Below are 213,040 nucleotides of genomic sequence, written 5' to 3'. Positions count from 1 at the left end.
GCCTTAGACGTGCCGATCCGCAAACTCATGCAATTAGGGCTACCGAGGCACCTCTCGCTGCTCGTGGTGCTGGCCCTGCTGATTCTGGGCGGTGCACTGGTGATTCAGCTGCTCGTACCGGAACTGCTCACCCAGCTCCAGCAGCTGACCTCCCTGCTCCCGAGTTTGGTTGAAAAACTTCGCTCCATCATCGCGAGCCAGCCGAGGCTGTCCGAGCTGGAGCAATCGATTCCGGAGCAGTTCAGCTGGGAGCGAATCCAACCCGTTGGCTTCCAGCTGCTTGGGGTCGCTGGCGGTGCAGCGAATGGGCTGATCCAGCTCCTGCTGATGAGCCTCTTGGCGGTGCTCATGGCCCTCGACCCTGGCTCCCATCGCCGCATGGTGATCGCTGCAACCCCCAGGCCAGCTCGACCGATGATGAAACGGGTTCTCGATCAATGTCGAGCGGCCCTGGGCGGCTGGCTTGCGGGCATGACACTGTCTGCAACGGCGGTGTTTCTTCTCACTTGGCTGGGTCTGGTGCTGTTAAAAGCGCCGCTTGCTCTGCTCAGCGCGCTGATCTGCGGCCTGCTGACCTTCGTGCCAACCATCGGTCCAACGGCGGCCACCCTGCTGCCGCTTGGCCTGGCACTGTTGATCTCGCCGACACTGACCCTTCAGGTGCTGATCCTGCGGCTAGTGCTGCAAAACCTGGAGGCTTTCCTGCTCACACCGCTTCTGTTACGGCGTACGGTGAACTTGCTGCCGACCGTGGCATTGATGGCTCAGTTAAGCCTGGGCGCCCTGCTCGGCCTGCCTGGAGTTCTGCTGGCCCTCCCTCTCGTGGTGGTTCTGCAGGTGGGAATGGAACTGGTCGTGGTGCGTCAGATCATGGATCGCTGGAGCTGATCCCCACTTGTCTTAGGGGCGCGACGGTCCTGCCTTCACCTGACGGATGGTATTGCGAGGGCTGGTGCGCACCGGATTCAGGCTGGACGGTCGCACTTTCGCCGGTTGAGCTCTGGGGCGATGGGGCTGGAACTGGGACTGGGTTCTGGCGATGAGCACCACGCCGACGAGGCCCACGAGAAGCAACACAGCCCAGTAACGCTTCAGCGCCATGGCGCAACCTCCAGCCATGGCTCAATCTCCTGAGCGAGGCCCGTAACGACGCCAGAGCGAAGGAATGGCACAGAGCACAACAATCGCGAGGGCATGATGCCGGATCGCATAGGACAGGGCTGTGACTGTGACGTGGTCACGGAGCAGAAGCAGTTCAGTGCGTAGATCCAGCAGCGCCAAAATCAGGAGCAACGCTGGAAACCATCGGTCGCTGCTGCGACGGGGAGAACCCACGGATCAACTCGCGCGACTGGGGGGGACGGCGCGTCTGGACCAGAGCGTGAGAAGCGAGGGAGCCAGGGCGATGCTCGACCAGCTACCGACGATGACGCCGGCTGCAAGAGCCACTGCAAACCACACCAGGGTGCTTCCCCCGAAGAGGATCAGGGCCAACAGGGGCATCAAGGTGGTGCCACTGGTGTAAAGCGTGCGCGTGAGGGTTGCAGTAACCGCATTGTCGACTTGCTCACCAATCGGACGATCGCCTTCCAGGCGCTGCCGTTCACGAATGCGGTCGAACACGACCACGGTGTCGTTGACCGAATAACCGGCAATGGTGAGCAGAGCCACTGCAAAAAGACTGTCGACCTCCAAGGCGATCAGTAGGCCCAGCCAGGCGAACAGGCCACAAACGATCACCACATCATGGGCAAGGGCCAGAAGCGCGAGCGCGGCGTAGCGCCTGTCGTAGCGAATGCTGATGTAGACCGCGATTCCCGCGAAGGCGACCAGCAGGGAGATGAGACTGCTGCGCAACAACTGATTACCGAGGGTGGGACCGATCGTGTCCACAGCCTGTCCACCGGGCAGAAACGGTCCGGCCACAGGCGTGAGCGCAGCGATCACGGCCTGGCCCTGGGCCGCACTGAGGGTGGGCATGCGCAGCACCAGAGACTTGCCGCGATCGAGAAGCTGAACGCGCGCGGAGGCAAGATTGGGTGCTGGAGCATCGGCTTCGTCTGGCAATGGAGCCGCCGCAAGGACGTTCTGAAGCTCAGAGACCTTCAGTGCGCCACAGCTGGTCCCACAACGGCGCTCCAACTGGATCTGAGTACCGCCGGTGAAATCAAGGCCGGGGCGAAGGGGAGCATGAATCTGAGGGTTGGTCCAGCTGAGGAGGATGCCGATGACGCTGACCGCAATCATCAGAAACGACACCCACCAGACACGACGACGAAGACGACTGACGTTGAAGACGACCATGGCTCAGACGGGAGACGTGGGGAGCTGTCGCTCTGGAATGAAATTGCTGATACGCCTCAGGCCCTGATAACTCATCAGGAAGCGCAAGAGCGTACGGGTGCAGGTGAGGGCGGTAAACAGGCTGAGCAAGACGCCGATTCCCAGGGTGGCGGCAAAGCCTTTCACGAGACCGGTGCCGAGGAAGAACAGAGCCGCACAACTGATCAAGGTGGTGAGGTGACCATCGACGATGGAGGAGAAGGCTTCGGAGAAGCCCGTCTCGATGGAACGGATCAGGGTGTTGCCCCGCCGCAACTCATCCTTGATGCGCTCAAAAATCAGCACATTGGCATCGACCGCCATGCCAACGCTGAGAATGAATCCAGCAATGCCTGGCAGGGTCAATGTGACCGGTAGAAGGGCGTAGATCGCGAGGTTGAACAACGCATAAAGGCTGAGAGCGAGCACGGCAACGAAGCCCGCCAACCGGTAAACCACCACCATGAAGACAGCCACGAGCGCCAGGCCAGAAAGGGCAGCAATCAAGCTGCGCCTGACGTTCTCGGCCCCAAGGCTGGGACCGATCGTGCGCACCTCAAGGATCTTGACGGGAAGAGGCAGCGATCCCCCCCGCAGCTGCACCTCAAGATCCCTCGCCTCTTCGGCGCTGAAATTGCCAGTAATCGAGGCTGCCCCCCCGGTGATGCCAGCCGCTTTGAACTGTTCACCGACGCTCGCCTCACTGATCGGCTGACCATCGAGAACAATGCCAAGCAAACGCCCTGTACCGGCGATGGAGCGGGTGAGTTCAGCAAAGGCATCTCCCCCCTCACGATTAAAGGAAAGGGTCACTTCCCAGCCAGGGGTATTGGGCTGCTGCTGACGACCTGCCGTCACAAGATCCTTGCCGGTGAGTGCTGCAGGCTCAAAACGGGCCACGATCTCCTGGTTGACCTTCTCCAGCAGCTGCTCGAGTTGCTGCTGCTCACTTCCGGCACTGCCACTGAGACCAAGAGCCTTCTGGGCCTTCTCGAGCTGTTCGAGATCGAGATCCTCGTTTTGCTGGGAGGGTTGTGCCGCTTCGGCTCGAGCCTGACGCGCCGCAAGGATGGCCTTGGTCTGAGCGCGAAGCTTGAGGAGACCCCGCATGTCCTCTTCTGTGCCGGGCTTCTGGGCACGGAATTCAAGGAGGGCCGTGCTGCCGAGCACCTTGGCGGCCCGGGATGGGTCGGTCTCACCAGGCAGCTGCAGAACCAGTTGATCGTCACCAATGGTCTGGAGAGTCGACTCGGAGACTCCCAATCCATTGACCCGGCGGTCGAGGACCGCCTTCACCGCCTCCAGTTGCTCGGGCTTGACGGTTTTGATCTCACCGCCGGGCTGCACCTCGAGGGTGAGCTGACTGCCGCCGCGCAAATCAAGACCAAGCTGCAAAGGGAAGCTGGCAAGCACCGATGCCGCCGCAATCGCTAGGGCGAGGATGAGGGCAAACCAGCCCTGCTGACGCGCCATTGATCAGATCCCCACGCGAACGATCTGCTGAGCCGCCTCAACGATCTGATGGGGCTGAATGATCGTGAGGTTCTCGAGATTTCCGTTGTAGGGGGTAGGGATGTCCTGGCTGGAAAGGCGCACAGGGCGAGCATCCAGATCATCGAAGCACTGCTCGGTGATCAGGGCGATCAGTTCGGCTCCGATGCCACCGGTCTTCATGCACTCTTCCACCACGATCACCCGATGGGTCTTACGGATCGAGCGGGCGATCGTTTCCATATCAAAGGGCTTGAGGCTGATCAGATCGATCAACTCCACGCTGATGCCATCGGCTTCCAGCTGTTCCACAGCCTTGAGGCAGTGGTGACGCATGCGCGAGTAGGTGAGGATCGTGACGTCAGTCCCCTCTTGCACCAGGTCGGCCTGATCGAGTGCGCAGGTGTACTCACCCTCTGGCAACTCTTCGCTCAGGTTGTAGAGGAGCACATGCTCGAAGAAGAGCACAGGGTTGTTGTCGCGGATCGCCGCCTTCATCAACCCCTTGGCGTTGGTGGGGGTGCTGCAGGCCACGATCTTGATGCCGGGCACCGCATGGAAGTAGGCCTCAAGTCGCTGGCTGTGCTCGGCACCGAGCTGACGGCCTACACCACCGGGTCCACGCACGACGGTGGGAATCGTGAAGTTGCCGCCGCTGGTGTAGCGGAGCATGCCCATGTTGTTTGAGATCTGATTGAAGGCGAGCAACAGAAAGCCCATATTCATGCCTTCCACGATGGGGCGAAGGCCCGTCATCGCTGCTCCGACGGCCATGCCTGTGAAGCTGTTTTCCGCAATCGGGGTGTCGAGCACCCTCAGCTCCCCGTACTTTTCGTAGAGATCCTTGGTGACCTTGTAGGAACCGCCGTACTGACCGACGTCCTCTCCCATCACGCAGACATGGGGATCTCGAGCCATCTCCTCGTCGATGGCCTCACGGAGTGCGTTGAAAAGAAGCGTCCCTGCCACGGCGTTGCTGTCGGTCCGGCCTTGCCGGCTTCAGCGGCCAAGCTATCTCAGTCCGGGCGCCTTCACCCTCCGGCGGCGAAGGTTGTGAGCAGCAGCACCGAGAGCAGCAGGCCCGGAGACAGAAGCAAAACCAGCTGACCGAGATCGTGGGGCGTCATGGAAGAAGGTCGCCCTAGAAGCGATGAGGGCACGCTCAGACGCTAGGCAGCATCGGGCTCCTGGCCCGTGAAGAGACTGCGAAGAAACACCAGAAACAAGCCCAACCCGATGAAGGCAAAGCTGAAGGTGGCCAGAAAACACATGCCGATCAACAGGGTTTTGAGCGCCGTGGCAATGCTTTGGGCAATCGGTGAGCTGTAGTTCGGAGGATGGGCTGCGAAATAGAGCACCATGCGCTTGCTGAGGCCGAGGCTCAACCAGGCGAGCAACAGGCTTGTGAGGGAACCCGAGACGAAGCTGAGGGGACCCTTGCGCCTCTCCTCATTCGGTTGACCGCTGTTCTTGCTGTTCATGCCGCCAGCTTGGCCCCATGGCCCAGAAAGGAACAACTCCAGGCTTCCAGCCCTGCGTCATAGAACTGGTCCCGATGCTGTTCAAGGGCAAGATCCGCAGCGCTGCGATCGGGGAACAGAGCGAAACAGCTCGGGCCGGAACCACTCATGGCCACCCGCAGCTGTCCGGGAAGTTCCGAGAGCAGCTGCAGAGCGATTGGCACCGCAGGGGTCTGGGGGGCGACGACCTCCTGCAGGTCGTTGCGCAATGGAGGAATCCGCAGGTCGTCATGGGGCTGCAGCCAGGGCGCCTGACGCAAAGCCTGACGGCGATCCTCAAAGGCCGACTCGTCGTTCAGGTAGCTGGCCCCGCGCAGGCGTCGACATTCGCCGTAAGCCCAAGGGGTCGAGACGCTGACCAGGGGATCCTTCACGAGCACGACCCCAAAACGATGGCAACCAGCCACCGGAGGCTCCAGGGTTTCACCGCGGCCGAAGCAGAGCTGGCTGCCTCCGGCAATGCAGAAGGGCATATCGGAACCCAGGTCTGCCGCCATGCGCTCGAGCTCGGCCTGGCTGTGGCCCAAGCCCCAAAGGGTGTTGAGCGCCACCAGGGCGGCTGCACCATCACTGGAGCCGCCGGCCAGACCTGCCCCGATCGGGATTCGCTTGCTGAGATGAAGCCTGGCGCCCAGTTCACCAAAGCCAGAGCGCTGGCGGAGCAATTCCGCAGCCCTCACGATCAGATTGTCGCGCCCGCAGCTCAGATCGTCGCGATCACAGGTGAGATGCAAGCTGCCGTCTGCGGTGTTGATGCAGGAGAGCTCATCGGCCAGGTCGATGCTCTGCATCACCATCGCCAGCTCATGAAAGCCATCGGCTCTCAGGCCAAGCACCTCCAGGTGCAGATTGATTTTGGCTGGGGCGCTGACGCGAACCGTGGCCGTCATGACGTCGTTGAGGCGATGACGGCCTGATTCAAACCCCTAGCGAAGCGGACCCAGGCCTCGGGTGCGATCTCCTGAGGGCGCTGCTGCAGCTGAATTCCCGCCGATGCAGTCAGATCCTGAAGCTGTTCAGGCGCACAGAGGCCAGCCAGAGTGTTGCGCAGCATCTTGCGTCGAGCGAGAAACGCCCTACGCAATAAGCGTTCAACCGTGCGGGCCAGCTCCGGCTCCAGGCGCTGGTTGATCGGCAGAGGATCGAGGCGGATCACCTCCGACTGCACCTTCGGCGGCGGCTGAAAACAACGGGGAGGCACCGCACAAACGGACTGGCAGCTGGCCAGCAGCTGCATCCGCACGCTCAGGGCGCTGAAGCTGCTGGCACCGGGGCGGGCGCGCACCCGTTCGGCCACCTCCTTCTGCACGAGCAGCACCAACGATTGGTAGGGAGGATCAACAGGCCGATCAAGGCGTCCGATCAGGCGCTCCAGCAAAGGGCCGGTGATGTTGTAAGGGATGTTGGCCACCACCTTGGTGGCTGGTGCATCGTCGGGAAGGGTGAGTGGCCCTTCCAGCACATCTCCCTGCCTCAGAGAGAAACGGGAATCACCAGCGAAGCGTTCCTGCAGACCAGCCACAAGATCACGGTCGAGCTCAATGGCATGAACTCGGGCCGCTGGCGATGCCAGCAGTCGCTCGGTGAGGGCGCCCCGACCGGGCCCAACCTCCAGCACACGATCCTCGGGCTGGAGATCAGCAGAGCTGAGAATCTGATCCAACACGCGCTCATCGGTGAGCCAGTGCTGTCCGAAGCGCTTGCGGGTGGTGTGGCCGGAGAAGCTCATGATTCCTGGGACCATCCTTCACTGTGCAGGAACGCAGCCACCGGGATCCATCGCACCGGTTTGATGCTGGGGGGCAAGGGCACCAAGGCCAGCACCACCTCTAGACCCGTGCCGGACCAAAGGGGATTTTCGACCTGCCAGCAGGCCAGCGCCCTGCCCAAGCAACGGCGCTTGCGATAACCGAAAGCATGCAGGCCCCATCCATCCAAACCGGATGAGCTCCGACCCTTGACCTCCACCGCCAGTAACCGCCCCTGCGGTGGCGCTCCCTTGGCCATCACAAGATCGATCTCACCCCAGCGGCAACGCCAGCGCTGCGCCAAACAGCGCCAGCCCTGCTGGCGTAGTAGGCGCAGCGCCCTGCGTTCGGCCCACTGACCCTGATCCGGAGGCTGCAGCGCTCTTGAGCCCATGACCGACACCCCTGGATCAGCACTGCCGAGACCAAGCATTCCCCCCAACCATGACCGAGGCTGCATGACACGTTATCGTGTCAATAGCGTTACGAATTCGTGCTATTCAAGAGCACTTCAACGCCACCCCAGCGCCACCTCAGCACTCGCCAACCGATCCAGCCCTTCAGAATGGCGACATCTCCGGAATCGCAGCGGTCCATGCGTTCACGCCTGCTTGTGCTTCTGATCGGCCTGCTGCTGCCCCTCTCCCTTGTGCTGCAACCGGCACCAGCCCTGGCGGCCATGGACTACGCCAAGCAGGTGCTGATCGGCGCCGACTTCTCAGGACGGGAGATGCAGGGCGTCACCTTCAACCTCACCAACCTGCGCGAAGCCGATTTATCAGGCAGTGATCTCCAGGGAGCCAGCTTGTTCGGCGCCAAGCTGCAGGATGCCGATCTCAGCAACAGCAATCTTCGCGACGCCACCCTCGATTCCGCCGTGCTGGATGGCACCAACCTCAGCAATGCGGTCCTGGAGGACGCCTTCGCCTTCAACACCCGCTTCATCAACGTGACGATCAGCGGCGCTGACTTCACGAACGTGCCCCTGCGTGGCGATGTGCTCAAAACCCTCTGCGCAGCTGCTGAAGGCACCAATCCGGTGACCGGCCGCAACACCCGCGACACCCTCGGCTGCTGATGAGCTTCGATCCCCGCAGCCTGGAACGCCTGAAGGAGTTGGGCCGGAGCCTTCCCCAGGCCCTGCCCGCGCCCGAGGCGAAACCAGCACCATCGCCGAAAGCCAGTGAGCGACGCCACAAGGTGGAAACGGAGCAGAACCCGGAGCAGCTGTTCCGCGAACTGATGCACGTGAGCCCCGATGGCACGGTGCCCGAGCACCTGATGCAGCGCCTGAAGGAAGCGGAAGAGCGCACCAAGCTCGAACGTCGCCCTCCCCCGGCAACCACCAGCTCCCCCTTACCGCCGACGACCAGTCAACGGCCGAACAAAGGCAAAAACACCCGCGCCCAGCGCCCCCCCGTCACGCCGGGCAGCGAAGAGGAAAGCCTCTACGTGGCCTTCGGGCAGTTGCTACTGGAAGACGAGGAAGAGGATTGAATCCCTCCCGCTGCCGGATCATCGCCGTCGGCAAGGTGCGCAAGGGCTGGGTGCAGGAAGGGGTGGAGCTCTACCTCAAACGACTCCCTGGGCTCACCGTGGTGGAACTCAAGGACAGCAGCAGAGAGAAGGAGGCGGAGGCGATCCGTGCCGCCCTGCGATCCGATGAACTCCCGGTGTTGCTGATGGAGCAGGGTGACACCCTCGCCTCGGTGCCCTTCGCCACGCGACTCGACCAGTTCGGCAACGAACGCCTGGCCTTTGTGATTGGCGGCGCCGATGGGCTGACCGATGAGCTCAAAGCTGCCGCCCGCTGGCAACTGAGCCTCTCACCCATGACCTTCCCCCATGAATTGGCCCGGCTCCTGCTGCTCGAGCAGCTTTACCGAGCCCAGGCGATCCTGCAGGGGAGCCCCTATCACCGGGCTTGAACCCTGATCCAGGCATCCAGGCGCATGGCCATCTCAGGCGCCCACTCTCTGGGCAAAAGCACTTTGGTGAACGACTGGGTGCAAGCCCACCCTGAGTCCATCAGAGAAGAGGAACCATTTCGCGCTCTCGCCCTCTTCACCAAGCCGTAAGGGTCAGCGGCTGGAACTTGGCGACACTCAGGGTCCAGCCGCGGCCCGCCATGACCCGAAGGCCAGATTGGAACGCTTGCGTGTCACCCGTCTTGAGCCAAGCGGACTTGAGGGCCGGGAGATCCTCCGGCAGCCGCTCCATCGGCAGCTCTACCAGCAGCAGACTGTCCAGACCACAGACACGGCGAATCGGCCCCTCGTCACTCCGTTGCCACACACGCAGCAACAGCTCCAGCGCCAGGGCATGGGCCACCTCCACGGGCTGCTCAGCAGCAGCGGCCTCGACCGTCAGCGAACGACCGGCGAGCGGCAAGGCCCGCCGCCCCTCCTGCTCGATCAGAGCTAAAGCGACGAGATAAGGAGCCTCAGCCATCGGGAACAGAGCAATGGGCGCATCCTCACCGATCCCAAAAGCCACAAGTCCAGAACACCTGTACTATTCCATGGAGTCGGATGGTCTCCATTGGCGGTCGAGCGCTCCTCTCTTCAAGCAGCACAGCCCCTGCGCCTCCAGCGCCATCCGCTCCACCTGCCCCTGGCAAGCGAACGGGTGGCCGCAGGCTTTCCCTCTCCCGCGGACGATTACGTGGAGGTGGGGATCGACCTGAATGAACAACTGATCCGCCATCCCACCAGCACCTTCTTTCTAAGAGTGAGCGGCGACTCCATGACCGGCGCCGGCATTCATGACGGCGATCTGCTTGTGGTGGACCGCAGCCTCGATCCCAGACCGGGTCGGGTGGTGGTGGCGGTGCTGGATGGCGGTTTCACCCTCAAGCGACTGGCACGCCATCGCGGCCAGCTGCGCCTGGAGGCCGCTAATCCCGACTATCCGCCCCTCGACCTGCATCGCTGCGGCGATGTGCAGATCTGGGGAGTGGCGATCCATGTGATTCACCCGCTCTGAACCCTCAGGGGCAAGTCCCATGCCTGCTGTCACGGCCCTCATTGATGCCAACAATTTCTATGCCTCCTGCGAGCAGAGCCTTGATCCAGCCCTGATCGGCAGACCGGTGGTGGTGCTTTCCAACAACGACGGCTGCATCGTGGCCCGCAGCGCCGAAGCCCGAGCCCTCGGCATTGCCATGGGCACCCCCTATTTCCAAGCCAAGCGCGACCTGGAACGCCATGACGTGGTGGTGCGCAGTTCCAACTACGCCCTCTACGCCGACATGAGCCAGCGGCTGATGAGCCTGCTGGAAGGGGAGGTGGAGGAGCTGGAGATCTATTCGATCGACGAGGCCTTCGCCCGGCTCAGCCGACCGGCCGACGGCGATCTCCTGCCCTGGGGGAGACGCCTGCGCGCCCTGGCCCGACGCAACCTGGGCTTACCCATCGCCATTGGACTTGGCTCCAGCAAGGGGCAGGCCAAACTCGCCAACCGCTTGGCCAAGGTGGAACCGGCCCATGCCGGCCTGTTTGATCTGGTGCGCTGCTGTGATGTCGACCGATGGCTGGAAACAATCGCCATCGAAGATGTGTGGGGAATCGGCCGCAAGCTGGCCCACTGGTGCCGGCTGCGGGGCGTGAGCAATGCCCGCCAGCTGCGCGATATGCCCAGCGGTGAACTGCGGGCCAAAGCCGGCGTGGTGGGTGTGCGGCTGCAACGGGAACTGCAGGGCTACAGCTGCCTACCCCTTGATCTGGCCCCCTCCGCCAAGCAGGAGACCTGCGTAAGCCGCAGCTTCAGCCGACCCATTACCAGCCTGGAGGAACTGTGCGAAGCAGTGGCCACCTACGTGGTGCGCGCCGCCGAGAAACTACGCAAGCAACAGCAACGGGCCGCCGCCCTCACGGTGTTCACACGCACCAGTCCCTTCGTCCCTGGCTTCTACAGCCAGGCCGCCAGCACTCGCCTAGACCTACCCAGCAACGACACCCAAACACTGCTCAACGCCGCTTTGCCTCTGGTGGAGCGAATCTTCCAGCCGCACCGCCAGCTCGCCAAAGCCGGAGTACTGATGCAGCACCTGCAGAGCAGCGACCAGTTGCAGCATCACCTGCTGGTGCCCTGCAGCGAAGCCGAGCAGCAACGGCGCGACAACTTGATGAACACAATCGACCGACTGAACCAGCGCTACGGCCGTGGCACCGTGCAATGGGCTGCCTGCGGACTGGATCCCAGTTGGGCCATGCGCCGGGAGCGACTGGGACGAGCCGCCACCACTCGGCTCAGTGATGTGCCGGTCGTGCGGGCTTAAACAGTCATAAAGAAAGAGGGTCAGATCGCCTCACAACAGGAATCGATTCACACGATGAAGTGGATCGCGCAACACAAAAACAGCATGCAAAGGATCTGTACCAAGGTCATTGGCGCACTTGCGGGGATAGGAGTGCTTGGGGGCGCGGGTTTGAACAGCGTTCAAGCCTGCACAAGCTTCACGTTGAAAGGCAATGACGGTGGCCATGTGTATGGCCGCACGATGGAATTCGGCCAACCGCTGAACAGCGCCGCCGTGTTGATTCAGCGGGGGACGCCGTTACGCGGCAATGGGCCCAACGGCGGCATTGGCAACGGGCTCGCCTGGACCAGTCGCTACGCCGTGGTGGGACTCAATGCCCTGGGCCTCAAGGATGTGGTGCCCGATGGCATGAATGAAAAGGGATTGGCCGGCGGCCTGCTCTATTTCGCTGGCTATGCAGACTTTCAAAAGGTTCCAGCAGGACAGACCAAGCGCTCGATCAACAGCGCCCAACTGCTCACCTATGTGCTGACCAACTTCGCCACCATCGAGGAGGTGAAGCAAGGACTTCCCAAGATCCTGGTGAACGGAGCCGCCGTGAAGGCCTTTGGCGGTCCACTCCCCATCCACATGACATTGCATGACCGCAGCGGCAAGAGCCTGTCAGTGGAATACATCCAGGGAACGCTGACCATGATGGACAACCCAACGGGGACCTACACCAACGACCCCCCGTTTCCCTATCACCTGGCGACGGCAGGGAATTACGCCAACTTGAGCGCCATGCCACCGGCGGAGATGACAATCAATGGCCTGAAGCTGCCACCCACCAGCACCGGTGGTGGCCTGCATGGGTTGCCAGGGGATTTCCTCTCCACCTCCCGCTTCATTCGCGCCCTGCTGCTCAGCCGCTTCGCACCAACCAATCTCAGCACCAAGCAACAGGTCGGAACCGCGTTTCGTCTGCTGGGCCAGTTTGATCTGCCACCAGGGAGCATTTTGCTTCCGCCAGGTGGGTCCTTCGGTGGAGCCGGATCCACAACCATCTATGAGATCACGGAGTGGAGTGTGGCTGCTGACCAAAAAAACCTGGTGTACTACATCCAGACCTATGACAATCCAGGCTTACGCAGCCTGAATTTTGACCAGCTGCCTCTCGATGGAGGAACGATCAAAGTGATGCCTCTGAATCAACCGCTGAACGTGACGGTTCTGAAGCCCTCCTGAGCCCTGATCAACCAAGGATCAGACCTGTTGAAGCAACTGCACAGCCTTCTCACGGCGGCTGCATAGCAACACCATCCGCTCCCCATGGGCGTTAAGACCGGTCTGCTCCCGGAGCAAATCAGTGCTGGCCAAAGCCAAACCGCAGGTTTCACAGAACAGCACCGGCAGGGTACCTCCATGGCCTGACATCCCCTGGAGGTCCAGCGCCTGACGCACCGCCCGTTGGGCCTTGTCGGTGCCGAGCCGCTCGACCATGGCAGGCCAGAGGTGATTCACCGGTTGGGTGTCGGAGAAATCAATCGACGGGGAGGGCATCAGAGAGGCAGCTGCTCCAGCGCAACCACGATCATCTGTGGGGTCACAGGGATCGTCTCCAGGGCTTCGGCGTTGTCGAGATAGGCCTCGAAGGAGGCAAAACGCTCAATCCTGGGATCCGCGCCCTCGGCGGCGCAGGCGGCAATCCAATCATTGTCCTCAGGCTTGACGGCCACATAGGCCTGCAGGGCCTCGTCCAGATCGCCACCGTCACCGATGCCATCGCCATGCCAGATGGCCTCGAAGAATTCAGACATCTCAGGCGGGAAAGAGACGGCGGTTGCGATTGGCGATGGCCACCAGCGACAGCATCACGGGAACCTCCACCAACACGCCCACCACCGTGGCCAGGGCGGCGCCCGATTGCAACCCGAACAGGCTGATCGCCACAGCGACGGCCAATTCAAAGAAATTGGAGGCGCCGATCATCGCCCCCGGCGCGGCAATGGCACGGGGCTGGCCCCAGAGGCGCATCCACTGGGCGCTGATCCAGAAGATCAGATAGGTCTGCAGGATCAGGGGAACAGCAATCAACAGGATCGCCAGCGGCTCAGCAAGGATCGAGCGGGCCTGCACCATGAACAGCAGCAGCACCGTACCGATCAAGCAGACAACGGAGAGTGGCTTAAGGCGCTGTTCGAGACGCTCAATCCGGCCAGGGGAGCGGAGCAACAGCCGAGTGAGCCAGCCGGCCGCCAGGGGAACCACGACAAACAGCCCGACAGCAGCGAACAGCGTGTCCCAGGGCACCAAGACCTCACTGACCCCCAGCAGAAGGGCAGCGATCGGTGCAAAGGCGAACACCATGATCAGATCGTTGACCGCCACCTGCACAAGGGTGTAATTGGGATCGCCGTCGCTGAGACGGCTCCAGACGAAGACCATGGCCGTGCAGGGGGCCACGCCAAGCAGGATCATGCCGGCCACGTATTGATCCCCCAGCTCAACGGGAATCCAACTGGAGAAGAGTCCGCGGATGAACACCCAGGCGAGGGCCGTCATCGTGAGTGGCTTGATCAGCCAGTTCACCACCACGGTGATGAGCAAACCGCGCGGCTGACGGCTGAGACCTCCGATCGCGGAGAAATCCACCGCCAGCATCATCGGATAAATCATTCCCCAGATCAGCAGGGCGATCGGCAGGTTGATTCCTGCCAACTCGAGGCTCGACAAGGTATCGGGCAGGGAGGGCACCAGGGCGCCGATGGCGACCCCAGCCACGATCGCCAAAGCAATCCAAAGGGAAAGAAACCGCTCAAAAAGCCCCATCAGGCCGCTGGTGGCAACGCATCAGTCTGCGGGATCGCGCTCACGGTGTAGCCGGCGCAACGCTGCTGGTCGAGATGGGCCAGGTGTTTGCGTTCGCTGTAATACAGATCCTGGAAGCGCAATGCATCCGCGTTCAGCTCCTCAAACATGGTCTGGATGCGCGCCTCCATGTCGATGGCAACGTCGGACTCGGGCTGCACCTGACTGATCAGAGAGGCGATGCAGCGCTCGAGAGTCTCCAGCCGTTGACCACCCCAGGCTTCCAAGAGATGGCGGCAACGTTTGATGCTCTTCTGCCGCTCGAGCATGGCGGCGGTGCCGCGCAGCTGCTGGATCGGATTCGCCAACGCCAGCATCTGCAACTCACCCGGCTCCAGCAGGGGGGTCAGACGCGACACCAGCGCACTGTTCTCAAGAATGAGCTGATCGGTGAGCAACCGCGGCAGATCCAGATCCGCCAGTGCATGCCCGGGATCCTCCCCCCTGCTGATGGCCTCCAGCTGGCCAGCATCCAGGTTGGTTTCCTCCAGCTCACTGATGGCAGACCAGAGCAAACGGTGATGTTGAAGTCCAAAGTCCTCCAATTCCCGCTGCCGCAACTCCCTGCGGATCACACCGCGATGCGATGGGCAATGCAGGTAAAGGCGCAGGAGCTCCGCTTCACAGCGCTCACGCTGACTGGATTCCCCCGGTTGCTCGAACCGGGCTGAGCGCCCATGCCAGCGCTGACCCTTGACCTGCTGGCGTAGATCGTCCTCGAGCTGAAGCGCCACACGCCCCTGGCCGCCGCTGAGCCGTTCAGCGACCTGCTGCAGGTAGTGGGTGCGGATTGCTGACTGGGGCAACTTGCCCAGGAGCTGCACCAGGGCGGCAACAGCTTGCTGAAACTGATCGGCTTTTGCCAGATCACGTCCCTCGAGCACTTGCTCGATCTGCCAATCAAGCCAGAGAGGAGCCTGATCGAGCAGGGCGCGATAGTCGCCGGCGCCGTGCTCCTTGAGGTACTCATCAGGATCCTTGCCCGAGGGCAGATGCAGCACCCTCAGCTCGAGCTGGCCCTGCAGGGCCAGCTGCTCCACCTCACCGATCGCCCGGTTGGCGGCCCGCACCCCGGCACCGTCAGCATCGAAATTGAGCACGATGCGTTTGCCGTCACTGCAGCGACAGAGCTGGGTGATCTGCTGACTGCTGAGGGCCGTGCCCAGGGAGGCGACTGCATTGGTGATTCCGGCCGCATGGAGCGCGATCACATCGAAATAGCCCTCCACCACAACGGCGCGGTCGTCCTTACGGATCGGATTGGCAGCGCGGTCCAGGCCGAAAAGATGCTTGCCCTTCTCAAACACCTCCGTTTCAGGGGAGTTGAGGTATTTCGGTTCCGAACCATCCAGGCTGCGGCCACCAAACCCGATCACGCGGCCCTGCCGGTCTCGGATCGGCACCATCACCCGGTGACGGAAACGGTCGTAGAAGCCGTTGCCACCCTTACGGGGCACGACAAGACCGGCCGCCTCAAGCAATTCAGGAGGCATCCCCTCCACCTGCTGCAGATGGCTCAGGAGACCATCCCACTGATCGGGGGCATAGCCGAGTTCAAAACTCTCGAGGGTGGCCTCACTCAACCCTCTCGACTCACGCAGATAGGCCAGCGCCTCAGCGCCGACAGGCTGCTTGAGCTGACTGCGGAACCAGCCCGCCGCCAGGGCCAAGGCGCGGTGCAGACGATCACGGCGCGAGAGCTGCTGCTTCAGGCGCTCCTGCTGGGGCCCCTCGACCGTTTCGATCGGCAGCTGATATTTCCGAGCGAGATCCAGCACCACATCGCCGAAGCTCTGACGCTGCAACTCCATCAAGAACTTGATGGAGTTGCCTCCGGCCCCGCAGGAAAAGCAGTAGTAGAACTGCTTGGCCGGCGACACCGTCATCGACGGCTTGCTGTCGTCGTGAAACGGACAGATGCCGACGAACTCACGCCCCTTTTTCTTGAGCACAACGTGCTCACCGACCACATCGACGATGTCGGCACGCTCCTTGACGGCTTCAATCGTGCGGGGGTGGAGCCGGGGCATCGCCATCGGCCCATTCTGCGGGACCTGACACCGGGTGGCATGGTTGAGCGGTGATCGCCGGCAATCCATGGGAGCCCTGCTCAACGCGATCCGGGCGCGTCAGTCAGCCACGCAATGGAGAGCCTGCGGACTCCTGATCGCCTGCTCGCTGGCTTTCAGCCTGATGACCGTTTGCGTCAAGCATCTCGGGGGTCAACTGCCCGTGGCGGAAATCGTGCTCGTGCGCTCGTTGATCAGCATCGCCATCACGCTGAGCATGCTGCGCCAGGCGCAGGTCTCGCCCTGGGGCCAACGGCGAGGACTGCTCCTGCTGCGCGGTGCGCTCGGCACCGCGGCCCTGCTGTTCTTCTTCGAAGCCCTGGCTCGCCTACCCCTGGCGGCGGCGACCCTGATCCAATACACCTATCCGACGCTCACAGCTCTGTCCGCCTGGCTGATGTTGGGAGAACCCTTGCGTAAACGCATCAGCATCGCCGTGCTGCTGGGCTGGCTAGGGGTGACCCTGGTGGTACAGCCCCAATGGATCGCCAACGCTGGAGCTGACCTGACGGCGATGCAAGACCTGTCGATGGTGGCCGTGCTGATCGGCCTCGGTGGGGCTTTGCTCACGGCGCTGGCCTACGTGAGCGTGCGCCAGCTCTCCAGGAGCGAACACCCCCTTGTGATCGTCTTCTACTTTCCGCTTGTCTCCGTACCCGCCACCCTTCCCTTTCTGTGGCATTCGGCAGTGTGGCCCTCCGCGACCCAGTGGCTCTGGCTGGTCGGCGTCGGTCTCTTCACCCAACTGGGCCAGGTCTGGCTGACGGAGGGCCTGGCCGCACTGCCGGCGGCACGCGCCACCTCCATCAACTACGTGCAGGTGGTCTTTGCCACGATCTGGGGGGTGCTGTTCTTCGCAGAGCCGGTCACCGGCACGGTGGTACTCGGTGCCACCTGCGTCCTTGGGGCGACCCTGATCAGCTTGAGCGCCCGCCAACCTCCCCCTGATCAGGTGGGGTCGATCGGCAGCGGATAAGTGACCCACTCCTGGGAGCTTCCATCACTGGAGCCAACGGGTTGAGCCAGTCGCCAGCTCTCACCGCGTTCCCCCCGCTCCAGAAACAGCTCAAACGGGCTGTCGACCCTGACCCGATCGCCCGGGAGCTGCCAGTCAAAGCGTCCGGTGAGATGAAGGCCGCGGTGGTCACCAAGGCGGATCGAGTCCTGATCCTCGACGCGCACCCGGCTCACCTCCGGATCCCCGGCTGCGTCTAGATCGAGTGAGCGCGCAATCGCCGACTGCGTCAGGGTGATCTGAAGCCCAAGCGCGCGAAGAAGCACGGCACGGGGTGGCTGTGAACTGGCAGTGCAGGCTGAGAGGGTCAGGGCCAGAACGGCGCTGAACACCAACGCAAACCACCGCCTGAAAGCGAAGACCCCCTGGGGGAACGGCGTCGGGTCGGGCAGCATGGGCGCAGAGAGGAACGTCCCCATGATCGGCTGGCTGCAAGGGGAGCGCATCGACAGCTGGGAACAGGGCAGCCGCAAGGGGCTTCTGATCAACTGCTCAGGGGTCGGCTACGAAGTGCAGCTGGCAGAACGGCATCTGCACCGACTGAGCGATGGCAGCCACTGCACCCTCTGGATTCACCAGGTGCAAAAGGACGACGGTTGCAGCCTGTTCGGCTTTCCCGAGCGGCAGGAACGGGACCTCTTCCGGATTCTGATCGCCGTCAACGGAGTGGGGCCTCAGATGGGGCTTTCGCTGCTGGAGTGCTGCAATCCGGAGGAACTGGTCAACGCGATTCTTGAGGGAGACCTGCGGCGTCTCAGCCAGGCCCAAGGGGTAGGCAAACGTACGGCTGAAAGGTTGGCGGTGGAACTGCGCGAGCGGCTAGCGAGCTGGAGTCAGCGCAGTGAAGCGCCCCTCTCCCTGGTGGACCGTAGCGACGTGAAGGCCCTACCAATCCAGGCGGAAGCCCTGAAGGAGCTGGAGGTCACCCTGATGGCGCTGGGCTACGAAGACCTGGAGATCCGCCGGGCCCTCAGGGCGGTGGCAGCGGAAGAGTCAAAACCAGAGGCCTCGGATGGGGATGCCTGGCTGAGGGAAAGCCTGCGGCGTCTCAGCCTTGAAGCCGGCTGAGGCGCGACTGACCTTGAAGGGGCCCATGAGGAGGTAAATTGGTTGTTTGCACTGTCAGGGCCAGACGCCGCGCATGTCGCTCGATACCACCGAAAAGCAGCAACTGATCAACACCCATCAGACTCACGCCACCGACACCGGATCGGCTGAGGTCCAGGTGGCGATGCTGAGCGAGCGCATCTCCAAGCTCAGCAGCCACCTGCAGCAGAACATCCACGACTTCTCCTCCCGCCAGGGCCTGCTCAAGATGATCGGCCGCCGGAAGCGCCTGCTCAGCTACGTGCGTGGCAAGAGCGAGGAGCGCTACAGCAGCCTGATCGCCAAACTGGGCATCCGCGGCTGAAGAGCTGCGGTCCGCCCAAGCTCTTGACGTCATGGCCGACCCCCGAAATCCTCTGCCCTTCGAGCCTCGCAAGGGAGGACCATCGGGAGGTCGGCCTAAGGCAGCAGAAGCCATTCCCAATTATGTCGCTAACCGGATGGCACGGCGGGTCGTGATCGCCACGGGTATTCCCTCTGTGATGGGAATGGCTGTCTTTGTGGTCAGCTACCTGCTGGTCAGTCGCGGAATCATGGACATTCCCCCCGGACTCACCTTGGTGAGCTCTGGGGCTTTTTTCTTGCTCGGTCTTGGCGGACTCAGCTACGGCGTGCTCTCCGCCAGCTGGGAACCCACCCCTGGAACCCTGTTGGGCTTTGAAAATCTTCGGCCGAACCTCCAACGGATGCGAGCGTCGATCAAGGCCCAGAAGCAGGGATGAGTCAGCGCTAGGCCGGGAACTCAGCGCAGCAGCGGGTCACTGCATCGGGCCGCAAAGGATTGCTGTTCCAGAGCAGTGGCGGCCAGCTGAGCATCCCGAACGCAGAACTGGGACCCCAGGCGCACATAGCGCACATCAGCCCCCTGACGCACTGCTGCCACCACAGGCACCCTCACCCCCAGTTCGTCCTGCTGGGGGCGATGCACCTGCAGGCATTCGCGCAGTTTGTGCTGAATCGCCACATCACTGGCCTGCTCGGGGTTGAGCTCCACCAGCAACAAGCGCAGATCATCAATCGCTCTGCAGTCGTCAACAATCAGCTGCACGCGCTCGTCGCGACGGTCGACGGAAGCCCAAACGAGCAGCCGCGCCTCGGCAAGCAGATGATCGGAGAGACGGGCAAAGCTCTTAGGGAAGACCACCGCCTCACAGCTACCGGTGAGATCCTCCAGCTGGAGAACCGCCATCCGATCTCCCTTGCGCGTCGTCACCTGACGGAGCTCACTGATCATCGCGATGGCACTGACTTTGGCCTTATCGGCCTGCTCCTGAAGGCTGCCCAAACCGATTGGGGCGAGCAGCCGTGCTGGAGGAGTCAGCTGCTTCAGGGGATGATCAGAGAGATAGAAGCCCACGAGTTCCTTCTCCAGCCGAAGCTTCTCGGAGGGGTGGTAGTCAGGCACCGGTGACGCCTTGGGAGCCAGGCTGAGATCAGCTCCGCCCTGGCCATCATCATCAGACGAGGCCGCCATTAGATCAAACAGATTCCCCTGACCGCGTTCCCGATCCTTGGCTCGGGATGAGGCCCAATCAAGCAGCAGATCAAGGTCGGCCATCAGCTGGGCACGATTCGCCTGCGGCTCAAGGGCATCCATCGCTCCGCAGTGAATCAACGATTCCAAGCTGCGGCGATTCAGAACAGACGAGGGCAAGCGATCACAGAGATCGGCAAGCGACTGGAACGGTCCATCAGCCTCACGGCTGGCGATGAGCTGGCGGATGGCGCCATCGCCCAAATTGCGCACAGCGGAAAGGCCAAACAGGATGCGCTCACCTGTAGGGGTGAAGTCAGTGCCAGAGGCATTCACATCCGGTGGCATCACCTCAATGCCCATGGCATTGCAATTGGAGATGTAGCGCTGCACCTTGTCGCTGGCACCAGCGTTAACGGTGAGCAGCGCCGCCATGTAAGCGACCGGATAGTGCGCCTTGAGATAGGCGGTTTGATAAGTCACCGCGCCATAGGCGGTGGAATGACTTTTGTTGAAGCAATATTCGGCGAAGAGAACCATCTGGTCAAAGAGCTCATCGGCGACTTTTTCGTCAACCCCACGCTCACTGGCACCCTTCACGAAAATGCCACGATGCTTTTGCATTTCCGACACTTTTTTCTTACCCATCGCCCGTCGCAGCAGATCAGCTTCCCCCAGGGAATAGCCGGCCAGATCCTGCGCAATTCGCATGATCTGCTCCTGATACACCATGATCCCGTAGGTTTCTTGAAGAATCGGCTCCAGAGACTGATGGGCAAAGTCGATCGCCTCGCGACCGTGCTTGCGATTAATGAATTTTGGAATCAGGCCTGCGTCCAAAGGCCCTGGACGATAAAGCGCGAGGATAGATGAAATATCTTCTAACGATGATGGCTTGAGATCACGGACGATCTGACGCATGCCAGTGGATTCAAGCTGAAAAATCCCTTCCAGATCTCCCCGTGCCAACAAAGCAAAGGTTGCATCATCCTGCGGCGGTAATTGATCGGGATCGATTCGTTGCCCCAGGCTGGACTCCACCAGCTCGAGGGTCTTATCAATCATGGTGAGATTCTTGAGGCCAAGGAAATCCATCTTCAGGAGCCCCATCGACTCCACATCCTCCATGAAATATTGGGTGATCACCTGACCATCGTTGTTGCGCTGCAACGGCACAAGCTCATCAAGGGGATCAGCGGCAATCACCACACCGGCGGCGTGCACCCCGAAGGTTTTGTTCGTACCCTCGATCCGCATGGCCATATCAACCCAGCGCTTCACGACTGGGTCACTTTCATATTTCTGGCGGAATTCAGGATTGGGAGATTCGTCGCCAATCATTGCGGCTAGCTTGGCTGGCTTGCCCCGCACCACAGGGATTAATTTCGCCAGCCGATCAGCATCGCCATAGGGAATATCCAGCACGCGCGCCACATCCTTCAGGACGGCCTTTGATGTCATCCGGTTGAACGTAATGATCTGAGCCACCTTGTCGTCGCCATAGCGCTGGGTGACGTAATCAATCACCTCACTACGACGCTCGATGCAGAAATCCGTATCGATATCAGGCATCGACTTACGTTCCGGATTGAGGAATCGCTCAAACAGCAAGCCATTGCTCACCGGGTCGATATTGGTGATTCCTAGGGCATAGGCCACGAGGGACCCTGCCGCAGAACCACGGCCCGGGCCAACAGGAATGCCCTGTTCTCGAGCAAAGCGGATGTAATCCCAAACCACCAAGAAGTAGGTGGGGAACCCCATCTGCTCCATGATCCCCAGCTCATAGGTGAGCCTCTCGCCATAGAGAGGATCAATGGCTGCGGCATCATCGAGACCCAGACGATGCCGGAGCCCCTGCTCAGACACCTGCTGGAGATAACTCACGGGGGTATGCCCATCCGGTATCGGGAAGCGGGGCATCTGATAGCGGCCAAGGATGTCATAGTCCTCGACCTTTTCGGCCACCCGTGCTGTGGTGGCAATCGCCTCCTGCACGACATCGGGCTCGAGGTGGTCAGCGAACAGGCGCCCCATCTCCTCCTCGCTACGGATGTACTCGGTGCCGGTGTATCGCAGTCGCTTCTCGTCGCTGATCAGCTTGCCTGTGAGCACACAGAGAAGCGCGTCATGGGCCTCCACATCGTTGCGGGTGAGGTAGTGAGCATCGTTGGTGGCGATCAGGCCGATGCCCAATTCGCGCGCGATCCGAACAATCTCCACATTGACGATCCGATCCTCGAGCGAGCCATGGTCTTGAATCTCGAGGTAAAAGTCTTCGCCGAAGACCTCTTGGTACCAGCGAGCTACATCCCGCGCCACCTCAGGACGACCCCGCAGAATCGCCTGGGGAATCTCCCCGCCGAGACAGGCCGTGGCCACGATCAGGCCTTCGCTGTGCTCCTTCAGCAACTGCTTATCGATGCAGGCACGCGAAAAGATTCCTTTGCCCCGCATCCCCCGTAGATGGCTGATGCTGGTGAGCTTGACCAGATTGCGATAACCAGTGGCGTTCTTGGCAAGCACCACCAGGTGATAACGACGCTCCTTCTTCTGCTGCGGATCTTCAATCGAACCGTTGATCACATACATCTCGTTGCCGATGATCGGCTTGATCCCAGCGGCCTTGCATAACTTCAGGAGCTCGATCGCCCCATACATCACACCGTGATCAGTGAGTGCGAGCGCAGGCATCCCCAGCTCCTTGACCCGCTCCACCATCTGGGGAAGCTGGGAGGCGCCATCGAGAAGGCTGTAATCGCTGTGGTTATGGAGAGGGACAAATGCCATGCACCCAGCCTAGGCGCCTGCGCAAGATAGAGGGTGGACTGACCTCAGCAACCACCACCTGTGGGGTCAACCATCGGCCTTGGTGCTGATGCAGACCTTGGTGCTGATCAGGATGGGATCAGCACACCCTCGGGGCGTCGCTGCATGACAGCCGCCGACTGCTCGTACTGATGGGCCACCTGGAGCAGGCGCTGTTCCTGAAGCACGTTGCCGATCAACTGAACACCGATCGGCAGGCCGGCTGTGTCGAAACCGCAGGGGACGCTGATGGCCGGCAGACCCGCCAGGTTGGCCGGAATCGTGAGCAGATCGGCGAGGTACATCGCCAGAGGATCATCCGCATGGGCGCCCTTCCGGAATGAGGTGGTCGGCGCCGTGGGGGTAAGGAGCACATCCACGGAGCGGTAAGCAGCATCAAAGTCCTGACGGATCAAGGTGCGCACCTGCTGAGCCTTGCGGTAATAGGCGTCGACGTAACCAGCGGAGAGCGCGTAGGTGCCGATGAGAATCCTGCGCTGAACTTCAGGCCCGAACCCTTCGGCCCTTGAGCGTGCCGTCATGCTGATCAGGCTGTCGGCAGCCTCCGCCCGGAAGCCGTATTTGACGCCGTCATAACGGGCGAGATTGGCGGAAGCCTCCGATGGGGCGATGACGTAATACGTGGCGATGCCGTCGTTGAATCGCGGGCAGCTCACATCAACCAATTCAGCCCCGAGGTTCTGAAGTTGGTCAGCGGCAGCGAGCACTGCAGCCTTCACCTGGGGGTCGAGCCCCTCCTGTTCAAAACACTCCCGCACCAGGCCCACCCGCAATCCATCGATCGGATCGGACAGGGTGGCGCTGTAATCGGGCACAGGCACCTTCAGGCAGGTGGAGTCACGGGGATCCTCGCCAGCCATGACCTGGAGCAGAGCAGCGGCATCCGCAACCGTGCTGGTGAAGGGACCCACCTGGTCTAAAGAGCTGGCGAAAGCCACCAAGCCATAACGACTGATGCGGCCATAGGTGGGCTTGAGACCGACCACACCGCAGAAGGAAGCGGGCTGACGAATCGACCCGCCGGTATCCGAACCGAGGGCCGCCATGCATTCCCCGGCGGCGAGAGCAGCGGCGCTGCCACCCGAGCTACCGCCTGGAACATGATCGAGATTCCAGGGATTGCCTGTGGGACCGAAGGCCGAAGTTTCCGTCGATCCGCCCATGGCGAATTCATCGAGATTGGTCTTCCCGAGCAGCACGGCACCAGCCTTCCAAAGGCGATCGGTGACGGTGGATTCGTAGGGCGGAACGAATTGTGCCAGCATCCTGCTGGCGCAGGTCGTGCGGACTCCGCGCGTGCAGAGGTTGTCCTTGATGGCCAGCGGCACGCCAGCGAGCGGTGGGAGGGTCTCACCGGCCTGCCTAGCGGCATCAATGCGATCGGCATCTGCCCTGGCGCGATCGGCAGTCACCTCAAGGTAAGCGTGGAGGCTCGGATCAACGGCGGCGATGCGGGCCAGATGGTGGTCCGTGAGCTCACGGGCCGAAACCTCACCCCGTTCAAGTTGCTGACGCCACTCGGCGATCGCCATCGGCTTGAGCTGCTATTCAGCTGCGACGCTATCAGCCGTCGCTTGCCGGGATGGTGAAGGGCTCGCCACGGCGGCAGCGCAGGCAGCTGTGGTCGATCGAGACCGGCGCCTCAGACGCCACATCCTCAAGAAACAAGGGCAGTTCCCGCTCGAGGCTTCCACGCGTCACAAACGGGCCGAACCAATAGGTCACATCGGGGCCATGGGTCTGAACCCTTGCCCACCAGGCCAGTCCAAGACCGTTGGCGAAGCTGCGCAGCGGCCGGATCAGGGGGCCCATGTCGAGGGAGGCATGTCTCCGACATTGTGCCCTGATTCCGGCTGTTTGGTGGTTCTCAATCGAGCGAAAACAGCAGATTGGATCCGAATCAGAGCTCGACGCTGCTCTGGAAATCGCTGTTGTCCGACTCCGGGTCGCCGTCCGTGGGGCGTTCGAGGTCGAGCTGCAACCCAGGCGCCTCCGTTGCGGCAGCCACCAAGGCAGGCTCTTCAGGTCGCTCTTCAGCTCCCTGTTCATCGAGCTGTTCGGGTTGAGCCTGCTCATGATTCAGGCGAGGCCTGGTGATCGGTGGGGAGGGTGCCTGGCCCCGCAGATCCTTCATCCACCCCCGTCGCGCCACCTCGTAGAGGCACATCGCTGTGGCCACGGAAGCATTCAGGCTTGGGGTCACCCCGCGTAGTGGAATCCGGATCAGTTGATCGCAATGACGGCGGGTCAACAGAGACAGTCCATCCCCTTCCGAACCGGTGACCACCACCAGAGGGCCATCCAGATCGGCCTCTGCCAACGTCACCCCGCCCTCCTCAGCCAGGCCGATCACCCGATAGCCGGCGTCCTTCAGGGTTTCAAGGGAGCGGTTGAGGTTGACCACCCGCGCGACGGGCAGATGCTCCAGAGCACCAGCGGCAACCTTGGCCACGGATCCGGTCAGACCGGCGCTGCGGCGCTGCGGCAAGACAACGCCGTGGGCACCCAGAGCCTCAGCGGAGCGAACGATCGCGCCGAGGTTGTGGGGGTCGGTGAGGCCATCGAGGGCGAGCAGTAAGGGGGCCTCGCCAAGGGTTGCGCAGCCCTCGATCAATGAAGGCAGATCAAACGTTTCCGCTGACGCGGTCTGTAGAGCAATGCCCTGATGCACGGCACCACCGGTGAGTTGGCCAAGGCGAGCCCAGGTGACCTCCTCAACGAGCACACCCGAGGCCTTGGCCTCGCGCAGCAGCTGCAAGAAGCGGGGCGCACTCCTCAGCTCCGATGTGCACCAAATGCGATGGATCGGACGCCCAGCCTCCAGCACCGCTTGGGTGGCATGGCGTCCCCAGAGCAGATCGTCGGCGGGCGCCTCTGGGGCATGACTACTGGCCTCCCCCTCGGGAAGAGGGGGCCGCTCATCCTTCAACCAGGCGCGCTGGGGAGCCCTGCGCTGATCAGGACGACTGCGCTCAGGCCGAGAGGAAAAGCGCTTCATCCCATCACGGCTGCCCCTGTTGGCGGCGAACCTGTCGGAGCCCCCACTCCACGGGCGCTCGCGATCCTGATCAGGACGCGAGCGCTCACTGACATCCCGACCGCCATCGAAGCGATCAGCACCAAAACGATTGGGGCGGTCAGACCGAAAGCGATCATCCCGGCGACGATCGCCGTAGGGACGAGCTCCCGTTGGACGGCTGCCCGTTGGACGGCTGCCCGTTGGACGGTTGCCTGGGAAACGGCCCGAGCTCGGCCGATCTTCCCCCTGACCGCCGCGGAAGGGACGACGCCCTTGGAAGCCCCCCTCGCCTGAGGCTGAACCTTCGTCTCGTGAAAAACGATCATCCCTGGGAAAACGGCCTTCTCTCGGGAAACGGCCTTCTCTCGGGAAACGGCCTTCGCGGGAGGGGCGTGCTCCTCCCGAGGGGCGCCCCCCGGAGGAAGGGCGCCCCCCACCGGAGCGGCCACCCCCGGAGGAACGGCGATCAGATCGGAAGCTCATGGGCAGAAACTGGGGCTATGACGGGTCGTTTTCGGTCTCCTCGAGTCGATCCAAAAGCTCGGCAAGCCGCGCCGGATTCTGCAAAAAGAGCCAGCCCACCATTGTCTCAAATCCCGTGGCCCGCCCATAGACGGATGCCTCCCCCCGCCGGGGTCCCCGACCGGCCCGATTGCGTCCGCGACGCACCAGATCCAGCTCCTGCTCAGTGAGGTGTGGCTCCAGGCGATCGAGAACAGCGGCCTGGGCAGCGGCCTTGACCTCCGAGACCACGGCACGATGCAGATCGTCAGAGCGGCCTGGGCTGCCGCAATGCCGCAGCCGCTGGTGGAGCTCCCAAACGGCATCTCCCAGCCAGGCGAGCTGAAGGGGACCAAGGGTCTCGACCGGGACGCTGCTGGCCTCCAGGTCTCGGATCCAGTTCCTCAAGCCGCCAGCTGACTCATGGCACTTTCCAGATCAGGCACGAGATGAAGAAACTCTTCGAGGCGAACCAGCTTCACGGTCTGGATCACCCTCGCGTTACCCACCACCAGGAAACTGCGCTTGGCGTCGTTGCATTGCTTGGCGAGCTGAACCATCGCGCCGAGCCCAGAAGAATCGATGAAATCGATCTTGCTGAGATCGATCACCGCTGAGGACTTGTTGGCCTGAAGCACATCGCCCACGTAGGCGAGGAACTGCTTCTCGGAGTAGGCATCCAGCTGACCAGTGAAGTGGAACACCAGACACTGATCCCTTTGCTCGAAGCCGCCGCGCAGAGAAACGGTCAATCGCTGCAGTTCAGTGATGGAACCAACCCCCCGAAGTGATGTGCCGAAGTGTAGGGAGAGTCACCGCAGTTCACCACGGTTCAACGCCGTTCCGCCATGAGTGCAACGAAACGGGCGAAGTGGTGGTCGGCATCATGGGGGCCAGGACTGGCTTCTGGGTGGTACTGCACTCCAAAAACGGGCTGGTGACGATGGGCCATCGCCGCCACCGTGCGGTCGTTGAGATTGAGGTGAGTGACCACTATCTGGTCGCTGTCTAGGGAGGCTGCGTCTAGGGCGAATCCATGGTTTTGGCTCGTGATCTCAACCTGGCCACTGGTGCCGCAGGGGTGGTTGAGCCCCCGATGGCCGTAGGCCAGCTTGAAGGTGGAACCACCCAGCGCGAGACCAAGGATCTGATGTCCGAGACAGATCCCGAACAGAGGGAGGTTGGGCTGCTCCAGGAGCTGCCGGGCGAGGGCGATTCCACCGCTGACGGCCGCCGGGTCTCCAGGTCCATTGGAAAGAAACACCCCTTCAGGATGATGGGCCATCACCGAGGCCAGATCGGTGGAGGCAGGCAAAACCGTCACATCACAGCCGTGGCCGACGAGGCGGTCGAGGATCGCCCGTTTGATTCCGAAGTCGATTGCCACCACCCGGTAACGGCGGTCTGGAGCTGACTGCAGCCGTTGGTCGAATCCCGCGGAACAGGGCGTGGTCCAGATGTAGGGCTCGGAGGTGGAGACCTGATCCGCCAGGTTCAGCCCCTCCATGGAAGGGGCCGCCTGCACGGCTTGAAGCAGATCCTGAGGCGTGCGCCCGTCGGAGCTGATCACACCGTTCATGGCGCCGGTCTCGCGCAAATGACGGACCAAGGCCCTGGTGTCGATGCCCTGGATGCCCACCACACCGTGCTGATCCAACCAAGCGGGAAGGGTCTGGCGGGAACGCCAACTGCTTGGTAGCGGCGCAAGCTGACGGGCGATCAGTCCCCGGGCATGGGGAACCTCTGCCTCCTGATCATCAGGATTCACGCCCGTGTTGCCAAGCTCCGGATAGGTGAACGTCACCAACTGCCCGGAATAGCTCGGATCCGTGAGGACCTCCTGGTAGCCGGTCATTCCCGTGTTGAAGACCACCTCCCCGATGACGCTGCCGCGGGCGCCGCAGGCCACCCCCTCAAACACCGTGCCATCGGCCAAGACCAGTAGAGCCGACTCCCGGGAAGCAGCAGCAGTCATCAACAGAGGGACCCCATCAGCAACAGTCGTGCTCTCATTCTTCCTCGGCGGGGGTCAGGAACTGTCGCAGTCGCTCCAACCGAGCCCAGGGCTGGCCCTGGGCCAGGGCAGTCAGAGCTCGCTGAGCCCCCAGTTTCAGGTCAGGCTCCACCCCGGCAACCCAGAGGACGAGTGCGGTGTTGAAGGCAACCACATGCCCCTGAGCCTCGCTGCCGCGGCCCTGCAGCAGATCGCGAAGAATCGTCTGATTGAGCTGAAGATCGCCGCCCTTGATGGCCGATAGAGGTGCTTCGCACAGACCGAGATCCGCTGGGGCGATCGCTTCAGAGCGAATCACACCATGGTCAAGAATGCGCAGGGTGTTGGTTCCCGCGAGGGAGGCTTCATCGAGACCGCCCGCTCCATGCACCACCACAGCCCGCTGCTGGCCGAGACACTGCAGGGCCTCCGCCATCGGATCGAGCAGATCAGCACGGGCCACGCCAAGCACCTGACCATTGGGAAGGAGCGGATTCACCAACGGCCCCAGAAGATTGAACACGGTGCGCACCCCCAGACTGCGGCGTAAGGGCGCCAGGTTGATCAGAGCCGGATGCCAGGCGGGAGCGAACAGAAACGTCACGCCTGCATCAGGCAAGGCCTCCACCACGTGGCGGAGGGGCGCCTGAAGCTGCACACCCAGCCCCTCGAGCACATCAGCAGATCCCACCTTTCCACTGGCACTGCGATTGCCATGTTTTGCCACCACGGCGCCACAGGCAGCGGCAGTGAAAGCCACCGCCGTGGAGATATTGAAGGTATCCGCCCCATCCCCCCCGGTACCGCAGGTATCCACCAAAAGCAGATCAGGACGCGCACAGGGCAGGGGGCAGGCCCGACGCAACACATCGGCCATGGCCGCCAGACCGGGGCCATCAGCGCCACACGCGCGCAGTGCGGCCAGAAAGGCACCCGTCTGCACGGGGGTGAGCTCCTCGGCGAGCCAGGCCTGCATCAATGCCGCCGCATCCGATGCCTGCAGAGCATCCCCTTCCAACAATCGCTCCAGCAGTTGAGGCCAGGGGGCAGATGCAGATGCCATGGGCAGACAGAAAAAAACCCGGGTGCTGAGCACGCCGGGCCGGGTGATGGGGACTTTTCCAATATCCCTTAAAAAGCGACTTCTGGCCAGAACGTCTGGTCAGGTTCTCGAAATCAGTCGATCAGTTGGCCTCGGACTGATCCGTATCAAAGCCAGATCCAACCGCCACCTCACGGTCTTGGCCGGGCCGGAAACCGGAGCTCCAAAGCTCGCGGGCCCGGCTGTTCAGAGATTCTCGGTTCAACCCCCAAAGCCCCATGGCCCTCGTGAGGTCATCGCGCAGGCCATCGGCCCCTGGGAACTCCTCGTAGCGGAGCAGCAAACGCGCCAGATCAACAATGTCCTGATCCGCTGGCTGCTCCCGGGAGAGAAGGCGATCCACCACGTCCCGATCGATCGCCTCGAGAGGATGGGTTTGTCCCCCGTTGGATGCATTGGACTCGGCCATGGCCTGAACTCCCGGAACTGCCCTGGAGATGAAAAGGTATGGGGTGAGGATGACGCAGGCGTGGAGTCAGCCCAGCCCCAGCACACCACTTCCTAAGTTGATTCCTGCACCAGCGAGTGAATGGCAGCCTTTCGTCTTGATCTGATCGGTCGCTACCTTCGCCCCCACCGCCGCACGGTGCTGCTGGGTGCAGTGGCTTTGGTGATCGTCAACGTCCTCAGCGTCACGATCCCTCTGGAAGTGCGCCGGATCATCGATGAGCTGCAGGACGGCTTCGCTGTGGGTGACGTGCTGCGTCAGGCCGGCTGGATTGTGCTGCTGGCCAGCGTGATGGGGGCGGTGCGTCTGATCTCGCGCCAGCTGGTGTTCGGGGTTGGCCGGCAGGTGGAGGTCGAACTGCGCCAAAAACTGTTTGATCAGATGCTGCTTCAGGAGCCGGGCTGGGTGCAGACCACCGGCAGCGGCGAGGTGATCAGCCGGGCCACCAGTGATGTTGAAAACGTGCGCCGGCTGCTTGGTTTTGCAGTCCTCAGTCTCACCAACACCGCCCTGGCCTATGCCTTCACCCTTCCGGCCATGCTGGCGATCGACCCCGGCCTCACGGTGGCGGCGATCGCCCTTTATCCCCTGATGCTGGGGTCAGTTCGTCTCTTCGGCGGACGCATGATGCGCCAGCAACGCCGCCAGCAAGAAGAGCTCGCCGGCCTGAGCGATCTGATTCAGGAAGATCTCTCAGGAATCGCAGCCATCAAGATCTATGGCCAGGAGCCCCAGGAGCAGGCTGCTTTCCAGGAGCGCAACCGTCACTATCGCGATGCAGCGATTCGGCTTGCCCGCACCCGCAGCACCCTGTTCCCCCTGCTGGAGGGGATCTCTTCCATCTCTCTCCTGCTTCTGCTGGCACTCGGTAGCGGTCAGCTCGAGAAAGGAACGCTCTCAATCGGTGGTCTGGTGGCCCTGATTCTCTACGTCGAGCGGCTGGTGTTCCCCACGGCGCTCCTGGGTTTCACCCTCAACACCTTCCAGACCGGTCAGGTGAGCCTCGAGCGAGTCGAGGAACTCCTGACGCGTCGACCGCGCATTCAAAACCCTGCCGATCCCCAGACACCACCCCAACCAGGCCAAGGCCGAATCGAGGCCCGCAATCTGCACATCCGCTACGACGGCAGTGATCGCGACACGCTCTGCGGTCTCTCCTTTGTGATTGAACCCGGGGAGCTGGTCGCGGTCGTGGGTCCTGTTGGCTGCGGCAAAACCACGCTGGCACGAGCTCTGGGCCGCATGGTGGAGGTGGGCTCTGGTGCGTTGTATCTCGATCGCTGTGATGTCACGGCCATGCGCCTCGACGACCTGCGCCGACGGATTGCCCTGGTGCCCCAGGAGGGCTATCTGTTTACGAGCTCCCTGGCTGACAACTTGCGCTACGGCGAACCAGATGCCTCGATCGAAGCCGTCGAAGCTGCCGCAGAACAGGCGCGCTTGCTGGACGACGTGAAAGGCTTCCCCGACGGTTTTGAGACCCTGGTAGGCGAGCGGGGCATCACTCTGAGCGGTGGCCAGCGTCAGCGCACTGCGCTGGGACGCGCCCTCTTGATGACCGCGCCCGTGCTGGTGCTAGATGATGCCCTCGCCAGCGTTGACAACAACACCGCTGCAGCGATCCTGGCCTCCATCCGTCAGCAGCGGCAGCGCACGATTCTGATGATCAGTCATCAGCTCTCCGCCGCCGCTGCCTGCGATCGGATCCTGGTCATCGAAGAGGGACGCCTGGTCCAGCAGGGTCACCACAGCGAACTGGTGGAACGGGAGGGAACCTATCGACGGCTTTGGGAGAGGGAACAAGCTGCGGAACGTCTCGAAGCGGTGGCCTGAAGTGCGAACCGCGGCTTAGCTGGAGAGGCTCCCCTGGCCTGCAGCCCATGACCACCAGCACCCCCTTTGCGGTGCGCTGCACCCTCACGTTTGGTGATATCTATCTCCAGGTGCTGGCCTGGATGGCCGTGATCTTCGTCAGCCTGGCGGCAGGCCTCGGACTGATGGGGGCGAGCCGTCCACTGTTTGCACTCGTCGGCGTGGGCCTGATCCTGGTGTTGAGCCTGCCGTTCCTTCTGTTCGCCTTCGTGACAACGCTGCTCAACCACATTCAGCTGGACCCCCTGCAAGGTTCCTAGGGTTCAGCCAAGACGTTTCAGCCTGATGCTTCCCTCTTGGTTGACCGGTGCCTCCGCGAACGACGGGGCAGCTGCGCCTGAGCGCCATGCCGTGCTCGGCACCCCGCTGCACGCCCCCCTGATGGATGACCAGGAGGAAGCGATGTTCGGCTGCGGCTGCTTCTGGGGAGCGGAGAAAGGCTTCTGGCGCCTTCCTGGTGTGGTGACGACCAGTGTTGGCTACGCCGGTGGGCGCACTCCCTCACCGACCTATCAGCAGGTTTGCAGCGGTCGCACGGGCCATACCGAAATCGTCCGCGTGGTCTGGAGCACCCCAGCGATTGCATTCAGTGATCTGTTGAAGCTGTTCTGGGAGTGCCATGACCCGACCCAAGGGGACCGTCAGGGCAATGACCAGGGCAGCCAGTACCGATCAGCGATCTACACCACCACCCCAGAGCAGCTGCAGCTGGCTGAAACCAGTCGTGACGCCTACCAACAAGGGCTCATCAGCAGGGGCCTGGGACCGATCACCACCGAGATCAGTGCGAAGCAGACCTATTTCCCTGCGGAGACTTACCACCAGCAGTATCTGGCCAAACCCGGAAGCCGTCCGTACTGCTCCGCCATGCCGACAGGAGTGCCCCTGGAGGCGTTTCCAGGCGCCGACTACAAGCTGCCTGCCAAAGTTTGGAGCCACTACGACTGGAGCATCAGTCACTGCGTCCTGCGCGGTGATAACGCTCCCATCACCCTTGAGCGATGAAACCCTCGTGGCCTGACTGGGGTGTGTTGCTGGCGCTGGCCTGCACGCTGCTGCTGGTGTTTGCTCTCGTGTTCTCTCAACGCCCACAGTCAGGCGGAAGCGAACCTCCGCTGCTCTGGCGAACACCTCCAGATCAAAAGCCGGCAGGATCCCTTCAGATCTGACCACCCCAGCGCCCAGCACGACCGAATCCTGGCAAGGTGATGGTCGGCAGTGCATCGATCGCTGATCGTGACGTCTCCCTCCGATCCCCATCAGCGACGTCAACTCCACCCGTTGCCACGGGGATTGGTGGAGCTTTATGGGTTGATCGCCGTGCTCGTGGTGCTGATCCCGGAATGGCTGGCCGATGGCACCATCACCCTGGGGGGACGCCCTGGTGGCGCCCCGCTTCCCATGCGCTCCCGAGCGTGGCGCGCCGTGCCTGAGCTGCACCTGGCGTCGATGAATCTGGCGGAACTGCGTCAGCTGGCCAGAGATCTGCGTCTGCGGGGCTACAGCGGGGACGCCCGTCAGGCACTCACAAACCGACTCCTGAAGCGAATCCGACGACGCTCAGGGGCGGGCAATGCCTTGTGATAACTTGCATCTGCCGGGGCGTAGCGCAGCTTGGTAGCGCACCACTTTGGGGTAGTGGGGGTCGTGGGTTCAAATCCCGCCGCTCCGATTCTTCTTGGTTCCGTCACCCCATGAAAAAGCCCCTCGATGAGGGGCTTTTTTTGTCTCGTTCTCTTTGAGTTCAACGCTTGGGCAGGTGCGTGATCACCAAGTGACGCTGCTCATCGATCTTCAGCCATCCCTCATCGCGAAGCAGACCGATGACCCGTGTCACCGTCACGCGAGTGGTGCTGAGCGCACTGGCCATTTCCTGATGGGTGAGGCGCAGATTGAGGCGCAGCCCATCCTCACAGGCCTGTCCATAATCCTGGGCCAGCAGCTCCAGGAAGCCCCTGACCCGCTCCTCCACACGGCGAAGACCAAGGAGGGAAAGAAGATATTCAGCCTGGCGGTAGCGCATGGAGACGGCCTCGAGCATGGCCACCGCAAGCTGCGGTGATTGCTCCACCTCGGCCATGGTCAAACAAAGAAGATCACAGTCACTCAGGGTGACGGCTTCATAGGCCTCCACCGTGCTCAGGGGCTCACCAAAGGGTTCATTGGGGCCAGCCAGACCCAGCAGCAATTCATCGCCATGCACAGACACGGCACCGAGCTTCACCATGCCACGCACCACCAACCAAAGGTTGTTCTTGAGCAGTGGAACAACGCTGCCTGCACTGAGATGAACCAGGTTGCGTTTCTGATAATTCGCCTCCAAAAGATCGCGAAATCCTTCGCGACGAGGTGCGCGATCGCGGGAGGGAACAGCAACCATTGGAATGCGTGTCTGGGATACACCCGACTGTATGGAGCGCGACAGACCTCCCAGGCAAAGACTCGGTAGGCGAAGCGTTAAGACTCACCTAAAAGTTTCCTAAAACACAATGCAGACAAAAAAAGGGGCCATACGGCCCCCTCTTTGAGTCGGCAATGAGCGATCACTCAATGAGCGATCAGTTGCCGATCTTGTTCACAGCAGCGCGGGCCTTGCTGAGGATGCCGCCCTTGAGGGGAACAAAACCCATGTCATCGGCCTGAGCCTGAGCCTTATCGCTCAGCATGAAGTTGAAGGACTTCTTGATGGCATCGGTGTTTTTGCCGTTGCCAGTCTTGTAAGCCAGCACCCAGGTGAGGGTGGCGATGGGATACGCACCCTTGGCGGTGGGGTTGGGGTTAGAACCGGCCAGATCAGCATCGAGGGTGATGCCGTTCAGGGCCTTGGCGCCGGAAGTGAAGCTAGGCAGCACATACTCACCAGACTTGTTCTGGAGGGCGGCAGCCTTGACGTTGCCCTTGATGTAGGACTGGTTCACATAGCCGATGGCGCCGACTTTGCTCTGGATCACGCCGGCAACGCCGGAGTTGCCCTTAGCACCGACAGCATTGGCACCAGGCCACTTGACGGACTTACCAGCACCCAGGGTCCACTCGGGGGAGAAGGCAGCCAGGGAAGCGGTGAACGCCTTGGTGGTACCGGAACCATCAGAACGGTGCACCCAGGTGATGTTGCCGGGGGCGCAGCCAAGCTCTTGCCACTTGGTGATTTTGCCCATGGCGATCTTGACAGCCTGAGCCTGAGTCAGCTTCAGGTTGCAGCCGGGCTTGTTGTAACCGAAGGCGATGGTGCCACCCACCATGGGGATCTGGACCACACCGCGCTTGACCTTGGCCATGTCAGACTTCTTCATCGGGTCATCAGACGCGCCGAAGTTGACGGTCTGATCGATGAAAGCCTTACGGCCGGAACCGGAACCAACGGCCTGGTAGTTGACCTTGGGACCGCCGGATTTGGCGAGCTCAGCGAACCAGCGCTGATAAATCTTGGCGGGGAAAGTAGCACCGGCGCCGTTGAGACGATCGGCGGCGGAAGCAGACACACCGGCTCCAAGAGCGAGCACGGAGGAGAACAGAAGAGCCTTCTTAGCGAAGCTCATGACAAGCCTTAGGGAAATCGGCGCCCTATGAGTAGCCAAGAAACAGCGATTCAGTCGTTAGCGCAAGGTTAAGGATCCAGGCAGAAGCCGCTATGGATCTAATTTTTCTCTGTTTTAGTGAGCAGAGCCGGGTCGATTGGTTCGTTTCGCTACCGAATCGTGATCCTGCAAGCGCGTGGCGACGGCATAACGTCGCAACCAGCGATTGACCCGCTGGCGCTGCGCCGGTGGCACCTCCTCAAGCAACTGAGAGAGTTCCAATGCACCAAGCCGTTTCAGCTCGCGCACATCCACATGCCAGAGGGCTTCTGCCTCCCGGATGAGACGAGCCCAGGTGCGCACCTGCTGCCAATGGCGCAAGCGCAGCCTTAATGGATCCCAGGAGGCTGCCTGGGAACGAAGCAGTCGTCGCCGATAGCGATCCTTGCGGGAGAATGCAGCCATGACTCCAGGCTGACGCCGGCGCCTGCAAGCGAGGCAAACCGTCCGGGTCCCTTCGGACTGCTGAAGCAAATCCTTGGTCGATGCGGACCCCGATCAAGAGGCGAGCGGTTCGTCCCGATCAAGAGCGATGACAGGGAACTCGAGATCCTGAGCCTCACGGGCACTGAGGCGACGGGTCCAGGCGCCTTGCACGGGATCATTCCAACGGAAACCCGCTGAGCGGGCGAGATGGCGCTCGTCGTAAGAGACCTGAGCGCGCATCAACACCCGCGGTTCCATGCCCCACGCAAGCAACTGCTCAAGATCGTCCCGTCGTCGGAACACCTCCGCGATGTACACGCAATCAGCAAGAGCCCGATGCACCGCCCACACCGGCACCCCATGGGCTAAGGCCAGATCTCGAACAGAGGGTCTTGAGCGCAGTTGCAGTTCAGCTGGCCAACGAATGTCTTCCATGGTGCACAACCAGGGAGCTCGTGCCTCTGGCAGGTGGCCCCGCCCAAACCATTGCCGATCGAAAGCCGCATGGTGGGCCACCAGCAGATCCGCCGCATCCATCAAGGCCTGCAGATAACGAAGCCCCTCCTTCCAGGGCTGGTGCCGGCGAGTGGCCGTGGCAGGAATGTGGTTGATCGCTTCTGCCGCATTGCTCTCCACTGGCAGCAGGAACGACTGCTGCACCAGCACCTCACGCTCCGGGACAGAAAACAGAATCGCTCCCACCTCAAGGCACTGATGCTCTTGAGGATCCAGCCCCGAGGTCTCCGTGTCGAGAATCAACAGGGTCTCCGGAGCACTGGTCTTGGTGGTGACGATCGGAGGCTCCACAGGTGTGGAGAGCAGGTTCAACTGAGCTGATGAGGCCTCATCTGCCATGGGTTCCGTCGAGCTAGCGCCATTCTCCAGCGATTGAGCCAGGGCCACTAGGGTGCAGCTCGCTTCGATGTGGGATTCATGGCCCTGGCTGTCGGTGATCAAGCCCCAGAGATCCGCCTGGACGACCAGAACGGTGTCTCGCGAAGCAACAGCGAGCTTGGCGGTCGCATCCTGGTGCTCTTCTTTTATCCCAAGGACGACACACCGGGCTGCACAGCCGAGGCCTGCGGATTTCGTGACAGCTTTGAAGAATTGCAAGCTCTCGGCGCCGAAATCTGGGGCGTGAGTGGCGATGACGCCGTCAGTCACCGACGCTTCAGTGAACGCCATGGTCTTCCGTTTCCCCTGCTGAGCGACAGCGATCAGCGGCTACGCCGGGCCTTTGGGGTTCCCAAAACCCTTGGGCTGCTACCCGCCCGCGTGACCTATGTGATCGATGCGTCCGGAACGATCCGCCATATCTTCAACAACCTGCTGGATGGTCCTGCCCACGTGCGCGAGGCCAGCCGCATCGTGAAGGAGCTGCAGAACGCTGCATGAGCCGCTGGCGAAGGCTGGACGACAGCTGGTGTCTCTGGCCAGCGCAACCGAAGGCCCTGGTTGAGTTCATCGGCGGGAGCTACCTGGCTGCCACTCCCCAACTGAGCTATCGACGCCTCCTTGAAGGATTGGCAGCTCAGGGGTTGGCGGTGCACGCCTGGAGTTATGTGCCCGGATTCGACCATCAGCTTCAGGCCAGGCAGGCCTGGGATGGATTCCGCAGCAGCCGCGCCCTATTACGTGAGCGGATTGAAGACCTTCCGCCCAGCCTGCGCCTTGGACACAGTCTCGGTTGCAAGTTGCACCTTCTGGCTCCGGACGGAGGGCGCAACAGCGCGGGCCTGATCTCCCTGAGCTTCAACAACTTTTCAGCCGACCGCTCCATTCCCCTGCTCTCCACCCTGGCCCCCAGTCTTGGGGTGACCACGGAATTCAGTCCAGGCCCCGAGGAAACGCTGCGACTCGTGGAGCGCTATTACCACTGCCCCAGGAATCTGGTGGTGCGCTTTGGTGAGGACAGCCTCGATCAAAGCCACGCGCTCTTCGACAGCCTGCGCAGCCGCAGCTGCGACCAAAGCGAATGGCTGCAGCTGGCCGGAGATCACCTCACGCCAGCCAGCGCCGGACTGCGCCAGGGACTGCTGGGTGACTGGGCTGATGACCCTGGCCGCAGCCGCCGGATCCAGACCTTGATCGACGCGATCCTTCGATGGCAAAGCGGGCTGGTCTGATCCCAGACCGCTTTGCGATCAGGCCCGCAAGCGATCGAGAACCGAGCGATCCTCCAGGGTGCTGGTGTCACCACTGACCTCCTGGCCGGCAGCCAGGGCCCGCAGGATTCGCCGCATGATCTTGCCGCTGCGGGTCTTGGGGAGCGCATCACTGCAACGGATCTCATCCGGGCGCGCAATCGGGCCAATCTCCTGACCTACGTGAGAGCGCAATTCCGCCACCAGGGCCTCGGTGGCCTCCCGGCCAGCCTCCAGGGTCACGAAGGCCACGATGCCCTCACCTTTGAGGTCATCGGGGCGGCCAACCACAGCAGCCTCAGCTACCGCAGGATGGCTCACAAGGGCGGATTCGATCTCCATCGTTCCAAGCCGATGACCGGACACATTGATCACGTCATCCACGCGACCCATCACCCAGAAGTAGCCATCGGCGTCCCTCCGGGCGCCATCCCCTGCGAAGTAGATGTAACTGCCATCGGCGGGACGGATGTGCTCCCAGTAGCTCTCACGGAAGCGCTGAGGATTGCCATGCACCGTGCGCATCATTCCTGGCCAGGGGCGGCGGACCACCAGGTAGCCCCCTTCATCGGCCGCCACACTAATGCCGTCCCCATCCACCACATCCGCTTGAATGCCCGGCAGCGGCAAGGTGGCAGAACCTGGCTTGGTCGGTGTGGCACCGGGCAGGGGGCTGATCATGACCCCACCGGTCTCGGTCTGCCACCAGGTGTCGACGATCGGGCAACGGTTACCGCCGATCACATCGCGATACCACATCCAGGCTTCGGGGTTGATCGGTTCACCAACGGTTCCCAGCAGGCGCAGGCTGCTCATGTCGTATTGATCAGGCACATCACGGCCGCTCTTCATGAAGGCACGGATCGCTGTGGGGGCGGTGTAGAAGATGGTGACCCCATGCTTCTGGATCACCTCCCAGAAGGCACCGGGTTTGCTCGGGCGTGGGGCACCCTCGTACATCACGGTGGTGGCGCCGTTGGAGAGCGGGCCGTAAACGATGTAGCTGTGACCAGTGATCCAGCCCACGTCAGCGGTGCACCAATAGACGTCGTTCTCTTGGATGTCAAAGATCCACTGGAAGGTGAGATGGGCCCAGAGGTTGTAGCCGGCTGTGGTGTGCACCACACCTTTGGGTTTCCCGGTCGAGCCTGAGGTGTAAAGAACAAACAGGCGATCCTCACTCGCCATTGGCACAGCGGGGCAGTCGGTCGACTGGGCCTCCACCAGATCGTGCCACCACTGATCACGGCCCTCGACCATCTCCACGGGCTGCTTGGTGCGTTGCACCACCAGAACACCGGTCACGGAGGGGCACGCCCCATCCGCAAGGGCGGCATCCACTGCAGGCTTCAACGACACCGGCTTGTCCTTGCGGAACCCGCCATCGGCGGTGATCACCGCCTTGGCTTCGCCATCGATCAACCGATCACGCAGGGCCTCAGCGGAAAAACCGCCAAACACCACTGAGTGGGGAGCACCGATGCGGGCACAGGCGAGCATGGCGATCGCCGCCTCAGGAACCATCGGCATGTAGAGAGCCACCAGATCTCCCTTGCCGATACCCATGGCCTTCAGGGCATTGGCCGCTTGACACACCTCGGCATGGAGCTCGCGGTAGCTGAAGCGCCGCACATCGCCTGGCTCCCCCTCCCAGATCAGGGCCGTCTTCTCGGCACGAGGGCCATCGAGATGGCGGTCCAGACAGTTGAAGGACAGATTGGTGGTGCCCCCTTCAAACCAGCGGGCGAACGGTGCATCACTCCAATCGAGGACGCTGCGGAACGGTTCGAACCAGTGCAACTCGCGACGGGCGGCATCGCCCCAGAAGCTGTCGGGATCGGCCGCAGCCGCCTCAGCCATCGCCCGGTAGGCCTCCAGGCTGCCGATGCGGGCCTGGGCTGCAACGGTCGCAGGCGGTTCAAAAACGCGCTGCTCCTGGAGCACCGATTCGATCGTGGTGGAGGGATCGGAAACCATCAGTGAAGCTGGACCAGTCAATGGGCGCATTCAAGCCAGTCACGGCCACCCGTCAGGGCAGGGTGACACGCTTGTTCAAACGCCAACGCCCTCGCCGGCCATGTCCGCTCCTGCAGCCTGCCTGTTTGACCTGGATGGACTGCTCCTTGACACCGAGCCTTTGCATGGGAAGGCCTGGGCCGCCGCGGCCAAGCATTTCGGCTCAGAGCTGAGTGACACACAGCTCAAGCAACTTCGGGGCCGTCGGCGCCAGGACTGTGCCGAACAGGTGATCCGCTGGTTGGAGAGATCGATCACTCCTGAGGAGCTCCTGGCAGTGCAACAACCGGTCGCCCGTCGACTGCTGGCCGGAGCGCCAGCCATGCCTGGGGCAGAAGCGTTGCTGCGCACCTGCCGGCGCCTGGACATGGCCATGGCTCTCGTCACCAGCAGCGCCGAGGAAGCTGTGCGGCGCAAATGCGCCCCCCATCCCTGGCTCACCCTGATCGAGACCAGGGTGCTGGGCGATGACCCAGAGCTTCGTCAGGGAAAACCGGCTGCAGATCCCTTTCTGCTGGCTGCCGACAGGCTGGGGGTGGACGTCCGTGCCTGCTGGGCCCTGGAGGACTCCTTGGCGGGATCGAGGGCTGCGCTATCAGCCGGATGCCGACTCTGGCTACTGGATGCCGATAACAGCGGGATTGATTCGGCTCAGCTACCCGAAGGAACCTGGCAAAAAATCCTCCACCTCAACGAGGTTGAGCACGCTCTCATCGGCGCGACCTGACGCGTCAATACAAACGGCCGAGCACAAACTCAGGGAGTTCAATCAGAGCCCGCCTGGATGGAGACTCGGGCAGCCAGGCCAGGGCTTCCCTCGCCTCGCGGGCAAAGGTTTCAGCGAGTTCACGGCTGCGGGGAATCGCCCGGGAAGCGCGGACAAGCTCGAGAGCCTGAACGAGATCCTCATCACCGCTGAATTCCCGTTCAATGAGTCCAGCCAGCTTCGGTTGCTCCTCAAGGGCATAGAGCGCTGGAGCGGTGAGGTAGCCACTGGCGAGATCACTGGCAGCTGGCTTACCCAGTTGTTGGTCGCTACCCGTGAAATCAAGGATGTCGTCGACCACTTGGAAGGCGAGTCCAAGCTGGCGCCCATAGTGATAGAGAGCATCCAGATGCTCACTGTGTTCATTGCTGAGCACCCCAGCGGCCTTGGCGCTGTTGGCAATCAGGGAAGCGGTCTTGCAGTAGCTCTTCTCGAGATACGTAGCAAAGGTCTGACCGGTGTCGTATCGGAAGAGGCCCTGCTTCACCTCACCATCGGCGAGATCCATGATCACGCGGCTCAGCAGCTTCACCACCTCAAGATCATCGAGGTTGGCCAAGTGCCAACTGGCTTGGGCAAAAAGGAAATCACCGGCGAGCACAGCCACCCGATGATTGAAACGGCTGTGGACTGTGGCCACACCGCGACGGGTCGAGGCCTCATCGACGACATCGTCGTGGACAAGTGAGGCCGTGTGGATCATTTCAGTGATCTCTGCCAGCCTGCGGTGTCGCGCCGTTAATTCACCGTCGGCAGAGAGTGCCCTTGAGATCAGGAGCACGATCCCCGGGCGTAAACGCTTTCCGCCAGCGCTGAACAGATGTTCGGCCGCAGCCTGAAGGATCGGATGGCCAGCCCCGATCAGGCTGCGCAGATCGCTCAGGAGTGTCTCCAGATCCTGTTCAACCGGCTGCAGCAGCTCTGTGACGGTGGCCATGGATCCCCTCGGTGCGGCGATCCTAGGGGGAGCAGGCCTGGGGTCGCAGGTCCACCAGTTCCACCAGCGGACGTTCGCCCAACCAGGGGGTGGCGCGGGTTGCAAAACCCTCCGGATCCGCCGTCACACACAGACGGGTGGAGGCGAGCGAAAGGGGAGGGGCATGGCCGTCCTCCGCGGGGCTGCCCAACAATGCATCGAGCTGACGGGCAACGCCTTCAGCGGGATCAATCAGGCGGATCCCATCAGGCAGCAGGCTGCGCAGCAATGGTTCAAGGAGGGGGTAATGGGTACAGCCCAGGATCACCGATTCAACCGACGCTTCCAGCAAAGGACTGAGGTACCCCATCGCCAGCTGACGCAGCTCCGGACTGCTGAGATCGCCCGCCTCGATCCTCGGCACGAAATCGGGACAGGCCTGCTGCACCACCAGGGAGCCTGGATGGAGCGCTTCGATGCTCTCGCGGTAGGCACCGGAAGCCACGGTCGCCGGAGTCGCGAGCACTCCAACCCGGCTTTCCCGCACGAGGGCGGCAGCCGCACCGATCAAGCCCACCACCGGGACTCCGGCCTGGCCCTCAGCCACATCGCGGGCCAAGGCATTGGTGGTGTTGCAGGCCATCACCACCGTGGAGACGTCCTGATCCTTCAACCAGGCCACCACCTCGGCTGCAATGGCCCGGATCTCAGAGGGGGCGCGACTGCCGTAGGGCACCCGGGCCGTGTCACCGAGATACACAACGGGCACCGAACCATGGCGGCGCAGAACGCTCCGGAGCACGGTGAGCCCACCGACACCACTGTCAAATAGGCCGAGACAGATGCTCACCGAGCCTCCTGGAGATACTCGAGGATGCCGGTGGCAATGGCGAGGGCAAGGCGACGGCGATGGGCGGCCGTGGCGAGTCGAGGGGAATCCAGTCCGCCGGTGACAAACCCGGTCTCCACCAATGACGAGGGCATGGTGGTGCGTCGGATCACAAAGAAGCGCCCCTGCCGCACTCCCCGATCGGGACTGCCGGGGGAGACGTTGAGCACCTGCCGTTGAATGCGCGCCGCCAGCCGGGCTGAACGCGGATCCGAAAAGTAAAAGGTCTCGATGCCGTTGACCTCCGGGCGGGACATGCTGATCGCATTGGCATGGATGCTGACGAACGCCGTGGCACCGACGCGGTTGGCGAGGGCCACCCGGGGGGGGAGGTCCACGTCAACGTCTGCCGTGCGCGTCATGGTCACCTGCACACCTTTGGCCTCCAGCAGCTGGGCCACCTGGAAGGAGATGTCGAGCACGACATCGGTCTCGCGCAAACCAGCAATGCCAACCGCTCCTGGATCAGGCCCGCCATGCCCGGGATCAATCACCACGTGGTAACGACCACGGGGCACATCGGGCAGACCCGCGGCATTGATCGGTGTGCGGGTCGGTGTGATCTGCACCCCCGACGACCAACCACCGGAACGGGCCGTGAGGTCGCCCTCACCGATGGCACGCAAGCCCCTGGTGGGCATCCCCTCGAAGACAAGCTTCCAGCGGTCGGCGGCCGTGCCCACCAGCTTGAGGCGAGCAGGGTCAAGCTCTACACCAGGCTGAAACTCCAGCACCAGGCGCGTGCTCCCGGGCGTTGGCTTGCCGAGGCGGATCTCCCGAAGCGCCCCACTGCCACGAACGCTCCTTGAACGGCTCAGCTCCCCAGGAAAATCAATCCAGACCCGCGGTCCCTGACGACGGTCACCAGCTTCAAAGAAGGCCTCGAGCCTTGCACCGGTGGCCGTGCGCAGCTCAAGCACTCCATTGTCAGTGAACGACCAGGCCGCCAGGGCGCTGGCAGCTCTGGCCGGCAACGAGGCCAAAGCGGCAGGGAGCTGCAGCAACGCCAGCGCCAGCAGGGCCAGGGAACGGGAACGGGCCGGGCGCATGGAATCAGAACAGGGCGGGCCGGCGATGCCGAAGGCTCGGCATTTGACCGCGAATGCGCTTCAGATGATCGGGATCGATGGGCGCGACCGCGGCACCGGGGAGCACACCCGCGTCAGCCAGAACCGTGCCCCAAGGATCGATCACCATGGCGTGGCCATGGGTCTGACGACGGCCTCCGTGTTGTCCGGTCTGGGCAGGGGCCAGCACGTAGGCAGTGTTCTCGATCGCCCGGGCCTGCAGCAGCACCTGCCAGTGATCCTTGCCGGTGAAGGCGGTGAAGGCAGCAGGGATCATCAACACCTCGGCCCCATCGCCGACGAGATGGCGGTAGAGCTCAGGGAAACGCACGTCGTAGCAAATGGACACCCCCACCCGGCAGAGGCCGGGAATGCTGACCACTGGTGGATGGGTGCTTCCGGGACTGAAGCTCGCCGATTCCCGATAGGTGCTGCCGTCAGGCAGATCCACATCAAACAGATGGATCTTGTCGTAACTCGACAGCAGCTGACCGTCACGGCCCACTAACTGAGCGCGCTGGTAGGTGTGCTGGCCATCGCCCACCGGCACGGGGAATCCACCCCCGAGGATCGCGACCTGGTAACGGCAGGCCATCGTGACCAGAAAGCGTTGGCATTGCTCAGCCAAGGCCGGGGCCAACTCGAGCCGACGGGCGTCGTCCCCCATGTAGGCGAAATTTTCAGGCAGGCCCACCAGCTCCGCCCCACGGCGGGCCGCCAGTTCGATCTGCTCCTCGGCGGCACTGAAGTTGCTCTCCGGATCAGAGCCGCTGGTCAGTTGCACAGCCGCCGCCAGAAAGTCGCTCACAGCAATCCCTGAAAGGGTCCGACTGTAAAGGGATCTGCCGCATCAGCAAGCCCGCAGAGAGTGCCGCTCAGACAGCTCGCAACACCCCTGGCTCCACCTGGGTCGGCACCACTCGGAGCCCATCGAGCTCTGCACAGCAGCGGAAATCGGCATCATGGTTCCCCAGACCGATCAGACGCTGGCCATGGGTGGCCTTGCGAAGACAGGCCTCAGGATCCTGCTGCCATTGGTTCCAAAGAGCGAGCGCCGCCTCCATCTCATCGTTGGCGCTGGATCCACCTTGAGCAATCAGCAGGGACGCCAGCGCACCAGCGGCAAGGGAATCCTCCAAGGAATACGACCCCTCCCAGCCGCTACCGACAATCCACACGGTCTCCAGGGGTTCCGCCAGCAGGCGATCCGCCACCGCCTGACGATTGGGAAGCGCTGCAGTGAAGACGCGAGCGACATCGCGGACCCGCTGCAGGGAGCGGGTCCCATTCGTGGTGCTCATAAAAAGACGCTTGCCCTGCACCAGCTCGGGCACCACGGCGACTGGCGAGTTACCGAGATCAAAGCCCTCCAGTTTCTGGCCGCCACGCTCACCCACCAGCAGACGTTCTGCCGCGGGCCAGGCTGCCGCTGCCGTGCGCAGCTCATCGAGATCGCTGAAGGTCTGCACCGCTTCAGCTCCGTGATGGAGCGCCCAGGCGATGGTGGTGGTGGCACGCAGCACATCGATCACGACAGCGGCATCCACCCTCGAGCTGTCCTGCCCCTCCGGCACATCGGCCGCAACGTGGAAGTAAGCGATCTGCATGGCCACGGAGATGGAGCGGGTGCGTCACAGTACCGGGATCGCCCGTTCCGTCACTGTCAGTTCCATGGCCCTGTTTCGCTCCGGACCGGCGACACGCGATCTCAGGGGCTTTCTCGAGCTGCTGGAAAGCAAGGGACAACTGCGCCGGATCACGGCACCGGTGGATCCGGATCTGGAGCTCGCAGCGGTCGCCGATCGGGTGCTGGCCGCAGGGGGGCCCGCCCTGCTGTTCGAGAACGTGATCGGCAGCTCGATGCCGGTCGCGGTGAACCTGCTCGGAACCGTCGAGCGGGTGGTGTGGAGCATGGGTCTGGAACGGGCCGAACAGCTGGAAGACCTCGGGAGTCGCCTGGCTTTGCTCCAACAACCCCGCCCGCCCAAGGGACTGAGCGAAACGAAGGCTTTTGCTCGGGTGTTTTGGGATCTGCTGAAGGCGGTGCCGGATCGGGACCTGACGCCGCCCTGCCATCAACAGGTCTTCGAAGGGGAGGCGATGACACTCGATGCGCTTCCCCTGATCCGGCCATGGCCCAGTGATGCCGGAGGGGTGATCACCCTGGGGCTGGTGATCACGAAGGATCCCGAGACCGGTGTTCCCAATGTTGGGGTCTACCGCCTTCAGAAGCAGTCCTTCAACACCATGACGGTGCACTGGCTGAGTGTGCGTGGGGGAGCCAGACACCTGCGCAAGGCAGCGGCCATGGGCAAGAAGCTTGAAGTCGCGGTGGCGATCGGCGTTCACCCCCTGCTGGTGATGGCAGCCGCAACTCCGATCCCGGTGCAGTTGAGCGAATGGTTGTTTGCCGGGCTCTATGCCGGCGAGGGGGTGCGTCTCACCCGCTGCAAAACCCTCGACCTCAAAGTACCCAGCCACAGCGAAATCGTTCTCGAGGGCACGATCACGCCTGGGGAAGTGCTTCCCGATGGTCCCTTCGGAGATCACATGGGCTTCTACGGCGGGGTGGAGGATTCACCGCTCGTGCGCTTCCACTGCATGACGCAACGGCGGAAGCCGATCATGCTGACCACCTTCAGCGGTAGGCCACCGAAGGAAGAAGCGATGCTCGCGATCGCCCTCAATCGGATCTACACACCGATCCTCCGTCAGCAGATTCCGGAGATCAAGGACTTCTTCCTTCCGATGGAGGCCCTCAGCTACAAGCTGGCTGTGATCTCCATCGACAAGGCCTATCCGGGTCAAGCCAAGCGCGCGGCCATGGCCTTCTGGAGCGCCTTGCCCCAGTTCACCTACACCAAGTTTGTGGTGGTGGTGGACAGCCACATCAATGTGCGCGATCCCCGCCAGGTGGTCTGGGCGATTGCAGCCCAGGTGGATCCACAGCGGGACCTGTTCGTTCTCGAGAACACTCCATTCGACAGCCTCGATTTCGCCAGTGAGCAGCTAGGGCTTGGGGGACGACTGGCCATCGACGCCACCACCAAGATCGGTCCGGAAAAGAACCATCCCTGGGGCGAACCCCTCAGCCGGCCCGCCGACCTAGAGGCACGGGTCAGCAGCCGCATGGAGGAGCTGGGCTTGGGGGATCTCGATGATCAGAGCCCCGATCCGGCACTGTTCGGCTACGTCCTGGATGCATTGCTGCAGAACCGACCCATAGGATCGGCAGCATCCAAAGGCGGCTGACCGAACGTGTCCGGAACGACTGGCTCTCCCCGTGACCTGAAGGCGGGCGGACGTCTGAGCGGACGGGTCACCGTGCCTGGAGACAAGTCGATTTCCCATCGGGCGTTGCTGTTCGGCGCGATCGCGGAGGGAACGACCACCATCGAGGGCCTGCTGCCGGCAGAAGATCCGATCAGCACTGCCGCCTGCCTGCGGGCGATGGGGGCGGAGATCAGCCCGATTGAGTCTGGGGCGGTGATCCAAGTGAAGGGCGTGGGCCTCGATGGGCTGGATGAACCCTCTGAAGTGCTCGACTGCGGCAACTCCGGCACCACCATGCGTCTCATGCTCGGCCTTCTGGCCGGACGCGAGGGGCGTCATTTCGTGCTGAGTGGAGATGCCTCTCTGAGACGACGGCCAATGGAACGGGTCGGACAGCCCCTCGCCCTGATGGGCGCTGAAGTGCGCGGACGGGACGGCGGCAACTACGCACCACTGGCGGTGCAGGGCCGCAAGCTCCACGGAGCGGTGGTGGGCACACCTGTGGCCAGCGCCCAAGTGAAGTCGGCACTGCTGCTGGCGGCCCTCACCGCTTCAGGGCCAAGCACTGTGATCGAGCCCGCCCATTCCCGAGACCACAGTGAACGGATGCTGCGGGCTTTTGGGGCCGACCTTGAGGTGGGTGGCGAGATGGGACGGCACATCAGCGTCAGGCCCGGTGCCACTCTCACCGGTCAGCACGTTGTCGTGCCCGGTGACATCAGCTCAGCGGCGTTCTGGCTGGTGGCCGGAGCACTGATCCCAGGAGCTGAGATCACCATTGAAAACGTGGGTCTGAACCCCACCCGCACCGGTGTGCTCGACATTCTCGAGCAGATGGAGGCACGGATCGAAGTGCTGAACCAGCGGGATGTGGCCGGCGAGCCGGTGGGCGATCTGCGCGTGCATCACGGCCCCCTCAAAGCCTTCCAGTTCGGGGAAGAGATCATGCCCAGATTGGTGGATGAGGTCCCGATCCTTGCCGTGGCCGCCTGCTTCTGCGATGGCATCAGTCGCATCAGCGGCGCCTCCGAACTCCGCGTCAAAGAAACCGACCGACTGGCGGTGATGGCCCGTCAGCTCAAGGCGATGGGCGCCTCGATCGAAGAGCAGCCCGATGGCCTGATCATCCACGGAGGCCAGTCGCTGCGGGGGGCTGCCCTCGACAGCGAAACCGACCACAGGGTGGCCATGAGCCTGGCGGTGGCAGCGATGCTGGCGGATGGAGATTCCACGCTCGAGCGGAGCGATGCAGCGGCCGTGAGCTATCCCACCTTCTGGAGCGACCTTGAGCGACTGCGCTGCTGAGGACTGCCCCCTCGGCCATCTGACAGCCCTGGAAACAGCGGATGGAAGCCTGAGTCTCCACAGTGATCATTTCCAGGAGGCCTTCCATAGCTCTGTGGGAGCTCTCGAGGAGGCGCGGGCCAAATTTGCCCAACCAGCTGAACTACAGCGCTTCCTTGCAGGATCGGCGCTGCGGGTGCTGGATGTCTGCGTTGGACTCGGCTACAACAGCGCCGCCCTGATGTCGGAGCTGGAGGAGCGACACGGGCCCATGGTGCCGGAAGAAGCACCTCGATTGGATTGGTGGGGGCTGGAGCTGGATCGTCGCCCCCTCGCCATGGCGTTGGCCCACGCACCATTCCTCAAGCTCTGGCCCGAACCTGTACGCCATCGTCTTGAGGCCCTGCAGAGGAACGGTGGCTGGCAAGACCGCACCAGTGCCGGAACAATCCTCTGGGGCGATGCGCGCCAGACCCTCAAGCAGTTGCCGTCGGGTTCCGGCTTTGATCTGATTCTTCACGATGCCTTCTCCCCCAGCCGCTGCCCCGAGCTCTGGAGTGAGGAATTTCTTCGAGGTCTGGCGGAGCGCTTAGCTCCCGGAGGACGGCTGCTCACCTATTCGAGAGCAGCGGCTGTGCGAGGGAGCCTGAGCAGGGCAGGACTGGAGTTGCGCTCGCTGCTGCCGGCTCCAGGCCAACGCAAAGAGTGGAGCTCGGGCACCCTGGCCAGCCGCCCCAACCCCAGCGATCCGCTGCCGAACTACGGGCCCGGCTGGCAACCCCTCACCACCATGGAGCAAGAGCATCTACACACCCGTGCGGCCATCCCCTATCGGGACCCAGGGGGGACGGATAGGGCCGCATCGATTCAGCAACGTCGACGGGATGAGCAGGGCTGCTGCACGCTGGAGAGCACGAGCTGTTGGCAGCGACGCTGGATCCATCGTGTTGCATCCATGGGCTGATCGGCCGTCGAGTCCCAAGCGACGGAGATCCCGGTAGATTCCGCCCGACTCGACCGCTGCGCATGCTCGCCGTTGCCGTTCTGGCCGCTGGAAAAGGCACCCGCATGAAAAGTGCCCTGCCCAAGGTGCTGCAGCCCCTGGCTGGAGCCACCCTGGTGGAGCGGGTCCTGGCCAGTGCTGGCAACCTGCAGCCGGAGCGCCGTCTGCTGATCGTTGGCCACCAAGCCGAGCGGGTCGAGCAGCAGCTCAGTCATCTCCATGGTCTGGAGTTTGTGCTGCAGCAACCCCAGAACGGCACAGGCCATGCCGTGCAACAGCTGATGCCGGCCCTGAAGGGATTCAGCGGAGAGCTGCTCGTGCTGAATGGAGATGTGCCTCTGCTGCGTGCGGAGACGATCGACCAGCTGGTGAGCCAGCACCGCCGCAGCGGCGCCGATGTCACGCTGCTCACGGCCCGGCTTGCCGATCCCAGCGGCTATGGAAGGGTGTTTGCCGATCCAGAGGGACGGGTGAGCGAAATCATCGAGCATCGCGACTGCAACGAGGAACAGCGACAGAACGACTTAACCAACGCAGGCATCTACTGCTTCAACTGGGAGGCGTTGATGACGGTGCTGCCGAAGCTGAGCACCGACAACGACCAGGGGGAGCTCTATCTGACCGACACCGTGGCGATGCTCGATACAGCCATGCACCTCGAGGTGTCAGACCCCGACGAGGTGAACGGCATCAACAACCGCCAACAGCTGGCGCAGTGTGAAGCGTTGCTGCAACAGCGCCTTCGCGACCATTGGATGGCGGAAGGGGTGACCTTCATCGATCCGGCCAGCTGCACCCTGAGCGAAGCCTGCAGCTTCGGCCAGGATGTGGTGATCGAACCCCAGACCCACCTGCGCGGCCGCTGCCAGATCGGGGACAACTGTCGGATCGGTCCCGGAAGCCTGCTCGAGGATGCCGAACTCGGCTGCGATGTGACCGTGCTCCAGTCCGTGGTCCGAGAGGCCAAGGTCGGCAATGGCGTCGCCATTGGCCCCTTCGCGCACCTACGACCATCTGCAGTCATCGGTGATCAGTGCAGGATCGGCAACTTTGTGGAGGTCAAGAAAAGCGAGCTGGGCTACGGCACCAAGGTGAATCACCTCAGCTACATCGGCGATGCCCAGTTAGGAACCAACGTCAATGTGGGCGCCGGCACCATCACCGCCAACTACGACGGTGTGAATAAACACCGCACCATCATTGGTGACGAAAGCAAGACAGGGGCCAATTCGGTGCTGGTGGCGCCGGTCACCATCGGCGCCAAGGTCACCATTGGCGCCGGCTCAACGATCACCAAGGATGTACCCAATGGCGCCCTGGCCCTAGGGCGGGCCAAACAGCTCGTGAAGGAGAACTGGGCTGGTTAAACAGCAGAAACTCTTCAGCACTGACCCGATGGCGAAATCATCGTGACGTGTGAGCGTAAGGGCGACCTGCGCTGCGGCAATGCCTCTCCAACAGCGATACACCGTGCGGTATCGGGACCGCAATAGCGCGTCAATCGAACGTTGCTACTACGCCCGTGATGTGCATGAGGCCAGGGTGTTGGCGATGGAGTCGATTCCTTTTATCCGCAACCACCCCATGGCGATCGATCTGATTCGCCGAGAGACCAGCCATCCCTTCAATCGCGCGGCCTGAATCGACCTAGCCAGTCGGCAGCGTATCGAGGAGGGGCAGCAGTCGCTCCAGAGCCACCCCGCGGCTGGCCTTGAGAAGCAGCGTGTCACCGGAATGGAGCCAGTCCCGTAGGGGATTCATGGCGTCTTCCGGTGTGCTGACCCGAGCAAAGGCTGGCAAGGACAGTGCGATCGGTTCCATCGCCTCCGCTTCCATCCCATCGACCACCAGCACAAGACCATCAAGACCGAGTGCCACGGCATGTTCAGCCACCTGACGGTGCAGCTCCACACTGCGCTCACCCAGCTCCAGCATGGTGCCAAGCACCGCGAAGCGACGTCCGCCATGGCTCGCGAGTAGGTCGAGAGCAGCGAGAACGGCCTCAGGGGAGGCGTTGTAGGTCTCATCAAGCACGGTGATGCCACCCAGATGCAAGCGACGATTGCGTCCACCGGGCATGTCCACCTCGAAACGCTCCAGCTGCTGCAGATCCACCCCAAGCTCCTCAGCCACGGCCAGGGCGAGCAGAAGGTTACGGGCGTTGTGACGCCCCTCGAGTGGCAGCTGAACCCTGCGTCCGTTGCAAACCAGTCGCCCGGCCGCCTCATCGATTCGACCCAGGCAATCGGGAGGATGGGCCTGCAGGACCGGATCCCCCTCGAGTGCGACACGACGCACCCGGCCGCTCCAGCGGCTGGAAAGGGTCTGTTCCAGCAGCGGATCCCCGGCCGGAATCACCACCAGTCCATCGGCGACCAAGGCCTCTGTGATCTCACATTTAGCCGCCGCAATCGCCTCCCGACTGCCCAAACGACCGATATGGGCGGTGCCGATGTTGGTGATCACCGCGACCTGCGGCTCCGCGCAGCGGGAAAGACGGGCGATTTCCCCAGGGCCACGCATGCCCATTTCAATCACTGCAGCACGGTGCTCCGGCCCAAGCCCCAACAGCGTGAGGGGAACGCCGATGTCGTTGTTGTTGTTGCCAATGCTGGCCTGAACAGCTCCAAGCGGTGCGAGCGCTGCACGAATCAGCACGCGCGTGGTGGTTTTGCCCGCAGAGCCCGTCACCGCCACCACAGGGCACGACAGCTGGCGACGATGGAGGCACGCCAGCTGCTGATAGGCCTCCTGGGTATCGGCAACGGTCCAGTGGAGTAAGCCCTCCGGTATGGGGTGACGGGTGTCTTGGTTGACCACAGCCGCCTGGGCAGGGCAAACAGCTGCCTGAGGGAGGAAGCTGTGCCCATCAAAACGATCGCCGACCAGGGGCACGAAGAAGGCACCGGCCTGGAGCAGGCGACTGTCGGTGCAAACAGGGCCCAGGGGTTGCGCCAACTGCGCCGGGTCGACCAGACCTTGGGGAGCCCCCCAGATCTCCATCAATTGCCTGAGCTGCAGCACGGTCAGCGTCCCGATGACTCGAACAGGATCATGCCGCTGCCAACACGAGCTGTCCTGGCCAGAAGCCGCTGATCGGCCGCCTCGATGCGCAGCTCACTGAACCCCTCTGCTTCCAGTCGCTCCCACCAATGATCAACGCACTGCTGGCGTCTGGCCTCTGGGAGCACAACCCACCCTTCAGACACCACCAACAGCACGCCATTGATCGAGGGCTGGGGGGTGGCGGCGGTGATCCATGCATCGTCATCACTCAGAAAGCGCAGCAGTGGGTCGATCGGAGGCGCAGGGGTCTGGAGAGGGGAGGACTGCTCGAGGGCCTGTTGCTCTGCCTGATCCACGAAGGGCTCGGGTGATGGCTCCGACGATGCCCCCGGCAATGGCGGCACGACTGAATCGCCCAGGGCCGAGGCTTCAGAGGCAGATTCCGAGATCGCCGGACCGGTTCTTCCATCAGCGGACAGCGGACTGGTGGTGAGATGCATCACCTCCTGGGAGGGTTCTGGTGACGGATCCCGCCTCAACTGCAGCACGATGCCACCTAGGAGCAAGAGAAGCAGCAGCAGACAGAGGGGCCAAAACAGGGGAGCAAGATCACGGGGCCAGAAGCCTGGGGTGGAGAGAGTCCCTTCAGCGTTACGACGCCACAGCTCCTGAAGCCGCAACCGCAGGTCGGCGACAACGGCTCGCAGATTCTCCAGCAGTGTCGACCAGGGATTGGCATAGGGGGCCGGCAGCGGCCCGGTCGAGGGCTGATCGCGACTGGAGGGATCCACCATCAATCGTCAGGAACGCTTCCTCCCCAGCAGTCTGGACAGGGGATTCCGGCGAGGACCATCGAGCGGAGCCCGACCGACTCCAGGGGCGGGAACGAACGGGTCTTGATCGGCATGGCTGCGGTTGGGATCGGCTTCCTGGCCAAGGGAGAAGCTCTCGACGGCCGCCGCATCCGGGCTGGGCTCTTTGAGTCCGCAAACGTCGCGATACATCTGGTCGTAAGCGAGGGCGGAGCGATCCCAGCTGTAATCCTGTCGCATGCCGCGCAGCTGCAGCTCCCGCCAGCTGTCCCGATGGCGATAAGCCTCCCAGGCCCTCACCAGGGCTGTGTAGAAGTCAACCGGCTCGAAACGGTCGAAGCAGAAGCCAGTGCCGGTCTGATTGGCGGGATCGTGGGGCGGCACCGTGTCCACGAGACCACCAACCTTGCGGACCACTGGGACGCACCCGTAGCGCATGGCCATCAGCTGACTGATGCCACAGGGCTCAAAGCGACTTGGCATCAGGAAGGCATCGCTGCCTGCATAGATGAGACGGGAGAGGGCGTCGTCGTAGGTGAGGAAGACGGCAACCCGTCCGGGATGCCGTGAGGCAAGCTGCCAGAGACCGGACTCCAGGCCGCGATCACCGGTGCCCAGAACCACGATTTGGGTATCGGTGTACGCCAACAGACGATCGGCCACCTGAAGAAGCAGATCGACCCCCTTCTGATCGACCAAGCGGCTCACCATTCCAAGGAGGAAGGTGTCGGGATTCACAGTGAGTCCCATGCGCTCCTGCAGAACCCGCTTGTTCTCGGGACGACCGGACAGGTCGTCGGCGCTGAAGTGGGAGGGAAGCGCAGGATCCGTGGCGGGGTCCCAGGCCTCGAGATCGAGCCCATTCAGAATGCCGCGGAGCTTTCCGGAGATGTAATTGAGCAATCCGTCGAGCTTTTCGCCGTATTCGGCCGTACGGATTTCACAGGCGTAGGTGGGAGAGACGGCATTGACACGATCGGCATACAGCAGGGCTGCAGCCATGGTGTGGTCTCCCTGCATGTACCAGGGGCACCAGGTCATGCGATCGAGCTTCCAGCGCCAGGGGCCCTGGTACTTGAGGTTGTGGATGGTGAAGACCGTGCTGATCTCGGGGTCTTGATGCATCCAGACCGGAATCATGCCGGTATGCCAGTCATGGCAATGCAGCACCTGGGGCTTCCAGACGTTCCAAGCGAACTCTGAGGCGGCACTGGCAAAGAACGTGAAGCGCCAGTCTTCATCCTCTCCGCCATAGATCCGCTCAGGATCGAACACGGGATGGCCGACCAGGTAGATCGTCATCCCATTGCTGGGGTGTCGCGTCTCGTAGACCGCAAATTCTGTGCCCATGGTCTGGGCGCGCCAGATGGGCTCGTCGCTAATGGCCAAGCGGCTCCAGAGCTTGCTATAGCCAGGCATGATCAGGCGCACATCATGGCCGAGCTTGGCCAGGGCAGGTGGCAGAGAGCCGACCACGTCGCCCATGCCACCCACCTTCACCATCGGGGCGCACTCGGCAGCAGCAAAAAGAATGCGCATGGTCGGTGGAACCCCAAGAAGGCGCCGCGACTTTAAGGGGAATCACGCCGGGGAAACCGCACGTGGCCAGAGCTTCAGGGAATCACGGTGACGGGCGTTCCCAGACGAACCAGTTTGAAGAGCTCCTGCACATTCTCCTCGTAAAGGCGAACACAACCGTGGGAGACGGCCCGGCCGACGGTCCAGCGATAAGGGGTGCCATGGAAACCGGCGACGGTGCAGCCATCGATATCGAGGTATTGCTCACCATCCCAGCCCGAACGCCCTTTGCAATCGCGATAGAAACCGATCCAGCGGGATCCGAGGGGATTGCGTTTCCCCTGGCGGATGTTTTCGCCGGTGATCGGATGGGTCCAGACCGGCTCATGGATCTTCTGCAAGACCCGATGGCGACCGGCCGGTGTCTCCCAGCCTTCGGTGCCCACGGCGGCTGGGAAGCGATGGGTGAGCACTCCATCGCGCAGCACCATCAGTTGGCGGTGGGTGCGATCCAGCACCAACTGGAGACCCTTCGCATCCAGAAGATCAGGGGGGATGCGCTGCAGGGATGCTTGCTCGGAGATCGGCTCGGCAAGCGGCGGAATCGGGTCAGCCGGACGTGCTGTCTCTCCTCCCTGGACCTGGGCACGGACCAAGCAGGGAATGGTGCTGACCAAGGTCAGCGTCAGCGTGGCGGTGAGCAGCAGACGCGGGCGAAGACGCAACACGGTCGGAGCGAAAAAGGTCGAGAACGAAAAAGGTCGAGAACGAAAGCGGTGGAAGCGCTGCCCTTGTTTAGCTAAGGGAGCCAGGGGGAGGCAGAAAAGTCGGGGGATCGCTTGTCCAGGAAGGCATTACGGCCCTCCTGGCCCTCAGCCGTTCGATAGAAGAGATGGGTGGCCTGACCCGCCAGCTCCTGAATCCCAGCCATGCCGTCCGTCTCGGCATTGAAGGCCGCCTTGAGGCAACGGATCGCCGTCGGGCTGTGCTGCATCACCTCCTGGGCCCAGCGAAGGCCCTCGGCCTCCAGTTGCTCCAGCGGCACCACAGCGTTCACCAGACCCATGGCCAGAGCCTGCTCAGCCCCGTACTGGCGGCACAGGAACCAGATCTCACGCGCCTTGCGCTGCCCCACCACCCGGGCCAAGAAGCCGGCACCGAAGCCGCCGTCAAAGCTGCCAACCCTTGGGCCTGTCTGGCCAAACACAGCATTGTCAGCGGCCAAACTGAGGTCGCAGAGCAGGTGGAGCACCTGGCCACCGCCGATGGCATAGCCAGCCACCAGGGCAATCACCACCTTGGGCAGGCTGCGGATGATGCGCTGCAGGTCGAGCACGTTGAGGCGAGGCAGCCCCTCCTCGTCCAGGTAACCGCCATCCCCGCGAACGCTCTGATCTCCTCCGGCGCAGAAGGCATAGCCACCGTCTTCGGCGGGGCCAACTCCCGTGAACAACACCACCCCGATGTCACTGGCATCGCGGATCCGCGTGAAGGCATCACAGAGCTCCACCACCGTGCGGGGCCGGAAGGCGTTACGCCGGCGTGGACGATTGATCGCCACCCGGGCGATACCACCAGGACAGCGATCCAAAAGAATGTCTTGGTAGTTCCCCCAGGGCTCCCAGACCACGTTGGACTCCCCGTTGGACTCCCCGGGGAGCACGCGGCGGTGTTGGTGATCGGTCATGGCCTCGCCCCATCGGCAGCGCCATTGTGATCACCCACCCGGATCTTCCGTCTGAAGGGTTCTGCGCAACTCCTGCCGCAGGCGCGCATCCCTGTCCCTGTCGGTACAGACCCGCAACAGGGAAGGACGGGCCTGGGCCCAACCCCAAGCCAGTGCCTCGGGGAGATCCTCCAGGCAGGCCAGCTGCCGCACCGGATGGCCATGGGCGGCGGCAAGGGCCAGCGGATCAACGGCCTGGGGCATGGCGAAGAGCTGCTCCAAGGCCTCCTGGGGGGCCGTCGGCACAGGCAGTTGCTGAAAGATGCCACCACCGCCGTTATCGATCAGCAGCACCAGCAAGGGAGGACCATCGGCATCGGCGAGTAACCAGCCATTGCTGTCGTGTAACAGGGCGATGTCGCCGGTCAGCAAGAGGGTGCGCCCGCGGGCCCGGGCCAGGCCGAGCGCTAATGAGAGGGTCCCGTCAATCCCGGAAGCACCACGAAAACTGAAGCAGCGGATGCCGGGACCGGCCGCAGGCGCGAAAGCCTGCCAGTCGCGCACGGGGCTGCTGGCGGCGAGCATCACCGTGCAGGGATCAGGCAACAGCGGGGGAAGCGCCTGCATCAAAGCGGGCTCCGTGATCGCTCCCTGCTGCGGCAACAAGCGCTCCAGGGAACGGCGAGCCTGCTGATCACGCTGCTGCCACAGGCGACATAGAGCGAGGCCGGCCGGCTCCGCACCCGTAGGGCCGGATGCGGACTGATCCTGTTGCTGCTTCCACCAGGTGGCCAGACCTGTCGACCACTGGGAGGCCTTGCGGAGGGGATCCAGCCCGCGCTGATCGCCTTCGCTGACCAGCACCTGAGCACCATCGAATGCCTGCAACCAGCGCTCAAGCCGGCGGCTGGCCGGCATCGGCCCCAGGCGCAGCACCTGGAGATCGGCCGCGGAGAGCTCCGCTGGCCAAGGCAGACCGTCGGGGAGCAAGACATCCCAAGCGCGAATCTGCCCGGGCAGCTCGGGGGGAACGGCGGCGAGGGGGTCCACCAGCACCGGCCAGCCACTGCGCTGCTGCCAGGCGAGCAGGGCCTGTTCGTGGGCAGCCCGCAAAAGCGGACGACCTCGCCAGGGGCCGGCGATCACCAGGCCAGGACGGTCGGGATCGAGGGCGAAACGCGCCTCCCAGGGGGCTGCCTCCATGGGCTCCTGCAGGCAGCCTGCCTCGCCATCGCTCGTCGGGGCAGACCATCCGCTCCAGAAGTGCTCCTGCTCTTCCACAGAGGGATGGAGAGGTTCCTCGAAGGGGAGATTGAGGTGCACCGGGCCGGGCCAATGGTGGGCCTCACGCCAGGCCTGAGCAGCCAGATCATGGATGGCGAGTGGGAGCATGCGATCAAGACCTGCCAGATCGGCACTGCCACTCCAGCGACACACTGGAACCAGAAACGCCTCTTGATTCACCGTCTGGTTGGCACCGCAGTGCTTGAGACGCAGGGGCCGATCGGCAGTGAGGAAGAGCAGTGGTAAACAGGAACGATCGGCCTCCACGGCCGCCGGCAGCAGGTTGGCCACGGCGGTACCCGAGGTGGTGATCACGGCGCTGGCACGGCCACTCGAGGCCGCGAGCCCGAGCGCATGAAAGGCGGCGGAGCGCTCATCGATGGCGGTGATGAGTCGGAGCAGACCTGCCCGCTGGAGCCCCCCGGCGGCATGGGCCAACGGGCCACTGCGACTCCCGGGGCAGAGCACCACATCGGAGAGCCCATGGCCGATCAGGCCCTCGAGAAGCGCCACAGCGGCCTGCAGGTTGGCGAGTGGGCGCGGCAAAGGGAACCCCAGGGCTGATGCGATCCTCGTTGAATACGGATCCAGCCATGGACAGCCCACAAACAACGAGCCGTTCCGGCGGCAGCTGGCGCAGCCTCCTGGTTTGGGTGCTGGTGGCTCTGCTGCTGCGTTGGCTCGTGCTCGAGCCCCGCTGGATCCCGTCGGGCTCGATGCTGCCCACCCTGCAACTGCAGGACAGGATCCTGGTGGAGAAGCTGCGCCCCAGGCTGGCGGCAAGCCGGCATCAACCCCTGCCCCTGGGCAGCGTGGTGGTGTTTGCGGCACCGCCCCAATTGGTGATGGCGGGGTACGACGCGAATGCGGCCTTAATCAAGCGGGTGGTGGGACGTCCTGGAGATGTCCTCGAAGTGCGCGATGGGGTGTTGCTGCGGAACGGACAACCGGTGCGTGAAGCCTGGCTGGAGGAGCCGATTGACTACACCCAAGCCGCGATCACAGTTCCACAGGATCAGCTCTGGGTGTTAGGCGACAACCGCAATGCCAGCCTCGATTCCCACCTCTGGGGCCCTCTACCCCAGGAACGAGTGATCGGCACAGCGGTCTGGCGCTACTGGCCGCTGAGCCGGTTCGGTCCGATACGGTTCCCCCACCCAACCGCTGCGGGTGTGATTCAGGCAGCTGCGGTAGGGTCAACGTCGTGACGGAGAGCACACGGGATGTTCAACCCGGAGTTCCTGACCACCGACAGCCAAGACGGCCAACCCGTCAACGGTCTGATTCAGTACCTGCAGGACCAGTCGCCTGACGTGCTGCAACGGGTGGCCAAATCCGCCAGCACCGATATTCAGGACATCATTCGCCACAACGTGCAGGGTCTGCTGGGCATGCTCCCCGGCGAGCACTTCGACGTGAAGGTGACCGCCAGCCGCGACAACCTCGCCAATTTGCTTGCCTCGGCCATGATGACTGGCTATTTCCTGCGCCAGATGGAACAGCGCAAGGAGCTGGAGGAAACGCTGTTCGGAGACGACGCCATGGCGGTCAATCCCGACGACGATCTCAAGCTCTGAATCTCAGCCAATGCTGGGATCTTCCGGCACCAGGCCGAGCTGAAGCAGCTGACGGTCAAGGTCTCCGAGAAACTGCCAGTTGCCATCGCTGGGGGCCCAGGGCCGTATCAGAAGTTCGGCCCTGAGCTGCTCGACCTGAGCAAGGCCAAACTGGAGCGGGGCGCTGTAGTGAGCTGGCACCAGCCAGCGCAGTTCTGGCAGGCGCTCGAGTTGCTCCAACCACTGGATCAGAGCGGTTCGAGACCTGGGCAAAACCAGCCGCTCGAGGACAGGTGCCACCTGCAGCCTTGGGCTCTGCTGCCCCATCAGAGCGGAAGCGGCCTGCTGCCATCCCTCCTGCCAGGCAAAGGGATAAATCCCGAAATGGGCGCGGGCCGAACGAAGCCCTGGCTGAAAGGCATGGCGCAGCAAGACCCGAAAGCCTGGAATCTCCAGCCGCTCCGGCCTGAGATAAGAGGCAAACAACACCAGGCGTGCCCAACCGCGTCGACGGTTGACCAGGCTGTCTTCGAGGGGCTCATCGCCACGATCTCGGGCATGGAACAACAACGGGGTGGGATCGGTCTCGAACACCGCAGGAGGGTCGGCCCCAATCCCGACCAAGGCATCCGTCACGAGCAAGGCTCCGGACGGGCGATGCAGACAGCTGATCTCCTGGAAACGTCCAACGCCCAAATCCAGGGGGCCAAGGGAGATCCACTGGCACACCTCACCATGGGGCACCCCATCGTCGATCAGCACCCTGGTACGCCTGGCCGGCACCCCTAGCAAGCTGAGGGGCAACGGCAAGGGGAAACTCCACTGGCCAGGGCACACCCACAAGGTGGCGTCAGGGAAGGCACGAGCCAGGGGAGCGAGAGGCAGTTTGTGCTCTAAGCCCGACGCAGTGGGCAACACAATGGTGAGCACGGGGCCATGGTGCGCCTCCAAAGCCCGGATCCCGGCGCAAAGCTCGGCGGTGGGCGGAAGCGGGTTGATCAGCATCAGTCCCCCCGGCACCTTCACAACGGTGAGGCGAATCGGAACGGCCACGTAATAGATGCCCTGGAGCTGCTCAAAACTCCAGACCTGACCGGGGATCAGCTCCTCGACATAGGTGGCGCGCCGGCCGTAGGGATACAGAGGCAGCAGCGGCCACCAGGGCCAGCGTTGATCGGCGCTTGTGACGGAACCAGATCGACTCACGGAAACGCCTTCGGCCCTCACCACTCTTGCTTCGAGGCACAAATTACCTGGCGCGACTGGCCCACGGTGACCACTTCAAAGCCAAATGGGCATCAGCCACCGCGGCCCAGCAGAACAGCACGACCTCGTAACGCTATTAACACGAAAACGTGTCAGAAAGGCAATGCTTGGGCAAGCGCCGCCGGCAGGGCCGTATCGACGCTGAGCGTTCGAACCCCGAGATGGACGCGCCTGGCGATCACCGTTTCCGCCAGGTCCAGCTCGAAGGGCACAAACCCGCCCTCCGGGCCAATCATCACCACGGCTGGGTCAGAAGCCACCTGAGCCAGGGACTGAGGGGCCTCCTGATGGGCAATCCAGCAGGGCCTACCGGCGCAGAGATCCGCCAGTTGATCCTCCACAAAGGGGCGGAAGCGTTGATGCAAATGCACCGTTGGCGCCAGCGTGTCTTGGGATCGTTCCAGTCCCGCCTCGAGGGCCTCCTGGAGCTTGCCTGGATCCAGAAGCGGGGTCTGCCAGTAGCTCTTCTCCACCCTGGCGCTGTTGATCAGGTGCAGGTTCGACACACCGAACTCCGCCACCGTGCGCAGGATGCGACGCAACATCTTCGGGCGCGGCAACGCCAACACGATGTCGAAGCGATGTCGCGGTGGCGGTGGCTCCGTCAGAGACACACTCAGGCAGACCGCCTGCCCATCCATCGAGGCGATTCGGGCCTTACCGCGCCATCCGCCCAGTAGGCCCACACGCACCTGATCACCAACAGCACCTTTGAGTTGCACCGTCAGATGGTGAGCCCGGAGACCCTCCAACCGCACCGTGGAAGGATCGCTCCAGGGGTCGGAGGATCGCAGCAGGATGATGTTCACAGCAACATCGCCCGTTCTCGCCCGTGCCCTGAACGACTGGGATCTCAATAGCATGGTGAAGACCCGGGCAGCCTTAGAAGGGCCCCGTGGAGCTCAGCGATGCACCAGGTCCAAGCCCATGCCTTATCGAGCGAGGCGCTGATTCGCTCCTTAGGCAGTGATCCAGACCGTGGACTCTCGGAACCGGAAGCACGAGCCCGGCTGCTCTCCCACGGGGCCAACACCCTGCAAGCCCAGTCAAAAAAGCCAGCCTGGCTCCACTTCCTGCAGCAGTTCAACAGTCCACTGCTGATCACGCTGCTGGCGGTGGCCCTCATCAAAATGCTGCTGGGGGAGGCAACCGATGCCCTGGTGATCAGCAGCGTCACCCTGATCAATGCCGTGATCGGCTTCGTACAGGAAAGGAGGGCGGAGTCGGCGATCGCAGCCCTCGCGCAGGTACTCCGCTCCGATGTGGAGGTCGTCCGCGACGGGTCCCTGCAGAACCTGCCGTCCGATCAGCTGGTGCCCGGTGATGTGATTCAGCTGGAGGCTGGACAACGGGTTCCTGCCGATCTGCGCTTGCTCACGCAGCGCAATCTCGAGGTCGATGAATCGATGCTCACCGGTGAATCGCTTCCGGTGGGTAAAGGCACCGCAGCGGTGGCACCGGACACTCCCCTGGCCGAGCGTCGTCCCATGGCCTACGCAGGAACGCACGTGACGGCAGGGGAAGGCTGTGCCCTTGTCATCGCCACCGGCAATGACACGGAAGTGGGTCAGATCTCGAGCTCCCTGCAACAGCGCAGCCAGCTCACAACGCCGCTGACGCGGCAGTTTATTCGCTTCAGCCACACCCTGCTGAAGGCCGTGCTGGTGCTGGCCGCTCTCACATTGATGGTGGGCCTCGGCCGGGGCAAGGGACTTGAAGAGATGGTCGACGGTGCCATCGCCCTGGCGGTGGGGGCAATCCCTGAGGAACTCCCCGCAATCGTGACGATCACCTTGGCGATTGGCGTGAAACGGATGGCGCGGCGACGGGCGATCATCCGCAAACTGCCGGCGGTGGAAACCCTGGGCAGCACCACCGTGATCTGCTCCGACAAAACAGGAACGCTCACCCAAAACCGCATGACGGTGAAGCACCTCTACGCCGGCGGAACACTGGTGGCACTCGAGGATCTCTGGCCCGGCAACGAACGCGGGAGCGCGGACCTGCAAAACCTGGCCCTGGAGGAGACGCTTGTGGCTGGATTGCTGTGCAGCAACGCTCGGGTGGATGACGGCAACACCCTGGTCGGCGATCCCACAGAAACGGCTCTGCTGGCAGCCGCCCATTCCCTCGGCATGGATCAGGGCGCAGCAAGGAATCGCTATCCCCGCCGCGATGCAATCCCGTTTGAATCGGAACAACAATTCATGGCCACACTCCATGGCCGGGAGCGCATCCTTCTCAAAGGGTCGGTGGAGGCTGTGCTCGCGCGCTGCAGCCGACAGCTCAATACAGAAGGGCAGCCAGAAGCGCTGAACAGGGCCGCCATTGATCGGGCTGTGTCAACGATGGCGATGGCTGGTGAACGGGTGCTCGCCTTCGCCATCGGCAAAGCCGATCGATCGCAGCGGCAGCTCCGGCATCAGGACGTGATGGCCAACCTCGACTTCATTGGACTGCAGGGGATGCAAGATCCCCCACGCCCCGAGGCGATTCAAGCCGTGGCCACCTGCCGGGCGGCCGGCATCCGCGTGAAGCTGATCACCGGCGACCACCGCGAAACCGCCGCCGCCATCGCCAGACAGATCGGCATCGGAAGCGGCGGTGACACCATCGACGGCAGGCAGTTAGCCGCCATGGACGAGGCGACCATCGCGCGGGTGGTGCAGCGCGTGGATGTGTTCGCCCGGATCGCTCCAGCCCAGAAGCTGGCCCTGGTGGAAGCGCTGCAGAGCCACGGCGAGGTGGTCGCCATGACCGGTGATGGCGTGAACGATGCGCCAGCGCTCCGACAGGCTGATATCGGCATCGCCATGGGAGCCGGAGGCACTGAAGTGGCCCGGGATGCCGCCGACATGCTGCTGACGGACGACAACTTCGCCACGATCGAGGCTGCTGTTGAGGAAGGTCGCACAGTCGCGCTGAATCTGCACAAGACCCTGGCCTTCGTGCTGCCGGTCAGTGGAGGGGCCTCGATGACCATCCTGTTGGGCGCGGCCCTGGGCACGGCGCTGCCCGTCACAGCGCTCCAGGTGCTCTGGCTGAACATGATCTGCTCTCTGACCATGTCGATCGCCCTGGCCTTTGAACCCAGCTGTGCGGCGCTCATGAAGCAGCCCCCGCGTCCCCCAGGTCAGCCGTTACTGAGCCAAGGGCTGATCCAACGGGTGTTGGTGGTCTCAGCGTTCAACTGGACGGTGGTGTTCGGACTGTTTCTGTGGAGCGAGCAACACCTCGGGGATCTAGCGCTGGCGCGCACGATGGCGGTGCAGGGGCTGGTGCTCGCCCACCTGGTGTATCTGGTGTGCATCAGTCACTGGCGAGGGCTACTTGGGCGCTGGCAGCTGCTGCGCTGGCGCCAGATCGCCATGGCGCCAGCGGTGCCCCTCGGGATCCTGGCCACCGTGGCCGTGCAAACCCTCTTCAGCCAGAGCTCCTGGATGAATCGATTCCTCGGCACCAGCCCATTGTCATTTGGGTCACTGATGATCTGCGCTCTACCGATGGTGCTGATGGTGCCGGTGGCAACACTGGCAGAACGTCTCGATCCCAGCGACGGCACGGCGTTTTGAGTCGCCTCACCGTCGGATCTGCCGCAAGCCTGCGCACCCCCTGAATCAAGCCGAACGGATCCCTAGGTTCCGCCTGACCCATGCCGCAGGTTGACCGCATGTTCCGATCAGTGATCAGCACCTTGACGCTCAGCTTGAGCTTGGGCCTGAGCCTGCCTATGGCCTCAGACGCCGGCGGATTTCGCACCGGCACCTATCAGACCAAGGATCACTCCAGCAGCAACCGCAGCATCACCTCCGGCATGGAGGAGATTCGCAGTGAGCGCAGCTACAGCAACAGCCTCAGCGGCAGCAGCCAAGTGGAGCATCTGGGAATGACCATCGCGGGGGATGGCTTCCAGTGGAGCCGACAGGGGCAACAGTTGATCGAAAGCAGCGGAAGCAATGAACTGAACCAGGGACTTTCGGCGGCCGGCCTCAGCCAGTCGGAGCTGATGAACTGGAGCAGCTCGGCAACCGCCTCCAGCAGCAGCAGCGTTGACCATGACCTGAAGCTGAAACTTCCCGGCATCGGCCTGCAGAGCCTGCTCAGTGATCAGGGTCTACAGGCCATCGACAGCACAGCGGCTGGGCGCCAAAGCCTCTCTGGTGGCGCGATCAGCCTGCAGTCCTCCGATGTCGGATCAAGCTCATCGCTGGAGAGCCTGAACGATGGCCTGCAACTCAGCCTCAACGGCAGCCTCGACATTCGAATGGAACGGGGCGGCCAAAACGGCGCTTACACCATGGAGGAATCGGGCCGGCAGCACTTGCATTCGCTGGAGCGCTTCACCGGTAGCAGCGTGTTCAGCTCGGAGCGCACGGGCCGCGGTGACCTCTTCGCATTCGACTGATGCAGTGGAGTCGAGACAACAGCGGATGGAGCCAACCACAGGGTCTCATCGCGGCAGGTGCCTTAATCGCAGGGCTGCTGGGAGGGCTGGCAATCCAGCCTGACCGGGTCCTCGCCCAACAGAGCGCCATGGACGCCGAGCAAAGCAACAACAACCAGGCGATCGCCACCCCGAACAACAACCAAACCAACCAATCGAGCAGCTTCAGCACGGGTGGTGATCTCATTCAGCAAAACATCAACCCAGCCATCGGCAAGCTGGGGGTGATGACCGTGGGCAAAGGAGGGATCAGCTGCGAATCCTCGAGCGTGTATCTGCAGCTGGGCATCTACCCCTACGACAATCAGTACTACGCCGTCTTTGACGACAACGTGCGCGACAAGGACTGGATGCCCCAGGGGGCCTTCGGTGTCTCGATTCCCTTTGGTCCCCAGGTCTCCAGCTGCGTGGAGGCGATCCGCCACCAAACCCGCCAGGTGACGGTCGCCACCGAAGCGGGGGTGCTGCGCCATTGCCTCAGCCTGAGGCCTGCAGTGCAGGAACTGCAGCTTGCGAAGCAACGGATTGCCCGAGCCTTTCCGATCCTGGCCGATGGCTGCCGTGAGATCTGGGGCCTTCCTCCCGATCCGTGGGAGTCTGAGGATCAAGCATCGGCTGCAAGTGGGTCCTGAGCTTGCGCAGGGCGAGCCGCTCCAGGCGCTGCACCTGATACCGACTCAGGCCCATCCCATCAGCAACCTGACTGAGGCTGACCATGTCTCCATCCCCATAACGCAGCGCCAGGATCTGCTGCTCCCGGGCACTCAAACGCCCAATCACCTGGTATAGCCACCCGTAGTCATCATCCGGCTCCTGAAGCCGGCCATCCCAGACCGTCTCAAGCAGCGAACTACTGGGCTCAGTGGCATCGAGCCGTTGATCCAGCGAAGCGAGGCGCGAGAGTTGGAGTGCACGCAGCACGAAGCGGAGCCGTTCCGGCTTTTCCTCTAATTCCGCTGCGATCGCCTCGATTGAGCCAGAGCGATCGGGGCCGGAGAGCAACGTATTCACCTTGAAGGCGAGCTGAAGCACGTTGGCGGGAATATGAATGGAGCTGTGCTGCTCATGGAGAAAGCGATTCAACGCCTCCTTCACCCACCAGAAGGCATAGGTGGAAAAGCGATAGCCACGGGCGGGGTCAAATTTCTGAGCAGCGCGGATCAGCCCAAGATTGCCCGCCTGAACGGCATCCATCGGATCGATGCCCAACTGTTGAAGTCGAGAATGGGAACGCTTCACCACCGCCACCACAAGCCGCAGGTTGGCTGTGACAACCCGGGAGAGAGCCCGCTGCCCACTGCGAATGCGTCGAGCATCAGGGGCAGCGTCACGGCGCCAGGACTGGATCAATGTGCCCAGATGAATCTCCTCCGCAGTCGTCAGCAAGGGGGAGCCGGCGATCTGGCGCAGGTAATCCGTGAATGCATCGGCCATCAGAGCCACCAGCAGGGACTGCAACAGGTTCTGATTGCGGCAGCGAGACGTCCATGCACTTTCGCGACACCGGAGCGGTGATGCCTCAGATCACCAGCAGGCGGGGATTCCAACCAGGCCAGCAACACAGGATCAGGCGAGTGAACCAAGCCAGCCATGAGAGAGCCTTCCAGCGGCCCTGATGTGCACACCAGCAGCCCAGGCCATCGCATCCGCCAGTCAGGCATGGGGCAGCGAGGGCGGCTGGACCCCTTTGTGGAGACCCGCAAACCCAAAGAACACAGCTGCTGCCCCCACTGCGGAGCAACCGTCCACCAGGGACGCTGGAGCTGGCATCAGGCCTTGGAGCGTGCAGCCGCCCTGACCTGTCCAGCCTGCCGACGCATTGCCGAACGCCTACCTGCCGGGGAACTCAAGCTCAGCGGCCCCTTCCTCGCCGAACACCATGACGAGGTGATGCAGCTGCTGCTGCACAACGAGCAGCGCTATCGCTCGGAACACCCTCTCGAACGCCTGATGTGGATCGAGAGCAATGACCTCAGCGGAGCCACCGTGATTGCCTTCAGCGGCCACCACATCACCCGGGGTCTGGCTCAGCGGCTTCAGGATGCCTACGGCGGTTGCCTTAGCGGCGACAACGTCCCTCCCGGCAGCATGCTGCAGCTTCACTGGCACCGCTGAGCAGGGCGCAGTGGCCTGCATGGCACCGCGGCAAAGGCTGGGCAGATCCGTAGGACTGGCTGGAATCAGCAGAAGCTTTGGCTTGGCTGAGCGAGTGAATGCATCCCGCCATGACCCACCCGCACTGCCAGACCTGCAGCTTCTGGGACCAGGCCCACGGACTGGAGCGAACCAGCCTCGGCGCCATCGCCCCATGCACCCGTCACGCCCCCAGGCACTTCCACCTGGAGACGATTGCGCTGACGGGCTCACCTCCCGACCTTCAGGCCTTTCTCAATCACGACAACAGCATCGATGACCTGCAGATTCCGATGGCGATCTGGCCCTACACCAGTCGCAACCAGATGTGCGGTGACTACAAGCCCTGCGACCTGGAAGAAGGGGTGAGGCGACACCGCATGCAATCCGCCCCGCTGCTCTGAAACAAGCGTGCAACACGACACAAGACACGACTGGGCCGCGGAGGTGAACCGCCGCCCACCAGTGCTCGATCTGGAACCAGGCCTCTTCACCTGGCAGCAACCGGAACGGATCGCCGCGTCGTTGCTGCGCTCAGCTCAGAAAAGCCGGGCGCGCAAGCGCAGTGTGTATGGCAGTGCCATGGCCATGCTCTGCCTCTATATCAACCGGGCGGGCCGCAAGCTCCCGTCCGGTCAGCGCCTCGTGCTCAACCGGGCGAAGCACTGCCTAAGGGAGCAGGCCGGTCGCCTGGCGCACCTTGACTTCGTAGAAGGTTGAGAACGTCACGATCGCTGAGCTGGTCAAAGCGCTCATACCAGAGGCCGACTGCAGACAGGTGATCCACCAGACGCAAGACCTCCAGACGGTCGACATGCAGACGCATGGTCTCCTCTAAGGAGCGATCCATCACCGGAACGGCCAGTGTGAGCAGGGATGGCCGGGCCAGGCGCAAGGACTGAAGCGCCGCCAGCACCGTCATGCCGGTGGCAATCCCGTCATCAACCACGATCAGATGGTGATTGAACAGGCGACTGAGGTCGGGGCCATCGAACAAACGATGGCGACGCTCCAGCTCCTCCTGGGCGTTGAGTAGCCAATCCTGGGCCTGGGGAAGCATGGACCAGGCTGGATCACCGGGCTCATGGCGCCAGAGCACCACGCCCTCTCCAGCCACAGCACCAAGGGCAAGTTCTGGCCTAGAGGGCTCGACAATTTTGCGCACCGACCAGGTGAGCAGTGGCAGATCTAAGCGCTGCGCCATTGCAGCCGCCACGGCGACACCACCACGGGGAAGGGCTACCAAACAGGTATCAGCACGGGCTCCAGCACAGTCCTGCATGCATTCGGCAAGCGCCAGACCGGCCTGATGGCGATCGACCCAAACGGGAGCATGATGGTCCATGACGACAAACAATTAAGAGGTCTGGATCTGACCTAGGTCTGGCACGAAGACAGCAGGAGAGGCGGCCCGGGAATGCCGCGGATCAGGTGGAGGCCAGCAGCCGCAACTTGCGCAACAACAGCCCCATCACCGTGCCCCTCCGAATCACGAGATCGGCATCAAGCTCCATCCCAGGGCGCAGAACACAGCGACGCTGCCCGCGCACCAAATGATCCGCGACAGGGCTGATCGTGACGGCATAGCGACCGTCAACGGCATCAGCGGCGATGGCCTGGATGCGCCCGTCCAGCACCCCAAAATCCGTGTGGGGGCAACTACCCACTCGCAAATAAGCCCGCTGGCCAGGCTTGAGCGGCGCCACATCTCGAGAGGGAAGCTGAACCTTGACGGACAGGGGCTGGCCCTTTGGAGCCAGGGTGGCCACCACCTCCCCGGGTTGGAGCACCTGGCCCGGGTAACGCAGCTTGGTCTCCACAACCGTGCCATCCACTGGCGCTAGAAGGCGGGACTGCTGTCTAGCCAGGGCTATCTCTCGGAGCCGACCATCCACAGCCGCCAGTTGACGCTCCAACTCAGCACGGGCACTGATCGTGGCACTGAGGGACTGGCGCAAACGCGCCTGCTCCGCCTGCAGTCGGGCCCGCTGCTCACCGACCCCAAGGCGTGCTTGATCGAGTTGGCTTTTAGCGACTGCGACGCCGGCCTCCTTCTCCTCAAGAAGCAGCTGGGGGATGGCCCCCTCCGCGGCCAAGCCGCGGAGTCGCTGAAGCTCCCGATCCTGGAAACGGGAACCAGCAAGCGCCTGGGCGACCCCACCGCGGGCCGTCGCGATCTGAGTTGTCATCAAACGATGGATGGATCGGGATTGGGCCTGCAGATCGGTGAACTGTTGAGCAGCCTGGTGAAGCTGCTCCTGTAGCTGCGCGCGTTCACGCTGCAGTTGGCGCTGTTGAGAGTTAATCGCCTCGAGATCCAACTGGGCGAGCAGTTGACCGGCCCGCACCTGTTGATTGGGGGACACGAGGACCCGCTGAAGGCGACCACCACCAAGGGCCTGCACGGGAGAGTTTTCGCCCCGCGGCCGCACACTGCCAGGAGCTCTGACCGACTCATCAAAGGGCCAGACACAAGCCAGCAACAGCAGCGCCGCTCCAGCGGCGGCTGTTCGCACGCCCAACTGGTGAGCCCAAGCACCTGGAGGTGGCAAAAACTCATCTGCTGCAGCAGGGGGCAGCTGATGGGGCACGTGATGGAGCGGGGTTGTCATCAAGCCACCTGCAGGAAGGGAGACACAGGGGCGTGATCACGCAGCAGTCGAGGTGTGTTCTCCGCCAGCACCCTTCCCTGCTCCAGATAGATGATCCAGTCGGCCCGAATGATCACCGAAGGGCGATGACTGATGAGCACGGTGGTGCGCCCCTTGCGCTGCTCCAGCAGCTTCTCCATCAAACGGCTCTCGAGCACAGGATCGAGGGCGGAGGTGGCTTCATCGAGGATCAACACAGGCGGATTGCTAATCAGAGCCCGGGCAATCGCCAAGCGCTGACGCTGACCGCCCGAGAGATTGGCACCGAACTCGCCGAGCACCGTGCGATAACCATCGGGCAGCTGGCGAATGAAATCATCAGCAAGGGAAAGCTGACAGGCCTCCACCACTCGCTCAAAACTGACACCAGGATGGGCAAAGGTGAAATTGTCGAAGATTGAACGATTGAAGATGATCGATTCCTGGGGAACCAATACAACCTGGGCACGAAGACAATCCAGCGAGAGATCCTGACTGTTGAAAGGCCCGTAATGAAGGGTTCCATGATCTGGGGGATAGATCCCAGCAAGAATCTTGCTAAGGGTGCTCTTGCCACACCCGGATTCGCCCACGAGGGCCGTGGTCAAGCCACCGGGAATCATCAGTGAAAGATCCTGCAATAGCGGGCGACGACCAGGGTGGTTGTAGGTGATGGCGTCACAACGAATGGATGCATCAGCCGGAATGGCAACATCACAACCGGAGCCACTGCCAAAAGCCTCAGCTTTACGCTCAAGCACATCACTCATGCGCCGGATCACCACATCGGCGAGCAATAACTCCTGAGTGATGCCACTGAGGGAAGCCAGAAGCCCGAGCACATTGGCACCGAAGCCATTGAACGCCAGCAACTGACCAATCGAGAGCTCCCGCGCAATCACGAAGGAACTGCCATACCAGAGCAACGCCACAGTGATCACGCTGCCTAAAGCACCGGTCAGCGTTGATTCAGTTAGTTGTAAACGCAATTCACGCCAGGCGAGGTGAGACATGCGTCCAAAATTGCGCTGGTATTCCTGCCAGGCCTGTGCGAAGGCATCACTGGTTTTAAGCACACTCGCACCACGAAAAAGTTCCACCAAAAAGCCCTGGTTATCAGCAGAGCGAACGAGCAGTTCCTGGGAAGCGGCCTTCAAAGCAGGAAGAAAAACCAGACTGCAAGCAATCACCACTGAATAACCGACCAAAGCCGCCAGGGTCAGTTGCGGGGAATAGGCCCACATCAACAGGAGCGAAATCAATGCGATACAGAACTGACTAGGGAGCCCCAGCACAACGGAACCGATCAGACTGTTCAAATGCTCGATATCTCCGATTCGGCTCACCGCCTCACCGCTACGGTGCGTTTCGAAATAGCGGAGCGGAAGCAGCAACAACTGACGGCCGTAATGCATCACCATCTGGAGCTGCAGCTTCTGGCCGAAATAGCCAACCAAGTGCCCCTGGAGTTGCCCGATCAAGGAACGAAAACCGAAGAGCAGCATCAAGCCAAGGCAAAGACTCACGAGCATGCGCTGATCACCCCGAACCAAGACGTCATCGGTGAGCAGTTGCATCAGCAACGGCAACCCAAGCGACATCAGGCCGATAATGAAATTGAGCAGCAAGGCCTGAACAAGTAACCGCCGAAAGGGCACGACGTAGCGAAGCAGGACGGCAAGGGCATGGCTCGGAGCCTCGGAGACTTCCGGCCGTCGTGCAGGATCGGGCTCCAATAGCAACACCACGCCATCGTTCCAATGCTGGAGAAAGCGATCACGGGGAAGACGACGCAAACCAACGGCAGGGTCGGCAATCAAGACTTCGTCATCCACAAGGCGATGGAGGACAACCCAGTGCTGACCATCCCAGTGGCAAATCAAAGGAAGAGGAACATCCTGCAAAGCATCAAGAAAACGCTCGGGTGCACGAGCGGCACGGGCGATGAAGCCAAGCTGCTCCGCACCTCGACGTAACCCGAGCAACGTTGTGCCGTAACTGGTCGTACCAACGGCATCGCGAATCAATCCCTGAGAAAGCGTGATCCCATGGGCTTTGGCCACCGTCGCTAGGCAGGCGGCACCGCAATCCTCCTCATCGAATTGACGAACACAGGGATAGCTGTTCCAGTGATTGACAAACCACCGAAGCAAGAGTTTTGAGCTCCGCACGATTCAGATAATCAGCAAAATAAAAAACCCAGCTGCGGAAAAATCCACAGCTGAGCAAGATTCAGGAAAAACTACGAATCGAGGCACGATTACGCATGAGTCCGTTAAACGAAGTCGCCGATGAACCCAAAGCAGCAAATGCGATCGAGTTGGCAAAATTCGCCTGATTATTGAGAGCAACAGTGTTGTCTAGATCAATAGCAGGAGAAACGGTGGTAGCGATCCTGGGCGAGATAGTAGTCGTCGTACGAGGCGAAACATTGGTTGTGATGCGGGGCGAGATGGTAATCAACGAGCCGCCACCACCAATCACTTCGGCCTGGCAATCAGTGAGAGTTTCCATGTTTAAAAAAATAAAAGGGCGGCACAAAGCCGCCCGATTGAACCAGAAATCAGGCGTCCTGACCGAGAAGAATCAGGCCAATGTTGCCTTGGGAGTTACCACCAGAGACAGCCGAAGAATTCTTACGAGCAGTGGCGCGATCACGACTCACGTTCTTGCCATAGTTGACAGCAAATGCGGCCTGACGGGTAGACCGAGTAGCACGCCACTTACGGCCACCACCATTGCCGTTAGAGCCACCACCCTGAAGAGCTTCAGCGTGAAGATCAGAAATCAGTTCAAAAGTCATTGAGAACGATCCGAAAAGGAACAAAGAAGAGGCGCGCGCCCCACACAGTCATAGGCAAAACAACCACAAGCAACTCACCCATCTACAGAAACGCAGCTAAACATCAGCAGATCAACATCACACCAAGTTGAAGATCAAATCAGCAGCCTAAACGCTGCATCGTCGCAGCGACTTAAAACCGCAATTGCAAATAAGATTCAGTTGTCGAGCAAACAGCTTCAACGTTCCATGAACAACCGTATTCGCGTGCTGCAAAGACAACCAAAGAGGATCTCGATCACGCTCAGCCACAACGTTCATGATGCCCTACTCACCCGTTCAGAAGAAGAGGGACGATCCGTTTCAAACCTCTGCGCCTTCCTGCTCGAAGAAGCACTGCGCGATCCATTACGCAATGGCCAGGCCAACATGGCCTACAGCCAGGGCAATGGCCACCAACAAACGCTCGCCGGCAAACATCCACCCGGCAACAAACCCCGTTATTTCTAAATAGGCAAAAGCCCCGACTCCATTTGTCGGGGCTTTTTTATAGGCACACAAGAGCAATCAGGCAGCTGGTCGCAGCAACAGCTGCCAAAGCTGACCGTGGCCAGAGCGAAAAAAGCCTGCGCAGCCAAGTAGATAGTATCGCCACATCCGGAAGAAATCTTCACTCAGCAATCCGCTAAGTTGCGGCCACTGATCTTCGAAATTCGCCCACCAGGCAAGCAGAGTTCGCTCATAATGTGACCCATAGTTTTGCCAACTCTCCAACTGAAATACCCCCTCCAAGCCCTCCGCAAGCTGAGACGGAGATGGCAAGCGACCACCCGGAAATATATAGCGATCAATCCAGGGATCAGCCTGGTTTGAGAGAACAAAGTGACCAATCGTCTGCAGTAACAAGCAACCTTCAGGCTCGAGCATCTCACGCAGCGTGTGATGAAACTGACGATGATTATTCGGCCCTACATGCTCAAACATACCAACGGAGACAATCCGGTCAAACCGTTGAAGGCCAAGCGACGGCAAAGTCCGATAATCAGCGAGAACAACCTCGATCGGAAGATGAGAATAACGATCGCGAATGTGGCAATACTGCCGCGATGAAATCGTGATCCCGGTGCCCTCCACGCCGTAATGCTCACAGGCAAAGGCCAAAAGTCCACCCCATCCACATCCCACATCCAGCAGGCGCTGACCCGGTTGAAGCTGCAACTTGCGGCAGATCAGATCAAGCTTGCGCTCCTGGGCCTGATCAAGACTGTCACCCTCCTGCCAGATCGCACAGCTGTAGATCCTGCGCTGATCAAGCATTGCCGTATAGACACGGGGATCAATGTCGTAGTGCACCTGACCGACCCGAAAAGAGCGATGCATAGCCTGGGGGTTCAATAACCACTCCTGAAAACGAATCCAGGTTTCACGAACTGCCATCAAAGGGCTGGCCTCCAGTTGCCGACGGGCTCGCAACAACCTGGAGATCAACTCGGGAAGATCCTCGCAGTCCCAGTCCCCCGAGACATAGCGCTCACCAAGCGCCAGGCCACCTCGCTGGATGAGGTCAGAAAAAAGGCCCCGATCATGCACATCGAGGTCAAAGGGCCTAGCGCCATCAAAGCGAACATCTGCGAGCGAAGACACCTGCTGAAGAAGAACTGGAAGTGCCATGCTTAGGAATGGAGTTCGTTACAAGAAAACCATGGTTTAAGCAACAAATCAGGGCTTGCATCGCTTTCGCTGCAGACAACAGTCAAGGGCGGGTCTTGATGCATCAACCATGCCTAATCAACGGGAATATTGACAGCATGTGTGTCAATAGCGCCCGCTCGTCTCGGGATCGTGATCGTGAGCTCTCCATTTTCGCAATGGGCCTTTACGGCATCTAGATCAGCATCATCTGGCAAAGTAAAACTACGACTAAAGCTTCCATAACTGCGCTCAACCCGATGAAAGCGGGGGTGTTTCTCCTCCTTCTCTTTCTTCCTCTCACCCTGAAGTGTCAAACGGTCGCCGGAAACCGTCACTGACACATCATCGCGTCGCAAGCCGGGAAGATCAACCTTGAATTGATAGTTTCCATTAGCCTCATAAATGTCCACGCGTGGCCCCCATTCATTCCAGGGCATTGTGGCACCGAAGGGGAAGGATGGCATGGCCAAAGCCCTATCCATAATCGCTTCGATGTCATTAAGCGGTTCCCACTTGATCAAGCTCATGACGTCACCTCAAAGAGGAAGCAGTAGACCTTTTCAAGTTATGGGTATACACGAGGTCTGGAGAACGCCGTCACCGATCTGCAGTAGCAGCACAGCATGGAATCAGTCACGACAGATCCATTCCTGAGCCTCGAGCATTCGTCCCCCCGTGAAAAGATGCACCTTGGGTTCGGCGAACCCAGCGACGAGACGCTGCACCAGTTGCTGCCAAGCCTCAGCAGTGACCACGGCAAGTCGGCTCGGTTGCTGCCGGTAAGAATGAATCAGCCGCAGGTGATCGCGCAGACCACTCAAGGCCAGCCAACCATCAAACTGCCGCAGATCCACCAGCACACGCGGTCGTTCACCAGCACTGAAGAGGCGAGAGAGATCATCCTCGATCCGAAGGTATGAGCCCCGGTCGAGTGAGCCAATCAAAGTAACCGTAATCACATCACCGGCACGCTCGAGATGAATCGTTCCAAGCGATTCACTCAACCAGCGACGTGCCTCCTCAAGAGCATTGAGGGGGAATACACGCACCGGACAGGGGAGGATCAGGGCTATGGCGTGCATGGCATGACGCATCAAGGGAAGATCCGTAACAACAGCGAGACGATCAAAGCCATCCCAATGCCGCAAGCCGAGAGTCGCATCATCAAAGGCCGCAGCCGCACTGAAGCGCTGGAAATCTGAATCAAACACGATCAACGCTCGCACCCGATCGTTCTCCAACAGATTCGATTCGATCGTGGGCACAACGACCGCTTGCATCTCGCTTTCACTCACCTGTCCGCTGCAACGAAAGCCCACGGTTGCTGAGGGCAGATCCTCGATCAGCTCAATCATGGAATGGTGATGACGACCGCCAAACCGTATCGGTCAATCCTGTGAGCGAACTGGCCTGCACCACACGAGAGGCAGCATTGGAGTGAGGCGTCTGCGGATCTGCTGCAACGCTTAGAAGCGAGCCGCCCCGTTTGCAGAGTGCTTGTGCATTGACCCGACAGCGCATGGCAAGCAGCAACGGTAGGTTTCATCTCGATTCACCGGCCTTTCACAATGGCGATCTCATCCCCACCATCCACGCTGCCGACAGTCTCAATCTCTCTCCCCCCCTGCGCTGGACAGGCGCTCCCACGGGGACGAGTAGTTTCTCCTTGATCGTTGATGACCCGGATGTCCCTGCAGGGCCTTGGGTGCACTGGGTTCTCTTCAACATTCCTGCCGATCAACGCTCGCTGACGGCCGCTCAGCCCCAATCGCTGCAACTGTCCAATGGCGCACGCCATGGCAGCTGCTGGGGAATCAACCGCTATCAGCGCATTGGTTATCAAGGTCCGTTCCCGCCCAATGGGGAGCTGCACCGTTATGTCTTTCAGCTCGCTGCCCTCGATTCCCATCTGCCCTTGCCAGCAGGCAGCACGGTGTCGGCCCTGCGGACAGCCATGCAGCCCCATGTGCTCGCGGAAGCCAGCCTGACCGGTCTCTACGGCCGCAACAACTAAGGGCTTATGCGCTGCAGCGCCGCTGCATGCAAACCGGCACGCCCCCGTGCTCGTCAAGCTGAAGCGAACGTCGAACCGCAGGAGCAGTTGTGTGGACCTTCATGTGAAGACGATTGCCATTTCAACGTCCCGCTTTGACCAATCACTTCGTGGCGAGGGCACTGATGCTGAATTTTGGTTTCTGATCGGTCGCCTTCAAGGTTGTCTGGAGAGCGTTGCTCTCCAGACCCAAGTGCACCATCTCAAAATCAGCTGTGATGGCGAGCAAATCTGGCATCTTCACCTGGATCGCCAACCATGACAGCGATGCCTGCTTCCGGAGCCCCCCTCTGGATTGGAGCGCTCTGGGCCGCCTGGTTAATCGTGATGCTCTTTCACGTGGAACTCGGTCTGATGCCCCTCTTCCATGGGCAGTCGGTGGAGATCAAAAGCGAGGTTCCACTCGCCAGGCTGCCGCGACTCTTCATGGCGATGCTGCTCTATCTGATGGTGCCGGTGTTGGCGATGCTGCTGGCCTTCCATGCGGCAGCGGAACCGCTGAATTGGAGCGCGAGGCCAATCTGGCGAGCCTCCCAGTGGTGGCTGAGTTTGGGCTACTCAGTGACCAATGTGATCCATCTGGTCGCCGATATCCGTCTCCCGGATGCACGCCGGGATCAAATCGTGCTGATGCTGGCTCTGACCCTGATCGGCCTGCTGCTCAATGGGGCCACATGGGTGTGGTGGCGGGGATGAGCAGCACTGCAACGATCCTGACGGGATCCCTTGGCATGACTCTGATCGCCATGGTGGGAGCCATCAGCCTGATCCTGCCAGCCAGACGGTTAGAAGTGCTGCTGTTACCGCTGGTGGCATTGGCCGCCGGATCCCTGCTCGGCGGTGCCCTTTTTCACATGCTTCCGGAGGGGTTCTCGGAGCTGATGCCCCGTCAGGGTGCGAACTGGATCGCTGCGGGATTCAGCACCTTCTTGGTGCTGGAGCAAAGCCTGCACTGGCATCACAGCCACAGACAAAGGAGGGCTGACTCCCCAACCGCTGTGCAACCCATGGCCCTCTTGATTCTGCTGGGGGATGGCCTCCACAACTTGATTGGTGGCTTAGGCATCACCAGCACCTATCTGATCAATCCCCCTGCTGGCATCGCCGCCTGGTTGGCGGCCGTGCTCCATGAAATCCCGCAGGAGCTCGGAGATTTCGGAGTGCTCTTGCACAGCGGCTGGAGACCTAGACAGGCCCTGCTCTGGAATCTGATCTCTGCAGTCACCTTTCCGCTGGGGGCACTCATCGCCTGGGCCTTCAGGACCAGTCTTCCTCTGGCCCCACTGGTGCTCTTTGCCGCCGGCAATTTCCTTTACATCGCTGCCTCAGATCTGGTGCCGGAGATCAAAAACAGCCAAAGCCGTCTGGCCGCTGCGTCCAACCTGGGCTGGTTTCTGCTCGGCTTACTGCTGCTGCAACGTCTCATCCATTGAAGTCTTACAGCTTCGGCTGGCGCAACACCATTGAGGGCTTCATGCCGTAGCGGCGCTGAAAGTCGGCACTCAAGGCTGACGCTGAGCGATATCCGATGCTGCGTGACACCGCCACGACACTGTCGCCCGCCCGAGCAATCTGAAGAAGGCGCAGACCTTCCTCCAGACGTGTTCGACGCACGAACTGCATGGGAGTGCAATCGAAGCGGGCACGAAACAGCCTCTGCAACTGCCTAGAGGAATAGCCGCTGCGCCGTTCCAGATCACTGAGAGAAAGCGAGGCAGAACCTTGAGCATGAATGAAATCGACCAGGTCATCCAGGCCAACAGAACGTCGGCCTCGCACTGCCGCCGTGACGAGCTCGAGCTCCCTGGGGCCGACGACCAACTCGGCCCCCAGGGAGGGCATCGGGGAGGGAATCCGCTCCAACTCCCGTTTGTTTGGGTTGGTCAAGGCCACTGTCAATCGCTCGAGGACAGGGCCTGCTCGAGCAAATAGGCCGCAAGGTTGCTGATGGAACGCCCCTGAGTGCTGCTTCGCTCAATCAGCTGCTCATACACCGTGTAGGCAATGGTGATTGTGATCCGCTGAGGCGTCTTAAAACGCTGTGTTGGATCGCCTTGAAAATTAGGGGTTGACATTCCTTTCAGAGAGGGAGAGAGAGAGAGAGAGAATTGGCGATCCGCCCACTTCCCTGCCTGCGTGCCCGTTTGCTTTGGTGTGTTGGTGTGTTGGTGTGTGTGTCGAGCAATTATCAAGCGCCAACCACATCCGTCGGCCATCACCGGCAGCGAAATCAAAGAAAATCAAGGCGTTTTTCGTGGCTGCCGTCGTTTTCCAGGCACCGGGATCCGCAGCCAATGTGCTGCGCACGCCCCCAGCGATCCGGCATCAACCTTGATTGGCTTGTTGGCTCACCGTCGTGCAGCTCGCCGCCAGTCGACCGATCTAGACACTGCCAAAAGAGGAACTCTGTTCAGCCCTGCGCACCAGTCGCGATGGACTGAACAGCGATGAAGCTTTAGCCCGCCTGAAACGCTTCGGCTCCAACAGCCTGCCTCCCTTGCGGCGTCGGCCCTTGGCCCTGCGCTTCACCGACCAGCTTGTGCACTTCATGGCCCTGCTGCTCTGGGTGGGCGATCTGGGCTGTGGTTTTGATCAACGCTGTTTTTTCCTTCTGGCAAGAATTCAAAGCCGAACGCACCTTGCAAGCACTGGCGAGCAACCTGCCAGCCCAGGTGCAGGTGTGGCGCGATGGCCTGCCGCAGCGACTGGCGAGCCGGATGGTCACAACTGAGTTCAGCCAATCCTCTGCTCTGGCTGGGGGTCAGCAGCGAATTACTACTGCTCACCGCACTGGTTCTCTGGCCCCCTCTCGCAGAACTCTTTGGAATGACTCCTTTCCCCGAGCCGATCCTTCTCTGGATGTTGAGCGCACCTGTCGTGATTTTGCTCGCCGATGCCTGGCTGAAACGCCGACAGACGCGACAACGAAGCGAATGCGCCGCGAAGCCGTAAACCCTCCATCCACTGGCCTGTGCAGCCTCCAGCCTGCCCACAGCTCTTGAGGAATCGATGCGTGTCTTGCTGCTCTATCCGCAGTTCCCGATCACCTTCTGGAGCCTGCATGGAGCACTGGAATTACTGGGGAGGAAGGTGCTTCTGCCACCTCTAGGTCTGATCACCGTGGCGGCACTACTGCCAGAGCGCTGGGAGTTGCGACTGGTGGACACCAACATCCGACCGGTGAGCCTCCAGGACTGGGCATGGGCGGATCTGGTGATCGCCTCCGCCATGCTCGTGCAACGCCATCACCTGGCGCAGCTGATTCGCAGCGCCAAGGAACACCAGCTACCGGTGGCCGTAGGGGGTCCCTTTGCCACGTCGACGCCGGATGCAGCGGAGTTAAGAGAGGCGGATTATCTGATCCTGGATGAAGGGGAAATCACGATCCCGCTGTTCTTGAACGCCCTCGAACGAGGTCAGAAACAAGGACAATTTAAAGCGGGCGGTGAACGACCGGATGTGCAGACATCACCGATCCCACGTTTCGATCTACTCGACCAGCAGCACTACAGCCTGATGGCTGTGCAGTTCTCGAGGGGCTGCCCCTATCAATGCGAATTCTGCGACATCATTGTTCTCTACGGTCGCAAGCCTCGCACCAAGGAACCATCGCAGCTCTTGGCTGAATTGGATTGTTTATACCGCTTGGGATGGCGCGGCGAAATCTTCCTTGTTGATGACAATTTCATCGGCAACAAGCGCAATGTGAAGCGGCTGCTGCCAGTGCTGCAGCACTGGCAACGCATCCACAACTGGCCCTTCAGCTTCACCACCGAAGCCTCCCTGGATCTCGCACAAGATGAGGAGCTAATGATCGCCATGGCGATGGCAGGCTTCAAGCGTGTATTTCTCGGGATTGAAACTCCCGATCAAAACAGTCTCAAACTCACACACAAAGATCAGAACACACGCCACCCCCTAGACCAGGCTGTCGTTGACATCACCGCCCATGGCCTGGAGGTGATGGCCGGATTCATCCTGGGCTTCGATGGCGAAACAAGCGGAGCCGGAGATCGCATCGTGCAGTTCATTGAACGCACCGGGATCCCCCTCGCCATGGTGGGAATCCTCATTGCGCTCCCGAACACCGCCCTGTGGGATCGACTGCAAAAGGAAGGACGGCTGCTGGAGAGCAGCGATGGATTTGATCAGGGGGTGCAGACCCACCTACTCAACTTCCGCACGCAGCGGCCGATGCCGGAGATTGCTGGGGAGTTTCTTGAGGCCTTCTCCGCTCTCTATGACCCTCACTCCTATCTCGAGCGGGTGTATCGCTACTGTTGCGCCCTTGATGCGGGCCGACGACGCATCAGCAGCGATCAGCGTCAAGGCCGGAATTGGAATCAAGGCTCGGTGCTGCTGCGTGGGCTGACCATTCTCTGCTGGCGCCAAGGGCTCCGACGCAAGACGCGCTGGCTGTTCTGGAAACGCTTGATTCAAATCAGCACACAGCATTCTCTGGTGCTGGAGGAATATCTCTGGCTCTTGATGCTCAATGAACATTTCATCTCCTATCAAACAAGCATGAAAGATCAGGTGCAACAGCAGCTCAAACTACTTGCCAACTGACTACAGGCATCTCTGCAAACAAAAAGAAGACGCCAAGGGGTGTACAGCGAATGTCCTGTCATGAAGCAACGATGAGGCAGTATCGCTTCACATGAATTTCTGAAAACAAATTACGCCGATTATCACGAGGCTCAGCCAATTCACCCATGGCCCAAAAGCCTCACGACGATGAACTCAGCAAGCTGATCGCCTGGTTTGATGACCGAGACCCGGAAGCGGAAGCCTGGCTGAAAGACATGGCCGATCGCATCTTCATCCGTGCCTCCTTGGATCGGCTTTGCCAGACCCTGGAACAGCCTTCTTACCAATGGCCTGCGGAGTGAGCCGCGGCCATTGAAGGAATGCCATCGCGCAATTCAACGATCGCTCCATTGCCTTGAAGCCGCGCCAGTTCCAGCGCTTGTTCCGAGCGATGCACCAGAGCATCAAACCCCTCATCATCAACATGATTCAGGGCGAGGCCAGCGACCGGCAGCATGCGATAGCCGGGGGGCGCAACTCCGAGGTCCAGGGTCGCCAACATCTGTTGAAACGTTCGAGCCAGCTCGAGACCTTCATCCGCATTGGCCAGTGGCAACAAAAGCGCAAAGCGATCGGCTTGGACGTGGGCGACAAAATCCTCGGGTCGGCAATGGCTGGCGATGGCACCGGCAACCTCCTGCAAAAACCGATCTCCCTGTTCGTGGCCACAACATCGATTGATGGCGCGGAAGTTGTTGAGGTCGAGGAGTAACAGGGCAAGAGGACGCTCTGCGTTGAGCGCGCTCTGCCACTCCTTGCGTCCCACGCGGAGCAGCTGACCCAGGGTGGGAAGACCTGTCACCGGGCAGAGCAGGTGCTGTTCATGCCGCTCCAAAGCCAGGGTGACCAGGTCAGCAAGCCAGCGCAACTGTTGCAGCTGTCGATCGCTGGGCTGATGGGGTGCACGATGATCTAAGACGCAGAGAGTGCCGAGACGTCCTCCGGATGGCCCCTGAAGCACTGCAGCGGCATAGAAACGCACCCCCAGGGGATGACTCACCAGTGGGTTATCCCGAAAGCGGGGATCAATCGCGGCATCGGGCACCACGAAAAGATCCGCGTCAGCCTCAATCGCCATGGAACAAAAGGACAACTCGCGAGGAATGGCCTCCAAATCACAGCCGTGACCCAGCAGAGGTTTCTGCTGATCGGCCTCCACCATCGACACCATCGCAATCGGAGTCGCCATACAGCTACTGGCGAGTTTGACCAACAACGCCAAGGCTGGATCATGCTCCAAGCCCGCACGATCGAGCCGCCGCAGCTCTCGCAAACGGCGAGTTTCCCGCCCTGTTCGTACAACTGATGCACAAGCCATGTCGCACCTCCCAATCGCCCCAAATCAAAACTAGGAGGAGAGGTTTGACCGCCGAAACGGGAGAGCCCCATGCGGGGACAAGCTTCACTGAGGCTTTGCTGAGTGAACGATGCCGGCGGGCCGAGACCTAAGACGATCGGGACTGATCAAGGGACGATTCCAGCAAATACGCGGCAAGATTGCTCAGGGATCGACCTTCAAGTTGACTGCGCTCGATGAGGGCATTGAGGATTGCAAAGGGCAACGTCACCGTGAGCCGTTGACTCGAGCGAAAGGCAGCACGATCGGCCATCCGTCGTGCGTCAAGGGAAGTGGCCATACAGGGCCTCTTGGAGTTGATGACCTGAGCTTCTAACTGCGAACAACTCGAACACAATCTCCCAGAACAGGGAATCCCATTAGTGGGATCAGTATAAACACTTAAGTTGTGGTGGGTGGGTGGGGCTATCCTATCTAACAAATGCATAATTTGCATCTAAGCAGCGGGGTCGGCCCATCCATGGCACATTGCTTTCCATACCCCATCGACTAGACCGAAGAGCTCGAAGGATCTGCCCATGAAGGCACTTGTCCTTGATGACCATCGCATGGTGGGGCAAGCTCTTGCCGCTCTACTCAGCGAAGTGGCAGGGGTGCAGGTTCTCGGCGCCTGCAGCAGCGTGAAGGAATGCAGCTCGCTGATTGCTAAGCACAAACCCAACCTGCTGGTGGTGGATGTGAAGCTGAAAGGAGAAAATTATCGGGATGCTGTCGACCTGCTGCACCAACACCAACCGCAGGCGCAGCTTTTGTTCGTAACAGCTCTCGGCAACAAGTTTCGCCCCCCGGCCGAACTCCAACCGTTCACCGTTGCCGTGGTTGACAAAGCCTGCGCCTGGACGTCGTTATTGGATGCGGTCGAACAATGGCGCCGCCTTCATAAGCAACCCATCGATCAACCAACGACCAAGCAAATGCGTTTGATTGAAACACTAGCCCCGCGCGAAAGAAAACTTGTTCTGGCGCTCGGTCGCGGCATGCTCAACAAAGAAATAGCCAAGGATTTACAACTTAAAGAAGATACGATTAAGACCTATCGAAAGCAGGTTGCCGTGAAGCTAGGGGTTAGCGGTCCTCAATTGATTCGCCTGGCAACTCTCTATCGAAGCTGGTGCCTGAGTGCAGGCTAAAACATGGTAAATCGAGCAGAATTTCAGCTCCCCCGAAGGTTGAAGAACAACCGAGAGCGACTCGGCCATCATTGGCATGCGTAAAAGCCTGCACGGTTAACAAACCGAGTCCCATCCCATCGGGCTTCGAACTCATCAAAACCAGATCCTGAAGGCTTCGGGTCTTCAGTCCAGGACCGCTATCGGCAACGCTCAGGTGCACCCTTCCCTGTCTCGAGCACAAGCGCACTTCCAAATGACGATGACCAGTAGCACTCTTCAACAGTGCTTCGTGAGCATTGGTTAGAAGATTACGCAAAACCATCACCATTTGAGATCGGTCCAAGTTCACCAGCAGAGGTGAAAACGGCAGATTTGTACTTAAACCAATGGTCTCCGAGTCTCGGATCGTCTTCATCTCAGCCAAGCAATCGCGAACGCAAGCAACCAGATCCCAAAGAGCAGGGCTGATCGAGCGTCGATACGACAAGCGCGCCATCGCCTGCACCGCCGACTCGATCTCAACCCCAGCCTGAAACATGATCTGCAACCCAGAGCGCAGGGCATCCAGATCATGCTCAAGTGCCTCGGATTCCAGCTTGTGGAGCAGCAGACGAACTTGCAATTGCAACTGAGCGAGCGGCTGGCGCAGCTCATGGCTGAGCAGGCTCATCTGCAAACTCTGATTTAACTTGCCCTGAAGTTGATTCCGTTGAGCCTGGAGCTGGTTTTTCTGCCGCATGGTTCGTTTGCGCAGCTCCGCAATCCATACCACTCCAGTCAGCGCAAGCGGGCGCAACAGCAGATCAAAGTCGGGATGCAGAACAAGCACCCCAGCATCCAGAAGAATCGCTAGCCCCCAATAAACGTAGAAACTCAACCCCACAAGCAACACTTGCAAGGGACCGAGCAGCATGGCCCCAAGCACGACGGGTAAAAAACACCAGTCGAGCCAGGTGTGTTCATGGGTTCGCCCGGACCAGTGATTGATGAAGATGATCAAAGCCGTTGACAGGCTCAGGGCCAGTGTCATGGCCCAGTCAGCCAGCCCATGCCCAGGACGCCAGCGGACCATCCATACCTGAGACATCAGCCCACTGCAGGTTGCACCACCGTGAGCGCTAAGCCATCAGAGTGCAATCCCATCTTGATGGTTTAACACTTTCAGGATCAACGCGTCCGCAGCAACCCATTGCTTGGGCAACGTGATGCTGCCTGCTTCACACCAGCCCCAGGGCCGCTTCAATCGTCGCCACCTTGAGTCGCATCCGCAGCACGGCGTCGGGATTCAGACTGAGGGAATCAATGCCCTCCCCCACGAGGAACTCGGCGATCGAAGGGTGATCACTCGGCGCCTGCCCGCAGAGCCCCACCGGCTTGCCATTGCGCTTGGCCGCACGAATCAGAAGCTGCATCATCGCCAGCACCGACGGGTCGCGCTCATCAAAACAAGCGGCCATCTGTTCTGAATCACGATCGAGACCGAGCGTCAGCTGGGTGAGATCGTTGGAGCCAATCGAAAAGCCATCGAAGCGTTGCGCCAGGGCATCTGCACACATCGCATTACTTGGCAACTCACACATCACATAGATCTGCAACCCCTCCCGCCCCCGCACCAACCCATGGCTGGCCATCTCCGCCAGGACCTGATCGGCCTCCGTCAAGCTGCGGCAGAACGGCACCATCGGGATGACATTGGTGAGACCGAGCTGATCGCGCACCCGCAGCAGCGCCTGACATTCCAGGGCGAAGGCCTCCCGAAACCCCTCGGAGCTGTAGCGCATGGCACCCCGCCACCCCAACATTGGATTCGCCTCGACGGGCTCGAAAGGACTGCCGCCAATCAGATGGCCGTATTCATTGCTCTTGAAATCCGAGAAACGCAGCAGCACTGGCCTGGGGTAGAAGGCGGCAGCGATGCGAGCCATCCCCTCCGCCAGCTGATCCACGTAGTACGCCACCGGACTTGAGGCATCTCTGACAATCTCCGCAATTCGCTGTCGTTCCAGGGGGTCGCCAATCCGTTCCGGATGCAGCAAAGCCATCGGATGCACCCGAATGTGGTTAGCGATCACAAATTCGAGCCTTGCCAGCCCAACCCCGTCACAGGGAATCGAAGCCAGTTTGAAAGCCTCCTCCGGATCGCTCACAGTCATCAGAATCTTGGTTCGGGTGACGGGGAGATTGCCCAGATCCCTTTCCTCCACGTGAAAGGGCACCTCCCCGCGATACACGCGCCCCTCCTCGCCCTCACAACAGCTGGCGGTGATCGCCTCTCCTGATTCAATCCTTGCGGTGCCATCACCCGTCCCGACAATGGCGGTGAGCCCCAACTCACGGGCCAGGATGGCCGCATGGCAGGTGCGTCCACCACGATCCGTGATCACACCAGAGGCTCGTTTGAGGATCGGTTCCCAATCGGGGTCTGTGCGGGTAGTGATCAGCAGCTCGCCGTCTTGAAAGCTCTGGATCTCCCTCGGGGAGCGAAGCACCCGGGCCTTTCCGGTGCTCACCCCAGAACCGATGGCTCGCCCGCGGCAGATCGGCTCACCACTGTCGCCATCCAAGACCCAACGGCGCAGTACTGATCCGCAATGCCTGGAGTGCACGGTTTCGGGGCGGGCCTGCAGGATGAAGAGTTCACCGCTCTCGCCATCCTTCGCCCACTCGAGGTCCATGGGAGTGGCGTGGCCAGACACCTGGCTGTAGTGGGCTTCGATCCGACAGGCCCAGTGGCCAAGCTGAAGCACCTCCCCCTGGGACAGCGCAAAGCGATGCTGATCCTCGGGACGCACGGATTCAGATCGCACGCTGCCTTCCGGAGTAAGCACACAGCGCCGCGCCTTTGAACCGCAACGACGACTGAGGATCGCCGGGTAACCCAGCTCAAGCGTTGGCTTGAACAGCCAATACTCATCGGGATTCACATCCCCCTGCACCACCGATTCACCCAGGCCATAGGCGGCATTGAGCAACACCACATCTGGGAAGCCCGATTCGGTGTCGAGTGTGAACATCACACCCGAGCAGCCCAGATCGGATCGGACCATGCGCTGAATGCCAATGGCTAGGGCCACGCCGAGTGAGTCGAAGTCATGCATCTGCCGATAGGCAATTGCCCGATCGCTGAACAGGGAGCTGTAGCAGCGCCGGCATGCCGCCAGCAGTGCTGCCTCCCCCTGCACATTCAGAATCGTGTCCTGCAGCCCGGCGAAGGAGGCCTCGGGCAGATCCTCGGCGGTGGCGCTGGAGCGCACCGCCACCGGCGGTGAACCCATGCTGCGGTAGGCGTCACGAATGGCCCCGACCAGGGCCGCCGGAAGCGTGGTCTGCAGCACCAGGGCCCGCGCCGCTGTGCCGGCCGCCTGCAGCGCCTTGAGATCGCTGACGTCCAAGCCAGCAAGCAATCGCCTCAGCGGATCACGCAACCGGCCCTCATCCAGAAGTAGGCGAAAGGCCTCGGTCGTTGTGGTGAAGCCACCGGGAACCCGAATCCCCTCGCTGGTCAAGGCTTGTAGCATCTCGCCAAGCGAGGCGCACTTTCCGCCCACGGCGGCAACACAGCGCAGATCGACCGACTCCAACGGCAGCAGCAGATCCGATCTCAACACCCACCGCACCCCCAGGAGTCATCGCCAGGTCGCTGGTGCCAGTGAGATGCCGCGAGACGAGCCATACGACGCGGTTGATCGAGATGCCATCACTGTGGGAAGGCCGAGCCGACAGTTCTGAAGACGAGACAACAACTGCTCCAGATCCGCAGCAGTCCGAACAGATCGAGGGAATCCCCCTAAGACCTGCGCATCCGACAAAAGCCGACCGATGCGCGACGGTGCCGTGACGATGATTCTCAATAGTGCTGGTCGCCAACCGATCCCGACACGGGCTGAGCAGCTGCATCTCGCCCGGCTGATCCAGCAGGGTGAAGCAGCAGATGCCACCCCGAAGCAACGCAAGGCCGGACAACGCGCACGCCAGCGCTTGGTGATCGGCAACATGCGTCTGGCCGTGGCGGTCGCCCGTCGATTGATGCCGCGACTCAAAAGTGGTGCCAGCCTGGAATTCGCCGATCTGATCCAAGAGGCGATCATCGGCCTGAACACAGCAGCGCTCCGCTTCGATCCCGAGCGGGGTTGCAGTTTCAGTACCTACGCCGTCTGGTGGTGCCGACAATCGGTGCAGCGACTGATTCAAGTGCAGGCGTCAACGATTCGAATTCCAGCCCATGTGCAGGACATGGAGCGGCGCTGGAACTTCCGACCACCAACACAGAACCTGGAGCAGTTCTGCCAGGAATGGCAAACCAATCCGGCGAGCATGGAAATGATCCTGATGGTGGTGAATCAAGCACGCACTCGCAGTTTCGATGGTCCACACCATCCCCAAGACGCGGAGAGTGGCCTGAATCTCTCCGAACAGATTGGTGGTACGAGTGACGATCCCTTCGAGCAGATCGATCGCCGCCTGATGCTGGATCGCCTGCAAGCGGCAATGCCGGAGGAACTGGCCCTCCTGGAGCGCCACGTGGTGAAACGAGACAGCACGAAAGAGCTGGCCAAAGAACGCTCCATCAGTGCCACCGCCATGGGCCGTCAACTCCAACGGGCACGTCAACGCTTGCGCACGGTGTTGGAACGGGACACGTGCCATTAACGCTGTCTTGCCGAGGATCATTCGGCAATCAGTCCGTTCGCTTCCGGATCATGAATGCGAGGGATCAGCAGCAGTTGCGTCAGCGGTTGGACTGAGTGCTGGGGTTGCCAAACCTTCACGGAGAGCCTTCACCACACGGCTGGCGATCTGCTCAAGGGTGGGCTGCCGGCGAGACGGATCCCGCAGGCTTGCTTCCAGCACGCCTTCAAGTTGGCCGATCTCGAGCATCGAGATCCCCCGCGGGGTGCACCGAGGATGCCGCGATAGTGGTAGGGATAGGCCCCAAATTCCTTCGCCAGCGCCTCATCAAGCACGGAAAAGCCAAAGGCCACAGCTGGAATCACTCCAGGCCCCACCCCATGGGGGGCATACGCGTCGTAGTGAATCTCCAAGACGTAGCCACCACGGGCCGCATGGTCGTAGCCGACAGCCCAATTGGTGCGGGGATCCTCCTCGTTGCGAATCGTGCGCACGCCGGGGTCATAGAAGCGGATGTTGAGGCCCTGCCGCTGGCCTTCTGCCACCACCGCCTTGGCCGTGAGCAGGTTCCAATACAGCTCATCGGTGATCCCCGCTTGCATCGGCGCCGCTCCACCAAGATCCACCGCCCGCCCGGGAGTTCCCGAGCCATGCATCCGCTGGGAGTCGGCATGGCCCGCCATGACCAGGATCGGCATTTGCTTGCTGGGAACCACCGTGCCGACCCAGTTCTTGCCTCGTCCTTCCCCCCTGGGCATCGGCGGAACCCTCGGCACCAAGCGCTGAGGCTGCGGCGCTGGAGAACCCATGCTCTCAAGAATGTCCATCAGACCGGCCTGAACAGGGCTGATGGCGCCGAGAGCACCAGCCAACAGCAGGGCGATGGGACGCATGGGAATCATGCATGAGTGCCCCATCGTGCCGTGACGCCGTTCTTTCGTCACCTCTTTAAGTGCGTTCTCCGCGCATGCCCGGCACGCAGAGCAGCAGGAGACAGACCACACCGATCAGAGGACCGGGTGGAAGATTGAGGGGAATGGCAAGCAGAAAGCCCCCGGCACTGAGAGCCAAACCCACCAGGGAGGCCGCACAAATGGCCGCCCTCAAACTGGAGGCACGACGAAGACCCGGCAGCACCGGGGCACACAGCAGCCCAATCACGAGAATCACCCCCACAGCTGCCATCGCGCTGACAATCACCAAGGCCGTGACCAGCGCCATCGCCAGGCGCAGCACCCGCACCGGCAAACCAGAAGCCGCTGCACCCTCTGAATCGACCCCCAGATACACCAGCTGGGAGTAACGCCCCATCACCAGCGCACCCAGAGCAGAGGCTGCGACCAGAACCCTGACCAGATCCCACCAGGTCACGGTCAGCAGATCTCCGAACAGCAACGCGTCGAGATCAAGACGCAGATTCAGAAGCGGAATCAGCAGCACCCCCAGACCCAAAAAGCCAGCGAGCACGGTGTTCACCACCGCATCGTGATTGGCAATCCTTCCCCGTTGCAGGCGCTCCGCCAGCAGCGAACCAAGCAGGCCACTGATCACCCCCCCGATCGCTGGGTCAATCCCAAAAGCCACCGCCACAGCAAGCCCTGGAAGCACGGCATGGGAGATCAGGTTGGCCTGCAACTCCCGCCGTTGCGTGACCAGCAGGGTTCCTGCCGCAGGGCAGAGAACACCGATCAACAGTGTCATCAACAGGGGCAGGAACCAAATCTCCATCTCAGCCGCAGCAGTGATTACCGGGATCCACAAGCCCGCTGAGGGAGCGACGCACCGCGGCAGGGGAACCATCGGCGAGAACCCTGCCCTGCAGCACAATCACCCGGTCATAGAGGTCGAGCGCTTCCCCCCAGTCATGGCTGCTCACCAAAAGAGTGTGACCGGCGGATACGAGCTGGCGCATCAATCGCAGCAACTGATCCCTTGAGGGTGGATCGATCGCAGAACAGGGTTCATCGAGCAGCAACACCGTGGAGGGCTGTACCAGGGCACGGGCCAGGAGGGCACGTTGCTGTTGACCGCCGGACAGGGCATCCAGACGCCGTGAGGCCAGTGCCGACAATCCAACCCGCTGCAGGGCGGCCTCACGCTCACAACAGGCCCGAGCTGGCGAGCGCAGGGCGCCGAGAGCGACAAATTCGCGCACCGTGATCGGGAAGGACCAATCGATGCGGCTGCGCTGAGGCATAAGGACAACCCGCTCGCGGCAGTCCACGATCGGAACGCCTTCGCAGTGCACGGATCCGGACCGAGCGGCGAGCTCTCCCTGCAGCACCTGCAAGAGGGTGGACTTACCGGCGCCATTGGCACCAACCAAAGCCGTCAGGGTTCCCGCCTGAAGCTTGAGGGACACGTCCTGAAGGACAACCTGCGATCCGTAGCTGACAACAAGGTCCTTTGCGACCAGTACTGCTTCAGACACGCCGGAATGCAACCGACTTCAATGGTATGAGAGCCCAGTGGAACAACCACAGGGCTCTCGAGAGTGGTCAGCTCCAGCCGTTGCCAGCCTGTTGATCGACGTAGGCCGCCACATCAGCGATATCAGTCTCACTGAGCTTGCCACCAAACGCAGGCATGGCGTTCTTGCCGTTGGTCACCTGATAGGCAATGGCGCTCTCATGGCCACTGCCGTAGTTGGCGAGATAGGCATCCAAATCAGCCTGTTGAAGAGTGCGCTGACCGTTCACCACGTTGCCACCACCGATGTGGCAGGCGGCGCAATTGGCGGAGAAGATCTGAGCACCGTGGGCAGCATCAGCTGCGAAGGTCGCAATCGGGGAGAGCAGACCGATCAACAGGGCGAAAACAGCACCAACAAGAATGCGCATGATCAATCAAAAATCGGGCCAATACTGCAGCCTTTAGGCCCACCCTGCGCAGGGAGCCAGGATGATGTGAACAATCGTCACTCCCACGATGCCCCTCGACGCCGACGCCAAGAAAACCCTGCTGCGCAAGATCCCCCACGGACTGTTCATCTGCGGCGTCGCCGAGGGCGACACGATCAATGGCTTCACGGCCAGCTGGGTCACCCAGGGCTCATTCGAGCCGCCGCTCGTTGTGATGGCAGTGCGAGCCGACAGCACCAGCAACGGCATGATTCAACGCACGGGACGGTTCTCCCTCAACGTGCTCGCGGCCAACCAAAAAGACCTGGCGGCTTTGTTTTTCAAGCCTCAGCAAGGGGTGGGTGGTCGCTTCGAAGCCGCAGCGTTCAGCCTGGGGGAGCTGGGTCTGCCGATCCTCAGTGATGCCCTTGGCGCGGTGGAGTGCGAGCTGGTGGGTCAAGTGGCCCATGGCGACCACACCGTCTTCGTCGGCGAGGTCAAAACAGCCGTGCTTCACCGCGATGGCGAGGCTCTGGAACTCAGCAGCACCGGCTGGAACTACGGCGGCTGAGCGGGTTCAACGCTCGCCGGTCGCCCGCACCAAGCCCATCCATTGCCTTAGAAAGTGAGAACGATTATCATTTCACCCATCGACAGTCTGACTCGCTGTGGTTCTTTCTGTTCTCTCGGGCCTCCTGCTTGCCTCGGCGCCAACCACCCCAATCGTGGTGGCAGCTGACGGGGTGCTGTGCGACATCACCCGCACCCTGGCCGGCAAGTCCGCGAAGGTGGAGTGCTTAATCCCCCCAGGCGCAGACCCTCACACCCTGGCCCTTCGCCCCACGGATCGGCGAGCGCTCCAACAGGCCCGCCTGGTCCTGATCAACGGATACAACCTCACACCAGCACTGAAGCGGATCGCAACCAGCGCTCCTGTGGTTGCCGTTGCCGAACGGGCCGTTCCAAAGGCCAGCACCGCTGATCCCCACGTGTGGCACGACCCCAACCAGGCCAGTGCCATGGTTGCCACTGCCGCCCAAGCCTTGACCCCGATCGTTAGCCCCCAGGAGCGCGCAGCCATCAACCGCCGACGCGTGGCAATGACCAACGTGCTCCAGGCACTTCAGCAATGGACGGGTCGTCAGATCGAAAGCGTTCCCAAACCCCAGCGGGTGCTGGTGACGAAGCACCGTGCCTTCTCCGCCTTTGGGCGCCGCTATGGGGTCAGAGAACTTCCCGTGATCGACTCGTATGCCACCGGCGGCATTCTTCGACCCGCCAGCCTGCGAGCGATCACGGAGGCGATTCGGCAATCAGGCAGCAAAGCCATCTTTGCCGAAGCACTTCCGCCTTCTAAAACACTGCGTCGCATCAGCCGAAGCAGCGGTCTACCGATCGCCAAACAAGCACTGTTTGCCGATGGACAGGCCCCTGGGAAAAGTCTCATCCAGACGGCAACAAGCAACGTCTGCACGTTTGTGCTCGCCCAGGGCGGTCGCTGTAATCAGCAGGCTGCAGCAGAACTGCAAACACGCTGGGCTGCCATTCGCTGAGCGTTTTCCACATCTCAATCACCAGTTTTATGACCATGAGATCCCTACAACAATGCAGCCTAAAAGCAGCCTCCGCCCTCGTGGCACTTCTTGGAGGGACTGGCTTGTGTCATCCAGTCATGGCCCACGGTGGAGCAGGAGGAGATGAGCCACTGGCCGCTGGCGAATTCCGATCAATTCCAACAATTACAATCGAAGGACATGGTGGTTTTGAAAACAATTTAGAAGGACAGCCGCAGCACTATGCGATCGACGGCATGTTCGGCGTTGTTCTTGAGTGGGGACTAGCAAACAAAGGCAGTTTTGCCATTGAGGCACAACTTGGACCGACCTTTGTTTGGGGAGAAGCTGAACATTTTTACGGACGCGTGCATGTTGAATCCGAAAGCAATGCTCACGAAGAGCATGCATCTGATCATGGCGATGACGGCCATGGCAACGACGCTCATGCCAATGGATCAGGCGCACCTTTTCGTCGAACAGACATCAAGGGATTTGTCCAGGCGCGTTATCAGCCCAATGATCGCCTGGCGTTGTCGGTGGCCTGGGAGCCCTATTACGTCACGGGTTATGAAGGAGAGGATTTTGGCATTGGCCTGAAGAATGAACTTGGCGCTGAAGTGGTCTATGCCTTCGGCGATGGTGATGTGAACTTTGCTCTAGGCGATGGCCTCGAGTCTGTCATTGACGGTGTGTTTGTTTCAGTCGAAAATAGAACCGGCTGGGAATCTGATGGCACCTTTATTGGCAATTACACCGATCCATGGCTTGGCTTTGGTTTTAATATTAATCTGCTCAATATCACCTTTTCTGGTGGGCCGCGCTTTTACACGCCTGGCAGTTATTCCGGCTTGTCACAGCGTACCGACTGGGGTGGAGAGATTGAGTTGGAATATCCCATTGCAGAGAATGTGGTGCTGTTTGCACACTGGGAACCCGTCTACACCACGGAAGGCGGCCAGGGCTGGGGCGTTGGCTGGCAGCACCATGTCGGAACAGGGCTCAGCTTGTTGTTCTAAGAACAGGCTGATTCGCGCCGCTGTGCCATTGGCTGCGCGGCCCTATCACTGTCTGGCTGGGCTCGAGCTGCCCCAGGGGCGTTTCGTTGCCCTGTTCAGCGGCGGCTGGATCCCGCTCCTCAATGCCCTGGTGGCCATCAAGGTCACCCTCGGCTCCTTGACGATGATTCAGCGGCTGGTACGGCACCGCGGCTTGCTTTAAGGCAGCCAACGGGCCACCGCCACCGGGGAATCGAGCACGGTGAGCTGGAGCCCCGGAAGGCTGATCAAGGCCGGTTGGGCCACCCCCTCCACACCCTTGCGCAGGGTGAGCAACAGCTGTTGCCCCACCGGATCAAAACCGAGGGATGTTCCGCTCTCCAGCGACCACGGAGCCAGGGAACGTCGACCCGTCACTTGTCCCTGCTGATCGAGCTGCAGCAATGTATCCGTACTCATCACGCCCCCTTCTCGCAGCACCATCCAGATGCGTGTGCCCATCGCATCACAACTGGCCGCCATCACCGCTTGCTCCCCCAACCAGAGCTGGCGGGGAGTCTGAGACGGAATCACCAACTCCAGGGAGCGCCGGTAGTCGGGCCAGTGACGCACTAACACCGCCCGTCCGGCGCCACTGCAGAAGGCGCGCAGATCCCTGCTGCCAGGCAGGAGCTGCCGCCGCTCCGTGCCACCATCCGCCGACTGCAGCGCCTCCAGCGAAGCCAGGGCAAGACCGTTGTCGGTCGGGAGGACCACGGCCCCACCACTCGGCAGGAGCTGCATCGTGCCCGACGGTTTGACATCGAGCAATCGACGACGACCCTTCCGTTCCAACAGACTGATCTGATCACTGCCAGGCTCTTGGCCACCGGTCTGGATGAGTAGATCTCCCTGACGGTCGGCGCTCAGGTGCACAAACATCTGGGCAGGGGCTGTGAGCGGGATCGTCTGCCCCCGCACCGGAAACGACGGACGCTTCAGGGCCGGCACCAGCGACCGGGGTTGCAACCGTTGCAGCCAACCCTGTTGATAACCCTGGGCATCGGCGCTGACGTAGGCCACGCCAGCCCCCTGGCCGAGAGGCTCCACCTGCAGGATGCGCGGATGCAGGCCGCTGAGGGGCATCCAGGTGCCGTCATGGCGACGCAGCCGCAGTTGTTCCCCCTGGCGCGTGCGGGCCACCACCAGCAGATGGGGGCGTGGATCCCACCACCAGACCGTTGTGGGCAGGGGGAGGCCGCGGTTGTCGTCTCCGCCCAACTGGAGCCGCAAGGGCTGACGCAGCGGCTGCTCCAGATCAAGCAGCAAACGCAGCAGCCGTTGCTCCCCCTGGAAGCGATGGGGACGGTCGGGCTGCAGCCGACTGTCCTGCAGCACAGACTCGATACGCATCGGTCGGCTGAAGCGCAGATCAATCGCTGCAGCAGCGGAATGCACCGGCGCCGGCGCGATGGTTTCCAGATGGGGTGGTTGGCGCAGCAGGAACTGCTGCTGGACGATCGCCAGCCCAGCCGCACCGATCAGCAGATGCCACAGCGTCCGTTTCATGGCTCCAGGGGCCGCTCCGGTCGCAGGATCGGCGTGATCCGCTCCGGCACCACCACCGGTCGCTGTCGACCTGCCACGCTCTTCACGGTCATGGTGCCTTCAATCTCCAGCCACTGATTCACCGCTGGCGCCACCCCACCAGGCCAGGCCACATCCAGCCCTGCCGGCGTCGCATCAGCAAGACAACAGCGCACCAGCAAACGCGCCAGCTGGGGCGGCTCACCGGCACGCTCCAGCACGAATCCACTGATGCGCACCGGCGCCCCGTCATGCAGGGCGGGGTCGGGCTGACTGCGCAACAGACGCACCCATTCGGTGAGGCTGCGCTGCTCCGGTGGCAGATGAAAAATCAAGACCGGTCCGTCGGGCAGTGCCGTCGGCCGGGTGGCCGCCAGGTCGCTGAAGGAGGGGGCCGGTGGAAACGCCAACACGGCAGCTGCCGCACCAGCGCTCAACACCCAGTGCCAGGGCACCGCTCCACTGGCGCGCAGGCGCAGGGCCGGCGGGCGCCGCCCCAGGGGCAGCCACCAGAGCACAGCGAGGAGAAGCAGCAGGGCACCGGCCAGGCTCACCAGGGGATGGAAGGCTTCGCGCAGAAGCAACGACAAACGGCCGGACCAACCACTCCAGAGCAACAACCAACCCCAGAGCGCCAGCAACAGGGAGGGAAGCATCGCCGCCAGCACCCTCACAGCAGCAGCCCATTGACCCATTGCCCCATCAAAAGCACCACCATCGCCGCCGCCACCGCCGTGATCGCAATCGCCCGGGGCTTGAGCACCACCGTGAACAATCCAGCAAGCTTGAGATCCACCACAGGCCCAAGGAGCAAAAAGGCGAGCAGGGCCCCGGGCGTGACCTGGGCCGCGAAGCCCAGAGCCAGGAAGGCATCCACACTGGAACACACCGAAATCACGACCGCCATCAGCATCAGGGCGAGGATCGAGAGCGTTGGCGCCTCCCCCACGGCCAGAAGCCAGCTGCGAGGTAGGAAGGTCTGCACGCTGGCAGCGATCGCGCAACCCACAATCAACAAGGTGAGCAGATCAAGGAACTCACGGCTGCTGTGAGCTAACAACTCGCCGGGATCCAGCTGAGTCGGTGCCGGCGATGGCAGCGGCGCTTCGCGGACGTGAACACCCACCAAGCCACTGCGGCGCTCTAGCAGGCCGACCTGCGCGAGAGGCTGCGTCATCCGCCTCTCCTCAAGCAGGGCCTCGGCTAGCAGATCGTGCTCGGGCACCGGCCGCAACACGAAGGTGAGCGCCATCGCGATCAGGAAGGCACCACAGGGCCTGGCGATCAGGAGCCATGGTTGGTCTGGAAACGCCGCCCAGGTGCTGGCGATCACGATCGGGTTCAGCACCGGGGCAGCAAACAAAAAACCGAAGCCGGTGCCCAAGGGTGCACCGCTAGCGATCAACCGCCTGGCGACTGGAACATTGCCGCATTCACACGCCGGCAGAGCAAAGCCCATCAGGGCTCCCACCACTGGCGCCAGCAGGGGGTTGCGGGGCAGCAAGCGGATCCAACCGGTCTGGGGCAACAACCAGCGGGCTAGAGCAGAAATAGCGACGCCTAACAATAAAAACGGCAAAGCTTCCAGCAACAAGCCCTGAAAGATCGCCCAGGCAGTGGACAGAGCGACCATCAGGCCCCCTCATCGAACTCAGCTCCAGCCGTTGCTCGCCTGCTCCTCCACATAGGCCGCGACATCGGAGATCTGATTCTCTGTGAGCGTATCGATGAAGGCGGGCATCGCGTTGCGGCCGTAGGTCACCTGGGCAACGATGGCGCTCTCATGACCATTGACGTATTGGGCCAGGTAGCTCTGGAGATCCGCCTGTTTCAAGGTGCGCTCGCCGTTGACGATGTTGCCGCCACCGGCATGACAGGCGGCACAGTTGGCGGAAAACACCTTCGCTCCCAGGGCGGCATCCGCAGCGGAAGCGCTCAGAGGCGCCCACAGAGCACAGAGCAGGGCAAGGGCAAAGGAGAGAAGCAGGCGCATGACCGACAGTGCAGTGTTGGTCACATTGTTGGTAGGAATCTGCAGCGGGGTTGATCGCAACCAGCAGTTGTCATCGATTTGTCACCGAAGGCCAATCGATCCGCCATCAACAACCGATCGGAGACAGATCCCCTGGCCATCCGTATCGTCCAGACAATGGCATCAGCACCTTGATCCCGCCCCTCCGCCGGCACTGTCTCGCCGTCGTGCTCGGTCTGCTTTGCTGGCTGCTGCCCCTGACGCTGCCGACCGCGGCAATGGCCTGTGTGCCAGGGCTGGATTGGGGCATGCAGCGCTCCCATCTGGAAAACCGCCTCGGGGTGTCGCTCACCGAGGCGGGCGATCGCACCCTTGAAGCCCATGGGTTGACGATCGGTGAGCTGCCCGTGACGCGCCTGCGGCTTCAGCTCAGCGATGGGGGACTCCAACAGCTCGCCTATGAGCTGGAGCCGGATGCGATGACGGAGGTGCTGGCTGGCCTGCGCTCCCGCTATGGAGCCCCTGTCAGCACCACCGTGGACACGGAAGGGAAGGCACTGCAACAGGTGTGGGTCTGGAACACGGGCACCGACTGCATCACAGCGGTGCGAGCAGGAGACGACGCCTTCCTGCTCAGCTACCGGCCCAGTCGACTCAATCCAGCCCTGCTCTGACCTTGCTCGTCAACGCGATCAGGCGCTGATCACCACCGGCAACAGCAGCAAGCCACCGCCCAGCACCACAAACACCGCACCGGCACGAGGCAGCAGGGGAGCAGGAAGGCGTTGCATCAACACGGTGGTGACACCCACCACCAGGGCAGATGCGAGCAGGGCACCCGTCCACCAGAGCAGGCTGGCCTGATCACGGGGAGCTTCCAGGCCATGGAACATGGCGTGGATCGCGATGCCACCAGAAACCAACGGACCCGCCACGGCCGCAAGACGGGCGGGCGCCAAAAGCACCAGCCCCACCGCAGCGATCGCCAGGGAGGCGAGGATTTCAGCGGCAGGAACCGTCACTCCACCGAAGCCGACCACGGCACCCAGCAGGGCACCAGCCAGGGCCCAGAGCACAAGGCGCGTGGAGAGAGCCGCCGCAACGGTGCCGACCGCCACCAGCATCACCAGGTGATCGAGTCCGAGCAGCGGGTGAGCGACACCGGCGAGCAGACCAGCGGAGGCTTCGCCGTGGGCCTGGGCAGAGGGAGACGCCAGTGTGGCCACCAGGGCGGCTGTAAGTCCGACCGGCAGGAGCAGGCGGCGCTTATTGAGAAGATCCATGGGAGAAGCCAACGAAAACAACGCGGTCAGGTCAGGCCACGAGGGCCGTCCAGGCAAAAGCGGCACCGATGCCAATCCAGATGCCGGCAGCCAGACGTCGACCGTTCTCTCCAATGGCGGCGATCCAGCGCCTTGAGCCGAGGCAAACGGCGAGCAGCAACGCACCCTGCCCCAGAAACAGGCCGAGGAAATAGGCGAACAGTGGTGTGGCCTCAGCACCCACGACCATGCCCCCGAGCAAATAACCATGACAACCCATCACGGGCAGGAGCAAGGCGCTGGGGAGGCTGCCAAGGGCGATCAGTCCTTCGAGCGCCAGGCTCAGCGACACCAGCGCTTCCGCCAGCGGCGCCAGGTCGGCCGACAGGGGCACCACCTGGGTGAGGGCCGCCCCCAGCAACCCGGTGGCCAGCAACGGCAGCACCCAGGCCACGGGACGCCCCAGGCCGATGAAACCGATCGCCAGCAGGAAGAGCAGATGATCGGGACCCAGCAGGGGGTGACCGATGCCACTCACCAGGCCCTGCCAGGCATTGAGATCGGACCCCTCAGACATGCCAAAGGGATGATGGGCGAGAGCAGGGGCAGCCAAGCTCCAAAGCAACAGGGCACTGCCCCCGATCAGACCGATACCGCGGGAGGCACCGGAGAAGCGGGAAAGGTTCAAGTCGATCCTCGTCGATGGAAACCCCGGCGGGCGTTCTGACTGCCATCAGGGCCGGAGCTCCGATGGTTCACAGCTGCGGGACAGTGATGGATTGACACCATCTTTCCCCGTTACCTCCGGTGGCTGATCCCCACCGGAACCGAGACACCCTGTTCTAGCTCAAGGCTCAATGGGCGGAATGGGCAGCACCGCCATGATTGTGAGCACTGCAGGGCATCCACTTGCTCCCCATGGCGTGAGCCCCCTTGCAGTTGAACAGAGGAGCGGCGGCCTCTGCTTCTGCTTTGGTGTTGTAAAGGGCCTTAAGCGGCTGCTTCGGCGTGGTGGATGGCTTCGCCGCTGGGGGGTCACCAGCACTGATCATGGTGCCGGTGTGGTCATCGCCAGGCACGTGATGGGCACGGACCGCGATGGTGCCGAGCAGAACGCCGCCACTAAGCACGAGGGTCACAGGAAACAAACGCCGAAGCGCAGCCATGGGAAGCGCAGCCATGGGAAACAAAGCCATCGGAAACGATGCTGATCCAGTTCGAGCAATTCTGAAGGATCCGGCGTCACAGAAACACCCTCCGCTCAGGAACCATTGACGGGACCACGGGCATAGCGGCGCAGGATTCCGTGGGCAGGCGCGAACAAAAACGCCAGTAAAAACAGACCGGTCTGCACCAGCACAATGCATCCAGCCGTGGAACTGTCGCTCCAGTAGCTCAGAAACACACCCGCCAAACTGGAGAGCACACTGCTGCCCACCGCCAGCCAGGTCATGCGGTCAAAGCGATCCGTGAGCAGATAAGCCGTCGCTCCGGGGGTCACGAGCATGGCCACCACCAGGATGATGCCTACGGTCTGTAGGCCGGCCACAGCGGCCAAGGACAGGATCGAGAGCAGCAGGTAGTGCAGCAAGCCCGTGTTGATCCCGATCGAGCGGGCATGGGTGGGATCAAAACAGAACAGCAGCAGATCCCGTCGCAACAGCAGCAGAACCGCGCAGACCACAGACGCAATGAGCAGGGTCTGCTGAATGTCAGCAGCAGAGATGCCGAGCACGTTGCCGAAAAGAATGTGGGTGAGGTCGATGTTGCTGCGGGTCTTGGACACAAGCACCAGCCCAAGCGCAAAGAAACCGGTGAACACAAGACCGATCACCGTGTCTTCTTTGATGCGTGACTTCTGTTTCACGAACCCGATCGCGGCCACGGAGCCCACGCCGAACACGAACGCCCCTAGGGAGAAGGGCAGTCCGAGCGCGTAGGCGAGCACCACCCCAGGCAGCACCGCATGGGAGACGGCATCACCCATCAGGGCCCAACCCTTCAGGGTCATGTAGCAGGAGAGCAGGCCGCAGACGGCACCGACGAGGGCACTCACCAGCAGAGCCCGCACCATGAAGTCATGACGAAGGGGTTCCAGCAACCAATCCATCAATCAGAAGATCCCGAGCGTCTTCTTCTTGCAGTAACCGGCTCCGATGTTCATCCAACCGGATGGGCAAGCCTGACCGTTGGTCGGCGTGACCTCGTAGTAAACCGGTGAAACGCAGGTGCTGCCGAGGGTGTTGACATAACCAAGGGGGCACTGGTCATGGCCAGGGGCTTTGGGAATTTCTCTTTGAGCCAGAGCGGGCCCCGCCGGGATCAGCATCAGTGCACCGCCGATGGTCAGGCCAAGTTGAGAAAGGCGCATGACGGAAAGGCTCCATTCGGTGTTCTCGCATGAACCCTAAACCGATCCAACCGCTGCAAAAAAAGCACGTACACCGCTGATCAGTCGTCTGGAAGCGTCTCCGAACTGTTCCCTGTCAGCAGATCCGGGGGGAGCCCGCCGAAGGCAAGCGACAGGTTCTCCGGCGTGAACACCTCCGAGGTCTCGCCGTAGGCCAGCACGGTCTTGTTGATCAAAACCACCAGGTCACAGAAATCGCGCACATGGCTGAGGTCATGGGTGGAGATCAGGATCGTGCGCCCCTCGCGGCGGAACTGAAGAAACAACTCAGCCATCAGCTTCTCGGTGCGCACATCCACCCCGTTGAAGGGCTCATCCAGCAACAGCACCGAGGCCCCCTGGGCGATGGCCCGGGCCAGAAAGGCGCGCTTGCGCTGACCGCCGGAGAGGGCACCGATCGGCCGGTGGCGCAGATCAAGCAACTCAACGCGGCTCAGGGCCTCACGCACGGCCACCCGATCGGCCTGGCTGGGAATGCGCAGCAGGTTCATGGCGCCGTACCGCCCCATCATCACCACATCCCACACCGACACGGGGAAGGCACAGTCGACCCCCTCGCTCTGGGGCACGTAGGCCACCGCCTGCTCCCGCTGGGCTTCGCTCACCCGCAGGCCATTGATCCGGATCCGACCCCGACTGGGCCGCAGAAAACCCGTCAGCGCCTTGAACAGGGTGGATTTACCCGCACCATTCATGCCCACGAGGCCGCAAATGCAGCCAGGGGGCAAATGCAGCGATGCATCGAAGAGAGCAACGTTGCCGTTGTAGTCCACGCAGAGCTGGTCGGCGTCGATGCGATTGGAACCCACAGCTAGGCCCCCCTCCCTTTCAAGATCCCATCCTGCCAGGGTTCAGTCCGTAGATGGACTGGACGTTGGTGCGGAAATACCGCTCCTCCGCCTTCGATCCACGCTTCTGAAAAAACGACTCCACCAGGGCCAGCGCATCGCCGTAGGAACCACCCGCTTCAGAGGCCGGCCAATTGCTGGCAAACATCAGGCGTTCGGCACCAAAGCAGCTCCAGCAGTGTTCCAAGACCACCTGGTAATAAGACGGTTCACGCGGTGCTTCTCCAAAACACTCCGAGGAACGGTCGGTTTGCTCCTGCAATCCGGACAGCTTGATCGCCACAGATGGATGCCGTGCCACCGCCGTAATCGCCCCGAACCAATCGGGTTGCAGACGCTGGGGGTCACCAGGCAAACCAGCATGATCGATCACAATGCGAAGCTCTGGAACGGCTTCTGCCAAGGCAGCAACCTCATAGGTCATCCAGCTGGGGCCATTCACCTCAAGCAGCAGGTTTCGCTCTGCCAGCTGCAACGCAGCGCACACAACAGCGGGATCTGAAGCCTGCATGGGCACGAGGTCATGCCGCCAACGCACTCCTTTCCATCGACGTCGGTGGATCAGGCGATCGAGCTCACTGGCAAAGAGAGGGGAGTGGGGGGAAAGGTTGCCGATCACGCCAAGAATGTCGAGGTGTTGATCGGCTTGATCGAGTAACCAGTCGTTGTCAGCCGGCCAATGGCTCGCTTCGACAACCACTGCGGCCTCCACCGCATAGCGGCGGGCCTGCTGCCGCCAATGCTCCACGAGCACGGTGCGAGGCAACGGGGACTCAGCCGGAGGCCAGGGCAAACCCTGAGGCCGGCCCCCGTCATAGAGATGAATATGGGCATCGATACGTCCCGCAGTCATCATTGAGAGAGATTCATCTCCGTGATGACAGCACAGGACAACGCCCATGCCGAGCTGATCAAAACAGCCCTGCAAGTGGTGCTGGCGGAGCATGACACCAGTCGCTTAGAAGAATTCTTCTGCGCGGACGCCATCGTGCAGATCAACGAGCGGCGACTTGTGGGACTTGAAGCGATCGCCAGTCGGCTGGCCTGGATCCGGGAGCATCGCCCCAAGGTGTCACTGCAACTGGAGCGCGTCTTCTTCCAGGGTGATCGGGGATTCGATCACCACACCACCACGCTCTCCGATGGCGACAGCAGCTCGGCACCGATCAAGGTGTTTGCTTATATCGAGATGCGCGATGGCAAGATCGCGCTCTACGAAGATGTGTCCATTGCCCTCGATGGCCAGGATCATCTGCCAGAAGCCACTGGCATCAAAGCCTGATCGAGGCTGATCAGGCTCCACCCCCCCTCAACCCTTGGATCAGCAGTCTCACGTTGTGGCGTTGCAGATCGATCAGGCTGCCGGCAGGGCCATCGGGCTCGGAGAGTGAATCCACATAGAAGCTGCCACCAAAACGGGCTCCGCTGGCCCGAGCCACCTCCCGCTGTGCCTTATCGCTCACGGTGGTTTCACAGAACACTGCCGGCACCCGGCGCGCACGCACGGTCTCGATCAACTGCACCATGCGACGGGGAGTGATCTGACTCTCCGCATTGACGGGCCACAGATAGGCCTCTTCAAGGCCATAGTCGCGGGCGAGGTAGCTGAATGCACCCTCACAGGTGACCAGAACCCGCTGATGGGCGGGAATCTCGGCCAGGGCCTGACCGAGTTCTTGATCCAGGGCTTGCAGGCGTTGCTTGTAGGCCGCTCCGTTCTGCTGAAACGTGGGGCGCCCAGCGGGATCGAGGCTGCTGAACGCCTCCACCAGGCGATCGACATACACCTGGGCTCGCTTGGGTGACATCCAGGCATGGGGGTTGGGCTTGCCCGCGTAGGCATCTGCCTCGATGAGGATTGGCTCCATCCCCTGGGACAGCGTCACGGTGGGCACATCACCGGCCGCAGCGACATAGCGCTGGGCCCAGCGCTCGAGGCCGAGTCCGTTCTCCACAATCAGATCGGCCCTAGAGGCCCGCTCAATGTCGCTGGGAGTGGGCTCATAGCCATGGATCTCGGCGCCGATCCGAGTAATGGACTGCACATCGAGTCGATCCCCTGCCACCTGTCGAGCCAGATCGGCCAGAACGGTGAAGGTGGTGAGCACCTGGGGGCGACGTGCAAGACCATCCGGTTGCCGCCTCAGCTCCGCCCTGCGAACAGGAGAGCACGCCGACACCAAAGCAAAACCGAGCAGACCAACCAGCAAGCAAGAGGCCAAACGGCACGCCCTTAACGCAATCTTGTAACGCAAGCGTGTCATCAAAGCCTCCACTGCCTCCATCTTGGGCGCATCCATTGAATCAACGCTAAGAAGGTGCGACCGGCGAATCGATCCCTACTTCTTTGCTTGCGATGAACAGCGAATCCCAGATTTGGCCGGTGGTGATGGTGTCAGCCTCCATCGTGCTCCTGCTGATGATCCTCTCCCTCACCAGCACCGGCACTGGAGAGGTGGTGGGCGTTGGCTGAAGGCCCGTCGCCCATCCGTCAGGAGCGCTCCACCTCCCGAGCAATCTCTTCTTCGCTGAACTCCCGATCTGGATGGCTGGCATTCCATCCCTGGATCAACAGCGAAATCCCCCAAAAAGCAATGGGATAAATCGGCCAGAAGGATCCACGACCGCTACCCAGCCAAACGAGCACAAGGATGGCGTTGACGATCAGATAAAGACGCAGCTGGCGCTTGAGACTGCGCTTTCGTTGCAGCGCCTGAAGAGCGCGCTGACGAGCCGCTTCATCAACCATCGAGTTCCATGACGACACATCAATCGTGATAGCCATACAAATCAAGATCGATCATCGAGCCAAAAAAAAGCTCCACCAACGGCAGAGCTCCAGGAGACGCATTCACCAGCCGGAGCATCGCTGAGCTTCGCCATCAGTGACGTAGCAATGGCTGCCAATCACAACAGCCTCATCCGGTGCAGAATTGGCTGAGAGATGTGCTCAACATGGCAGCCAGGCATGAGCATGTCTGAACAGAGCACGTTCTTGTTATCAGCCATTGGATTGCAGTGCTCCCATCAAGCTCGCCAGCTGTGGAGCCACCTCGACCTCAACCTCAACCCCGGCGATCGCCTTGGCTTGGTTGCCCCCTCCGGCGCCGGCAAAACTTTGTTGTTGCGCGCACTGGCCCAGCTCGATCCCCTTCATACGGGTGAACTGCGCTGCCGAGGCCGCAGAGCAGAGGAGATCAGCATGCCGAGGTGGCGCTCGACGGTGATGCTGGTGACCCAGCGCTGTGCCGTGGTACCCGGATCGGTCGAGCAGAACCTGCAATCACCGCTCCAATGGCAAGAGCATCGACAACGCCATCCCTGGGATCGAAACAGGGTGCTGGACTGGCTGACGCAGCTCGGCCGACCTGCCGAGTTTCTCGACTGGGATGCCGAACAGCTTTCAGGCGGCGAACTGCAAGTGCTGAATCTGATCCGAGCCCTGCAGCTGGAGCCGGCGATCCTGCTGCTCGATGAATGCAGCGCATCCCTCGACCATGCCACGACGCTCGCCCTGGAGGCTTTGCTCGCGCAGTGGCTGCAAGCGGGAAGGAGAGCCTGCGTCCTCACCAGTCACGATTCAGAGCAAATCCAGCGCTTTTGCAATCGGGTGCTGGAGCTGTCATGAGCCCTGGAGCCCTGCCGATCAGCAACCTGCAGCTTGCAGGAGCAGCCGCCCTGATCCTGATCAACATCGGCCTGTCATCGGTGTTAAAGCTTGGCCTGGGCCGGCCGCTCCTCCTGGCATCGCTGCGGATGGTGGTGCAACTGCTCCTGATCGGCCAAGTGCTGCAGTGGCTGTTTCAGCAGCAGAACCCCGGCCTGATCCTGGCGCTGTCACTGCTGATGGCCCTGATCGCCAGCCTCTCTGCCGTGCAGCGCACTCGCCATCGCTTCTCCGGCGTCTACTGGCAGAGCTTTCTGAGCACAACCGCAGCCGCCGCGCTGGTCACCGGCGTGGCCATGAACGGCATCATCCAAGTGAGGCCCTGGAGCACCGCTCAATACTGGATTCCACTGCTGGGCATGGTGCTGGGCAACATCCTCAACGCGATTTCCTTAGGCCTCGACACCCTGATGGAACGCATGCTCAGTCAACGAAACAGCCTGGAGTGCTGGCTCGCCTTGGGGGCAACCCGATGGGAGGCCTGCCGTCCGATCGTGCGTGAGGCCATTCGCGTCGCAATGATTCCCACCATCAATTCCATGATGGTGATGGGCCTGGTGAGCCTGCCAGGAATGATGACCGGCCAGATCCTTCAGGGTGCGTCCCCGGCCACTGCAGTGCGCTACCAGATCGTGATTCTATTCATGATCGCCTCAGCAACATCCCTTAGTGTTACAGGTGTTGTTGCGCTTGCCTATCGACAACTCACCAGCCGACAACATCAACTAAGACTCGACAGATTGATCCGCACCTCAACAATAAGCCGCCCCTAGTTCAGGGAAGCGGATGATTCATACGATAACCAGCCATCGTGATTCCAATCATCAGCAAAACAAGAGAAAGCGAACCCAACCAATCGACATGATTCACGCAAGCCTCCATACCCACTCAGCATCACAAAATCAGCCGACACCCAAACCGTCCACAGCCAACTGGCACAGTGCCAGCCAGGGCGTCACAGTCCTTCTGTGAGGAGTGCTTAACCGCACCGGAGTCGAAACAAGGTCAGACGTCCGGAACGGAAGCGCATTGAAGTCCTGCCTTTGGCGGGGCTTTTTTATGAAATGGGCGCATCCGCTACGCCCGCTCAACGCAGAGCTCGATTCCATGCAACAAGTCATGGCGCGAGCATGCGTGCCCTCTCCATTCAACTCCTGATCCTCGTCCGCCTCGCGTGCAACGACGGCCTTTTTCTGGAACAGCGCCGCATGCCCCAACGCACTCGCGCCCGGGAAGTGCACGCCGCCATCCAGCGAACCTGGCGCCGAGGCGGACACCCAGCCCGGCCAGTGACGCAACCGTCCACGCCAGATCTGGGGGCAAGGGCAGCCCTCGCCTGAGCGGGTCCAAAAACACCGACGCGATCGCTGCTCACAAGGCGCTCATCACACCAGATCTGGTACTTGCGCGAGGCCACACACCAGGTCTATTGGTAGATCAGGTGGATGGCAAGACGCGACATTCGCTCTAGCGACCACTTCAGGGTCGGGTGATGGGGCGCATCACCGACTGAGGTCACCCCCGGCTGAAACCGGGGGATTTTTATGCACCGCAGGGTTGCCTTAGCTATCGACAGGGGGAACTGTGGCCCTTGTTGTTGTGAGCATCCAGCCTGGGCGGTCGCTCCCCAAGGACTTGCGCACTCGCTTGGCCACCGCAGGATTGCCCTGCCTGATGACCGTGGCTCGGCTGCACGGCACCCCTTCCACTCGAGCCCTCAGGGCGATTGAGGGCATCCGCGATCACCTGCTGATGGCCAGCAACCTGGACTTGAGCGCGCTCCCCAGCCTGGAGCCCGAGGCCATGGCGGCAGGCATCACCAGCATTGATGCAGATCCGGAATGGCGGGAACGCATTTTGCGCGGCATGACCCTGGTGGCAATGTTCGACGGAGAACTCAGCCCCGAGGCCCTCGAGCTGCTGGAACGCACAGCCAAGGCCTTCCGGGTTGATGCCGCTCCAGTGATCAGCTACCGGCACGTGATACACGAGCGGCAAGCCCTGGTGCGCCTGGATCTGGTACGCCGAAGCTTCGTGCGCGATGCCGCACGAGCCACCCTGCGCGATGGTGGCCTGCCGATGCTCGCGGCAACACTGAAGGGGCTGAGCGGCCATCGCGACGAGTCGACCCTGAAGCGATTCCAGAGCCTGAACGACTACCCCTCCGGAAGCTTTGGCAAGGCCTATGCCGACTTCATCCGCATCAACCAGTTCAGCTTCCCCGGGGATGTGGGCGGACCGCCAGCGCCCGTGTTCCGTCATGATTGCTGTCATGTGCTGGGCGGATACGGCACCACGGCAGCCGAGGAAGGTGGCGTGGTGGGATTCCAGGCCGGCTTCGAGCGCCTCGATCCCTTCGACGTGCTGATGTTTGCGATGGCGGAATTCGAGCTGGGGATCGGCGCCTCGCCTTTCATCCCTGGTGAATTCGGCCAACTAGACCCTGATCGCGTCTTTGCTGGACTTGAGCACGGCAGTCATGTGAACACCGATCTGATCCGTGACATCGACCCCTGGGATCATTTCGCCGATCCTCTCGAGACGGTTCGAGAACGCTTCGCCATCCCAGCTCGAGGCCGTGATCCTGAGTATCCGCAGACCTGTGGTGCCTCTAGCCAGGATTGAGCTCTGAACTGCTCTTGTCCTGACGATTGCGATCGCGGCGGCACCGCTCTGAGCAGTAGCGCACCTCATCCCATACATCCTTCCACTTGCGCCGCCACTGAAAGGGTCGGCCACATACGGCGCAGATCTTGGTGGGACGCTCTGCTCGATGGGACACAGCCTATAGAGAATTTCGTAGCTAGCAGATCATCAGCCAGCACCACACCTCAATGAACAGCACCCTGGTTGGGTTCTGGACCCCCAGCTGTTCCCGCACGATCAACGTGCCGGGGTATCACCTGCATCTACTGACCGATGACCGGCAACACGCCGGCCACGTCCTGGACCTGCAATGCGATCAGATCGAGGTGGATCTGCATCGGGAAGATGCCCTGCATCTGGCTCTCCCTGAAACGCCAGCATTCCTCAAGGCCGATCTCAGCAGCGATCCTGCTGCTGCCCTGGCCATCGCTGAAAGCAAACACAGCTGAACAAGCACTGTGTAACGAGCTGAACCAAAATAAAAATCAGTAGCCATTGCTACAGACAGTCGCTATGCTTCAACCACGTTGAGCCCAATCTTGGGCTGCAGTTCGTTCCGCGCCAGGCAACGGGGGCTCGGGCACTGTGGAGTTCAACCATGAACACCCTCGATCTCACCCGCAACCGCATCCGCAAAGCGGAAGCACTGCAAGAAGCCCAGCGCCTGATGGCGAAGGCCTACAGAGGCGTTGAGTACATCGACGCCCATCACACGGCCCAGAAGCCCCAGAAACCCACCGAGCTTCGCTACCGCGGCGTTCGTTACAGCGTCTGATTCATCCAGTCGCTGCCAATCATCAAGGGCTCCGTTTCGGGGCCCTTTTTAGTGGGCAACGATCAGGTACAAAAAAGGCGGGTGTCTCACGCCCGCCGTCCGGTTCACCAAGCAGAAGCGAGCTTCTGCTCAGATGATTCTGCCGCAGCTCTGCGGCTCTACAAGCGCTGCTTCAGCGATTCGGCCCCTCGATCTGTGACTGAATCTGATCGACGTCCTGCGCAAGCGGTCGGCGGCGACGCTCCACCTGCACAAACGCAAGCCAGGCCAAACTTGCCGCCAGTCCCCCACGCCAGTCGGAGCGGAGAAGCTCAAGAATCGCCACGGTGCTGGCTCCGATTCGCAGACCCCGGAGCACGAAGCTGACCACACGCTGCTGCAGCTCGGGAGTCAGCGGCATGGACGACCGGCGTCCTGCTGACACATCTCCTGATCAAGAAGGTCTTCGGCCAACATCAACAACGCCATTCCCATCAGGGAAAGACTGGATCCAAGCTCAGTGAGACCGGAAGTTTCCAGGGTGCGAGCGGCCTGCAGATGCTGGGACCAAGTCAGTCGCATGAACAACAAGCAACTTTTTCAATCTGACCGTCAATCAGCACAAGCGCGAGCGCATTAACAACCCGAAACACTGACATTCACCCGTCTGGGTGGCCATTGCTACAGCTCCACAGTGCCTGCTCGATACATTCACGCCATCCTCAGGAGGCTGATCATGTCGTCGGGAATTCAGTTCACCACCGAGCAACTCTTTCATGTGGAGCAGTTCAACCGCGCCCTCGATGCCACCACCGACCCAGGGCAACTGCGCGATCTCGCCAAACAGTTACTCCAAGCCTGGCAAACCCAAAAAGCTGCCACCAACTGGATCCTCAACCAGCAGTTGCAGAGTTCATCCAATGCCCTGGCGATGGCCCGCAACTTGGGCAGAAACGAGTCGGAGGCCAACCGCTACTCAGCCGACGAGCCATAACAATGACGGCGCACCAGCGCCATCACCTGCTCAGGATCGGATTCCAACGCATAGGCCTCCCGTTCTGCTGCCTCCACACTGGGCTTCTCCTCGGAGAGCAGCAGGGCGTAGCGGTCAGAAGCAATGCCACCGCCTGCGCAATCCTGAGCTACATGAACTAATTCATGGCTGATGGTTTCCACCACCTGGTCCTCGGTGTGGATCAACTCGGTGGAGAGACAGAACACATTGGAACCGGAAAAATAGTGGCCCACCAACAGAGGGCCATCACAGAGCGGCCTGTGAATCACAGTGGACCCAGCGCGGGATGCCACCACCAGCAGCAGCATCAGAAGAGAAGAAGGCACAACCAGATCACAAGCCCTGCACTGAGGCCGATCAACAGAATCAGCAGCAGGGAGAGCCCCAAGCCTGCGGCCATGGCGATGCGGCGGGTGCTGCGGGGAAACAGCAGATAGAGACTGAGTCCAAAGGCCAGAGGCCAAAGGGGCGGAATCAGGAGACAGACCACAGTGAGCGCGAGAAGCTTTCCCCTGTGCTGCAGCTCCGTTTGCTCCTTCACACGCAACTGATCCTGCTCTTGCGCGCGGGCGACAAGCTCATCGTCACTGGGCCAGCGCCCCAGCTCGCGGGCATGATCCAGCTGCTGTTCGATCTGTTGTCTCTGGGCGGAATCAGCCATACCCCAGCCTAAATCGAGCAGGATGGGCGTACACCGATGGCTGAACGATGCGCGAAATGAGTCTGCTGGAACTGGTGATGCGCAACGTCGCCAAGGTAGCGGCGGGATCTGGGATCGCCGCCATGCTGCTTTGGCTCACCTACGTGATGCTTGACGTGAAACACATGCAAAGCGGGTTCACGCTGCCCACCAACTGAGGAGAATGTCAGGCGGCAGCGGGTTGGCCAGCGATGTGGCTGGCTTGAACCGCTTCGCTTGCAGCTTCCTGTGCGGCTTCCTGTGCGGCTTCGGTCACGGCGTACTCACTGACATCCGCTCGCATGCTGAGCAGCTGGCCATTCATCGCCATCTGCCAGATCTCCACCCTGGAATCCTTAGGAGCGTTGAACCAATAGGTTTCCGCGGGCATCACCACCTTCTCCAGATAAAATCGGTTTTCACCGATACACTTCAACACCACCATTTTCGGAGTGGTGTTGCTGTAAAGGCAGTCCTGCATGGATCGGTCAGAAGCTCGCACCACAGTGGGGGGGGCCTGTCGTGCAGAGTTGTCGGAACCAACACAGAACCAGGGCGTTTTCAGCTTTTTTTCAGAAATCAAACCTCAGGCAACGAAGCGACGGTATAGCCAGCGCACAAAACCGCCGATCACAGGCACCGGGGCAAAGGTCGGTCCCACAAAGTCGAAGTAATCACGATGGTCCACGACCTTGCCCTCGGCATTGAACTGGAGGCGGCTGGTGCCCGGGTAGAGGAACTCAATCCCTTTGATCTTCAGACCCATCTCCCATTCCACAAAGGCGGTGTTCCCCTCGATTGCAATCGCAGCAGGCGCCAGGAACACATCATCACAGCGCTGAATGAGCCCGTCCTGAGCAGCGATGTAGGCAGCGATCCCGTACTTCTCCTGGGTGGGATCTTGAAAATGCACAGCATCGTCGTAAAGCTCCCGCCACTGGGCCTCGGAGGGAGCGGGCTTGCCATAGGGCTTGGTGAACAGAGCGCGCAGGCGATCAGCGTCGAGACGGTGCATCAGTCAGGCCGCGAAGGGGGAATGAAGGGGGCTCAGCCTATGGAGACCGTCGATCAACCGAGACATCAGTCCGAGGCCTGGGTCAGCTCATGCAGAGCTGAATAATCGCCTGCATCGAGAGGTGTTCCCTCGGCGCCTGCAAGCAGAGCCGCCAGACCGTCAAGACCGTGGGCATTCACCCCGGCGAGGGCCGCCTCCCTCAAGAAGAGCTGAAGATCCTTACGCAGCAGGGCGGTGCTGAAGTTGGGGTCGTCGTAGTGGTGCGATTGCATCCGTTCAAGCTTTTTATCGACGGTGGGGGCGTAGAGCGCCGATGGCCGCAACACCTCCATGAAACGCTCCACATCCAGCCCGGAAGCCTGAACCAGTCGCAGGGCAAGGGAATAGCCGTGGGTGAGGCTTGCAATCAACTGGTTAAGCGCGAGCTTGGCAGCGGCACCGGTGCCTACAGCTCCCATCAGACGGGGATGGGCGGACAGGTGGGCGAGCAGAGAGCTCTGGCGCGCGAAGGTCTCCTGGTCTCCCCCTGCCATCACCAAAAGAGTGCCCGCTAGGGCCTCCGGGCGGCTACCAAGCACGGGCGCTTCGAGATAGCAGCCCCCTTGCACGCGAGCCTGAGCGGCCAGCGCCACGCTTTCACTGATCCCCATCGTGCCCATCGGCATCAGGCAGGCTCCCCCAAGCGCTCCAATCCGAGTCACCACCTCAGCTGTGACTGGACCATCGCGAAGCACCGTGATCACGGTGGCCACCCCCTGAGCAGCCTCCGCGGGATCGCCGACGACCTGCGCACCGGCTTCCACCAGGAATCGACAGCGCTCAGGGTTGCGATTCCAAACACGCAGGCTGATGCCCTGGGATAAGAGACGCTGAGCAATCGCTGCACCAAGCAAGCCTGTGCCCAGCAAGGCAACCGTTGTCGTCAAGCAGCGATGGCCTCCATTTCGGGCTGAAGCAGCACGTCGCGGGCATTGTTCAGACGCGTCATCATCTCCGGGTCACCGCCCTTGTCGGGATGGTGTTGCACAGCGAGCGCTTTGTGGGCACGTTTCACCGCCTGCTCCGTTAAACGACCGGACAGAGCCAGCCCAAGGGTCTGGCGGGCACAGATCGCCTCGAACTCAGGGTCGCGCCCTAGGGGCTGGCGCTCACGCTGATGGTTGGACTGACCCGGTTTGCGTTTGCTTTCCTTTCGACGTCTGCCGCGACCCTCAGCGGAACCTGTCGATCCGAAGCCGTTGCCAGCCATTGCGTCGTTATGCATTCACACCACCTTGCTTGATCGTCGGCCCAGGATCCGGTGACGCAGCGAACAGGCAGTCGCTCAGTTCAGGAAAGCTCAGATCAGGAAAGCTCAGTTCAGGACCATCGGGCTCAAGCCAGAAAGGGGCGGGGATCCTGATCAAAGCGATGCTGCAGGGGCAGCGGCTCTGGCTGAGCCGGCCCATCCAGAGCCGCGGTGGCTTCAAGGGCCTGTCGAAGGCAGCGAGCACTCAGAAGTGGCATGTCGCGGGGAACGGAGATCCGGTCGCGCAGGTTGCGCAAGGCCAGGGCGGAACCGGGTTCCGGCTGAACAGGTTCCCCGTGCAGCATGCGCGTGAGTGCAGCACGAAGGGGCTGATCGAAGCCAGGACCGAGCGAGCTCCGCTGCACCAGGGTGTGGCGATGGCGAAGAACCCGCTCCAGGGCACGATGCTCCGGGGAGGGATTCGAGCCATCGGAGTCCTGACTCCAACGGGTCTCCCAGTCGGCGATTCCCTCACCGCGATCGATCCGACGAGCCAGGTCCTCCTGCAAGGGATTGGGGTGAATCCAGCAGCCGCCCATCTGAGGGGGCAGATCGTGGGCATGGGTGTGAGCATCACTCTGCGTGCCCCGATAGGTCTCTAGCTGCTCGAGGGCTGTAAGCCAGCGATCGATGCCGGGATGGTGCTCGCGAAGCAGAAATCCCTTGAAGTAAGCAAGTGAGGCGTTCATCCGTTCCACGTAGGGAATGAACACCAGATCGGCCGTCCCGGGGATCTCCCCAGCCGGAGAAGCGGGATCCAGCCAGGAACCGGCTCCATCCGCCAGGGATGCTTCCATCTGCATCGCCACCCGCTGAAACTGATCACGGGCCAACGCGTCCTGGCGTTCACTGAGCCCCGGAGAGCAGAGCCACAAACACCAGGCGCGGAAGAGACGACGCTCCAGATCTCGCAAGCGACGGACCGCTGGATCTTGCATCCCGGCGCCCAAGGCACCGAAGGTCTGCTCAAGCGCTTCAAGAATGCGATCGCTTTCGGTGATCAGGCGAGCGTCGATTTCAAGTGCCGGAAGCATTCCTGACGGCACCTTGGCGGTGAACCAGGGTTCCTTGGGGCCGTAACAGCGCATCGTCACCTTGCGGATCCGGTAGGGAATCCGCCGGAACTCCAGCCAGAGCCAGACCTTCTGGCAGTAGGGACACCAGGCATGGTGATCGCGGTAGAGCGTGACCCGCACAGCGGACTCCGGCTCGCCGAACAGACGCAGGACGGACTGCGCGTTGGTGGGGCCGTGCACACGCTCGGCTGGCTCAGGAGCAAGGGCGAGCAGTTGCTCCCAGCTCAACGCATTGCTGGAGGCCGCCAGCATCGCCACTCCCACCACTCCAGCGATCGAGGGCTACAGGATGGCAGAAAAAAAGCGCCCGCTGGTGTGAGGAAGACGAGCGCCGATTTCCCAACCCCATGGTTAACGCCTCGTAAAGACATCCGGCTGTTCAATCCGCTACCGAATCGAGAACAAAGCGATAACGCACATCCCCAAGGCGCAAGCGCTCGATGGCCTCATTGACCCGATCCATCGGCAGACGTTCCACCTGAGGGCGAATGTCATGACGCCGGCAGAACTCGACCATCTTCAGCAAGCTCGCGGGCGACGAGGTGGGACTACCGGTGATCGATCGCCGCGACGCAATCAGATCAAAGGCAGCCACGCTGATCGGCTCCAGCACAGCGCCAAGCTGATGCAAGCGACCGAGGGGGGCGAGTGAGGCCATCACTGCCGACCAGTCGAGGGAATGGTTCACCGTATTGATCACGAGATCGAAGCGACCGGCGAAATCGGGCAACGCCTCCAACAGCTCCACGTGATGGGCACCGAAGCGCCTCGCCTCCTCCGCCTTGCCGAGGTTCGTCGTGAGGGCCGTGACCTCACAGCCCCAAGCGCGGGCGAACTGCAGGGCCATATGCCCGAGTCCGCCAATGCCGATCACAGCGACACGAGACGTGGGCGACACCGCCTCGTCGACCAAAGGAGCGAACACAGTGATCCCTCCACAGAACAGAGGGCCAGCCACAGCAGGATCCATCCCCTCGGGCAGTGGAATCGTCCAGTCCTGACGAGCCGTGACGTGGCTGGCGAATCCCCCCTGCCGTCCGACGATGGTGGCCTCCAGTGACCCGCAGAGATTGCCGGTGCCGCCCAGACACTGCGGGCAGTGCATGCAGCTGCCGCTGATCCAACCCAGCCCCCTGAGCTGTCCGACCAAGCCGGGATCCACCCCATCACCAACACGCACCACACGACCCACCACCTCATGCCCCGGCACCAGCGGATAGGCACTCATCCCCCAGTGGTTGTCGAGCATCGACAGATCGCTGTGACAGAGGCCGCAATGCAACACCTGCAGCAGCAGCTCATCACGGGCAGGCTCGAGCATCGGCCGCTCGGCCCGCTCAAGGGGAGCACCGGCCTCGCGGGCCTGCCAGACAGTGACACCCATCGGACGACGAAGCAGAAGACCCACGTTCTAGTCACCCAGCGCAGCCAAGCCCGCCCCAGGACACCTAGCCAACGCCGAGCATCGTTGACACATTTGTACTAGCCACCTAGAACAGGTGTATCAGCGACGGACCAATGGCTCCCAGCTCCCCCTACGCACCCTTTAAGGCCGAGGACTGGATGCGCGCCTCCGTCATCACGCCCCGCAAGCGATGCCAAGGCACGGTTGGATCCAAGACCCCCACACCAGCGACACGAAGCGTTTCCACGCCGACGAAAAAAGCTGGCATCGCGATCCACGCGTGTTCGTGGATTCAGGGCGACCTCTTCCAGGTCAGCCCCCTTTGCTGAAAAACAGAGTGCACCTTCGCCGGGAAACCGCTGAATTGCTTTGGCGCGAACTGCTTCGCGTGGGCTGGCGCACCTGCGAGCCCCAGTGGGGCAGCGATGCAGACATCTAAATTTATTACAATTGAACTGGCCCCCCGCGAGCCGATTATTATTATCAAGAAACAAATTCTATCCAATTAAAATGCCTAACTTCGAGCAAGAAGTTCAATTTATCACTGGTTCAGACTTCACCTACTTCGACTTCAAAGCCGACAACAAGGTCGTGATCCATGCCGACAATCTGCTTGAAGCAGCATACATTGACTGGAATGACAATTATGGCTTCTCGGGAATAAAAGATTTGTTTGAAAAATATTCAGAACTGAGTGATAAGGGTGAATTCCTGCGGGGCGGAATCACATACAGAGACATTAAATCAGGAGACCAGAAGGGCTTCATCTACGAAGTCGAGGAGTTCAACTGGGAAGATAGAGATTATGTTATCAAGGGCAAGATACTCGAGGACATTGAAGATGGCGGCGAGGAAGATCTAGACGAAATCATTGGCAATAATCTCCAGGAAATGCACAATGATTTCATCTCCAGCAAACGCCCTTACGGATCGTTCTCCGGCGGAACAGAAGCAGCATTACTCTTCGATACGCTAACCATCAAAGAATTCCAAGAACAAAATCCCGGCGATTCCTTCCTCACGGACTACACCGATAGCGATATCGCTATTGGACTGAACCGCAACTCTAATGCATTGATGGCGACCAATGCTCAATACGCCGACGCTCAAGCATTTGAGTACCAAAAAAACTGGGAGACAGATCCATTCTCCTGGGACTATCGCAAAAGCGTCGGCAGTGCCGAAGCATATTTAACCCTGACCGCACAGCCTAAACTAAACGCCTATGTAGACATGCCAGACTCTGCATGGAGTTGGTATGACTATGTTTTTTCAGCTCTCTCCCCTGCTTACTTGGCAATCAAGTGGTTCACTTCTAGTGGCAATGGCGCGGGAGAAATAAAAGTTGACATTGATCTCCTTTTGGACTGGGAGGCGACGTCGGGATTCAAAACAGGCGCCGATGACAATGGAATGATCGAGATATTCAACCAGGATGTCAACCTAGGCGGAGTTCCTCTCTTCTTTGGCTACTTCAATGGAGATTTAGGCGCAAAAGCAAACTTGAAGGCAAGTGTAGGCGCCACAGGGTTGGCGTCAGATTATCAATTCAAAGCCAACCAAACGCTCGGAATCGAGATTGCCAACACCAATAAAACTGGCGAATTCAAGTTAAGGAACTTATCCACAGGCATCAATGTTGAAAAGCCAAGTTTTGACGCGATCAAGGACGTCAAGTTCAGCGCATCAATCACACCTGAGGTAAATTTAAAAATTGGCTATGTTATTCCAGACGGCGCGCCCTTTTTCGCGGGTGACTCCGTACTCAGCATCAATGGAGGACTCAATATTCCTGTCACCTTAGATGCCAAGTATGATTTGACCTCTAAAAAAATGGACGGGTCGCTCAAGGTGGAGGGCTTCATCAATGCCAACGCAAAGGCTTTCGAATTCCTCGATGGAGGCTGGACCTACCCAATCGCTAACACTGGGTTCTTCAAAGCTCAGAAAGACAATATTTTTGCCTAACCCAAGTAGGCCTTGCAAATTGTTAAAATTCAGCTGAAGCGGTAATGCTTGCGCACGGGTTGGTGCACGTCCCAGGTGCATTTCAACCCTTTGGGGAATTCGACCAAATCTCCTGCGCCAAAGCTCAAGGGCTCACCCATTTCTGGGGTCACAGTGACGTCTCCCTCCAGCAACAGGCAGGTCTCATGCTGCTCGTAGTGCCAGGGGAACCGGCTCACTTCACAGCCCCAGATCGGCCAGTCCCTCGCCCCCAAAGCAATGATCACGCTTTCGGGGCAGGGAGAAGTCACACGAATCGCCACAGCTTCAGCAGCAGTCCTGATCAACCATGATTACGCGGCGCCAGGCCATCTCCTGCCAGCAGTCCCCGCTCCCAACGTGACACCTGCCGCATCACCAGGCCAGTCGCGATTGCCAGCAGCAAGCCGAGGAGGCTGAGGGCCCCCAACTGACCAAGTCCAATCAGCACCGCCGACAACCAGAGCCCACCCCAAAGCCAGGGCTTCAGGGCCCGCAAGCGCTTGAGAGCCTGCGCACAGCTGCGGCATTGTCGGGTGTGACTGTTGTAGCGATCCATCAGGCTCTCCAGTCCCTGCCGCGGCGGCAGAGCTTGGCCAGCGAACGGCTCCCCACCATGGGCCTTGACCCAGCGATGCAGAGCCGCCACATAGCGATCAGCTGCTGTCGGCAAGTAGAAGGCCCGCTCGACCGCGGCACTGCCACCCGCCGCCGCCAAGACGCGCTCCTGCCAATGCAGGAACACCTGATCGTCTTCCAACACCTTGTGATTGCCGATGTGCTGCAGCCAGCGGGGCCTCAAGCCCAGCAGCAGCCTCGGAGCCGCAGCCTCAAACTGAAATGGGAAGCGGGCGAAGAGGCGGCACTCACCGCGACGGATCGGCACCGCGTAAACCACCGTGAGAATTCGGCCAAATCCCTTGGCCGTCAGGTCATGCCACATCAGTTGAGGCGCACGGAAGCGTGTGAGCTGGGAACCAAGGCGCCCCCGTCTCGGCCCCTCCTCCCACAGCCCCTCAAATCCGTCATCGCCCTCTCGCGTGATCTCCAGCTCAACGGGAGCGGCATTCTCCCGCCGCCCCACCGTGCGGTGGTGGGTGAAAGGCACATGACTCACATCCAGCACGTTCTCCAGCAGGGTGAGCGCATCCATCGGCAGATCCCGGAAGGTGTCCTGCACAATCCAGCCATCGGCCCAGCCGGCACCCTCCTCCCGCAACAGGGGCACCAACGGCAGGGTCTGCGGATTGGCCGAGGCCGGATCACCGCTCCACACAAACAGAAGTCCCTGCCCCGTCGCCGTTGGGAGCGCCTGGCAGCTGGATCGACGAGCCTCCGGCGCGGCCCCATCCCCCATCTGGGGGATACTGCGGCAGGTGCCAGAGCCATCGAAGCTCCAACCGTGATAAGGGCACTCCAACTGCCCAGCCCCATTGATGCGTCCCTCACTCAGGGGCACGAATCGATGCGGACAGACGTCTTCAAAGGCCCGCCAAAGCCCAGACTCCCGATCCCACCAAATCACCAGATCCCTCTCGAGCAGGGTGAAGCGAGCGGGCCTCAAAGGGTCGAGATCACGCAGGTAAGCCACGGGCCACCACTGATCGCTCCAGCTTGGGGGCATCGTCAGGACACAGGTGGCGTCATGATCGCCCCATGGGCAGCATCACCGTGACCTCAAGCCGATGATCGAATCCGGCACCTACGGCAATCCGCCGCGCACACGGCGTCAGGACTATTCGCATGTCCTCCTGCAGCTGCTGAGCCGCATGCGCTACGACCTGCTTGTGCTGTTGGCCGTGACCGGCCTGGTGATGCGTGATGTCATCCCAAGGGGATGGGTGGAAAGCGATGAGATCGTGCGCATCCTCGGCATCGCCGTGTCGATCTTCATCGGTTTTCGCAACACCCAGGCGATCAGTCGCTGGTGGGAAGCGCGCAAGCTCTGGGGATCCATGGTCAACCACAGCCGCAGTTGGGCTGACACCCTCGCCGCCCACCTTCCCGCTTGCCCTGCCGGCCGGCGCTGGTCCAGGACGCTGGTTCGCCTGCAGGTAGCGGTCGTTTGGCAACTGAACTTCCAGCTGCGCAACTATTGGCATCGGGATCTGCGCAGCCTTCAGAACGGACTGCTCGAAGGCCTGCGGCTGCCAAGCACCACCAACCTGCGTCAACTCGGGATGCAGCGGGGGCTCTGGTTGCAGCGCCTTCACGACGAAGGCTTGATCGATGGCTGGGGGCGACAGCAGCTGATGGAGTTGGGCAATGCCTGCACCGATGCGATCGGAGGCCTGGAGCGCATCCGCAACACTCCCCTGCCGGCGTCCTACGACGTGTTCGTGCGGGTCATTAACTGGGTCTTCGGGATCCAGTTGATGCTCAGCTTCCACTACCAGGACGCAGGGCGCTTCAGCAGCTTCAACGGCTTCATGATCATGCTCTGCTTCCTGATGGCCGAGCGGATCGGCGCCTACGTGGAGGGCCCCTTTGATGCCGATGGCAGCAGCTTCTCGTTACCGCTCAACAGCATCTGTCTCACCATCAGCCGCGACCTGCTCGGCTCAGAGACCGATCATGTGCTTCACCTGCAGTCGCAGGATCCAGTGCGCTGGACCTAACCATGGACTCTCTGCTCCGTCTCACCCTGCCGATGATCCTGGGGCTCCTGCACCTGATCGGGCCGGTTCCCGCCGACCTGGGTGTTCACCAGGGGCAACTCAGTCCTTGCACCTCGACCGCCCACTGCGCCCGCCAGGTCTGGAGCGTGAGCGATCCGCAGCAGGCGCTCAACAGCCTGGCTGCCCAGCTCAGCGAGGCCCCACGAACAGTGGTTGAGGAGCGCAGCAACGACTATTTGCATGCCACTTGCAGCAGTCGACTGTTCGGCTTTGTCGACGATCTCGAGCTTTATGCAGACCAAGACAACCAGCAGCTGCAAGCCCGATCCGTCTCGCGACTCGGGGATTCCGATCTAGGCGTGAACGCTCGGCGCCTGAAGGACCTCCATCAGCAACTGAGCAGTTGATCGGACAGGTCAAGGGCACTTTGAAGCGCCCCCTCGGCGAGCCCGTACCCAGAGCCATCAATCCAATCGCCACAGAAGCCCACCTGGCTTTGGGGACACCACTGCAGGGACTGGGGCAGTCTCCGACCATTCGGCCGAGCCGCACCCCAACGCATGACCCCCAACGATCGGGCCTGGGGCAACAAGCGCTCGAGCTCAGGCCAGGGAGCCAGGAGTTCCGGGAGCTGAGCGCGAAGCCGAGTCTCCTGTGCTGCGATCAAGGTGGGTTGACTTTCAGGGGTGATCGCCTGCCCATCATCGAGACCATGCACCACCAAACCGAGCCGTCCATCCACTTGCCGTTGCAAGACCAGACGTTCGACACCGAAGCGTTCCCGTGCGGAGGCCGTCAGCCAAATCTGCCGAGGCAACAACGCATCACTGCCAGGAAGCTCGAGCATGAGATTCCAACGCACCGACGCGTCTAACTCAGCGATGGTGGCCAGGGCCTGATCCAGCTGTGGATCCGCTCCGGCCGGCACCGCTGCACGAAGTGGCACCTCAGTCCAACCCAGCATGGCCAGGGAACGGGGGTGGGCCAGGAGCGTCCCGGTCAGGACGAGAGAGCGAGCCGGCCAGGTGTCATCGAGCAGCCAGGCCTCGGGGCGACGCTGCAAGCGACTGATCCGGGTGCCGTAGTGGGTCTGGGTGCCGGCTCCTCCAGCGCTGAGCAGCGCTTCCGCCACCGTCGCCATCGTCGGCTGACCACGCCAACAATGGCCAACCAGCTGTGGATCATCGGGTCGAGCCGCGAGTCCTCCATCGGGATCCAAGCCAACAACCGGTTCCCGATCGGGCACCAGAACCCCTTGGACCTGCAGCGACTCCAGCAGCTTGGCCAGAGGCCCTGTGGGCTCGCCCGTCATGGTGAGAGTGGGAGCCCCATGGTCCAGCCGCCAACTGGGATCCTCTCGGCGCCGCCTGGTCGCGGCTCGACCTCCCGGCCCGCGGCCTGCCTCCAGGACGAGGATTGTGCCCTGATAACCGCCAGCCCGCAGGGCTGCCACCAGGGCTGCGCCGGATAAACCAGCACCAATCACGGCCAGGTCCACGGGTCGGTGCTTGGACAGATCCATGCTTAGAGGACCTCCTCCATGCTGTGGACGACCGCTTGAACCATCACCGGGATCGGTGCTAGCACATAAAAAAGACGGGTGGCGGCCCGTCTCCCATCTCCCGACGTGACGTCTCGAAGGTTGTCCCTCCCGACAGGGCTGTTATCGCGCAACCCGACCAGGGTGGCTGTAGGAACAATCACTTAATCAGTCGTTCAAGGGGCTGGGGCGATTGATCCTGGCGGCTGGTGACTTCAAGAATCCTGCCAATGGATGCCGGCGTTGCCAGGGCCTCCACGCAAGCCTGGGCCACAAGTCGCCGAGGGATGGAATCGCGCAGTTGTTGATCAGGGCCGGTCCAGACAATCCCTTCAGACTCCAGCTGCTCTTCCCGCTCAGAGAGACCGCCAGGGCGAATGACGGTCCAGTCCAGACCACTGGTTTCCAAGGCCCGTTCTCCGATCCGTTTCCACACCAAAATCAGACCAAAGAGATTGAGTGGGTGCCGCCAACGTCCGGCGCAGAGTGAGCTGACAAGCAGAATCCGGCGAACCCCCAGACGCCGGCAACTCTCCACCTGCCGCTGCACACCCCAGGCATCCACCCGCATCGGCGCGGTCAGGTCGATCGACGGTCGAGCCCCGGTGGCGATGACCAGAGCATCCACCCCCTCGAGGGCCTGATCCAGGGCAGCCTGATCAGAGAGCTCCAGTCGTCGCTGATCGCAATGGTTGAGGCTCTCTGGGCAGATGGAGCTAGGCCTCAGCAGCAAGCGCGGCGTCTCGCCTGCCTTGAGAAGTTCTTCGGCGATCCGGTAGCCGGTCTTGCCGGAAGCACCGCTGATCGCAATCGTGCGCGCCATTGGGCGACCTCACGGAGTGATGCGGGCAGCGTAACGATGGTGCTGCAAAGACGGCGTTGGATCACCGACGATGGGGGGACCTGGTGGCCTCCAATGCCGGCACGCCTCTCTCAGGCCTGGACAAGCAGCGCCGCCCGCGAGGGCTATCGCCACTTCCGACTGATCCTCCAGGGGGGCCGCGGAAACGAGCGCTGGGTTGAACTCGAGCCCCTGCTGCAGCGGGGCCTCCGCCTTCGCGTGACCTGCCAGGAACTCAAAGACTCCAGCCAATGGCTGAGCGGCTGGCAACCGCTGCCCCCGTCAGACGACTGACGAGGGCACAGGACGCGTGGCGATCACGGCGAAGAAAGGATCCCCCGGAGCACCGAGCCAACCAGACATCCCCGTCGCCCGGGTGGATTCAGCAATCAGCTCGGGGCGAGGCCAGCCCTGGGCAAGCAACACCTCGGACACGTAGGCCAGGTGCTCACGGTCATCACTGTCGGTCCAGACCTGGGGCGCCTTGCTGAAGAACATCCGGTTGCTGAAGGCCACGATCAGCTGCCCATTGGGCCTGGTGATCCGTAGCAGTTCGGCCGCCACCGCTTCCGGTTGCTGCAGGTACTGCCACCCCGCAACGATCAGGATGCAATCCACGCTGGCGTCGGCCAGGGGCAAACGCTGATCCTGATTGAGGTTCTGCACCCAGTGGCGATCGAGGCGGTCATTGGCCCTCAGTTCCTCGGCATTGAGCCCATGGCCAATCACCTGCTCATACGTCACGTCATCAGGGAGATGGCTAACCCAGCTGCTCATCAGATCGAGCACCACCGCGCAGCTTGGGATGCGCTGCCTGTAGAGCGCGGTCAATCGTTGACGAAAGGCACCATCAAGGTGATGCACAAAGCGAGGCTCTGCATAGAAGAGAGCGTCATTGGCACCATCGAGCTTGGTGCGCTGAGCCTGAGTCAGCACCTGCACCACCATGGTTTCCGCTTCAGCGCAACCCGCAGACGCTAGGCAGCGTCCTGGGTCAGCTGGGCGGTGTCATCACTGGTCACAAGGCGAGACGGTTTCAGTCATGACTTCACTCTGATGATTTTTAGGGTGAATCCAGAACAAGTCACTGCCTTGACGGATCCTGCCACGACCCAGCATCGCGTCCTCGACTTACTCCGCCGCACCCCTCCTCTCGTGCTCCCCATGCTCGTGCTGAGTGCGGGGCTTGTGGTCGCCGGCGCCGTGGCCGTGAAAGGGATTCGGACCGCATCCGACACGATCACGGTGACCGGTGCCAGCACAGAGCGAATCCGCAGCGATTACGTGGACTGGACCGTGACAGTGAGCGGGAGTGGTCCCAGCCAACAGAGCGCTTACCAGAGCCTCCAACCGCAGCTGCAGCGCACGCTGGCCTATCTGGAGGAGCAGGGAATACCGGCCAAGGCCATCGGTCGGGGCGTCATCCAGTCCTCCAGCGATGACATCCGCAACCGCGTGACCGGTGCACTGATGAGCACCAATTGGACGGCTCGCCAACCGATCCGGATCAGCTCAGCCGACGTGACCTTGATTCGTGATGTCTCGATCCGAATTAGTGACCTGGTGGGCCAGGGGGTCTCGATCACAGTGGAGCCACCGGCCTACACCTACACGAAGCTGGCAGAGAAACGGGTCGACATGCTGGCCAAGGCCACAGCGGATGCCCGCAAGCGAGCGATCGCGATCGCCGACCAGGCGAATTCAGGAATCGGCGCGATCACCAAGGCCGATACAGGCACCTTCCAGATCACGGTGCCGAACTCCACGGAGATGGGCAGCTACGGCTCCTACAACACGAGCACGATCGACAAAGACATCACAGCCGTCATGGGCGTGACCTTCCGAGTGCAGTAGTCAAGGAGCCTCGCTGGGCAGAAAACGTGGGGCCAGTCGAACGGCCAGCACCACCGCTGCAGCTCCGTAACCGGCGAAGGTGGCCGCCTGCCCCAAGGAGGCGGTGGCATACACCTCACGGGTGAGCAGCAACCAATCCACCAGTGAAGAAGCAGTCCCCCAGATCAGAACCCAGACAGACACGTACACCACTCCTCTCACTGTGCGATTCACTGGGCCCCGGCAACTGCCCGGACGCTAAATCAAGCCTCAGTGACGGCGCAGCCATGGGGACGCTCCTCTCAACCCATCGCCGAGGTCCTCATGCGAACCGTTCGCCCTCAGCCCCCTTCCATCGACTGCTGATGACTGTGTTGCCTGTAGACGTCACTCAGTAAATCCTGATCAGTCACTGGATCCTGATCCGTCTTATTTGAGAGGCGATCAAGCTGCCCCATGGGTTTCGGAGCTGCCTCTTGAGCTTTCTCCGGAGCGGTCTCCCCGGCGAGCTCCCGTGCAATGACCCGTTCATAAGCACTTTGGGCACCCCCTTCGTCAGACCGACGGTCCTGGGTCATGGATTTAGGTGGGAGATGACGCTGTGGGACCGTCCTCGAGATCGCAGCGATTGATCGCCTGCGCCTGGGGGTCCACCTGCTGGAGGCGCTGAAGAATATGACGCAGATCGGCACCGGCAAGTTCGCCGTTAACTTCCCATTTCAGGCTGGTTCCCCTGCGGGGATGACCGCTCTGCACCATGACCGTTGTCCAGGTCCGAAAACTCTGATCAACTGGGAGACCGCCCGACCAGACAACAGATCAATTCTTAACAAACCCTTAAGAGCCGTGAGGAAACAGGAGCGAGCCAAAGCGATTCAGGCGCACTTGGAAGCGCGCTACCCGCAAACGCCGATCCCCCTCGACCATTCCGATCCTTTCACCCTGCTTGTCGCCGTGCTGCTGAGCGCCCAGTGCACCGACCGCAAGGTGAACGAGGTCACACCATCGCTATTCGCCGCGGGGCCCACCCCGGCGGCGATGGCCGCCCTGGAAGAGGCCGAGATCCTGCGCCACATCCGCCAGCTAGGGCTGGCCAATACCAAGGCCCGCAACGTCAGAAAGCTGGCCCGAATCCTTGTGGACACCCACCAGGGCCAAGTGCCGCAGACCTTCGAAGACCTGGAGGCCCTCCCAGGCGTTGGCCACAAAACGGCCAGCGTGGTGATGGCGCAGGCCTTCGGAGTGCCCGCCTTCCCTGTGGACACCCACATTCACCGACTCGCCCAGCGCTGGGGGCTCAGCTCAGGCCTAAGCGTCGAGCAAACCGAACGAGACCTCAAGCGCCTGTTCCCGATCGAAGCCTGGAACAAGTTGCATCTACAAATCATTTTTTACGGGCGTGAACACTGCACGGCTCGGGGTTGCGACGGCACGGTTTGCCCGCTGTGCCGAGAGCTATATCCCAAACGCAACAAGCCCGTGCCCTGGCGAAAGGCCTAAAGGCAGATCACACGAAAACTCTCCTCGTCAAAACCCTGTTACAGTTCTTATCAGTTGATCGGTCATCCGCATGGAGCGCAATCAAGCCAGTGACAAGTGGTTCCAGGATTCGGCAGCTCGCTCGATCCACCAGGAACAGCTCTCCCGGGTTGAGCGTTTCAATGGTCGCGCTGCCATGCTCGGCATTGTCATCTGCATCCTGACCGAAGCACTAACTGGCCAGGGCATTGTTCACCAGATCGGCCTTGGACCCCTCGTGGACGGCTACGCCGCCTGCAGCGCCCGCTTCCTGCCCTTCTGCTTCTGATCGCAAGCATCCCCCACGCCCACCAACAGGCGCCCATCACAGAGGTAGGGTGATTTGCCGCGAGTGGGCGCCATGGCAAAGAAAAGACGGAAACTCAGCAAGCCAATGGAAGCTGAGATCAGCGCTGCTCAGAAAAAGGTGGAATTGATCTCAGCCAAGATTCGCGATATTCGCGAAGAGGATATTCAGAATGAATACGCAGAAGCCTTTTCGAGGGTTCATGCCGCAGTCACCCACTTGGCCAAGCTCTACACCCTCGAGGGGGTGACTGAGGAAAGCGAAGGCACTCTTGCTCTCTATCAAGGCTTGATGCAAAGCTTCGAAGAAGAATACGAGCTTTGACTCCAAGATTTCAGCGGAGCAATCAATCAATGTTTTGATCGCTGGCTACAGAGACAAGCCTTGAAAATCGTTGTTTTTTTAGATAAAACGCGTTGGCATTCTGTCGACGAATCGATATCAATGTCAGAACTCACACGCCCGAGCAATCAGCAGGAACCCCCTCGTTGGTTCACCCTTGCCATGGCGTCTCGATGGCCGCTAGCCGTGGTGATTTCTGCTTGGGTCATCGCTGTCGCAACCATCGAGGTGCTCAAGCAACCGCTCCCTGTCGGTCTTCACCGCAATCAGCCCCTACCCGTCAGGCTGGTGGGTGGAATCAGCCTGGATCAGGTTCGAGCACCGGTTCGCTTGCAAAGTGAGGAACCGCTGAAGATCGAAGCCTCGGCAACCCTGCCGGTCCGAGCGGACGTGGAAGTACCCGGCGGCGTTGCTGTCAACAAACCCGTGGCTGTCACGGGTGCTGTGAACGTGAGCGGCAACGTCAACGTCGACGAGGTGACCGCTCCTGTGACAGTGCACGGTCCTGATCAGGGTGCGATTCTGGTTGGGAGCCCGGAGGATCAGCCTCTCAGCGTGGATGGCAACGTGGATGTCAACCGAGTTGGCGGCAAAATCAAGGTTCAGCTGCGCAATGCAGCGCAGTCAGTGCTGCCGATCCCGTGATCGCAACGCCTCAGAGATTGCCGCCCCTCCAACTGGCAGTGGTTGGCCATCTCGAATGGGTCAACTTCTTAGCCGTGAATGCGCTGCCTCAAGCTGGTGTGATCAGTCGCGCCCATCGCAGCCTCGAGGAACCGGCCGGGGCTGGAGCCGTGGTGGCTGTGCAGCTGGCTCGACTCAGCCGCAGGCCCGTGCTGTTCTTCACCGCCCTTGGCCGCGATGCCCATGGCGAACGCAGTGAAGCTCGCCTGCGAGAGCTTGGGGTGGAGCCGGTGGTGGCCTGGCGCGAGCAACCGACCCGACGGGGGATCAGCCTGGTCGACGGCAGTGGTGATCGGGCGATCACGGTGATTGGCGAGCGACTCACACCGCTCGCCAGCGACCCCCTCGACTGGGAGCGCCTGGAGGACTGCGACGGAGTCTTTGTGTCCGCCAGCGACGCCGCTGGATTGCGCCTGGCTCGTCAGGCCAGAGTTCTGACGGCCACACCCAGGCTGCGACTGCCGCTGCTCCAAGACGCCAGGGTGAAGCTCGATGCCCTGATCGGCAGTGGCCTGGATGCCGATGAACAGATCCCCTTGGACGCGCTTGATCCAGCTCCTGCTCTAACGATTGCCACGGAGGGGGCCGCCGGTGGCACCCTGACCCCTGGGGGGCGCTATTCACCCGAGCCCCTGCCTGGCCCCCTGGTGGAGAGCTATGGCTGCGGCGACAGCTTCGCGGCTGGCATCACCGCCGGACTCGCCGCCGGCTGGACCGTTGATGACGCCGTAACACTCGGGGCCCGTTGTGGCGCAGCCTGTGCCAGCCGATTCGGCCCTTACGGCTGAAGGTGGTGGATGTGTAGGCGAATTGGCAACACCGTGATTAAGTTCCCGAAAGATGTGTGCTGAAAGGGAACCAACGTCATGTCAGACCTGAAGTGTCCTTTCAGTGGTCATACCGGAGCCACGACCCCTTCCGGCGGGACCACCAATGCCCACTGGTGGCCAGACCAGATCAACCTGAGCCTCCTCCATCAGCACCATCCAGGCTCCAATCCGCTCGGGGCTGAGTTCAACTACGCCGAGGCCTTCTCCGAACTGGATCTGGAGGCGGTGAAACATGACCTGCAGGAGTTGATGACCGACTCCCAGGATTGGTGGCCGGCCGACTGGGGCCATTACGGCGCCCTGTTCATCCGAATGGCCTGGCACAGCGCGGGCACTTACAGGATGGCCGATGGCCGCGGTGGAGCGGGCCATGGCAACCAACGCTTCGCACCTCTCAACAGCTGGCCGGACAACACCAATCTCGACAAGGCACGGCGACTGATCTGGCCGATCAAACGCAAATACGGCAACAGGATCTCCTGGGCCGATCTGATCATCCTGACCGGAAACGTGGCCCTGGAATCCATGGGCTTCCGCACCTTCGGCTTTGCCGGCGGTCGCACAGACATTTGGCAGCCCGAAGACGATGTGTTCTGGGGGAAAGAAACCACGTGGCTCGGCGATGAGCGTCATGCCGCCGATGGACAGCTCAACACCCCCCTAGCAGCGGTTGAGATGGGGTTGATCTACGTGAATCCGGAAGGCCCCGAAGGCCATCCAGATCCGGTGGCATCAGGACGCGAGGTGCGAGAGACCTTTGCGCGCATGGGGATGACCGTGGAGGAGACCGTCGCCCTCGTCGCTGGAGGGCATACGTTCGGGAAATGCCATGGCGCCGCGGCAGCCGATCACCTAGAAGCTGAGCCGGAAGGTGCGGGCTTGGAGGAACAAGGACTGGGCTGGCGCAACCGCTTTGCCAGCGGCAAGGCGGAGCACACAATCACCAGCGGCATTGAGGGGGCTTGGAAACCGAATCCCACCCGCTGGGATCAGGGCTACTTCGAGATGATGTTCAGCTACGACTGGGAACTCAGCAAAAGTCCTGCCGGGGCCTGGCAATGGGTGGCCAAAGATGTGAAACCACACCACATGGTCCCCGACGCCCATGTGCCAGGGAAAAGCTCGGCGCCGATCATGACCACGGCCGATCTCTCCCTTCGGCATGACCCAATCATGGAGCCGATCGCTCGTCGTTTCCATCAAGATCAAGGGGCTTTCGCTGACACCTTCGCGAGGGCCTGGTTCAAGCTCACCCATCGCGATTTAGGTCCCCGTGCTCTCTACCTCGGTCCGGACGTCCCCGAAGAGGTGCAGATCTGGCAGGACCCAGTTCCGGCCGTCAACCACCCCCTGATTGACGACGTAGACATCAGCAACCTCAAACGGCAGATCCTGGCCAGTGGCCAGAGCATTTCCGCCCTCGTGGCCACAGCCTGGGCCTCAGCATCCACATTCCGCGGATCCGATCGCCGAGGGGGTGCCAATGGCGGACGGATCAGGCTCCTGCCCCAGCGCACATGGGAGGTCAACGACCCCGAACAGCTCAATGGTGCTCTCGCTGCCCTAGAAGCGGTTCAAACCCAATTCAACAGCAGCTCCAGCAATGGCAAATCGGTCTCGATCGCTGATCTGATTGTGCTGGGAGGTTGTGCAGCGGTGGAGAAAGCCGCCGCCGATGGGGGCCACACCGTGGTGGTGCCCTTCCATCCCGGCCGCACCGATGCAGGGCCAGAGCAGACCGACACGGCCTCCTTCAATGCCCTCAAGCCTTTGGCAGACGGGTTCCGCAATTGGCAGCGCAACGGCCTTCCCCTTCGGGCCGAGGAGTTACTCATTGACAAGGCCCAGCTGCTCACGCTTAGCGCCCCTGAAATGACCGTGTTGCTTGCGGGCCTGCGGGTGTTGGGAGCCAACACCGCCGGCAACCGTCAAGGCGTGTTCACCCAAAGCATCGGTGTGCTCAGCAACGACTTCTGCGTGAATCTGCTCGACATGACCACCCACTGGATACCAACCAGCGAGGCGCAGGATGCCTATCTCGGTCGCGACAGCACAACCGGTGCCGAGCGCTGGACCGCCAGCCGTGCGGATCTGGTGTTTGGATCGAACAGCCAGCTTCGCGCCATTGTTGAGGTGTACGCCCAGAACGATGGCAGTAGCCGGTTCATTCGCGATTTTGTGAAGGCCTGGGTCAAGGTGATGGAACTCGATCGCTTCGATCTCCGCTGAGTGCCATCGGTTCAACAATCACTGAACAGGGCAGCAGCACGGGAGCGGGCGCGGCCGATCCAGTCATGCACCATTTCGCGATCCGCCTGGGGGCTGTGCCCAGCCTCCACGGCTCGATAAAGGTCGGCAACCGCCCAGGCGGTGGTCTTCGGATCCTCGCCATGACGAGGGATCAAATGCAAATGCAGATGGCGAGCCCCCTCTCCGAAGGCAATCGCATAGACGCGATCGCAACCGCTCAGCTCGCGCACCAAGCGTGATGCTCGCTGAACCACGCTTCCCCACTCGCGGGCCTCTTCAGGATCGAAATCCACGGGCCCGCCCAAGTGACGGCGAGCATCGAGGAAGCACCAACCGACCATGGGGGCCGGGAGTGGATGGTGACGGAGTAACCACCGATCACTTCGCCAGATCTCGACAGGGTCCAGACGTGCTGGATCGCCATGCAAGGAACAAATTCCGCAGCTCAATTGCCCTTCGGCACAAACAGCTTGGATGCAGCCACAAGAATGCCTGCAATCAGCAGCGCGGGAAGAATGACGGCGGGGCCACCAGGGGCGGTTTGGGATGCAAACAGCACAGGCATGACCGAACTTGATTGACCAAAATCCACAATGTCAGATTTGAATTCACAGACTCAGGGCAGACACTATTTGTCACCACAACAAAGCCCCCTCCGAGGAGGGGGCTTTCCGGTTCAGTTGATCTGAACCTGTTGTTGATTCCAGATCAACCGATGGCGGGAGCTTGCAGAGCCACGGGGGTGGACTCAGCAGCAGCCAGGTCGAGGGGGAAGTTGTGAGCGTTGCGCTCGTGCATCACTTCCATGCCGAGGTTGGCACGGTTCAGCACATCAGCCCAGGTGTTCAGGACGCGGCCCTGACCATCAAGGATGGACTGGTTGAAGTTGAAACCGTTCAGGTTGAAGGCCATGGTGCTGACGCCCAGGGCGGTGAACCAGATGCCGACCACAGGCCAGGCAGCCAGGAAGAAGTGAAGGCTGCGGCTGTTGTTGAAGGAGGCGTATTGGAAGATCAGGCGACCGAAGTAACCGTGGGCAGCCACGATGTTGTAGGTCTCTTCCTCTTGGCCGAACTTGTAGCCGTAGTTCTGGGACTCGCTCTCAGTGGTCTCGCGGACCAGGGAGGAGGTCACCAGGGAGCCGTGCATGGCGGAGAACAGGGAGCCACCGAACACACCAGCCACACCCAGCATGTGGAAGGGGTGCATCAGGATGTTGTGCTCAGCCTGGAACACCAGCATGAAGTTGAAGGTGCCGGAGATGCCGAGGGGCATGCCGTCAGAGAAGGAACCCTGACCGAAGGGGTAGATCAGGAACACGGCGAAGGCGGCCGAGAGTGGAGCGCTGTAGGCCACACAAATCCAAGGGCGCATGCCGAGGCGGTAGGAAAGCTCCCACTGACGCCCCATATAGGCAGAGATACCGATCAGGAAGTGGAAGACCACCAGCTGGTAAGGACCGCCGTTGTAGAGCCACTCATCGAGGGAGGCCGCTTCCCAGATGGGATAGAAGTGCAGACCGATGGCGTTCGAAGAAGGAACAACAGCACCCGAGATGATGTTGTTGCCGTAGATCAGGGAGCCGGCGACGGGCTCACGGATGCCATCAATATCGACCGCAGGAGCGGCGATGAAGGCGATGATGAAGCAGATGGTTGCCGACAGCAGGCAAGGAATCATCAGCACACCGAACCAACCCACATAAATGCGGTTGTTGGTGTCGGTGACCCACTGACAGAAGTTTTCCCAGTTGCTGAGACGACCGCTGCGAATTGCAGTAGCCATGGGACAAAAGATGAGAACGGGTCAGCCCGTGCCACTCCAGCAGCAAAAACGCGGCAGCAGAGACATAGGGCAGGACTTAAGAGTATGGAAAGGTCACCGTTTTTCCCGAAAACCAAACACCTCGAGTCACTCAGACAAGCAACTTCATGAACCACTTCATGAACGCTTCATGAAGTTTTGAGCAAGGGGGTCGTGTGCTGGTCGGGATTAACCCGGGCGCAGGGACGGGCCGCTCTGGGCCCAGTCCCGTGCCTGCTGCAGAAAACCACTCCAATCGAGACGTTCCCGTTCCGCCGCCTTGGCCACAAGCAGCGGTGCCTGCTGCTTGAGGCGCTCAAGATCTGGCTCTGCAACGCCTGCATTCATCGCCATCCAATCGGCCATTGATGCGCCGACCACTCGGGTGAGATAAGCGGCACTGAGAGCCTGGAGAGCACCAGCCGCCAACCAGCTGCCGCCATCCAATTTCGCCAGCCCCAGCAGGGCTTGACCACTCCACTCGACGACGCCCTGGGCAAGAGCAGCCCCGCCGAGATGTCGAGCCGCCACCTGCAGCACCTCCGCTCGCCATGGGCAGTTCCAGATTTGAGCCATCTCGCGCAGCATCAGCCCATTGCCAACAGCAACGACCACGAGGTCCGTGCTCGGTAGCGGGGAGGCAACCACCGCACCGGCCACCAGCCACTGACTGCGATGCAACAAAGCTCGGAAGCGCTCCCGCCGTAGTTGCTCCAACTCGCCTTGCCAGCTGCGATGCAAGGACGCCAGCAGCCGTTGACGGGTGTTGTCGAGGGATCGCTGGGGCTGACGAAGCAAGCGATGAATCGGTTGCAGAAGCGGTCTCAGCCCCTGACTGGAACCATCCCAAAGGAGGAGGCGATCGTGCCAGCGCTCGGGCAACTGGGCCATGAGGGCACGGCGACCCACATCAACACCATCGCCTGGTTGCTGGTCCAGGATGCCCCCCTGGACCAGCAACCAGGCCGGCTGATCGACAGGAATGTCGTCGAGGCGTAAGAAATCCGATGCCCTCAGGGGCAGAGGCAGCAGAAAAAGCAACGCGTCCTGTTGCTTCAGCACCTCTGGCAGCCCCCAGGATTCCGCTGCCGTGGACAGCGGCTTGGCCATCGAGAGACTCAGACTGCTGGCACCCGTCAACGCCGTCTCGAACCAGGCGGAGGGAGGCAGCTCGACCCCCTCCGAAGCCACGACTGCAAGGGCCAATGGTCCTGAGTGGTTCAGAACGGCCTCCAGCTGCTGCTCCCGCGGCGCACGCAATGCTTCGACACCGAGCTGAGTCTCGAGCTGATCGAACTGGTCAAGCACTTGACGGCATTGACTCACCCAAGCGGGCAGCGTCGTCGGAGCCTTGAAACTCGCTTGAGCCGCAGGGCGACTCAACCACCAAACACCAGCGCCGGCCGCCAGCAAACCGAGGCCGCCTCCCGGAAGATGAAGAACATCGGCACACACCCATTGCCCCAGCAGCAACGTGCCACCGGCCATCAGCAGCCGGCCTGTCAGGGCCGGCGACGGACTCAAAGAACCGAGGAACGGCACCGGAAGCATGCGGGAGTGCCCAGACGTCCCGGCCTTCCTAGCTCACTCCATAGCAGGGCACCAGCGCAGCGCCACAACGGGCAGCGCGGAATCCGACCCCAACCCAAAGACGGAGCCGGAAGGGATCCATACCTTGGGACAAAAGGCAACCCCTAGAGATGGTCACGGATCGTCGCAATGAGGTGAAAAGGGTGCTGATGGTGGCCCTGGTCATCAACCTCAGCATGACCGGCCTGAAACTGGTTCTGGGACTCGTCAGCGGCTCCCTGGCGGTGGTAGCCGATGCCATGCACAGCGCCACCGATGCACTCTCCAGCCTCATGGGGTTGCTAACCAACGGGCTTTCGGATCCCCACCCGGATCGCGACCATCCCTACGGCCACGAGAAATATGAAGCAGTCGGAGCGCTGGCGATCGCTGGGTTCATTTTGTTCACGGCCCTAGAGATCCTCATCACCGCAGGGGAACGACTGCTGCAGGGTCTGACCCCGTTGCGAATCAACGGCCCGGAACTGCTGCTGCTGCTCGTGGTCCTCCTCTGCAATGTGGGACTGGCCATCTACGAGCGCCGTCAGGGGCGTCGACTCCAGAGCCAGCTCCTGCTCGCAGATGCCCGTCACACCATGAGCGATATCTGGACGACGGTGATCGTGCTGGTGGGCCTCAGTGGAGCCTGGTTGCTGGGAATCAGCTGGCTGGACGTGGCTCTCGCCGTGCCTCTTGTGCTCCTGTTGCTCAGGGTCTGCTGGCAGGTGCTGCGCGCCAACCTGCCCTGGCTGGTCGATCACATCGCCATCGCACCGGAGGCGATTCATGAACAGGCGATGGCCGTGCCAGGGGTGCTCAACTGCCATGACATCGCCAGCAGAGGTGTTCTCGGCCAACGCGTCTTTATTGACATGCACATGGTTGTGGATGCTGATGATCTGCCCACCGCCCACCGCATCACCGAACTGGTGGAGGAACGACTCGAGACCCGCTTCGGGCCTGTGCGTTGCACGATTCATCTAGAGCCGAGGGATTACGCCGAACAGACCATCACCTTCCGCGGGACCCACGGTTGAAGTGGCCGGTCGTCAGGGCGGCGCGCCCGAACACCGACAAGCCCCCTGTCATGCGTCACACTTGCGCCTGATTGCAAGGCCATGGGCCATGACTGATTCCTACGGTGATCCCCAGGCCTTCGGGGGAGCGGGTGAAGCCGGCGGCACGGCTGCTGGACATGAAACTGCTGGGCATGAAGCTGCTGGACATGAGTCCGGCGGTCATGGGGGTCCTGGCCAAGACGGAGGCGCGCGTGGAGGCTTCCGCAGAGGCGCAGGCCGTCCCCAGGGCGGCGGACGTGAAGGTGGCGGATTCCGCATCCGCTTGAGCGACAACGAAATGCGCGCCACCCGTGCTCTTCAGGAGGCCTTCAACCTCCGCTCCACCGTGGCCGTTCTCGGTTTTGCGGTGCGCACCCTTGGCCAGATGCTGGAGGATGGTGAGTTGGATGCCCTCGTGCAGCAACAGCGCTCCCAGGCACCGCGGGGCGGATTCCGTGGTGAAGGTGGGCGTGGTGAAGGTGGGCGTGGCGAGGGTGGTCGCCGTGAAGGTGGTCGCGGAGATGGCCGGCGAGGTGAGGGTCGCAATGAGGGCGGTCGTGGTTCACGGCCCGACCCTTTTGCCCGCCCAGCCAAGCCCCAGCCGTCCGCACCGGAGCCCACACCGGAGCCCGAAGCCCAGAGCGAGCCTGAGCAGGCAGTGGACGCTATTGAAAGCCAGGTCCAGGAGCCAGCAAGCCAGCCAGAGGTTGACACCGATCTGGCCGCCAAGACAGAAGAGGCCTGATTCATGGTCCGGTCGCGGGTTCTCTCCGGGGTCCAGCCCACCGGAGCCCTTCATCTGGGCAACTGGCTCGGTGCCATCCGCAACTGGGTTGATCTGCAGAACGACCACGACACCTTCGTGTGCGTGGTCGATTTGCATGCGATCACCGTGCCGCATGACCCGGCCCGTCTTGCCGATGACACCCTGACAACAGCGGCCCTTTATCTGGCCTGCGGGATTGATCCAGCGCGCAGCACGGTGTTTGTGCAGAGCCACGTGGCCGCCCATTCAGAGCTTTGCTGGCTGCTGAACTGCGTCACACCGCTCAACTGGCTGGAGCGAATGATCCAGTTCAAGGAGAAAGCTCTCAAGCAGGGAGACAACGTGTCGGTCGGACTCCTCGACTATCCGGTGCTCATGGCCGCCGACATCCTTCTCTATGACGCAGATCTGGTGCCAGTGGGCGAAGACCAGAAACAACACCTGGAATTGGCTCGCGATATCGCCCAGCAACGCATCAATGCCCGCTTTGGCTCCGAGGATGCACCACTGCTCAAGGTGCCCAAGCCTTTGATCCTCAAAGAGGGGGCCCGCGTGATGAGCCTCACCGATGGGCGCAGCAAGATGAGCAAAAGCGACCCCAATGAAGGCAGCCGCATCACGCTTCTCGACCCTCCTGATCTCATCACGAAGAAGATCAAGCGCGCCAAAACTGATCCCCAGATGGGTCTGGAGTTCGACCATCCGGATCGACCGGAGACCGACAATCTTCTCGGGCTCTACGCCATCCTCAGCGGTAAGGGCCGAGATGCGGTTGCCAGCGAATGTGCCTCGATGGGTTGGGGCCAGTTCAAGCCATTACTGGCTGACGCCACCGTGGCCGCCCTTGAACCGATCCAGGCCCGCTACAGGGAGCTCATGAATGAGCGGAGCGAGCTCGAACGGGTCCTCAACCAAGGACAACAACAGGCGGAAGCAGTGGCACAAGCCACGGTTGAGCGGGTGCGCCAGGGACTTGGCTTCCTGGCAAAACGCTGAACGCCCAAGGCACCAAGCCAAGCTGATCAATCAATTGAGATTAAAAAAGTTTTCCTAATCCTTAAGCCTTCCTGAGAACGCGGGCGAACCAAAACCACTGCCCAAGGAAAAGACCGCCCTCCCCACTCGCGTCTCACGCGTCTCATTCGCGGACGCGTCTTTGAGTGTTTTGCTAGGCACATCACGAGCCTCTCGTCAAGGGCGGTCGTCGCTCTCTCGCCACGGCCCCTCACTCCGCTGCAAGGTGATGGGCCCTTGAACCGCCGGTTTGCCTTCAGTTCCCGCTTTCAATCGCAAAACCCTTGTTGCCATTGGAGCCGTCAGCGTTCTGCTTCTGCCCTTCGGCCAAGGGCTGCACGCTGAGCGATCCAACGAGCGCCTCCAGCAAGACGATGCGATCCAGACGGGCCTGACCAAGACAGAACAGGTTCAGGACTTGCTGGCAGCCCGCCCCTACCGGATCACCCCCGAGCGCAGGGCCCTGCTCAACACGATCCGCTATGCGGAAGGCACTTGGAAGGACGGTCGTGATCTGGGTTATCGCGTGCTCTATGGCGGCAGCCTCTTCCGCGATCTCTCCCGTCACCCGGAGCGGCTGGTGGTGAAGCGTTACGCCAGTGCAGCAGCAGGCGCCTATCAGTTTTTACCCGCGACCTGGCGCCAGGTCGCCCGTGAGTTGAGGCTGCCAAGCTTCGAACCCCAACATCAGGACCAGGCAGCCCTGCGCCTCGTGGAGCGTCGTGGTGCTCTGGAGGAGGTGGATCGCCGCGGCCTGACCCCAAGCGCCATGCATCGCCTGGCCCCCGAATGGGCCTCCTTCCCCACCCATGCCGGCACCAGCGCCTATGGCCAGCCGGTGAAGAGTCAGGCGGAACTGGCCCGCTTCTACTCGAACAATCTCCGGGAGATCCGCCAAGGGGCCTGAGGCCTGCTCAGCCCGGCAAGGGCACTCCGGCCAGCCTCCAGCGGAACAGCCGCATCAGCCAGTAGATCAACAGCGCCGCCGCCACGGCAGCCGCTGCCTGCCAGCGCCGCCGCCCGAAGCGCAGGGGCCGACCCAGCAGCCCCTGCCTCCAGCCAAGCCAGCCCAGGCTCAATACCAAGGGAGGGCCAAAGAGATGCAACTCCAGGGCCTCTCCCAGATCGCCCTGGAGCGTGGCCAGGGCTGATCGGGTCAAAAAGCATGTAGGACAGGGAACACCGGTCAGGGCGCGCCAGGGGCAACCGGGCAAGAGCAGAGGCAGCCCTTGAGCGCGCAGGCTCAGCAAAATCAGCAGAGCGATCGCCGCCAGACCAGCCTTGGGGCGTCGGGGCAGGGTCATCGTGCCGCCTGGGAAATGCGCGCCGCCAGGGCCCAAACATCCATCACCAGCTGATGCCAGGGAGCCATGGCCTCCATCGAGACAGCCATGGCCGTTGGTGAGGCATCCACCAGGGCCCGGGTTGCAGCAATCGCCTTGCGCCCCTCCTCGATCCGGGCTGCCATCACAGCCCGCTCCTCCGGCGCCATGACGAGATCGGGGCATACCGCCAGCAGCTCCTCACCCCGCTGAAACCAGTGGCTGAAATCCTTGAGCAAAGAGTCGAGGAGGCTCTCCAGCAGGGCGTCGGCTTCCGGGTCCATGGCGCTGAATCACACGCCCATAGGATGGCGTCTGTTGTGCATGAACTGGTGAGCAGCGCTGCAGTAACCGCTCCTGCCCAGGCAGAGCACCCCAATAAAGAGATGGTGGTGCTTCCCAAAACCAGTGAAAGCGAGCAGCTGCTCAAGATCCGCCACTCCATGAGCCATGTCATGGCGATGGCGGTGCAGAGCCTCTTCCCCAAAACACAGGTGACGATCGGGCCCTGGACGGAAAGTGGCTTCTATTACGACTTCGACAGCCCCGATCCCTTCACCGAGGCTGATCTCAAGGCGATCCGAAAGGAGATGATCAAAATCGTCAATCGGAAGCTTCCCCTCGAGCGGATCGAGGTGAGTCGCCAGGAGGCCGAAACGAAAATCAAGGCTCAAAACGAGCCTTACAAACTCGAGATCCTCGCGGGCCTGCAGGAACCGATCACCCTCTACACCCTCGGAGATCAATGGTGGGACCTCTGCGCCGGTCCCCATGTCGCCAACACCAGTGAACTCAACCCCAAGGCCTTTGCCCTAGAGAGCGTTGCCGGTGCCTATTGGCGGGGTGACGAGAAGAAGGCCCAACTCCAAAGGATCTACGGCACCGCCTGGGAGACTCCGGAGCAACTGGCTGAACACCAGCGCCGCAAGGAAGAAGCCCTGCGCCGGGATCACCGCCGCCTTGGCAAGGATCTCGATCTTTTTTCGATTGAAGATGAAGCAGGTGCTGGCCTTGTCTTCTGGCATCCGCGTGGTGCCCGCATGCGCCTGCTGATCGAAGACTTCTGGCGTCAGGCCCATTTTGAAGGCGGCTACGAGCTCCTCTACACCCCCCATGTCGCCGACATCAGTCTCTGGAAGACCTCAGGCCATCTCGACTTCTACAGCGAGAGCATGTTCGGCCCCATGGAGGTGGATGAACGGGAATACCAGCTCAAACCAATGAACTGCCCGTTCCATGTGCTCACCTATGCCAGCAAGCTGCGCAGCTATCGCGAACTACCAATCCGCTGGGCTGAATTGGGCACGGTGTATCGCTACGAGCGTCCCGGGGTGATGCATGGCCTGATGCGCGTGCGTGGCTTCACCCAGGACGATGCCCACGTGTTCTGCCTGCCCGATCAGATCAGCGATGAAATCCTGCGCATCCTGGATCTCACCGAGCGGATCCTCTCCACGTTTGATTTCCGTCACTACGAGATCAACCTCTCCACACGCCCAGAGAAATCGATCGGTGATGATGCCGTCTGGGAGCTGGCCACCAAAGGACTGGTGGAGGCCCTGGAGCGCAAGGGATGGGATTACAAGATCGATGAAGGCGGTGGCGCGTTTTACGGCCCCAAGATCGATCTGAAGATCGAGGATGCGATCGGCCGGATGTGGCAATGCTCGACGATCCAGCTTGATTTCAACCTGCCGGAACGCTTCAAGCTCGACTACATCGCCGCCGATGGCAGCAAGCAGCGCCCGATCATGATTCACCGGGCGATCTTTGGTTCGTTGGAACGGTTCTTCGGGATCATGACCGAGAACTACGCCGGTGATTACCCCTTCTGGCTAGCTCCTGAGCAGGTGCGCCTGCTGCCTGTCACCGATGAGGTGCAGCCCTCCGCCGAACAGATGCTGGAGCAGCTCACAGCCGCAGGAATTCGGGCCACGGTTGACCGCAGTGGTGATCGACTCGGCAAGTTGATCCGCAGTGGTGAACAAATGAAGATCCCCCTTCTCGCGGTGATTGGGGCCAAGGAGGCCGAGCAGGGAGCCGTGAGTCTGCGCAGTCGACGGGATGGTGACCTTGGCGTCGTGGATCGCGACGCGCTGATTGCGGCAGCAAGGCAGGCCAATCAAAACCGTCACACCTCCCTGACGCTGCCTCGCTCATGAACGAGTCCCACATCCAACGCATCAGTGATCTGACCCCGCTGCGCAGTGCGCCCAGCCTCAGTGCTGAACAAACCAGCGTTCTGCGAGCAGAACTAGCCCGGGAGATGGGCGCCTACTCCTGGTTCACCGTGGGCGTGATGGCGGCCAGCGCCGCCGAGGCTCTCCGCAGCCTGCGCCAGCTTGAAACAGCCTGCGGCTGGGAACCGATGCGTGTTGAAGGCGAATGCAAGGCCGAGGACGGCGTCTTTCTTAAGGCCAATCAGTCCAGCGGCATGGTCCGAATCCGAGCTGAACAGGGGCTTGGAGAGGGGATCTTGATCAGCGGTCATCAGCAGGAGCAGGGCGCGGCAGGCCCCACCTGGGGCCCCTTCCCCCTTGATCTGTTCACCACCTGATTCAGCGCCGAGACTTGCCGATTGCCACCAAGCTGATCAGCCTTAGGACAAAGAGAGCCATCCGGAGCAATGGCGCAGAGAACCTATCTGGCCGGTGATCTCGGAGGCACCAAGACCCTGCTCTCGCTGTTCACCAGCGTTGATGGTCAGCTACAGGCCCTGGAAGGGCAGCGCTACGCATCGGCAGAGTGGACCTCCCTTGAGGCCATGCTCACTCACTTTCTTGAGGGGCTGCCGTCAGAGCTGGAACGGCCTGCGACCAGCTGTATGGCCGTGGCCGGTCCCGTACAGAACGGTCAGGCCAAGCTGACCAACCTTCCCTGGGAGATGAGCGAAGCCTCGCTCTGTGCCGCCACAGGGCTGGAGCGGCTGGAGCTGGTGAATGATTTCGCCGTGCTGATCCATGGCCTCCCCCACTTCAGCGACAGTCAGCAGGTGGTGCTGCAACCCGGACAAGACAGGTTGAAGGAGCCAGGGGCCCATGGCGACAGCGTGGCCATCCTTGGGGCAGGCACAGGCCTTGGCATGGCCAGGGGCATCCCCGGCCCCCAGGGCTGGATTGCCCTGGCCAGCGAGGGAGGACATCGGGAATTTGCTCCACGCACGGAGCAGGAATGGGCCCTCAGCCGCTGGCTCATGGCGGACCTCGGCATTGATCGTCTTTCGATCGAACGCATCGTGAGTGGCACAGGTCTGGGGCATGTCATGCACTGGCTTCTGCAACAAGAGCAACGCGAGCATCCCCTTCACAGGATCGCCAGAGCCTGGCGCACAATTCCTGCCGAACAGCCCGGACATCAGGATCTGCCTGCCCACACCGGCAAGGCTGCAGCAACTGGCGACCCGCTTGCCCAGGCCGCCCTGGAGCTCTGGCTCGGGGCCTATGGGTCCGCTGCGGGAGATCTAGCCCTGCAGGAACTGTGCAGCGGCGGGCTTTGGGTCGGCGGTGGCACCGCGGGAAAAAACCTCGCTGGCCTCCGGTCTCAGCACTTCCTGGCCCCCCTTCGTCGCAAAGGACGGTTTCAGCCGTTCCTGGAGAGCCTGACCATTCGGGCCGTCATCGACCCGAATGCAGGACTGTTTAGCGCCGCCTGCCGAGCGCGGGCCCTGGACGCCTAAGTGAGACACTGGCTTCAACAGGACAGTAGGGATGGTGCAGCCGCGCATCGGCCAAACGGTGGTGGTGGACGTACCGGCCACCACAGCCAACATCGGACCTGGGTTCGACTGCCTGGGGGCCGCCCTTGACCTGAACAACCGCTTCACCATGCGCCGAATCGAAGGCGACGGGGAGCGGTTTGAACTGATCATCGAAGGCCAGGAGGGCAGTCACCTTCGCGGTGGGCCCGAGAACCTCGTGTATCGCGCCGCCCAGCGGGTCTGGAAGGCCGCAGGGGAGGATCCGGTCGCCTTGGAGGCACGGGTCAGACTTGCTGTACCACCGGCGCGAGGCCTCGGAAGCAGCGCCACGGCCATTGTTGCGGGACTGGTGGGCGCCAATGCCCTGGTGGGAGAACCCCTGAGCCGGGAAAAACTTCTGGAGCTGGCCATCGACATTGAAGGCCATCCCGACAATGTGGTTCCTTCCCTGTTGGGGGGCCTCTGCATGACCGCGAAGGCTGCCTCCCAACGCTGGCGTGTCGTGCGCTGCGAGTGGCTTGCGTCGGTGAAGGCCGTAGTGGCCATTCCGGCGATTCGGCTGAGCACCAGCGAGGCACGACGGGCGATGCCCAAGACGATTCCCGTTGGCGATGCCGTGGTGAATCTGGGAGCCCTAACGCTGCTGCTGCAGGGTTTACGCACGGGCAACGGCGATCTGATTTCCGATGGCATGCACGACCGGCTGCACGAGCCCTACCGCTGGCGGCTGATCAAAGGAGGCCAAGAGGTGCGACAAGCGGCCCTCAAGGCCGGAGCCTGGGGCTGTGCCATCAGCGGAGCCGGCCCCAGCATTCTGGCCCTCTGTTCGGAAGAGGTGGGCCCTGCGGTCAGCCAGGCCATGGTGAAGGCGTGGGAAGCGGAGGGGGTGGCCAGCCGTGCCCCGCTCCTGAGCCTCCAGACCACGGGAAGCCATTGGCAGGCCAAGGAACCTGAGTAGATCTACTCAACAGCACCCCTGGGACTGATAAGTTCAATCACAATCTTTTAGTCGCCATGGATGTCAACCTGCCCCTGTCGGTTGCGTCCCAGACGGCGTTTCCCTGGCTGTCCCTGATCGTCCTGTTGCCGGCGGTCACAGCACTGGTCATGCCCCTGCTGCCAGGGGATGACAGCAATCCCTCCCCCTGGCCCCGCAACCTCGCCTTGACGGTGCTGGCCGTGGATTTCGTTTTGATGGTGGCCGTGTTCAGCCGCCTGTTCGATCGCCTCGATGGCGGGCTGCAACTGGTGGAGCGGGTCAGCTGGCTGCCAGTGATCGGTCTCGAGTGGTCTCTCGGAGCTGACGGTCTCTCCATGCCTTTGGTGGTGCTCAGCGGCCTGGTCACCATGCTCTCGGTGGCTGCAAGCTGGAAGGTTCAGCACAAAGCCAAGCTTTACTTCGGCCTTCTCTTGGTGCAGGCCTCAGCCCAGGCGCTGGTGTTCCTGTCCCAGGACTTCCTGCTGTTCTTCCTGGCCTGGGAACTGGAGTTGGTCCCCGTCTATCTGCTGATTGCGATCTGGGGGGGCCAGAACCGCCAGTACGCCGCCACCAAATTCATCCTTTACACGGCCCTGGCCTCTCTGCTGATCCTGATCAGCGGCCTCGCCCTTGCCCTCTCCGGCGACAGCTTCACCCTCAACCTGAGCGAACTCGCCCAACGCTCCCCTGGCGGCAGCTTTGGCCTGCTCTGTTACTTGGGCTTCTTGGTGGGATTCGGAGTGAAACTGCCGATGTTCCCCTTGCACACCTGGCTACCCGACGCCCATGGAGAAGCCAATGCACCGGTCTCGATGCTCTTAGCCGGCGTGTTGCTGAAGATGGGCGGTTATGCCCTGCTCCGCTTCAACGTTCAGATGCTGCCGGAGGCCCACCTGGTGCTGGCGCCAGCCCTGATCGTCCTGGGGATTGTCAACATCATCTATGGCGCTCTCAACGCTTTCGCTCAAGACAACGTCAAGCGAAGAATTGCCTGCAGCTCGGTGAGTCATATGGGCTTCGTGTTGCTGGGCATCGGCGCTGTGGATGCACTCAGCCTCAGTGGCGCGATGCTGCAGATGATCAGCCATGGCCTGATCGCCGCCGCCATGTTCTTCGTCACTGGCAGCTTCTACGAACGCACCAAGACGTTGTCGATCCCCAACATGGGCGGTCTGGCCAAGGTGTTGCCGATCACGTTTGCCTTCTTCCTTGCCAGCTCCCTCGCCTCCCTGGCTCTCCCGGGGATGAGTGGCTTCATCAGCGAAATCACCATCTTTCTGGGCATCACCAGCCAGGAGCAGTTCACAACCCTGTTCCGGGTGATCACCATCGTGATCGCCGCCATCGGTCTCGTACTGACCCCGATCTATCTGCTCTCCCTCTGCCGGCGGGTCTTCTTCGGCCCACGCATCCCGGCCCTGGCCTTCGTGGACGACATGAATCCCCGTGAATTGGTCATCGGTCTCACCCTGCTGGTGCCAACACTCACCATCGGCATCTGGCCACGGGTCGCCATGGACGTCTACGAAGCCTCCACCGATGCCCTCGCGGAAACCCTCTCCAGCCATAGCCTGATTGCACTGAGCAACTGGCTCCCCCTCGGCTGACCCCATGCAAGAGACCCGCGAACCTGCCCTGCTCGCGGGCCAGGGACTTCCCAACTATCAAGACGTCTCCGCTGATCAGGTTCGGGAGTCGATCCCGGCCCTACTAGAGCAGCTGACCAAGAGCTTTGCCGACCTAGAGGCCACTCTGGAGAAGCAACTGAACGGCTCCGATCCACTCTCTTGGGCCGCGGTGATGCCGCCACTGCACGCGATCGGCGAACAACTTCGCTGGAGCTGGGGGGTGGTCACCCATCTCAACGCCGTCTGCAACACCCCCGAACTACGGGAAGCCCATGCCTCCCAGCAGGCGGATGTGGTGCGCTTCAGCAATCGCCTCGGCCAGAGCAAGGTGCTGCACCGTGCCCTCGAAGCGCTCCAGGCGAACGCAGCCCAGCCACTCGATCCTGCCCAGCAACGCATTCTCCAAGCCGAACTGCTTTCCATGCAGCAGCGGGGTGTGGGCCTGAGTGGGGAACGGCAGCAGGCGTTCAACTCCACCAGCGAACGACTGGCGGAACTCTCCACCCAATTCAGCAATCACGTGCTTGATGCCACCCAGGGCTGGAGCCTGGTTGTGCACGAGCGGGAGCGCCTAGCCGGCCTTCCCCAACGCGCCCTCGACATCCTTGCCGCTGCGGCCAAGGAGGCAGGAGATCTCCACGCTGACGAGAGCGAAGCCAACGGAGAACGGGGTCCTTGGCGCCTGGGACTCGACATGCCGCGCTTCCTTCCGGTGTTGACCCATGCAGACAATCGACAGCTGCGCGAAACCCTCTACAGAGCCCATGTCAGCCGCGCGAGCCAGGGAGAGCTTGATAACACCCCTCTGATCGAGGAAATCCTCAGTCTCCGCCTTGAGCAGGCGATCCGGCTCGGCTACAGGCACTGGGCGGAACTCAGCCTCGCCGGGAAAATGGCCGAGGACGTGGATGCCGTGGAGGGGCTGCTGGAGGAACTGCGTGCGGCCGCCTACCCAGCAGCCCTGCGGGAACTTGACGACCTGCAAGCCTGCGCCCTTCACCATGGTGCGCCTGAGGCGGAGTCTCTGGAACCCTGGGATGTGGGCTACTGGTCGGAAAAACTGCGACAAGAGCGCTTCGACCTGAACCAGGAGGCTCTGCGCCCCTGGTTCCCACTGCCGCAGGTGCTTGAAGGTCTATTCGAACTCTGCGAACGCCTCTTCCGCATCCGGATCAGCGCCGCTGACGGTGAAGCGCCGATCTGGCACCCGGATGTGCGCTTCTTCAGGGTTGCAGAACAGGACGGAACGCCTTTGGCAGCCTTCTATCTCGATCCCTACAGCAGGCCCGGCAGCAAGCGGGGCGGTGCCTGGATGGATGAATGCCTCAGCCGCCAGCCGGATGGAGAGGGTGGCTGGATCCTGCCGGTGGCCTATCTGATCTGCAACCAGACCCCCCCCCAATGGCGACACTCCAAGCCTGATGAGCTTCGAAGAGGTTGAAACCCTCTTCCACGAGTTCGGCCACGGGCTCCAGCACATGCTCACCACCGTGGAGCATCCACAGGCGGCGGGCATTAACAATGTGGAGTGGGATGCCGTGGAACTGCCCAGCCAGTTCATGGAGAACTGGTGCCTCGACCGCAGCACCTTGATGGGAATGGCACGGCATTGGCAAACCGGGGAACCCCTGCCCGAAGAAGATTTTGAGAAGCTGAAGCAGAGCCGCACTTTCATGGCAGGTTTCGCCACCCTGCGCCAGGTGCATTTCGCCCTCAGCGATCTGCGGCTTCACAGTCTCTGGACACCGGAGCTGGGACTGAGCCCCGACCACATGCGACGGCAGATTGCAGAAACCACCACCGTGATCCCTCCGATTGCGGATGATCACTTCCTCTGCGCCTTCAGCCACATCTTCGCCGGTGGCTATTCGGCTGGTTACTACTCCTATAAATGGGCGGAAGTACTCAGTGCCGATGCCTTCGCTGCCTTTGAAGATGCAGGTCTCGATCTCGAAGACGCTGTGAAGGCCACAGGAGAGCGCTTTCGCAACACCGTCTTGAGCCTCGGCGGCAGCCTCTCGCCCTCTGCTGTGTTCGAGGCGTTCCGGGGCAGAGCGGCGAGCACGGACGCCCTGATTCGCCACTCCGGCCTGGTGACGAGCCATGCCTGAACCCCTCTCCATCTCGGAGCACTGGGGTGAGCTGGCCGAGGACCGGACTGATCAGGCACCTCTGATCAGCCTCAGTACCGCGCTCGAGACCAGCTGGTTGCGGCAGGGCATCCGCCGCGATGCGTTTCTCGGTGAGCTTCTCAAAGGTCTGCATCAGCGCCGTCTGGTGCCACTGCTGGCGATGCTTCCCCGTGGCTGGCGCCTTGGCCCGGCTGCCCTGCCCGAGCGCCTGCGGGGAATTGGCTCCCTACTCGAGCAGGGACTGGTGAGTCCGCTACTGCTGGGGGCCCTCGCCGATGATCTGCAACATCTGATTCCGCACCCCCAGGAGCACGATTCCCGTCTGGATGGGCTCGATCGCTGGTGCGCCCGCGACATCAGCACGCCGGCCGGCGTGCCGCTGCCCCTACCGCCATCCCTTCAGGGATGGCAGGACCTAGCCAGACAATTGGATGAAGGGGATCGGGACTCTGGGGCTGAGTCCCTCGCGGGTCCCATCCCTGAGCCAAGTTTCGGATCCCTGGGTGCGGGCCTGGTCTGGCGGAACCATGGCCTTCAAGCCCTGCAGAACGGTCGCTGCCGCTCAGCCAACCGGGTGATGGCGCAGGTCTTCAATGCTCTTGGTGCCAACGGCTTGCCCAGCCGCTCCGGTGCCGCGTCCGAGCCCTACCAGTTCGAGGGTATGGATCGACCACGACAGCTGGTGGCTTGGCTCCAGCAGCATGGATGGCACTGCCGCGGCCGCATCCGGGCCAGTGTGGCCAGCTTCGGGCTCGGTGCCAGTTGCCCATCGGAGAGCGGCGTCTGGCAGCAAATCCCCCTGGCGGTGCCCTACCGAACCGGGCTGATGCGCCACGGCCTCGAGATCGAATCGTTACTCCCCCATTGCAGCCTCGAACTGGAGCTGCAACCACCGGAGGAGGAGGCTCCGGTGCTGATGCAGTACTACCAGGGCACTGAGGGGCTGAATGGCTGGGCGCCCCTCAATGATCTCGAGCGGCCCTGGCAAAACGATCGTCAAAACGGCACCGTTGCCTACCCGGGGGAGGCGTTTGAAGACGATCAACTTGGCCTGGCCCTTGATCTCTGTGATCTGATGGCAGCGGTGCACAACAGCACAGCCTCGGACGGCCACCTCCGCTTCGGCGGGTATGGAGCCCTTGGATTCTGCATTGACTCCACCGCGCTCCTGGAACAGGCGATGACGGGGCGCAGCAATCTCTTTCCCCTCACCCTTGGTGGGCTGTGGCGGGAACGACTCGGACTTCAACTTGAAAAGCTGCTCAACGCCGGCCTACGCCCCGGACAGCAGGGAGACCAGGAGGATGTCGTTTCGCGCTATCGCCAGGCCCTCGAGCAGCTGCCCCAGGACCTGAGCGTTCAGGGTGAAGCCTGCATTCGAGCCGAAGCACGGCTCATTCGCTGCCAGCCCCGTCACAGCCCCTTCCTGAGCGTTCGGCGGCTCAATGGCGAATTGATGTAGACAATCCTCAGGCAGAGGTGAGCTCCAGCTCTCGCACGATCTCTCGCACCACCTTGGCTCGGTAGGCAACGCTGAACGGACCGGACGCACCATTGTGGTTCATGCCCTCGATGCTGATGCGATGCAACGAACGGGTGCGCTGCCAGCGATTCCAGTTGGAGAGTGGCAGCAGAGGAAGACGGCCTGGATAGGCCAGCCGTCCAAGGGCAGCCACCGGATCCCGGCTACCAACCACCATCGCCACGTGATCAACGCTGGAGAGATCGCCATTCCCGCTGAAAACGCCACAGACCGTGATCACCTGCACGGGAACATGGCAGAGCTTCTGAAGCATCGCGGCGGTGCCAATGGCCATCTCACCGCCTCCGCTGTATCCCACCAACACCACCCTTGCAGCCCGGCTGGGATGGAAGCCAATGGCCTCCAGACGACGAGCAATCTTCAAGGCGAGCTCGTAATTCATCACGGGGCCGTACCGACGATCGGAGGAAATACCGACCTTGATCACATTGTTGGCCTGCACGCAGAACGCACACAAAAAGCGCACGAAGCCATTGGGGTGGTGTTCCTGCAGTGCAAAAAGCCGCTCCCAGAACCAACGGGCATAGGCCGTGGCCCGTAGACCCACCGGCATGATCGTGTAAGCCTCAATCCCCTTCACCAGAAGGGCATCCGCTTCGATTGCCTCCTCAAGAGTCTCGAGAAATTCGCTCACCCGAGGTGGATGACACTCCTCACTTTGATGAATGCCATCGAGATAGACGAGATAGTGGCGGTGCCCTTGATCATCCGCGGTAGGCGCAGCGAACAAGTGAGCAGGATTGGGCAAACCATTGAGCCACCCCTCCCAGAAGAGGAAATCGGCCATCACTGAATAGGTCCCCACCAAGGCCACCACCACCACCACCAGCACCGCCCCCCAGAGGAGCAGTTCGCTCAAGACATCCTGATGAAGCAGGGCGTCTGCATCGCGGCGGATCGCTGTGACCCCTAGGGCTGCAATCACGATGGCCATGCACAGCAGCAAGGCCACGGCACGACGCAACAGGCGAAGCTGATGGCGTTGGTGCTGAATCGCCTCACCGCCGATCGTCATCCACCCACCTCCTTCGCCAGGGTGTTGTAGCTGGCCCGCCAGCGCTGGGCGAACAGCAGGGCAATCAGCACAAGAGCAAGGCTGAAACCGGGAGCACTCACCAGCAGCCCTTCTGTCAGAGGAACGCCGTAGCGCGCCTGGAGCAGCAGGAGCACATTGAGATGCATCCAACCCAGCAGGCTCACCGAGATCAGATCGCTGACGTAGGGGGCCGCCACCAGGACGTAGAACAATCCTGGCCAAAGAGCTGCCAGCATCCGGTTCGCCAGGGTGATCGGCTGGGGAGGAACCCCCTCAATGAGCAGCAGCATCAGGCTGTGGCAAAGGATCCCCAGGGTGAGCGCCAGGCTCAAAACAAGGGCATCGATCAGCATGTGAAAGGCGATTTGCCGAGGGCTCAGTCGGTTGGCCAGCAGAGCAAAGAGGTGGGAGGCCGACATGGAGATGCCAACAGCCACAAGAAGACCGATTCCCGCGTCCATGGCCAGCAGGGTGCTGGCCATGGAATCCAGGGCCGAGGTCAGGCCAGACATCGCGGCCTCAGGCGCGGCGCATCTCAGGCCTATTAACGATCCAGATCACCACAATCGAGAGCACGGCGCAGTAGAAACACCAAACCGAATTGAAGGTGGCGCTGTAGGTCAGCCAGGTCAGGAAAATCGAGATGAAAATGAGAACGCCGAACAATTTCACAGCCCGGTCACTGACCGCCAGTAATGGCAACACGATGAATCCCCAATAGACCAGTTCACCCACGGGTTCGGTGTTCACAAAATTGTGAACGACGCTCTGGAGGTTGGAGACGTCGTAAAGCAATCGACCGTTGCTATGCACCGCGGGCTGAAGGGCCGGTGGATTGAACAACACGGGAAGATAAAAAGCGATGCCCAAAACGGTGGCCACGATCGCCACCCACTTGAGCCGATGCTGCAGAGCCTTGGAATCTGTGCTGCGACTGATCGACCAGGCGCTCCAGGGGATCCAAATCATCCAGAAGCAATAGGCAAAGAAGAGAAAACCAAGCCCAGCCAGCGAGGTCAACGGCTCCACATTGCCTTGATCAATACCGGTCCACTCCAAGCCTTCGATGAACTGCTGCACTCCGAAGAAGAAGGGAACAAGCGCCAGGGGTTTATAGCCGGGGCGTTCTGCACGGTCAGCGAGATGGTGCGAGTAGAGACCGAGGGGCATCAACACCGCCGAGGCGGTGAAACTGGCGGACGCGGAAAAACACATCAGCAGATTGGCGTTGATGCATCAATGCTGCCAACGGCAGCATTGTCTGTCACTTAATCGCCAAGAATGGTATGCATCAGCATCGACAGCGCTAAGGGGTGCGCCATCAGCTGTTGATGGGTGAACACCGGCACCGCATGGCTAGCCCCCAGGGGTAACACCGCCTGCCAACCTGGAAAGACCATTGCATCCCAGCGGCAGTAAAAGCTGGTGCAGGAGAGAGAGGCGAGGGCGGAGCTGTCGGCGTTGAGCTGACGCAACAGAGCACTGCCGCGCTTCATGTCAGCCAGACCAGCGAACAGCCAGCGAGGAATCCACTGGGCCGTCAGTGTTCCCCGTTGGGGACTACCGACACTGATGAAACGCCGGCTACGGCTGGCGCCGCCCAGCTCCTGCAACCAGATGCGGCTGATGATCCCCCCCATGGAGAAACCAAGGATGTCGATGGGCTGCTCGGATCCCCAATGGGCCTGAATGTGCTGATCCAGATGGGAGGCCAGGGTGCGAAGAGGCACCGCCCCCAACCGATGGGGGAGGTGGGGGACCAGCAGTGGAACATGCGCACGATCAAGCTGCCCCACCAACCGATGAAAAAGATGAGGGGTATCCCAAAGCCCGTGCACCAGAACCAGTGGTCTGCGCTCCATCAGCTACCGACGCGCTCCGCGAACTCCGGCCAGCGCCGGTGACGTTCCACGGCAACGGTACCGGCAAATCCCGGAATCGGTGCCTTGCATTTGCGCAAGATCACGCGCATGGGCAGCAGGCCATAGAGCGCCTCCAGCCGCTCGAACACCTGCTCGCTGAAATGCTCAATCGTCTGACAACGGAGACGGGTGGCAAGCTCCTGCACCGCCTTCACCGCCAGGCTGTAATCGGCGGTGGCCGCAAGATTGTCAGTGCTGGCTGCCCGCTGAAGATCAACAAGCAGGGTGAGATCGAGGCTGAACCACTGACCATGGAGACGCTCCTGCTCCAACACTCCGACATGCGCCCAGACGCGCAGATCCTGGATGTGAATGGCGTCGTTCACGCAGCCAGATCGCGATGGCTGAAGCAACGACGGCCTTCAGCGAAATCAGCGGCGATGTGGCCATCACCGCGCAAGCGGTAGCGGTAAGTCACCAACCCCTCGAGCCCCACCGGTCCACGCGGTGGCAGGGTCTGGGTGCTGATGCCCACCTCGGCCCCGAAGCCATAGCGGAAGCCGTCGGCGAATCGAGTCGAACAGTTGTGATACACCCCAGCACTGTCCACAGCCCTCAGGAACCGTTCGGCTGTCGCGGTATCCGTGCTCGCAATCGCTTCAGTGTGCCTGGAGCCATAACGACGGATGTGCTCCAGAGCTTCCTCTAGATCGCTGACCACCTTCACCGCCAGAATCAGGTCAAGGTATTCACGGCCCCAGTCGTCCTCGCTGGCGGCGTCTTCCACGCCAAGAGCCTGGCTACGGGCATCACCGAGTAGGCGCACCCCTGCAGCGCGGAAGGCGGGGATCGCCTCGGCAAGGAAGGCCGGGGCGCTGTCTTGATGGACCAACAGCGTCTCGATCGCATTGCAAGCGGCGGGGTACTGCGTCTTGCTGTCGATCGCAATGCGCAGTGCCTGAGTCATGTCCACCTGAGCATCGACGTACAGATGGCAGACGCCATCGGCATGGCCCAGCACGGGAATACGCGTGTTGTCTTGAATGAAACGAACCAGCTCATTGCTGCCGCGGGGAATGATCAGATCCACCAAGCCATCGAGCCTGAGAAGCGCCAGGCTCTCCTGACGGGTGGTGAGCAGAGCGAGGGCATCCTCCGAGACAGCGCTGGTGACGAGGCCATCCTTCAGGGCCTCGATCACAGCACGGTTGGTGCGGTTGGCTTCACTGCCGCCCTTGAGGATCGCCCCATTGCCGGAACGGATGGCCAGAGACGCGATCTGAATCACCGCATCAGGACGCGCTTCGAAGATCACCCCAAGCACTCCAAGGGGCACGCTGACCCTCTCCAGCACAAGGCCATCGTCGAGCTCGCGATGGAGTTGACGCACCCCGAGTGGGTCCGGGAGACCGGCCACCTGACGCACTCCTTCAATTGCCCCTGTCAGCTTGCCTGAATCAAGCTTGAGACGAGCCATCAGGGCGGGAGCCAGCCCCTCGGCCGAGGCCTGCTCCAGATCCTCCCGGTTGGCAGCGACGATCCGATCGGCATGCCGTTCGAGGGCGTTGGCCATCGAGGCCAAGGCATCCTGGCGCTGATGGTCCTCGGTCTGACCGAGGAGCGTGGACGCCTGACGCACGCCCGTGGCCAGCCTCAGCAGGTCGGCGCTGGGTTCGGGCACAGCCACTGTGGTCATGATCGCGAACAGATGCTGCTGAGCATCATCCCGTCTGGAGGGAAGCGTCCTTGCCCAGCAAGCGATCGATCGCCAACCGGGCCGCCCCCAATCGGCCTGCACCATTGCCCAGCTGACAAGCCAGGATCTCCAAACCCTCTCTGCTCACGGCCTGGACCCTGGTCTCCACCTCGGCACGAACGGCCGGCAAGAAATGCACCGCCGCGGCCGCCAGGCCGCCGCCCAACAGCACCCGTTGGGGAGTGAAGAGGTAAACCAGCGAACTGATCCCTACGCCGAGCGTGCGTCCATAACGCGCCCAAACCGCCAATGCCTGAGGATCTCCAGCGTTGGCCAGATGGTTCAGCTCCTCTGGGTCCCCGTCCCAGAGCCGTCGCAGAGCCGCAATGCTGGCGTACTGCTCCAGCGATCCCCGATTGCCGCTGTTGCAGGGGGGGCCATCGGGATTGAGACCGATCAACCCCGGTTCTGCCGCAGCCCCGTGGTGACCAGTGAAGAGGGAGCCGTTCAGCATCACACCACCACCGACTCCTGTCCCCAGGGTCAGGAGCACCACATCACTGCACCCCCGGGCCGCCCCCAGCCAGGCCTCGCCCACAAGGGCGCAATTCCCATCGTTGGCCAAGGTGACACGCCGCTGTAGTCGGGGCTCCAGCCAATCGGCCAAAGGCACATCGAGCCATCCAGGCAAGTTGATACACACGCGAGCGACCCGGGCTGCAGCATCCATCGGTCCGGGCAGCCCGATCCCCACCACCCCCGCCAAGTGATCAGGATCGAGCTGCTCGATGGCTTCGCACAAGGCCATGCACACAGCACCGGGCACTGCGGGCTGAGGAGTGGCGATGCGCTGTTCGGCCAGACGTTGCCCACTGCGATCAAAACGGGCGAGCTTGATTCCCGTACCGCCCAGATCGATGCCGATCACCTGGTCGCCGTTCATGGTCTGCCCCCCCATTGCAGAACAGCTCCTCAGAAACGGAAAAACAGCTGCATCTGGCTTTGCCAGGTGCCCTGACTGTCGACCGAGCCGGAGAGACTCATGTTGGGATTGATCTGATACGACAGTGTGCCCTGGGGAGGGATGTCGTTGCGATTGGGAGCTGCCAGCACCGAGAAGTTGAAGCGATCGGTGATGTCGACTCCCAAATCGGTGACGACGGCCAGCTGGGGGGGAACACGACCAGAGATCCGCTCCTGGTTGTCCTGCACCTCGGGGGTGACATAGGTGGGGTAGAGGGCGAACTGCAGACGCTGACTGAAGGCATCGGTGAGCGATCCGATCACTGGCGACAGCAAGGACTGGCCCAGAACGGCGGCCAGGGCAGCACCACCGCCAGCCCCCGAGAGTCCGGCCAGTGAATTGCCACCGATCAGACCAAGCAGCTGGGCCTTCGGCATCGGTGGCGAACTGCGCAGATCGATCGAATCGGCGAGCCGATCGGCCGGGCCTGATGCGGTCAGCATCACCTTCACCAAACGCAGCTGACCACCGGCCCCCAAGGCCCCGGTGCCATTGGTATCGAAGACATTGGTGGATACCGCATTGCTGCCGGTTCCAACACTGATGCTGTCGGAGACACGGCTGTTCAGAGCAACATCCACGTAGGGGATCAGACCGAGCGACGGGGTAAACACCGCAACGTTCGGGGAGCGTCGATCGAGATTGAAGGTGGTGGTGAACAACGAGACGCGCCCGGAGAGGAGTTGCACCACCCCGCGAAGCTGAAGGCTGGGGTCCAGGGCGCCATTGAGGGTGAGCAGACCAGCGGTACTGAAACTGGCGACGGGCTCCACCGTGACCCGCAGCTTGGGACCGAGTCGAAGACGGAAGTTGGCAAAGCTCACGGCAGGAATGCTCGGCAGAGCGGCCCTGAGCGAACGACTGCTGCTGGCCTCGACGTCGGGACCGAGAAGCACCAGAGGCTTCTGGAAGTTCCAGTTCTCCTCCAGCAGGGTGTCGGCCGAGACCGGCGGGCCGACGCTGACGACCGCTCCGCGGTCGTCACCAACAGGCTTCACGAACATCGAGCGAGCCGGTTTAACGACGCCGTCATCAACCGTGAGATCACCGGAGAGTTGGGGTCGGATCAGGGCCCCGCTCACCTTCAGATCAGCCGCCACAGCCACATCGGCGATCGGCAACTGGATTCGGGCCTTCTGAAGGGAGAGCGTCAGGGGCTTGGGCTCAGGCGCAGGAGAGAACAGGGCCAGGGCCCCTTGCCCAAGCAACTGACCCTGGGCACCGATTCGCGCCTTCAGCGATTGCACTTCCAGCCGATTGAAATCAAAAACGATTTCGGTGTTCAGATCACTGATCACCTGCTTCTGCACCATGAAGCGGCCCTGATTCACCAGCAGGAAGCCATTCGCCTGGGGCGCAGACAAGCTGCCGCTGAGCAGAAGGCGCAAATTAGAATCCCCAGCGGTCCAAGCGATCTGGTCATCGGTGAATCCCGTGAGGAAACGCAGGGCATCACCGCGGCTCACCACGCGCACATCGAGGGGTTGATCGGGTGCGAACGGCACCTGGCCGGTCACGGTCACCGCTTCCTCAGCACCAGTGCTGCGTAGGGCCAGGTCAAGCCGGAGGCCCTCAGCCGCCAGGATCACCTGGCCACGCTCGAGGTTGAGGGCATAACGACCAACCTTGGCATCCTCAAGCGCAAGGTTGGTGCTGAGCTCCGGCAAGCCTTGTCCAAGGCGGTAACGGCCTTTCAGTCCGAGGGCGCCCTGCAAAGCGGGGGGCACCGGCGCCACCAAGGCCAGCAGGCTGAAGGGCAGGTGATCAAGAGAAAAGCTGCCTTCACCAGTCTGCAACGGCCCCTGAATCGTCGCAACGAAGGGCTTGATTTGCAGAGCCCGATCCTGGTCATCGCCCTCAACCCAGAGGTGCCCACGAGCCTTGAGATCCAGGTCGAGCTCCGCAAGACTTTGGCCTTGCAGTTGGATCACGGCATCCACCTGACCACGCAGATCCTCAGGATGAAAGGAGCTGTCGTTCCGGCGAGCCTGTTCCTGTTGCTGCAGAGTCTCGCGACTCTCGCGGAGCGCACGCAGCTGACCATCGAGAGAACCTCCGAAGGTGTTCACCAAGAGGGTGCCGAGATCACTGGCCCGCCCCCGGGCGGGGGGTAAGTCCTCGTTGAGCTGAGGCAGGCTGAGGGCCCCGGCAGTGAGCCAGCGCATGCTGAGTCCCCGGGCCTGCAGCTCGGCAGCCAGCCCACCCCCGAGTCGTCCTTTGGCCTTGAGCAACATCTGACCGCTGTCGGGCGGAAGCAGCTCGCCGCTGACCAGGTAATTCCTGTTGTCGTACTGGAGCTGCAGACGGGCCTGTCGCAACTGCAGGCCCATCAAGCCCGGGTAGCGGAGGGTGAGATCACCGGCCATCGCCAATGGCTGGAGACCGAGACTGCCCTGGCCATCCAAGCGGCCGTAGAGCCCTTCAAAGCGTCCTTTAGGAGGCAAGGCAAGTTCCAGGCCATCCAGGCTCAGGCCCCTGGCCTGCCAGCGATAGGCAGCCGGGGTGCCGTCTAGCACCAGCTCGCCGTTGCGTCGGGTCAGCAGCACCCGACGTGGCAACCAATTGCGACCGAGGGTTGCTTCCAAGCTGCCAGGGAGCACAGACCCAACCGAGGCCATGTGCAGACGTCCACCGCCACCGGACACACCCTCAAACCGCCCTCGCCAAGTTTCCAGCAGTCGCAGCGTGCCGGCCCTGGGATCCTCAAGCCTGAGCTGGAGATTGGGCTGCAGCGCCGTCAGGGGGCCATGGACCTCACCAAAAGCCGAGAGGCTGCCGTCCATGGGCGTGCCCAGGATTGGACCGACCCTGGCGAGAGGGAAGGCATCGAGGCGCAACTGGGCTGCCAGGGTCCCCAACTTGAGGCCGCCACGGCCAAGAGCCAGGGGCAGCGTCGCTTGGGCCTGAAGCAAGGGGCTCTGGAAATCACGCAGCTGCAGCGCTGATCGGGCAGCACTCCAGTCGGCCTGAAGCGACCAACGCTCCAACAGTGGATTGCGGGCCTGCTCCAGCTGAAGCGAAAGGGCCGGGCTTTGCGTGGCACCTGTGAGGGCCAACGAACCGTTGAGGGGGGCTTGGGTACCAAGCAGTTCTGGGACCAGCGGGAGCTGTTTCCAGGCCTCACCAGCCAGCTGCAGCTGCTGACTGCGGATCGCCAACCGGGGATAGAGGGCACCGTTCAGACGAACGGCCACACCTGGGCCCTGGACGGCCAGACGCTCCAGCCGAGCCGTGGGTGCCTTGGCCTGACGCCAGTCGGCACTGAGGGCAAGGGTCAGATCGAGAGCATCGGCCAACGGAACACTCTCAGGGAGTGCCCAGCGGCCAGCAAGCCGAAGACGGGGCTGACGCCAAGGCCCATTGAGCCTGGCCTTGAGGTTGCGGTCATGCCCCGGTTCCCTCAGGCTCGCGCTGAGGTCGAACGAACGGTTCAGATCGACGCGGCCGGCCAGACGAGCGCGATAGCTGCCGTAACGCCACTCGCTGTTGGGCAAGAACAACCGCTGACCTCGACAGGTGAGGCGCCACTGCGGATTACGCAGGGGTTCGGGAAGGGGCTTGCCCTGCACCTCAAAGTCCACCAACGTCAGGCCTCCCTGACAGCCGGCCCTGCCCTGGCGCCAGCTCAAACGCAGATCAGCCCCCAGTTGTCCGCGGAGACGCAGCGGCAAACCAGGGGGCAGCACCCCCTCGAAGGGTGCCAGTCGCACCCGCTCCAACCGAGTCTGCAGATCAAATTCGGGGTTCACCCAGCGCCCGCGTCCTTGAAGGGACACCCGGCCCTGGTCTGGAAGGGTGACACCAAGGGCCAAGTCGCCCCAGCTTTCTGCCAGATGCACCGTGCCCCTCCCCGAGGCCCGAAGCACAAGACCAGCGGGTTGAACCGCCAAGCGCGCCGGATCAAGCAAACGAACCCTGAGGTCCAATTTTGGTGGCGCCCCGCCGGTGGAGGGACCAGGCACCCAATAGACCCCCTGGGCATTCCGCCTGAGCTCCACCCTCGCTCCCCGCAAACTGAGGGTGGCCACCGGACGCCAGCGACGCAGGCTGGCCAGAGGGTCGATCTGAACGGTGAGGGACGTGAGCGAAGCCCGAGATTGATCCTTAGGTCCCGGCAGGACCTCTGAGGGACCAATCGCCAAGCCCCATGGCCTTAAACCCTTGTAAGCACCAATGCGCAATGGATGTCCCAGGGGCTTGGAGAGCTGGGCTTCCAATCCGGGCTTGACCCGGTCAAATACTTCAGCAGCGATCCGGTCGAGCGCAATCCAGGTCAGGCCACCCCCCGCAAGGAGCAGCAAGCCACCCCGCAGACACCAGCGGGACAGAGTCTGCGTTGTGACACCACGCCCCTCCAACGCTGCAGACTCCCCGGGCGAGTGCGCAAAATAACTCCCTCGCCCCTGATTCACCAGCCCATGTCTCTCCCCGATCTACTTCAACGATCCATTGTTTGGCTGGCCTGGGGAGGCCTGGGCTTTGGGGTGCTCACCGTGGTGGCTTTCCTGGCGGGCTGGGGGCTGCGCTTCCGTCTGGTGGGGGTCACAAGCTTCACCCTGCTGCTGGCAGTGAGCTGCTGGGCCTTTAGCGTCAGTTACACCCCGCCTGTACGGATTGAAGGTGCCGTACGGGTGCCGGTCGTGTTCGACAACGGCGATGACCTGGTGGTGGCCCAGGCACCGGCCACCATGCCAATCGAGGCCATCGAACCCACCCTCGCCCAACTGGCCGCCAATTTGCGCAGCAACGGCCGCAGTAGTCAGAGCGTCGTCATTCGTCTCCGGCAGCTCCAGGCGGCGGGTGAGGGCAGCAGCACGCCTGTGTTGCTGGGCAAGGTGGTGGTGGAATGAGCGCTGGCGGTGGTGCCGAGCCAAGGGGCGACAGCATTCCGCTGGCGGCATTGCCCACCAGCTTCCGTGATGAAGAGAAGGCGCTCAACGCTGCTGGAATCGCGAGCTGGGAGGGTGTTCGGACCCTCGATGAGCTGCAGCTGAGTCGCCTGGCCCGCAGCGGACGGGCAACGGCACGGAATCTCCGCCGCCTGCAAGGCATGGCCGTCCTGATTTGTGACTTGGACCTCGCCCCTGCCGATGCAGCCCTGTTGCTGCATGCCGGGGTGGCCACGGTGTCGGCCCTTGCCGCATCGACACCCCAAGATCTGGTCACCCGCACCGGTCGTCTCGAGCGGCAACTGCGCAGCGGACGCCCTCCTGTGGTGGACCTGCCCACGGCGCAGCGCTGGATCCAACGGGCGAAGCACTGGCAAACGACGAACTGACCCTGGGGTGCTGCGCTGCACGGCCCAACCGGTATCAAATGAATCAAGTCCATGGAGGAGGCAGCATGCGGCACCTCTTTCTTCCTTTAACGCTCAGCGTCGCCTTGATCGGGGTTGTTCCCGCCCTTCGGGCCCAACAATCCAGCCTGCTCGAAAGCGTCAAGCGCAACCCACAGGAAGCCCAAGCCCTCTGCAATCAATTCAAGGCACTGAACGCACAGGGCGTGTCCGCCACCTCGCCACAGGCGATCAACAACTTGGCGAAGCAGCGCGGCCTCACTCGTCAGGATGCGGAGATTCTGGCCACCTATGTGATCGGCCTCTACTGCCCGGATGTGCGCTGATCAGCCCCTGTTCCGGCGGCGCAGCGACTGCTCCCTCTTGACCCCCGACGGCATCCGTCTTCAAGCCTCCCTCTGGCGCCCTCTGGGGGAGGGTCCCTGGCCGGCTCTGTTGATGCGCCAGCCCTACGGCAGGGCGATCGCTTCCACGGTCACCCTGGCGCACCCGCAGTGGTGGAGCGAGCAAGGTTTTCTGGTGATGGTGCAGGACGTTCGCGGGCAGGGGGAATCGGAGGGACACTTCGATGGGTTCGGCCAGGAGGCCGCAGACACCGCTACCACCCTGCACTGGCTGCGCAGCCACCCGAACTGCAACGGCCGCATCGGCCTCTACGGCTTTTCTTATCAGGGGTTCACCCAACTGGTGGCCGATGAGGGCACCGAACCGCCCGACTGCTTGGCACCGGCCATGACGGGCCTTGATGAGAGGGAGCACTGGAGTTGTGAAGGGGGCGCTCACTGGTGGCATCTCGGCCTGGGCTGGGGATTACAGCTGGCTGCCCTGCAGGCGGCCCGGCGGGGCAATCGCCAGGGCTGGCAGACGATCCGTCAGTCCCTCGAGAGCGGTCGCTATCTCGGGGAAGGACTGAGCTTGTTGGAGGAGCATGACCCCCATGGCATGGCCCTGCGCTGGTTCCAGAGCGATCCAGAAGAGCGACACGTCTGGCCCCGGCACACCGCTCCCAAGGAGTGGCTGGCGCAACCGATGCTGATCATTGGGGGTTGGTGGGACCCCCATCTACGCGGCTGCCTGAACCTGATGGAACGCAGCCTGGCGGCCGGTGGCCAGCCGGAACTGCACATCGGCCCAGCCACGCACCTGCAGTGGTGGCCAGCCGTGCAGGAGCTCCATCGGCGCTTCTTCCAGCGCCACCTGCAAGAACAGAGCGGCGTCTGCAACGCGTCAGCGTCGAAGGAGCCGCGCTTGCAGCTCTGGGATCAACGGCTGGAGCGCTGGAGTGCCTGCGAGAACCCAGCCCCCCAGGGCGGCCACTGGCAGCTGGAGGGCAGCGGACTGAGCTGTCATGACCCCCTAGCGGGCCGGCTCCTGCCACAGACCGGCAAGCAAAACGATGCGAACCGCTCCGACGTTGAACCACCCAGTGGGGACGCATCGATGGTGGTGCTGGTTCACGACCCCTGGCGTCCAGCACCCGCTGTCGGTGGACACCTCAGCCCAACGCCTGGGCCATGCGAGCGCGGCTCGCAGGATGCCCGCAGCGATGTGGCCACCTTCACAAGCTTGCCCCTGCAGGAGGCTTGTCTGCTGCGAGGCTTTCCGGAGCTCGAGCTGAACGCCTGGGCCGATCAGGAGGGGTTTGACCTCTGCGCCGCCCTCTCCGTGATCCCGGTGGCCAGCGAAGCGGTGCAGCAACTGAGCACTGGCGTGCTGCGCCAGAGGGGTGAACAAGCCCTGCAACCAAGGACGCTGCGGGTGCAGCTGCAGCCGCTGGAAGCCGAACTCCAAGTAGGGGATCGCCTGAGGATCTCACTGGCGGGAGCAGCCTGGCCTGCGATTGCGATCAATCCAGGCCACACCAACTCAGCCTGCGGCGCCCCGGACCCACACTGCCGCGTGATCAGCATCGCCATCGATGTCGCAGGAGCATCGCTGCGATTTGCGCCGCTCCTCTTCCCCCCGTTGCCCTAAACCTCCGGCAAACTGGGCCCCATGATCGCTCGCCAACATCGTGAACACCGCCGCCTGCCTGCTCGCCCTCGCCCTCAGCGGCCCACTGGCGGCCGTGCTGCCAAGCGGCGCAACGTTGGCTCAGAGCAAAACAGCCGTTGCGCAGACCTTTGCGCAGACTGTTGCGCAGACCACCCCGGCACCGACCACCAGCCTGACGGCGACCCAGGCCAACGAAGCAGCCCGGACCCTTCTAGAAGCCATCAAGGCCAAAGACGGCCAAGCGATCTACCAAGGGCTCTCCGATCCCCTGCGCAACAGCACCACAACGGGAGCGGTGCAGCAGCGGATGAACCGCTCACCCAAAGTCAGCTCCTACCGGATCAGCGAGATCTCCCGCGGGATCGATGACACCACCGTGGAAGCTTTCGCCGTGGTGGAGACCCGCAAAGGAGAGGTTCCCCTGCTGCTAGTGCTCGATGACAACGGCAAGTTGGTGGCCTGGAAGTGGGTCGGCACCACCCTGCCGATCGAGACCACGGCCCTCAAGTTTGTGAACGATCTGAAAGCAGGCCGCTGGATTGCAGCCCGCTACTACCTCGACCTTGATTTCCAGAAGGAGCTCAGCCCCCAGGACCTGCAGCGCAAGTGGACCAAGCTGTCGCGCACCCTCGGCGGCGTGCAGAAGATCAAGAGCGCCCTCGTGGCGAGCCAGGGCGGCGAACAGCAACTGGTGCTGGTGACGATTCAGTTCGGCAAGGTCACCGACAACCTGTTCGTGATCTTCAACCGCCAGGGGCGGATCATCAACGTCGACTTCTCCTCAGATCTGGTCTGATCCGGATCAGGACACCAGCACGAACGGTTCTGCTCCGTTTTTTCCGCTTAAGCTCCCGCCCAATCAAGCGTCTGCCGGAATGACCAGCACAGTTCTCGACTGGATGGTTGAGGACGCTCAGCGTCTTGCCGAGTGCCGACACGACCATCCCTTTGCTGTGCTTGGTCCTCAGCCTCTGCAGGACGGCAGCTGGGTGGTGAGGGTGTGGATGCCAGAGGCGCGGTCGGTGACCCTGCTGGCGGGGGGCCAGGAGGTCCCCACACAGACGCCCCACCATCCCTGGATCTTTGAGGCGTCCCTGAGCCATGACCCAGGCTGCAGCTACACGGTGCGTGTCGAGCGGGGAGAGATCACCCACGAACAGCACGATCCCTGGGCCTTCCGTGATGAGTGGATGGGAGAGATGGATCGCCATCTCTTTGCCGAGGGCAACCATCACCACATCTGGCGGCGTATGGGTGCCCACCGCACAGCGCGCAACGGCATCGACGGGGTGATGTTCTGCCTCTGGGCCCCTCATGCCCGCAGCGTGAGTGTGATCGGTGACCTCAATTCCTGGGACGGCCGCCACCACCCCATGCAGCAGCGACTGGGAGGGATCTGGGAGCTCTTCGTTCCCGGTCTGTCCGAGGGACAGCTTTACAAATACGAAATTCGGACCCAGGAGGGCCACTGCTACCAGAAGGCTGATCCCTACGGTTTCCAGCACGAGGTACGCCCGGCCACAAGTTCTGTGGTGAGCCACCTGAATGGCTTCCACTGGAGCGACGGCAGCTGGATGCAGCAGCGCGACAGCCGCAATGCCCTTGATCAGCCGATTGCGGTGTATGAAATGCACCTCGGCAGCTGGATCCATGCCTCCGCGGAGGAGCCCTTCATTGAGCCCGATGGCTCAGCTCGTGCTCCAGTGCCCGCAGCAGATCTCAAGCCGGGTGCCCGCCTCCTCACCTATCCGGAACTGGCGGATCGCCTGATCCCCTACGTGAAGGAACGGGGCTTCACCCACATCGAACTGATGCCCATCACCGAGCATCCCTTCGATGGCTCCTGGGGATATCAGGTCACCGGCTGGTACGCCCCCACCAGCCGCTACGGCACACCGGATGAGTTCCGTGCCTTCGTGGATCGCTGCCATGCCGAAGGCATTGGCGTGATCATCGACTGGGTGCCTGGCCACTTCCCGCGCGACAGCCATGGCCTCGCCTTCTTCGATGGCTGCCATCTCTATGAGCATGCCGACCCTCGCATCGGCGAGCACAAGGAGTGGGGCACGCTGATCTTCAACTACAGCCGCAATGAAGTTCGCAACTTCCTTGTCGCCAACCTTGTGTTCTGGTTTGACCAGTTCCATATCGATGGCATTCGTGTGGATGCGGTGGCTTCCATGCTGTATCGCGACTACCTGCGGCCCGATGGTGAATGGCTACCGAACGAACATGGCGGCAGGGAAAACACTGAGGCGGTGCGCTTCCTGCAACAGGCCAACCACGTGCTGTTCCAGCACTTCCCTGGTGCCCTCTCCATCGCAGAGGAATCCACCACCTGGCCCATGGTGACCCAACCCACGGATATCGGTGGCCTGGGCTTCAACCTCAAATGGAACATGGGCTGGATGCACGACATGCTCGATTATTTCGAGCTGGATCCCTGGTTCCGCCAGTTCCACCAGAACAACATCACGTTCTCAATCTGGTACAACTACACCGAAAACTTCATGCTGGCGCTCAGCCACGATGAAGTGGTGCACGGCAAGAGTCATCTTCTCCACAAAATGCCTGGGGATGACTGGCAGAAATATGCGAACACACGAGCGCTGCTTGCTTACATGTGGACCCATCCCGGTAAGAAGACGATCTTTATGGGGATGGAATTCGGCCAGCGCGCCGAATGGAATGTGTGGGGTGATCTGCAGTGGGATCTTCTCCAGTTCGAACCCCATCAAGGCCTGCAGCGGATGGTCGGCGACCTGAATGCTCTTTACAAAGCCGAACCCGCGCTCTGGCGCGACGACTTTGATCAATACGGCTTCCAGTGGATCGACTGCAATGACAACCGTCATTCAGTGATCAGCTTCATGCGTCGTGAAAGCGCAGGTGGCACTTGGCTGGTGGTGGTGGCCAACTTCACGCCCCAAAGTCATTCTCACTACCGAGTGGGTGTTCCCATCGCCGGTTTCTACGAGGAGATCTTCAACACCGATGCGGCCCAATACGGGGGCAGCAACATGGGCAACATGGGCGGCAAGCCCACCGATGAATGGGGCATCCATGGCTACGACAATTCCCTGGATCTCTGCCTGCCGCCCCTCAGCTTGATGGTCTTCCGTCACGACCCAAAGCGGAGTCTCATCTCCGCCACCGATGACGCAGCAGGGTCGTCCGCCTCCGTGTGACGAACACCCCGGACTGCCCCGAAGCGCTTGCGATCTCGGCGGTTCTCTCAGGTAGGTTGCCGTCTTCACCTCGACGCATCCATGAGCGACTCACTGCCCCTGCTGCTCCGTGCCGCCCGCGGCGAGTCAGTCGAGCGTCCCCCGGTCTGGATGATGCGCCAGGCAGGCCGTTACATGAAGATCTATCGGGACCTGCGTGATCGCTACCCCAGCTTCAGGGAGCGCTCCGAGAACCCTGATCTTTCCTACGAGATCTCGATGCAGCCGTTCCACGCCTTCAACCCTGACGGCGTGATCCTGTTCTCCGACATCCTCACGCCCCTACCCGGCATGGGGATCGATTTCGACATCATCGAGAGCAAAGGTCCGCAGATCGGTGACCCGATCCGCACGATCGAGCAGGTCAACGCCCTGCGCCCCCTCAACCCTTCCGAGTCGATGCCCTTCGTCGGTGAGGTGCTCGGCAGGTTGCGTCAGAGCGTTGGCAATGAGGCAGCGGTGCTGGGTTTCGTCGGAGCTCCGTGGACTCTGGCCGCCTATGTGGTCGAGGGCAAAAGCAGCAAGAACTACGCGGTGATCAAGGCCATGGCCTTCCGAGAACCGGACATTCTGCACAAGCTGCTGGATCATTTCGCCGAGTCGATCGCCAGCTACCTGCGCTATCAGATCGATTCCGGCGCCCAAGTGGTGCAGATGTTCGACTCCTGGGCCGGCCAGCTCAGCCCTGCTGATTACGACACCTTTGCTGCCCCTTACCAGAAGAAGGTGGTCGATCTGGTCAAGCAGACGCACCCCGACACCCCTTTCATCCTCTACATCTCTGGCAGCGCTGGCGTGATCGAGCGGATGGCCCGCACGGGTGTGGACATCGTGTCCCTCGACTGGACCGTGGATATGGCTGAAGCCTTGGCCCGGCTCCCTGAGCATATCGGTGTGCAAGGCAACGTGGATCCAGGCCTGCTGTTCGGAACCCCCGCAGCTATCCGCGATCGGATCGACGATTGCGTGCGCAAGGCCCGTGGCCGGAAGCACATCCTCAATCTCGGCCATGGCATCCTGCCGGGTACGCCGGAGGAAAACGGTGCAGCCTTCTTCGAGTCGGGTAAATCCGTGATGGATCGCCTCGGCGCGCTGGCCTGAGCACACCCTTTATGCCTGCCCGCATCCTGATCACCGGCGCCAGCGGCTGCGTCGGTCAGTACACCGCCGCCTGGTTGCTAGAGCACAGTGATGCGGAGCTGCTGCTCTGGCTGCGGGATCCCAGCAAGCTCACGGCGATCCGGAAGGACCACCCCAGGGTGCGTCTGCTGGTGGGAGATCTGAGGGAGACCGATCGCTTCGCCGCCGAACTGGCCAGCGTGACCCGTGTGATCCACACCGCCACGGCCTGGGGTGACCCGGAGCGGGCTCATCAAGTGAATGTGGTGGCCGTGAAGCGGATGCTGGCTCTGCTCAATCCGCTGCTGATCGAACAGATCACCTACTTCTCCACCGCGAGCATCCTGGACCGCCACCTGCGGCCTCTTCCTGAAGCTCTGGCCTACGGCACGGAATACATCCAAACCAAAGCGCAGTGTCTCCAAGACTTGGAACAGCATCCCCTGGCGGAGAAGATCGTTGCGGTCTTTCCGACCCTGGTGTTCGGGGGGCGCGTCGATGGCAGCAGTCCGTTTCCCACCAGCTACCTCACCGAAGGGCTGGCCGAAGCGAGCAAGTGGTTGTGGTTGGCGCGATGGCTCCGAGCTGACGCCAGTTTCCACTTCATCCATGCCGCCGACATCGCTGCCATCTGTGGCCATCTGGCCACCACCCCCCACGGCCCCAATCCTGAGCCGGGCCAAGGACCCGTGCGCAGGATCGTGATGGGGCAGCAGGCCATCAGCGTGAACGAAGCGGTCGCCACGCTCTGCCGTTGGCGCGGCGTGAGGCGCACCCCTGGAGTTCCGCTCTGGGCCTGGCTGATCGAAACTCTGATCCGCATCCTGCCGATCGAGGTGAATGCCTGGGACCGCTTCTCGATCCGCCAACGGCACTTCATCCACGATCCCGTGAGTCAGCCGGAGAGCTTTGGAGAACGGAGCCATGGGCCAAATCTGACGACTGTGTTGCAAGACAGCGGGCTGCCGCAGCGTGGCAGGCCCAAACCAGCGTTAAAGTGATGCCAACAGCACGATCCAAAATCGTCATGGTTCAACGCCTGCGTTCTCTTCTCTCCTCCTGCTTTGCTCTGCTGCTGGTTCTCGGCCTTGGTGTTGCCTCCGTCAACGCGGCCACCGTTGAGGTGAAGCTCGGCACCGATTCCGGCATGCTCGCTTTCGAGCCCAGCACCGTCACCATCAAGGCTGGCGACACCGTCAAGTTCGTCAATAACAAGATGGCCCCCCACAATGCCGTCTTCGACGGTCATGATGAACTCAGCCACTCCGATCTCGCTTTCGCTCCGGGCGAATCCTGGGAAGAGACCTTCAGCACCGCTGGCACCTACGACTACTACTGCGAGCCCCATCGTGGTGCTGGCATGGTTGGCAAAGTGATTGTTGAGTGATTTCACTCTTCCGTTCTTGAGATTCTCCACAGGGGATCTTCAAGCCCTGATTTGAAAAACATCAAAACCCGACCCAATGCTTTTGCTGTTGGGTCGGGCTTTTTTTTTTGCGGAAGCTGGATAGGGTGAGCCGAGAGACCCCTCCCCGCCGTGCACGAGCCTGGCCGCTGGATCGCATGGACCATCAGCGTGTGCCTCAGCCTTTGGTTCGGCCTGCTGGTTGAGGCACCGGTCTTGGCAGTCACGACCAGCAGCATCGAACTGACAGGCGATCGTGAGAACGGTGCTCAGCTATTCGCCGCCAACTGCGCCGGCTGTCACATGGGTGGAGGCAATGTGATTCAGGCCAGCCGCACCCTCAGCCTGGAGGATCTTCAGGCCCACCTGGAGGCCTACAGCGAAGACCGTCTCGGGGCGATTGAGTATCAGATCGAATACGGACGCAATGCGATGCCTGCCTATGAAGGCAAGCTCACGGACCAACAGATTGCTGATGTGGCGTCCTACGTGGAAGAGCAAGCGGAACGGGGTTGGCAACGATGAGCCGCAAAGCCCTCAAGGATTTTGTTCACGCCGTTGAACACAGTGCAGCGCTCAGACGCGAACTGCATGCCATCAGCGCCATAAGCGATCTACTCGAACTCGCTCATCGCTGGGGCTTTTCGATCAATCAACAGGATCTCGACGAGGACGAACGTTGCGATGCCCTTGAGGGCTGGTTTGAAGCCAGCAGGATCAGGCGTTAACTCAGCGACAGCGTTCAAGCACTGCGAGGTAAAGCGCTTCATCCACCTCGCGGATGTCGTATTCGGTGGGCATCGCACCGTGGTGGTGCTCATGGACCACGGTCCAGCACATGCGCTCTAAATCCTGCGGTTTGGGTCCATAAAGCTCGTCAACTCGCGCTACGAGCGCTGTCACCAAGGCAGGATCCACTTCACTCCTCTCAGCCATTGCTGCTGACCTGCCATCCAACGCATTCGGTTGACCCTACCCAGCGGGGCCGGTTTGCCGCAGCCTGCCGCGCAGACCGAACGGATCGGATCGGTTCTCCGCTCCCCAGGGCCTTCCTCCGTTCATACGGTTGATTCAGCAGAACCAGACCCATGCAACCCACGGCCGAACAGTTCACCGAAAAGGCCTGGGCCGCAATCCTTTCGGCCCAGCAGCTTGCCCAGAGTCGCCGCCATCAACAGCTGGAAACCGAACATCTGCTCTTGGCACTGCTGGAGCAAAACGGACTGGCCACGCGGATCCTCGAAAAGGCGGACGTTTCTCCCCCCGCCCTGCAAAACGCCGTTGACCTTCATCTCAGCCATCTGCCGGCCCTGCAGTCCCCTGCAGAGTCGGTGTACCTGGGCAAGGGCCTTAGCAACCTATTGGAGCGGGCCGAGCAGCTCAAGCAGAGTTATGGCGATCGCTACCTTTCGATCGAGCATCTGCTGCTCGCCCTCGCCGATGATCCCCGCTGTGGTCAACGGCTTCTCCAGCAGGCCGGCACCAATGCCAAAGCTCTCAAAACTGCCATTGATGCCGTGCGCGGCAGCCAAACCGTGAATGATCAAAACCCGGAGGGCACCTATGAATCCCTCGAGAAATATGGCCGTGACCTCACCGCCGCCGCCCGCGACGGCAAGCTCGATCCGGTGATCGGCCGGGATGAAGAGATTCGACGCACGATCCAGATTCTCAGCCGCCGCACCAAAAACAACCCGGTACTCATCGGTGAACCCGGCGTCGGCAAGACCGCGATCGTGGAGGGGCTGGCCCAGCGGATTGTGAACGGCGATGTGCCCCAGGCCCTGCAGAACCGTCAGCTCATCGCCCTCGACATGGGCGCGCTGATCGCCGGTGCCAAATATCGCGGTGAATTCGAGGAGCGGCTCAAGGCTGTGCTCAAGGAGGTGACGACCTCCGAGGGCCGCATCGTGCTGTTCATCGATGAAATCCACACCGTCGTGGGAGCCGGCGCCACCGGCGGCGCCATGGATGCGAGCAACCTGCTCAAGCCGATGCTGGCCCGGGGCGAACTGCGCTGCATTGGTGCCACCACCCTCGATGAGCATCGCCAACACATTGAGAAGGATCCAGCCCTCGAGCGTCGCTTCCAGCAAGTGCTGGTGGATCAACCCACGGTGGAAGACACGATCTCCATCCTGCGCGGGCTGAAAGAGCGCTATGAAGTGCACCACGGCGTGCGCATCGCCGATAGCGCCCTGGTGGCCGCGGCCGTGCTCAGCAGCCGCTACATCGCCGACCGCTTCCTTCCCGACAAAGCGATCGACCTGGTGGATGAATCCGCCGCACGCCTGAAAATGGAGATCACCTCCAAACCGGAGGAGATCGATGAGATCGATCGCAAGATCCTGCAATTGGAAATGGAGAAGCTGTCTCTTGGCCGCGAATCGGATGCGGCCAGCCAAGAGCGGCTGGAACGTCTGGAGCGAGAGCTAGCCGAGCTTGCCGAACAGCAGAGCAGTCTCAATGCCCAGTGGCAGCAGGAAAAGGGCGCCATCGATGAGCTCTCGGCCCTGAAGGAGGAGATCGAACGCGTACAACTCCAGGTGGAGCAAGCGAAGCGGAACTACGACCTCAATAAGGCCGCTGAACTGGAATACGGCACCCTGGCCAGCCTCCAGAAACAGTTGAGTGAGAAGGAAACGGCCCTCGCCAGCGACGAAGCGGGTGCTGGCAGTGGTGAGAAGTCGTTACTGAGAGAGGAAGTCACCGAGGACGACATCGCCGAGGTGATCGCCAAATGGACTGGAATTCCCGTCGCCAAGCTGGTGCAGAGCGAAATGGAGAAACTGCTTGGTCTCGAAGACCAGTTGCATGAACGGGTCGTGGGCCAGCAGCAGGCGGTCAGCGCCGTTGCCGATGCGATCCAGCGCTCTCGGGCCGGCCTCAGCGACCCCCATCGACCGATCGCCAGCTTCCTCTTCCTCGGCCCGACCGGTGTGGGCAAGACGGAACTCTCCAAAGCTCTGGCGGCGCAGCTGTTCGACAGCGAGGACGCCATGGTGCGCATCGACATGTCGGAATACATGGAGAAGCACAGCGTCAGCCGCCTGATCGGTGCCCCTCCGGGCTACGTGGGCTACGAAGCAGGTGGTCAGCTCACAGAAGCAGTTCGCCGCCGTCCCTACGCGGTGATCCTGTTTGACGAGGTGGAAAAAGCCCACCCCGACGTGTTCAACGTGATGCTCCAGATCCTTGATGACGGGCGCGTCACCGATGGGCAAGGGCGCACGGTGGATTTCACCAATGCGGTGCTCATCCTCACCAGCAACATCGGCAGCCAGTCGATCCTCGATCTCGGCGGCGATGACAGTCAGCACAGCGAAATGGAACGCCGGGTGAACGAGGCCCTTCGCGGCCACTTCCGGCCCGAGTTTCTCAACCGTCTGGATGACCAAATCATCTTCCACAGCCTGCGCCGCGAAGAGCTGCGTCAGATCGTGAGCCTTCAGGTGGAGCGCCTGCGCCAGCGCCTAGGCGAACGCAAGCTGGGGCTGGCCATCAGCGAAGACGCCACCGACTGGCTGGCGAATGCCGGCTACGACCCGGTCTATGGCGCCCGGCCGCTCAAGCGAGCGATCCAGCGAGAACTGGAAACGCCGATTGCCAAAGCAATCCTGGCAGGGCGCTACGGCGACGGCGGCACGGTGGATGTGGCCGTCGATCAGGAGCAGTTGGTGCTGCGCTGAATCAGCTCGCTGCAGAGCTGAACCAACCTGGAAGCGCTTCGTAGCAAGCTGCATTGGCCCGATTCTCCCGGGCCTCCACCTTCCAGCAGCAGCTGCGGCCGTGATCACGGTCGAGTAACAGAGCATTCGCCCAGCTCCAGAGCAGCTGGGCGCTGGCTTCCATGCCCACGTTCTCCATCACGCGTAGATCGAGGGCACCCTGCGCGTGCAAGCGCTCCCACTCAGGCAGCAGGGGGTCATCAGCATTGACCAGAAACGTGTGGTCGAACTGCTGGCGCAGTTGGGCCTCTAAGGGCCGCAGGCTGGAGAAATCCACCACAAAGCCATTGGCGTCCAGCTCACGGGCTGAAAACCAGAAGGTGAAACTCCGGCTGTAGCCATGCACGAAGCGGCAGTGCCCCTGGTGCTGCCACTGACGATGGCAGCAGGGATAGCCATCAAAGTGCTTACTGCAGGTGTATCCAGCGGGGGGCGACGACATCAGAACAGGGAAGGAATCGCACTGCGGGAGGATCTTCCTGTCTACATCTGCAGGCTCCCCGATCCGATGCAGCCTCCCTCCACCGCCTTCCTCGATCAGCTTCGCTTCAATGAAGCCGGTCTGATCCCCGCCATCGCCCAGGACTGGCTGGATGGTGCCGTGCTCATGCAGGCCTGGATGAACCGGGAGGCACTCGAGCGCAGCCTCTCAAGCGGAGAAGTGCACTACTGGAGCCGCTCGCGGCAGGAGCTCTGGCACAAGGGAGCCACCAGTGGCCACACCCAAAAACTCAAGGGAATGCGCTACGACTGCGACGCCGATGTGCTGCTACTCACAATCGAGCAGACCGGTGATGTGGCTTGCCACACCGGAGCGCGCAGCTGCTTCTATGACGACAGTTTCGGGCCCGGTGGCCGGTCAGCCAGCGGCGGTGGTGCCCAGGCGGAGCCACCGCCGGCGGATGTTTGCACGGAACTCATGCGCGTGATCGAAGGTCGGCGCGATCAGCCCGAACCGGGGAGCTACACCAACAAACTGCTGGAGGGCGGCGACAACAGCATCCTCAAAAAGATCGGCGAGGAGAGCGCCGAATTCGTGATGGCCTGTAAGGACGACAACGCGTCCGAGATTGCCGGCGAAGCCGCAGACATCATTTTTCACCTGCAGGTGGCTCTCGCTCACCATGGCGTGAGCTGGCGCGAAGTTCAGCAGGTGCTGGCTGCCCGGCGCGGCGCCCCCAGGCGGGACTAGGCAGGCCAAAGCGCGTCGGCTGGAGCCGCAACCATTCCAAGGTGAGACGATCTCGCGCTGAGAGCTTCAACACCGGTGTCCCTCCCTGGTGCAGCGCCATCGCATCCCCAGGATCCGGACTATGCCCCCACAAACCGAAGCCATGGCCCAGCTCATGAAGCGCGGCGGCTTGGAGCACCGGCGCTCGCAACTCCGGGGACACCAACACGCGAACCTGGGGCTCCAGCCGCCACTCACCCTGCCGACGGGCCGCCACCACGTTCAACAGGCTGCGTCCATTGCTCGCCCTCCAGCCACTCGCCAACCTCCTCAACGGAGGACGACGGCGCTCAATGCGCAGATGAGCCCGATTCGGCTCTGTCACCGGCCGAATCGGCACGAGCTCTGACCAGCTGCCGATCGCGGCGTCCACAGCCGTCAGCCAGCGACGCTCCCAGCGATCAGGCTCTTGACCAAGAGCAGGTTCCACCCAGATGCACCAGACGGGAAGGCTTGGTGGGCCTTCAACCGTGGTGGCCAATGCATCGGCGTAGCCAACAGAAGCCGCTGCCCCAGAAGCCTGAAGCGTCACGTCCAGCACACGCAGTTCCTGCGCCGGGGGGCAGGGATCAGTCGTCACGCGGCGGGCAGACCGACCCCACGGGCCATCAACGTGGCCAACAGAGGCACCAGGGCAAATCCCACCAATTCCACATTGATGATCCAGCCAAGCCGCTTGGCAAGGGCCTCACTGACCTTGGGGAGCTCCCCTTTCCGCAGCGGGATGGCCCAGAGGATGTAGGTGACCGTGGGATACAGCGACAGAGCACCCACGCTCAGATACAGACCCACCTTCCACCAGAACAGGGGGTTCTCGGTGTAAAAGCTGCTGCCCTGCCCGAAATACAACACCCGCAAAATGCCACTCACCAGCAGCGCCAAGGCAGCAATGCCATAAACGATGTCGGTAATCACCATCGCTGTGGCCGACCGCCGATCGGGATCAGGCCGCAACAAGCGTCGCTCCACCACCAGGGCGGCGAAGCAGAGCATGAAGCTCAGGTAGTGCACGTAGGCCACACCGGCGCTCTTGGCGATCTCGGGAGTCAACACGGTGGCCAGAGGCATGGGTTAGGCAGCGAAGAGGCTGACAGTAGCGACCCCGCTGGCCGCGACGCCGCCACCAAGGCGACAAGTGGGTGACAGCGAGGCGACAACCAAGCGATAACCGGAGATTCCACAGCGGGAAGCCTGCAAAACAACAGCCAGGCAAACACAAAGAAAAGCGAAACTATGCAGCAATTCCGAATAACGCACAAAGCATAAAATCTGCACTCTTTATTACACCTCAATAGGGAAAAGCTTTTCGTTCTAGGTTCAAAAAACACCGGAGTCAACCTGGAGTTTCTGATGGTGAGTTCACTCAGTGCCTTCCTTGGAGAAATCGGACGACATCAACTGCTCACCCCAGAGCAAGAACTCACTCTCGGACGCAAGGTTCAGGCAATGGCGGCCATCACCGAGCGCTGCATGCTTGCTGGTGGTTCAGGCCCAGCCTGTGCTTACAGCGATGACGAAAAACGCACGATCAAACGTGGAGAGAAAGCCAAGAACCAGATGATCACGGCCAATCTTCGCCTTGTGGTGAATCTGGCCAAGCGCTACCAGGGCAAAGGTCTTGATCTGCTGGATCTCATCCAAGAGGGAACGCTTGGCCTCACCCGAGCCGTTGAGAAATATGACCCCACCCGTGGCCATCGCTTCTCCACCTATGCCTATTGGTGGATTCGCCAGGGCCTTAACCGCGCTCTTTCCACCCAAAGCCGCACGATTCGCATTCCTGTGAATGTGAATGAAAAGCTGACCAAACTGCGGGCCGCGAAGGCACGGCTGATGCAGCGCAATGGTCAACCCGCCAGCCCAGCCCAATTGGCCGAAACGATGCAGATTCCCCTCCCGGAAGTGGAGGATCTGCTCGCCTGTGAGCTGCGCAGCGTGACCGTAAGCCTGCAGGGAATCGTGAAATCGAAGGCCGATCCCTCCGAACTGGTCGATGTGCTTCCCAGCGATGAGCTGCCGCCGATGGAGCGGGCGGAGATCGCCGAACGCACCGCCTCAGCCTGGACGCTTCTTAACAAAGCCAATCTCACCCCCAAGGAGCGGACGGTGGTGATGCTGCGCTTCGGACTGGATGGCAGCCACGAGTGGCGCACCCTCGCTGAGGTAGCTCGCCAGATGGGATGCAGCCGCGAGTATTGCCGCCAGGTGGTGCAACGGGCCCTGCGCAAACTTCGCAAGACCGGGATCCAGCAAGGCCTCGTGGAGAGCGGGTTCTAACCCAGGTCGGTTCCCCTCCCTCGCCACGGGGGGGGCGCACAGCCCAAATTGGAATCAGATCCACGCATCCCTTGTGATGGCACAGGTTTTTGACGCGGGAGCCGCGAACGGAGGAGCTGCTGCAGGGCGATCGGGGAATGGCACTGTCATCGATAGCGAGGTCATCGACAGCGAGGTGATCGACAGCGAGGTGATCGATGAGGGGGTGTTTCGCCGCCTGCTCCGCCGTGCTGGTCGAACCATCGCCCGTCCCGCTCTTGAAGCCCTGGAGTTGGTTCTCGACCCAGCCACGCCTCCACAAGTGCGTTTAACGATGGTGGCGGCGCTCACCTACCTGCTGCTCCCCACAGACCTGATTCCCGACCTACTGCCCGTTGCCGGATTCAGCGATGATCTCGTAGCTCTCACGGCCCTGATCAGCTTGCACAGCAATCACGTCAGCGATGCCATCCGGCAGCGAGCACAACGCAAACTGGATCGCTGGTTCCCCAACGGTCGCCCATGAAGCGCTGGACCTCCGAGATCGAAACGGAACTCACCGTCCTCCTTAAGGACTGGCTGAAGCAGCAGGGACGCACCCAGGCAGATCTGCGGCGCAGCCTGCGAGCCAGCTCCACACGCATGCCCGCCCTCATGGAGGTGCTGGAGCGAGAGCATCGGCTCGGTGGTATGCCCCGCCTCGCCGCGAGGCTCTGCGCGATTGAGGCTGAATGGAGCACCACAGCCCAAATGCAGAGCGGCCACGAAGCCTCCGGACGATCGGATCTGGGCGGAGCAGACCCTGACCCCTTTGGACAGCTGGACCTCCTCCTTCAGGAGATCCGCGACGATCGCGTCAACTGAGCGGGATCAGCGGCAGGATGGTTCAAGTCACAGGTAAGTCGTGAGCCTGACCAACACCGCGATCACCTCCAAGGGCCTGCTGCTCGGGTTGCTCTCAGGGCTCAGCCTTGTCGCCCCAGTGGAACTACGGGCCCAGACCGAAGGATGGCTTTTGGGTCCCAACAGCCGGACCGGGCAAAACAGCAAGGTGGTGCCGACTGATTGCGTCGAAGGCGCCGACGGTTCAGTCACTTGCAACACCAAGATCGTCAATCCCCCCGGCGACACCCCTGCCAAGCCCTACTACCAACCCTTCAGCAACTAAAGAGACCCTTGACGCGCTCCAGTCGTCCCTTCCCTTCATTCCTGCACGCGGTCGACAGCGTTGAACGCATCGTGGCCAAAGTGCTGGCTGTGATCACCTGTGTGGTGATTGCCGCCTCGTTGCTGCAGCTCATCCAAAGGGTGGTTGTTTCCCTGCTCAACACCGGCAACACCTCCTGGCTGGGCGATGGTCTGATCAAAGTGCTCGGTGATCTCCTCACGGTGCTGATTGCCATCGAAGTTCTGCAGAACGTCACCAGTTACCTGCGCCGCCATGTGGTGCAGCTCGAGCTGGTGCTGGTCACGGCTCTCACCGCAGTCGCCCGAAAGGTGATCGTGCTGCCGGCGGGCTCGGAAGACAAACCGCAGCTCCTGGTCGGGCTGGGCGTGGCCTCGATTGCTCTTGCCGGTGCCTACTGGCTCGTCATGCGGGCGAGCAACCAACGACCGCTTCCGGGCGATCCTTCCACAGCAGAACCAACCAGAGCGTTCCTGGATCAGGATCCGTACGCTCAACACGGTGTCGGCGGTGAGGCTCTAAGTAAAGCGAATCCCCCACGCTGAGATCCCGCAGCTCCTCGGGTCCCTCAAGCCGAATGGTGGCACTGCCGCGAAGGACCACCAACCATTCATGCTCCTCCTGGTCATACCAGAAGCCTTGAGGGCTTGCTGCATCAGAGGAATGGATGGTTTGCAAACACCAGTCAGGACCTTGCTGAAGGGTTTGCACCACTTCCTCGCCCGCCGGTGGTGCAGACGATCCGAGCAGATTGTCTGTGCGATCCCCCACGGACTGTGGTGCATCACCCCAGCGCCTGCCGATTGCAAATCCCCAGGAGCTGGCCAACTGCACCACCTGGTTGTGATCCGTGCATGCTGCAAAGCGGGCCCGTCGTTCTGGATCCGCTTCTAGACACGCCACCAGAGCGTTCAGTTGGCGCACCTTATGGAGAAACTGCTGCAAATCTGCTTCCGCCAAGCGAGAACCTCTATCCAACGCCGTGATCCTGGCAACAGACGAATCGATGCTGCTCCACTGAGAGTCATGGCGATCTCGCGGATCCAAGATGACGGCCTCCAGCAGAACCCTGACCATTGGTGAACTGGAGGCAGGCTTCGCCAGCTACTGCCAAGCACTCAGGCGGCTGGTGTCCGAAGGACGTGATCTCCAAGCGATTCAACGCACGATCTGCTGGGATTATCTGGAGCGTCTGCACACCTGCCTTCCCCAGAGCTATCGCTCCCCGGTTGAACTGGTGCAGCGCTATCAGCGTGCCGCCCTCGAAGCTGGCGCAAAATAATCCAATCAACTGATTGGACGAAGGCCCCGATGAAGCTTCTGCGCTGGATCGCTGGTTTCTGCATCGCAGCCACCCTCAGCCTGGCCCCGTTCTCCATCAGCGCTCAGGCCGCAGATGGGGAGCAACTGTTTGACCTCCATTGCGCCGGATGCCATCCCCATGGGGGCAACATCATTCGTCGGGGACGCACGCTCCAACTCTCTGCACTCGAGAAGCGAGGACTCGACAACCAAGAGGCGATCGCCAGGGTGGCCCGAGAAGGCATCGGCCAGATGTCTGGCTATGGCGAAGTGCTCGCGGAAAACGGAGACATCGCAGTAGCCGCCTGGGTCTGGGACCAAGCTCAAAAGGCCTGGATCCAAGGGTAAACCTCTAATTCGGTCCAGATCTTTTGCCGCCAGTAAACGTCTTGCTGAAGCAGAGAAAGGATCTGAGCTCGGGATTCGCCTTCAAAAATCCCAAACACATGGGAACTGCTCTCCGTTGGACCAAGCGTGATCAATGTGCCCTCCTGCTTCAAGGTCGCCAATCGAGATAGATGCTCTTCGCGGAAGGGTGCACGTTTTTCTAGGGCGTTCTCGCAGTAAGTACCCCAGAGAACGAATCGTGCCATCGGTCGAGTTTGAACCAGCTTCTGAAGAAGTATCGCGCAAAGGTTGGCGCAAAGGCACGATCAAACGCTATCTTTGCGGAGTAGATCTCTTTAATCACGATCATGCTCACCGGGAGCGACCTGCTCACTAAAGTCAAAGAGCTGGGCGATGTCAGCAAGTCGGATCTCGTCCGCGCCTGTGGCTACGTCTCCGACAAGAAAGATGGCGGCGAACGGCTCAATTTCACCGCGTTCTACGAGGCTTTGTTGGAAGCCAAGGGCGTCAACCTCGGTGCCGGTGGCGGCGCAGGTGTTGGCAAAGGCGGCCGCAAACTCTCCTATGTGGCGACAGTTCAAGGCAATGGCAATCTGCTGATTGGCAAGGCCTACACCGCCATGCTCGACCTCAAGCCTGGCGATGAGTTTGAAATCAAGCTTGGCCGTAAGCAGATTCGTCTGGTTCCTGTTGGCAGCACCGACGAAGACGAAGAGTGATCAGCTGCTAGCAGCGCTCCGTAGCTGCCGGCAAAAATCACCCGCTTCCGCCGCTGCAGATCCAGGATCTGCAGCGGCGATTCTTTTGACCAGGGCACTACCAACGATCGCCCCATCGGCACCCCATTGCTTGACTTGAATCACCTGGTCAGGACCAGAAATTCCGAAACCAACAGCCACCGGAATCGAGCAGCAGCCCTTCAGAGATTCCACAAGTGACGCCACGCGTCCTTCCAAATTCGCGCGTTCTCCCGTCACTCCAGTGACACTCACCAGATACGTGAACCCGCGGCTGGCGGAAGCAATCCTGGCCATGCGCTCTGCTGGGGTGGTTGGTGCCACCAAAAGCACAAGATCCAGGCCCTGCTGAGCCGCCAAGGGAGACAACCTCTCCGCTTCCTCCAAGGGAAGATCTGGAATCACCAGTCCGGCGGCACCAGCGGCAGCGGCTTCAGCAAAAAATCGCTCCGGACCACGATTAAGCAGTGGATTGCTGTAGGTGAACAGAATCACAGGAATCGTGAGTCTTCCCTTCAGCCGTTGAAGCATCTCAAGAACCTTGCCCGGTGTGGTTCCTGAACCAAGGGCCCGATAGGCCGAGGCCTGAATCACAGGGCCATCCGCGAGCGGGTCGCTGTAAGGAATGCCGAGTTCCACCAGGTCGGCCCCATTGTCCTGAAGGCTCAGCAAGACATCAGCGGTGACGTCCAGATCCGGATCGCCAGCCATCAGAAAAGGCATTAACGCCATCCGGCCCTCGGCCTTCAGCGTCTGGAAGCGAGCGGTTATGGCGCTGCAGGGCATGGCTTTGGATTCTTGAGAAGCGGTGGATTCCTGGGAAGACGTCATGGGTGGAGCCTACGGTTCGGGGCTTGGGGTCTGATCGGAATCCCCTGCAACCTCAGCAAGAAGCCTCTGCTGCTGCTCAGGACTGAGCGCATCGAAACGGGCCAACAGTTCCGCATCGGTGACCTCGTCGTAGGCCTGGCGATAGCGCCGTCGTTGCTCCATGAAGGTCATTTTTCCGGTGACAACACGGAAGAGATAGGAGCCGGTCCAGATGATGACGATCACAATCAGAACCGCTTCAGCAGCGATTCCGGCCGAAGCATCCTGAAAACCTGCGGCGGAGAAGGCTCCATAACCAACACCACCAAGCACCAGGACCAACAGCCCCAGCAGAATCACCTTGAGACGAGTCAACGGTCAGACCTCTCCTTGACCCTGAAGACGGAAATTAAGGAAAGGAGCAAACAGAATCATTCCTGGGAAGAACAGGAAGACGAGACCGTAGATCCCAAGCCGCTCGAGCTTGCCCATGTGATGCCAACGGCGATTCATCCACAGAAACAGCCCCAGCGGCACGATGAACAGATAGGCCCCACCCAACAGCCCATAGGCCACAAGCACGGGAAGCCAGGTTGGATCGAGCAGGCTCGTCAGGGCATCCAACACGACATCAATCAACCGGTTGCGTCGAAATCTAGGATGCCGTTCAGGGTGCCGGAAGCCGACCACCCACTGGGGGCGTGGCGGAATCGGTAGACGCACGCGACTTAAAATCGCTTGGGATGAAAATCCTGTGGGGGTTCAAGTCCCCCCGCCCCCACTCAGTCTCTGGGCAATCACTAGGCAAGTTCATGCCCTCTGCCTAGTTTGAAGGTGACGCAAGATTGATGCTCCATGCAGCCCGCAGAACTGCTGCGCTGTCAACAGCGAGATGCGGGGCTCGAGCCATGGGATCGCTGGGGCACCTACTTAAGCGACCGTCAGTGGGGAACGGTGCGGGAGGACTATTCCGCTGATGGCAACGCCTGGGCCTCCTTTCCCTTTGACCACAGCCATCTGCGCAGCTATCGCTGGGGGGAGGACGGGCTGCTCGGCCTTAGTGATGAGCAAGGCCTGCTCTGCTTGGCACCAGTGCTCTGGAACGGAAAGGATCCGATCCTCAAAGAGCGCCTATTCGGCCTTGGTAATCCCGAGGGAAACCATGGCGAAGACATCAAAGAAGCGATGTATCACCTAGCCGGTACACCCACCGGCAGTTACGCCAAGGCGCTGTATCGCTACCCCCAGTGCCCCTTCCCCTACCAACAACTGCGGGACGAAAACCGACAGAGGGGAAGGGATCAACCCGAATTTGAGCTGGTGCACACCGGTGCCTTTGACGAAAGCCGCTTCTTCGACCTTGAAGTTGAAATCGCCAAAGCCACCCCTGAGGATCTATTGATCCGCTACACAGTTACCAACCAGGGACCAGAGGCCGCTGCGGTGCACCTGCTGCCAAGCCTCTGGTTCAGAAACACCTGGAGTTGGGGAGACGGAGATGCAGCCCATGGGCAGATTGAAGCCCTGGCGGATGGTGTGAAGACGTCAGCAATTCCAGGGCTGCCAGCGATGGAGTTGCGCTGCAGTGAAACAGGCGATTGGTTGTTCACGGAGAACGAAACCAACACCGAGGCTCTGTACGAACAACCCCTACAACAGCCCTACGTTAAAGACGCCTTTCATCGCTATGTGATCCAGGGAGAACAGGATGCGGTCAATCCCCAGCGGGTGGGAAGCCGCAGCGCCCTGCACCTGCAGCGAACCCTGGCAGCGGGAGAGGTGTGGTGTGTTGATCTTCGGCTTTGTCGACACGACCGCCGTCATTGTGATGAAAGAAATCTGCTGGCGTCCGAGCACGCGAGCACACTGCTGCAACAACGGCGAGCAGAATGGAGCGAGCACCTAGGCAGCATCACCGGGGCGCTGGATCTGGAAGACCAGGCCATCCATGCAGCGGCGGCGGCAGGCCTGTTCTGGTGCCGCAAGTTCTACAACTGGAATGTCTCCCGCTGGTTGCGGGGAGACCGAACCGGACCGAAACCGCCTGAGGCGCGCTGGCATAGCGAAAACGCCTACTGGAAAACGTTGCGCTCCCGCAATGTGATCTCCATGCCCGATTGCTGGGAATACCCCTATTTCTGCCAGTGGGATTTGATGTTTCATGCGGTTGCTTTCGCCGAACTGGATCCGGGCGAGGCCAAGCGCCAATGCCGCATGCTGCGTCAAGCGTCCTACACGGCCAACAACGGCCAGTCACCGGCCTACGAGTGGGCGCTCTCCGATGCCAACCCGCCGATCGGCGCCTGGGCGGCGCTGCGCATCGCCCAGATCGAACAACGCTGTGGCGGTCGACTCGATAACGCCTTCCTGCGCAGTGTCTTGCGCGAGCTGTTACTCGAATATGGCTGGTGGGCGAACCGCACCGATCGCAACGGCGACAGTCTGTTTGAGGGGGGCTTTCTCGGCCTCGACAACATCGCCATCTTCGACCGTCGCTATCCCCTGAAAGACGGCAGTCGCATCGAGCAATCCGATGGCACCGCCTGGATGGGCATGTGCAGTCTCAACATGCTTGAGATTGCCGTCACCCTGCATCAAGACCGGCCGGAGTATGCCGAACTCACCGATCGTTTCATCGACGACTTCTGCGTGCTCTGCTTCGCGCTCAACAGCCCAGGCGTCCGCGGCTTTGTGAACTGGGATGAACAGGATGGTTTCTACTACGACATCCTCAAACGCCCCGATGGATCAAGCGACTATCTGCGCACCCGCTCACTCGCAGGTCTGATTCCACTCCTAGGAATCGCCAGCTTTGATGCCGACCAGGTGGCGAGGATTCCCAACCTGGATGTGCGCCGCACAATCTCGGAGGTGGCCAGGGAACGGGGAGCTCCGTTTGATCACATCAACCATTTGGGGTCATGGCACCGCGACCGCGTGCTCTACTCCCTCGTGCCGCCATCCCGACTGCGACGCATCCTGACGCGGGTCTTCGACGAGAACGAATTCCTTTCGCCCTATGGGATTCGAAGTCTCTCCAAGGTGTATGAGACATCTCCTTACAGCTACGTGGAGGGCAGTGATTCAGCCACCATTAGCTACAGCCCCGCGGATAGTCCGGTGGCCATGTTTGGCGGCAACTCCAACTGGCGTGGACCAATCTGGATGCCGATCAACTTCCTTCTGATCGAAGCGCTTCAGAAATACGGACACTTCTTTGGCGATGATTTTCTGATCGAGTTCCCCACCGGTTCAGGCCAGCAGATGAATCTGTGGCAGATCTCTCTTGAACTGCAGAAACGTCTGGTCGGCATCTTTCGTCGAGACCCTGAGGGACGTCGGGCCTTCAATGGTGATGTGGACCTGTTCCAGAAAGACCCCCTGTGGAGGGACCTGTTCCTCTTCAACGAATACTTCCATGGCTGCAATGGGGCTGGCGTAGGCGCCAGCCATCAGACCGGATGGACAGCTGTAGTGGCCAAGATGCTGACGCAATTGAAGCGCTGGAACTGAAGGAAACGACTCAGGACGTGGAGACGTTGTCATCAACACATCATTGCTGACGGCACAGACATCACTTCCTAGCGTTGCAAGAGGTTTTGTGGTTGTGACTCCGATGGACCTGTGCACTCGAGCCGCACACCGCACAACACCCGTGGAACCCCAGGGCGAAGCGTTCGATGTGGTGATCATCGGAAGTGGTGCGGGAGGCGGAACGCTGGCGAGAGCACTGGCCGATTCAGGCCTTTCGATTTTGATTCTTGAGCGGGGGGGCTGGCTGCCGCGCGAACCCCAGAACTGGGATCCAGTGGAGGTCTTCCAGAAGAATCGCTACGTCAGTCAAGACATCTGGAAAGATCAACACGGAACGTCTTTTCAGCCCGGCAGCCATTACTTCGTTGGTGGCGCATCCAAAATGTATGGAGCCGCGCACTTCCGCCTGCGGGAACGAGACTTTGAGTCGGTCATGCATGTCGACGGAGAGTCACCGGAGTGGCCCCTGAAATATGACGTGTTTGAGCCCTATTACCGCAAGGCCGAAGAGTGGTATCACGTGCACGGACTGCGCGGCGAGGACCCTTTCGAACCGCCGGCATCATCGCCCTATCCCTACGCGCCGATCAGCCATGAGCCACGCATGCAGAAGCTGGTGGATGACTTGCGTTCCGCCGGGCTACACCCCTTCCACCAACCAACAGGTGTTGCTCTGAATGAGAGTGATCCAGCCTTCAGTGCCTGCGTCCGCTGCAACCGCTGTGATGGATTCCCTTGTCTGGTTCATGCCAAGGGAGATGGTGAAGTGATGGGCGTTCGCCCTGCACTTGATCACGACAATGTGTTCTTACTCACCGATGCCGAGGTGGTGCGGCTTCAGACGGATGAGAAAGGGCATGAAGTAAGCGAAGTCGTGGTCAAACACAAGGGCCAGGAACGACGATTCAAGGGCTCCATCGTCGTGGTGTCCGCCGGTGCCGCCAACAGTGCACGACTTCTGCTGATGTCTGCGAACGACGCTCATCCCCGCGGTCTCGCCAATCGCTCCGACCAGGTGGGACGTAATTACATGTATCACAACTGCAAGGCCGTCGTTGCTCTTGCCCATGAACCCAATCCCACGGTGTTCCAGAAGACGGTGGCGATCAACGACTGGTATTTCGGCGATAACGACTTTGATTTCCCGATGGGTCACGTACAAATGACCGGCAAGACCAATGGGGCGATGATGAAGGGATACAAGCCACGGCTCACAGCCCTCGCTCCCACCTGGAGCATGGACAAACTCGCTGAGCATTCGCTTGATTTCTGGATGCAGACGGAAGATCTGCCACGAGCCGATAACCGTGTCACCGTGGATCGCAACGGTCAGATCACCCTGTCGTATACGGCCACCAATAACCGGGCATCCGAGGAGCTGATCCATCGGCTCGAAGGCTTGCTCGACAAGCTCTATTTGCAGAATCACCTTGCAGAACGCCAGGTCTACTTCGCTTCCGCCATGGAACTGGCCGCCGTTGGCCATCAGTGCGGCACCTGCCGTTTCGGCACCGATCCCACCACTTCAGTTCTGGACCTGAACTGCAAGGCCCATGATCTCGACAATCTCTATGTGGTGGACACAAGCTTTTTCCCCAGCAGCTCGGCAGTGAACCCTTCGCTCACCACCATTGCAAATGCGATCCGAGTGGGCGAACACCTCGTTGAGCGGCTGAAACCATGAGCCAGAAACACTCTCTCTGGCTGGGATCGGTCTTTATCGTTCTGGCCTTTCTTGCCAACACGGCCCAGAGCGTATTCGGCAAATACGTTGATTCATACCTGAGTGTGCAGGTATTCACATTTGGCACCTTTCTTGTTGCTTTTACACTGGTTTTACTGCTGACAGCTTTGCGCCAATTCAAGGACTTACCAACCCGTAAAGGTGGCTATCACCTTTTGCGCGGCATTACCGGAATTGCAGGATTCACCCTCTTCATTGCAGCCGCTCAATTAACCTCACTCGTAGACACCAATGTATTGGTCAACACAACACCGATCTTCATTCCAATCCTGGCATTGATCTTCCTACGTCAACGCATTAGCTGGCAGATCTGGCTTGCCATTGTGATTGGCTTTGCCGGCATGGTGGTCGTGGTTCGCCCTGATGCCAACATCCTTTCCAACCCAGGCAACCTCGTGGCACTTGCGGCAGGCTTTGTTACCGCTATTGAATTTCTTGCAGTCAATAAACTCGACGAAAGCGAAACCCCCCTCACACAATTATTTTACTTTTTACTCTTCGGAGTTGTCGTATCTGGCTGCCTAGCCATTGGCCACTTCCAGGCAACTCCTCCCTGGGTCCTCTGGATGATGGTAGCAACCGGACTCTGCCTCCTGGCCTTCCAATTCTTACTGATCAAGGCCTATCTCTATGCAAAACCTCATGAAGTAGGCGCCTTTCAGTACAGCTCGGTCGTGTTTGCGGCCATCTTCGGCATTGTTCTCTTTCGCGAAAGCATAAGCTTGGAAAGCATTATCGGGGCAGTCATGATCTGCGCTGGTGGCATTGTCAGCATCTCAGGGAGGCATTGACTGTCATGGCCATTCAACGGGTCCTTGGCTTACTGCAGAACGCAGCACAGCCCAACGAGCTAGCAAATTGGTATATCGACAACCTTGGCTTTGAAGTCACTGGTCGTGATTCGTTAGAGGGGGAATGGATCCTGCAACTGTTTGGCGACATCGCGAAGGCCGGAATTGAACGCGTTGTACTTGAAATCGGCGACGAGCAACTTCAAATCTGGGGATGGCCAGGGGTGAAGGATCCAACTCCTTATCCCGAGTGCTGGGGAGGGAATGATCACTGGTTCCAGCACATCTGTCTGGTGAGTGATGACCTGAGAGGGATCTACTCTCGCTTACTCGATCAGGGCATCAACCCAATTTCAACTCAGCCCCAATGCCTTCCAGAATGGAACAGCGCTGCTGCAGGCATCTGGGCTGCGAAATTCAAAGATCCTGCCGGCCACCCTCTAGAACTGCTGCAGTTCCCCGCAGATAAAGGAGACAGCCGTTGGCATGAGAAAAGCCGCAATAACGGGCTTCCCAAGGGTATTGACCACTCAGCGATCAGCATCGCCAACACGGAAACCAGTCTGCGTTTCTATCGCAACATGCTGGGCCTCGCAGTCAAAGGAGAGAGCCTTAATCATGGCCCTGAACAAGACGCCATGGATGGATTGCAGGGCACCAGAGTGGCTATCACTGGAATCGGCCCGGGGCCGCATCGGATGGGAATCGAGTTTCTCCGCTACATCGCACCGACCGGAGGTCGGGATCGTCAACATCCGAACTGGAGTGATGCCTGTGATCGAAAACTCCTGATGCAAGCTGACGCCATCAGTGCCCTGCATGAACGTGTCATCAACAGTGAATCAGGGAGCGATTGCAGCCCTCTGGTGAGCTTGCCTGCTGAGGCTTTCTCTGCTCAGCTTGGCTTCACAGTGCGTGATCCCGATGGCCATAGCCTGCTGATCGTGGGTTGAAATCAACCGAAGATCACCTGCAGGCGAGGCGCAACCAAAACAAGATCAAGGCTCAATGGCCCACCACCTGAGGCCATCAGAACTGCACACATCACCACATACATGGCAGCTTTCTCCCAGCTGGGGGGCTCACCAACACCCATGGGTCCGGCATAGTCACCTTCAGGGATCTGGAACGGATCTGGCGCGATAAAGGGGAAACCACTTCGGATCTCAAGCACAACGGCATAGAGCATCGACACGGCGATCGCCGCGGCCGCAAGGGGTGTTAGCAGGCCCATGATCAGAGCAACGCCACCGGCCCACATCGAGAATGCCGACAGAAAGCAAAGCCAGGCCGGAGTCTTCATAGCTGCAGCCCAGGTGTTGAGGTTTCGCAGCTTCGGCCAACCATGGCGAATGAACACCACACCGGTGAATAGACGCAACAGCACCAAGCTGAGTGCTGCCAATCCGGCGGGGGAGGTGGGGACTAATAGGGCGATCGGATCCATGCCAGGAAACCTGTGATAACCGGACAGTAGAAACAATCACTCTTGGCGTCATGAAAGCCAATGACTCGATGAGCAGGAGATGACAAGAACACAGCCGGATCGACGAAAACCAGCTAACTAAGAAGGGCTCGATCCCTACGTTTTATGGCTCAGGTTCCCCAGGCGATGACCTCCCTGTCTCTGCAAGACAAAGTGATCGTCGTCACCGGTGGCAACTCCGGCATCGGTAAGGCAATCGTCGAAACGGTCGGGAGCCTTGGCGCGAAGGTGGTCATCGATTACCGCTCGCATCCCGAACGCACGGAAGAGCTGATCGAAGAGATCGGCGAGCTCGGTGGGAAGGCGATTGGTGTGCAGGCAGACGTGGGCAAGCTTGAAGACCTTCAAAACCTTGTCGACACTGCGGTGAAGACCTTTGGACGCATTGATGTCATGGTCAATAACGCCGGTATCGAGACACGTACATCCATTCTCGACACCAAACCTGAAGACTTTGACAAGGTGATGAACGTCAATCTTCGGGGCGTCTTCTTCGCCACCCAATACGCCGCGAAGCAGATGATTGCTCAGGGTACGGGTGGTCGCATCATCAACATCTCCTCGGTGCATGAAGACTGGCCAATGCCCAACAACACCCCCTATTGCGTTGCCAAGGGGGGCGTGCGCATGCTCACCCGCACGGCCGGTGTGGAACTCGCCGGCAAGGGCGTCACGATCGTGAACGTCGGCCCTGGTGCCGTTGCCACACCGATCAACGATTCCACCATGAACAATCCTGAGCTGCTGGCCAAGCTCAATGCAGCCATCCCCATGGGCCGAATGGCCCAACCAGAGGAAATCGCCTCTGTGGTGGCCTTCCTTGCCAGCAACGGAGCCAGCTACATGACCGCCACCAGCCTGTTCGCCGACGGCGGCATCATGATGAGCAGTCCTGGGCTCTAACCATCCACCGCGACACGCCAAGCCAGGGTCTCCCCGGCATGGAACAAACGCGGTGCTTCCGCTGCATCGAGGGCATCCGCCCTGCGATCCGACAGCGTCAGGCTCTGGGGTACCACCTGGAGCTGGCGCACCAGGGTGACCGTTTCGCTGTTGAGAGGCAGGCGGTAGAAACGGGGCCCATGCTCACTGGCAAAGCCTTCCAAGCGATCCAACGCCCCTTGCTGCTCAAAGATCGCGGCGTAGCTCTCCAGGGCGTGGGCCGCATTGAAGATGCCCGCGCAGCCACAGCTGGTTTCCTTGGCGGAGCGGGCGTGGGGAGCGGAATCCGTGCCCAGAAAGAAACAGGGCTCACCACCGGTGGCCGCTGCCACGAGGGCACGACGATGCCGCTCTCGCTTCACGACTGGCAAGCAATAGAAATCGGTGCGCAACCCACCCGAAAACATCGCGTTGCGGTTGAGATGCAGATGGTGAGGGGTGATCGTGGCCGCCAGGGTTTGTTCCCCTGATTGGTGCGCAGCGCGTACATAGTCCACAGCTTGTTCGGTGGTGATGTGCTCCAGCACCACCCGCAGAGAAGGAAACCTCCGGCGCAACGGCACCAGATGCCGTTCGATAAACACAGCCTCCCGATCAAACACATCCACCTCTGGATCGGTGACTTCGCCGTGGATCAAGAGGGGCAGATCGATCGCCTGCATCGTCTCGAGCACTGGGGTGATGGCGTCTAGCTCCCTAACCCCAGCAGCAGAATTGGTGGTGGCATTGGCGGGATAAAGCTTCACCGCTGTGAAGACTCCAGCCTCGAACCCCTGCTTCAGATCCTGAGGGTCGGTGGAATCGGTGAGATAGGCCGTCATCAGCGGCGTGAACGACAGACCTGGTGGCAACGCCGCCAGGATGCGCTCGCGGTACGCAACAGCGGCCTTCGTGGTCGTCACCGGGGGCCTGAGGTTGGGCATCACGATGGCCCGGGCGAAAAGGCGCGCTGTCGATGGCAGCACCGCCTCCAACATGGCCCCATCCCGCAGATGCACATGCCAATCGTCGGGGCGACGCAGGACGATGCGGGATGGGATATCCATGGGCGAGGGATCAAACGGGAAGACCAGCCACCGCGGAGTGGAGGGCCTGCAAACGATCCTCGCTGATGCATTCCCCGGGAATCTGCTCAATCAGCTTCAGCTTCTCCAGACGGGTGCGGGCCGCACCAGGAAGCACCACCAGATGCACCCGGCGGCCCACCTCAAGGGCCTCCTTGATCGCGTTTTCAAGGGCCAAAGAAGCGGTCACACCCAAATGGGTGACTTCCCGCAGGTCGAACACCACCGCGTCGCAATTGGCGATGGCGTTGTGTTCACGGGCAATTGTCTTGGCAACCCCGAAAATCATCGGACCAGCAAGCTGAAAGAGCAGCACGCGGCCAGCGGCCTTGTCCAGAAGCTGCTGCTCCTCAGGGGCGAGCTCCACATCATCATCAGCGGTGCTGATCGTTTTCACACGCTTCGACTGCAGGGCGCTCATGCGGTCGATCGTGAGCACGTTGGCCACGAACACTCCGATTCCCACCGCAGCAATCAAATCGACCAACACGGTCAACGCGATCACGCCATAGGTGATCAGGGCCGCCTTCAGAGAGAGGTGATGGGCGCGGCGCAGGAAATCCCAGTCGATGATGTCGAGACCCACCTTGAGAGCAATGCCCGCCAGCACGGCCAGAGGGATCGTCGACACCAAGGGGGCTGCCAACAGGATCACCAGCATCAGGATCACGGCCCTGACAACGCCGGAGAGGGCGGAGCGGCCACCAGCCTGAATATTCACGACGGTGCCCATGGTGGCGCCAGCACCAGGCAATCCACCGAACAGACCAGAGGCAATGTTGGCGAGGCCTTGACCCACCAGCTCCTTATCGGAATTGTGCTCGGTGCGGGTGAGGCTGTCCGCCACCACCGAGGTGAGCAGAGCATCGATGCAGCCGAGCATGCCCAGCACGGCGCCATCGATCACCATCAGCCGAATCTGACCTCCTGAAAATGTGGGCAGGTGCAGGGTGGGGAACTGAGCCTGGAATTCTGGAATGGTGCGCAGATCAGCCGACGCAAACAACGTGACCGACAGGATCGTTCCCACCACCAGAGCCAGGAGCTGGGGGGGGCAGATCTTCTTCAGTCGGCTGGGGGTCAACCACAGAATCGCCACGGTGATCAGGGCCAAGGCCAACTCGAAGGGCCGGACCCCAGAGAGCAGCTGCGGCAACTGAGTCAGCGTGCCGACCACACCTCCCTTGGGGCTGGCCTGCCCCAGAAAGGGAGCCAACTGAAGGATCACGAGAATGATGCCGATCCCGGACATGAAGCCGGAGATCACCGTGTAAGGCATCTGGGTGATGTACCGCCCCAGGCGGAACACCCCGAAGAGGATTTGGAAGAGGCCGGCCAGGATCACCACCGTGAAGGCCATCGCCAGGGCGGTCTCCTTATCGGGAGCTGTGGCCGTAAAGCTGAGGATTACCGAGGTGAACACCACCGTCATCGGACCGGTGGGCTCGGAAATCAGGGTGGGCGTCCCGCCGAACAGGGCGGCGACCAGTCCAATGATCACTGCGGCCCAGAGTCCAGCCGCGGCACCGGCACCGGAGGCCACACCGAAGGCAAGGGCCATGGGCAGGGCGATCACGGCGGCGGTGACGCCGCCGAAGGCGTCACCCCGGACATTCCGGGTGCTGATGTGATTCAGAAGCACCTTGAGAAAGAGGGTGAGTGTGAGGTCGCGAAATGCTAGTTGTCTGGTTTGAGGGCAGACCTGTCGGACGATCAGGATTCGTCATCACCCTCAAGAGCAGACTTAATTCTTTCCCTCAGCGTCGCGATGCCCCCCTTCCTGATTGCCGCCCTGGAAGTGCTTGTCGGAATCGCCCTGCTGTTCGGAGGCGGTGAACTGTTCGTCCAGGGCTCCGTCACCCTGGCTCTGATTCTGGGGATTCCCCAGTTGGTGATCGGCCTGACGGTGGTCGCCCTTGGCACCAGTGCGCCGGAATTGTTTGTGAGCGTTGGCTCCGCCCTTCAAGGCTCCGCCGATCTAGCGGTCAGCAACGTGGTGGGCAGCAACATTTTCAATGTGATGGTGGTGCTCGGCAGCAGCGCCCTCGTGCTGCCTCTGCGGGTGGAGAGTCGCCTCGTGCGCAGGGATGTTCCCCTGCTGCTGGCGATCTCAGCTGCCGTCTGGGGCATGGCCTCGGCAGGCCGGGTCACCTGGCAGGCAGGAGTCGCCCTGCTGGTCGCCTTAGCCATCAACACGGTTTGGGAGATCCGCACGGCTCGGGAAGAACCTGATGGCATGGAGGAAGCCGAGCCGGAGATCGATCCGAGCTCGGCCGATCAGGGGCTCTGGGGGGCGATGCTGCGCCTGGCCGCAGGCATTGTGCTGCTGGGTTTCGGCTCCAACGTGCTGGTGAAGGGAGCCAGCGCCGCCGCTGGCTTCCTCGGGGTGAGCGAGGCCGTGATTGGACTCACGATTGTGTCGGCGGGCACCTCGATGCCGGAACTGATCACCTCCCTGGTGGCGGCGATCCGGGGGCGGACCGATCTGGCCATCGGCAACGTGGTGGGAAGCAACCTCCTCAACCAGCTGCTGGTGCTCAGCTGCGCAGCCCTCGCCTCCGGGGCCCATGGCCTGCATGTTGACCCGATGCTGATCGAGCGTGATCTGCCGGTGATGGTGCTGACGACCTTGGCCTGCATGCCCATCTTCTGGACCAAAGGGCGGATCACCCGACTGGAAGGAGGAATCCTCGTTGGCCTTTACATCTTTTATGTGATCGACCAGGTGCTGCCCAGGACCCTGCCGAGCTGGCAAGACGAATTTCGACTGGCGATGCTCTGCCTTGTACTGCCTGCCGTACTGGTGCTGATCGCCCTCCAGGCGATCCTCTACTGGCGCCAGCTTCGCTATCGCCGAGACAGCCTCGACAGCGAGCAGTCGTGACAGGGATCACCTGCTTCGGTGATCAAATACACATAAGGCATTCGCAATCCGACAAGGAGGGATGACTCCTGAGCTGAGGCTGATCATCCTTGAAAGGCAACGCGCGGCTTGCTGATGCTCGAGCTGCTCCCACCTCTCAACGACAAGAATCTGCCCTGGCTCGATGTGATCCACCCGATCGTGGTTCACTTCGTGATCGCGATGGCCCTGATCACGGTCGTCTTCGACCTGCTCGGGGTGATCACCCGGCGGCGAAACCTGTTTGAAGTCAGCTTTTGGAATCTGGTGGTCGCCACCGTCGCCATCTTCGTGGCGATCATCTTTGGTCAGATCGAAGCAGGTCTGGCCAATCCCTACGGAGCTGCCCGCGATCTGCTGAACTACCACAGCACGATCGGCTGGTCGCTGGCCGGGGTGCTCGGCCTGTTGACCGGTTGGCGTTACGTCGTTCGCCAGAAGGATCCCACCGTTCTTCCGGCGGGTTTCCTCGTGATTGACGGAGTCCTGGCCGTGCTGGTGTTCTGCCAGGTGTATCTGGGCGACATGCTCGTGTGGGTCTACGGACTCCACACCGTTCCGGTGGTTGAGGCCGTGCGCAGCGGGGTGATCTCATGAGCCCTCTCTTCAGCGAACTCTTCACAACGATCTCTTCGCCGATCAATGAGATCGTCGATCAGTTAGGAGCCAACGATCTCCCCTACATCGTTCCGGTGCATCCGAATCTGGTGCACTTCACCATCGGCCTGTTTGCGATCGGCATCGCCTTCGACTTCGCTGGTGCCTTCTATCCACTCGAGAAGCGGGTGTTCCGCTACCTCGCCCTTCCGGTCACGCGGGTCGGTTTCCACGATGTGGGCTGGTACAACCTGCTGGCCTGCAGCCTGATCAGTTTCTTCACCGTCGGCGCCGGTTTCTACGAGATGTTGCTCGCGGTTCCCCTGCCAGGAGTGCGCAGCGTGATCGGCCAGAACGCCATCGACACCATGCTGTGGCATGCGGTGGGTGGAGTAGCTCTGCTGCTGATGATCGTTGCCATGACGATCTGGCGCGGTTACCAGCGTTTCGTCTGGCGCAAAGACTACGGACGTCAGGTGAGCTGGCTCTATCTGGCCTGCGGAAGTCTGATCCTGGTGCTGATGGGCGTCCACGGGAGCCTTGGCGCCTGGCTCGCCAGCGAATTCGGGGTGCACATCACCGCCGACCAACTCTTGGCGGCAGGTGCCGATCTTCGCGAGGTCCTGCCATGACGACCAGCACACCCAAGGGGCGTGGAGGACTGCCAGTCCGTCTCGTGGCAGTGATCCTGATCTGCACGTTGATCGATGCTCTGCTCAGCTATCAGGTCTCCCGCTGGGCCTATGGCTGGTTACCTGTTCCGGCCTCGACTGCAGCTCCTTACGTGGATGGGCTGTTCAGCCTTGAGGTGGGGATTGGCAGCTTCATCTTCATCGGATGCGTGGGTTTCATTCTCTGGTCGGTCATTGTCCACAGGGCCGAAAAATATGACGAAAGCGATGGCCTACCGATCGAGGGCAACACGCGCCTGGAGATCACTTGGACCGTGATCCCCTTCGTGATCGTGATGGCACTCGCCTTCTATTCGATCGATGTGAATGAAAAGCTCGCGGCGCTCGGCCCCAAAGTGAAATACGACGTGGAAGGTGGCCTCGGTCCGGAAACGTCCCTTGTGGTCGATCCCCACAAGGACTATGGCCCCATCCAGGTGATCGCCCGTCAGTGGAGCTGGGAGTTTATCTACCCGAACGGCGTTCGCAGTTCCGAACTGCATCTGCCGATCAATCAAAGAGCCAACTTCGAGCTCAGCAGCCTGGATGTGATCCACGGCTTCTTCATTCCCGCCTTCCGCCTCAAGCAGGACATCGTTCCAGGCAGTGTGATTTCTTACAGCATCACGCCGACCCGTGAGGGACGTTACCGGCTCCGCGATTCACAGTTCAGCGGTGCCTATTTCTCGCACAACCAGACCGTTGTGATCGTCGACAGCGAGGACGACTTCGAATCCTGGCTCTCCACCAGCTCCGCCCAGCCTCTGGTGGCTGGCTTGAGCCCGGGCACTGAGCTTTATGCCCAGCGACTAGCCCAAGGAGACCGGGGCTGGGCAACGGTTCCCCCAGCTCCACCACCGATGGTCAATGACCCCGGCAACCCCAACGCGCCTCACGACGCCTGAGAACCATGACCACCACAAAGTACGACCCCCGTGTTCTTAAGGCGCCCCATCCAGTTCCGGGAGCTCCTGACAACTGGAAGCGGTTCTTTACATTCAATACAGACGCCAAAGTGATCGGGCTCCAGTACATGGGCCTGTCGCTGTTCTTCCTGCTGGTTGGCGGCCTGTTGGCGATGGTGATGCGCGGTGAGCTGATCACACCACCATCGGATCTTGTAGACCCAACCGTTTACAACGGTCTCTATACAATGCACGGAACAGTGATGCTGTTCCTGTTTCTCTTTCCGGTTCTTAACGGTTTCAACAATCTGTTGATCCCCACGATGATCGGAGCACCAGACATGGCATTCCCGAAGGTGAATGCTGCGGCCTTCTGGCTCGTGCCGGTGTTTGCCGTTGTGCTTTTAGCAAGCTTTTTCGTTCCAGGCGGTCCAGCATCCGCCGGCTGGTGGTCTTACCCACCAATCAGCATTCAGAACCCCCTGGGGCATCTCATTAACGGAGAGTTCCTGTGGATCCTGGCGGTGGCCCTTTCGGGAATCTCCTCAATCATGGGCGCGATTAATTTCGTGACCACCATCATCCGCATGCGGGCACCAGGCATGGGGTTTTTCCGCATGCCTGTGTTTGTTTGGACCGCATGGGCCGCCCAGACCCTGCAGCTTGTCGGTCTGCCCGCTCTGACCGGCGGCGCAATCATGCTCCTGTTTGATCTGAGCTTCGGCACCAGCTTCTTCCGCCCTGAAGGTGGCGGTGATCCAGTGCTCTATCAGCACTTTTTCTGGTTTTATTCGCACCCGGCCGTTTATGTGATGGTTCTGCCGGTGTTCGGAATTTTCTCCGAGCTGATCACGGTTTATTCCCGCAAGCCTTTGTTCGGCTACAAGTTCGTGGCGATCGCCTCATTCATCATCACTTTTCTGGGCCTGATTGTTTGGGTGCATCACATGTTCTATTCGGGAACTCCTCAGTGGATGCGCAACCTCTTCATGGTGACCACGATGTTGATCGCCGTCCCTACAGGAGTGAAGGTATTCGCCTGGCTTGGCACCCTCTGGGGCGGCAAGATCCGACTTACCACACCGATGCTATTCGTTCTGGGGGGCCTGGTGAATTTCATCCTCGGCGGGATCACCGGCATCATGCTTGGCACCGCACCGATTGACATCCATGTGGGCAATACCTATTTCGTGGTAGCCCACTTCCACTACATCATCTTCAATACCATTGGCTTCGGCATCTTCGCGGGTATCTATCACTGGTTCCCCAAGTTCACCGGCAGGATGTATTACGAAGGCTTGGGCAAAGTGCACTTCACCCTGACCTTTATTGGTGCCACCCTCAACTGGCTTCCCCTGCACTGGGCAGGACTCTATGGAATGCCCCGCCGGGTGGCCTCCTACGACCCAGAGTTCGCTCTCTGGAATGTGATCGCCAGCATCGGGGCCTTCATGCTTGGCGTGGCCTCGATTCCCTTCATCCTCAACATCGTGAGCTCCTGGGCCCGCGGTGCCAAGGCATCCGCCAATCCTTGGAATGCCATCGGTCTTGAGTGGCTTTTGCCTTCGCCACCTCCGGCCGAAAACTTCGAAGACGATGTGCCCACCGTCATCAGTGAGCCCTACGGCTATGGCCTGGGCAAACCCCTCGTGAAAGACGAGGACTACTACATCCGCCGCGCCCAAGAGGCCTGAAGATCATGACCACCGCCAATCCAGATCTACCGCTTGATCACCAGCCAGGCCACATCAAGCATGACGGCCACAATCTCACTGGTTTTATCATCTTTCTCTGCTCAGAAAGTATCATTTTTCTGGCCTTCTTCAGCGGCTTTGCCCTGTTGAAACTCACGGCACCGGAATGGTTGCCCGAGGGAGTAGAGGGACTGGAAACCAAACTGCCATTGATCAACACGATCATCCTGGTGAGCTCCAGCTTCGTGGCCTACTTCGCGGAGCGCTGCCTGCATAAAGAAAACCTCTGGGGATTCCGGGGTTTCTGGCTGCTGACCATGGCCATGGGCAGCTACTTCGTGTATGGGCAGTACTTGGAATGGTCAGAACTTCCCTTCAGCCTGAGCAGCGGTGTGTTCGGCGGAACCTTCTATCTGCTCACTGGATTCCACGGGTTGCATGTGATCACAGGCATTCTGCTGATGGGTCTGATGCTCGCCCGCTCCTTCCGACCCAACAACTATGCGAAGGGGGAGATGGGAGTCACATCCGTGAGCCTCTTCTGGCACTTCGTGGATGTCATCTGGATCATCCTCTACCTCTTGATCTACGTCTGGCAGCGCAGCAGCTGATTCCGCAACGCTTCTCGATCTTCACAGCCATCACTCAGCCATGATCATCGACGATCGCCATTACGACTTCATCGTCATCGGCAGCGGCGCCGGTGGCGGAACCCTGGCCGGAGCTCTGACCCGCCTGGGCCACACGGTGCTGGTGCTGGAGCGTGGCGGAGCCATGGCGCTCGAAGACCAGAACGTTGCCGATGTGGATCTGTTCCGCAAGGACCGTTACCACCCGAGGAATGAACGCTGGTTTGGGCCGGATGGTGATCCCTTCGCCCCGCAGACCACCTATGCCCTGGGCGGCAACACCAAGATCTGGGGGGCAGCACTCGAGCGGATGCGCGAGAGAGACTTCGGCGAAGTCCCACTGCAGGAAGGGGTCTCTGCGGCATGGCCGTTCGATTACAACGCTCTCGCGCCCTACTACGACAAAGCTGAGGCGCTGTATCGGGTGCATGGCAAGGCCGGCATCGACCCGACCGAACCCAACCGCTCGGGCCCCTACGCCCATGCCCCGAAACCGCTGATTCCATTCCTTGAGCCCCTGCGCGAAGGACTGCAACGCCAGGGATGCCAGCCCTACGACCTTCCCCTGAGCTGGTCCGAAGATCGGGAGGATCCCAGTGGCGATGCTGAGCTCTTCGGTCTCAATGAGGCGGACAGCACCAAGCTCGAGGTGCGCAACCAGGCCAAGGTCACGCGCCTGCATGTGAATCCGAGCGGCCGAGCCGTGAAAGGCGTCGAAGCGGAGGTTGCCGGAGAGAGTTGGCTGTTCAGCGCCGACATCGTGGTGCTGGCCGCCGGTGCGGTCAACTCCTCAGCGATCCTCCTGCGCTCGGCCAACCACCACCACCCTCGCGGTCTGAGCAATGGTTCCGATCAGGTGGGGCGCAACCTGATGAATCTGCAGCTCACTTCAATCCTGCAGCTGGCTGCTGAACCCAACAACGGCCGCTATGCGCGCTCCCTAGGCATCAACGACTACTACTGGGGAGACAAAAACGTCAGTTTCCCCCTCGGACACATCCAGAGCGCAGGCGGTGTGCTTCAGGATGCGCTGTTCGCCGAATCCCCGCCGGTGCTGTCTTTGGTGAGCAAACTGCTCCCCGATTTCGGCCTGGAAAGGCTCGCGTCGCGCTCGGTGGCCTGGTGGGCCATGACCGAGGTTCTGCCGGATCCCCACAACAAGGTGTGGCTGAACAACGACCAGATCAGAATCAACTACCTGCATAACAACCGTGAGGCCCACGATCGGCTGGTGTACCGCTGGATCGATACGCTGAAGGCGGTGGAGAGCGATCCGATCACTCGCGTGGTGAGCACAGCGCCGACTCACCCCCGCGGGGAAGCACCACTCAGCGTGGTGGGCTACGCCTGCGGAACCTGCCGCATGGGAGACGACCCCGCCGCCTCCGTGGTCGATGCCGACGGCCGCAGCCATGAACTCGACAATCTCTATCTCGGCGACACCAGTGTCTTCCCGAGTTGCCCCAGCGTTGGACCAGGTCTCACCACCATCGCCCTGGCCTTGAGGTTGGCGGACACCCTGCATCAACGGGTGAGCAGATAAGCGCGCATGCTGCCGATGGCTCCGGCCCGCTCTGGCTCCACCACCAGGGCACCGGCAAGCAAGCCTGCGGCAACAACAGCATTGGGAAGCCATCGGGAGGCCAGACGCGCCTCGAGCTCCGAGTTGACCTCCGCCTCGGGATAAAGGCTGAGCACAGCCATCACTTCCCCATCGTCCATGAACTGACGCACCAAAGGGGTGAGCAGAGAATCCGGGAGAAACCCCTGCTCACGCTGAAACTGATGCTGAACGGCGTGAAAGAACTCGTGCCGTGCCACTTCCGCGAGGGAACGCCCACGTTGCAAGGCCACCTTGGGGCAAAGACTGACCTGCTGGCTGACGGGATCGAAACTCCCAGCTCCGCTCTCAAATATCTGACAGGCCACACCGCCCTCCTGCACGCGAAATCCGGCAAAGGAGGCCAGCAGCACCAGCAGAAATAGGGGCATGAATGAAGGAGTTAAGGGGGTTAACAAGTCCTTAACCCCTTCATTCTTAAGGGTCTCACCCGATTCCCTCTGTGCGCAATTAGACCTAATTCAGGGTCTGCCGCGCGATCCAGACCCCCTGATCGTCCGCTCGCAACTGGAATTGAGCCGATGACGACGTCATCGTCAACTTGTGAAGTTGTTTTGCGCTGCGTCCGCCAAGGGCCTTCAAGGGGAGTCGACGGATCTGAGCACCCTCCGGAGCGGGGCCAAACAGCTCGGGCCAGCCCGGCACCGGCACTGCTTCGCCCCAGAGTCGGCTGATTGTCTCTGGAGAGAGCGACTCAGGGCCTTCGAACGCAGTGGCAACGCCAGGAGTCGAGCGGGCGAGAACTGCTTGGCTGCTCGCTGCTTTTGAGTTGGCTGCTTTTGAGGTGGCGGCCTTGCCGTTTGCAGCCCTGCCCCCACAGCCATCCTTCGCTTCAGGCTGCTCTGTGGTCTTGAGCAGCTCTGGCGGTGGAGGCGGCAGGGTGGCGCTCAGGCTGAGCACCGAGGCGGCCACCAGGGGTTCCTTGCGATTGAGGCGACGACTCAAGCGCACGAGCTGAGGCGTGTTGTCGATCACCGCAGGCTCCGGCGGCGAGGCCACGGCCCCACGGCCACGCCAGCTGCCAAGGCCGATGAGCAGTGCATGAAGGAGAACCGCAATCGCGAGGGGAAGCGCCAGGGGCAACGCCTCAGGAGCGCGGCGTCGGAGGAAGTTCAAGGTCCACATGAAGGGGGCTGGAATCAAGACGGGGAAGCAGGTCCTGCACCACACCCCAGGGGACCTGGGGAGCGACCACAAGGCGGATCCTGGTGGAGGGGGCGAGGCGACGGGTCCGCGCCAGAAGCCCGGGGAGGGCCGCAGAGGCAATCGGCTGATTCCACAACCGAAGAGACCCATCCGCAGCCAGATGGAGGCTCACCACGCCTCGACGGGCCGGCAACTGTTGCTGCCATTGAGGAAGCAGCAACAGCGCCGTTGCCAACAAACAGAGGCAGAGGCTGGAGCCGCTGAGGGCCAGCAACCAGTGAGCCGAAGCGGGATCCCTCATGGCTGCCACGCCCCTTCAGGACGGTCAATCCGTACGGGACGATTGCTCTGCGCTCGAAGCCAGCGCAGATCCCCCGCCACATCAGCAGCGGTGCGGGTGCTGGAAGGCATCAGCACCACAACGGAAGGCTTCGGGCTCGACTGGCGAAGCGAGCGGGACAGGACCGCAGCAGACACCGCATCACCGTTGAGATACCAACTGCCAGTAGCGGAGCGAACCACCAACCATTGGCGGGTCACCGGCGTGCGCTGCCCTTCAGCGAAGGTGTCGAGCCGTGGAGAGGAGAGCAGGCCAGGAAGCACAGCCAGCAAGGTGCTGAGGCTGAGCACTGCAACGCAAGTGGCGAGCAGGAAAGGCATCAGACAAGCTGCGCGCGTCGCAGCAAACAGGCCTCTTCGAAGCGGCCGATGACCGCCTGGCGCTGCATCCGGGTGAGCCGTTGCACGAGCAGGGCGACCAAAGCAATCAGCAGACCCAGCACGGTTCCCGACAGAACCTGGCTATAAGCAGCGAGCAGATCAGCACTGCGGGCGGGGAGTACCAAGTCGGGGCCTAGGGCTTGGAGCAGACGCATGAGGCCCACCACCGTGGTCAGAAGACCAAGGAGGGGACCCAGCACCAGGGCGAGATCCAGGAGCGGATCCCAACGGGACAGGGAGCGCTCCAGGCGACGCACCAGCAGGTCCTGGTGGAGAGACTGCTGAGATGGACGACAACTGTCGAGCTCGGCGAGCCATCCATCCAGCCGCTGATCCTGCCGTTGACGCCATTGCCACCAGAACAGAATCCGGTCGACCGCCACAGCCACCACGGCGATCGAAAGCAACAACAGGGGCACGATCAAAAGACCTGCCTGGCGGAGGGAGTCAGCGCTCAGCACAACTGCCATCAGGACTCAATCACGCAGACCCTAGAGAGGGCCACTGAACGGTGCTGTTGCTCACTTGCTTGACAGGGGCGTTCTGTCGACGCAACCCCTCCCATCCCGTGAGCAGTGCCGCAGCGACCAACAGAACGGCAAAGCCGATGCGGAGCTGGCGATCCTTGAGATGGGGAGCGAGGGCCTGACCGACCAGCCCCCCCGCCGCACCGCCGATCAACAGGGGAATCACCAGGGGCAAGCGTTCGGCAGGCCAATGCCCCAGGGCACCGAGGGCCACCAGGCTGTTGAGGGCGATCAGCACCAGGCTGGTGCCGCTCGCCAGCTGCATCGGTAGGCCTGCCAGCAAGACGAGGGCGGGCACGATCGCAAAGCCGCCACCCACGCCAGCGATGCCGGTCAGCAAGCCCACCAACACCCCCTGCAGCATCAGCGCCGGTGCCCGCACCGTGGCAGCGGCAACAGCAGGCTCGTGATCCGCACGATCCGATCGCTTCTGGCGACTCAGCATCAGCCAGGCCGCCAGCAGGGCCGCGACGGCAAACACCGCCAGCTGCACGGGCTCGGCAATCCAGCCGGCCTTCACCATCGTGCCTCCGATCCAGGCCCCCACCAGGGCGGGGACCCCCAGGAGCAGGGCCGGACGGGGCGCGACAAGGCGACGGCGCAGGTAGGGAATCATGTTGGCAATCGCCAGCAGGGTCACCACCACCAGCGACAGGGGCACCGCATCGCGGGTGGAAAGGCCGGCTCCCGTCACGAGGATGGGAAGCAGCAGGATCGAGCCGCCGGCTCCGAGCACCGCCAACAGGAACCCGATCACAGCACCGCCGAGAAGCAGCAACGCGATCACGGGCGCACCTGATTCCAGGGCATGGCAGCCAGCAGTCGGGCCATCCCGCAGAAACCGCTGATGCCGGCAACCATCAAGCCGGCACCGACAAAGCCGCTGAGCCAGATCCAGCCCGGTGCCACCAGCACCGACAGAAGCACGCCAGCGAGCACCAGGCCACCGGCCACGATCTGCACCTGACGCATCAGGGGCAACGGCGCCCCCTTGCGCTTCTCCACGGGAAGTCCGGCCTGCTGCCAGGCCAGCATGCCGCCCTCCAGATCCGCGAGGCCTTCGCCGAAGCCCTTGGCGCGCAGAGCCGCCATCCCCCGCTCACTGCGGGCACCGCTCTGGCACACCAGCACCACAGGGGCGGAGGGAAGCGGCGCCTCAGTGAGCTGGCCGAGGGGCACATTGCGGCTGCCGGCGATGTGGCCGCCGACGTATTCCATCGGTTCACGCACGTCGATCACGCTGACGCGACCCTGGCGCAAACGGTCCTGCAATTCGTGAGGGCTGAGACGCAAGGGAGTGGTGCTGGTCATGGCGAAGGGATGGGGTGAATGGGAAGGGGAAGAAGAAGGGGAAGAGAGGCGATGAATCGACCCTGGGACGCAGGGCCTGTTCCGCTCAGACGCTGAGGGGTTCGGGCATGGGCAGACCCTTGCGATACCAGTCCTGAAGACCGCCGCGCAGGTTGGCGACCCTCTTGAAACCGGCCTTGATCAACTGCTGGGTGGCCAGGGCGGAACGGCTGCCGGCATGGCAGAACACCACGGTGGCAGCCTCCGGATCGAGCCGATCGAGATGCTCCGCCAGCTCGGGCAGAGGGATGTTGCGGCTGCCAGGCAGCGCGCCATCGGGCCCCTTGGCTTCATCGGCGTTGCGAACGTCGAGAATCGTGAGCTCGGCGAGATGGTCGGCGACCCACTCGGGCTCCAGCTCGGGCAGGCCGGAGTAGCTGCGCTTCAACGGTGCCCAGGCGGGTTGGTCCGGCCCATCGCCCTGGGGGCGGCCACTGCGCAGATTCGCCGGCAGGGCCTGGGCGATGCGATGCGGGTGGGGAAGCTTGAGTGAGTCCATGTGAATCACGAAATCCCGCTCATCGGCCCCACCACCCAAACGGGCGTTGAGGGCACGCTCCTCAGCCACGCTGGTCATCTGACGACCGCTGTAGTCGTGGCCGGGATAGAGAAGGCACTGGTCGGGCAGGGAGAGGATCTGCTCGGTGATCGAGCGGTAGAGCGTGCGCGCATCTCCCTGCTGAAAGTCGCAGCGGCCGCAGCCCCTGATCAGGAGAGCGTCTCCGGTGAAGGCCGCACTGAGATCATCGAGCACATAAGTAAGACAACCATCGGTATGTCCTGGAGTGGCACGCACCTCCAGGAAACGGGCTCCGAAGGCGACCCGATCGCCGTGACGCAAGGGCTGGGTGACATGCTCGGCGCGAGCGGCGGCGGCGAGGCCGATGGCGGCACCGGTGGCTTCATGCATCAGCCAGCTGCCGGTGACATGGTCAGCATGGGCGTGGGTGTCGAGGCAGGCCATCAGATCGACCCCCAGCTCACGCACCAGGGCGAGATCCCGGTCATGGCGCTCGAACACCGGGTCGATCAGCACACCCTTGGCCGAGGGCACATCCACCAGGATGTAGGTGAAGGTGCCGGTCTCAGCATCGAACAACTGGCGCAAAAGCAGGGAATGACCTCCTGCGGCGCTGAGGAGCAGCGGGACAGCAACCATGACAAGCTCAAATTGCTGTTATGAGCTTACACGCATAACAGCATTGATCAAATGGCTCGGCCTCGCAGCTGCACAACAGCGCTCTCTCCCTGGTGATAACGCCCTTCCCTGATCAAGCGGCGACGCTCCCGCAGGATCTCGAGCCGCAGTCCAGACAACTCCCGCTCCAGCTGATCGGGCTCCACCAGCAAGTCGAGCAATGGGGGACCACCGCTTCCAAGCCCCAGCTGCCTTGGGGTGTAAGCCTCCAGCAACAACACACCGCCAGGGCGTAGCGCGCAGACCGAGGCCGCCAGCACCTGCGCTCGCAGGGGTGGCGGCAGATGCATCCAGATCGCAACCACAAGATCCACGCTCCCCGGCTCAGGCCGCCAGTCGGCAAGGTCACCTTGCTGGGTCTTCAGGGACAGCCCCCTGGACTCCGCCAGGGCCTGAGCTTTGTCGAGCCCCACAGCACTCAAATCCTGAGCTGTCACGTGATGACCGAGCGCCGCCAGGTGCACGGCGTTACGCCCCTCACCTTCTGCCAGGCACAACGCATCACCGACCGGAAGCTCCGCGGCCTGTTCGCGCAGGAAGTCGTTGGGCTGGTCGCCATAGGCATACCCCTCCTCCCGGTAGCGCTGATCCCAATACAAGACGTCCATGGAGCCGTAGCGATCCAACTGCATAATGCCTGTATCGGCATAGGAGGGAGGATGGCTGGCAAGACAGGGCCTGCGGAGGGCTGCACCATCAGCCAGCTCTCCCCGGAGATGGTGGAGGAGCTCAGTGGCTTTTTCCGGTTGCTCGGCGAACCGGCGCGGCTGCGTTTGATGTGCGAGATCCGCAATGGCAGCAATGATGTCGCCACCCTGATGGAGCGCACGGGCTTCAGCCAGTCGCACCTCAGCCGCCAGCTCGGCCAACTGCAGAAAGCCGGGCTCGTGCAGGTGGAGCGGGATGGGAACCGCTCTCTGTATACGGCCACCGATCCGGTGGTCGAAGCCATCTGCCAGCTGGCGCAGGAGCGGCTGATGACCCACCTGCGCCGACGGCTCGACAACCTCGGAGCCGCCTGAGCATCACCCCATCGTCACGAACTCCTCTGAGACGGTGGGATGCAGCGCCATCGTTCGATCGAAATCGGCCTTGGTGGCCCCCATGCCAACGGCGATCGCGGCCATCTGAATGATCTCGGCCGCATGCTCACCCACCATGTGGCACCCCAACACCCGATCAGTCGAACGTTCCACCACGAGCTTGAGCAAACAACGAGGCCCCCGCTGAGGCAAAGCCTGCGCCATGGAGCGGAACCGAGCCCGATGAACCACGACAGCCTCACGGCCATATCGCTCGACCGCCTGCTCCTCACTCAGCCCCACCGTGGCCAACTCCGGCTGACTGAAAACGGCACTAGCCACTAGCTCATGGCTGACCTGCCGAGGGGCCTGACCAAAGACGCTGTCGGCGTAGGCCCGCCCTTCATCCACCGCCACTGGCGTGAGACAGATCCGATCGGTCACATCGCCGACGGCATCAATCCCGGGAACATTGGTGGCCTGCTGGGCATCGACCGGAATGCGATGACCTTCGAGCGCCACCCCAGCGGCCTCCAAATTGAGGCCATCAAGAAAGGGACGCCGACCGGTGGCCAGCAGCACACCACCGCAGGAGAACGTTTCGCCCGCCTGACTGAGGACCTCAAGGGCGCCGGGGGCTCCGCTGATGGCCGCCGGACTGTGGCAGAAGCGGAGGTCGATGCCCTTCTCCTCCATCCCTTCCTGCACCACCGCCGAGAGCTCGCGATCGAAGCCGCGCAGCAGGTGGTCGCCACGCACCAGCTGGGTCACCTGCACCCCTAAACCACTGAGAATGCAAGCGAATTCACAGGCGATGAAACCAGCACCGACCACCAGCACATGGCTGGGGAAGCCTTCCTGCAGAAACATGTCATCGCTCACCCAAGCCAACTCAGCACCCGGAATCTGCGGGCGATGGGGACGACCTCCGACGGCGATCAAGACCCGCCCCGCCTGCAGGACCTGGTGGGCTTCGGCTCCGGGCGTCGCCGAGACGGCGATGTGATTGGCATCCTGAAAGCGCCCCCAACCGGAAACGAGCGTGACCCCGGCCTTCTCGAGCAAGCCGATGTGAAGCGTGTTGAGTCGATCAACCTCCCGACGCACATTGGCCAGTAACTGCGCCGAACTGAAACGCGCGCCGGCGATCTCCACGCCGTAGGCAGGAGCTTCATCGAGCTGCTCGCGCACCCTGGATCCGTAGACCAGGAGCTTCTTGGGCACGCAGCCGCGAATCACACAGGTCCCGCCGACCCGATCCCCCTCCACGATGGCGACCCGAGCACCATGGCGGGCGGCCCGCTTCGCAGCAGCCAGCCCCCCCGAGCCAGCGCCAAGAACCACGAGGTCAAAGGAGGTCTGCATCGGCTATGGAAGACAGAACATTGAGGTGCATCGCCATTGTGATGGCCCTGGCCATGCACCCTGGCCATCAAGAAGTGCTTCCTTCAAACAATCAGATTCCATCGAGGTGCGCCGGAACACAGCCCAAAAGTAAAGAGCTCGTTATCTTGAGGGAAAGGAAGTTTTTACCCATGACCCGTCGCCAACGCTCTCAGCCACCGGATCCTGCCCTCGCCCCAGAGGTGCGCCGTGAGCTAACCATGATCATCACCAGCGACGACATGGGCGCTCAACTCAAGAGGCTGGCCCAGGAAGGTCGGCGCGACGACTGCATTGCGCTCATGCAAGAGCTCGGCGACTGGCAAAGCCGCACTAAAAAAGGGAGCAAGGAGCCCATTCTCTGGATCCCCTCACTCCCAAGCGATTGACCTCACGGTCGCTGATCAGGCGACAGCAGCGGCAGCGCGGTCGAAGTAGGTGCCGATTTCGGACATCAGAGCGGAGCAGTCACCAGCGGTGATGCCGTTCTTGTCGTTGGCGATGGAGATGGCAGCGTCCTTCATCTTGCGGACACCTTCAGCCACGGAAGCGCCGGGGACGCCCAGGGCCAGGTAGGTCTCACGCAGGCCGTTGAGGCAACGATCTTCCAGGACGGAAGCGTCGCCGGTGAAGGCTGCGTAGGTGACGTAGCGGAGGATGATCTCCATGTCGCGCAGGCAAGCAGCCATGCGGCGGTGGGTGTAGGCGTTGCCGCCGGGGGCGATCAGAGCGGGCTGCTGAGCGAACAGTTCGCGGGCAGCGTTGGTGACGATGGCGGAAGCGTTGGAGGTGATGCGGTTCACAGCATCCATGCGCTTGTTGCTGTCAGCAACCATGGCAGCCAGAGCATCGATCTGGCCGGCGTTGATGAATTCGCCGCGGGCGTCAGCCTGGGCAACAACCTTGGTGAAAGCGTCGAACATGGGGATCGGAGAGGGGAAACGGTCCTTGCCGTCAAATTAGGCAGGCGCAACACACGAGTGCGACCCAGAATCAGCGGCGTCTGATCGCTTTCCCATGCGGCGTTTGCGTGCCGGCCTCACGGCCATGATCACAGGCTCCCTCCTTGCGACAGCCTCTCTCTTTGCGATCGCCCCAGCGGCTCCAGCCCTGGAGGTGGAGGGGCAGACCAGTTTCGTGGCGGTGCCCACCAAGGCCAAATTGATCAATTACCGCTGGTATGCGTTTGAGGGAGGCGCGGTGATGTACGTGGTGATGGAACTGCCGTCGGGAGCGCAGGCGGGCCTTGGGGGGATCAGCCTGGAGCAAATCCGCGGCGTTCAACCCGCGTTTTATTACGGAGCGATTCAACCCACCGCCTTCCTAGGAACCCCCCGGCGCCAAGGAGCTGCCCTGCCGGTGTCGGCCAGCTTCAGCAACGAGGCCCGTTCGGTGGCGATCAGCTTTCCCGATCCCGTGCCGGCTGGATCAACCGTGACCGTGGCCTTCGAACTCGGTGTGAACCCCCCTGCTGATCTTTATGTGTATTCGATCTCAGCCACACCCTGGGGGCCCAATCCCATTGAGCAGGATGTGGGAGTGGTGCAGATGAGCATCTTGGACAACGGCGGACTCTGAGGCCTGACCGCTAGCGCAACCCAGGCCTGGGGCGGGATCAAAGTCGCCGGAAGCTTCGCCATAGTGAACCAATTCTCTTCAGGCCGAGACCCTGCACCTCCATCGCTACGACCCCATCCCCGATCCGGGCGACGGCTTCAAGCTGTTTGAAGTTGCTGTCGGTGCACTGCAGCCGACTCAGATGTGCATCGGCATGGCTGAAATCCGCAGCCGGCAGTTGGATTTCAGCGAGGAGAGCCAAGAGGAGCGTCGTCGATACCTCCGCAGCAAACCGGTGCCACTGGTGCGCAACGGCGCGGGCGATCTCTGGATGGTGGATCGACATCACCGACTGCGGGCCCTACTCGAACTGGACAGCCGCGTGAGCACCTATGGGTATGTGATCGCCGAGGTGGAAAGTCACGATCGCAGCGACGTGCTCAGGGAACTACAACGACGCGGCTGGCTCTATCTCCATGACGGACGAGGGAAGGGGCCGTGCCCTCCGGAACAGCTGCCGTCGAGCCTGCTGGACCTTGAGGATGACCCTTACCGGAGCCTGGTCTGGAAGCTCAAGAAAGAAGGAGTCCTGAGACCCCAGCCACTGATCCCTTATCACGAATTCCGCTGGGGGGCCTGGCTTCGTAGCCGCCCCTTGCCGCCGTTTCATTCAGGATTCCTCGATCCTGCGTTACCGGCGGCCAGGCGCCTGGCACGGTCGGCAGCCGCCTCGCATCTGGCCGGCTGGAAAGGGGAGGCTTAGCGGCGGCGGGGGCCGCCGGGGCGATTGCCGCCCGGACGGCCACCGGGAGCACCTGCATTGCGCTCGCGATAAGTGATGCGGCCGCGGGTCAGGTCATAGGGGCTGATCTCAACCAGCACCTTGTCGCCTGCCAGCAGCTTGATGCGGAATTTGGTGAGCTTGCCTGCAGCACGGCAGAGGCACTGATGACCGGCGGGTTGCTCCAGGGTGACGAGGTAGAAGCCATTCCCCTGCTCTTTTTCAATCACACCCGAGGTTTCGATCATTCGGCAGTGCCAGAACGCAATGGTGAAACCAGTTTAGGTGGCCGCCTGCAACCCCCGAAACAAGCCATTCCCACTAGGGTCATCGACCACGGTGCGCCATGCGGTGATTCTCCCCCCCTTGACCCTTGATTTGGGCCTCCTGTTGATTTCCATCGGGATTGTGAATCTCTGGCGGGCTCGCCAAAGCTCTACGTAACCTGCGGTCAACACGTCTTCCCCTGCTGTGTCTGAATCCGCTCTGGTCGCTTTTGCGTCACTCGTGCAGTCCGATTCCCAGGTGCGCGAACAGGTCCGTGAGGCTGCCACTCCCAAGCATGTGGTTGATCTGGCCAGCGAGAAAGGTCATGAATTCACTCAGGCCACGCTCATGAAGATGCAGGCCGACAAGATGAAGCATCTGCACGACGACCACCTCAACGGTGCGACCAGCTGGGGCGAAGCCCTGCTGCTCTGCTTTGGCGGCCACAGCTGACAGGCACCATCACCACCCTGCTGCTGCACAAGCCCTACGGGGTTCTGAGCCAGTTCACCCCAGAACCTGGCAGCCGTTGGGGCTGCCTCGCTGATCTTGTGCCAGTGCCTGATGTCTACGCTGCCGGCCGACTCGATGCCGACAGCGAGGGGCTGCTGCTGCTGACCGCCGAGGGGCGGTTGCAGCAGCGACTCACCGATCCGCGCTTCGGCCACTGGCGCACCTACTGGGTGCAGGTTGACGGTGAGGCCGACCCAGACCAACTGCAGCGCCTACGCAGCGGTGTCCTTGTGCAGGGTCGTCAGACCCTGCCGGCCAAGGCCGAGATGCTGGCTAACGAGCGGCTCAGCAACTGGCCGGAACGGGATCCACCGATACGTGTGCGACGTTCGCTGCCCACCTGCTGGCTCGAGATCAGCCTGCGGGAGGGTCGAAACCGTCAGGTGAGGCGCATGACTGCAGCCGTGGGACTTCCCACCCTGCGGCTGATCCGCACCGCCATCGACCTGATGGACGGCCAGCCGCCCCTCAGTTTGGAGGGCCTGGAGCCTGGCCAGTGGCGCTCGCTGACCAGCAGCGAACAACAGCGGCTGCAGGCCCTGCTCAGGCGGCCGGCAGCACGCCGACGAGGGTGACCGCTCGAAATTCAATGCCCTCCACCACACGCCAGGGCTGTTCCGAACGCTCGGCATAGCGCACCTGCTCAAACCCGAGAGCGGTGAAGTCATCAAGGAAGGCCTGCTCCTCCCAGGCGCCACTGATGCAACCACTCCAAAGCTCTGGATCCTGCTGGAGAGCCAGGGGCACGGGGCGATCACACACGATGTCGCTGATCGCGACGCGACCACCAGCCCGCAGCACCCTGCGGATGTTGGCGAGCAGCCGCCGCCGCGAGGAGGGATTCACCAAATTGAGCACGCAGTTGCTCAACACCACATCCACACTGGCTTCTGCCACCAGGGCCATCCCCTCGGCATCCACAGCATCCAGGGCCTCAATCGCCCCCTCGAGAAACTGCACGTTGGCAAACCCGATCCGCTCCGCCACCACAGGCATGGCCGATCGCGAGAGAGCCAGCATGTCTTGATTGCGATCCACCCCGATCACGCGGCCGGAGGCCCCCACCACTTGGGCGCAAATGAAGGCGTTCTTACCGCTGCCACTGCCGAGGTCGAGCACAGTATCGCCGGCCTGCACCCAACGGGTGGGGTCCCCGCAGCCGTAATCACGCTCCACCACGTCTGAGGGGATCACCTGCAGGAGAGCTGGGTCAAAGTAGACGGGAGTGCAGAGACAGGCCTCACGCTCTGAAGCAGCGGCGCCGTAACGCTCTTGAACAGCATCAGTTTGATCAAGACCGGCAGGGCCGCAGCAGGACGACATGCAATCGATCGCGCGAATCAGACCATTGTGGCGAGATTCAGCCGAGGGCCTGCTGCAGCTCCCGCACGGTCTGCCACTGTCCGTAGTAGTAGTTAGCCGTGGCCCGCCGGTCGCCATCCTCAAGACCATCGAAGGCATCGAATCCGAGGCTGCGCCAGAGCTCATGACCACAGGCCCGGGTGAGCTCCTGCTCCGCCTCGCTGCAGAGATTGTCCAGCCGGCGCTGGAGGTTCTTCACTTGCGCGACGGACATGGGTGGCGACGGGGATCAGACCACCCTAACGCCTCACTAGTACAAACCAACCCCTCGCGCTGCGTGGGTGGCATCAGCTCAGAACGGCAGCTTTTTCTTGGCGTCCTTATCGAGATCCTTCTCCATGTCGCGCAAGCGCTTGAGGATGGTGGTGTAGTACTCGCGGATGTAGTCCTCCAGGGTGGTGGCGTCCGCTGGGTCGAGACCGAAAGCACCATAAGTTGCCTCCATCGGTGCATCGAGGCTCTCTCCACCACCGGTGACCTCCGCAAAGGCGAGACGCTCAGCCACGTTCACGGCGGGTTCGAAGAAATTGCAAACCCCGCGCATCAGATCAAGCAGGACGGGAGGAACGCGGAACACCCGGGCTGATTTGCCCGAGGCCTGCTCACAGAGCTGCACCACTTCACCGGTATTCCAGGCCTTCGGGCCCACCACGGGATAGCTGGCTCTGATCGTCTCTGGCCGCTCAAGGGCAGCGACCGCAAAACGGGCCATGTCTTGCGTGTTCATGTAAGCGATCGCCGTGGGGCTGCCACTCACCCAAACCGTCTGGCTCTCAAGAACCGGAATGGCGAACTGACTGATCACCCCCTGCATGAAGGCAGCGCCCTGGAGGATCGTGTAATCGAAATCCGACTCACGCAGCAACTGCTCAGTGCAGTGCTTGATGTCCATCAAGGGCACTTGCCGGAACTGGGCGGCTGCCAGCAGCGAGAGGAATACAAACCTCTTGACGCCGGCCTTCTCGCAGGCCCTCAGCAGATTGAGTTTGCCGTCCCAATCGGTTTCGTAAACACTGCGGGGATCGGACGGGCGACTGGTGGCGGCGTCGATCACAGCATCGACGCCCTCCAGGGCGTAATCGAGACTTGCGGGCTCGAGCAAATCCCCTCGGGTGAGCTCGCAGCCCCATTCCTGAAGGAATGCGGCCTTGCGGGGTGCCCGCACCATGCAGCGCACTTGATGGCCAGCTTCTAAAGCACGGCTGGCAATCTGCCGACCGAGCGTGCCGGTTCCTCCAACCACCAGAACCTGCATGGGGTCCGTCATTGCAAGGAAGGAGCCTAAAGCGGCCACCTCGCCTGCGTGGGGATCAGTCCTTCTGGAGCTTCAGGAGGAGAGCACCACCGGCCAGTCCCACAGGGATCAGCACCCAGAAGATCGCGGCAGTCCCAAAAATCTCCGAGGCCATGGCGGGCAAGCAAAAGCAGCCCCTATTTAACGATCCTCAAGGTCCAGATTGCGGCAACATTGCAACAAGCGCTCGTATGGAGCATCCGTGCGCACCTGACCAGCCATCACTGCACTCCCGAACGCGTTGAATCCCTGGGCCCGCAACGCTGTCACCAGGTCGAGCTGAGAGGGGGGGCCAGGCAGACGCAGACGCTGGGCCAATTCCGCGGTGGGCCAGACCGTGGGCGGCAGTCCTGGATCGGCACTCAGACGCTCGAGCAGACGCCTGGTGGCGGGGGCGACGCTGGCTGGCATCCCCTCCCCAAGCCGACGGAGGTCCTGCAGAAAGGATTGGTTCTGCAACGGCCCCAGCCAGAGCGGACCGCTGACGGCCCAGCGTCCCCCAGCGTTCGAGCAAGCACAGGGGGGCCAGCCCTGCAGGCGCAGCAGGGGCTGAATCGCCTGGGCACCACAGGCATCGCAACGGGCCAGTAAACCGAGTTGGTGCTCCTCCTTCGGCTGCATGTGTTGCCGCAAGCGAATCGCCAGCCGGAAGGTGCGGCCTTCGCTGAAGGCCAGCAGGGGCTGCAGTCCACGGCCAAGCAGCCAGGCTTCCCGGGCCAGGGCGGCGAACTGCAGGCGCAAGGCGATCTCCCAGCTGGCCGGATGCACCCGCGCTGCGGCACCAAAACGACGAACCGCCGCCGGACGGTCATGGCCCGTGGGGGATCGACCGTCGGTGCTTGCCAGCAGCAGCACCCCCTCGAAGGCGAGCGCCTGCACACTCGCCTGCAGCAGGGCATTGGGGCAACCAAAGGCATCGAGATCGATCAGATCGAAATAGCGCTGATCGAGATAGGCCTGACGCAGCAGCACCTCGGCTGGCAACTGGCTGAGCTGAAGACGCTCCCCGAAGGCGGTCAAGGGAGCGAGATTGCGCTGCAGCAGGGGCCCACGCTCCCCATCGGCATCATTGACCCAGAGCTCGGGCAGCAACGGAGCCTCATCGGCGCAAGCTTCCAGCCCCCAGCGCAGGGAGCGGATGCCACAGCCAGCCATGAGATCGAGCCAACGCTGGGGGCGCTGCGACCCGCTCTGACGCAAGCCAGCAGCAATCAGCACCGAGAGATCGCGAGAAGGACGGGAATCCGGCCGAAAAAAACCCTCTCCCAGCTCCAGGACGGCAGCGCCTTCGCGATAGTGAGAGCAATCCTGTCCCAGGGGTTTGTGGCGGCAACCACCCACCAGATTGCTCCGAGGCGGGATGCGGTCCCAGCAGCGACGCCTGCTGACTGGGGCGATGGCGCCGAGTGGCATTGGCAGGGGTTTCGTTCCCACTGGCGGGTGCTGGGGGCGGAATCAGGTCGGCCTCTGCTGCTCCTGCATGGTTTCGGTGCAAGCAGCGACCATTGGCGTCACAATGCCGAGCCCCTTGCCGCTGCCGGATACCGCGTGTATGGGCTCGACCTGATTGGATTCGGACGCTCCGAACAGCCAGGACATCAGCGCCAGCGCCCCCTCGACAACCGTCTCTGGGCCAGGCAAGTGAGTGCCTTTCTCGAGCAGGTGGCACAGGTCCCCCAACGGGGAACTGCGGTGCTTGTGGGCAATTCCCTCGGTGGGCTCACGGCCCTCACCACTGCTGTGTTCAGGCCCGATCTGGTGGCAGCGGTGGCAGCGGCCCCGCTCCCGGATCCAGCCCTGATGCAACCGATCCCCCTGCGCCAGCCAAGGCGCTGGCGGCGCCTGCGCAGACCGCTGGTGGTGCTCGCCATGCGCCTGCTCCCCCTGGAGCTGCTGCTGCCTGTGATCAGCCGCACCGCCCTGCTGCGGATCGGGCTGCAGGGGGCCTATCAGCGCTCGATTCGTCACGACCGGGACCTTCAGCAACTCATTGCCCGGCCGGCGCGACGGGCGACCGCCGCCAGGGCCCTCCGGGCCATGAGCATTGGCATGGCCCTGCGTCCCCGGGGCGCCACGGCACCGGCCCTTTTGGAGCGGCTGAGCCAGACCAGCACCGCCCCGCCGCTGCTGCTGCTCTGGGGCCGCCAGGACCGCTTCGTGCCAGTGCTGATCGGCGAACGGCTGCAGCGGGAGCACCCCTGGCTGGAGCTCGCGGTGCTGGAAAACAGCGGTCACTGCCCCCATGACGAGTCACCGGATGCCTTCCACGGCATGGTGCTGGGCTGGCTGGACCGTACTTTGGAATGCAACGATCCACTGGGAACTGTTCGAGGGGCATGAAGCACACCCTGTCCGTGCTGGTGGAAGACGAATCCGGCGCCCTGAGCCGCATCGCCGGCCTCTTCGCCAGACGCGGTTTCAACATCGATAGCCTCGCCGTCGGGCCGGCGGAGTCGGACGGACGCTCCAGGCTGACGATGGTGGTGGAGGGTGATGAACACACCCTCCAGCAGATGACCAAGCAGCTCGACAAGCTGGTGAACGTGCTGCAGGTGCTGGACCTCTCCCAGATCCCTGCGGTGGAAAGGGAGCTGATGCTTCTGAAGGTGTCGGCCCCTGCGGCTCAGCGCAGCGCGATCTTTGATCTGGTGCAGGTCTTCCGGGCCAAAGTGGTGGACGTGGCCGATGAGGCGCTCACCCTTGAGGTCGTGGGGGATCCAGGCAAGCTCGTGGCCCTCGAACGGCTGATGGCCCCCTACGGCATCCTCGAGATCGCCCGCACGGGCAAGGTGGCCCTGGAGAGGGCCTCCGGTGTGAATACCGAACTGCTCAAGGCGGCCATCACTGGAGGGCGAGTGCCGGCCTGAGCGGATCAGGGAGTGATCAGCTCGGCCCTGATGATCTTGTCGTCTTGCTGGATCGCATCGACCACGTCAAGGCCCTGGGTCACCCGACCAAACACGGCGTAACGGCCATCAAGCTCAGGCAGGGGTCGCAAGGCGATATAGAACTGAGCGCTGGCTGAATCCGGTGCCTGGGAGCGAGCCATGGCCAGAGCGCCCCGGTCGTGGGCGAGCTCGATCTGGAGCAGATCGCTGGGATTGCTGGTGACACGACCGTAACGGGGCTGATCCTCTCCGCGGAACTTCACTTCGAGGGGAATGAAACGAGCCTGACCGGAGGCGGGGTCAATGAAGCTGCCGGTGCCGTAACTGCCTTTGGGAGTTTTGGGATCGCTGGATGCGGGGTCTCCCCCCTGCACGACAAAGGGAACGGGCTCGCGCACCACACGGTGAAACACGGTGCCGTTGTAGACGCCACGCTTCACCAGATCGACAAAGTTACCGGCGGTGACGGGGGCAGCATCACCATTCACCTCCAGGGTGATGGCGCCGCGGCTTGTGGTCATCCGCACCGTCGCCTTGCCGGTCAGGCAGGGACTGGCGGACTGGGCACAGCCGGCAGGCACTGAGGCGGTGGTGGAACGGGCACAACTCGCGAGCAGGGGCACGCAAACGAGCAGAGCCAGGGCGGAACGCCAGAGCTGACGAGGCATCAACAACACGATCAGAGTCCTTCGAGATTCACACCAAGAAACCTGGCCAGTTCGGCGCCTTCCTGCTCCAGCTGGGCGAGGGGGAGGGGTTCGCCAACCCGGGTGAGCGGCATGTCGCGACGCCCCTGCACCCGCAGGGAAACGCGGCGGCGCGTATTGAAACCATCGCGCACCTCAACCTTCACCGCTTTGACATCCTTGATCGGAATCTCAACGCTGATCGGCTTGCGGAATCCCCGACGGGAGATCGTCACCACACCGGCACCTTTGTCGAAACGGTTGGTGCCGGCGCCCACGTCAATGGCAATCACCGCCCAGAGGTAGGTGGCCAGTAGTGCAGCCGCAATGCTGTAGAGCCCCATCACCAAACCCTGGGGAACGAAGATCAGAGCAGCGGGGTGACCAAGGGGCAGCAGGTCACGACCCAGGTAGCTCGAGAGCGAAGCAAGCAAGAAGCCGGCACCACCGATGCTGACCATGAGGGCCACAAGCACATTGGAGAGGCGGCGGGAACCCACCACCGGTTGTTCGAGAAGATCGGCCGCCATCGAAGCCCTGAGGAGGCGACCATTGTGGCCTCCAGCGGGATGGAGAAGCGTTTCAATACAACGGATATCAGCTCTACAACTTCAGCCTCGCGGACCGCTCCGAGATTGTTAAGGTCGCCTGGTATCCCACAGCCTGCGGCTTTCCGCACCGTTCACCCTCATGACGATCGCTGTAGGACGCGCGCCACAGCGGGGATGGTTCGACGTCCTC

Annotated in this window: 254 protein-coding genes, 2 tRNA genes, 3 pseudogenes and 1 riboswitch (1 of these 260 cut by a window edge); of the genes and pseudogenes, 122 read left to right on the top strand and 137 right to left on the bottom strand. The window is 61.6% G+C overall.

Annotation, left to right across the window (positions count from 1 at the left end; all coding sequences use genetic code 11):
• On the top strand, positions 1-888 hold the 3' portion of the coding sequence (locus CWE16_RS04720) for an AI-2E family transporter (RefSeq protein WP_131455433.1). It extends 111 nt beyond the left edge of the window; the window shows 888 of its 999 coding nt (coding positions 112-999); the start codon falls outside the window, past its left edge; its stop codon occupies positions 886-888.
• Between the two features lie 12 nt (positions 889-900).
• On the opposite strand, the gene CWE16_RS04715 is transcribed toward CWE16_RS04720, so the two are convergent.
• From CWE16_RS04715 to CWE16_RS04675, 9 genes are all read right to left on the bottom strand, one after another.
• Entirely contained in the window at positions 901-1,101 is a 201-nt protein-coding gene (locus CWE16_RS04715; RefSeq protein ID WP_131593403.1) for a hypothetical protein, read from the bottom strand.
• Between the two features lie 21 nt (positions 1,102-1,122).
• On the bottom strand, positions 1,123-1,335 hold the full coding sequence (locus tag CWE16_RS04710; RefSeq protein WP_131593401.1) for a hypothetical protein: 213 nt from the start codon (positions 1,333-1,335) through the stop codon (positions 1,123-1,125).
• Between the two features lie 3 nt (positions 1,336-1,338).
• Positions 1,339-2,304, bottom strand: a complete 966-nt coding sequence (secF, locus tag CWE16_RS04705; RefSeq protein WP_131593399.1) for a protein translocase subunit SecF — start codon at positions 2,302-2,304, stop codon at positions 1,339-1,341.
• A 3-nt stretch (positions 2,305-2,307) separates the two neighbouring features.
• Positions 2,308-3,795, bottom strand: a complete 1,488-nt coding sequence (secD, locus tag CWE16_RS04700) for a protein translocase subunit SecD (protein ID WP_131593397.1) — start codon at positions 3,793-3,795, stop codon at positions 2,308-2,310.
• Positions 3,796-3,798: 3 nt separating this feature from the next.
• On the bottom strand, positions 3,799-4,782 hold the full coding sequence (locus tag CWE16_RS04695) for a pyruvate dehydrogenase complex E1 component subunit beta (protein WP_131455438.1): 984 nt from the start codon (positions 4,780-4,782) through the stop codon (positions 3,799-3,801).
• 200 nt (positions 4,783-4,982) lie between these two features.
• Positions 4,983-5,294 carry a DUF3082 domain-containing protein gene (locus CWE16_RS04690; RefSeq protein ID WP_131455439.1) on the bottom strand — a complete coding sequence of 104 codons (312 nt, stop codon included), beginning with the start codon at positions 5,292-5,294 and terminating at the stop codon, positions 4,983-4,985.
• Complete coding sequence (ispE, locus tag CWE16_RS04685; protein ID WP_131593395.1) at positions 5,291-6,223, bottom strand: 4-(cytidine 5'-diphospho)-2-C-methyl-D-erythritol kinase; 933 nt, start codon at positions 6,221-6,223, stop codon at positions 5,291-5,293. Before ispE ends, CWE16_RS04690 begins: the two co-directional genes overlap by 4 nt.
• On the bottom strand, positions 6,220-7,062 hold the full coding sequence (gene rsmA / locus CWE16_RS04680) for a 16S rRNA (adenine(1518)-N(6)/adenine(1519)-N(6))-dimethyltransferase RsmA (protein WP_131593393.1): 843 nt from the start codon (positions 7,060-7,062) through the stop codon (positions 6,220-6,222). Before rsmA ends, ispE begins: the two co-directional genes overlap by 4 nt.
• Positions 7,059-7,514: a YraN family protein gene (locus CWE16_RS04675; protein ID WP_330848529.1), complete on the bottom strand. Its 456-nt coding sequence runs from the start codon at positions 7,512-7,514 to the stop codon at positions 7,059-7,061. The genes rsmA and CWE16_RS04675 overlap by 4 nt, the downstream gene beginning before the upstream one ends.
• Positions 7,515-7,676: 162 nt before the next feature.
• Here CWE16_RS04675 and CWE16_RS04670 point away from each other — a divergent pair, with 162 nt between their 5' ends.
• From CWE16_RS04670 to CWE16_RS04660, 3 genes are read left to right on the top strand one after another with little or no spacing between them, the layout of a single operon-like run.
• Complete coding sequence (locus CWE16_RS04670) at positions 7,677-8,159, top strand: pentapeptide repeat-containing protein (protein WP_131593391.1); 483 nt, start codon at positions 7,677-7,679, stop codon at positions 8,157-8,159.
• Positions 8,159-8,578, top strand: coding sequence for a hypothetical protein (locus CWE16_RS04665; protein ID WP_131593390.1), 420 nt, complete (start codon positions 8,159-8,161; stop codon positions 8,576-8,578). Before CWE16_RS04670 ends, CWE16_RS04665 begins: the two co-directional genes overlap by 1 nt.
• Positions 8,575-9,009, top strand: a complete 435-nt coding sequence (locus tag CWE16_RS04660; RefSeq protein WP_131593388.1) for a 23S rRNA (pseudouridine(1915)-N(3))-methyltransferase RlmH — start codon at positions 8,575-8,577, stop codon at positions 9,007-9,009. Before CWE16_RS04665 ends, CWE16_RS04660 begins: the two co-directional genes overlap by 4 nt.
• 136 nt (positions 9,010-9,145) lie before the next feature.
• Here the strand turns inward: CWE16_RS04660 and CWE16_RS04655 are convergent, their stop codons facing one another.
• Complete coding sequence (locus CWE16_RS04655) at positions 9,146-9,532, bottom strand: hypothetical protein (RefSeq protein WP_131593386.1); 387 nt, start codon at positions 9,530-9,532, stop codon at positions 9,146-9,148.
• A gap of 90 nt (positions 9,533-9,622) precedes the next feature.
• On the opposite strand from CWE16_RS04655, the gene CWE16_RS04650 reads away from it, so the two are divergent.
• From CWE16_RS04650 to CWE16_RS04640, 3 genes are all read left to right on the top strand, one after another.
• Entirely contained in the window at positions 9,623-10,066 is a 444-nt protein-coding gene (locus CWE16_RS04650) for a LexA family protein (protein ID WP_131593384.1), read from the top strand.
• A 19-nt stretch (positions 10,067-10,085) separates the two neighbouring features.
• Positions 10,086-11,360: a Y-family DNA polymerase gene (locus tag CWE16_RS04645; protein ID WP_131455449.1), complete on the top strand. Its 1,275-nt coding sequence runs from the start codon at positions 10,086-10,088 to the stop codon at positions 11,358-11,360.
• Positions 11,361-11,444: 84 nt separating this feature from the next.
• A complete protein-coding gene (locus CWE16_RS04640; protein WP_131593382.1) occupies positions 11,445-12,569 on the top strand; it encodes a choloylglycine hydrolase family protein in 1,125 nt (374 codons plus the stop codon).
• Between the two features lie 18 nt (positions 12,570-12,587).
• Here the strand turns inward: CWE16_RS04640 and CWE16_RS04635 are convergent, their stop codons facing one another.
• The 4 genes from CWE16_RS04635 to dnaG are packed head-to-tail and all read right to left on the bottom strand — an operon-like array spanning position 12,588 to position 16,228.
• Complete coding sequence (locus tag CWE16_RS04635; RefSeq protein WP_131455451.1) at positions 12,588-12,884, bottom strand: hypothetical protein; 297 nt, start codon at positions 12,882-12,884, stop codon at positions 12,588-12,590.
• A complete protein-coding gene (locus tag CWE16_RS04630) occupies positions 12,884-13,141 on the bottom strand; it encodes a hypothetical protein (RefSeq protein WP_131593377.1) in 258 nt (85 codons plus the stop codon). Before CWE16_RS04630 ends, CWE16_RS04635 begins: the two co-directional genes overlap by 1 nt.
• Position 13,142: 1 nt before the next feature.
• Positions 13,143-14,153: an ACR3 family arsenite efflux transporter gene (arsB, locus tag CWE16_RS04625; protein WP_131593375.1), complete on the bottom strand. Its 1,011-nt coding sequence runs from the start codon at positions 14,151-14,153 to the stop codon at positions 13,143-13,145.
• Positions 14,153-16,228, bottom strand: coding sequence for a DNA primase (dnaG, locus tag CWE16_RS04620; RefSeq protein WP_131593373.1), 2,076 nt, complete (start codon positions 16,226-16,228; stop codon positions 14,153-14,155). The genes arsB and dnaG overlap by 1 nt, the downstream gene beginning before the upstream one ends.
• A gap of 61 nt (positions 16,229-16,289) precedes the next feature.
• On the opposite strand from dnaG, the gene CWE16_RS04615 reads away from it, so the two are divergent.
• Positions 16,290-17,237 (top strand): DMT family transporter, encoded by a 948-nt coding sequence (locus CWE16_RS04615; RefSeq protein ID WP_131593371.1) that lies wholly within the window; start codon positions 16,290-16,292, stop codon positions 17,235-17,237.
• On the opposite strand, the gene CWE16_RS04610 is transcribed toward CWE16_RS04615, so the two are convergent.
• The gene (locus CWE16_RS04610; RefSeq protein ID WP_131455598.1) at positions 17,210-17,671 is read right to left on the bottom strand and encodes a hypothetical protein; all 462 of its coding nucleotides are present in this window, start codon (positions 17,669-17,671) and stop codon (positions 17,210-17,212) included. The two genes, CWE16_RS04615 and CWE16_RS04610, sit on opposite strands and share 28 nt — an antisense overlap.
• Positions 17,672-17,693: 22 nt before the next feature.
• Between CWE16_RS04610 and ruvA the strand changes: the two genes are divergently transcribed.
• The 3 genes from ruvA (at position 17,694) to CWE16_RS04595 (ending at position 19,105) form a co-directional block, all read left to right on the top strand.
• Entirely contained in the window at positions 17,694-18,344 is a 651-nt protein-coding gene (gene ruvA, locus CWE16_RS04605; protein ID WP_131593369.1) for a Holliday junction branch migration protein RuvA, read from the top strand.
• 73 nt (positions 18,345-18,417) lie between these two features.
• The gene (gene rpsO / locus CWE16_RS04600) at positions 18,418-18,687 is read left to right on the top strand and encodes a 30S ribosomal protein S15 (RefSeq protein ID WP_131455457.1); all 270 of its coding nucleotides are present in this window, start codon (positions 18,418-18,420) and stop codon (positions 18,685-18,687) included.
• A 31-nt stretch (positions 18,688-18,718) separates the two neighbouring features.
• A complete protein-coding gene (locus CWE16_RS04595; protein WP_131593368.1) occupies positions 18,719-19,105 on the top strand; it encodes a PAM68 family protein in 387 nt (128 codons plus the stop codon).
• A gap of 20 nt (positions 19,106-19,125) precedes the next feature.
• Here the strand turns inward: CWE16_RS04595 and CWE16_RS04590 are convergent, their stop codons facing one another.
• The 9 genes from CWE16_RS04590 to CWE16_RS04550 all read right to left on the bottom strand — a co-directional run bounded on the left by CWE16_RS04590 (position 19,126) and on the right by CWE16_RS04550 (position 29,710).
• Positions 19,126-22,647, bottom strand: coding sequence for a DNA polymerase III subunit alpha (locus CWE16_RS04590; protein ID WP_131593367.1), 3,522 nt, complete (start codon positions 22,645-22,647; stop codon positions 19,126-19,128).
• Positions 22,648-22,754: 107 nt separating this feature from the next.
• Positions 22,755-24,218 (bottom strand): Asp-tRNA(Asn)/Glu-tRNA(Gln) amidotransferase subunit GatA, encoded by a 1,464-nt coding sequence (gatA, locus tag CWE16_RS04585; protein ID WP_131593366.1) that lies wholly within the window; start codon positions 24,216-24,218, stop codon positions 22,755-22,757.
• A gap of 31 nt (positions 24,219-24,249) precedes the next feature.
• Positions 24,250-24,498: a DUF1816 domain-containing protein gene (locus CWE16_RS04580; RefSeq protein ID WP_131593364.1), complete on the bottom strand. Its 249-nt coding sequence runs from the start codon at positions 24,496-24,498 to the stop codon at positions 24,250-24,252.
• An 88-nt stretch (positions 24,499-24,586) separates the two neighbouring features.
• Complete coding sequence (rlmB, locus tag CWE16_RS04575) at positions 24,587-26,188, bottom strand: 23S rRNA (guanosine(2251)-2'-O)-methyltransferase RlmB (protein WP_236629575.1); 1,602 nt, start codon at positions 26,186-26,188, stop codon at positions 24,587-24,589.
• Positions 26,189-26,203: 15 nt separating this feature from the next.
• Positions 26,204-26,614 (bottom strand): ribonuclease III domain-containing protein, encoded by a 411-nt coding sequence (locus tag CWE16_RS04570; protein WP_131593360.1) that lies wholly within the window; start codon positions 26,612-26,614, stop codon positions 26,204-26,206.
• Positions 26,611-26,958 (bottom strand): STAS domain-containing protein, encoded by a 348-nt coding sequence (locus CWE16_RS04565; protein WP_131593358.1) that lies wholly within the window; start codon positions 26,956-26,958, stop codon positions 26,611-26,613. The genes CWE16_RS04570 and CWE16_RS04565 overlap by 4 nt, the downstream gene beginning before the upstream one ends.
• A gap of 80 nt (positions 26,959-27,038) precedes the next feature.
• Entirely contained in the window at positions 27,039-28,181 is a 1,143-nt protein-coding gene (carA, locus tag CWE16_RS04560) for a glutamine-hydrolyzing carbamoyl-phosphate synthase small subunit (protein WP_131593356.1), read from the bottom strand.
• 34 nt (positions 28,182-28,215) lie between these two features.
• Complete coding sequence (trpD, locus tag CWE16_RS04555; RefSeq protein WP_131593354.1) at positions 28,216-29,262, bottom strand: anthranilate phosphoribosyltransferase; 1,047 nt, start codon at positions 29,260-29,262, stop codon at positions 28,216-28,218.
• Positions 29,263-29,383: 121 nt separating this feature from the next.
• Positions 29,384-29,710 carry a DUF3288 family protein gene (locus CWE16_RS04550; protein WP_131593352.1) on the bottom strand — a complete coding sequence of 109 codons (327 nt, stop codon included), beginning with the start codon at positions 29,708-29,710 and terminating at the stop codon, positions 29,384-29,386.
• 120 nt (positions 29,711-29,830) lie between these two features.
• Between CWE16_RS04550 and CWE16_RS04545 the strand changes: the two genes are divergently transcribed.
• From CWE16_RS04545 to CWE16_RS04525, 6 genes are all read left to right on the top strand, one after another.
• Complete coding sequence (locus tag CWE16_RS04545; RefSeq protein ID WP_131593350.1) at positions 29,831-31,582, top strand: ABC transporter ATP-binding protein; 1,752 nt, start codon at positions 29,831-29,833, stop codon at positions 31,580-31,582.
• Positions 31,583-31,629: 47 nt separating this feature from the next.
• Positions 31,630-31,881: a hypothetical protein gene (locus CWE16_RS04540; protein ID WP_131593348.1), complete on the top strand. Its 252-nt coding sequence runs from the start codon at positions 31,630-31,632 to the stop codon at positions 31,879-31,881.
• A gap of 25 nt (positions 31,882-31,906) precedes the next feature.
• A complete protein-coding gene (gene msrA, locus CWE16_RS04535; RefSeq protein WP_131593346.1) occupies positions 31,907-32,626 on the top strand; it encodes a peptide-methionine (S)-S-oxide reductase MsrA in 720 nt (239 codons plus the stop codon).
• Positions 32,623-32,790 carry a hypothetical protein gene (locus CWE16_RS12110; protein ID WP_201737966.1) on the top strand — a complete coding sequence of 56 codons (168 nt, stop codon included), beginning with the start codon at positions 32,623-32,625 and terminating at the stop codon, positions 32,788-32,790. Before msrA ends, CWE16_RS12110 begins: the two co-directional genes overlap by 4 nt.
• A gap of 67 nt (positions 32,791-32,857) precedes the next feature.
• A complete protein-coding gene (locus CWE16_RS04530; RefSeq protein WP_131455470.1) occupies positions 32,858-33,205 on the top strand; it encodes a hypothetical protein in 348 nt (115 codons plus the stop codon).
• 14 nt (positions 33,206-33,219) lie between these two features.
• Positions 33,220-33,293 (top strand) — tRNA-Pro (locus CWE16_RS04525).
• Positions 33,294-33,365: 72 nt separating this feature from the next.
• Here CWE16_RS04525 and CWE16_RS04520 read toward each other — a convergent pair.
• The 4 genes from CWE16_RS04520 to CWE16_RS04505 all read right to left on the bottom strand — a co-directional run bounded on the left by CWE16_RS04520 (position 33,366) and on the right by CWE16_RS04505 (position 36,480).
• The gene (locus CWE16_RS04520; protein WP_131455471.1) at positions 33,366-34,001 is read right to left on the bottom strand and encodes a Crp/Fnr family transcriptional regulator; all 636 of its coding nucleotides are present in this window, start codon (positions 33,999-34,001) and stop codon (positions 33,366-33,368) included.
• Positions 34,002-34,179: 178 nt separating this feature from the next.
• Positions 34,180-35,160: a phosphate ABC transporter substrate-binding protein PstS gene (gene pstS / locus CWE16_RS04515; protein ID WP_131593344.1), complete on the bottom strand. Its 981-nt coding sequence runs from the start codon at positions 35,158-35,160 to the stop codon at positions 34,180-34,182.
• A 114-nt stretch (positions 35,161-35,274) separates the two neighbouring features.
• Entirely contained in the window at positions 35,275-35,604 is a 330-nt protein-coding gene (locus CWE16_RS04510; RefSeq protein WP_236629574.1) for a hypothetical protein, read from the bottom strand.
• Positions 35,605-35,697: 93 nt separating this feature from the next.
• Positions 35,698-36,480 carry a 3'-5' exonuclease gene (locus CWE16_RS04505; RefSeq protein ID WP_131593342.1) on the bottom strand — a complete coding sequence of 261 codons (783 nt, stop codon included), beginning with the start codon at positions 36,478-36,480 and terminating at the stop codon, positions 35,698-35,700.
• 78 nt (positions 36,481-36,558) lie between these two features.
• Between CWE16_RS04505 and CWE16_RS04500 the strand changes: the two genes are divergently transcribed.
• Both CWE16_RS04500 and CWE16_RS04495 read left to right on the top strand, forming a co-directional pair.
• On the top strand, positions 36,559-37,020 hold the full coding sequence (locus CWE16_RS04500) for a peroxiredoxin (RefSeq protein ID WP_131593340.1): 462 nt from the start codon (positions 36,559-36,561) through the stop codon (positions 37,018-37,020).
• Positions 37,017-37,751 (top strand): DUF1350 family protein, encoded by a 735-nt coding sequence (locus CWE16_RS04495; RefSeq protein ID WP_131593338.1) that lies wholly within the window; start codon positions 37,017-37,019, stop codon positions 37,749-37,751. Before CWE16_RS04500 ends, CWE16_RS04495 begins: the two co-directional genes overlap by 4 nt.
• Before the next feature lie 18 nt (positions 37,752-37,769).
• On the opposite strand, the gene acs is transcribed toward CWE16_RS04495, so the two are convergent.
• Positions 37,770-39,746, bottom strand: coding sequence for an acetate--CoA ligase (gene acs, locus CWE16_RS04490; protein ID WP_131593336.1), 1,977 nt, complete (start codon positions 39,744-39,746; stop codon positions 37,770-37,772).
• Between the two features lie 100 nt (positions 39,747-39,846).
• Between acs and CWE16_RS04485 the strand changes: the two genes are divergently transcribed.
• Positions 39,847-40,512 carry an HAD family hydrolase gene (locus tag CWE16_RS04485; protein ID WP_131593334.1) on the top strand — a complete coding sequence of 222 codons (666 nt, stop codon included), beginning with the start codon at positions 39,847-39,849 and terminating at the stop codon, positions 40,510-40,512.
• Between the two features lie 4 nt (positions 40,513-40,516).
• On the opposite strand, the gene sds is transcribed toward CWE16_RS04485, so the two are convergent.
• From sds to CWE16_RS04460, 5 genes are all read right to left on the bottom strand, one after another.
• A complete protein-coding gene (gene sds / locus CWE16_RS04480; protein WP_131593332.1) occupies positions 40,517-41,488 on the bottom strand; it encodes a solanesyl diphosphate synthase in 972 nt (323 codons plus the stop codon).
• 22 nt (positions 41,489-41,510) lie between these two features.
• On the bottom strand, positions 41,511-42,317 hold the full coding sequence (gene murI / locus CWE16_RS04475; RefSeq protein WP_131593330.1) for a glutamate racemase: 807 nt from the start codon (positions 42,315-42,317) through the stop codon (positions 41,511-41,513).
• Entirely contained in the window at positions 42,314-43,405 is a 1,092-nt protein-coding gene (locus CWE16_RS04470) for an N-acetylmuramoyl-L-alanine amidase (RefSeq protein WP_131593328.1), read from the bottom strand. Before CWE16_RS04470 ends, murI begins: the two co-directional genes overlap by 4 nt.
• 4 nt (positions 43,406-43,409) lie before the next feature.
• Positions 43,410-44,231 carry a carbon-nitrogen hydrolase family protein gene (locus CWE16_RS04465; RefSeq protein WP_131455480.1) on the bottom strand — a complete coding sequence of 274 codons (822 nt, stop codon included), beginning with the start codon at positions 44,229-44,231 and terminating at the stop codon, positions 43,410-43,412.
• Between the two features lie 67 nt (positions 44,232-44,298).
• Positions 44,299-45,030, bottom strand: coding sequence for a 2-phosphosulfolactate phosphatase family protein (locus CWE16_RS04460; protein WP_131594053.1), 732 nt, complete (start codon positions 45,028-45,030; stop codon positions 44,299-44,301).
• A gap of 64 nt (positions 45,031-45,094) precedes the next feature.
• On the opposite strand from CWE16_RS04460, the gene CWE16_RS04455 reads away from it, so the two are divergent.
• The 5 genes from CWE16_RS04455 to CWE16_RS04435 all read left to right on the top strand — a co-directional run bounded on the left by CWE16_RS04455 (position 45,095) and on the right by CWE16_RS04435 (position 50,624).
• Positions 45,095-46,675 (top strand): UbiD family decarboxylase, encoded by a 1,581-nt coding sequence (locus CWE16_RS04455; protein ID WP_131594051.1) that lies wholly within the window; start codon positions 45,095-45,097, stop codon positions 46,673-46,675.
• Positions 46,676-46,681: 6 nt separating this feature from the next.
• Entirely contained in the window at positions 46,682-48,001 is a 1,320-nt protein-coding gene (gene aroA, locus CWE16_RS04450; protein WP_131593326.1) for a 3-phosphoshikimate 1-carboxyvinyltransferase, read from the top strand.
• On the top strand, positions 47,982-48,944 hold the full coding sequence (locus CWE16_RS04445; RefSeq protein WP_131593324.1) for a tRNA (5-methylaminomethyl-2-thiouridine)(34)-methyltransferase MnmD: 963 nt from the start codon (positions 47,982-47,984) through the stop codon (positions 48,942-48,944). The genes aroA and CWE16_RS04445 overlap by 20 nt, the downstream gene beginning before the upstream one ends.
• A 62-nt stretch (positions 48,945-49,006) precedes the next feature.
• Positions 49,007-50,350, top strand: a complete 1,344-nt coding sequence (gene glmU / locus CWE16_RS04440; protein ID WP_131593322.1) for a bifunctional UDP-N-acetylglucosamine diphosphorylase/glucosamine-1-phosphate N-acetyltransferase GlmU — start codon at positions 49,007-49,009, stop codon at positions 50,348-50,350.
• Positions 50,351-50,429: 79 nt separating this feature from the next.
• Positions 50,430-50,624: a hypothetical protein gene (locus CWE16_RS04435; RefSeq protein WP_131593320.1), complete on the top strand. Its 195-nt coding sequence runs from the start codon at positions 50,430-50,432 to the stop codon at positions 50,622-50,624.
• Between the two features lie 6 nt (positions 50,625-50,630).
• Here CWE16_RS04435 and CWE16_RS04430 read toward each other — a convergent pair whose 3' ends face one another.
• The 6 genes from CWE16_RS04430 to menD all read right to left on the bottom strand — a co-directional run bounded on the left by CWE16_RS04430 (position 50,631) and on the right by menD (position 57,815).
• Positions 50,631-52,007, bottom strand: coding sequence for a UDP-N-acetylmuramoyl-tripeptide--D-alanyl-D-alanine ligase (locus CWE16_RS04430; protein ID WP_236629573.1), 1,377 nt, complete (start codon positions 52,005-52,007; stop codon positions 50,631-50,633).
• A 2-nt stretch (positions 52,008-52,009) separates the two neighbouring features.
• Positions 52,010-52,783, bottom strand: a complete 774-nt coding sequence (locus tag CWE16_RS04425; RefSeq protein WP_131593318.1) for a hypothetical protein — start codon at positions 52,781-52,783, stop codon at positions 52,010-52,012.
• Between the two features lie 6 nt (positions 52,784-52,789).
• Positions 52,790-54,340 (bottom strand): glycogen synthase GlgA, encoded by a 1,551-nt coding sequence (gene glgA / locus CWE16_RS04420; protein ID WP_131593316.1) that lies wholly within the window; start codon positions 54,338-54,340, stop codon positions 52,790-52,792.
• Positions 54,341-54,414: 74 nt separating this feature from the next.
• The gene (locus CWE16_RS04415) at positions 54,415-54,996 is read right to left on the bottom strand and encodes a L,D-transpeptidase (protein ID WP_236629622.1); all 582 of its coding nucleotides are present in this window, start codon (positions 54,994-54,996) and stop codon (positions 54,415-54,417) included.
• 122 nt (positions 54,997-55,118) lie between these two features.
• Entirely contained in the window at positions 55,119-56,006 is an 888-nt protein-coding gene (gene menB, locus CWE16_RS04410) for a 1,4-dihydroxy-2-naphthoyl-CoA synthase (protein ID WP_131455487.1), read from the bottom strand.
• 30 nt (positions 56,007-56,036) lie between these two features.
• Entirely contained in the window at positions 56,037-57,815 is a 1,779-nt protein-coding gene (gene menD, locus CWE16_RS04405; protein WP_443081604.1) for a 2-succinyl-5-enolpyruvyl-6-hydroxy-3-cyclohexene-1-carboxylic-acid synthase, read from the bottom strand.
• 47 nt (positions 57,816-57,862) lie between these two features.
• On the opposite strand from menD, the gene lepB reads away from it, so the two are divergent.
• A complete protein-coding gene (gene lepB, locus CWE16_RS04400) occupies positions 57,863-58,477 on the top strand; it encodes a signal peptidase I (RefSeq protein WP_131593314.1) in 615 nt (204 codons plus the stop codon).
• Positions 58,478-58,492: 15 nt separating this feature from the next.
• Positions 58,493-58,846, top strand: coding sequence for a DUF760 domain-containing protein (locus CWE16_RS04395; RefSeq protein WP_131455489.1), 354 nt, complete (start codon positions 58,493-58,495; stop codon positions 58,844-58,846).
• A gap of 3 nt (positions 58,847-58,849) precedes the next feature.
• Here the strand turns inward: CWE16_RS04395 and CWE16_RS04390 are convergent, their stop codons facing one another.
• Both CWE16_RS04390 and CWE16_RS04385 read right to left on the bottom strand, forming a co-directional pair.
• Complete coding sequence (locus tag CWE16_RS04390) at positions 58,850-60,031, bottom strand: DUF4336 domain-containing protein (protein ID WP_236629572.1); 1,182 nt, start codon at positions 60,029-60,031, stop codon at positions 58,850-58,852.
• A 152-nt stretch (positions 60,032-60,183) separates the two neighbouring features.
• A complete protein-coding gene (locus CWE16_RS04385; protein ID WP_131594041.1) occupies positions 60,184-60,900 on the bottom strand; it encodes a 16S rRNA (uracil(1498)-N(3))-methyltransferase in 717 nt (238 codons plus the stop codon).
• 99 nt (positions 60,901-60,999) lie between these two features.
• Here CWE16_RS04385 and CWE16_RS04380 point away from each other — a divergent pair, with 99 nt between their 5' ends.
• Both CWE16_RS04380 and CWE16_RS04375 read left to right on the top strand, forming a co-directional pair.
• Entirely contained in the window at positions 61,000-63,663 is a 2,664-nt protein-coding gene (locus CWE16_RS04380; RefSeq protein WP_131593312.1) for a cation-translocating P-type ATPase, read from the top strand.
• A gap of 158 nt (positions 63,664-63,821) precedes the next feature.
• Positions 63,822-64,496, top strand: a complete 675-nt coding sequence (locus tag CWE16_RS04375) for a hypothetical protein (protein WP_131593310.1) — start codon at positions 63,822-63,824, stop codon at positions 64,494-64,496.
• Positions 64,497-65,012: 516 nt separating this feature from the next.
• Here CWE16_RS04375 and CWE16_RS04370 read toward each other — a convergent pair.
• The gene (locus tag CWE16_RS04370) at positions 65,013-65,993 is read right to left on the bottom strand and encodes a sigma-70 family RNA polymerase sigma factor (protein ID WP_131593308.1); all 981 of its coding nucleotides are present in this window, start codon (positions 65,991-65,993) and stop codon (positions 65,013-65,015) included.
• A 132-nt stretch (positions 65,994-66,125) separates the two neighbouring features.
• On the opposite strand from CWE16_RS04370, the gene CWE16_RS04365 reads away from it, so the two are divergent.
• From CWE16_RS04365 to CWE16_RS04355, 3 genes are all read left to right on the top strand, one after another.
• Complete coding sequence (locus CWE16_RS04365; protein WP_131455493.1) at positions 66,126-66,650, top strand: BCAM0308 family protein; 525 nt, start codon at positions 66,126-66,128, stop codon at positions 66,648-66,650.
• A gap of 110 nt (positions 66,651-66,760) precedes the next feature.
• Positions 66,761-67,072: a hypothetical protein gene (locus CWE16_RS04360; protein ID WP_131455494.1), complete on the top strand. Its 312-nt coding sequence runs from the start codon at positions 66,761-66,763 to the stop codon at positions 67,070-67,072.
• Between the two features lie 7 nt (positions 67,073-67,079).
• On the top strand, positions 67,080-67,388 hold the full coding sequence (locus CWE16_RS04355) for a DUF3175 domain-containing protein (protein WP_201737965.1): 309 nt from the start codon (positions 67,080-67,082) through the stop codon (positions 67,386-67,388).
• On the opposite strand, the gene CWE16_RS04350 is transcribed toward CWE16_RS04355, so the two are convergent.
• From CWE16_RS04350 to CWE16_RS04330, 5 genes are all read right to left on the bottom strand, one after another.
• On the bottom strand, positions 67,318-68,013 hold the full coding sequence (locus CWE16_RS04350) for a phosphoribosyltransferase (RefSeq protein ID WP_131593306.1): 696 nt from the start codon (positions 68,011-68,013) through the stop codon (positions 67,318-67,320). The two genes, CWE16_RS04355 and CWE16_RS04350, sit on opposite strands and share 71 nt — an antisense overlap.
• An 82-nt stretch (positions 68,014-68,095) precedes the next feature.
• Positions 68,096-69,280 (bottom strand): HlyD family secretion protein, encoded by a 1,185-nt coding sequence (locus tag CWE16_RS04345; RefSeq protein WP_131593304.1) that lies wholly within the window; start codon positions 69,278-69,280, stop codon positions 68,096-68,098.
• Complete coding sequence (locus CWE16_RS04340; protein WP_131593302.1) at positions 69,280-71,451, bottom strand: peptidase domain-containing ABC transporter; 2,172 nt, start codon at positions 71,449-71,451, stop codon at positions 69,280-69,282. The genes CWE16_RS04345 and CWE16_RS04340 overlap by 1 nt, the downstream gene beginning before the upstream one ends.
• Positions 71,452-71,530: 79 nt before the next feature.
• A complete protein-coding gene (locus CWE16_RS04335) occupies positions 71,531-71,812 on the bottom strand; it encodes a hypothetical protein (protein WP_131593300.1) in 282 nt (93 codons plus the stop codon).
• A gap of 49 nt (positions 71,813-71,861) precedes the next feature.
• The gene (locus CWE16_RS04330; RefSeq protein ID WP_131593298.1) at positions 71,862-72,101 is read right to left on the bottom strand and encodes a hypothetical protein; all 240 of its coding nucleotides are present in this window, start codon (positions 72,099-72,101) and stop codon (positions 71,862-71,864) included.
• Positions 72,102-72,329: 228 nt separating this feature from the next.
• Between CWE16_RS04330 and CWE16_RS04325 the strand changes: the two genes are divergently transcribed.
• On the top strand, positions 72,330-72,590 hold the full coding sequence (locus CWE16_RS04325) for a ribbon-helix-helix domain-containing protein (protein WP_131593296.1): 261 nt from the start codon (positions 72,330-72,332) through the stop codon (positions 72,588-72,590).
• Between the two features lie 57 nt (positions 72,591-72,647).
• Here the strand turns inward: CWE16_RS04325 and cfa are convergent, their stop codons facing one another.
• The 3 genes from cfa to CWE16_RS04310 all read right to left on the bottom strand — a co-directional run bounded on the left by cfa (position 72,648) and on the right by CWE16_RS04310 (position 75,127).
• Positions 72,648-73,751, bottom strand: coding sequence for a cyclopropane fatty acyl phospholipid synthase (cfa, locus tag CWE16_RS04320; protein ID WP_131593294.1), 1,104 nt, complete (start codon positions 73,749-73,751; stop codon positions 72,648-72,650).
• A 113-nt stretch (positions 73,752-73,864) separates the two neighbouring features.
• Positions 73,865-74,299 (bottom strand): Hsp20/alpha crystallin family protein, encoded by a 435-nt coding sequence (locus CWE16_RS04315; RefSeq protein WP_131593292.1) that lies wholly within the window; start codon positions 74,297-74,299, stop codon positions 73,865-73,867.
• A gap of 102 nt (positions 74,300-74,401) precedes the next feature.
• Positions 74,402-75,127: an STAS/SEC14 domain-containing protein gene (locus CWE16_RS04310; RefSeq protein WP_131593290.1), complete on the bottom strand. Its 726-nt coding sequence runs from the start codon at positions 75,125-75,127 to the stop codon at positions 74,402-74,404.
• Positions 75,128-75,291: 164 nt separating this feature from the next.
• Between CWE16_RS04310 and CWE16_RS04305 the strand changes: the two genes are divergently transcribed.
• The 3 genes from CWE16_RS04305 (at position 75,292) to CWE16_RS04295 (ending at position 77,258) form a co-directional block, all read left to right on the top strand.
• Positions 75,292-75,786 (top strand): YbhB/YbcL family Raf kinase inhibitor-like protein, encoded by a 495-nt coding sequence (locus tag CWE16_RS04305; RefSeq protein ID WP_131593288.1) that lies wholly within the window; start codon positions 75,292-75,294, stop codon positions 75,784-75,786.
• A gap of 297 nt (positions 75,787-76,083) precedes the next feature.
• The gene (locus CWE16_RS04300) at positions 76,084-76,521 is read left to right on the top strand and encodes a hypothetical protein (RefSeq protein WP_236629571.1); all 438 of its coding nucleotides are present in this window, start codon (positions 76,084-76,086) and stop codon (positions 76,519-76,521) included.
• Positions 76,518-77,258: a ZIP family metal transporter gene (locus CWE16_RS04295; protein WP_236629570.1), complete on the top strand. Its 741-nt coding sequence runs from the start codon at positions 76,518-76,520 to the stop codon at positions 77,256-77,258. The genes CWE16_RS04300 and CWE16_RS04295 overlap by 4 nt, the downstream gene beginning before the upstream one ends.
• Before the next feature lie 4 nt (positions 77,259-77,262).
• Here CWE16_RS04295 and CWE16_RS04290 read toward each other — a convergent pair whose 3' ends face one another.
• Positions 77,263-77,712: a helix-turn-helix transcriptional regulator gene (locus CWE16_RS04290; RefSeq protein ID WP_131593284.1), complete on the bottom strand. Its 450-nt coding sequence runs from the start codon at positions 77,710-77,712 to the stop codon at positions 77,263-77,265.
• An 8-nt stretch (positions 77,713-77,720) separates the two neighbouring features.
• The gene (locus tag CWE16_RS04285) at positions 77,721-77,900 is read right to left on the bottom strand and encodes a ribbon-helix-helix domain-containing protein (RefSeq protein ID WP_131593282.1); all 180 of its coding nucleotides are present in this window, start codon (positions 77,898-77,900) and stop codon (positions 77,721-77,723) included.
• A gap of 314 nt (positions 77,901-78,214) precedes the next feature.
• On the opposite strand from CWE16_RS04285, the pseudogene CWE16_RS12405 reads away from it, so the two are divergent.
• From CWE16_RS12405 to CWE16_RS11995, 5 genes and pseudogenes are all read left to right on the top strand, one after another.
• Positions 78,215-78,334 (top strand): annotated as a pseudogene (locus tag CWE16_RS12405) (cation-transporting P-type ATPase); the annotation flags it as partial.
• 3 nt (positions 78,335-78,337) lie between these two features.
• Entirely contained in the window at positions 78,338-78,556 is a 219-nt protein-coding gene (locus tag CWE16_RS12240; protein ID WP_236629569.1) for a hypothetical protein, read from the top strand.
• Positions 78,514-78,777, top strand: a complete 264-nt coding sequence (locus tag CWE16_RS12455; protein WP_443081603.1) for a cation transporting ATPase C-terminal domain-containing protein — start codon at positions 78,514-78,516, stop codon at positions 78,775-78,777. Before CWE16_RS12240 ends, CWE16_RS12455 begins: the two co-directional genes overlap by 43 nt.
• A 57-nt stretch (positions 78,778-78,834) precedes the next feature.
• Entirely contained in the window at positions 78,835-80,394 is a 1,560-nt protein-coding gene (locus CWE16_RS04275) for a B12-binding domain-containing radical SAM protein (RefSeq protein WP_131593280.1), read from the top strand.
• A gap of 146 nt (positions 80,395-80,540) precedes the next feature.
• Entirely contained in the window at positions 80,541-80,717 is a 177-nt protein-coding gene (locus CWE16_RS11995) for a hypothetical protein (protein WP_161567569.1), read from the top strand.
• On the opposite strand, the gene CWE16_RS04270 is transcribed toward CWE16_RS11995, so the two are convergent.
• Positions 80,696-81,733, bottom strand: a complete 1,038-nt coding sequence (locus CWE16_RS04270; RefSeq protein WP_131455505.1) for a sensor domain-containing diguanylate cyclase — start codon at positions 81,731-81,733, stop codon at positions 80,696-80,698. The genes CWE16_RS11995 and CWE16_RS04270 overlap by 22 nt on opposite strands.
• A 127-nt stretch (positions 81,734-81,860) precedes the next feature.
• A complete protein-coding gene (locus tag CWE16_RS04265) occupies positions 81,861-82,052 on the bottom strand; it encodes a ribbon-helix-helix domain-containing protein (protein ID WP_201737964.1) in 192 nt (63 codons plus the stop codon).
• A 238-nt stretch (positions 82,053-82,290) separates the two neighbouring features.
• Between CWE16_RS04265 and CWE16_RS04260 the strand changes: the two genes are divergently transcribed.
• Positions 82,291-82,902: a response regulator transcription factor gene (locus CWE16_RS04260; protein ID WP_131593278.1), complete on the top strand. Its 612-nt coding sequence runs from the start codon at positions 82,291-82,293 to the stop codon at positions 82,900-82,902.
• Here the strand turns inward: CWE16_RS04260 and CWE16_RS04255 are convergent.
• Complete coding sequence (locus tag CWE16_RS04255) at positions 82,838-83,776, bottom strand: sensor histidine kinase (protein WP_161567567.1); 939 nt, start codon at positions 83,774-83,776, stop codon at positions 82,838-82,840. The two genes, CWE16_RS04260 and CWE16_RS04255, sit on opposite strands and share 65 nt — an antisense overlap.
• A gap of 325 nt (positions 83,777-84,101) precedes the next feature.
• The gene (ppsA, locus tag CWE16_RS04250) at positions 84,102-86,492 is read right to left on the bottom strand and encodes a phosphoenolpyruvate synthase (RefSeq protein ID WP_131593274.1); all 2,391 of its coding nucleotides are present in this window, start codon (positions 86,490-86,492) and stop codon (positions 84,102-84,104) included.
• Positions 86,493-86,703: 211 nt separating this feature from the next.
• On the opposite strand from ppsA, the gene CWE16_RS04245 reads away from it, so the two are divergent.
• Positions 86,704-87,534, top strand: coding sequence for a sigma-70 family RNA polymerase sigma factor (locus CWE16_RS04245; RefSeq protein WP_131593273.1), 831 nt, complete (start codon positions 86,704-86,706; stop codon positions 87,532-87,534).
• Positions 87,535-87,662: 128 nt separating this feature from the next.
• Here CWE16_RS04245 and CWE16_RS04240 read toward each other — a convergent pair whose 3' ends face one another.
• From CWE16_RS04240 to CWE16_RS04225, 4 genes are all read right to left on the bottom strand, one after another.
• On the bottom strand, positions 87,663-88,406 hold the full coding sequence (locus tag CWE16_RS04240; RefSeq protein WP_236629568.1) for a dehydrogenase: 744 nt from the start codon (positions 88,404-88,406) through the stop codon (positions 87,663-87,665).
• Between the two features lie 55 nt (positions 88,407-88,461).
• A complete protein-coding gene (locus tag CWE16_RS04235) occupies positions 88,462-89,241 on the bottom strand; it encodes a metal ABC transporter permease (protein ID WP_236629567.1) in 780 nt (259 codons plus the stop codon).
• Position 89,242: 1 nt separating this feature from the next.
• A complete protein-coding gene (locus CWE16_RS04230) occupies positions 89,243-89,944 on the bottom strand; it encodes a metal ABC transporter ATP-binding protein (protein WP_131455511.1) in 702 nt (233 codons plus the stop codon).
• Between the two features lie 67 nt (positions 89,945-90,011).
• On the bottom strand, positions 90,012-90,353 hold the full coding sequence (locus tag CWE16_RS04225) for a c-type cytochrome (protein ID WP_131455512.1): 342 nt from the start codon (positions 90,351-90,353) through the stop codon (positions 90,012-90,014).
• A gap of 88 nt (positions 90,354-90,441) precedes the next feature.
• On the opposite strand from CWE16_RS04225, the gene CWE16_RS04220 reads away from it, so the two are divergent.
• The 4 genes from CWE16_RS04220 (at position 90,442) to CWE16_RS04205 (ending at position 93,127) form a co-directional block, all read left to right on the top strand.
• A complete protein-coding gene (locus CWE16_RS04220) occupies positions 90,442-90,924 on the top strand; it encodes a flavin reductase family protein (RefSeq protein WP_131593271.1) in 483 nt (160 codons plus the stop codon).
• A 97-nt stretch (positions 90,925-91,021) separates the two neighbouring features.
• Complete coding sequence (locus tag CWE16_RS04215; RefSeq protein ID WP_131593269.1) at positions 91,022-91,906, top strand: metal ABC transporter substrate-binding protein; 885 nt, start codon at positions 91,022-91,024, stop codon at positions 91,904-91,906.
• 119 nt (positions 91,907-92,025) lie between these two features.
• Positions 92,026-92,925, top strand: coding sequence for a hypothetical protein (locus CWE16_RS04210; RefSeq protein WP_131593267.1), 900 nt, complete (start codon positions 92,026-92,028; stop codon positions 92,923-92,925).
• Between the two features lie 28 nt (positions 92,926-92,953).
• Positions 92,954-93,127: a hypothetical protein gene (locus tag CWE16_RS04205; protein ID WP_443081602.1), complete on the top strand. Its 174-nt coding sequence runs from the start codon at positions 92,954-92,956 to the stop codon at positions 93,125-93,127.
• Here the strand turns inward: CWE16_RS04205 and CWE16_RS04200 are convergent.
• Genes CWE16_RS04200 through CWE16_RS04185 form a run of 4 tightly spaced genes read right to left on the bottom strand, consistent with a single transcriptional unit; the run spans position 93,124 to position 96,463 of the window.
• Positions 93,124-94,452 carry a hypothetical protein gene (locus CWE16_RS04200; protein WP_131593265.1) on the bottom strand — a complete coding sequence of 443 codons (1,329 nt, stop codon included), beginning with the start codon at positions 94,450-94,452 and terminating at the stop codon, positions 93,124-93,126. The genes CWE16_RS04205 and CWE16_RS04200 overlap by 4 nt on opposite strands.
• Entirely contained in the window at positions 94,449-95,165 is a 717-nt protein-coding gene (locus CWE16_RS04195) for a TIGR03943 family putative permease subunit (RefSeq protein WP_131593263.1), read from the bottom strand. Before CWE16_RS04195 ends, CWE16_RS04200 begins: the two co-directional genes overlap by 4 nt.
• Positions 95,141-96,103 carry a permease gene (locus tag CWE16_RS04190; protein WP_131593261.1) on the bottom strand — a complete coding sequence of 321 codons (963 nt, stop codon included), beginning with the start codon at positions 96,101-96,103 and terminating at the stop codon, positions 95,141-95,143. The genes CWE16_RS04195 and CWE16_RS04190 overlap by 25 nt, the downstream gene beginning before the upstream one ends.
• A gap of 18 nt (positions 96,104-96,121) precedes the next feature.
• A complete protein-coding gene (locus CWE16_RS04185) occupies positions 96,122-96,463 on the bottom strand; it encodes a c-type cytochrome (protein ID WP_131594033.1) in 342 nt (113 codons plus the stop codon).
• Between the two features lie 170 nt (positions 96,464-96,633).
• Here CWE16_RS04185 and CWE16_RS04180 point away from each other — a divergent pair, with 170 nt between their 5' ends.
• A complete protein-coding gene (locus CWE16_RS04180) occupies positions 96,634-97,116 on the top strand; it encodes a hypothetical protein (protein WP_131593259.1) in 483 nt (160 codons plus the stop codon).
• 18 nt (positions 97,117-97,134) lie between these two features.
• Here CWE16_RS04180 and CWE16_RS04175 read toward each other — a convergent pair whose 3' ends face one another.
• The 7 genes from CWE16_RS04175 to CWE16_RS04145 form a co-directional block, all read right to left on the bottom strand.
• Positions 97,135-97,725: a HupE/UreJ family protein gene (locus CWE16_RS04175; RefSeq protein ID WP_131593257.1), complete on the bottom strand. Its 591-nt coding sequence runs from the start codon at positions 97,723-97,725 to the stop codon at positions 97,135-97,137.
• A gap of 31 nt (positions 97,726-97,756) precedes the next feature.
• Entirely contained in the window at positions 97,757-98,392 is a 636-nt protein-coding gene (locus CWE16_RS04170) for a HupE/UreJ family protein (RefSeq protein WP_131593256.1), read from the bottom strand.
• Between the two features lie 8 nt (positions 98,393-98,400).
• A riboswitch (cobalamin riboswitch) is annotated at positions 98,401-98,551 on the bottom strand.
• A 7-nt stretch (positions 98,552-98,558) separates the two neighbouring features.
• A complete protein-coding gene (locus tag CWE16_RS04165) occupies positions 98,559-98,885 on the bottom strand; it encodes a DUF3721 domain-containing protein (RefSeq protein WP_236629566.1) in 327 nt (108 codons plus the stop codon).
• A gap of 80 nt (positions 98,886-98,965) precedes the next feature.
• Complete coding sequence (locus CWE16_RS04160) at positions 98,966-99,814, bottom strand: metal ABC transporter permease (protein ID WP_131593255.1); 849 nt, start codon at positions 99,812-99,814, stop codon at positions 98,966-98,968.
• A gap of 3 nt (positions 99,815-99,817) precedes the next feature.
• Positions 99,818-100,075 carry a hypothetical protein gene (locus CWE16_RS04155; RefSeq protein ID WP_201737963.1) on the bottom strand — a complete coding sequence of 86 codons (258 nt, stop codon included), beginning with the start codon at positions 100,073-100,075 and terminating at the stop codon, positions 99,818-99,820.
• An 80-nt stretch (positions 100,076-100,155) separates the two neighbouring features.
• A complete protein-coding gene (locus CWE16_RS04150; protein WP_131593254.1) occupies positions 100,156-100,923 on the bottom strand; it encodes a metal ABC transporter ATP-binding protein in 768 nt (255 codons plus the stop codon).
• 19 nt (positions 100,924-100,942) lie between these two features.
• Positions 100,943-101,815, bottom strand: coding sequence for an amidohydrolase family protein (locus CWE16_RS04145; protein ID WP_161567566.1), 873 nt, complete (start codon positions 101,813-101,815; stop codon positions 100,943-100,945).
• Positions 101,816-101,839: 24 nt separating this feature from the next.
• On the opposite strand from CWE16_RS04145, the gene CWE16_RS04140 reads away from it, so the two are divergent.
• Positions 101,840-102,244 carry a nuclear transport factor 2 family protein gene (locus CWE16_RS04140; RefSeq protein WP_131593252.1) on the top strand — a complete coding sequence of 135 codons (405 nt, stop codon included), beginning with the start codon at positions 101,840-101,842 and terminating at the stop codon, positions 102,242-102,244.
• 10 nt (positions 102,245-102,254) lie between these two features.
• Here the strand turns inward: CWE16_RS04140 and CWE16_RS04135 are convergent, their stop codons facing one another.
• Together CWE16_RS04135 and CWE16_RS04130 are read right to left on the bottom strand one after the other, a co-directional pair.
• Positions 102,255-103,172: a metal ABC transporter substrate-binding protein gene (locus CWE16_RS04135; protein ID WP_330848526.1), complete on the bottom strand. Its 918-nt coding sequence runs from the start codon at positions 103,170-103,172 to the stop codon at positions 102,255-102,257.
• Positions 103,173-103,453: 281 nt separating this feature from the next.
• Positions 103,454-103,747, bottom strand: a complete 294-nt coding sequence (locus tag CWE16_RS04130) for a 2TM domain-containing protein (protein WP_236629565.1) — start codon at positions 103,745-103,747, stop codon at positions 103,454-103,456.
• A 183-nt stretch (positions 103,748-103,930) separates the two neighbouring features.
• On the opposite strand from CWE16_RS04130, the gene CWE16_RS04125 reads away from it, so the two are divergent.
• From CWE16_RS04125 to CWE16_RS04110, 4 genes are all read left to right on the top strand, one after another.
• A complete protein-coding gene (locus tag CWE16_RS04125) occupies positions 103,931-104,590 on the top strand; it encodes an ABC transporter ATP-binding protein (protein WP_236629564.1) in 660 nt (219 codons plus the stop codon).
• Positions 104,587-105,402, top strand: a complete 816-nt coding sequence (locus tag CWE16_RS04120) for an ABC transporter permease (protein WP_131593247.1) — start codon at positions 104,587-104,589, stop codon at positions 105,400-105,402. The genes CWE16_RS04125 and CWE16_RS04120 overlap by 4 nt, the downstream gene beginning before the upstream one ends.
• Before the next feature lie 357 nt (positions 105,403-105,759).
• Positions 105,760-105,969 (top strand): hypothetical protein, encoded by a 210-nt coding sequence (locus CWE16_RS04115; RefSeq protein ID WP_131593245.1) that lies wholly within the window; start codon positions 105,760-105,762, stop codon positions 105,967-105,969.
• Positions 105,970-106,264: 295 nt separating this feature from the next.
• Positions 106,265-107,254 (top strand): TerB family tellurite resistance protein, encoded by a 990-nt coding sequence (locus tag CWE16_RS04110; RefSeq protein WP_236629563.1) that lies wholly within the window; start codon positions 106,265-106,267, stop codon positions 107,252-107,254.
• On the opposite strand, the gene CWE16_RS04105 is transcribed toward CWE16_RS04110, so the two are convergent.
• Positions 107,241-107,411, bottom strand: a complete 171-nt coding sequence (locus tag CWE16_RS04105) for a DUF2256 domain-containing protein (RefSeq protein ID WP_131593243.1) — start codon at positions 107,409-107,411, stop codon at positions 107,241-107,243. The genes CWE16_RS04110 and CWE16_RS04105 overlap by 14 nt on opposite strands.
• 52 nt (positions 107,412-107,463) lie before the next feature.
• On the opposite strand from CWE16_RS04105, the gene CWE16_RS04100 reads away from it, so the two are divergent.
• Together CWE16_RS04100 and CWE16_RS04095 are read left to right on the top strand one after the other, a co-directional pair.
• Positions 107,464-107,724 (top strand): acetolactate decarboxylase, encoded by a 261-nt coding sequence (locus CWE16_RS04100; protein ID WP_131593241.1) that lies wholly within the window; start codon positions 107,464-107,466, stop codon positions 107,722-107,724.
• 149 nt (positions 107,725-107,873) lie between these two features.
• Positions 107,874-108,050 carry a DUF4278 domain-containing protein gene (locus tag CWE16_RS04095; RefSeq protein WP_131593239.1) on the top strand — a complete coding sequence of 59 codons (177 nt, stop codon included), beginning with the start codon at positions 107,874-107,876 and terminating at the stop codon, positions 108,048-108,050.
• A gap of 172 nt (positions 108,051-108,222) precedes the next feature.
• On the opposite strand, the gene CWE16_RS04090 is transcribed toward CWE16_RS04095, so the two are convergent.
• Together CWE16_RS04090 and CWE16_RS12105 are read right to left on the bottom strand one after the other, a co-directional pair.
• On the bottom strand, positions 108,223-108,450 hold the full coding sequence (locus CWE16_RS04090) for a hypothetical protein (RefSeq protein WP_131593237.1): 228 nt from the start codon (positions 108,448-108,450) through the stop codon (positions 108,223-108,225).
• Positions 108,441-108,611, bottom strand: a complete 171-nt coding sequence (locus CWE16_RS12105) for a hypothetical protein (protein ID WP_185189778.1) — start codon at positions 108,609-108,611, stop codon at positions 108,441-108,443. The genes CWE16_RS04090 and CWE16_RS12105 overlap by 10 nt, the downstream gene beginning before the upstream one ends.
• A 154-nt stretch (positions 108,612-108,765) precedes the next feature.
• Here CWE16_RS12105 and CWE16_RS04085 point away from each other — a divergent pair, with 154 nt between their 5' ends.
• A complete protein-coding gene (locus tag CWE16_RS04085; RefSeq protein ID WP_131593235.1) occupies positions 108,766-109,023 on the top strand; it encodes a hypothetical protein in 258 nt (85 codons plus the stop codon).
• Here the strand turns inward: CWE16_RS04085 and CWE16_RS04080 are convergent.
• Together CWE16_RS04080 and CWE16_RS04075 are read right to left on the bottom strand one after the other, a co-directional pair.
• Positions 109,002-109,370, bottom strand: coding sequence for a hypothetical protein (locus CWE16_RS04080; RefSeq protein WP_131593233.1), 369 nt, complete (start codon positions 109,368-109,370; stop codon positions 109,002-109,004). The genes CWE16_RS04085 and CWE16_RS04080 overlap by 22 nt on opposite strands.
• Entirely contained in the window at positions 109,352-109,705 is a 354-nt protein-coding gene (locus tag CWE16_RS04075; protein ID WP_131593231.1) for a hypothetical protein, read from the bottom strand. Before CWE16_RS04075 ends, CWE16_RS04080 begins: the two co-directional genes overlap by 19 nt.
• A 47-nt stretch (positions 109,706-109,752) precedes the next feature.
• On the opposite strand from CWE16_RS04075, the gene CWE16_RS12100 reads away from it, so the two are divergent.
• On the top strand, positions 109,753-109,902 hold the full coding sequence (locus tag CWE16_RS12100; protein ID WP_201737962.1) for a hypothetical protein: 150 nt from the start codon (positions 109,753-109,755) through the stop codon (positions 109,900-109,902).
• Positions 109,903-109,910: 8 nt separating this feature from the next.
• Here CWE16_RS12100 and CWE16_RS04070 read toward each other — a convergent pair whose 3' ends face one another.
• The 6 genes from CWE16_RS04070 to CWE16_RS04045 form a co-directional block, all read right to left on the bottom strand.
• A complete protein-coding gene (locus CWE16_RS04070) occupies positions 109,911-110,204 on the bottom strand; it encodes a DUF1830 domain-containing protein (RefSeq protein ID WP_131593229.1) in 294 nt (97 codons plus the stop codon).
• 105 nt (positions 110,205-110,309) lie between these two features.
• The gene (locus CWE16_RS04065; protein ID WP_131593227.1) at positions 110,310-110,738 is read right to left on the bottom strand and encodes a nuclear transport factor 2 family protein; all 429 of its coding nucleotides are present in this window, start codon (positions 110,736-110,738) and stop codon (positions 110,310-110,312) included.
• A gap of 65 nt (positions 110,739-110,803) precedes the next feature.
• Positions 110,804-111,664, bottom strand: coding sequence for an NAD(P)-dependent oxidoreductase (locus CWE16_RS04060; RefSeq protein WP_131593225.1), 861 nt, complete (start codon positions 111,662-111,664; stop codon positions 110,804-110,806).
• Entirely contained in the window at positions 111,661-111,987 is a 327-nt protein-coding gene (locus CWE16_RS04055) for a molecular chaperone DnaJ (protein WP_131594023.1), read from the bottom strand. Before CWE16_RS04055 ends, CWE16_RS04060 begins: the two co-directional genes overlap by 4 nt.
• 125 nt (positions 111,988-112,112) lie before the next feature.
• Positions 112,113-113,354, bottom strand: coding sequence for a glutathione S-transferase family protein (locus CWE16_RS04050; protein ID WP_131593223.1), 1,242 nt, complete (start codon positions 113,352-113,354; stop codon positions 112,113-112,115).
• Positions 113,355-113,481: 127 nt separating this feature from the next.
• Complete coding sequence (locus CWE16_RS04045) at positions 113,482-114,486, bottom strand: NAD(P)-dependent alcohol dehydrogenase (protein WP_131594020.1); 1,005 nt, start codon at positions 114,484-114,486, stop codon at positions 113,482-113,484.
• A gap of 211 nt (positions 114,487-114,697) precedes the next feature.
• On the opposite strand from CWE16_RS04045, the gene CWE16_RS04040 reads away from it, so the two are divergent.
• A complete protein-coding gene (locus tag CWE16_RS04040; protein WP_131455544.1) occupies positions 114,698-114,946 on the top strand; it encodes a DUF1651 domain-containing protein in 249 nt (82 codons plus the stop codon).
• Positions 114,947-115,017: 71 nt separating this feature from the next.
• Positions 115,018-116,475 carry a hypothetical protein gene (locus CWE16_RS04035; RefSeq protein ID WP_131593221.1) on the top strand — a complete coding sequence of 486 codons (1,458 nt, stop codon included), beginning with the start codon at positions 115,018-115,020 and terminating at the stop codon, positions 116,473-116,475.
• A 29-nt stretch (positions 116,476-116,504) separates the two neighbouring features.
• On the opposite strand, the gene CWE16_RS04030 is transcribed toward CWE16_RS04035, so the two are convergent.
• On the bottom strand, positions 116,505-116,777 hold the full coding sequence (locus CWE16_RS04030; protein ID WP_131593219.1) for a cupin domain-containing protein: 273 nt from the start codon (positions 116,775-116,777) through the stop codon (positions 116,505-116,507).
• Between the two features lie 20 nt (positions 116,778-116,797).
• Positions 116,798-118,117 (bottom strand): aromatic ring-hydroxylating dioxygenase subunit alpha, encoded by a 1,320-nt coding sequence (locus tag CWE16_RS04025; RefSeq protein WP_131593217.1) that lies wholly within the window; start codon positions 118,115-118,117, stop codon positions 116,798-116,800.
• A gap of 61 nt (positions 118,118-118,178) precedes the next feature.
• Between CWE16_RS04025 and CWE16_RS04020 the strand changes: the two genes are divergently transcribed.
• Together CWE16_RS04020 and CWE16_RS04015 are read left to right on the top strand one after the other, a co-directional pair.
• Positions 118,179-119,111, top strand: a complete 933-nt coding sequence (locus CWE16_RS04020) for a bestrophin family ion channel (protein WP_131593215.1) — start codon at positions 118,179-118,181, stop codon at positions 119,109-119,111.
• A 2-nt stretch (positions 119,112-119,113) separates the two neighbouring features.
• Positions 119,114-119,518, top strand: a complete 405-nt coding sequence (locus CWE16_RS04015; RefSeq protein WP_131593213.1) for a DUF1499 domain-containing protein — start codon at positions 119,114-119,116, stop codon at positions 119,516-119,518.
• On the opposite strand, the gene CWE16_RS04010 is transcribed toward CWE16_RS04015, so the two are convergent.
• A complete protein-coding gene (locus CWE16_RS04010; protein ID WP_131593211.1) occupies positions 119,500-120,633 on the bottom strand; it encodes an NAD(P)-binding protein in 1,134 nt (377 codons plus the stop codon). The genes CWE16_RS04015 and CWE16_RS04010 overlap by 19 nt on opposite strands.
• Before the next feature lie 178 nt (positions 120,634-120,811).
• The gene (locus CWE16_RS04005) at positions 120,812-121,474 is read right to left on the bottom strand and encodes an SDR family oxidoreductase (protein WP_131593209.1); all 663 of its coding nucleotides are present in this window, start codon (positions 121,472-121,474) and stop codon (positions 120,812-120,814) included.
• 36 nt (positions 121,475-121,510) lie between these two features.
• Between CWE16_RS04005 and CWE16_RS04000 the strand changes: the two genes are divergently transcribed.
• On the top strand, positions 121,511-121,786 hold the full coding sequence (locus CWE16_RS04000; protein WP_330848524.1) for a TIGR02450 family Trp-rich protein: 276 nt from the start codon (positions 121,511-121,513) through the stop codon (positions 121,784-121,786).
• Here CWE16_RS04000 and CWE16_RS03995 read toward each other — a convergent pair.
• Positions 121,775-122,440, bottom strand: coding sequence for a class I SAM-dependent methyltransferase (locus CWE16_RS03995; protein ID WP_131593207.1), 666 nt, complete (start codon positions 122,438-122,440; stop codon positions 121,775-121,777). The genes CWE16_RS04000 and CWE16_RS03995 overlap by 12 nt on opposite strands.
• A 216-nt stretch (positions 122,441-122,656) precedes the next feature.
• Between CWE16_RS03995 and CWE16_RS03990 the strand changes: the two genes are divergently transcribed.
• Positions 122,657-123,346, top strand: a complete 690-nt coding sequence (locus tag CWE16_RS03990) for an SIMPL domain-containing protein (RefSeq protein WP_131594017.1) — start codon at positions 122,657-122,659, stop codon at positions 123,344-123,346.
• On the opposite strand, the gene CWE16_RS03985 is transcribed toward CWE16_RS03990, so the two are convergent.
• The 3 genes from CWE16_RS03985 to CWE16_RS12095 all read right to left on the bottom strand — a co-directional run bounded on the left by CWE16_RS03985 (position 123,347) and on the right by CWE16_RS12095 (position 124,084).
• Positions 123,347-123,559, bottom strand: coding sequence for a hypothetical protein (locus CWE16_RS03985; RefSeq protein ID WP_131455553.1), 213 nt, complete (start codon positions 123,557-123,559; stop codon positions 123,347-123,349). It abuts the gene before it with no gap.
• A 107-nt stretch (positions 123,560-123,666) separates the two neighbouring features.
• Complete coding sequence (locus CWE16_RS03980) at positions 123,667-123,903, bottom strand: hypothetical protein (RefSeq protein ID WP_131593205.1); 237 nt, start codon at positions 123,901-123,903, stop codon at positions 123,667-123,669.
• 4 nt (positions 123,904-123,907) lie between these two features.
• The gene (locus CWE16_RS12095) at positions 123,908-124,084 is read right to left on the bottom strand and encodes a hypothetical protein (RefSeq protein ID WP_201737961.1); all 177 of its coding nucleotides are present in this window, start codon (positions 124,082-124,084) and stop codon (positions 123,908-123,910) included.
• Between the two features lie 87 nt (positions 124,085-124,171).
• On the opposite strand from CWE16_RS12095, the gene nth reads away from it, so the two are divergent.
• From nth to katG, 6 genes are all read left to right on the top strand, one after another.
• A complete protein-coding gene (nth, locus tag CWE16_RS03975) occupies positions 124,172-124,825 on the top strand; it encodes an endonuclease III (protein WP_201737960.1) in 654 nt (217 codons plus the stop codon).
• Between the two features lie 70 nt (positions 124,826-124,895).
• Positions 124,896-125,132: a chlorophyll a/b-binding protein gene (locus CWE16_RS03970; protein ID WP_131593201.1), complete on the top strand. Its 237-nt coding sequence runs from the start codon at positions 124,896-124,898 to the stop codon at positions 125,130-125,132.
• A 72-nt stretch (positions 125,133-125,204) separates the two neighbouring features.
• On the top strand, positions 125,205-125,474 hold the full coding sequence (locus CWE16_RS03965; RefSeq protein WP_131593199.1) for a hypothetical protein: 270 nt from the start codon (positions 125,205-125,207) through the stop codon (positions 125,472-125,474).
• Between the two features lie 180 nt (positions 125,475-125,654).
• Positions 125,655-126,137 carry a hypothetical protein gene (locus CWE16_RS03960; RefSeq protein ID WP_131593197.1) on the top strand — a complete coding sequence of 161 codons (483 nt, stop codon included), beginning with the start codon at positions 125,655-125,657 and terminating at the stop codon, positions 126,135-126,137.
• Positions 126,134-126,964, top strand: coding sequence for a PfkB family carbohydrate kinase (locus CWE16_RS03955; protein ID WP_131455558.1), 831 nt, complete (start codon positions 126,134-126,136; stop codon positions 126,962-126,964). Before CWE16_RS03960 ends, CWE16_RS03955 begins: the two co-directional genes overlap by 4 nt.
• Positions 126,965-127,042: 78 nt before the next feature.
• A complete protein-coding gene (gene katG, locus CWE16_RS03950; RefSeq protein ID WP_131593195.1) occupies positions 127,043-129,235 on the top strand; it encodes a catalase/peroxidase HPI in 2,193 nt (730 codons plus the stop codon).
• A gap of 11 nt (positions 129,236-129,246) precedes the next feature.
• On the opposite strand, the gene CWE16_RS03945 is transcribed toward katG, so the two are convergent.
• From CWE16_RS03945 to CWE16_RS03935, 3 genes are all read right to left on the bottom strand, one after another.
• Positions 129,247-129,549 carry an HIT family protein gene (locus CWE16_RS03945; protein ID WP_330848523.1) on the bottom strand — a complete coding sequence of 101 codons (303 nt, stop codon included), beginning with the start codon at positions 129,547-129,549 and terminating at the stop codon, positions 129,247-129,249.
• A 415-nt stretch (positions 129,550-129,964) separates the two neighbouring features.
• A complete protein-coding gene (psbA, locus tag CWE16_RS03940; protein WP_131593191.1) occupies positions 129,965-131,041 on the bottom strand; it encodes a photosystem II q(b) protein in 1,077 nt (358 codons plus the stop codon).
• Between the two features lie 207 nt (positions 131,042-131,248).
• The gene (locus tag CWE16_RS03935; RefSeq protein WP_131593189.1) at positions 131,249-132,610 is read right to left on the bottom strand and encodes a YcjF family protein; all 1,362 of its coding nucleotides are present in this window, start codon (positions 132,608-132,610) and stop codon (positions 131,249-131,251) included.
• 149 nt (positions 132,611-132,759) lie between these two features.
• On the opposite strand from CWE16_RS03935, the gene CWE16_RS03930 reads away from it, so the two are divergent.
• The 4 genes from CWE16_RS03930 (at position 132,760) to CWE16_RS03915 (ending at position 136,373) form a co-directional block, all read left to right on the top strand.
• Positions 132,760-133,665, top strand: a complete 906-nt coding sequence (locus CWE16_RS03930; RefSeq protein ID WP_131456499.1) for a cation diffusion facilitator family transporter — start codon at positions 132,760-132,762, stop codon at positions 133,663-133,665.
• 88 nt (positions 133,666-133,753) lie between these two features.
• Positions 133,754-134,431: a hypothetical protein gene (locus CWE16_RS03925; RefSeq protein WP_236629562.1), complete on the top strand. Its 678-nt coding sequence runs from the start codon at positions 133,754-133,756 to the stop codon at positions 134,429-134,431.
• A gap of 3 nt (positions 134,432-134,434) precedes the next feature.
• Complete coding sequence (gene trpS, locus CWE16_RS03920) at positions 134,435-135,448, top strand: tryptophan--tRNA ligase (RefSeq protein WP_131593187.1); 1,014 nt, start codon at positions 134,435-134,437, stop codon at positions 135,446-135,448.
• 268 nt (positions 135,449-135,716) lie between these two features.
• Positions 135,717-136,373 (top strand): glycoside hydrolase family 24 protein, encoded by a 657-nt coding sequence (locus CWE16_RS03915; protein ID WP_236629561.1) that lies wholly within the window; start codon positions 135,717-135,719, stop codon positions 136,371-136,373.
• A 7-nt stretch (positions 136,374-136,380) separates the two neighbouring features.
• On the opposite strand, the gene CWE16_RS03910 is transcribed toward CWE16_RS03915, so the two are convergent.
• Both CWE16_RS03910 and CWE16_RS03905 read right to left on the bottom strand, forming a co-directional pair.
• Complete coding sequence (locus CWE16_RS03910) at positions 136,381-136,770, bottom strand: DUF2752 domain-containing protein (RefSeq protein WP_131593185.1); 390 nt, start codon at positions 136,768-136,770, stop codon at positions 136,381-136,383.
• A complete protein-coding gene (locus tag CWE16_RS03905; RefSeq protein ID WP_131456491.1) occupies positions 136,767-137,072 on the bottom strand; it encodes a DUF2605 family protein in 306 nt (101 codons plus the stop codon). Before CWE16_RS03905 ends, CWE16_RS03910 begins: the two co-directional genes overlap by 4 nt.
• 24 nt (positions 137,073-137,096) lie before the next feature.
• Here CWE16_RS03905 and thrS point away from each other — a divergent pair, with 24 nt between their 5' ends.
• From thrS to CWE16_RS03870, 7 genes and pseudogenes are all read left to right on the top strand, one after another.
• The gene (gene thrS, locus CWE16_RS03900; protein WP_131593183.1) at positions 137,097-138,950 is read left to right on the top strand and encodes a threonine--tRNA ligase; all 1,854 of its coding nucleotides are present in this window, start codon (positions 137,097-137,099) and stop codon (positions 138,948-138,950) included.
• On the top strand, positions 138,947-139,345 hold the full coding sequence (locus CWE16_RS03895) for a DUF1824 family protein (protein WP_131593181.1): 399 nt from the start codon (positions 138,947-138,949) through the stop codon (positions 139,343-139,345). The genes thrS and CWE16_RS03895 overlap by 4 nt, the downstream gene beginning before the upstream one ends.
• Positions 139,346-139,414: 69 nt before the next feature.
• Positions 139,415-140,464: a glucokinase gene (locus CWE16_RS03890; RefSeq protein ID WP_131593180.1), complete on the top strand. Its 1,050-nt coding sequence runs from the start codon at positions 139,415-139,417 to the stop codon at positions 140,462-140,464.
• Between the two features lie 31 nt (positions 140,465-140,495).
• Entirely contained in the window at positions 140,496-141,443 is a 948-nt protein-coding gene (thrB, locus tag CWE16_RS03885) for a homoserine kinase (protein ID WP_131593178.1), read from the top strand.
• A gap of 56 nt (positions 141,444-141,499) precedes the next feature.
• The gene (locus CWE16_RS03880) at positions 141,500-143,071 is read left to right on the top strand and encodes an NAD(P)H-quinone oxidoreductase subunit 4 (protein WP_131593176.1); all 1,572 of its coding nucleotides are present in this window, start codon (positions 141,500-141,502) and stop codon (positions 143,069-143,071) included.
• Positions 143,072-143,075: 4 nt separating this feature from the next.
• Positions 143,076-145,203, top strand: a pseudogene (locus CWE16_RS03875) (M3 family metallopeptidase).
• The gene (locus CWE16_RS03870; RefSeq protein ID WP_131593175.1) at positions 145,196-146,686 is read left to right on the top strand and encodes an arginine repressor; all 1,491 of its coding nucleotides are present in this window, start codon (positions 145,196-145,198) and stop codon (positions 146,684-146,686) included. Before CWE16_RS03875 ends, CWE16_RS03870 begins: the two are co-directional and overlap by 8 nt.
• A gap of 7 nt (positions 146,687-146,693) precedes the next feature.
• Here the strand turns inward: CWE16_RS03870 and CWE16_RS03865 are convergent, their stop codons facing one another.
• Genes CWE16_RS03865 through CWE16_RS03830 form a run of 8 tightly spaced genes read right to left on the bottom strand, consistent with a single transcriptional unit; the run spans position 146,694 to position 156,686 of the window.
• Entirely contained in the window at positions 146,694-147,782 is a 1,089-nt protein-coding gene (locus CWE16_RS03865) for an alpha/beta hydrolase (protein WP_131593174.1), read from the bottom strand.
• Positions 147,779-148,315, bottom strand: a complete 537-nt coding sequence (locus CWE16_RS03860) for a hypothetical protein (protein ID WP_236629560.1) — start codon at positions 148,313-148,315, stop codon at positions 147,779-147,781. Before CWE16_RS03860 ends, CWE16_RS03865 begins: the two co-directional genes overlap by 4 nt.
• 7 nt (positions 148,316-148,322) lie before the next feature.
• On the bottom strand, positions 148,323-149,018 hold the full coding sequence (locus tag CWE16_RS03855) for a DUF6629 family protein (protein ID WP_131593172.1): 696 nt from the start codon (positions 149,016-149,018) through the stop codon (positions 148,323-148,325).
• A 53-nt stretch (positions 149,019-149,071) separates the two neighbouring features.
• The gene (locus CWE16_RS03850) at positions 149,072-149,665 is read right to left on the bottom strand and encodes an esterase/lipase family protein (protein ID WP_131456464.1); all 594 of its coding nucleotides are present in this window, start codon (positions 149,663-149,665) and stop codon (positions 149,072-149,074) included.
• Positions 149,665-150,051 (bottom strand): dihydroneopterin aldolase, encoded by a 387-nt coding sequence (gene folB / locus CWE16_RS03845; RefSeq protein ID WP_131593170.1) that lies wholly within the window; start codon positions 150,049-150,051, stop codon positions 149,665-149,667. The genes CWE16_RS03850 and folB overlap by 1 nt, the downstream gene beginning before the upstream one ends.
• Positions 150,048-151,361 carry a glutamate-5-semialdehyde dehydrogenase gene (locus CWE16_RS03840; protein ID WP_443081601.1) on the bottom strand — a complete coding sequence of 438 codons (1,314 nt, stop codon included), beginning with the start codon at positions 151,359-151,361 and terminating at the stop codon, positions 150,048-150,050. The genes folB and CWE16_RS03840 overlap by 4 nt, the downstream gene beginning before the upstream one ends.
• 25 nt (positions 151,362-151,386) lie before the next feature.
• On the bottom strand, positions 151,387-152,304 hold the full coding sequence (locus CWE16_RS03835; RefSeq protein ID WP_131593168.1) for an ROK family protein: 918 nt from the start codon (positions 152,302-152,304) through the stop codon (positions 151,387-151,389).
• A 29-nt stretch (positions 152,305-152,333) separates the two neighbouring features.
• Positions 152,334-156,686 carry a translocation/assembly module TamB domain-containing protein gene (locus CWE16_RS03830; protein WP_236629559.1) on the bottom strand — a complete coding sequence of 1,451 codons (4,353 nt, stop codon included), beginning with the start codon at positions 156,684-156,686 and terminating at the stop codon, positions 152,334-152,336.
• A 117-nt stretch (positions 156,687-156,803) separates the two neighbouring features.
• On the opposite strand from CWE16_RS03830, the gene CWE16_RS03825 reads away from it, so the two are divergent.
• From CWE16_RS03825 to CWE16_RS03775, 11 genes are all read left to right on the top strand, one after another.
• Positions 156,804-157,235 carry a Ycf51 family protein gene (locus CWE16_RS03825; RefSeq protein ID WP_131593166.1) on the top strand — a complete coding sequence of 144 codons (432 nt, stop codon included), beginning with the start codon at positions 156,804-156,806 and terminating at the stop codon, positions 157,233-157,235.
• Entirely contained in the window at positions 157,232-157,663 is a 432-nt protein-coding gene (locus tag CWE16_RS03820) for a DUF4332 domain-containing protein (RefSeq protein WP_131593165.1), read from the top strand. Before CWE16_RS03825 ends, CWE16_RS03820 begins: the two co-directional genes overlap by 4 nt.
• Positions 157,664-157,728: 65 nt before the next feature.
• A complete protein-coding gene (locus CWE16_RS03815) occupies positions 157,729-158,007 on the top strand; it encodes a hypothetical protein (RefSeq protein WP_131593163.1) in 279 nt (92 codons plus the stop codon).
• Positions 157,997-159,655 carry a CocE/NonD family hydrolase gene (locus tag CWE16_RS03810; protein WP_131593160.1) on the top strand — a complete coding sequence of 553 codons (1,659 nt, stop codon included), beginning with the start codon at positions 157,997-157,999 and terminating at the stop codon, positions 159,653-159,655. Before CWE16_RS03815 ends, CWE16_RS03810 begins: the two co-directional genes overlap by 11 nt.
• A 40-nt stretch (positions 159,656-159,695) precedes the next feature.
• Positions 159,696-160,472 carry a DUF3887 domain-containing protein gene (locus CWE16_RS03805; RefSeq protein WP_201737959.1) on the top strand — a complete coding sequence of 259 codons (777 nt, stop codon included), beginning with the start codon at positions 159,696-159,698 and terminating at the stop codon, positions 160,470-160,472.
• Positions 160,473-160,551: 79 nt separating this feature from the next.
• A complete protein-coding gene (gene glgB, locus CWE16_RS03800; RefSeq protein WP_131593158.1) occupies positions 160,552-162,864 on the top strand; it encodes a 1,4-alpha-glucan branching protein GlgB in 2,313 nt (770 codons plus the stop codon).
• An 81-nt stretch (positions 162,865-162,945) separates the two neighbouring features.
• A complete protein-coding gene (gene hemE, locus CWE16_RS03795; RefSeq protein ID WP_131593156.1) occupies positions 162,946-164,004 on the top strand; it encodes a uroporphyrinogen decarboxylase in 1,059 nt (352 codons plus the stop codon).
• 11 nt (positions 164,005-164,015) lie between these two features.
• A complete protein-coding gene (locus tag CWE16_RS03790) occupies positions 164,016-165,023 on the top strand; it encodes an NAD-dependent epimerase/dehydratase family protein (RefSeq protein ID WP_131593154.1) in 1,008 nt (335 codons plus the stop codon).
• Positions 165,024-165,049: 26 nt separating this feature from the next.
• Complete coding sequence (gene petE, locus CWE16_RS03785) at positions 165,050-165,409, top strand: plastocyanin (RefSeq protein ID WP_131593152.1); 360 nt, start codon at positions 165,050-165,052, stop codon at positions 165,407-165,409.
• Positions 165,410-165,625: 216 nt separating this feature from the next.
• Positions 165,626-165,952: a c-type cytochrome gene (locus CWE16_RS03780; RefSeq protein ID WP_370318300.1), complete on the top strand. Its 327-nt coding sequence runs from the start codon at positions 165,626-165,628 to the stop codon at positions 165,950-165,952.
• Positions 165,949-166,155 carry a Nif11-like leader peptide family natural product precursor gene (locus tag CWE16_RS03775; RefSeq protein WP_131593151.1) on the top strand — a complete coding sequence of 69 codons (207 nt, stop codon included), beginning with the start codon at positions 165,949-165,951 and terminating at the stop codon, positions 166,153-166,155. Before CWE16_RS03780 ends, CWE16_RS03775 begins: the two co-directional genes overlap by 4 nt.
• A gap of 1 nt (position 166,156) precedes the next feature.
• Here CWE16_RS03775 and CWE16_RS03770 read toward each other — a convergent pair whose 3' ends face one another.
• A complete protein-coding gene (locus tag CWE16_RS03770) occupies positions 166,157-166,363 on the bottom strand; it encodes a hypothetical protein (RefSeq protein WP_131593148.1) in 207 nt (68 codons plus the stop codon).
• Between the two features lie 152 nt (positions 166,364-166,515).
• On the opposite strand from CWE16_RS03770, the gene clpB reads away from it, so the two are divergent.
• On the top strand, positions 166,516-169,116 hold the full coding sequence (gene clpB / locus CWE16_RS03765; RefSeq protein ID WP_131593146.1) for an ATP-dependent chaperone ClpB: 2,601 nt from the start codon (positions 166,516-166,518) through the stop codon (positions 169,114-169,116).
• Between the two features lies 1 nt (position 169,117).
• Here the strand turns inward: clpB and CWE16_RS03760 are convergent, their stop codons facing one another.
• On the bottom strand, positions 169,118-169,597 hold the full coding sequence (locus CWE16_RS03760; RefSeq protein ID WP_131593144.1) for a 6-carboxytetrahydropterin synthase: 480 nt from the start codon (positions 169,595-169,597) through the stop codon (positions 169,118-169,120).
• A 66-nt stretch (positions 169,598-169,663) separates the two neighbouring features.
• Here CWE16_RS03760 and hisIE point away from each other — a divergent pair, with 66 nt between their 5' ends.
• A complete protein-coding gene (hisIE, locus tag CWE16_RS03755; RefSeq protein WP_131593143.1) occupies positions 169,664-170,347 on the top strand; it encodes a bifunctional phosphoribosyl-AMP cyclohydrolase/phosphoribosyl-ATP diphosphatase HisIE in 684 nt (227 codons plus the stop codon).
• Here the strand turns inward: hisIE and CWE16_RS03750 are convergent.
• Together CWE16_RS03750 and CWE16_RS03745 are read right to left on the bottom strand one after the other, a co-directional pair.
• Positions 170,247-170,966, bottom strand: coding sequence for a peptidase (locus CWE16_RS03750; RefSeq protein ID WP_236629558.1), 720 nt, complete (start codon positions 170,964-170,966; stop codon positions 170,247-170,249). The two genes, hisIE and CWE16_RS03750, sit on opposite strands and share 101 nt — an antisense overlap.
• Positions 170,963-171,454: a DUF2214 family protein gene (locus tag CWE16_RS03745; protein WP_131593141.1), complete on the bottom strand. Its 492-nt coding sequence runs from the start codon at positions 171,452-171,454 to the stop codon at positions 170,963-170,965. The genes CWE16_RS03750 and CWE16_RS03745 overlap by 4 nt, the downstream gene beginning before the upstream one ends.
• Before the next feature lie 282 nt (positions 171,455-171,736).
• Between CWE16_RS03745 and CWE16_RS03740 the strand changes: the two genes are divergently transcribed.
• The 5 genes from CWE16_RS03740 (at position 171,737) to CWE16_RS03720 (ending at position 174,373) form a co-directional block, all read left to right on the top strand.
• Positions 171,737-172,663, top strand: a complete 927-nt coding sequence (locus tag CWE16_RS03740; RefSeq protein WP_131593139.1) for a sigma-70 family RNA polymerase sigma factor — start codon at positions 171,737-171,739, stop codon at positions 172,661-172,663.
• A gap of 76 nt (positions 172,664-172,739) precedes the next feature.
• The gene (locus tag CWE16_RS03735) at positions 172,740-173,168 is read left to right on the top strand and encodes a YkvA family protein (protein ID WP_131593137.1); all 429 of its coding nucleotides are present in this window, start codon (positions 172,740-172,742) and stop codon (positions 173,166-173,168) included.
• Complete coding sequence (locus CWE16_RS03730; protein WP_131593135.1) at positions 173,165-173,506, top strand: hypothetical protein; 342 nt, start codon at positions 173,165-173,167, stop codon at positions 173,504-173,506. The genes CWE16_RS03735 and CWE16_RS03730 overlap by 4 nt, the downstream gene beginning before the upstream one ends.
• 40 nt (positions 173,507-173,546) lie before the next feature.
• Positions 173,547-173,810 carry a hypothetical protein gene (locus tag CWE16_RS03725; RefSeq protein ID WP_131593133.1) on the top strand — a complete coding sequence of 88 codons (264 nt, stop codon included), beginning with the start codon at positions 173,547-173,549 and terminating at the stop codon, positions 173,808-173,810.
• 8 nt (positions 173,811-173,818) lie between these two features.
• Positions 173,819-174,373 (top strand): phosphate-starvation-inducible PsiE family protein, encoded by a 555-nt coding sequence (locus tag CWE16_RS03720; RefSeq protein ID WP_236629557.1) that lies wholly within the window; start codon positions 173,819-173,821, stop codon positions 174,371-174,373.
• On the opposite strand, the pseudogene CWE16_RS03715 reads toward CWE16_RS03720, so the two are convergent.
• A pseudogene (locus CWE16_RS03715) lies at positions 174,336-174,905 on the bottom strand (Nif11 domain/cupin domain-containing protein); the annotation flags it as partial. The gene CWE16_RS03720 and the pseudogene CWE16_RS03715 overlap by 38 nt on opposite strands.
• On the opposite strand from CWE16_RS03715, the gene CWE16_RS03710 reads away from it, so the two are divergent.
• Both CWE16_RS03710 and CWE16_RS03705 read left to right on the top strand, forming a co-directional pair.
• Positions 174,877-175,110 carry a DUF3136 domain-containing protein gene (locus CWE16_RS03710; RefSeq protein WP_131593128.1) on the top strand — a complete coding sequence of 78 codons (234 nt, stop codon included), beginning with the start codon at positions 174,877-174,879 and terminating at the stop codon, positions 175,108-175,110. The pseudogene CWE16_RS03715 and the gene CWE16_RS03710 sit on opposite strands and share 29 nt — an antisense overlap.
• A gap of 29 nt (positions 175,111-175,139) precedes the next feature.
• Positions 175,140-175,478: a c-type cytochrome gene (locus CWE16_RS03705; RefSeq protein ID WP_131593126.1), complete on the top strand. Its 339-nt coding sequence runs from the start codon at positions 175,140-175,142 to the stop codon at positions 175,476-175,478.
• On the opposite strand, the gene CWE16_RS03700 is transcribed toward CWE16_RS03705, so the two are convergent.
• Entirely contained in the window at positions 175,454-175,723 is a 270-nt protein-coding gene (locus CWE16_RS03700; protein WP_131593124.1) for a YciI family protein, read from the bottom strand. The two genes, CWE16_RS03705 and CWE16_RS03700, sit on opposite strands and share 25 nt — an antisense overlap.
• Positions 175,724-175,825: 102 nt before the next feature.
• Here CWE16_RS03700 and CWE16_RS03695 point away from each other — a divergent pair, with 102 nt between their 5' ends.
• Positions 175,826-176,197 carry an AbrB family transcriptional regulator gene (locus tag CWE16_RS03695; protein WP_131456412.1) on the top strand — a complete coding sequence of 124 codons (372 nt, stop codon included), beginning with the start codon at positions 175,826-175,828 and terminating at the stop codon, positions 176,195-176,197.
• Here CWE16_RS03695 and trpA read toward each other — a convergent pair whose 3' ends face one another.
• From trpA to CWE16_RS03680, 3 genes are read right to left on the bottom strand one after another with little or no spacing between them, the layout of a single operon-like run.
• A complete protein-coding gene (gene trpA, locus CWE16_RS03690) occupies positions 176,198-177,001 on the bottom strand; it encodes a tryptophan synthase subunit alpha (protein WP_131594005.1) in 804 nt (267 codons plus the stop codon).
• 54 nt (positions 177,002-177,055) lie between these two features.
• Positions 177,056-177,400, bottom strand: coding sequence for a DUF3007 family protein (locus tag CWE16_RS03685; RefSeq protein ID WP_131593122.1), 345 nt, complete (start codon positions 177,398-177,400; stop codon positions 177,056-177,058).
• Positions 177,401-177,403: 3 nt separating this feature from the next.
• Positions 177,404-177,652 (bottom strand): NAD(P)H-quinone oxidoreductase subunit L, encoded by a 249-nt coding sequence (locus tag CWE16_RS03680; RefSeq protein WP_131593120.1) that lies wholly within the window; start codon positions 177,650-177,652, stop codon positions 177,404-177,406.
• A 68-nt stretch (positions 177,653-177,720) separates the two neighbouring features.
• Here CWE16_RS03680 and CWE16_RS03675 point away from each other — a divergent pair.
• From CWE16_RS03675 to CWE16_RS03655, 5 genes are all read left to right on the top strand, one after another.
• Positions 177,721-177,806 (top strand) — tRNA-Leu (locus tag CWE16_RS03675).
• Positions 177,807-177,880: 74 nt separating this feature from the next.
• The gene (locus CWE16_RS03670) at positions 177,881-180,538 is read left to right on the top strand and encodes an MGH1-like glycoside hydrolase domain-containing protein (RefSeq protein ID WP_131593118.1); all 2,658 of its coding nucleotides are present in this window, start codon (positions 177,881-177,883) and stop codon (positions 180,536-180,538) included.
• 103 nt (positions 180,539-180,641) lie between these two features.
• The gene (locus tag CWE16_RS03665; RefSeq protein ID WP_131593116.1) at positions 180,642-182,243 is read left to right on the top strand and encodes a GMC family oxidoreductase; all 1,602 of its coding nucleotides are present in this window, start codon (positions 180,642-180,644) and stop codon (positions 182,241-182,243) included.
• On the top strand, positions 182,240-183,094 hold the full coding sequence (locus CWE16_RS03660) for a DMT family transporter (RefSeq protein ID WP_131593114.1): 855 nt from the start codon (positions 182,240-182,242) through the stop codon (positions 183,092-183,094). Before CWE16_RS03665 ends, CWE16_RS03660 begins: the two co-directional genes overlap by 4 nt.
• Before the next feature lie 5 nt (positions 183,095-183,099).
• The gene (locus tag CWE16_RS03655) at positions 183,100-184,047 is read left to right on the top strand and encodes a VOC family protein (RefSeq protein WP_131593112.1); all 948 of its coding nucleotides are present in this window, start codon (positions 183,100-183,102) and stop codon (positions 184,045-184,047) included.
• A 2-nt stretch (positions 184,048-184,049) separates the two neighbouring features.
• On the opposite strand, the gene CWE16_RS03650 is transcribed toward CWE16_RS03655, so the two are convergent.
• Entirely contained in the window at positions 184,050-184,541 is a 492-nt protein-coding gene (locus tag CWE16_RS03650) for a DoxX family protein (RefSeq protein WP_131593110.1), read from the bottom strand.
• Between the two features lie 165 nt (positions 184,542-184,706).
• Between CWE16_RS03650 and CWE16_RS03645 the strand changes: the two genes are divergently transcribed.
• Entirely contained in the window at positions 184,707-185,483 is a 777-nt protein-coding gene (locus tag CWE16_RS03645; RefSeq protein ID WP_131593108.1) for an SDR family NAD(P)-dependent oxidoreductase, read from the top strand.
• On the opposite strand, the gene pyrC is transcribed toward CWE16_RS03645, so the two are convergent.
• A complete protein-coding gene (gene pyrC / locus CWE16_RS03640) occupies positions 185,480-186,568 on the bottom strand; it encodes a dihydroorotase (RefSeq protein WP_131593106.1) in 1,089 nt (362 codons plus the stop codon). The genes CWE16_RS03645 and pyrC overlap by 4 nt on opposite strands.
• Before the next feature lie 10 nt (positions 186,569-186,578).
• Entirely contained in the window at positions 186,579-188,228 is a 1,650-nt protein-coding gene (locus tag CWE16_RS03635; protein ID WP_131593104.1) for a SulP family inorganic anion transporter, read from the bottom strand.
• A gap of 126 nt (positions 188,229-188,354) precedes the next feature.
• Here CWE16_RS03635 and CWE16_RS03630 point away from each other — a divergent pair, with 126 nt between their 5' ends.
• From CWE16_RS03630 to CWE16_RS03600, 7 genes are all read left to right on the top strand, one after another.
• Positions 188,355-189,470, top strand: coding sequence for a calcium/sodium antiporter (locus CWE16_RS03630; protein ID WP_131593102.1), 1,116 nt, complete (start codon positions 188,355-188,357; stop codon positions 189,468-189,470).
• 114 nt (positions 189,471-189,584) lie between these two features.
• A complete protein-coding gene (locus CWE16_RS03625; protein ID WP_131456390.1) occupies positions 189,585-190,085 on the top strand; it encodes a DUF2231 domain-containing protein in 501 nt (166 codons plus the stop codon).
• Positions 190,082-190,717 carry a DUF2231 domain-containing protein gene (locus tag CWE16_RS03620; protein WP_131593100.1) on the top strand — a complete coding sequence of 212 codons (636 nt, stop codon included), beginning with the start codon at positions 190,082-190,084 and terminating at the stop codon, positions 190,715-190,717. The genes CWE16_RS03625 and CWE16_RS03620 overlap by 4 nt, the downstream gene beginning before the upstream one ends.
• Positions 190,714-191,661, top strand: coding sequence for a cytochrome c oxidase subunit II (locus tag CWE16_RS03615; RefSeq protein WP_131593098.1), 948 nt, complete (start codon positions 190,714-190,716; stop codon positions 191,659-191,661). The genes CWE16_RS03620 and CWE16_RS03615 overlap by 4 nt, the downstream gene beginning before the upstream one ends.
• Positions 191,662-191,666: 5 nt before the next feature.
• Positions 191,667-193,355 (top strand): cytochrome c oxidase subunit I, encoded by a 1,689-nt coding sequence (locus CWE16_RS03610; RefSeq protein WP_131593096.1) that lies wholly within the window; start codon positions 191,667-191,669, stop codon positions 193,353-193,355.
• Positions 193,356-193,360: 5 nt separating this feature from the next.
• Positions 193,361-193,966, top strand: a complete 606-nt coding sequence (locus tag CWE16_RS03605) for a cytochrome c oxidase subunit 3 (protein WP_131593094.1) — start codon at positions 193,361-193,363, stop codon at positions 193,964-193,966.
• 40 nt (positions 193,967-194,006) lie between these two features.
• Positions 194,007-195,527: a GMC oxidoreductase gene (locus CWE16_RS03600; protein ID WP_131593092.1), complete on the top strand. Its 1,521-nt coding sequence runs from the start codon at positions 194,007-194,009 to the stop codon at positions 195,525-195,527.
• Here the strand turns inward: CWE16_RS03600 and CWE16_RS03595 are convergent.
• The 9 genes from CWE16_RS03595 to CWE16_RS03555 all read right to left on the bottom strand — a co-directional run bounded on the left by CWE16_RS03595 (position 195,509) and on the right by CWE16_RS03555 (position 201,178).
• Positions 195,509-195,976 (bottom strand): hypothetical protein, encoded by a 468-nt coding sequence (locus tag CWE16_RS03595; RefSeq protein ID WP_131593090.1) that lies wholly within the window; start codon positions 195,974-195,976, stop codon positions 195,509-195,511. The two genes, CWE16_RS03600 and CWE16_RS03595, sit on opposite strands and share 19 nt — an antisense overlap.
• A gap of 85 nt (positions 195,977-196,061) precedes the next feature.
• Positions 196,062-196,721, bottom strand: coding sequence for a hypothetical protein (locus CWE16_RS03590; protein WP_131593088.1), 660 nt, complete (start codon positions 196,719-196,721; stop codon positions 196,062-196,064).
• Positions 196,693-197,052, bottom strand: a complete 360-nt coding sequence (locus tag CWE16_RS03585) for a hypothetical protein (protein ID WP_131593086.1) — start codon at positions 197,050-197,052, stop codon at positions 196,693-196,695. The genes CWE16_RS03590 and CWE16_RS03585 overlap by 29 nt, the downstream gene beginning before the upstream one ends.
• On the bottom strand, positions 197,049-197,411 hold the full coding sequence (locus CWE16_RS03580) for a hypothetical protein (RefSeq protein WP_131593084.1): 363 nt from the start codon (positions 197,409-197,411) through the stop codon (positions 197,049-197,051). The genes CWE16_RS03585 and CWE16_RS03580 overlap by 4 nt, the downstream gene beginning before the upstream one ends.
• Entirely contained in the window at positions 197,411-197,941 is a 531-nt protein-coding gene (locus tag CWE16_RS03575; RefSeq protein WP_236629555.1) for a MotA/TolQ/ExbB proton channel family protein, read from the bottom strand. The genes CWE16_RS03580 and CWE16_RS03575 overlap by 1 nt, the downstream gene beginning before the upstream one ends.
• Positions 197,942-197,951: 10 nt before the next feature.
• Entirely contained in the window at positions 197,952-198,785 is an 834-nt protein-coding gene (locus CWE16_RS03570; protein ID WP_131593082.1) for a sulfite exporter TauE/SafE family protein, read from the bottom strand.
• Positions 198,782-199,309, bottom strand: coding sequence for a rhodanese-like domain-containing protein (locus CWE16_RS03565; protein ID WP_131593080.1), 528 nt, complete (start codon positions 199,307-199,309; stop codon positions 198,782-198,784). The genes CWE16_RS03570 and CWE16_RS03565 overlap by 4 nt, the downstream gene beginning before the upstream one ends.
• A gap of 85 nt (positions 199,310-199,394) precedes the next feature.
• Positions 199,395-200,507: a rhodanese-like domain-containing protein gene (locus CWE16_RS03560; protein WP_131593078.1), complete on the bottom strand. Its 1,113-nt coding sequence runs from the start codon at positions 200,505-200,507 to the stop codon at positions 199,395-199,397.
• Positions 200,508-200,554: 47 nt separating this feature from the next.
• The gene (locus CWE16_RS03555; protein WP_236629554.1) at positions 200,555-201,178 is read right to left on the bottom strand and encodes a class I SAM-dependent methyltransferase; all 624 of its coding nucleotides are present in this window, start codon (positions 201,176-201,178) and stop codon (positions 200,555-200,557) included.
• 27 nt (positions 201,179-201,205) lie between these two features.
• Here CWE16_RS03555 and CWE16_RS03550 point away from each other — a divergent pair, with 27 nt between their 5' ends.
• Positions 201,206-201,568, top strand: coding sequence for an ArsR/SmtB family transcription factor (locus CWE16_RS03550; protein WP_236629553.1), 363 nt, complete (start codon positions 201,206-201,208; stop codon positions 201,566-201,568).
• A 3-nt stretch (positions 201,569-201,571) separates the two neighbouring features.
• Here the strand turns inward: CWE16_RS03550 and gorA are convergent, their stop codons facing one another.
• Positions 201,572-202,933: a glutathione-disulfide reductase gene (gene gorA / locus CWE16_RS03545; RefSeq protein WP_131593076.1), complete on the bottom strand. Its 1,362-nt coding sequence runs from the start codon at positions 202,931-202,933 to the stop codon at positions 201,572-201,574.
• 170 nt (positions 202,934-203,103) lie between these two features.
• Here gorA and CWE16_RS03540 point away from each other — a divergent pair, with 170 nt between their 5' ends.
• Entirely contained in the window at positions 203,104-203,340 is a 237-nt protein-coding gene (locus tag CWE16_RS03540; RefSeq protein WP_131593074.1) for a hypothetical protein, read from the top strand.
• A 15-nt stretch (positions 203,341-203,355) separates the two neighbouring features.
• Here CWE16_RS03540 and CWE16_RS03535 read toward each other — a convergent pair whose 3' ends face one another.
• Entirely contained in the window at positions 203,356-203,874 is a 519-nt protein-coding gene (locus tag CWE16_RS03535) for a phycocyanin subunit beta (RefSeq protein WP_131456363.1), read from the bottom strand.
• A gap of 94 nt (positions 203,875-203,968) precedes the next feature.
• Between CWE16_RS03535 and CWE16_RS03530 the strand changes: the two genes are divergently transcribed.
• Positions 203,969-204,529 carry a DUF2808 domain-containing protein gene (locus tag CWE16_RS03530; RefSeq protein ID WP_236629552.1) on the top strand — a complete coding sequence of 187 codons (561 nt, stop codon included), beginning with the start codon at positions 203,969-203,971 and terminating at the stop codon, positions 204,527-204,529.
• A gap of 91 nt (positions 204,530-204,620) precedes the next feature.
• Positions 204,621-205,271, top strand: a complete 651-nt coding sequence (locus tag CWE16_RS03525; protein WP_131593072.1) for a ParB-like protein — start codon at positions 204,621-204,623, stop codon at positions 205,269-205,271.
• Here CWE16_RS03525 and infA read toward each other — a convergent pair.
• Entirely contained in the window at positions 205,268-205,537 is a 270-nt protein-coding gene (gene infA, locus CWE16_RS03520) for a translation initiation factor IF-1 (protein WP_006041809.1), read from the bottom strand. The two genes, CWE16_RS03525 and infA, sit on opposite strands and share 4 nt — an antisense overlap.
• 223 nt (positions 205,538-205,760) lie before the next feature.
• Here infA and CWE16_RS03515 point away from each other — a divergent pair, with 223 nt between their 5' ends.
• Entirely contained in the window at positions 205,761-206,009 is a 249-nt protein-coding gene (locus CWE16_RS03515; RefSeq protein ID WP_131456357.1) for a Nif11-like leader peptide family natural product precursor, read from the top strand.
• Entirely contained in the window at positions 206,006-206,644 is a 639-nt protein-coding gene (locus CWE16_RS03510) for a pseudouridine synthase (protein ID WP_236629617.1), read from the top strand. Before CWE16_RS03515 ends, CWE16_RS03510 begins: the two co-directional genes overlap by 4 nt.
• Here the strand turns inward: CWE16_RS03510 and CWE16_RS03505 are convergent.
• The 5 genes from CWE16_RS03505 to CWE16_RS03485 form a co-directional block, all read right to left on the bottom strand.
• Positions 206,613-207,392, bottom strand: a complete 780-nt coding sequence (locus CWE16_RS03505) for a methyltransferase domain-containing protein (protein WP_131593068.1) — start codon at positions 207,390-207,392, stop codon at positions 206,613-206,615. The two genes, CWE16_RS03510 and CWE16_RS03505, sit on opposite strands and share 32 nt — an antisense overlap.
• 37 nt (positions 207,393-207,429) lie before the next feature.
• Complete coding sequence (locus CWE16_RS03500) at positions 207,430-207,645, bottom strand: hypothetical protein (RefSeq protein WP_131456352.1); 216 nt, start codon at positions 207,643-207,645, stop codon at positions 207,430-207,432.
• Positions 207,646-207,723: 78 nt separating this feature from the next.
• The gene (locus CWE16_RS03495) at positions 207,724-208,686 is read right to left on the bottom strand and encodes an NmrA family NAD(P)-binding protein (protein WP_131593066.1); all 963 of its coding nucleotides are present in this window, start codon (positions 208,684-208,686) and stop codon (positions 207,724-207,726) included.
• Between the two features lie 55 nt (positions 208,687-208,741).
• Positions 208,742-208,840, bottom strand: coding sequence for a cytochrome b6-f complex subunit PetM (gene petM, locus CWE16_RS03490; protein WP_007100308.1), 99 nt, complete (start codon positions 208,838-208,840; stop codon positions 208,742-208,744).
• A gap of 26 nt (positions 208,841-208,866) precedes the next feature.
• Positions 208,867-210,066: a N2,N2-dimethylguanosine tRNA methyltransferase gene (locus tag CWE16_RS03485; RefSeq protein WP_236629550.1), complete on the bottom strand. Its 1,200-nt coding sequence runs from the start codon at positions 210,064-210,066 to the stop codon at positions 208,867-208,869.
• Here CWE16_RS03485 and CWE16_RS03480 point away from each other — a divergent pair.
• Both CWE16_RS03480 and ilvN read left to right on the top strand, forming a co-directional pair.
• Positions 210,049-211,065: an alpha/beta fold hydrolase gene (locus CWE16_RS03480; protein WP_131593062.1), complete on the top strand. Its 1,017-nt coding sequence runs from the start codon at positions 210,049-210,051 to the stop codon at positions 211,063-211,065. The genes CWE16_RS03485 and CWE16_RS03480 overlap by 18 nt on opposite strands.
• Positions 211,062-211,592 carry an acetolactate synthase small subunit gene (gene ilvN, locus CWE16_RS03475; protein ID WP_131456344.1) on the top strand — a complete coding sequence of 177 codons (531 nt, stop codon included), beginning with the start codon at positions 211,062-211,064 and terminating at the stop codon, positions 211,590-211,592. The genes CWE16_RS03480 and ilvN overlap by 4 nt, the downstream gene beginning before the upstream one ends.
• A 5-nt stretch (positions 211,593-211,597) precedes the next feature.
• On the opposite strand, the gene CWE16_RS03470 is transcribed toward ilvN, so the two are convergent.
• A complete protein-coding gene (locus tag CWE16_RS03470) occupies positions 211,598-212,281 on the bottom strand; it encodes a peptidylprolyl isomerase (protein ID WP_131593060.1) in 684 nt (227 codons plus the stop codon).
• An 11-nt stretch (positions 212,282-212,292) separates the two neighbouring features.
• Entirely contained in the window at positions 212,293-212,829 is a 537-nt protein-coding gene (locus tag CWE16_RS03465; RefSeq protein WP_131593058.1) for a photosystem I assembly protein Ycf4, read from the bottom strand.
• Positions 212,830-213,040 lie beyond the last annotated feature (211 nt).

This window comes from Synechococcus sp. BS55D (genome assembly GCF_004332415.1).
Lineage (GTDB): Bacteria > Cyanobacteriota > Cyanobacteriia > PCC-6307 > Cyanobiaceae > Synechococcus_C.
The sequence above is the reverse complement of the archived record's forward strand: the minus strand, read 5'-3'. Positions and strand labels throughout refer to the sequence as shown.

What these genes read in the sequence shown, in the direction of transcription:
- CWE16_RS04200 (WP_131593265.1), bottom strand. Translation starts at nt 94,452, where the DNA reads ATGAAACGGACGCTGTGGCATCTGCTGATCGGTGCGGCTGGGCTGGCG.
- CWE16_RS03930 (WP_131456499.1), top strand. Translation starts at nt 132,760, where the DNA reads ATGGTCACGGATCGTCGCAATGAGGTGAAAAGGGTGCTGATGGTGGCC.
- msrA (WP_131593346.1), top strand. Translation starts at nt 31,907, where the DNA reads ATGCTTCCCTCTTGGTTGACCGGTGCCTCCGCGAACGACGGGGCAGCT.
- CWE16_RS03465 (WP_131593058.1), bottom strand. Translation starts at nt 212,829, where the DNA reads ATGGCGGCCGATCTTCTCGAACAACCGGTGGTGGGTTCCCGCCGCCTC.
- CWE16_RS04005 (WP_131593209.1), bottom strand. Translation starts at nt 121,474, where the DNA reads ATGGCGCGCACGATTGCGATCAGCGGTGCTTCCGGCAAGACCGGCTAC.
- CWE16_RS04100 (WP_131593241.1), top strand. Translation starts at nt 107,464, where the DNA reads ATGAACAGCACCCTGGTTGGGTTCTGGACCCCCAGCTGTTCCCGCACG.
- CWE16_RS04360 (WP_131455494.1), top strand. Translation starts at nt 66,761, where the DNA reads ATGACCCACCCGCACTGCCAGACCTGCAGCTTCTGGGACCAGGCCCAC.
- CWE16_RS04435 (WP_131593320.1), top strand. Translation starts at nt 50,430, where the DNA reads ATGCCTCTCCAACAGCGATACACCGTGCGGTATCGGGACCGCAATAGC.
- CWE16_RS04090 (WP_131593237.1), bottom strand. Translation starts at nt 108,450, where the DNA reads ATGCCGCTGACTCCCGAGCTGCAGCAGCGTGTGGTCAGCTTCGTGCTC.
- rpsO (WP_131455457.1), top strand. Translation starts at nt 18,418, where the DNA reads ATGTCGCTCGATACCACCGAAAAGCAGCAACTGATCAACACCCATCAG.
- lepB (WP_131593314.1), top strand. Translation starts at nt 57,863, where the DNA reads ATGGACAGCCCACAAACAACGAGCCGTTCCGGCGGCAGCTGGCGCAGC.
- gatA (WP_131593366.1), bottom strand. Translation starts at nt 24,218, where the DNA reads ATGGCGATCGCCGAGTGGCGTCAGCAACTTGAACGGGGTGAGGTTTCG.
- CWE16_RS04590 (WP_131593367.1), bottom strand. Translation starts at nt 22,647, where the DNA reads ATGGCATTTGTCCCTCTCCATAACCACAGCGATTACAGCCTTCTCGAT.
- CWE16_RS03695 (WP_131456412.1), top strand. Translation starts at nt 175,826, where the DNA reads ATGCTCACCGGGAGCGACCTGCTCACTAAAGTCAAAGAGCTGGGCGAT.
- CWE16_RS03810 (WP_131593160.1), top strand. Translation starts at nt 157,997, where the DNA reads ATGTGCGCTGATCAGCCCCTGTTCCGGCGGCGCAGCGACTGCTCCCTC.
- CWE16_RS04070 (WP_131593229.1), bottom strand. Translation starts at nt 110,204, where the DNA reads ATGCAGGACTGCCTTTACAGCAACACCACTCCGAAAATGGTGGTGTTG.
- trpD (WP_131593354.1), bottom strand. Translation starts at nt 29,262, where the DNA reads ATGGCATCTGCATCTGCCCCCTGGCCTCAACTGCTGGAGCGATTGTTG.
- CWE16_RS04690 (WP_131455439.1), bottom strand. Translation starts at nt 5,294, where the DNA reads ATGAACAGCAAGAACAGCGGTCAACCGAATGAGGAGAGGCGCAAGGGT.
- CWE16_RS04630 (WP_131593377.1), bottom strand. Translation starts at nt 13,141, where the DNA reads ATGTCTGAATTCTTCGAGGCCATCTGGCATGGCGATGGCATCGGTGAC.
- CWE16_RS04275 (WP_131593280.1), top strand. Translation starts at nt 78,835, where the DNA reads ATGCGTGTCTTGCTGCTCTATCCGCAGTTCCCGATCACCTTCTGGAGC.
- ruvA (WP_131593369.1), top strand. Translation starts at nt 17,694, where the DNA reads ATGATCGGCTGGCTGCAAGGGGAGCGCATCGACAGCTGGGAACAGGGC.
- CWE16_RS03670 (WP_131593118.1), top strand. Translation starts at nt 177,881, where the DNA reads ATGCAGCCCGCAGAACTGCTGCGCTGTCAACAGCGAGATGCGGGGCTC.
- CWE16_RS04065 (WP_131593227.1), bottom strand. Translation starts at nt 110,738, where the DNA reads ATGCACCGTCTCGACGCTGATCGCCTGCGCGCTCTGTTCACCAAGCCC.
- carA (WP_131593356.1), bottom strand. Translation starts at nt 28,181, where the DNA reads ATGACTGCTGCTGCTTCCCGGGAGTCGGCTCTACTGGTCTTGGCCGAT.
- cfa (WP_131593294.1), bottom strand. Translation starts at nt 73,751, where the DNA reads ATGGCACTTCCAGTTCTTCTTCAGCAGGTGTCTTCGCTCGCAGATGTT.
- CWE16_RS03645 (WP_131593108.1), top strand. Translation starts at nt 184,707, where the DNA reads ATGACCTCCCTGTCTCTGCAAGACAAAGTGATCGTCGTCACCGGTGGC.
- CWE16_RS04715 (WP_131593403.1), bottom strand. Translation starts at nt 1,101, where the DNA reads ATGGCGCTGAAGCGTTACTGGGCTGTGTTGCTTCTCGTGGGCCTCGTC.
- CWE16_RS03580 (WP_131593084.1), bottom strand. Translation starts at nt 197,411, where the DNA reads ATGCCTTTCCTGCTCGCCACTTGCGTTGCAGTGCTCAGCCTCAGCACC.
- CWE16_RS03565 (WP_131593080.1), bottom strand. Translation starts at nt 199,309, where the DNA reads ATGACCAGCACCACTCCCTTGCGTCTCAGCCCTCACGAATTGCAGGAC.
- CWE16_RS04380 (WP_131593312.1), top strand. Translation starts at nt 61,000, where the DNA reads ATGCACCAGGTCCAAGCCCATGCCTTATCGAGCGAGGCGCTGATTCGC.
- CWE16_RS03825 (WP_131593166.1), top strand. Translation starts at nt 156,804, where the DNA reads ATGTCTCTCCCCGATCTACTTCAACGATCCATTGTTTGGCTGGCCTGG.
- CWE16_RS04305 (WP_131593288.1), top strand. Translation starts at nt 75,292, where the DNA reads ATGGCAAGCAGCAACGGTAGGTTTCATCTCGATTCACCGGCCTTTCAC.
- CWE16_RS03905 (WP_131456491.1), bottom strand. Translation starts at nt 137,072, where the DNA reads ATGGACCCGGAAGCCGACGCCCTGCTGGAGAGCCTCCTCGACTCTTTG.
- CWE16_RS04365 (WP_131455493.1), top strand. Translation starts at nt 66,126, where the DNA reads ATGAGAGAGCCTTCCAGCGGCCCTGATGTGCACACCAGCAGCCCAGGC.
- CWE16_RS04085 (WP_131593235.1), top strand. Translation starts at nt 108,766, where the DNA reads ATGTCGTCGGGAATTCAGTTCACCACCGAGCAACTCTTTCATGTGGAG.
- CWE16_RS03615 (WP_131593098.1), top strand. Translation starts at nt 190,714, where the DNA reads ATGACGACCAGCACACCCAAGGGGCGTGGAGGACTGCCAGTCCGTCTC.
- CWE16_RS03960 (WP_131593197.1), top strand. Translation starts at nt 125,655, where the DNA reads ATGGCGTCTCGATGGCCGCTAGCCGTGGTGATTTCTGCTTGGGTCATC.
- CWE16_RS03575 (WP_236629555.1), bottom strand. Translation starts at nt 197,941, where the DNA reads ATGGCAGTTGTGCTGAGCGCTGACTCCCTCCGCCAGGCAGGTCTTTTG.
- CWE16_RS03835 (WP_131593168.1), bottom strand. Translation starts at nt 152,304, where the DNA reads ATGAACGGCGACCAGGTGATCGGCATCGATCTGGGCGGTACGGGAATC.
- CWE16_RS04045 (WP_131594020.1), bottom strand. Translation starts at nt 114,486, where the DNA reads ATGGGTGTCACTGTCTGGCAGGCCCGCGAGGCCGGTGCTCCCCTTGAG.
- CWE16_RS03550 (WP_236629553.1), top strand. Translation starts at nt 201,206, where the DNA reads ATGGCTGGCAAGACAGGGCCTGCGGAGGGCTGCACCATCAGCCAGCTC.
- sds (WP_131593332.1), bottom strand. Translation starts at nt 41,488, where the DNA reads ATGGCCACCGTCACAGAGCTGCTGCAGCCGGTTGAACAGGATCTGGAG.
- CWE16_RS03665 (WP_131593116.1), top strand. Translation starts at nt 180,642, where the DNA reads ATGGACCTGTGCACTCGAGCCGCACACCGCACAACACCCGTGGAACCC.
- CWE16_RS04120 (WP_131593247.1), top strand. Translation starts at nt 104,587, where the DNA reads ATGAGCCCTGGAGCCCTGCCGATCAGCAACCTGCAGCTTGCAGGAGCA.
- rsmA (WP_131593393.1), bottom strand. Translation starts at nt 7,062, where the DNA reads ATGAGCTTCTCCGGCCACACCACCCGCAAGCGCTTCGGACAGCACTGG.
- psbA (WP_131593191.1), bottom strand. Translation starts at nt 131,041, where the DNA reads ATGGCTACTGCAATTCGCAGCGGTCGTCTCAGCAACTGGGAAAACTTC.
- hemE (WP_131593156.1), top strand. Translation starts at nt 162,946, where the DNA reads ATGAGCGACTCACTGCCCCTGCTGCTCCGTGCCGCCCGCGGCGAGTCA.
- ilvN (WP_131456344.1), top strand. Translation starts at nt 211,062, where the DNA reads ATGAAGCACACCCTGTCCGTGCTGGTGGAAGACGAATCCGGCGCCCTG.
- CWE16_RS04050 (WP_131593223.1), bottom strand. Translation starts at nt 113,354, where the DNA reads ATGCTGGCGGCCTCCAGCAATGCGTTGAGCTGGGAGCAACTGCTCGCC.
- CWE16_RS04265 (WP_201737964.1), bottom strand. Translation starts at nt 82,052, where the DNA reads ATGGCCACTTCCCTTGACGCACGACGGATGGCCGATCGTGCTGCCTTT.
- CWE16_RS04160 (WP_131593255.1), bottom strand. Translation starts at nt 99,814, where the DNA reads ATGGATTGGTTGCTGGAACCCCTTCGTCATGACTTCATGGTGCGGGCT.
- CWE16_RS03895 (WP_131593181.1), top strand. Translation starts at nt 138,947, where the DNA reads ATGAACGAGTCCCACATCCAACGCATCAGTGATCTGACCCCGCTGCGC.
- glgA (WP_131593316.1), bottom strand. Translation starts at nt 54,340, where the DNA reads ATGCGCATTCTTTTTGCTGCTGCCGAGTGCGCCCCGATGGTGAAGGTG.
- CWE16_RS04395 (WP_131455489.1), top strand. Translation starts at nt 58,493, where the DNA reads ATGTTCAACCCGGAGTTCCTGACCACCGACAGCCAAGACGGCCAACCC.
- CWE16_RS04225 (WP_131455512.1), bottom strand. Translation starts at nt 90,353, where the DNA reads ATGCGCATTCTTGTTGGTGCTGTTTTCGCCCTGTTGATCGGTCTGCTC.
- CWE16_RS03655 (WP_131593112.1), top strand. Translation starts at nt 183,100, where the DNA reads ATGGCCATTCAACGGGTCCTTGGCTTACTGCAGAACGCAGCACAGCCC.
- acs (WP_131593336.1), bottom strand. Translation starts at nt 39,746, where the DNA reads ATGGTTTCCGATCCCTCCACCACGATCGAATCGGTGCTCCAGGAGCAG.
- CWE16_RS04145 (WP_161567566.1), bottom strand. Translation starts at nt 101,815, where the DNA reads ATGACTGCGGGACGTATCGATGCCCATATTCATCTCTATGACGGGGGC.
- CWE16_RS03495 (WP_131593066.1), bottom strand. Translation starts at nt 208,686, where the DNA reads ATGCAGGTTCTGGTGGTTGGAGGAACCGGCACGCTCGGTCGGCAGATT.
- CWE16_RS03700 (WP_131593124.1), bottom strand. Translation starts at nt 175,723, where the DNA reads ATGGCACGATTCGTTCTCTGGGGTACTTACTGCGAGAACGCCCTAGAA.
- CWE16_RS03730 (WP_131593135.1), top strand. Translation starts at nt 173,165, where the DNA reads ATGAAGCGCTGGACCTCCGAGATCGAAACGGAACTCACCGTCCTCCTT.
- CWE16_RS04335 (WP_131593300.1), bottom strand. Translation starts at nt 71,812, where the DNA reads ATGGAAACTCTCACTGATTGCCAGGCCGAAGTGATTGGTGGTGGCGGC.
- glgB (WP_131593158.1), top strand. Translation starts at nt 160,552, where the DNA reads ATGACCAGCACAGTTCTCGACTGGATGGTTGAGGACGCTCAGCGTCTT.
- CWE16_RS03925 (WP_236629562.1), top strand. Translation starts at nt 133,754, where the DNA reads ATGACTGATTCCTACGGTGATCCCCAGGCCTTCGGGGGAGCGGGTGAA.
- CWE16_RS12095 (WP_201737961.1), bottom strand. Translation starts at nt 124,084, where the DNA reads ATGGTGCAGAGCGGTCATCCCCGCAGGGGAACCAGCCTGAAATGGGAA.
- CWE16_RS04675 (WP_330848529.1), bottom strand. Translation starts at nt 7,514, where the DNA reads ATGCTTGGTCTCGGCAGTGCTGATCCAGGGGTGTCGGTCATGGGCTCA.
- CWE16_RS04345 (WP_131593304.1), bottom strand. Translation starts at nt 69,280, where the DNA reads ATGACAACCCCGCTCCATCACGTGCCCCATCAGCTGCCCCCTGCTGCA.
- CWE16_RS03815 (WP_131593163.1), top strand. Translation starts at nt 157,729, where the DNA reads ATGCGGCACCTCTTTCTTCCTTTAACGCTCAGCGTCGCCTTGATCGGG.
- CWE16_RS03970 (WP_131593201.1), top strand. Translation starts at nt 124,896, where the DNA reads ATGGAGCGCAATCAAGCCAGTGACAAGTGGTTCCAGGATTCGGCAGCT.
- CWE16_RS12105 (WP_185189778.1), bottom strand. Translation starts at nt 108,611, where the DNA reads ATGCGACTGACTTGGTCCCAGCATCTGCAGGCCGCTCGCACCCTGGAA.
- dnaG (WP_131593373.1), bottom strand. Translation starts at nt 16,228, where the DNA reads ATGGCGATGCCCCGGCTCCACCCCCGCACGATTGAAGCCGTCAAGGAG.
- CWE16_RS04610 (WP_131455598.1), bottom strand. Translation starts at nt 17,671, where the DNA reads ATGCTGCCCGACCCGACGCCGTTCCCCCAGGGGGTCTTCGCTTTCAGG.
- secD (WP_131593397.1), bottom strand. Translation starts at nt 3,795, where the DNA reads ATGGCGCGTCAGCAGGGCTGGTTTGCCCTCATCCTCGCCCTAGCGATT.
- CWE16_RS04140 (WP_131593252.1), top strand. Translation starts at nt 101,840, where the DNA reads ATGACAGCACAGGACAACGCCCATGCCGAGCTGATCAAAACAGCCCTG.
- CWE16_RS04235 (WP_236629567.1), bottom strand. Translation starts at nt 89,241, where the DNA reads ATGGAGATTTGGTTCCTGCCCCTGTTGATGACACTGTTGATCGGTGTT.
- CWE16_RS03555 (WP_236629554.1), bottom strand. Translation starts at nt 201,178, where the DNA reads ATGCAGTTGGATCGCTACGGCTCCATGGACGTCTTGTATTGGGATCAG.
- CWE16_RS03860 (WP_236629560.1), bottom strand. Translation starts at nt 148,315, where the DNA reads ATGTCTGGCCTGACCTCGGCCCTGGATTCCATGGCCAGCACCCTGCTG.
- CWE16_RS04010 (WP_131593211.1), bottom strand. Translation starts at nt 120,633, where the DNA reads ATGGATCTGTCCAAGCACCGACCCGTGGACCTGGCCGTGATTGGTGCT.
- CWE16_RS03980 (WP_131593205.1), bottom strand. Translation starts at nt 123,903, where the DNA reads ATGACCCAGGACCGTCGGTCTGACGAAGGGGGTGCCCAAAGTGCTTAT.
- CWE16_RS03540 (WP_131593074.1), top strand. Translation starts at nt 203,104, where the DNA reads ATGACCCGTCGCCAACGCTCTCAGCCACCGGATCCTGCCCTCGCCCCA.
- CWE16_RS04015 (WP_131593213.1), top strand. Translation starts at nt 119,114, where the DNA reads ATGGACTCTCTGCTCCGTCTCACCCTGCCGATGATCCTGGGGCTCCTG.
- CWE16_RS04285 (WP_131593282.1), bottom strand. Translation starts at nt 77,900, where the DNA reads ATGTCAACCCCTAATTTTCAAGGCGATCCAACACAGCGTTTTAAGACG.
- CWE16_RS11995 (WP_161567569.1), top strand. Translation starts at nt 80,541, where the DNA reads ATGGCCCAAAAGCCTCACGACGATGAACTCAGCAAGCTGATCGCCTGG.
- CWE16_RS04020 (WP_131593215.1), top strand. Translation starts at nt 118,179, where the DNA reads ATGATCGAATCCGGCACCTACGGCAATCCGCCGCGCACACGGCGTCAG.
- CWE16_RS12455 (WP_443081603.1), top strand. Translation starts at nt 78,514, where the DNA reads ATGGCCTGCCGCAGCGACTGGCGAGCCGGATGGTCACAACTGAGTTCA.
- thrS (WP_131593183.1), top strand. Translation starts at nt 137,097, where the DNA reads ATGGCGTCTGTTGTGCATGAACTGGTGAGCAGCGCTGCAGTAACCGCT.
- CWE16_RS04300 (WP_236629571.1), top strand. Translation starts at nt 76,084, where the DNA reads ATGACAGCGATGCCTGCTTCCGGAGCCCCCCTCTGGATTGGAGCGCTC.
- CWE16_RS04155 (WP_201737963.1), bottom strand. Translation starts at nt 100,075, where the DNA reads ATGCGCCTTTCTCAACTTGGCCTGACCATCGGCGGTGCACTGATGCTG.
- CWE16_RS03820 (WP_131593165.1), top strand. Translation starts at nt 157,232, where the DNA reads ATGAGCGCTGGCGGTGGTGCCGAGCCAAGGGGCGACAGCATTCCGCTG.
- CWE16_RS03660 (WP_131593114.1), top strand. Translation starts at nt 182,240, where the DNA reads ATGAGCCAGAAACACTCTCTCTGGCTGGGATCGGTCTTTATCGTTCTG.
- CWE16_RS03910 (WP_131593185.1), bottom strand. Translation starts at nt 136,770, where the DNA reads ATGACCCTGCCCCGACGCCCCAAGGCTGGTCTGGCGGCGATCGCTCTG.
- CWE16_RS03710 (WP_131593128.1), top strand. Translation starts at nt 174,877, where the DNA reads ATGACGGCCTCCAGCAGAACCCTGACCATTGGTGAACTGGAGGCAGGC.
- CWE16_RS04375 (WP_131593310.1), top strand. Translation starts at nt 63,822, where the DNA reads ATGGCCTCAGACGCCGGCGGATTTCGCACCGGCACCTATCAGACCAAG.
- thrB (WP_131593178.1), top strand. Translation starts at nt 140,496, where the DNA reads ATGGTGCAGCCGCGCATCGGCCAAACGGTGGTGGTGGACGTACCGGCC.
- CWE16_RS03600 (WP_131593092.1), top strand. Translation starts at nt 194,007, where the DNA reads ATGATCATCGACGATCGCCATTACGACTTCATCGTCATCGGCAGCGGC.
- secF (WP_131593399.1), bottom strand. Translation starts at nt 2,304, where the DNA reads ATGGTCGTCTTCAACGTCAGTCGTCTTCGTCGTCGTGTCTGGTGGGTG.
- CWE16_RS03855 (WP_131593172.1), bottom strand. Translation starts at nt 149,018, where the DNA reads ATGTGTTTTTCCGCGTCCGCCAGTTTCACCGCCTCGGCGGTGTTGATG.
- CWE16_RS04520 (WP_131455471.1), bottom strand. Translation starts at nt 34,001, where the DNA reads ATGGTTGCTGTTCCCTCCCGCGATCGCGCACCTCGTCGCGAAGGATTT.
- petE (WP_131593152.1), top strand. Translation starts at nt 165,050, where the DNA reads ATGGTTCAACGCCTGCGTTCTCTTCTCTCCTCCTGCTTTGCTCTGCTG.
- CWE16_RS03850 (WP_131456464.1), bottom strand. Translation starts at nt 149,665, where the DNA reads ATGGAGCGCAGACCACTGGTTCTGGTGCACGGGCTTTGGGATACCCCT.
- CWE16_RS04550 (WP_131593352.1), bottom strand. Translation starts at nt 29,710, where the DNA reads ATGGCCGAGTCCAATGCATCCAACGGGGGACAAACCCATCCTCTCGAG.
- CWE16_RS04500 (WP_131593340.1), top strand. Translation starts at nt 36,559, where the DNA reads ATGGCCCTGGCTGTCGGTGATCAAGCCCCAGAGATCCGCCTGGACGAC.
- pyrC (WP_131593106.1), bottom strand. Translation starts at nt 186,568, where the DNA reads ATGGATATCCCATCCCGCATCGTCCTGCGTCGCCCCGACGATTGGCAT.
- CWE16_RS04000 (WP_330848524.1), top strand. Translation starts at nt 121,511, where the DNA reads ATGGTGCTGCAAAGACGGCGTTGGATCACCGACGATGGGGGGACCTGG.
- CWE16_RS04665 (WP_131593390.1), top strand. Translation starts at nt 8,159, where the DNA reads ATGAGCTTCGATCCCCGCAGCCTGGAACGCCTGAAGGAGTTGGGCCGG.
- CWE16_RS04670 (WP_131593391.1), top strand. Translation starts at nt 7,677, where the DNA reads ATGCGTTCACGCCTGCTTGTGCTTCTGATCGGCCTGCTGCTGCCCCTC.
- CWE16_RS04185 (WP_131594033.1), bottom strand. Translation starts at nt 96,463, where the DNA reads ATGCGCCTGCTTCTCTCCTTTGCCCTTGCCCTGCTCTGTGCTCTGTGG.
- CWE16_RS04190 (WP_131593261.1), bottom strand. Translation starts at nt 96,103, where the DNA reads ATGGTCGCTCTGTCCACTGCCTGGGCGATCTTTCAGGGCTTGTTGCTG.
- clpB (WP_131593146.1), top strand. Translation starts at nt 166,516, where the DNA reads ATGCAACCCACGGCCGAACAGTTCACCGAAAAGGCCTGGGCCGCAATC.
- CWE16_RS03610 (WP_131593096.1), top strand. Translation starts at nt 191,667, where the DNA reads ATGACCACCACAAAGTACGACCCCCGTGTTCTTAAGGCGCCCCATCCA.
- CWE16_RS04035 (WP_131593221.1), top strand. Translation starts at nt 115,018, where the DNA reads ATGCCTAACTTCGAGCAAGAAGTTCAATTTATCACTGGTTCAGACTTC.
- petM (WP_007100308.1), bottom strand. Translation starts at nt 208,840, where the DNA reads ATGGCCTCGGAGATTTTTGGGACTGCCGCGATCTTCTGGGTGCTGATC.
- CWE16_RS03935 (WP_131593189.1), bottom strand. Translation starts at nt 132,610, where the DNA reads ATGCTTCCGGTGCCGTTCCTCGGTTCTTTGAGTCCGTCGCCGGCCCTG.
- CWE16_RS04635 (WP_131455451.1), bottom strand. Translation starts at nt 12,884, where the DNA reads ATGCCCTCCCCGTCGATTGATTTCTCCGACACCCAACCGGTGAATCAC.
- CWE16_RS03585 (WP_131593086.1), bottom strand. Translation starts at nt 197,052, where the DNA reads ATGAGGGATCCCGCTTCGGCTCACTGGTTGCTGGCCCTCAGCGGCTCC.
- CWE16_RS04485 (WP_131593334.1), top strand. Translation starts at nt 39,847, where the DNA reads ATGTCCGCTCCTGCAGCCTGCCTGTTTGACCTGGATGGACTGCTCCTT.
- CWE16_RS04240 (WP_236629568.1), bottom strand. Translation starts at nt 88,406, where the DNA reads ATGCGTCCCATCGCCCTGCTGTTGGCTGGTGCTCTCGGCGCCATCAGC.
- CWE16_RS03775 (WP_131593151.1), top strand. Translation starts at nt 165,949, where the DNA reads ATGAGCCGCAAAGCCCTCAAGGATTTTGTTCACGCCGTTGAACACAGT.
- CWE16_RS03880 (WP_131593176.1), top strand. Translation starts at nt 141,500, where the DNA reads ATGGATGTCAACCTGCCCCTGTCGGTTGCGTCCCAGACGGCGTTTCCC.
- CWE16_RS03595 (WP_131593090.1), bottom strand. Translation starts at nt 195,976, where the DNA reads ATGCCCCTATTTCTGCTGGTGCTGCTGGCCTCCTTTGCCGGATTTCGC.
- CWE16_RS04540 (WP_131593348.1), top strand. Translation starts at nt 31,630, where the DNA reads ATGACCACCAGCACCCCCTTTGCGGTGCGCTGCACCCTCACGTTTGGT.
- CWE16_RS04495 (WP_131593338.1), top strand. Translation starts at nt 37,017, where the DNA reads ATGAGCCGCTGGCGAAGGCTGGACGACAGCTGGTGTCTCTGGCCAGCG.
- CWE16_RS03965 (WP_131593199.1), top strand. Translation starts at nt 125,205, where the DNA reads ATGGCAAAGAAAAGACGGAAACTCAGCAAGCCAATGGAAGCTGAGATC.
- CWE16_RS04425 (WP_131593318.1), bottom strand. Translation starts at nt 52,783, where the DNA reads ATGGTGGATCCCTCCAGTCGCGATCAGCCCTCGACCGGGCCGCTGCCG.
- CWE16_RS04330 (WP_131593298.1), bottom strand. Translation starts at nt 72,101, where the DNA reads ATGACTTTTGAACTGATTTCTGATCTTCACGCTGAAGCTCTTCAGGGT.
- CWE16_RS04655 (WP_131593386.1), bottom strand. Translation starts at nt 9,532, where the DNA reads ATGGCTGAGGCTCCTTATCTCGTCGCTTTAGCTCTGATCGAGCAGGAG.
- hisIE (WP_131593143.1), top strand. Translation starts at nt 169,664, where the DNA reads ATGCAGCCTCCCTCCACCGCCTTCCTCGATCAGCTTCGCTTCAATGAA.
- CWE16_RS03625 (WP_131456390.1), top strand. Translation starts at nt 189,585, where the DNA reads ATGCTCGAGCTGCTCCCACCTCTCAACGACAAGAATCTGCCCTGGCTC.
- CWE16_RS04095 (WP_131593239.1), top strand. Translation starts at nt 107,874, where the DNA reads ATGAACACCCTCGATCTCACCCGCAACCGCATCCGCAAAGCGGAAGCA.
- CWE16_RS03650 (WP_131593110.1), bottom strand. Translation starts at nt 184,541, where the DNA reads ATGGATCCGATCGCCCTATTAGTCCCCACCTCCCCCGCCGGATTGGCA.
- CWE16_RS04640 (WP_131593382.1), top strand. Translation starts at nt 11,445, where the DNA reads ATGCAAAGGATCTGTACCAAGGTCATTGGCGCACTTGCGGGGATAGGA.
- CWE16_RS04545 (WP_131593350.1), top strand. Translation starts at nt 29,831, where the DNA reads ATGGCAGCCTTTCGTCTTGATCTGATCGGTCGCTACCTTCGCCCCCAC.
- CWE16_RS03535 (WP_131456363.1), bottom strand. Translation starts at nt 203,874, where the DNA reads ATGTTCGACGCTTTCACCAAGGTTGTTGCCCAGGCTGACGCCCGCGGC.
- pstS (WP_131593344.1), bottom strand. Translation starts at nt 35,160, where the DNA reads ATGAGCTTCGCTAAGAAGGCTCTTCTGTTCTCCTCCGTGCTCGCTCTT.
- CWE16_RS03770 (WP_131593148.1), bottom strand. Translation starts at nt 166,363, where the DNA reads ATGGCTGAGAGGAGTGAAGTGGATCCTGCCTTGGTGACAGCGCTCGTA.
- CWE16_RS04645 (WP_131455449.1), top strand. Translation starts at nt 10,086, where the DNA reads ATGCCTGCTGTCACGGCCCTCATTGATGCCAACAATTTCTATGCCTCC.
- trpA (WP_131594005.1), bottom strand. Translation starts at nt 177,001, where the DNA reads ATGCCCTGCAGCGCCATAACCGCTCGCTTCCAGACGCTGAAGGCCGAG.
- CWE16_RS12110 (WP_201737966.1), top strand. Translation starts at nt 32,623, where the DNA reads ATGAAACCCTCGTGGCCTGACTGGGGTGTGTTGCTGGCGCTGGCCTGC.
- CWE16_RS04260 (WP_131593278.1), top strand. Translation starts at nt 82,291, where the DNA reads ATGAAGGCACTTGTCCTTGATGACCATCGCATGGTGGGGCAAGCTCTT.
- trpS (WP_131593187.1), top strand. Translation starts at nt 134,435, where the DNA reads ATGGTCCGGTCGCGGGTTCTCTCCGGGGTCCAGCCCACCGGAGCCCTT.
- CWE16_RS04460 (WP_131594053.1), bottom strand. Translation starts at nt 45,030, where the DNA reads ATGCAGATCGCTTACTTCCACGTTGCGGCCGATGTGCCGGAGGGGCAG.
- CWE16_RS03865 (WP_131593174.1), bottom strand. Translation starts at nt 147,782, where the DNA reads ATGACGATCGGCGGTGAGGCGATTCAGCACCAACGCCATCAGCTTCGC.
- gorA (WP_131593076.1), bottom strand. Translation starts at nt 202,933, where the DNA reads ATGCAGACCTCCTTTGACCTCGTGGTTCTTGGCGCTGGCTCGGGGGGG.
- CWE16_RS04615 (WP_131593371.1), top strand. Translation starts at nt 16,290, where the DNA reads ATGGGAGCCCTGCTCAACGCGATCCGGGCGCGTCAGTCAGCCACGCAA.
- arsB (WP_131593375.1), bottom strand. Translation starts at nt 14,153, where the DNA reads ATGGGGCTTTTTGAGCGGTTTCTTTCCCTTTGGATTGCTTTGGCGATC.
- CWE16_RS04350 (WP_131593306.1), bottom strand. Translation starts at nt 68,013, where the DNA reads ATGGACCATCATGCTCCCGTTTGGGTCGATCGCCATCAGGCCGGTCTG.
- CWE16_RS04270 (WP_131455505.1), bottom strand. Translation starts at nt 81,733, where the DNA reads ATGGCTTGTGCATCAGTTGTACGAACAGGGCGGGAAACTCGCCGTTTG.
- CWE16_RS03790 (WP_131593154.1), top strand. Translation starts at nt 164,016, where the DNA reads ATGCCTGCCCGCATCCTGATCACCGGCGCCAGCGGCTGCGTCGGTCAG.
- rlmB (WP_236629575.1), bottom strand. Translation starts at nt 26,188, where the DNA reads ATGAGCTTCCGATCTGATCGCCGTTCCTCCGGGGGTGGCCGCTCCGGT.
- CWE16_RS03630 (WP_131593102.1), top strand. Translation starts at nt 188,355, where the DNA reads ATGCCCCCCTTCCTGATTGCCGCCCTGGAAGTGCTTGTCGGAATCGCC.
- CWE16_RS03760 (WP_131593144.1), bottom strand. Translation starts at nt 169,597, where the DNA reads ATGTCGTCGCCCCCCGCTGGATACACCTGCAGTAAGCACTTTGATGGC.
- CWE16_RS03470 (WP_131593060.1), bottom strand. Translation starts at nt 212,281, where the DNA reads ATGCCTCGTCAGCTCTGGCGTTCCGCCCTGGCTCTGCTCGTTTGCGTG.
- CWE16_RS04505 (WP_131593342.1), bottom strand. Translation starts at nt 36,480, where the DNA reads ATGGCAGATGAGGCCTCATCAGCTCAGTTGAACCTGCTCTCCACACCT.
- CWE16_RS04175 (WP_131593257.1), bottom strand. Translation starts at nt 97,725, where the DNA reads ATGGATCTTCTCAATAAGCGCCGCCTGCTCCTGCCGGTCGGACTTACA.
- CWE16_RS04025 (WP_131593217.1), bottom strand. Translation starts at nt 118,117, where the DNA reads ATGCCCCCAAGCTGGAGCGATCAGTGGTGGCCCGTGGCTTACCTGCGT.
- glmU (WP_131593322.1), top strand. Translation starts at nt 49,007, where the DNA reads ATGCTCGCCGTTGCCGTTCTGGCCGCTGGAAAAGGCACCCGCATGAAA.
- CWE16_RS04310 (WP_131593290.1), bottom strand. Translation starts at nt 75,127, where the DNA reads ATGATTGAGCTGATCGAGGATCTGCCCTCAGCAACCGTGGGCTTTCGT.
- CWE16_RS04195 (WP_131593263.1), bottom strand. Translation starts at nt 95,165, where the DNA reads ATGGGTCAATGGGCTGCTGCTGTGAGGGTGCTGGCGGCGATGCTTCCC.
- CWE16_RS03990 (WP_131594017.1), top strand. Translation starts at nt 122,657, where the DNA reads ATGCTCGTGCTGAGTGCGGGGCTTGTGGTCGCCGGCGCCGTGGCCGTG.
- CWE16_RS04580 (WP_131593364.1), bottom strand. Translation starts at nt 24,498, where the DNA reads ATGGGCCCCCTGATCCGGCCGCTGCGCAGCTTCGCCAACGGTCTTGGA.
- CWE16_RS03500 (WP_131456352.1), bottom strand. Translation starts at nt 207,645, where the DNA reads ATGTCCGTCGCGCAAGTGAAGAACCTCCAGCGCCGGCTGGACAATCTC.
- CWE16_RS04220 (WP_131593271.1), top strand. Translation starts at nt 90,442, where the DNA reads ATGCCCCTCGACGCCGACGCCAAGAAAACCCTGCTGCGCAAGATCCCC.
- CWE16_RS03530 (WP_236629552.1), top strand. Translation starts at nt 203,969, where the DNA reads ATGCGGCGTTTGCGTGCCGGCCTCACGGCCATGATCACAGGCTCCCTC.
- CWE16_RS04245 (WP_131593273.1), top strand. Translation starts at nt 86,704, where the DNA reads ATGCGCGACGGTGCCGTGACGATGATTCTCAATAGTGCTGGTCGCCAA.
- CWE16_RS04595 (WP_131593368.1), top strand. Translation starts at nt 18,719, where the DNA reads ATGGCCGACCCCCGAAATCCTCTGCCCTTCGAGCCTCGCAAGGGAGGA.
- CWE16_RS04040 (WP_131455544.1), top strand. Translation starts at nt 114,698, where the DNA reads ATGCCAAGGCACGGTTGGATCCAAGACCCCCACACCAGCGACACGAAG.
- CWE16_RS03705 (WP_131593126.1), top strand. Translation starts at nt 175,140, where the DNA reads ATGAAGCTTCTGCGCTGGATCGCTGGTTTCTGCATCGCAGCCACCCTC.
- CWE16_RS03620 (WP_131593100.1), top strand. Translation starts at nt 190,082, where the DNA reads ATGAGCCCTCTCTTCAGCGAACTCTTCACAACGATCTCTTCGCCGATC.
- CWE16_RS04165 (WP_236629566.1), bottom strand. Translation starts at nt 98,885, where the DNA reads ATGGCTGCGCTTCCCATGGCTGCGCTTCGGCGTTTGTTTCCTGTGACC.
- CWE16_RS04295 (WP_236629570.1), top strand. Translation starts at nt 76,518, where the DNA reads ATGAGCAGCACTGCAACGATCCTGACGGGATCCCTTGGCATGACTCTG.
- infA (WP_006041809.1), bottom strand. Translation starts at nt 205,537, where the DNA reads ATGATCGAAACCTCGGGTGTGATTGAAAAAGAGCAGGGGAATGGCTTC.
- ispE (WP_131593395.1), bottom strand. Translation starts at nt 6,223, where the DNA reads ATGACGGCCACGGTTCGCGTCAGCGCCCCAGCCAAAATCAATCTGCAC.
- CWE16_RS03995 (WP_131593207.1), bottom strand. Translation starts at nt 122,440, where the DNA reads ATGGTGGTGCAGGTGCTGACTCAGGCTCAGCGCACCAAGCTCGATGGT.
- CWE16_RS04210 (WP_131593267.1), top strand. Translation starts at nt 92,026, where the DNA reads ATGGCCCACGGTGGAGCAGGAGGAGATGAGCCACTGGCCGCTGGCGAA.
- CWE16_RS04455 (WP_131594051.1), top strand. Translation starts at nt 45,095, where the DNA reads ATGGCCCTGTTTCGCTCCGGACCGGCGACACGCGATCTCAGGGGCTTT.
- CWE16_RS03890 (WP_131593180.1), top strand. Translation starts at nt 139,415, where the DNA reads ATGGCGCAGAGAACCTATCTGGCCGGTGATCTCGGAGGCACCAAGACC.
- CWE16_RS04510 (WP_236629574.1), bottom strand. Translation starts at nt 35,604, where the DNA reads ATGGCTGCATTCTCCCGCAAGGATCGCTATCGGCGACGACTGCTTCGT.
- CWE16_RS04325 (WP_131593296.1), top strand. Translation starts at nt 72,330, where the DNA reads ATGAACAACCGTATTCGCGTGCTGCAAAGACAACCAAAGAGGATCTCG.
- CWE16_RS04470 (WP_131593328.1), bottom strand. Translation starts at nt 43,405, where the DNA reads ATGCGCCCGGCCCGTTCCCGTTCCCTGGCCCTGCTGGCGCTGGCGTTG.
- CWE16_RS03505 (WP_131593068.1), bottom strand. Translation starts at nt 207,392, where the DNA reads ATGTCGTCCTGCTGCGGCCCTGCCGGTCTTGATCAAACTGATGCTGTT.
- CWE16_RS04125 (WP_236629564.1), top strand. Translation starts at nt 103,931, where the DNA reads ATGAGCATGTCTGAACAGAGCACGTTCTTGTTATCAGCCATTGGATTG.
- CWE16_RS03605 (WP_131593094.1), top strand. Translation starts at nt 193,361, where the DNA reads ATGACCACCGCCAATCCAGATCTACCGCTTGATCACCAGCCAGGCCAC.
- CWE16_RS03840 (WP_443081601.1), bottom strand. Translation starts at nt 151,361, where the DNA reads ATGACCACAGTGGCTGTGCCCGAACCCAGCGCCGACCTGCTGAGGCTG.
- CWE16_RS04315 (WP_131593292.1), bottom strand. Translation starts at nt 74,299, where the DNA reads ATGAGCTTGATCAAGTGGGAACCGCTTAATGACATCGAAGCGATTATG.
- menB (WP_131455487.1), bottom strand. Translation starts at nt 56,006, where the DNA reads ATGACCGATCACCAACACCGCCGCGTGCTCCCCGGGGAGTCCAACGGG.
- CWE16_RS03560 (WP_131593078.1), bottom strand. Translation starts at nt 200,507, where the DNA reads ATGGTTGCTGTCCCGCTGCTCCTCAGCGCCGCAGGAGGTCATTCCCTG.
- katG (WP_131593195.1), top strand. Translation starts at nt 127,043, where the DNA reads ATGTCAGACCTGAAGTGTCCTTTCAGTGGTCATACCGGAGCCACGACC.
- CWE16_RS12100 (WP_201737962.1), top strand. Translation starts at nt 109,753, where the DNA reads ATGCGCGAAATGAGTCTGCTGGAACTGGTGATGCGCAACGTCGCCAAG.
- CWE16_RS04130 (WP_236629565.1), bottom strand. Translation starts at nt 103,747, where the DNA reads ATGGCTATCACGATTGATGTGTCGTCATGGAACTCGATGGTTGATGAA.
- CWE16_RS03745 (WP_131593141.1), bottom strand. Translation starts at nt 171,454, where the DNA reads ATGCCTCTGGCCACCGTGTTGACTCCCGAGATCGCCAAGAGCGCCGGT.
- CWE16_RS04115 (WP_131593245.1), top strand. Translation starts at nt 105,760, where the DNA reads ATGCGTGCCCTCTCCATTCAACTCCTGATCCTCGTCCGCCTCGCGTGC.
- CWE16_RS04055 (WP_131594023.1), bottom strand. Translation starts at nt 111,987, where the DNA reads ATGGCTGGCAACGGCTTCGGATCGACAGGTTCCGCTGAGGGTCGCGGC.
- CWE16_RS04075 (WP_131593231.1), bottom strand. Translation starts at nt 109,705, where the DNA reads ATGGCTGATTCCGCCCAGAGACAACAGATCGAACAGCAGCTGGATCAT.
- CWE16_RS03870 (WP_131593175.1), top strand. Translation starts at nt 145,196, where the DNA reads ATGCCTGAACCCCTCTCCATCTCGGAGCACTGGGGTGAGCTGGCCGAG.
- CWE16_RS03740 (WP_131593139.1), top strand. Translation starts at nt 171,737, where the DNA reads ATGGTGAGTTCACTCAGTGCCTTCCTTGGAGAAATCGGACGACATCAA.
- CWE16_RS03735 (WP_131593137.1), top strand. Translation starts at nt 172,740, where the DNA reads ATGGCACAGGTTTTTGACGCGGGAGCCGCGAACGGAGGAGCTGCTGCA.